Here is a 227,134-nt window from a genome sequence, read left to right on the forward strand (position 1 = left end):
GTCGACGTCAAGAAGCTCGGCCGCATCCCCGACGGCGGCGGCTGGCGCATCCACGGCCGCGACCAGCGCAGCCACGACCGCACCAAAACCGTCGGTTACGACTACATCCACTCTGCCGTCGACGACCACACCCGCATCGCCTACAGCGAGATCCACCCGGACGAGAAAGCCGACACCTGCGCCGCCTTCCTACGTCGCGCCGCCGCCTACTTCACCACTGTGGGGATCACCCGCATCGAGCGCGTGCTGACCGATAACGCCTGGAGCTACCGCCGCAGCACCGTCTGGCGCCAAGCCCTGGCCGACCTCGGCGCGACCGGCAAGCACACCCGCGCCTACCGGCCGCAGACCAACGGCAAGGTCGAACGCTTCAACCGCACCCTGCTGGACGAATGGGCCTACATCCGCCCCTACGCCAGCAACCAGGAACGCAGCTCGGCTCTGCAAGACTTCCTGCACACCTACAACCACCACCGCTGCCACACCGCACTCGGAGGCCAACCCCCGATCACCCGCGTCAACAACGCTCCGGGTCAATACAGCTAGCCTGCCCGCTCCTCCCGGATCGCACCGCCTACCGTAGGACGGAGCGCCCGCACGGCGGGTGGCTCCGACCACGGCCCGGGAGCAGGGAGTCAGCGTGAAGATCACAGGAGTTGAGCTGCGGCGGATCGCGATGCCGCTGGTGGCGCCGTTCCGCACGTCGTTCGGCACCGAGACGGCCCGCGACGTGCTGCTGGTCAGGGTCGTCACGCCCGACGCCGAGGGGTGGGGCGAGTGCGTCGCGATGTCGGAGCCGCTCTACTCCTCCGAGTACGTGGACGGCGCGGCCGAGGTGATCCGCCGCTTCCTGCTGCCCGCCCTGCCGCCGTCGCTGGACGTCCACGCCGTGGGCCGCGCCCTGGAGCCGGTCAAGGGGCACCGCATGGCCAAGGCCGCCCTGGAGACGGCCGTGCTGGACGCGCAGCTGCGCGCCTCCGGCGAGTCGTTCGGGCGCTTCCTCGGCGCGGCCCGCGACCGGGTGCCGTGTGGCGTGTCGGTCGGCATCATGGACTCCGTCCCGCGCCTGCTGGACGCCGTCGAGGGCTATCTCGGCGAGGGGTACGTGCGGATCAAGCTGAAGATCGAGCCCGGCTGGGACGTGGAGCCGGTCCGGGCGGTGCGCGAGCGCTTCGGCGACGACCTGCTGCTCCAGGTCGACGCGAACGCCGCGTACACGCTGGTGGACGCCCCCCGCCTGGCCCAGCTCGACGCGTTCGACCTGCTGCTGATCGAGCAGCCGCTGGCCAACGACGACCTCGTGCAGCACGCCCGCCTGGCGCGGCGGCTGCGCACGCCGATCTGCCTGGACGAGTCGATCGAGTCGGCCGAGCACGCCGCCGCCGCGATCGAGCTGGGCTCCTGCTCGATCGTGAACATCAAGCCGGGCCGGCTGGGCGGCTACCTGGAGGCCCGGCGCGTCCACGACCTGTGCCGGGCGCACGGCGTCGCGGTGTGGTGCGGCGGCATGCTGGAGACCGGCATCGGCCGGGCCGCGAACGTGGCGCTGGCGGCGCTGCCCGGCTTCACGCTGCCGGGCGACACGTCGGCCTCGCGCCGGTACTACGCGACGGACGTCACCGAGCCGTTCGAGCTGAGCGACGGCCACCTGGACGTGCCCACCGGCCCCGGGCTCGGCGTGGACCCGATCCCGTCGATCCTCGACGAGGTCACCACGTCCACGGAGTGGATCCCGCTGTAGGTCACGGACGCCTGGAGGTCCCGCGGCAGGCGGAGGCCCCGGAATAATCCGTTGCCGGGCGGCGCTGAGGCTCGGCACCATGGTCATCATGTTCCGGCACGCCCCCTTCGCGACGCCCGCCACCGCGGGCGCTTCGCGGCGTGTCCGCGACGGCCTGGAGCGCTGACCTCTTCCCGTGCGTCCGAGTGACCCGGCGGGGGGAGGTCGACGACCCCACGGGTCACCACCGGGACTCCAGGCTCAAGGAAGGGCATCATGGCCAAGCAGGCCTACGTGCGGAACAAGCCGCACCTCAACATCGGCACGATGGGACACGTCGACCACGGCAAGACCACGCTGACCGCCGCCATCACGAAGGTGCTCGCCGAGCGCGGGCAGGCCACGTACACGCCGTTCGAGCGGATCGACCGCACCCCGGAGGAGCACTCCAGGGGCATCACGATCAACATCTCGCACGTCGAGTACGAGACCGCCAACCGGCACTACGCCCACGTCGACATGCCGGGCCACGCCGACTACGTGAAGAACATGATCACGGGTGCGGCGCAGCTCGACGGCGCCATCCTCGTCGTGTCGGCGCAGGACGGCATCATGCCGCAGACGCGGGAGCACGTGCTGCTCGCCCGGCGCGTCGGCGTCGAGCACCTCGTCGTCGCCGTCAACAAGGCCGACGGGGCCGACCCGGAGCTGACCGAGCTCGTCGAGCTGGAGCTGCAGGAGCTCCTGGAGAGCCACGGCTACCGGGACGTCCCGATGGTGCGGGTGTCCGGGCTGCGGGCGCTGGAGGGCGCCGCCGAGTGGACGGCGTCCATCGAGGCGCTGCTGCGCGCCGTGGACGAGCACGTGCCCGTGCCGGTCCGGTACGTGGACGCGCCGTTCCTCATGCCGGTCGAGAACGTGCTCACCGTCACCGGGCGGGGCACGGTCGTCACCGGCGCCATCGAGCGGGGCACCGTCACCGTGGGCGACACGGTGGAGGTGGTCGGCCTCGGCGACGGCCTCACCGCGGTGGTGACCGGGGTGGAGACGTTCGGCCGGACGATGGAGCGGGGCGAGGCCGGGGACAACGCCGCCGTCCTGCTGCGCGGCGTCCGCCGCGAGCAGGTGCGGCGGGGCATGGTCCTGGCCGCGCCCGGCAGCCAGCGGGCGCACCGGTCGTTCACCGCCCGGCTCTACCTCCTCACGGCCGAGGAGGGGGGCCGGCGGCGGCCGGTCGCGCCGGGGTACCGGCCGCAGTTCTACCTGCGGACCACGGACGTGCCCGGCGAGCTGGCGCTGGACGGGCCGGCCGAGCCCGGCCAGACCGTGGAGGCGCGGGTCGAGCTGGGCAAGGCCGTCGCGGTCGAGCCGGGGCTCGGCTTCGCGATCCGTGAAGGCGGCCTGACCGTCGGCGCGGGCACGGTCCTCGCCGTCCCGGACTGAGGCACCGGCCCGGCACAAGGAGCGCCCGGAAGCGGAGACGCGGCCGCTTCCGGGCGTCCGTCCTGGGTAGGGGAGGCGCATGGCGACGCTCATGGACAAGCTGCGCGCGTACCTGCGCAGCCCTCAAGGTCAGCAGACGATCGAGAAGGCCAAGCGGATGGCGAGCGATCCGCGCAACCAGGAGAAGGCTCGGCGGTTCATGGACAAGTTCCGCACCAAGCGCCACTGATCCGCCGCCCCCGGCCGGCCGGGCCCCGGCGGCCTGGAGCCGGCCGGGGGCCGGGCCGTGGACGGCCGGGGCCGGGTGGTGGACGGCCGGGTGGTGGACGGCTCAGACAGGGTCGAAGCGCAGCCGGAAGGCGGCCGGCCCGGGGCGCAGCTCGTAGGCGGGCAGCGTGCCGGGGCCGCAGCTCGCCGTGCCGATGCCGTGCTGGGCGAGGTCCAGGTTGACGTGGATCCGGTCGCCCGGCACGAGGTCGGGCCGGTGGCGGGCGTGTTCGAGGTCGGCCGTGGTCCACCGCCGGGCCGTGAGCCCGAACACGGGATCTCCGGCCACCCGCACGCCGCGCCCGCCGGGGCCGGTCAGCGTGGCCCAGCGGACCTCCGCCCGGTGACCGTTCTCCTGCGGGCGGACGTACGGGGTCTGCAACTCCTCGACGGTGGCGGACCAGCGGCCGACCCTGGCCGCCATCCCGGTGTCGGGGTACGCCTCGCCCGGACCCCGTCCGAACCAGGTGACGTCCCCGAGGTCGCCCGGGAGCGCCATGACGACGCCGAGCCTCGGGATCGGGCCGGTCCACTCGCCTTCGGGTTCGACCTCGACGGCGAGCGTGAGGCCGTCGCCGTCGGCGGCCCACCGGTAGGTGACGCGCATGCCGGCGTCGGTTGCGGCGGGCGCCACCCGGGTGCGTACGACGAGCGCGCCCGGCTCCGGCACCGCCACCTCGTCCACGCGGTGGGTGAGCCGGTGCAGGCCGGTCTCCCGCCACGCGGCGGCGAGGCCGCCGTACCGGTCGTTGTCGGTGGGCGCCCGCCACAGCTCCAGGCGGGGCCCGTCGACGTCCAGCCCGAACAGCCGGACGAGCCGCCCGCCGCCGGCGTCGAACCGCCCTCCTCCGACGGCGATCTCCCCGGCGACCGTGACGGGAGAGACGCTCGCGCCCGCACGAGGAGCCGGGTCCCCGGCAGCGCCCTCGGGGGCGTTCTCGGGGGCGTTCTCGGCGGCGGCCAGACGGGTCTGCCCCCACGCGACCTCATGTCCGGCCTCGGCCCACGGCTCGTCGGCGGCCAGCACGGCGCGCACGGTCAGCCACCGCTCCCCGTCCCCCTCCGGGAGGTCGGGCAGCTTGACCTCGCCGCCCTCGGCGGGGACGTCGAGCGTGAACCGCGTCACCGGCTCGCCGTCCGCCTCCACGGTGGCGTGGAAGTCCAGGTGCGACAGGTCGCGGAAGCCGTACCCCCCGCTCACCCGCACGACCCCGTCGCCGAACGCGAAGCGGACCGGCTCGAAGACCTTCTTGAGGTCCAGCAGCCCGGGCGACGGCGTGCGGTCGGGGAAGACCAGCCCGTCGATGACGAAGTTGCCGTCGTGGACCGGCTCGCCGTAGTCGCCGCCGTAGGCGTACTCCAGCTCCGGGTGGGCGAGCCCGTGGTCGATCCACTCCCAGACGAAGCCGCCGGCCAGCCGCGGGTACCGCTCGAACAGCTCCTGGTAGTCGGCCAGGCCGCCGGGCCCGAGCCCCATGGCGTGGGCGTACTCGCACTGCATGAACGGCATGCGCCGCCGCCGCGCGTCGAGCTCGGGGTCGGGCAGCGGGTCCTCGGTGCCGCGCCCGATGGCCTCGACCTCGGCGTGGCCCGCGTACATCCGGGAGTACACGTCGGCGTTCGCGCACGACCAGTCGCCCTCGTAGTGGATCGGCCGGGACGGGTCGCGCTCGCGCGTCCAGTCGGCCATGACGGCGAGGTTGCGGCCGACGCCCGCCTCGTTGCCGAGCGACCACATGATGACGCTCGGATGGTTCTTGTCACGCTCGACCGTGCGGCGCATGCGGTCGAGGTACGCCTCGGCCCAGCGCGGGTCGTCGGTGGGGTTGGCGCGCCAGCCGACCTGGCCGAAGCCGTGGGTCTCCAGGTCGCACTCGTCCACGACCCACAGGCCCAGCTCGTCGCACAGGTCGAGGAAGGAAGGGTGCGGCGGGTAGTGGCTGGTGCGCACGGCGTTGACGTTGTGCCGCTTCATCAGCAGGACGTCCTGCCGCATGGTCTCGTACGGCACGGCGCGCCCGTGCTCGGGGTGGAACTCATGCCGGTTCACGCCCTTGAGCAGCAGCGGCCGGCCGTTCGCGAGCAGGACGCCGTCCTCGATGGAGATCGTCCGGAATCCCACCCGCAGCCGCACGGTCTCCCCGGGGCAGACCACGGCGGCGTCGTAGAGGCGCGGCGTCTCGGCGGTCCACGGCTCCACGTCCAGGGTGACCGGGGTGCCGGGCTCCAGGCCGTCGACTCCCAGCTCGGGCACGCTGAGCAGGCCGGGGCCGTCGAAGCTCAGTGTTCCCCTGCCGTCCTCGTACGAGGCTCGGACGAACACGTCGGCGGTGGACCGGGTGAGCGTGACGTCCCGGAAGATGCCGGGAAGCCACCACATGTCCTGGTCCTCCAGGTAGCTGGCGGCCGACCACTGGTGGACGCGGACGGCCAGCACGTTGCGGCCCGGCCGCAGGTACGGGCCGGCGTCGAACTCGGCGGCCAGCCGGCTGCCGGTGGTGAAGCCCAGCTCGTGGCCGTTGAGCCAGACCCGGGCGTACGACTCGACGCCCTCGAACCGGAGCCGCCCGCCGCTCCACCCCTCGGGCAGGTCGAAGGCGCGCCGGTAGTCACCGGTGGGGTTCTCGGTCGGAACGTGGGGCGGGTCGATCGGGAACGGGTAGGAGACGTTGGTGTAGGCCGGGGCGCCGTGGCCGTGCAGCGGCCAGTGCGACGGCACGGGCAGCTCCTCCCACGCGGAGTCGTCGTGGCCGGGGTCGGCGAAGTCCTCCGGCACGGCGGCCGTCGGCGACAGGCGGAAGCGCCACGTGCCGTTGAGGTCGAGGGAGGGGGCGTCGGAACGCAGAGCCGCCCGGGGCGCCAGGCGGCCCGAGCCAGGGGTGAAGTGTGCGAGATCCATCGCCGCCTCAGCCTAGAGGTTCCAGCCTGTTTCGTCAGCGATGAGTTCGGCGTCCCGGATTTGACGGCCCCTCCGGAATGACGGCCTGCGGGGAACGCAGCGTAAGCGTTGCTTGGGCTTGAGCGGGAATCTGTCGGTCTGCGGGGGCTTGGTTTCGGCCCGGCAGCCCCGCAAGGTGAGACGGAGAAATCCGGACGAACAGGGAGCACACGTTGGGCACGCCCGCCGACACCCGTACGACCGCCCAGGGCGACACCGTGGCCGCCGATGAGCTCGCGCGGCTGGTGGCGGCGCTGCGCGCGGCCGGGTGCGGCGAGGTGGCGGGCGACGCGGGGCGGCGCGCCCAGTACGCCGCCGACGCCTCCAACTACCGGCGGGTCCCGATGGCCGTGGTGTTCCCCCGCGAGCGGCGGCACGTCATCGAGGCGGTCGCGGTGTGCCGCCGCCTGGGCGTGCCGATCACCTCGCGCGGCGCCGGCACCAGCACGTCCGGGCAGGCCGTCGGCTCGGGCGTGGTCCTCGACTTCTCCCGGTACCTCAACCGCGTCCTCGCGGTGGACCCCGAGGCGCGCACGGCGACAGTCGAGCCGGGAACCGTCCTGGACGACCTCCAGAAGGCCGCCGCCGCGCATGGACTGGTGTTCGGCGCGGACCCGTCCACGCACAGCCGCTGCACGCTCGGCGGCATGATCGGCAACAACGCCTGCGGCTCCCACTCGCTGGCCTGGGGGCGTACCGCCGACAACCTGGTGGAGCTGGAGGTGCTCACCTACTCCGGGACCGTGATGACGGTCGGCGCGATGACGGAGCAGGAGGTCAAGGCGGCCGTCGCGGAGGGCGGCGAGCGCGGCCGGCTGGTCGGCGCGCTGGCGGAGCTGGCCCGCCGCAACCTCGCCACGCTGCGCACCGGGCTCGGCCGCTTCCCCCGGCAGGTGTCGGGCTACGCGCTGGAGCACCTGCTGCCCGAGCACGGCTTCCACCTGGCCAGGGCGCTGGCCGGCAGCGAGGGCACGTGCGCGGTGATCCTGTCGGCGACCGTGCGCCTGGTCGCGCCGCCGCCGGCGCGGGCCCTGGTCGTCCTCGGGTTCGCCGGCGCGGGCGAGGCGGCGGACGCGGTCCCCGCGCTGCTGGAGCACCGGCCGCTGGCCCTGGAGGGGCTGGACCGGGCGCTGACCGGGATCGTGACCCGCCCGGCGACCCGGGCCGAGATCGAGGCGCTGCCTCCGGGCCAGGCGTGGCTGTTCGCGGAGCTGGGCGGCGACCCGGCCGAGCTGCCGGAGCGGGCGCGGGCGCTGTGCGAGACGGCCGGGCGCTCGGCCGGGTCCACCGGCGCGCTGACCGTGACCGACCCCGAGCGGGCGCGGCGGCTGTGGCGGATCCGGGAGGACGGGGCCGGCCTGGCGACCCGGCTGCCCGACGGGTCGGAGGCGTGGCCCGGCTGGGAGGACGCCGCGGTGCCGCCCGCGCGGCTCGGCTCGTACCTGCGCGGCTTCACCGCCCTCATGGACCGGTACGGGCTGCGCGGCGCGGTCTACGGCCACTTCGGCGAGGGCTGCCTGCACGTGCGCATCGACTTCGACTTCGGCACCGAGGCGGGCGTGGCCCGGTTCCGGTCCTTCCTCACGGACGCGGCGCGCCTGGTGGCCGAGCACGGCGGCTCGCTGTCCGGCGAGCACGGCGACGGCCAGGCCCGCTCCGAGCTGCTGCCGCTCATGTACGGGCCGGAGGTCATGGCGCTGTTCGAGCGGTTCAAGGACCTGTGGGACCCCGACGGCGGCCTCAACCCCGGCATGATCGTCCGGGCCCGGCCGGTCGACGGCGACCTGCGGGTGGACCCGCGCCGGCCCTCGATCCCGCTGGCCACCGTGCTGCCGCTCGGCTCCGACGGCGGCGACCTGGCCAAGGCGGCCCGCCGCTGCGTCGGCGTCGGCAAGTGCCGCACCGCCGACCACCGGGGCGACGTGATGTGCCCCAGCTACCGCGTCACCCTGGACGAGAAGGACTCCACGCGCGGCCGCGCCCGGCTGCTGTACGAGATGACGCAGGGTCAGGTGATCACCACGGGGTGGCGCTCGCCGGAGGTGCTCGACGCGCTCGACCTGTGCCTGTCGTGCAAGGGGTGCAGCGTGGACTGCCCGGTGGGCGTGGACGTGGCCACCTACAAGTCCGAGTTCCTGCACCACCACTACCGCCACCGGCTCCGGCCGGCCTCGCACTACTCGATGGGCTGGCTGCCGCTGCTCGCCCGGCCCGCCTCGCGGATGCCGCGCCTGGTCAACGCCGTGCTGTCCTCGCGGGTGTCCCCGCTGATCAAGCGGCTGGGCGGGATCGCGCGCGAGCGCGAGCTGCCCCGCTTCGCCGGCGAGACGTTCCTGTCGTGGTTCCGGCGGCGGCCGTCCCCCGCCGGCGAGGCCCCCGGCGCCACGCGCGGGCCGGTCATGCTCTGGGTGGACTCCTTCAACAACCACTTCAGCCCGTCGGTGCTGCGCGCCGGCGTGCGGGTGCTGGAGAGCGCCGGGTACGAGGTCCGCGTGCCGCCGGGCACCCAGTGCTGCGGGCTGACCTGGTTCACGACCGGCCAGCTCGGCACGGCCCGCCGCCTCGGCCGCCGGACCCTGGACGCACTCGGGCCGGCGCTGGAGGAGGGCGTGCCGGTGGTCGGGCTGGAGCCGAGCTGCACCGCGGCGCTGAGGACGGACCTGCCGGAGCTGCTCCACGGGGACGGACGGGCCCGCCTGCTAGCGGAGGCCACCGTGGGCCTGGCTGAGCTGCTGGTCCGCTCCGGGTGGGAGCCGCCCATGGCCGGCGGCCGTTCGATCAGCCAGACCCACTGCCACCAGCACGCGACCAGCGGCTTCGACGCCGACGCCGAGCTGCTGCGGCGCATGGGCGTGGACAACTCCGCGTTGAGGTCCGGGTGCTGCGGGCTGGCCGGCAACTTCGGGTTCGAGCGGGGCCACTACGAGGTGTCGGTGGCGGCGGGCGAGCAGGTGCTGCTGCCGGCCGTACGGGCCGCCGCGCCGGACATGGCGGTGCTGGCGGACGGCTTCAGCTGCCGCACCCAGATCGCCCAGGGCGCCGGCCGCCGGGCCACCCACCTCGCCGAGCTGATCGCCGAAGCACTCTGAGCCCTCCGCCGGCACCACCGGCTTCGCTCCCGCACCACCTTCGCTCGCGCACCACCTTCGCTCGCGCACCACCTTCGCTCGCGCACCACCGGGAAAGGCAACGCATGGCAACGATCACCCAGGGGCGGCTGCGCGCCGCGTTCGCCCGCCGACTGTCCGAGATGTACGGGCGGGAGGTGCCCGCGTACCGGACGCTCGTGGAGGTCTCCCAGGAGGTCAACCACGACGTCCTGCGGCGGGCCGGCGCCGGGGCCGAGCGGCTCGGCTCCATCGACCGGGTCACGGCGGAGCGGCACGGCGCCATCCGGGTCGGCACGCCCGCCGAGCTCCGGCAGGTGGCGCGGATCTTCGGGGCGATGGGCATGCGGCCGGTCGGGTTCTACGACCTGCGCGACACCGCCTCCAGCGCCGTTCCCGTCGTCTCGACCGCGTTCCGCCCGGTGACCCGCGACGAGCTGGCCGCCAACCCGTTCCGCGTCTTCACCTCGATGCTCACGCCCGGCGACCCCCGCTTCTTCGACGCCGGCCTGCGGGACCGGCTGGAGACGTTCCTGTCGGCCAGACGGCTGTTCCCGCCGGAGCTGCTGGAGCTGGCCGGCCGGGCCGAGGACGAGGGCGGGCTGCCGGAGGAGCGGGCCGAGCGCTTCCTGCGGCTGGCCGTCCAGGCGTTCGCGCTGTCCACGGAGCCCATCGACCGGGCCTGGTACGAGGAGCTGGAGAAGGTGTCGGCCGTCGCCGCCGACATCGGCGGGGTGGCGAGCACGCACGTCAACCACCTGACGCCGCGCGTGCTCGACATCGACGACCTCTACCGGCGGATGACCGGGCGCGGCATCACCATGATCGACGCCATCCAGGGGCCGCCGCGGTGGTCCGGGCCCGACGTGCTGCTCCGGCAGACGTCGTTCCGGGCGCTGGCCGAGCCGCGCGCCCTGCGCGAGCCCGACGGCACGGTCACGACGGGGTCGCTGCGGGTGCGCTTCGGCGAGGTGGAGGCGCGCGGGATCGCGCTGACCCGCGACGGGCGCCGTCTCTACGACGACCTGCTCGCGCGCGCCGACCAGCTGTCCCGCGCCGGCGTTCCGGCCGGCGCGTCGGGCGGCCTTCCCGACGTTCCGGACATGAAAGGCTCTTCGGACAGGGACGCGGTGGCGCGGGAGCTGTGGGAGCGGGAGTTCCCCGCCACGGAGCGGGAGCTGGCCGTCCGCGGCATGGGCTTCTTCACGTACCGGGCGGTGACGGACCGCCCGCGCGACGGCCGCCCGCCGGTGACCCGCCTGGCCGAGCTGCTGGACGCCGGGTGGCTGCGCGCCGAGCCCATCGTGTACGAGGACTTCCTGCCCCGTTCGGCGGCCGGGATCTTCCAGTCGAACCTCACCGGCGAGGGCCTCAAGGACGACAGCCGCGCCGCCGCCGGCTACGACCTGGACGCGCTGTCCGGGGCGGTCGGCCGCGACGTGCTGGACCCGTTCGCCCTGTACGAGGCCCAGCAGGAGCGCTCCCTGACCGAGGCCGCCCGCGCCCTCGGCCTGCCCGCCATCACCTGACCCTGGTCCGACCCCCATGTCCACCCCACCGCCGACGGAGACCCGCACATGTCCTCGATCGCACACCCCGCACTTCCCTCCACCGGCGCGCTCCGGCAGCGCGCGCTCGACGTCCTGACCCGCCTGGACGCCGTCCCCGGCGAGGGCGACGGCGTGCGGGCCCGCACGCCCATCACCGGCGGGACCCTGCTCGGCCTGCCCGCCACCACCCCCGCCGGCGCCGACGAGGCGATCCGCGCCGCGCACGAGGCGTTCCTGTCCTGGCGCGCGGTGCCCGCCCCGCGCCGCGGCGAGCTGGTGCGCCGGCTCGGCGAGTTGCTCCGCGAGCACAAGGCCGACCTGGCCGACCTCGTCACGATCGAAGCGGGCAAGATCCGCTCGGAGGCGCTCGGCGAGGTCCAGGAGATGATCGACATCTGCGACTTCGCCGTCGGCCTGTCCCGCCAGCTCTACGGGCGGACCATCGCCTCCGAGCGGCCCGGCCACCGGCTGACCGAGACCTGGCACCCCCTGGGCGTCGTGGGCGTCATCTCGGCGTTCAACTTCCCGGCGGCCGTGTGGGCGTGGAACACCGCCGTCGCCCTGGTCTGCGGCGACACCGTGGTGTGGAAGCCGTCGGAGCTGACCCCGCTGACCTCGCTGGCCTGCGACCGGCTGCTCGCCCGGGCCGCCGAGGACACCGGGGCGCCGCGCGACGTGCACCGGCTGCTGCTCGGCGACCGCGTCATCGGGGAGCGTCTGGCCGACGACCCGCGCGTGGCCCTGGTCAGCGCCACCGGCTCCGTCCGCATGGGACGCCAGGTCGGCCCGCGCGTGGCCGCGCGCTTCGGCCGCTCGCTGCTGGAGCTGGGCGGCAACAACGCCGCCGTCGTCACCCCGTCGGCCGACCTCGGCCTGGCCGCGCCCGCGATCGTGTTCGCGGCGGCCGGCACGGCCGGGCAGCGCTGCACCACCCTGCGGCGGCTCATCGCGCACGAGGACGTCGCCGACGCCCTGCTGGACCGGCTCACCTCCGCGTACGCCGGGCTGCCCATCGGCGACCCGTTCGACGAGGCCACGCTGGTCGGGCCGCTCATCACCGAGCAGGCGCACGACGCGATGCGGCACGCCCTGGACGCCGCGCGCGCCGAGGGCGGCAAGGTCCTCGTGGGCGGGGGCCGCCGCCTCGCCGACGCCGCTCCGGCCGCCTTCTACGCCGAGCCCGCGATCGTGCGCGTCGAGGGGCAGGGCGGCATCGTGCGGGAGGAGACGTTCGCCCCGATCCTGTACGTCCAGACGTACCGCACGCTGACCGAGGCGATCGAGCTGAACAACGCCGTCCCCCAGGGGCTGTCGTCCAGCGTCTTCACCCGGGACGTGGGCGAGGCGGAGCTGTTCACGTCCGCGACGGGCTCCGACTGCGGGATCGTCAACGTCAACATCGGCACCTCCGGCGCGGAGATCGGCGGGGCGTTCGGCGGGGAGAAGGAGACGGGCGGCGGGCGGGAGTCGGGCTCGGACTCCTGGCGCGCCTACATGCGCCGCTCGACCGCCACGGTCAACTACTCGGACCGGCTCACCCTCGCCCAGAACGTCAGCTTCCTCTGACCGCCGCCTGGCCCCAGCTCGGGGCCGGGGGCGGCTCATTCCTTATTTGTCGGCGCCATGGCCACGACCAACCAGACGGGCGGCACGCTGTACATCCTCGGCCCCTCGCTGTTCGGGGCCGCGCTCGCCGCCGCGCTGGACCTCCCGTACGCCTTCGCACCGCGCCGGAGGAGGCCGAGGCCATCCTCCAGTCCCCCGCCGGCCGCCAGATCGCGCAGATGACCACGTACTCCGCCGTCGGCGACCCCGCGGAGGTGGAGGAGTACCTCGAACTCCTCGCCGACACCCACGGCCTGTACTGCCTCAACAAGTGAAGACCCCGGCAGCGGCGGCTGGCGGGGTCGTGATGGTCAGGATGATGCCGGGGTTGGTCACCCGCGTTGGTCGGCCCCCTTCAGGCCAGGAGCCCCAGGGTTTCGGGCGCTTCCCAGACATCCAGCTGCCGGCCGCAGCCGCAACCACAGCCTGGTCGCCGTCACCCTGACCAACGACGATCGGGGTCGATGAAGGCGCGTGGAAGGCGCTCAGTGCCGAACCAGGCTGCCGGGTCTTCGCCGGGATCGAGCCCTGTACCACCGCGCCGCCGAAAGGACGACCAGGGCGACCGAGCGGTCCTCGGCATGGACCCAGGCGATCTCCGCACTCCGGGGGCGAGGTCACCGTTCCTTGATCGCTGTCTCTACCAGGGCACGCGCGGCCCACGTGATGGCCTCCTGCTCCGCCTGCGGGTCAAGGCCGCGGACATCGCGTAGGGCGATCTGCGCCTCCCAGCCGACCACGATGGTCAGCGCCGAGATCAGGCGCTGGAACGACTCCTCGCTCAGGGTGTGACGGAGCGGTTCGCAGGCCTGCTCCAGCCATTCGACCCGACGGGGGGTCCGGCGCGGGGCGGCCGGCTCTTGAGCGTCGTTCGCCGGCGGATCGACGGTCAGACGGATCAGCCGGCGGCCTAGGGGAAGCGACTGCGGCGAGTACTGCAGCAGGGTCCGGATGAGGACGTCCACGCGGGCTACGGGGTCGTCGGCGAGCGCGGGATCGGCCAGCGCCGCCTCAACCGGGGGTTCGTTGAGCGCGCCGGCGGTCGCGTCGATCAGCAGGTGGTCGAGGGTCGGGAAGTACATGTAGATGGTGCGCCGTGACACGTCGGCGGCGGCGGCGATCTCGTCGATGGACGGCATCGCTCCGCCGCCACTCAGGCGGACCGCCGCGTCGACGATCGCTTTGCGGGTGCGGCGGCGCTGCGCTTCGCGTCCACCGCGGCGGACTGGAGCATCACTGGTCATCGTGGCCCTGTCGTTCCTCGGGTTGGTCGGCGCCTGTGTTGACGACCGCTTACGACATGAGTATACATTGATGCAGCAATTGCACACCAGTGCAGTAACTGCATCCCTGTAAGGCTCTGTGAGCGGACAATCCGCCTCTAGAGAAAGAACGGAAAGACATCATGAGCAAGGTCTGGTTCGTCACCGGTTCGTCCCGCGGCCTCGGCCGCAACTTCGTCGAGGCCGCCCTGTCCCGCGGCGACCAGGTGGCCGCGACCGCCCGGAACACCGCGAGCCTTGACGAGCTGGTCGCCGCCTACGGCGACGCGGTGCTTCCGCTGGAGCTGGACGTGACCGACAAGGCCGCCGTCTTCAAGAGCGTGAAGCGGGCAAAGGAGCACTTCGGCCGGCTCGACGTCATCGTGAACAACGCCGGCTACGCCCAGATCGGCGCGGTCGAGGAGCTGACCGAGCAGCAGCTGCGCGACCAGATGGAGACCAACCTGTTCGCTGCGGTGTGGGTGATCCAGGCCGCACTCCCTCACCTGCGCGAGCAGCGCTCGGGGCACATCATCCAGCTGTCCTCGGCGGCCGGGGTCATCGCCATGCCGCTCGGCGGCGCATACCACGCCTCCAAGTGGGCCCTGGAGGGCCTGAACGAAGCCCTCGCCGGCGAAGTCGCCGACTTCGGCGTCAAGGTGACCATCATCGAGCCCGGCGGCTTCGCCACCCGCTCCGGCAAGAACCCCGACCCGCTCAACAACGGCTACATGGCCCAGCCCGACCCGGCCTACGACGATCTGCGCCGGCGCCTGGGCGCGGTCGCCGGCAAGCAGCCCGCCGGCGACCCGGCCGCCGCGGCCCAGGCGCTGCTCAAGCTGGTGGACTCCGACAACCCACCGCTGCGGATTCTCTTCGGCCAGGGCTTCTACCCGATGATCCAGCAGGCCTACGCTCACCGGCTCAAGACCTGGGCCGACTGGCAGGACCTTTCGGCGGAGGCCCAGGGCAAGCTCGGCCAAGAGAGCACGGTCTGAGCCTGGCCTCGGGCCGTGTCGTTGTTGTCGGCCCGACGCACGCCCGCGGCTGCACACGGCCGCGATGGGTGCTCGACAGGCGCTCCCTGTGCTGGGGCGTGCGAGGACGCCCGACGCTGTCGCCCGACCTGATGGAGAACGTCTTCAGCAGGTCGGCGACGGTGTGGTCGCCGGTGGCATGCGTGCGTACGACGTCGGCTACCAGGAGATCGCGTGCTCGCCCTGAGGTCGTTCTGGTGAGCAACGGCGCGGCGTCGACCCCTTCAGCCGCCGCGCCGTGATCACGGCATCGCGCCAGTGCGGAGCATCCCGAGCGAATGCATCCGTTCACCGGCACATGTGCGTACCGGCCCGCCCCGTCACCACGTCAATCACGCAATCGTTCCGTTTAAGGAATAGACATGGCCGTTCAAGCCCCGTTGACGGCCGGCACATCTCCGTCACCCTGGCTGATGGTGGTCAGGGCAGTCGTCCTGCTCACGGCGATCGCCGGTGTGCTGCTCACCGCCTTCGCCTGGCCGTCGGTGCGCTCGTCGGTACACGATGTGCCGATCGCCGTCGCCGGGCCGGCCACCGCCGTCGAGCAGATCAGCACCGCTCTCGGCCGACGCCTGCCGGATGGCTTCGAGATCACCAGGGTCGCCGACACCGCGGCCGCCGAACGGCTGATCGGTGACCGGGAGGTGTACGGGGCGATCGACGTCAGCTCCGGCACCCCGCAGGTCATCATGGCCTCGGCCGCCAGCCCAGCGGTCGCTCAGAGCCTGCACAGCGTCGCGGCCGGCCTCAGCCAGGCGCAGACACAGGGCACCGGTACGGCGGTCGCCGTCCGCGACCTCGTCGCCTTGCCGGCCGACGACCCGCGCGGCGCAGGCCTGGCCGCCGGAGCCCTGCCCCTGGTCATGGTCGGCATGCTCGCCGCGCTCCTGCTGACCAGACTCGTCCGCGGCACCGCCCGCCGGGCCACCGGAGCGCTCGCCTTCGCCATCACCGGCGGCCTGACCGCGGCAGCGATCCTGCAGTTCTGGCTCGGCTCGCTGGACGGCTCCTACTGGGCCAACAGCAGCGCCATCGCCCTGACCATCGCGGCCACCTCCTTGAGCATCCTCGGGCTGGAGGCACTGCTCGGCTACGCCGGTTTCGGTTTGGGCGCCGCCGCCATGATGCTCATCGGCAATCCCCTTTCAGGTGCCGCGACCGCACCCGAAATGCTACCCGGCTGGTCCGGCATCCTCGGCCGGCTGCTGCCGCCCGGGGCCGGAGGCCAGTTGCTGCGCTCCACCGCGTTCTTCGACGGCCACGGCACCACCCACTCCGTCAGCGTCCTGGCCACCTGGCTCACGCTCGGTCTCATGCTGTGCCTGGCCGGCGGCCTGCGCGCGCGCCGTGCCGCCACCCTCGCCGCGGGACCTGCCCGCACGCCCGCATCACCGGCCTCCAGCACGTTCGCGACCCCGACAGGCTGACCCGCATCTCATCGGCGACCCGGGGCGTGACCCCCAAACGCGCACACCAGCGGCGCGACAGCCACCTGACCAGGCATCGCCCCGGGCTTCACCACCCCGACAGCACCGAACACATCCAGCCAGATCCTTTTACCGGGAGGTCATTCATGACGAGGAGCATCCCCGACGAACTCGCCGGCCTGGAACTACCGGTCGAGCGTGACTGCCCGTTCGCCCCACCCGCCGCCTACGAACGGCTACGCGAGCAGGCGCCAATCAACAAGATCCGCCTGACCAGCGGCGGCGAGGCGTGGTGGGTCTCCGGCCATGAGGAGGCCCGGGCCGTCCTCGCCGACCGCCGCTTCTCCTCCGACCGGCGCAAGGACGGCTTCCCGCTCTTCAACCTCGATGCGGCGACCCTGCGGCAGATCCGCAGCCAGCCGCCATTGATGATCGGCATGGACGGCGCGGAACACTCCGCGGCCCGCCGTCCGGTGATCGGCGAGTTCACCGTGAAGCGGCTGGCCACGCTGCGCCCGCGCATCCAGGACATCGTCGACCACTTCATCGACGACATGCTCGCCACCGACCAGCGCCCGGTCGACCTGGTGCAGGCGCTGTCCCTGCCGGTGCCCTCCCTGGTGATCTGCGAACTGCTCGGCGTCCCCTACACCGACCACGACTACTTCCAGAGCCGCACCACCGTGGCGGCATGCCGGACCTCCTCCCCGCAGGAGCGCCGGCGAGCCTTCGCCGAACTGCGCGCCTACATCGACGACCTGCTCACCCGCAAGGAGTCCGAACCCGGCGACGACCTGTTCAGTCGGCAGATCGCCCGGCAACGCCAGGAGGGCACCCTCGACCACGCGGGCCTGGTGAGCCTGGCCTTCCTGCTGCTGACCGCCGGACACGAGACCACCGCGAACATGATCTCGCTCGGCGTGATCGGGCTGCTCACCCACCCGCAGCAACTGACCCTGATCAAGGCCGACCCGGGCAGGACGCCCCTGGCCGTGGAGGAACTGCTGCGCTACTTCACCATCACCGACACGGTCGTCGCCCGGGTGGCCACCGAAGACGTGCAGATCGGCGGGGTGAGCATCAAGGCCGGCGACGGCGTCATCGTCTCGAGCCTGTCAGCCGACTGGGACCCGGCGGCGTTCGAGAATCCGGCCGAACTGGACGTCGAACGCGGGGCCCGCCACCACCTCGCCTTCGGCTTCGGCCCGCACCAGTGCCTCGGCCAGAACCTGGCCCGGATGGAACTGCAGATCGTCTTCGACACCCTGTTCCGCCGCATCCCCACCCTGCGCCTCGCCGCCCCGGCCGAGGATCTGCCGTTCAAGACCGACGCCGTCATCTACGGTGTCCACGAACTCCCGGTCACCTGGTGAGCAGGACATGATGCGCATCAAAGCGGCCACCGGCCTCTGCATCGGCTCGGGCCAGTGCGTCCTGACCGAACCGGCCGTCTTCGACCAGGACGACGACGGCATCGTGGCCCTGCTGACCGATCACCCCGACGACCAGAGCGCCGCACAGGCGCGCCACGCCGTCACCCTGTGCCCGTCCCGAGCCCTGTCCATCCTGCAGGAGTAAACACAACCCGGGTGGACGACGCGTCCACGCCAGTAGAGGGCGACGGTAGGTCAGACCTTGCCTCCAGGGGGCGCCGGCCGGGCTGATGGAGCGCGCCGCGGCCCGGCCACGCGGGCGGCGCGAACACGGACGAGGAGCTCACGGCCTTCCAGGCGGCGGCGATGGAGGCCATGGTCCACTCGGGGAGCCCGCGCGCCGACGACCTGGACGACCCTCGGCGGCGCGGGCAGTGGCCAGTCACCGGCCAACAACCCCGGCGGAGTCCGGTGGAACACCGGGTTCGCCTATCCCGACCCGGTACGCGGTGATCGGCGACTGCGCGTACTCGACCACGTGCTCGTCGACCGGCCGGCGAGCTACGGGAGCTGGGCGTCCAGCCCCGCCTCGACCTGCCCGGGATGGGGGCAAAAGGCACTGTCGCCGGGCGGGCGCGCCCCGTACAACCTGCACCTGCTGGCTGACCTCCGTCGGCGCCCCAGGACCCCGGGAGACCTTGAGGGTCACAGCGATTTTCACTGTCGATATCCGGGCCGCCGCGACCCCGCCCGCCGCTCCGCCCACCGTCATGACGGTCAGCTCCGTCGAGGTGGTGAAGGTGCGCAAGGGGCTGGCGCCCGTCAAGCTTGACGACACAGAGGTCCAGCGGCTGTCGATCAAAGAGTGAGGTCGCGGGAGGCCGGACGCCGCGGTCCGGCCTCGTCCGCACTGCGGCGTCCGGCATCCCGCCCAGCTCCCGCGGCACCTGCCCAGCCGGCCGGGCACGTTGCTTATTTGTACAAACGATCGATAGAATAAGCCGCATGGCGGAGCTTACGGGGACGTCGACCGGCCGGGTGCGGACCGTGCTGGGGGACCTCACCCCTGACACGCTCGGGCACATCCAGCCGCACGAGCACGTCCTGTGCGACATGTCGGCGATCATCCAGCCCTGGGGCCTGCGCCCGGTGGCCGGGGACGACACCCCACGCGGGGCGGACGGCCGCGTCGCCGCGGAGTTCCCCGCGTCGGTGCGCGCCCGGATCGACGAGCCGGTGCGTCCCGACACCTACGACTGGATCCGGCGCACCGTGCTCAACCTCGACAACCTGCGGCTGCTCTCCGAGCGTGACGCCACCGAGGAGTTGTGCCTCTACCGGGTCGCGGGCGGCGGCACGGTGGTCGACTCCTCCCCCGTCGGCCTGGGCCGCGACCCGCTCGGGCTGGCGCGCGTGTCCCGTGCGAGCGGCGTCCACATCGTGATGGGCAGCGGCTACTACTGCCGCGACTACCACCCGCCCGGCCTGGCGGACGCGCCGATGGAGGCCGTACGTGACGAGATCACGCGCGACGTGCAGGAGGGCGTGGGCGACACGGGCGTCCGCGCCGGGCTCATCGGCGAGATCGGCCTGAGCTGGCCGGTGCACCCCGTGGAGCAGAAGGTGCTGCGCGCCGCCTGTCTCGCGCAGGCGGCGACCGGCGCGCCGTTGCAGATCCATCCCGGCCGCCATCCCGACGCGCCGGGCCTGGCCATGCGCGCGGTCGCCGAGGCGGGCGGCGACCCGGAGCGGGTGGTGATGTCCCACCTGGACCGGACGCTGTGGCGGGAGGAGGATCTGCTGGCACTGGCGCGTACGGGCTGCTACCTGGAGCTCGACCTGTTCGGCCAGGAGTCCAGCTACTACGCCTTCAACCCCGACGCGCGCCGGCCCAACGACCGCACCCGCGTCGAATGGCTCCAGATGCTGGCCGAGGCGGGCCACCTCGACCGGCTGCTGATCTCCCAGGACATCTGCCAGAAGGTCTATCTGCGCCGCTACGGCGGCCCCGGCTACACGCACATCCTCGACAGCGTCGTCCCGCTCATGCGGCGCATGGGCATGTCCGAGACGGAGATCACGACGCTGACCGTCGTGAACCCCGCGGCCGTCCTCACTGTGGAATAGTCGGCGCCATGGCCACCACCAACCAGACGGGCGGCAGCCAGCGCGCCAAGGGCGGCAGGATGAAGGCGACGTCCACCAGGCGGGCCCAGTCCGCGCGCACGGAGCTGCGGCTGCTGCGCACCGCGTGCTGGCTGTTCTCCGAGCGCGGCTTCCACGGCACCGGGATCCGCGACATCTCGGAGGCCGCCGGGGTCGCCGTCTCGGCGATGTACTACTACGCCTCCTCCAAGGACGAGCTGCTGGAGGCGGTCACCCGCCGGGTCATGGACGCGCTCACCGCCGCGAGCGCGCAGACCGTCGCCGACATCGACGACCCGGCCGAGCGCCTGGCCGCGCTGATGGCCGTGCACGCCGCCTTCCACGCCCGCAACCCGCGCGCCGCCAAGGTCGCCGACCACGAGTTCCAGGCGCTGACCGGGCAGGCGCGGCGCGACGTCCAGCGGATGCGCGACGCCTACGAGGAGGTGTGGGCCGGCACGCTGCGCGCCGGGGTCCAGGCCGGCGTCTTCAAGGATCGCGGCACCGTGGCGCGGCTGGCGATGCTGCAGATGGCGACGGGGATCGCGCAGTGGTACCGGCCCAACGGCGAGCTGGGCATCGCGCAGCTGTGCGAGCGGTTCGCCGACATGGGGCTCGCGCTCATGGGCGCCCACCGTGACGGGGCGCCGCTGGAGGTGCGCGACCTGCGTGTTCCCGACCCGGACGCGCTGCTGGAGCGCGTCGAGCTGTCGATCGAGCCGCGCCGGAAGCCCACCGGTCTCTGACCTCCGGCGCCCCACGCGTACCGGCCCCCTCAAGGCCGCCCGGGAGCTGCCCGGTAACGTCCACGGACATGACGCGTTGCCTGATTCTCGACGACTACCAGGGTGTCGCCCTCGACATGGCCGACTGGTCGGCCGTGGAAGCGCGGAGCCTGCGCGAGCACATCACCGGCCACGACGACCTGGTCCGGGCCGGCGAGGACTGCGAGATCGTGATGATCATGCGGGAGCGGACGCCGTTCCCCGCCTCGCTGTTCGCCCGGCTGCCCAAGCTGCGCCTTCTGATCACCTCGGGCATGCGCAACGCGGCCATCGACCTGGCCGCCGCCTCCGCCCACGGCGTCACGGTGTGCGGCACGGCCAGCAGCCCCACCCCGCCCGCCGAGCTCACCTGGGCCCTTATCCTCGGCCTGGCGCGCCGGCTGGTCCCGGAGGCGACGTCGCTGCGCGAGAACGGCCCCTGGCAGCAGAGCGTCGGGCTGGACCTGCACGGGAGCACCCTCGGGCTGCTCGGACTGGGCAAGATCGGCCGCCAGGTCGCCCGGGTGGGGCAGGCGTTCGGCATGAACGTGGTCGCGTGGAGCCAGAACCTCACCGCCGAGCGGACCGACCCTCTCGGCGTGCGGCTCGCGCCCTCCAAGGACGCGCTGATGGCCGAGTCCGACATCGTCTCGGTCCACCTGGTGCTCGGCGAACGCACGCTCGGCCTGGTGGGCCGGCACGAGCTGGGCCTGATGCGCCCGACGGCCTACCTGGTCAACACCTCGCGCGCGGCCATCGTCGACCAGGACGCCCTGGTCGCGGCCCTGCGGGCCGGCTCGATCGCCGGCGCCGGGCTGGACGTCTTCGACACCGAGCCGCTGCCGGGCGACCACCCGCTGCGCACCCTGCCCAACGTGCTCGCCACGCCGCACCTCGGCTACGTCACGGCGGGGAACTACCGGACGTACTACCGCGAGGCGGTCGAGGACATCCACGCCTTCCTCGCCGGTGACCCGATCCGCCTGCTCAACCCCTGAGTTCGCCTCCCTTCCGCCGGCCGGAGCGGGCCGTCCTCGCCTGAGCCCACCGCGCGAGGGGGGGTTGACAGGTCGAGCTTATTTGAGCGATCGTTCGATCACAATGGCAGTCTGTCCGGCGATGAAACCGGACGATGAGCGGAGACCCACGTGACGCGTACGGCATCCGGCCCCGGCGACGGCCAGCGGGCCGCCCCCTCCGCCCGCCTGTCCGGCGAGCTGTCCCTCGCCGCCGGCGTGGCGCGGGAGCACTTCGCGCTGGAGGGCCGGCTGGAGCCGCTTCCGGGCGAGAAGGACCGCAACTTCCGCCTGACCGCGCCGGACGGCGACCGGTACGTCCTCAAGATCCACGCACCGGGCACGGACCCGGTGGAGCTCGACCTGCAGGACGCCGCGCTGCTGCACCTCGCCGCGGCACCCGGCGGCCCCCCGGCCCCCCGGCCGGTGGCGTCGCCAGACGGGCGGCACACCGTGCCGGCGCCCTGGCCGGACGGCACGCGCGCCGCCCGGGTGCTCACCTGGATGGACGGCCGCCCCTGGGCGCAGATCCAGCCGACGGAGGGGCGCCTGCGTGGCCTCGGCCGGCTGGTCGCCGCCGTGGACCTGGCGCTGCGCGGCTTCACCCACCCCGGCATGCGGCGCGAGCTGCTGTGGAGCCTGACCAGCGCGCCGCAGGTGGCGGAGCTGGCACCGCTGGTGGCCGGGGAGCTCCGGCCGCTGGTGGCCGAGGTGTTCGGCCGCTACCGCGAGCATGTCGCGCCGCGCCTGGCCGGGCTGCCGCACCAGGTGATCCACAACGACGCCAACGAGCTGAACATCCTCGTGGACGACGAGGGCGAGGCGGCCGGGCTCATCGACTTCGGCGACGTGGTGTGGAACCCGCGCGTCTGCGGCCTGGCCGTCGCCGCGGCGTACGCGGCGCAGGGGCACGCCGACCCGCTGCGGGCGGTGCTGCCGCTGGTGGCCGGCTACGACGAGGTGACGCCGCTGCTGCCGGAGGAGCTGGAGGTGCTGTTCGACCTGATGCGCACCCGGCTGGCGATCAGCCTGTGCCTGTCGGCCCACCACCACGCCCAGGACCCGGACAACGCCTACCTGCTCGTCAGCAGGCACGGTGTCACCCAGGCGCTGCGCCGCCTGGCGGGGACGGACCCGGACCTGGCCCGGTTCCGGCTGCGCGACGCCGTCGGCTTCGCGCCGGACCCGCGGGCCCGCGTGGTGCGCCGGCACTTCGACGCGGACGAGGCGAGGCCGCTGCCTCTGCTGGACGAGGGCGTCGCGGGAGACCTCCTGCACGGCTACGGCGAGCCTCTCGCCGAGGAGCCGCGGGACGCCCTCGCCGCCCCGGACGGCACTGCGGATGGCGCTGCGGAGCCGGCGGTGCGGCTGGGGTGTGACGTGGCCGCCGCCGAAGGGGCCGCCGTGCGGTGCCCGCTGCCCGCGGTCGTCCATGAGGTACGGGCCGGAGCGCCGGGCGACCGTGACGGGCACGGGACCGGGGCCGTCGTCGTGCTGGAGCACCGCACCGGTGACGGCGAGCCGTTCTGGACGCTCTACCGGCACCTCGCCCCGGCGTCCGTGGCTCACCTGAGGCCGGGCGGGCGGCTCGCGGCGGGCGCCGTGCTCGGCGCCGTGGCCGCCGGCCCCTCGGGCGGCCCGGCGAGGCTCGGCGTGCAACTGGTCACCCACCTCGCCGGGCTGGGGGCGGCCTTCCCCGAGACCGCCCCGGCCGAGGAGGCCGACCTGTGGACCGGCGTCAGCCTCCATCCCGGCGCGCTGCTCCGTGGCGCCGGAGCCGGTGGTGGGGACGCGGACCTCAGGACCGGAACGCCGCGGCGGCCGGCGGCCTCCGTCGCCGCCCGCAGGCGCGTGAACTTCAGCCGCGCCCTCGGCCTGTCCTACCGTGAGCCCCTGCACATCGTCCGCGGCGAGGGCACTCACCTCTACGACGCCTCCGGCCGGCGCTGGCTGGACCTGGTCAACAACGTCTGCCACGTCGGCCACTGCCACCCCCGCGTGGTCGCCGCCGGTCACCGCCAGGCGGCGACGCTGAACACGAACACCCGTTACCTGCACGAGTCGGTCGTCGAGTACGCGCGCCGCCTGGTCGAGCTGCTGCCCGACCCGCTGCGGGTGTGCTTCTTCGTCAACTCCGGCTCCGAGGCCAACGACCTGGCGCTGCGGCTGGCCGCCGCCCACACCGGCGCCGAGGACGTGCTGGTCCTGGACCACGCCTACCATGGTCATCTCAGCTCGCAGATCGCGCTCAGCCCGTACAAGTTCGACAGACGGGGCGGGCGTGGCCGGCCGGACACGACGCACGTGTGCGAGCTGCCCGACCCCTACCGGGGGCGGCTGCGGGAGGGCCGCGACCGCGACCTGGCGCACGGGTACGCCGCGTCGGTGGCGGAGCGGCTGGCGGGGCTGCGCGCGGCGGGGCGGCGGCCCTCGGCGTTCTTCGCCGAGTCGCTGCAGAGCTGCGGCGGCCAGATCGTCTACCCGGACGGCTACCTGCGTGCCGCGTTCGAGCTGGTGCGCGAGGCCGGCGGGGTGTGCGTGGCCGACGAGGTGCAGGTGGGCCTGGGGCGGGTGGGCCGGCACTTCTGGGGGTTCGAGACGCAGGGCGTGGTCCCCGACATCGTCACGCTCGGCAAGCCCCTGGGGAACGGCCATCCGCTCGCCGCCGTGGTGACGACGCCGGAGATCGCGCGCTCGTTCGAGACCGGGATGGAGTACTTCAACACCTTCGGCGGCAACCCGGTGTCGGCCGAGGTGGGGCTCGCGGTGCTCGACGTCATCCGCGACGAGCGGCTGCAGGCGCGGGCGCGCCGGCGCGGCGAGCGGCTGCTGCACGGCCTGCGCGCGCTCCAGGAGCGCCATCCGCTGGTCGGCGACGTCCGCGGCGAGGGCCTGTTCCTCGGCGTGGAGCTGAGCCTGGAGGACCGCCGGCCGGCTACGGCGCAGGCGGCGGCCGTCAAGGAGGCGGTGAAGGCGCGCGGCGTCCTCATCTCCACGGACGGCCCCCACGACAACGTCCTGAAGATCAAGCCTCCGCTCGTGCTGGGCGAGGCGGACTGCGACCTGTTCCTGGACGTCCTCGACGACGCCCTGGACGAGGTCGAGACGACCCTCTGAGAAACATCCCTGTTACCCGACGTGCCTTGACGTGGGCACCTATTTGAGCGATCGTTCGATTACATAACCGGCTGGGACGGCAGCGCCCCCGAGCACCATGGGCGGTTTGAAGACATGCAAGGCGTGCAGAACACGGCCACCGGAAGGGCCACCAGGAAGGTCCTCGCGGTCACGGCGGCGGCACTGGCGATGACCACGGCCGGTTGCTACCGGGACACCGGGACCGCCCCCGAGAGCGCGGCCCCGGGCGGCGCGCGGCAGCGGGAGCTGGTCACCACGACCAGGCCCGGCGCCGGGAAGGTGGGCCGGATCACCTGGGCCCTGTACCGGGGCACCACCTCGATCGACCCGATCACCGCGGGCGACTATCCCGAGATCACCGTGACGAGCCTCATGTGCGAGTCGCTGTTCCGCCAGGGGCCGGACGGATCGGTGGGGCCGGGCCTGGCCACGGCGCTGGAGTATCCGGACCCGCGCACCGCGGTGTTGAAGCTCCGCGAGAGCGTGCGGTTCTGGGACGGCTCGCCGATGACCGCGGAGGACGTCGCGTTCAGCATCGAGCGCAACCGCGACCCCAAGGGCGGCGGCTACTGGGCGCCCGTGCTGAGCCGCGTGGCCTCGGTGAAGGCCACCGGCCCGTCGGAGGTCACGCTGAAGCTCAAGGAGCCGGACCACTGGCTGCGCGACGTCCTGTCGTACATGCCGGGCATGGTGGTCTCCAAGGCGTACGTCACCGCCAAGGGCAAGGACTACGGCACGGCCAAGGGCGGCGCCATGTGCACCGGCTCGTTCAAGCTGGGCGAGTGGCGCAGCGGCGACGTGCTGTCGGTCGTGCGCAACGACGCGTACTGGAACCGGGCGGTCGTCCCCCTGGCCGGCCGGATCGACTTCAAGGGCGTCCCGGACGAGGCCACGCTGACGGCGGCGCTGCTCACCGGGGAGGTGGACGGCGCCTACCTGGAGCTGCCGCTGTCGACGATGGACCAGGTCCGGGCGAGCGACGCGGTCAAGGTCCACCAGGGGCCGTCATACCTGATCGACGCGCTCATCGTGGCCGACATGGGCAGGGGCCCGCTGGCCGACGCGCGGGTCCGCCGCGCCCTGTCGCTGGCGATCGACCGCGAGGCGTACGTCGCCACCCTGTACAAGGGCACCGCCCAGCCGGCCCGCGCGCTGGGCACGCCCGGCACGTGGGGGTACGAGCGGGGCACGTTCGAGGCCGCCTGGAACGCCCTGCCCGGCACGGACCCGGACCTGGAGACCGCACGCCGCCTCGTCCAGGAGGCCGGCGCGGCGGGGAGCACCGTGACGTTCGGCATGAGCAACGAGCTGAACAAGCTCGTCACCGAGGCCAACCTGTTCAAGACGGCCGCCGAGCGCATCGGCCTCAAGCCGCGGCTGAAGGCGGTCTCCGCCGACGCCTACGGCAGCTTCTTCCTGGACCCGAAGGCCCGCGCCGACGTGGACGGCTTCTTCACCACGAACTACCCCAACTGGGCCGACCCCGGAGCCCTCTACGCCTCGTTCTCCCTGCCCGGCGGGCCGCAGGACTACGGCCGCTACCGCAGCACCGAGGTGGCGGACCTGCTCGAACGGGCGCGCGGCGCGGCCGACCCGAAGGAGCGGGCCGAGCTGACCGTGCGGGCCCAGCGGGCCGTGACCGGCGACCTGCCGTGGATCCCCGTCGTCGCGCCCGACACGGTCCTCGTCCTCAACTCCCGGCTCACCGGGGCGACGGTGTCCTCGCAGCACCTGTTCGCCCCGTGGGCGGACCGGCTCGGGGCGGTGAGCTGACGCATGGCCTCCTACCTGGTCCGGCGGGCGGTCATGCTGGCGGCGACGCTGCTCGTGTCGAGCCTCGTGGTCTTCGCGGGCCTGTCGGCCGCCCCGGGCGACCCGCTGGCCACCCTCTCCGGCGGCCGGTCCCTGCCGCCGGAGACCGTCGCGGTGCTCGTCCAGCGCTACCACCTCGACGAGCCGTTCCTCGTGCGGTACGCCTCCTGGCTGGGCGGCGCGGTGCGCGGCGACCTCGGCGTCTCGATCGCGCTGCGGCAGGACGTGTCGGACCTCATCGCCTCCCGCGCCTCCACCACGCTCGCCCTGATCCTGTACGCGGCGCTCATCGTCGTGGTCGCGGGCGTGGCGGCCGGACTGCTGGCGGCGCTGCGGCCCGGAGCCGTGGACGCGCTCGTGGTGGTGGCCACGGCGGTGCTGGTGGCGGTGCCGCCGTTCGTCGCCGCGATGGCGCTCATCGGGGTCTTCGCGGTCGGCCTGCGCTGGCTGCCCGCGCTCGGCGACGGCGCCGGCCTGTGGGACGGGATCCGCCACCTCACGCTTCCGGCGCTCGCGCTGGCCGCGGCGGCCACGGCGGCCGTGGCCCGCGTCACCCGCACCTCGGTACGCGAGGAGCTGGGCCGCGAGCACGTGCAGACGGCCGTCGCCCGCGGCATCCCGTACGCGGCGGTCGTGCGCCGCCACGCGCTGCGCAACGCGGCCGTGCCGATCGGCACGCTGGCCGGCATGACCGTGGCGTCCATGATCGCGCTGGCGGCCGTGGTGGAGCGGGCCTTCGGGCTCAGCGGCCTGGGTGCCGCGCTGGTCAACGCCGCGCTGTCGAAGGACTTCGCGGTCGTGCAGGGCATCTCGCTGGTGCTCGTCACCGCGTTCGTGCTGGTCAACACCCTGGTCGACGTGGGGGCCGCCCTGCTCGACCCCCGGATCACGCTGGGAGGCCGGTCATGACCGGGATCACGGTGGCGCGGCGCGCGGGTGCGCGGGCCACGACGGTCCGCGGCGGCGGGCTCGGCCCGCTCGGCACCGTGGCTGCGGGCGTCGTCGTCGTGGCGGTCGTCCTGGCCGTGCTCGGGCCGGCGCTGTCGCCGGCCGACCCGAACGCCAGCGACTTCGCCAGCGCCTACGCCCCGCCCGGCCCCGGTCACCCGCTCGGGTTCGACGGGCAGGGCCGTGACCTGCTGGCCCGGCTGCTGGAAGGCGCCAGGACCTCGCTGCTCGGCCCGCTGCTCGTCGTCGCGCTGAGCATGACGGCCGGGACGGCGCTCGCGATCGCGGCGGCCTGGGCGGGCGGCTGGCTGGACTCGGCGGTGTCGGCGGTGCTGGAGGTGGTCTTCGCCTTCCCCGGGGTGCTGCTGGCGATGCTGGTGGCCGCCGTCTTCGGCCCGGGGCTCGGGGCGGCGGTGGTGGCGCTGGCCGTGGCCTACGTGCCGTACATCGCCCGGCTGCTGCGCGGGGCGGCGCTCGCCGAGCGCGGCAAGCCGTACGTGCGGGCGCTGGAGGTGCAGGGGGCGGGCGCGCTCGCGATCTGCCTGCGCCACCTGGTGCCCAACCTCATGCCGCTGATCGCCGCCCAGGCCACCCTGTTCTTCGGGTACGCGATGGTGGACCTGGCCATCGTGTCCTTCTTCGGCCTCGGGATCCAGCCGCCCGGCGCGGACTGGGGCGTCATGGTGGCGAGCGGGCGGTCGGGGGTGCTTCAGGGCTATCCGGCCGAGGCGCTGCTGGCGGGCGGCTGCGTGGTGGTGCTGGTCGTGGCGTTCAACGTGCTGGGCGAGCGACTGCCCGGCGCGGGGGGCGGCACGGGGGGCGGCACGGCGGGCGCCGCCGGTCGCCCGTGGCCCCGGATCGGGCGCGGGCTCGGGCGGCGGGGAGGCGAGGCGTGAAGACCTCACCTGACGTCGTCCCGGGCGACGACGACCGCCTGCTCGACATCGACGGCCTGACGGTGCTGCTGCCGGTGGAGGGCGAGCCGAGGCCCGTGCTCAGCGACGTGTCGCTGTCGATCGCCCCGGGTGAGGCGGTCGGCCTGGTCGGCGAGTCCGGATCGGGCAAGTCCATGACGGCCCGCGCGATCGTCCGGCTGCTGCCTCCCGGGGCGCGTGTCGAGGGCGCGATCCGCTACCAGGGGGCGGACGTGGGCTCGCTGCGCGGCGCGGCGCTGCGCGCGCTGCGCACGAGCGTGGCCATAGTCTTCCAGGACCCGCGGGCGCACGTCAACCCGGTGCGCACCGTGGGCGACTTCCTGACCGAGGGGCTCCGGACGCACGGCCGCCTCTCGCGGCGGGCGGCCGAGGAGCGCGCGGTCCGCGTGCTGGACGAGGTCGGGATCGCGGCGGCCGGACGGCGGCTGCGGCAGTACCCGCACGAGCTGTCGGGCGGGCTGCTGCAACGCGTGATGATCGCCGCCGCGCTGCTCGCCGAGCCGCGGCTGCTGCTGGCCGACGAGCCGACGACCGCGCTCGACGTCACCACGCAGGCCGAGGTGATGGCCGTCCTCGACGAGCTGCGCCGCGAGCGGGGACTGTCCCTGCTGTTCATCACCCACGACCTGGAGCTGGCCGCCGCCGTCTGCGACCGCACCGCGGTGATGTACGCGGGACGCGTCATGGAGGTACGCGCGTCGGCGCTGCTCCACGACGACCCGCTGCACCCGTACACGGCGGCGCTGGCCGCGGCCCGGCCCTCCCTCACCCGGCGCGCCGCGCGGCTGTCCGCCACGCCGGGCCGGCCCCTGTCGGCGTTCGAGGCGCCGCCCGGCTGCGCGTTCGGCCCGCGCTGCGCGCACGCCCGCGACGCCTGCCACGAGGGGCGCCCGGAGCTGCGGCCGCTGGCGGGCGGCCAGGTGGCCTGTGTCCGCGCCGACGAGCTGCGCGGGCCGCCGCACGCCCGCGGCGAGGAACGCGAGGAAGGCGAGGAGCAGGACAAGCACGGGAAGAAGCACGAGGAGCAGGCGGTGTCCCATGACTGACCGGACCCCCACCAACGCCGCTCCTGTTCTGGAGGTCGAGGGGCTGCGCAAGACGTTCGGCGACGTCGTGGCCGTGGACGGCGTCGGCTTCACCCTCAGCGCGGGCGGCGCGCTGGCGGTCGTCGGGGAGTCGGGGTCGGGCAAGACCACGGTCGCCCGCATGATCGTCGGCCTCGAACGGCCGGCCGCCGGCCGGATCGCCGCCTGCGGGCGCGACCGCTCCCGGCCGGCCCGCTCGGCGCGGGAGCGGCGGAGGCGCGGCGGCGAGGTGCAGATCGTCTTCCAGGACCCCTACTCCAGCCTCGACCCCCGCCAGAGCCCCGCCGCTGCCGTGGAGGAGGTGCTGCGCCTGCACACCTCCCTCGACGCCGACGGGCGGCGCGCGCGGGTGGCGGAGCTGGCCGGGCTGGTCGGCCTCGACGAGCGGCAGATGGCGGCGGCGCCGTCCCGGCTGTCCGGCGGGCAGCGGCAGCGGGTGGCCGTCGCCCGCGCGCTCGCGGCCGAGCCGCGGGTCGTCATCCTCGACGAGTCCGTCGCCGCGCTCGACGTGTCCATCCAGGCGCAGGTGCTGAACGTGCTGGCGGACGTACGGGAGCGCACCGGCGTGGCGTACCTGTTCATCAGCCACGACCTGGCCGTGGTCCGGCAGGTCACCGACGACGTGGTGGTGATGCGGCACGGCGCGATCGTCGAGCGCGGCCCCACCGCGCGGGTGCTCGACGAGCCCGCGCACCCGTACACGCGGCTGCTGCGCGAGAGCGTCCCGCGCCCCGGCTGGCGGCCCGCCCGCCGCCGCTCCGAAGCGCACGACCACGGAACACAGCACCACCCCGGAACACAGCACCAGGAAACACAGCAGTCCCTTGAAACACAGCAGCGCCCGAGACGCAGCACAGTCCCGAAGTGAAGGAGTCACGATGACCGAGACCGCCCCGCGACCCGCGCTGAGAGAGCCGGTCGGCACCGGGCCGGAGGGCTGGCCCACCGCCACGGAGCTGGCCGGGCTCATCGCCGGGCGCCAGGTCAGCGCCCGCGAGGTCCTGGACGGCTACCTGGACCGCATCGACGCGATCGACCCCGCGCTCAACGCGTTCTGCCACGTCGCCCACGACGAGGCCCGGCGGGCGGCGGACGAGGCTGACGCCCGCACCGCCCGGGCCGCGGAGACCGGCGAGCCGCTGCCGCCGTTCCACGGGGTGCCCACCGCCATCAAGGACCTGCACCCGGTGCGCGGCTGGCCGCTGTGCAGCGCGTCGAACGCCGTCGGCCACCAGGTGATGGCCGACGACGCGCCGGCCGTGAAGGCGCTGCGGCGGGCGGGCTTCGTGTTCCTCGGCGGGACCACCTCGCCCGAGTTCGGGACGGTGTCGGTCACCGAGTCGGCCCGGCACGGCGTCACCCGCAGCCCCTGGGACCTGGGCCGCAGCCCGGGCGGTTCCAGCGGCGGCGCGGCGGCGGCCGTGGCGGCGGGGCTGCTGCCCGTGGCGCACGGCTCCGACGGGGCCGGCTCCATCCGCGAGCCGGCCAGCTTCTGCGGGCTCGTGGGGATGAAGCCCAGCCGCGGGCTCGTCCCGTCCGACGCGCACTACATGGAGGGCTTCGCGACGGAGGGCGTGCTGTCGCGGACCGTGCTGGACACCGCGGCGATCCTGGACGAGCTGGCGGCGGCCCCCCGCACCGCCTGGTACGCCGTGCCCCGGCCCGAGGTGCCGCTGCGCGAGCGGGCCGGGCGCGACCCGGGGCCGCTGCGGATCGGGCTGGTCATCCAGCCGGCCTTCCCCGCGGAGGTGGACCCCGCGGCGGTGGCGCTGGCGCGCCGGGCGGCCGACCTGCTGTCGGATCTCGGGCACGAGGTGGTCGACCACCGCATCCCGGGGCTGGACCCCGAGTGGTTCACGCCGAGGTTCGACCTCCTGTACGCCACGGGCTCGGCCGACACCCCGGTGGTGGACGAGGAGGCCGTCGAGCCGCTCAACCGGACCCTGCGCGCGGCGGCGCGCCGCACCGACTCGCTGACGTACGTCACGACGGTCCTGGAGATGCAGTGGCGCTCGGCGCAGATGTACCAGGCGTGGGACGAGGTGGACGTCGTGCTCACCCCCACCAACCCGGTGCTCGCGCCGGGCGAGGGCGCGCTGTGGGAGGGGCAGGAGGCCGACCCGTGGCTGCCGCTGCGGCGCGCCGAGGAGACCGCGTCCCTCACCGTCCTGGCCAACCTGCTGGGCCTGCCCGCGATCTCCGTCCCGCTGGTCGAGCAGGACGGCGGCCTGCCCCTGGGCGTGCAGCTCGTCGGCGGCAGGTGGCAGGACGGCACGGTCCTGTCCCTGGCGGCCCAGCTCGAACGCGCCCACCCGTGGCGGCACCGCCGGCCCGGCGGTCTCCCGCTGTGAGCGCCGGCACCCCGACACACCCCTTCCACCCCACCCGGAGGAGCACCCATGGATCTGACCGCCCCCACGACGGTCATCGACTTCCGCGTGCGCGTGCCCAGCGCCACGCGGCCCCCGCTGTCCGCGGGAGGCGAGGTCTACACGCAGTACGAGGCGGTCCTGGACATCGGCGACGGCTGGCACAAGGACATGGACACGCTGCTGGCCGAGCTGGACGAGGCGGGCGTCGGGCACGCCGTCCTGCACGCCGAGTACGAGCACGGCGACTACGCCGACGCGCTGAACGAGGAGGTGGCCGAGCAGGTACGGCTGCGGCCGGACCGCTTCTCCGGCTTCGGCACCGTCACGCTGGAGCCGCTGACCGTCATGCGGGCGGTGCGCCAGGTCGAGCGGGTGGCCGCGCTGGGCCTGCGCGGGATCAACGTGCAGCCGTCGTTCTTCGGCCACGCGATCGACGACCGGCTGCTCTACCCCGTGTACGCCAAGGCGACCGAGCTGGGCCTGGCGATCGCCCTGCACACCGGCGTGAACTACTCGCGCCGCCACCCCATCGAGGGCGAGCGGCCGGCCCGCCTGGACCAGGTGGCCTGCGACTTCCCCGAAGCCACCCTCATCGCCTGCCACGGGGCTTGGCCGTGGGTGCCCGAGATCGTCGCCGTGGCGCGGCGGCATCCGAACGTGCTCGTCGACTTCGGCGGCCTGGCCCCCAAGTACCTGGGCGTGGCGGGATCGGGCTGGGAGACGATGCTGCGCTTCATGGACAGGGTGCTGCGCGAGCAGGTGCTGTTCGCCACGGACTGGCCGGTGTTCCCGCACCGGCGGGCGCTGGAGGAGTGGCACGGGCTCGGCCTGCGCGCGGAGACCCTCGACGCGCTGCTGCACGGCAACGCCGCGCGGCTGCTGGCGGCAGGAGCCGGTCGCGACGAGGTGGAAGGCACCGGGCATGATGTCCCGAAGGATCGGGCCTCCTCGGAGCCGGAGCCGAGCCAGGAGGAGGTGGCGGTGTGAGCGTCCCCCGGTTGCCGCGCATCACCGACTACGTCCACCACTGGGCCGAGCGCCGCCCGGCGCGGGAGGCCCTGGTGGGCGAGAGCGACCGCTGGACGTACGAGCGGCTGCGCGACGAGGTCGACCGATGCGCCGCCGCGCTGCTCGCCGCGGGTGTCCGGCACGGCGACCGGGTCGCCCTGCTCGGCCACCCGGAGCCCGAGTCGTTCGCCGTGTTCCTGGCGACGGCGAGCATCGGCGCGATCTGGGTGGGGCTCAACCCGAAGTACACGCTCGCCGAGCTGTCCCACGTCGTCGCGCACAGCGGCCCGTCGGTGCTGTTCGGCATGCTCGGGCCGGACGAGCCGGGACAGGCCGCGACGCTCGACGCGCTGCGCTCGCTCGCCCCGGCGCGGGTGGTGACGCGCGGCGCCGAGGTGCCCGGCCTGTCGTCCTCCTACGAGGCGTTCGCCCGTACGGGCGAGGCGGTGCCCGCCGAGCTGCTGGCGACCGCGCGCGCCCAGGTGGGACCGCTCGACCCGGCGGCCATGATCTACACCTCGGGCAGCACCGGCAGGCCGAAGGGCGCGCTGGTGCCGCACGGCGGGCTCGCGTTCTGCGGGGTGGTCCAGGCCGGCCGCTGGTACGGCGACGCGCCCCGCAAGCTGTGCGATCTGCCGCTCAACCACATCGGCGGGCTCGGCGACATCAGCACCTCCGTCCTCACGGCCGGCGGCACCGTGGTCTACCTGCGCCGCTTCGACCCGGCCGGGGCGCTGCGCGTGGTGGAGCGCGAGCGGCTGACCCACCTGTACTGCATCCCGACGCAGCTCCTCGCCATGGTCGGCACCCCCGACTGGCGCGAGCGCGACCTGAGCTCGCTGGAGTACATCCTGTGGGGCGGCGCCGCGGCCCCGCTGAGCCTGCTGGAGACCCTGTCCCGCACCGGAGCCAGGCTGGCCACCAGCTACAGTCTCACCGAGTCGACCGGCTCCGTCACCTACACCGATCCGGACGACCCGCTGGATGTGCTGGCCTGGAGCGTGGGCCGGGTGGACCCGCACTACGAGGTGACGCTGCGCCGCCCCGACGGCCAGGCCGCCGCGCCCGGCGAGTCCGGCGAGCTGCTGGTACGGGGCGACTTCATCACTCGCGGCTACTTCCGCGACCCGGAGGCCACCCGGGCCGCGATCGACGGCGCCGGCTGGCTGCACACCGGTGACCTCGCGGTGGAGGAGCCCGGTGGCCACATCCGGCTGGTCGGCCGTCTCAAGGAGATGTTCAAGTCGGGCGGCTACAACGTCTACCCGCGCGAGGTCGAGGTCGCGCTGGAGGAGCATCCGGCCGTGGCGCTCGCGGCCGTCGTGGGCGTGCCGGACGAGCGGTGGGGCGAGGTGGGCCACGCGTTCGTGGTGCCGCGCGGCCCGCTGACCGTGGGCGAGCTGCGCGACCACGCCCGCGCCCGGCTGGCCAACTACAAGGTGCCGAAGGTTTTCCGGCTGGAGGGCGAGCTGCCGAAGCTGGCCATCGGCAAGATCGACAAGGTGGAGCTGCGCCGCCGCGCCGCGACCACCTGACACCGTTCCGGCCGGCGCCGCCCCCACGCGAGCGCCGCCTCCTGACGATCCCCCGGCGGCCCCGGCCGCCTCTTTCCCCATGATGCGCGTTCCCCTCTCACGGAGACCCCACATGTCAGACATTCCAGTCCTGCGTAACGTCATCGGCGGCGAGCTCGCCGATCCCCTCGGCGGCGAGACGGCGCCCGTGCTCGACCCCTCCACCGGCGAGACCATCGCCCACGCTCCCCTGTCCGGCCCGGAGGACGTCGGCCGGGCCGTGTCCGCGGCCCGCGCCGCGTTCCCCGGCTGGTCCGGCACCACCCCGGGGCAGCGGGCGCTGGCGCTGCTCAGGCTGGCCGACGCCGTCGAGGAGCACGGCCCGGAGCTGGCGGCGCTGGAGTCGGCCGATGCCGGCAAGCCGCTGCACGTGGTCCTCTCCGACGAGATCGGCACCATGGCCGACAACCTGCGCTTCTTCGCCGGCGCGGCCCGCTGCCTGGAGGGCCGCGCAGCGGGCGAGTACGTCGAGGGCTACACCTCGATGATCCGCCGCGAGCCGGTGGGCGTGGTCGGCCAGATCACGCCGTGGAACTACCCGATGATGATGGCCGTGTGGAAGCTCGGCCCGGCGCTCGCCGCGGGCTGCACCACCGTGCTCAAGCCGGCGCCCTCGACCCCGGTCACCACCCTGCGCCTGGCCGAGCTGGCCGCGCGGATCCTCCCGCCGGGGGTGCTCAACGTCGTCGCGGGCGGCAACGAGCCGGGCGCCGCGCTGGTCGAGCATCCCGATGTCGACCTGGTCTCGCTGACCGGGTCCGTGGAGACCGGCCGGTGGGTGGCCGCGCACGCGGCCGGCACGCTCAAGCGGGTCCACCTGGAGCTCGGCGGCAAGGCTCCGGTCGTCGTCTTCGACGACGCCGACCTGGAGCACGCGCTCGACGTGATCGCCGGCGCCGCCTTCTACAACGCCGGCCAGGACTGCACCGCGGCCACCCGGGTGCTCGCCTCGGCCCGCCTGTACGAGGACGTGGTGGCGGGGCTCGCCGTCCGGGCCGGCAAGCTCGTGATGGGCGGCACGCGCGACCCCGGCACGACGCTCGGCCCGGTCAACAGCGCCCGCCAGCGCGAGCGGGTGGCGGGCTTCCTGGACCGCCGGCCCGCCCACGCCGAGGTGGTCGCCGGCGGCCGGGCCGTCGAGGGCCCCGGCTTCTACCACGAGCCCACGGTCGTCGCGGGCCTGCGGCAGGACGACGAGCTGGTGCGGCGGGAGGTGTTCGGCCCGGTCGTGACGGTCCAGCCGTTCTCCGGCGAGGAGGAGGCGGTGACGCTGGCCAACGACACGCCGTACGGGCTGGCGGCGTCGGTGTGGACGCGCGACGTCGGCCGTGCCCTGCGGGTGGCCAACGCGCTGCGCTGCGGCTGCGTCTGGATCAACGACCACGTGCCGCTGGCCTCCGAGATGCCGCACGGCGGCTACAAGCAGTCCGGCTACGGCAAGGACCTGTCGGCGTACGCGCTGGAGGACTACACGAACGTCAAGCACGTGATGGCCAGCCTGCGCTGATCCGCGTCCCCAGGCCCCCGAACCCCTCGACATCCCGCTCACGGAGCCCCTAAGTTTATCGAACGCTCGAAATATGGTGATGGTCATGGCACGAATGAGAGCCGCTGGATCCCTCCTGCTGGCAATGGCCCTGCTCGTGGCGGGGTGCGGCGGCGGCACCGACCCCGGCGGCGGCGGGGCCGGGGTCGGCGGGGCCGGCGAGAACGCGAAGCCCCGGCGCGGCGGCGCCCTCACGATCCTGCGCGCCTCCGACATCGACGGCTGGGACCCCGACAAGGCGATCCAGCTCTCCACCTTCCAGACCCTGCCCCAGGTGATGGAGGGCCTGGTGCGTCCCTCCGCCGACGGCCGCTCGATCGAGCCGGGGCTCGCCGAGAGCTGGAAGCTCGACGCCAAGGCCAAGACCATCACCTTCAAGCTGCGTCCCGGCCTCACCTTCAGCGACGGGCGGCCGCTCACCTCGGCCGACGCCGCGTTCTCCGTCGAGCTGTGGCGCAAGGGCCTGTCCATGGGCACCCTGTACTCGGCGATCACCGGCACGGCCACCCCCGACCCGCGCACGCTGGTCGTGCGGATGAGCCGGGCCAGCACGTTCACCCTGGCCTGGCTCGGCAACGGCTCCTCGGTCGTCGTGCCGAAGGACTTCGGCGGGCGCGGCCGGGCCGACTTCTTCACCCGCCCGGTCGGCGCCGGGCCGTTCGTCGTGGCCTCCTACCAGCCGGGGCAGCGGATCGTGCTCGAACGCAACCCCCGCTACCACGACCCCGCCCTGCCGTACCTGGACCGCCTCGTCTACGACGTGGTCTCCGACCCCAACCAGCAGCTCCTGCGCTTCCAGAGCCGCCAGGCCGACGCCATCGAGGCGGTCCCCCTCGACCTGGCGGCCCAGATCCCCCAGGAGGAGCGCCTCGTCGTCCACCCCTCGGCGACGATCCACGGCATCTTCGTCAACGCCGCCAGGAACCCCGGCTCCGACATCCACTTCCGCCGCGCCGTCAGCCTGGCCATCGACCGCGGCCGCTACATCCAGGCCGTCTTCGGCGGGATGGCCGCGCCGGCGACCGGTGGCCTGCCCCCGAGCGTGCAGGGCTCCGTCGGCTGCGGATGCGCCTACCAGACCGGGCTGGAACTCGCCCGGCAGGAGCTCGCGCGCTCGTCCTACCGGCCGGGCGCCAAGGTCGAGCTGGTGGTGGACGCCACGACGCCGTTCTCCACCCGCGCCGGTGAGACCGCCGCGGCGCTGCTGCGCGACGCCGGCATCGAGGTGGACCTGCAGAAGCTGGAGGTCCAGGTGCTCGTCGACCGGCAGGCCAAGGGTGCCTACGACCTGTCGCTGGGCGAGGTCGGCAGCGTGTCGCCGACCGTGGGCGACATCTTCGGCCTCATCGTGGCCACCGGCGGGCTGTACTCCGGGCTGCCGATGAAGACGATCTCGGACGCGTTCGACCGGATGGACGTGGCCACGAACGACGAGGAGCGGGCCGAGGCGGTGCGCGTCGCCGAGACGTGGATCCACGACAACCTGCCCTACATCCCGGCCGCCTTCCCCGACCGCCTGTTCGCCGTGTCGCCGAAGGTGAAGGGGCTCACCGTCACCCCCTTCCTGTCCTACCCGGCCCAGCTCCTCTGGGCGGGCTGACCGTGTCCGCCGGACGACTGCGGTTCGTCGCGGTCAGACTGCTCCAGGCGGTGCCGGTGCTGGCGGCCCTGCTGCTCATCGTGGTGCTGCTCCAGCACCTCATGCCCGGCGATCCCGCGCGGGTGCTCGCCGGGCCCCGGGCCACCGCCGAGCAGGTGGCGCGGGTCCGCCACGACCTCGGGCTCGACCAGCCGGTGCTCACCCAGTTCTGGAGGTACGCGGTCAACGTCGCCGAGGGCGAGCTGGGCCGCTCCAACCGCACGGGGACGCCCATCGCGGACGTCCTGCGCGAGCGGGCCGGGGTGACCGCGTGGCTGCTGGCCGGCGGCATGCTCGTCAGCCTGCTGCTGGCGGCGCCCGCCGCGCTGCTCATGGCGCTGCGGCCCCGGTCCCGGGCCGCCCGCGCGTGCGCGCGCTCGCTGACCGTGCTCGTCAACTGCCCGCCGTTCTGGATCGGCCTGATGCTGGCCTCGGTGCTGGCGCTGCGCACGGGCTGGCTGCCGGTCGGCGGCTTCGGCGAGGACCTCGGCCAGCGGGTCCGCTCCATGATCCTGCCGTCGGTGACCGTCGGGCTGGCGGCCATGCCGCTGCTGGCCCGCAGCGGCGCCGCCAGCCTGCGGCAGGTGCTCGCCGCCGACCACGTGACCACCGCGCGGTCGCTGGGCCTGTCCGGCCGGCAACTCGTGCGGCGGCACCTGCTGCGCAACGCGCTGCCGCCCGCCGTCACGCTGCTGGCCGTGCAGGCCGCGGCGCTGCTGTTCGGCGCGGTGGTGGTGGAGCAGACGTTCGGCCTGCCGGGGCTCGGCGCGGAGATGGTCGGCGCGGCGAGCCAGCGGGACTTCCCGGTCGTGCAGGCCCTCACGCTGGTCTTCGGCACGGCCATCATCGTGATCAACCTGCTCGCCGACCTGGCGGTCGCGCTGCTGGACCCGAGGACGACCTGGCGATGACCCCTTCCCTGACCCCTCTCCCGTTCCCTCCGTCGCCCCGTGCCGCGCTCCCTCGGCGCGCGGCCCGCTGGGCGCGCTCGTCCCGGCCCGTGGCCGTCCCGCTGCTGGCGGTGATCGTGCTGGCCGCGGTCCTCGCCCCGGTCCTCGCCCCGGCCGACCCCGCCCGGCTGACCCTGGAGCAGCTCCAGCCGCCGAGCGCCGCCCATCTGCTGGGCACCGACGCGCTCGGGCGGGACGTGCTGTCCCGGATGCTGTTCGCCCTCCGCACCGACCTGCTGCTCATGGTCTTCGCCGCGGGCCTGCCGATGCTGCTCGGCACGCTCGTGGGCGCGGTGGCCGCCTACTACGGCGGCATCCTCGACGCGGCGCTGCGCTGGACGGCCGACATCCTCCAGGCCCTGCCCGTCTACGTGCTGCTGATCGCGTTCGTGTTCGTGCTCGGGCCCGGCACGTCGTCGCTGCTCGTGGCGTTCAGCGCGCTCGGCTGGGTGGTGTACGCGCGGCTGATCCGCACCGAGGTGCGGCGGGTGCGCGAGCGCGAGTACGTCTCCGCCAGCCACCTCCTCGGCCTGTCCCACGCCTCGGTGCTGGTCAGGCACGTGCTGCCCAACGCACTGCGCCAGTCGCTGGTCTACCTGGCCACCGACATGGGGATGGCGCTGCAGGGCGTCGCGGTGCTGTCGTTCTTCGGGCTCGGCGTCAAGGCCGGCACCCCGGAGCTGGGCGCCATGGTGGCCGAGGCGCAGCTCTTCCTGCGCAGCCACTGGTGGCTCGCGGCGTTCCCCGGCCTGGCGATCATGATTCTCGGCTCCTGCGTCGCCGCCCTCGGCGACCGGAGCGGCGACGCGGAGGTGACCCGATGAGCGCGTACCCCCTGCTGGAGGCCGAGCGGCTGCACGTGACGGTGCGCAAGGACGGCGCGGCGCTGACCGTGCTCGACGACGTGTCCTTCGCCGTCGGCGCCGGGCGGTGCCTCGGCGTCGTGGGCGAGTCGGGGTGCGGCAAGTCGCTCACCCTGCGGGCGGTGATGGGCCTGCTTCCGCCGGGCGCCGAGCGGACGGGCGGCGAGGTGCGGCTGAGCCCCCGGGACGGCGCCGCCCCCGTCCCCGTCCCCGCCGGCGGCGCCGCGGGCGCCGGGCTGGCCATGGTGTTCCAGGACTCGCACGCCTCGCTCGACCCGACCATGCGCGTCGGGACGTTCCTCACCGGCGTGATCCGCCGCACCGGCCCGGCCCGTTCGGCAATCACCAGGGCGGCTGCCCGGAGGCGGGCCGTGGAGCTGCTGGAGGCGGTCGGCGTGCCGGACCCGGAGCTGCGCTTCCGCGCGTACCCGCACGAGCTGAGCGGCGGCATGCGCCAGCGCGTGGCGATCGCGCTGGCGCTCGCCACTGAGCCGCGCGTGCTGCTGTGCGACGAGCCGACCACGGCGCTGGACGTGACGCTCCAGGCGGAGATCCTCCGGCTGCTCGACGCGGCCCGCGCCGAGCGGGGGCTCGGCCTGGTGTTCGTCAGCCACGACATCGGGGTGGTTCGGCAGGTCGCCGACGTGGTCGCGGTCATGTACGCGGGCCAGGTCATCGAGGCCGGGCCGGTGGAGGAGGTGCTCGCCCGCCCCCGTCACCCGTACACGCGGGCCCTGCTGGAGGCGGCGCCGGCCCTCGGCGGGCCGCGCGGCCGGTTCCGGCCCATCCCCGGCACGCCGCCGTCCCCGGCGGACTACCCGGCGGGGTGCCGCTTCGGGCCGCGCTGCGCCCGCCACGACACGGCCTGCTCGGTCACCGTAGGCGGCCTGGACGCCCGGCTCCCCGGCCACCGCTCGTCCTGCGTCCACGACCCGGCCGGGCCCGCGGACGGAGCACCGCGAGGCGGCGCCGCGGACGTGGAGGTCCGATGAGTGCGATCGTGCGGGTGGACGGGCTGGTCGTGGAGCACTCCGTACGGACCGGGCCGTTCCGGCGGAGGCGGTTCCGGGCGGTCGACGGGGTGGACCTCGCCCTGGCCCGCGGCGAGATCCTCGGGCTGGTGGGCGAGAGCGGCTGCGGCAAGTCGACGCTCGCCCGGGCCGTCGTCGGCCTGGCCCGGCCGTCCGCCGGCCGCGTGCTGCTCGACGGCGTCCCGGTGCGGCCCCGCCGGCCGCCGGACACCCGGCGCCGCGTGCAGATGATCTACCAGGATCCGGGCTCCTCGCTCGACCCGCTCCGCACGGTGGCGTGGACCCTCGCCGAGCCGCTGCGCGGCCGGCTGCCCGCCGACCGGGTGGCTCGGCGCGTGGAGGAGCTGCTGGAGATGGTCGGGCTCGGCGCCCGGCACCTGCGCGCCCGGCCCGCCGAGCTGTCGGGCGGCCAGCGGCAGCGCGTGGCCATCGCCCGGGCGCTCGCCGTGGAGCCGGAGGTGCTGGTCGCGGACGAGGCCGTGGCCGCGCTGGACGCCTCGGTGGCGGGCGCGGTGCTCAACCTCCTGCTCGACCTGCGAGAACGGCTCGGCCTGGCGGTGCTGTTCATCTCCCACGACCTGGCCACGGTGAGCGGGCTGTGCGACCGGGTGGCCGTCATGTACCTGGGGTCCGTCGTGGAGGAGGGGCCGGTGCCGGAGGTGTTCGCGCGCCCCGGCCACCCGTACACGCGGGTGCTGCTCGACGCGGTGCCCTCGCGGGAGCGGCGGCGCGTGGTCGCGCGGGCGGGTGAGCCGCCCAGCCCGTTGCACCTGCCCACGGGCTGCCGCTTCCACCCGCGCTGCCCGGTGGCGACGGACCTGTGCGGCGAGCAGGCCCCGCCCGAGACGGCGCGGGACGGGCTTCGGGTGCGGTGCCACCTGCCCTGGTCGTCGTGAGGCCCGCGTGGGCCGGCTCCCCCCGGCAGGGGGAACCGGCCCACGCGCCCGGCCCTGCCGTTACCGGTTCGCCGAGCCGGTGAGCTCGGCCCAGGAGGGGCCGTACGAGCGGCGCATCACGTCCGTCATGAGCCGCACCACCTCGACCGGCGCCTTGCGGACCGACCCCGCGTCGTGCGGCGGCTGGGGGTCGTACTCGATCCCGAGCTGCACCGCCTGCGCGTAGGCCGCCCCCTCCAGCCGGTCCACGACGTGCAGCGCCATGTCGATGCCGGACGACACCCCGGCCGCCGTCATGACCTTCCCGTCCTCCACCACCCGCTCGGGCACCGGCTCGGCGCCGAAGCGGCGCAGGCTCTCCAGCTCGTACCAGTGCGTGGTCGCGCGCCGCCCCTCCAGCAGCCCGGCGGCGCCGAGCAGCAGCGAGCCGGTGCACACCGACGTCGTCCACCTGCTCGTCTCGTACGCCCGGCGCAGCCAGGACAGGATCGCGTCGTCGCCGAGGAACCGCTGGGTGGTGCTGCCGCCGGCGACGACGACCACGTCCGGCCGGTCCATGCTCTCCAGCGGCTCGGCCGCGAGCGCGAACCCCGGCTGGTCGGCGGCACGCGTGCCCGGCGTGCCCGCGACGAACCGCACGCGGACGTCCGGCAGCCGGCTGAGCACCTCGAAGGGGCCGGTGGCGTCCAGGGCGGTGAACCCGTCGTAGACGAGGATGGCGACGTCCATGTCCGTACTGCTCCCTACGTTGATTTTATCGATTGTTCGATTAAACTCAGCTTCATGGTAAGCCTTGGTAGCCCCTCTGACCAGCCCGTGCGCGCGGACGTCGCGGTGCTCGGCGGCGGTACCGCCGGCGCGGTCGTGGCCGGCCGGCTGATGGAGCGCACGTCGCTGTCGGTCGTGATCGTCGAAGCCGGCCCCGACTACGGGCCCGCGGACTCAGGACGGTGGCCCCGCGAACTGCTCGACAGCACGACACTGCCCACCACGCACGACTGGGGCTACCGAGGCGCGGCCGCGTCACCCGGGCGGGAGCTGCCGTTCGAGCGGGCCCGGGTCGTCGGCGGCTGCTCCTCCCACAACGGCTGCTCCCAGACCGTCGGCCACGCCGACGACTACCGCGCGTGGGGCCTGTCCTGGACCTCCGGGTCGCTGGCGGGGCTGATGGAGCGCGGCGCGGCCAGGCTGCGCGTGCGGCGCGACCGGGACGACGAGCTCACGCCGTTCCAGGCGGCGGCGATGGAGGCCATGGTGCTGGCGGGGATACCGCGCACCGACGACCTGGACGACCTCTTCGGCGGCGCGGGCTGCGGCCCGTCACCGGTGAACAACCCCGGCGGGATCCGGTGGAACGCCGGGTTCGCCTACCTCGACCCGGTACGCGGCGAGGAGCGGCTGCGCGTGCTCGACCACGCGCTCGTGGACCGGCTGGAGCTCCGCGGTTCGGCCGTCCGCCGGGCCCACGTGCGGCGCGGGGGCCGCCGGGTCGTGGTCGAGGCGGACCGGTTCGTGCTGTGCGGCGGCGCGTACGGCAGCCCGGAGGTGCTGCTGCGCAGCGGCGTGGGCCCGGCTGACGAGCTGCGCGCGCTGGGCGTGGAGGCCCGCCTCGACCTGCCCGGCGTGGGACGCAACCTGCACGACCACCCCATGGCCGAGCTGCGCTTCGCGGCGGGCGAGGAGCTGGCGCGGCGGCTGGAGGAGTACGCGCGGGTCCGGCCGGTGCCCGACGAGCAGGTGATCGGCAAGGCGCTGTCGCCGGGCGGGCGGGCACCCTACGAACTGCACCTGCTGCCCTGGACGGGCGCCGAGGCGGGCGGGTGGACGTGCGTGCTGCCCGCCGCGTGCCTGACCCCGCGCTCGCGCGGGACGCTCCGGCTGGTGTCCCGCGATCCCGACGTCAGGCCAGTCATCGACCACGCCTACCTGTCGGACCCGGACGGAGCCGACCTGGCGGCGCTGCGGGCCGGGGTCGAGCTGTGCCGCGCCATGGCCGCCTCCCCGGCGCTGGCGCCGCTGCTCGGGAAGCCGCTGGACTCCTTCAGCGCCGATCCCGCGGCGGACGAGGCCGACCTGCGTCGCGTCGCCGCCCACTACTGGCACCCGGTGGGCACCTGCGCGATCGGCGCCGACCCGGCGGCGGGGGCGGTGGTGGACGCACGGGGACGGGTGCACGGCAGCGACAACCTGTGGGTGGCCGACGCCTCGGTCATCCCGGTCGTGCCCCGGGCGACCACGAACCTGCCGGTGGTGGCGCTGGCGGAGCACCTGGTGGACGAGCTTGTCCACGAGCTGACCTAGGGGCGCCGGGGTGCCGGCCGGCCATTGGGCTCAGGGCGGGGCCGCTCCCCGGCCCGGCGGGTCATCGGCGGGGGCCGGTCAGGCCGTAGACGCGGGCGGCGTTCTCGGCGCCCACCATGGACGCCACCCTCGCCGCCTGCCCGGCCGACCACTCCCCCTCCGCGACGAACCCGCCCAGCACCCGCGCCGTCGCGCGCCGCCACAGCGTCGCGCCCAGGTGGTGCAGCTCGGCCGGCCCCCAGGCGTCGGAGGAGAACAGCAGCTTGGCGAACGGCGCCACCTCCAGGCTCTCGGCCACCAGCGCGGCGGCGCGGGCGCCGGTGTAGGTGACGCCCAGCCCCACGTCGAGGTGGACGTTCGGGTAGGCGTGGGCGAGGTGGCCGGCGTTGCGGTGGTACGGGTAGCAGTGCAGGAGCATCAGCGGCACCCCGGTCGGCTCGGCCCGCTCGATGAGCCCGCGCAGCAGCAGCGGGTCCGCCCGGCGCAGGTCCACGTCGGGGTCGCCGAAGCCGGTGTGGAACTGGAGCGGCAGGCCCCGTTCGAGCCCCGTCCAGATGAGATGGCGCAGCAGCACGGGGTCCGTGACCCTCCACCTCGCGTCCCTCGCGCCGCCCGCCTCCGTCTCCGCCAGCCAGCGGCCGGCCGCCTCGGTGACCTCGGCCGCCGAGGGCGGGGACGGGTCGAACTCCAGGCCGTGACGGTAGGCCACGACGGTCTTCAGGCCGCGCGCCGTACGAGACCGCTCCCCCAGGGCCTCGGCGAACCGCCGCGCGAACGCGCCCGCCCCGCAGCCGGACGCGGCCACCTGCTCGGCGACCTGCTCCAGCCGCACCACCTCGTCCACGGGCACGCCGGTGACCTCGGCCATGCCGGCCGGCCCCAGGATCTCCTCGCCCCGGTAGCCGGTCTCCAGCAGGTAGTGGCCGACGCCGGCGGCGCCGAGGAGCCGCCGGTTGACCTCACCGGCGCCCAGCCGGGCCCGGCGCGCCAGGTACTCCTCGGGCGAAGGGTGCGGGTCGAGGCCCAGCGCGGGGGCGCAGTGCCGGAGGATGGCGTGTCCGAGCTGCGAGTCGAACGAGGTCATCCAGCCCGGCACCGGCCGGTCCGACTCGGTGATCAGCTCCTCGAACGCGCGGCGGGACAGGTCGCGGGCGGTGGCGCCGTGGACGTGGTGGTCCACCAGGGGCAGGTCGTCGATGATCTCGGCGAGGTCGGCGGCCATCGGCGCTCCTCCGCTGGTTCGGCACCGCTCCGCTGCCGCCGTACCCGCCGGTCACCCGCCCCATGCCACCGGGCGGCTCTCCTGTGCCGCGGGCGCTACCTGACCTTGATCGTCGTCGCCATCCCTCGCATGCGGTGCCGGTCGACCGGGCACCACAGGTGGTACGTGCCCTTCCGCAGTTTGACCGACAGCGACGTCCGGCCGCCGGGCGGAATGATCGAGGACGTCGCGGCGACGTGAGGCCCTCTGATCGACAGAGCGTGCGGTGCGTGGCCGACGTTGCGGATCCGGAACGTGTGGGCGCCGGGATCGAGTCGGTGCGTCGAGAGCGCCAGATGGAACTCCGACTCCGTCACCACGACGGTGGTGCTCGCCCGAGCCTGCGCCGGGGGCGCCGCCGCCCCGATCGTTCCCCCGTATGCCGCGAGCGTCACCGCGGCGACGACGAGTCCCGCCGCCGGGCGCCGCGCGCCTCCGTGAAGGAGCGCAACAGACATGATCGCCATCCCTTCATCGCGTGGATCGATGACAGCCATGGCAAGCCGCCCCGTCCTTGCCCGGCCCCGCGTCACGCTATCCCCACGGGACGTCCATCACTGGGCACGGACCGGGTCACCAACACCCCGGTTCGCGACTTTGCGGGTAGGTAGGTCCTGCACGCCTCGGTTGGGGGGAGGTGCGGCGGTGCTGACGGAATTCGATACCGCCCTGCTGATTCCGATCGGCGTCCTGCTCGTCGTGATCGCCGTCCTCAAGATAGAGAACGCCCTCACCGCCCGGAACGAGCGCCGGAACCGGAGAGATGCCGGCGGCCCTTCCGGCGAGGACGGCCCGTGACCCGTTCAGGCCCGGTGACCCGTGCGAGGGCGCCCGCCGTGCGGGACGAGCGCCCTCGCGGAGTCAGGCGGCGGCCTTGGCCGAGATCGCGACCGTGGCCTGGCGGGTGACGCCGCTGACCGTGACCGCGACCGTCACCTGTCCCGCGCGCCGCGCCGTCAGCGTGCCCGTCTCCGGGTTCAGCACCGCCACGTGCCACGGCTTGGCCGTACGGGCGGGGCCGACGTGCAGGTTGGGCGAGCCCGACCAGGCGGCCGACACCGGGTAGGAGGCCGGCACGGCCCGCGTCCCCTGCGTGACCTCCGCCGTGACCCGGCCGGAGCCGCCCGGGGCCAGCGTGGCGGGCGCCGTGAGCGTGAGCTCGTCCACGTGCGGCCGCACCTGCGTGCCGATCCAGGCCGGCGCGTCCACGAACCAGTTCCGCCTGACCTGCTCGGCCTCCTTCGGCGTCACCGGGTCCACGCCCCACAGCGACCAGCCGGTGAACCCGCCGTCGTCCGCGGAGGTGGCGGGGTTCTTGCCGGAGTTGCCGTTGATGAAGTACGGCACCGCGTCCACCCGCGAGGCGTGGAAGGTGCCGACGTGCGCGCCGATGTAGGCGGCGCCCTTGCCGGTGGTCCGCTGGAAGTCGGCGAGCCACTGCTCGACCAGCGCGGCCTCCTTGCGGTCGCCGAGCTGGCTGCCCTTGCCGGGCGTGGGGTCGCGCGGCGGCACGTGGAACAGCACCGCCACCGACCCGACCGAGACGTCGCGGGCCGCGGCGTCGAGCTGCGAGCGCAGCAGCGCCACCTGCTCGAAGCCGCCGCCGCGCAGGTTGAGGCGCGAGGTGTCGAGCGTGATGAACCGGGTGCCCTTGTGGTCGAACGTCCCGTACGTGTCGCCGAACACGGCCTTGAAGTTGTCGATCTTGCCGCCCATCACCTCGTGGTTGCCCGGCACGTAGTGGTACGGCAGGCTGCCGCCCAGCTCCTCGTCCAGGATCCGCTTGGCCAGCGCGAAGTCCTCCGGCGACGCCTCGTCCACGAGGTCGCCGTTGATGATCAGGAAGTCGGGCTTGGCGGCCTTGATCTCGCGCAGCGTGCGGCGGGCGTTGCGGACGATGTCGCTGTCGGGGTCGCGGGCGACGAACTGCGCGTCCGACATGACCGCGTACCGCCACGGCATCGCCGCCACGTCCGGCCTGACCACCGGGTCGGCGACCTGGGCGACGGCCGGGGCCGACACGGACGGCGGCACCTTGGCGACGAGCCCGTCGATGAGGATCTCGTTGGTGTACTTCGTGTCGGCGCGCGTCTCGGCCACGTAGAAGCGCCGCAGCCGCAGCGGGTAGTTGACGCCCGCCGGCACGGTGAACTCGACGTACTTCCAGCCGGTCCACGTCAGGTACGGCCCACGCAGGATCTGCGACTGGCCGAGCGCGTCGTAGAACTCCAGGCTGGGCCACTCCCCCTTGCCGGTGGAGTTGATCCACATCCCGAACCCCTGCGGCTGCCCCGGCACCACGATCTGCTGGGGCGGGCTGGCGTACGCGGCGCGGGTGGCGGTGGACTGGCTGAAGTCGTAGGACAGCTTGAGCCCGCCCCCGCTCTGGCCGGTCGCTGCCGACAGTGAGCCGGTGGCGCGGGCGGCGGCGAACGTCCAGGACGCGGCGTCGTCGAACCCGGCGACCGGCTTGTCCTCGAACCCGACGGTGACGGGCACGGCGGCGCTGACCTGGCCCACCTTGGCGGTGATGAGCCCGGAGCCGGTCTCCTTCTTCGCCTTGACCGTGAAGTAGCCCTGGTCGGCCGGGGTCACCTCGAACAGGTCCTTGTCGTACGACAGGGACAGGTCGGCGGGCTCGATGGGCGCGGAGTTGCCGTTGCGGTCGTAGCCGACGACGCCGAACGAGGCGCTGCCCGAGGCGCCGGGCAGGCCGACGCGGTCGGTGGTGAGGCCGAGCCGCTGGAGCGGCTGGAGCACCGTCAGCTCCAGCGTGCCCTTGGCGGCGCCGCGGGAGGCGGTGACGGTGGTCCGGCCGGGCACGAGCGCGTGGAATCTGCCGTCGCGGACGACGCCGTGGACGGCCGGCTCGGAGCGCCAGGACGGGGTGCCGGCGGCCGGGCCGTACGTCTCGTCGTAGCCGGCGGCGGTCAGCCGCCTGGTGAGGCCGGGGAAGACGCGGTCGGGCCGGCCGCCCGCGACGGGGCCGGTGCCGGGCACGCGCGACGGGTCGCCGGCGGTCTCCAGCCAGAAGCCCTTCAGCTTGCCGCTGCCCTCGGGCGCGAACAGGGCCAGGCCGTTGGGTACGTGCCGCTCGCCGCCGTCGGACGGGCTGTTCTCGACCTGGGCGGCGGCCTGGCCGGGCTCGCGGGCCAGCAGGGTGGAGGAGCCGCCGCCGTCCAGGTTGAGGGCGTTGGCGGCGCCCAGCTCGGCCATCATGGCGGCCAGCTCGTTGAGGGTGACGCCGCGGCTGTCGGCCTGACGGCCGTCCACGGTCAGCAGGTACATCTTGCGGCCGTCGGCGGAGAAGCCGACCGCGGTGCGCGGGTGGGCGGCCGGGTCGGACGAGGTCTGCACGACGCCGTCCTTGATCAGCACGTAGTTGCCGCCGACCGCGGCCTTGAGCGTGCTGCCGTCGGACGCCTTGGGCCGGTACGCGACGTCCACGTGGTCGCCGGCCTTGAGCGCGGCCAGCGCGGCGGCGCCGGCGTCACGGCCGAGCAGGACGGTGGTGCCCGCAGGGACGGCGCCGGTGCCGGCCGCCTGTCGTACCTCGGTGACGACCCCGTCCACCAGCACGACCTCGGTGACGGCGGAGGCGCCCTCGACGGCGCGGGCCCGCGTGTACGAGCCCCACAGCGGCGTGAACAGGCCCACGCCGTCCTTCTGGATGACCTGGTTGAACTGGGTGAGACTGATCGGCGCGCCGCCCGAGGGAGTGGCGGTGCCCTCGAAGTACGCCTTGAGGACGCGGCCGACACCGTCACCGGTGATGGCGACCGCGTTCTCGTGGCCGGCCACGGGCGACTGGATCAGGGTGCCGTCCTGGACGCCGACGCCCTGGGCGGCGCCGGAGGCGTTGATGTCGAAGAAGTCGCCGTTGACGGCGGCGACGGCCCGGGCCCGCCCGGCCGGGCCGGACAGCGGCTCGGTCCTGGTGACCTCGCCGGAGTACACGTAGTCGGCCTTGGCGCTGCCCAGGTCGGCGGTGAGGGCGTCGCCGCGCAGCCAGCCGAGCGCGTCGTAGCGGTCGAACGAGGTGAGCGAGACGCCGGGGGCGACGGGCCTGGTCCGCTTGTCGGTCTCCAGCCGCTGGGTGGCGGTGGTGGAGGTGGCCGCGGCGTCGGCGAGCAGCGTGGAGGCGGGGGTGTAGGACGACGCCTTGAGCGCGTCCTCGGCGGGAGCTTGGGGATCGGCCTGCGCCGGGACCGCGACACCTAAGAGGAGCACGGACGCGGCGGCGGCCACGTAACGGAGGGTCTGCACGACCGAACTCAATCGCTCGTGGCTATAACTTTCAAGACTTGGCAATGAACTAAAAGAAAACTTCAGGAGCGAGGGCGCGGGCGCTCAGGCCGGGGTGGGGGCCGCTCCGCGGCGCTCCACGCTCTCCGCGCTCTCCGCGTCCGGCCCCGCCGCCACGTCCGCCGGCTCGGCGGCCTGCGGCGATCGCAGCCCCGCGTACAGGACCAGCGGCACGGCCAGGGACACGGCCATGGACAGCACCGCCGTGCCGGAGTCGTTGACGAGCATGCCCACCACGCCGCTGACCAGCGCGCCCACCAGGCCGGCCCGCAGCATCGGGGCCCGGGCGAACGCCTGCGGCACCAGGCCCGCGCTCACCTTGGCCGGCCGCAGCAGTGCGAACACCAGGAACGCCAGCCCGACGATCACGATCGGCATGAGGTTGGGCGAGAGCATGGTGTTGAGCATCGCGCCGAGCTTGCGGCCGATCATGGGCAGGAACGTCCCGTCGATCACCTGGCCGACGAACCGGCCGAGGTGCGTCTGCGCCGCGACGGGCCGCGTGTGGTCCAGGATCGCGATGATCGACACGGCCACGCCGCCCAGCACGCAGAACCCGGCCAGCTTGACCACCGACACCCGCTTACCGGCCACCAGCATCGCCGTCACCGCGATCCCGGGCACGAACGCGATCACGCCGCCGAAGTCGCTGCCCACACCGGGCCAGCCGGCCAGCAGCATCGCGATCAGGCCGAGCGTCGAGACCAGCGCCACCGCGACCCGCCTGCGCCCGACGCGCACCAGGTGGTCCGCGGCGACGGCGGTCACCATGAGCACGGCGGTGGCCAGCAGCGCGAACGGGATGTTGGCCAGCCCGTAGTAGCGGCCGCCCACCACGGCGGTGTAGCCCATGAGGCTGTTGAACTGCAGGGTCGTACCGCTCAGCAGGTCGCCGACCAGGGCGGCGGCGGTGACGCCGGCGACCACGGCGGGCGGCCCGAGCGGGTGCCGCCGCCACGGGCCCGCCAGGGCCGCCGCCACGATCAGGGCGGCCAGCCCCAGCACCCCGCCGACGAGCGCCGCGGCCGGCACACCGGCCCGCACCCACGGCAGCAGGTTCACCAGGTACGTGGAGACGGGGATCGAGGCGACGGCGAGGGCCGCGACGCCCACCGCGTAGGGCCGCCTGCGGCGCGTCAGCAGCAGGTAGGCGACGACGTAGAACGACACCTGGACGACGGCGAACCCGGTGAAGAACAGGCCGGTCGTGGAGCGCACCGTGGTGCCGGTCAGGTCGGCCTCACGCAGGTGGGCGGCGGCCTCGCCGAGCGGCAGCACGCTGCCGGGCCGCCATGGGACGCCGACGACGGCCGGCGGCGCCTCGATGCCGGCGGCGGCCAGCACGGTGGGCGTGATGTCGGGCAGGATGACGATGTCCTCGCGCCGGGTCGAGGTGGTGCCGAGCAGCGCCCCCGGCTCGGCCCCGGCGCCCTTCCACATCGCGACGCGCAGGTGCGGCACGGTGCCGTGGTCGCCGATGCCGGCCAGGACCACGTCGCTGCCGGCGGGCACCTTGGCGAGCGCCTCGCCGACCTTCGCGTCGGCGGCGCGCGCCGCCTCCGCGCGCCGTGCCGGGGTGAGCGCCTCGGGCTCGGCGGGCAGCCTGCCGCCGGAGAGGTACGGGGTGATCAGCTCGTCCACGTCCACGGCCGTCACCCGGCAGCGGGTCCAGTCGGCCAGCGCGGCGGGCTCGGGCGCGTACACGTCGACCTTGCCCTCCAGATCGGCCAGGGCGAGCGCCGCTCCCCCGCCGACCGCCGCCGTGCACTGGCCGGCGGCGTGCACGGCCTGGCCGAGCGTGCCCGCGTACGCGCCGTCGCGCAGGGCGCGCACCTCCTGGAACCCGGGCACGACCGCGCCCTCGCCGCTGACCTGGGGCTCGGGCGGCAGCCCGCAGCCGTGGCCGACCGCGGAGCGGACGCCGGACGACACGGTCAGCCAGCCGTCGTACGGGCAGGCGACGGTGCCGACGGTCTTGACCGACACCGAGCCGAGCGCGCTCTGACCGGCCAGCCGCCACAGGTTGGGCGTGCGGGCCGGATCGAGGTCGTCCCAGTGCAGGCCGGGCACGCCGACGAACACGACCCGCCGCTCCTCCGCCGTCCCCGCCGGACCCGTCGAGAACGCCGTCGTCTGCGGCGTCCGCGCCACGTCCATGACCTCGGCGACCTCGGCCACGGCCGGCTGTGCCAACCACAGCGTCGTCGCGGCAGCGAGCAGCAGCGCCCACCTCACCGTCGGTGCCCCCATCCGGATGAGGAGCCCCGTGCGGCTGTGGCAACCCCGGCCGCCGCCCGGTGCTCAAGTCGAGAAGTGTCGGCAACGTAGCACGGGCCCGTCTCCGGGCGCTCTCCTTTTCGATCTCTGTGATCGTGCTGTCGGCCTTGGGTTCTCATGGTGGCGAGGACGCCGCCGCGGACCGTGCACGCCTCGCCGATGACCCGGCATCTCCCTGCCCGGAGGTCTCCGACCAGCTACCTACCCGGCAGTCCGCCCGCAGAACCGATGGGTGGCCTCAGCGCGCCTGAAGGAGGGTGGACGGCGGGGCCGGGCGCGAAAAGATATACCCATTCATTCGGGTCGGCGGTGCGGTGGCCACGATGCGTACGGCGGGCACATCCCATCACTGGCGCTCACGCGGTCTGCGGCGCAGACTGGAAAGACGGCGATCCGTCGAGTTGGAGCACCCGTGGACAATCACCTTGATCTCATGCCGGTCCTGTCCCGAGGGAGACATCGCAACCCGAAGCGCGGTGCCTGCTTCATGGAGCTGGCGTCCTATCTCGCCGGCGAGCGGTGGAGCGACCACCCGGCCTGCACGCATCCGCTGCTGGCCGCGCTCGCCCGCCTGGTCAACGACAACACGAACGACGACAAGCGGGGTGAGCTCATCGGGCTCGTCCCGTCCATCATCGGCCTGGCCAGCGACGACCTGCGGGTCGACGCCCGGATCGCGCTCAGGTGCGCGACGACGGCGCTGCCGGTGGCCGCCGCCGAGCGGCAACTGGCGCTGGCGGTGTCCGTGCTGGCGGCCGAGGAGATGCTGTGCCGGCTCGACGGGGTCCCGTCGAGCCGGATGGGTGAGCGCAGCGAGTGGGCGATGGCCCAGGTGCCGCGCGCGGCCGAGCAGGCGAGGAACTTCAGCCGGGCGGCCCGCATCACGGAGAAGGGCTTCCGCCGCTACGCCGCGCCCAACGCGGTGCAGCTCTCGGTGGTGGGGATCGTGCAGGCGTGCATCCCCGACCCGGACACGCTGCTGCGGGAGCTGCTGACGGGGGCGATCGCCGACTGCTCGGCGCTCATCCACGGCGTCGCCCTGCCCGCACCCCGGCACGCCGCCGAGCCGGGCCCGGGACGAAAGGTGGCGGACCGGCCGGCGCGGCCGTTCCTGCGTACCGGCCCCTGAGGCCCCTGCGAGCCCGAGGCGAATCCACGAAGGCGGGGGCGCAGGAGCGCAGGGATCGCTGCGCCCCCTTCACGGTCACTCGGTGAGGGCCGATGGCGAGCTCGCTGACGCTAACCGCTGAATTCCTTGCCGAAGTCGAAGGTTCGCCAGCGCTCGGGACGCACGCGCACGGTGACCATCGTCCGCACGTACTCCTTGATGCTGCCGAAGAACCGCTCGCCTGCCTCGGAGCCGAGATAGCGGATCGACCATCCGCGGTACTCGTCGGCATCGGTCGGCTCCCAGCCCACAACGGTCCCTTCGATGGAGACGTACTTGTACGGCATAGCCTCTTGCTGGGCGGTGAATCCGACCTGGTGTGCTTCGCGGATCAGGGCCATCTTGGCGCTGTCGGGGCTCGTGGCGAAGGTGAGTTCGCCGCCGGGCCGGTAGCCGTACCAGATGGGCACCACCAGGGGTGGCCGCCCGTCCGCACCGGCCACGCTCAGCACTCCGATGTGCGTGCCGGCGAGGAAGCTCTCCCGCTCGGCCGTGGTCATTTTCGTGGACATGGTCCGTTCCTTGATCTCTCGTTGGCCGGGAGGCGGCGGGTCAGAGCTTGACCAGCATCTTGCCGACGTTGCCGCCGCGCATCATGTCGAGAAAAGCGGCGGGCGCCCGCTCGATGCCCTCGGCCACGGTCACCTCGGTGTGCAAGGAGCCGTCCGCCAGCCAGCCGGCCGCCTTCGTGATCCATTCGGGGAACAGGTGGAAGTAGGAGTTGATCAGCATGCCGCGCAGGGTGGCGTCCTTGGCGGCCAGGGTGAACAGGTTGGCCGGGCCGGGGACCGGCTCGGTGGCGTTGTAGGAGCTGATCGCGCCCACCATCGCGATCCTGCCGCCGTGACGCAGCGCGTCGATCGCCGCCACCAGATGGTCACCGCCCACGTGGTCGACGTAGACGTCGATGCCGTCGGGGGCGGCCTCGGCCAGCTGCTCGGCGACCGCACCGGCGCGGTGGTCGATCGCGGCGTCGTAGCCGAAGTCCCGCACGAGCTTCTCGGCCTTCAGCGTCCCGCCCGCGGAGCCGATCACGCGGGAGGCGCCGAGCTTGCGGGCGAGCTGCCCGGCGATGCTGCCCACCGCCCCGGCCGCCGCCGAGACGAGCACCACGTCGCCCTCCCGCACGGGGGCCACGTGGGTCAGGGCCGCGTAGGCGGTCAGCCCGGTGGTGCCCAGCACGCCCAGCCACGCCTCGGCAGGGGCCAGGGTGAGATCGGCGACGGTCACGGTCGCGGCGTCCACCGCGGCGTACTCGCGCCAGCCCGCGAAGTGCACGACGGTCGCGCCCACCGGAACGTCGGCCGAGCGCGAGGCCACGACCTCGCCGATCGCCGAGCCGTCCAGGGGCGCGCCGAGCTGGAACGGCGGCAGGTAGGACTCGGCGTCGTGCATCCGCTCCCGCATGTAGGGATCGACCGACATCCAGGTGTTGCGGACCAGGACCTGGCCCTCGGCCGGCTCGGGCAGGGCGGTGGTGGCCAGCTCGAAGTTCTCTGTGCCGGGCTCGCCGAGGGGGCGGGCGGCCAGGCGGATCTCACGGTTCACGGTCATGGTGGTGTTCCTCATTCGATGCGGGTGTCCTGTGCTTCGGCTCCACTGTGGACGGGGGCGCGCACGATCGGCTGGGGGTTCGCTGCGGGTAGGGTGACCTGGTGCGATTCGGCGTACTCGGCCCCCTTTCCGTGTGGACCGACGATGGACGTTCCGTGCGGATCCCCGAGGTGAAGGTGCGGGCGCTGCTCGCCGACCTGCTGGCCCACGAGGGGCGCCCGGTGCCGGCCGACCGTCTGACCGAGGACCTGTGGGGCGATCGCCCACCGGGCAACCCCGCCAACACGCTGCAGACCAAGGTGTCCCAGCTGCGCCGCGCCCTGGAGCAGGCGGAGCCCGGAGGCCGCGAGCTGGTGGCCTTCCAGGCGCGGGGCTACGTCCTGCGCGCCACCGACGTGGACGCCGCCCGCTTCGTCGCGCTGCTCGACCGGGCCCGCGCCACCACCGATCCGCGGGCGAAGGCCGAGCTGCTGTCGGACGCGCTGGCACTGTGGCGCGGTCCCGCCTACACCGACTTCGGCGACGAGGAGTTCGTCCGTTCCGCCGCCACCCGGCTGGAGGAACAGCGCCTGACCGCGCTGGAGGAGCGGGCGGAGACACGCCTGGAGCTGGGCGAGCACGCTCTGCTGGCCGACGAACTGGGCGAGCTCGTAGCGGCGCATCCGCTGCGCGAACGGCTGCGCGCCGCCCACCTGCGCGCGCTCTATCGATCGGGACGGCAGGCAGAGGCGCTGGCCGGTTACGACGACCTACGGCGCCGGCTGGCCGACGAGTTGGGCCTGGACCCCGGCCCCGAGCTGGCCGCCCTGCACCAGGCGATGCTGCGCCAGGAACCCTCGCTCGCGCCCACGCGTCCGCGCACGAACCTCCCCGCCCCGCTCACCGAGCTGATCGGCCGCGAGCGGGCCGTGGCCGAGGTCTGCGCCCTGCTCGGCTCGGCCCGTCTGGTCACGCTGACCGGTCCGGGCGGTGTCGGCAAGACCAGGCTCGCCCTGGCGGTCGCCGACCTGGCCACCGATGCCTATCGCGACGGAGTGTGGCTGGTCGAGCTGGCGGGGACCTCGGGCGAGACGGCGAGCGTGGCCGAGGTGGTGGCCGCTGAGCTGGACGTTCGCGACGACACGGCGACGGGTTCGCGTCCCGGCGTGCGGCCGGCCGACCTGGCGCACCGGCTCGCCGACGCGGTGCGCGGCCGGCGGATGCTGCTCGTGCTGGACAACTGCGAGCACGTGATCCAGCCGGTCGCCGAGCTGGTGGCCATGCTGCTGCGGGCCGCCCCTGGCCTGCGGGTGCTGACGACCAGCCAGGAGTCGCTGGCGATCCCCGGGGAGACGCTGTACGCGGTGGCGCCGCTCGGGCTCCCGGTGCCCGGCACGGACCCGGGGCAGGCCGGCTCCGTGCAGCTGTTCGTGGCCCGTGCCGCGGCAGCCGCGCCCGGGTTCGTGCTGGACGAGGTGAGCGCCCCCTCGGTGGCGGCGATCTGCAGGAGGCTGGACGGCCTGCCGCTGGCGCTGGAGCTGGCCGCCGCCCGGGTACGCGCCCTGGGCGTCCGCGGTGTGGCCGATCGGCTGGACGACCGCTTCCACCTGCTCGCCGTCTCGGGCCGGGGCCGGCCCGCCCGCCAGCAGACCCTGCGCGCGGTGATCGACTGGAGCTGGGAGCAGCTCACCGAACAGCAGCGGTGGATCCTGCTCCGGCTGGCCGTCCATCCGGGAGGCTGCACGCTGGAGGCGGCCGAGGCGGTGTGCGCGGGGCCTGGATCCGGCCCTGGATCGGACCCTGGAACGGACGTCGCCGACCTGCTGGGCCAGTTGGTGGCCAGGTCGATGGTCGAGTCCTCCGGCGGGCTCCGCTACCGGCTGCTCGAGTCGATCGCCGCCTACTGTCTCGAACGGCTCGCCGACGACGACCCCGTCTTCCAGCGCCGCGACCTGTACTACATCGAGCTGGCCGAACAGGCCGGGCACCATCTCCACGGTCCTGCTCAGCGCCAGTGGCTGGACCGCCTGGACGCCGAGGTGCCCAACCTGCGGGCCACGCTCGAGCACACCACCGACCCCGCGCTGGCACTGCGCCTCGTCGACGCCCTGGCGTGGTACTGGTATCTGCGCGGCAGGCACCGCGAGGGCCGCGCCTCCATCGCCGCGGCCATGGCGCTGCCCGGCGCGCGGTCCCCCCGGGTCGCGGCGTGGGAAGCCGGGTTCGCGATGCTGACCGGCGACGGCACCGACCTGCTGGAGCGCAGCCGTACCGCGGCACGCGCGCTGGACACCCGCGACGCACGGTCACGCTGGTTCCTGGCCTTCGCGCATCTGAGCTTCGGGGACGCCGGCACCGCGGCGGACCTGCTGACCGAGGCGCTGGCCTCCTTCCGCGCCACCGGAGACCGCTGGGGCGAGGCGGCGGCGTTGGCGGGTCGCGCCAAACAGGCGATGTTCCAAGGCGACCACGAGCTCGCCGAGCGCTCCGGCGGCGAAAGCTTGACGATCTTCACGGACGTGGGCGACGGCTGGGGACGGCTGCAGGCCTCCGACATGCTCGGCTACCTCGCCGAGATCACCGGTGACTACGAGCGGGCCGCCCGCCTGCACCGCGAGGGCCTGCGCGTCGCCGAGGACCTGAGGCTGTGGACCGACGTGTCGTACCGGCTCTCCAGCCTCGGCCGGCTCGCCCTGCTGACCGGGGACCTGGACGGATCAGGGGAGCTCCATGAGCGGGGGATGCGTCTGGCGGTCGAGCAGTCCAACAGCTTCGCGGAGGAGTTCGCCCGGGTCGGCCTCGGCCTCGTGGCCCGCCGCGCCGGCGACCTCGACACGGCGGCGCGGCTTTTCGAGCAGTCGCTGGCATGGAACCGCCGCCTCGAAGCCGACTACGGCGTTCCCTTCTACGGGGTGACGCTGCTGCTGGCCGAGCTCGGCTTCATCGCCGAGCTGCGCGGTGACCTCCCCGCGGCCAGGGCGCTGCACCTGGAGGGGCTTGCCGCGGCCCGCGAGGCCGGCGATGCGCGGGCCATCGCCCTGGCCAAGGAGGGGCTGGCCGGAGTCGCGGCGGCCGAGGGCGCCCACGAAGACGCGGCGGCGCTGCTCGATGAGGCCGCCGCGCTCAGAGAGTCGGTGGGCGCGCCCCTGCCGCCCGCGGAACGCGGCGACGTCGAGCGGATCACCGCCGCGCTGGGCCAGGGGACGACCCCCGGACGTGCCGATCAGGCGTTCGAGTCGCCTCCCGATCCCCGGTAACACCGCAGGTCAGGGAAGGCTCGCCTTCGTTGCGACGCGTCCGGAACTATGCCTAAATTTCACGTAGATATAGGCATTTGGAGGCTTTTTCATGACCGTGGAGCTCGCGCAGCCGTACTCCCCCGAGCAGCACCACACCCACCGTGACGTGACCGGTGGGTGGCTGCGGCCGGCGGTGTTCGGGGCCATGGACGGACTCGTCTCCAACTTCGCGTTGATCGCCGGTGTGGTCGGCGCCGCGGGCGCGGGCCGCGGCGCGGTGCTGGCCGGGTTCGCCGGGCTGGTGGCGGGCGCGTGCTCGATGGCCGCCGGCGAGTACACGTCCGTGAAGTCGCAGACCGAGCTGATGCGCGCCGAGATCGCCGTGGAGCGCCGCGAGCTGGCCCGCAACCCGGAGGGCGAGCAGGCCGAGCTGGCCGCCCTCTACCGGGCGCGCGGTCTGGACCCCGAGCTGGCGCGCAAGGTCGCGGCGGGACTGTCGGCCGACCCGGAGCAGGCGCTGCGCGTCCACGTGCGCGAGGAGCTGGGCGTGGACCCCGACGACCTGCCCTCGCCGCGGCTGGCCGCCGCGTCGTCGTTCGGGGCGTTCGCCGTGGGGGCGCTGGTGCCGCTGGCGCCGTTCCTGTTCGGGGCCTCGGGGCTGACGGTGGCGGTGGTGCTGAGCGTGCTGGCGCTGTTCGGGTTCGGGGCGGCGGTGGCGCGCATGACGGCCCGGCCGTGGTGGCTGGGCGGCCTGCGCCAGCTCGCCCTGGGCGTCGGCGCCGCGGCCGTGACCTTCGGCCTGGGCCACCTGCTGGGGGTCACGGTCGCGTAGTGGCGCTCTCGCAGGTCAGCCGCAGTTGGCGAAGCGCCCGCGCTTGGCCGAGGCGATCCCGTAGTCCCGGCGGGTGTCGGTGGTGTAGCCCTCGAAGTCGACGCACTGCCCCTTGCCGTACCCGATGGCGGCCGCGAAGTACTTGTACTTCTTCGCGGTCAGGGTGCCGGGGTCGCGGTAGGCGCCGCCGCCCTGGAGCTTGAGGATGGCCTGGGTGTAGGTGGGGGTGCCGGCGTAGGCCGTCTTGATCACCGTGACGCAGTTGGTCAGGTGGCTGTGGTTCCACATCAGGTAGACGTAGCCCCAGACGGAGTTGCCGTTCTTCAGCGTCCGCTTGTTGTCGGAGACGTGGGTCCAGCCGCCGTACCCGGACTGCTTGGCACAGGCCGCCTCCGGGGTGTAGCCCGCGGCCAGGGCGGGGGCGGGGTTGATGACGATCGTCCCGGCACCCAGCAGTACAGCCAGGCCGAGAGCGTTCACCGTCTTGCGCATCCGTTCAAACCCTTTCGAGACCGGCCGTTACAGCGGCCGTTACAGCGAGTCGGCATGATCGCTGACCCGCCGGCCATGCTCTCACAAACGACATGTGAGGACACGGGACTTACACAGCCCGCCGGCCGCGGCCGGGCGCGGCCCCGCGAAACAAGTCCGCGAAATAAGCGGGCGCCCGCCGTGGTTGCACAGCGTGCGAGGAACCGGACCGTCGGCCCGCATAGCACTGGTCAGCCGCGACGAAAGGCTCTGTCCCCATGGCTCTTCCACTCTCGATCCTCGATCTCGCCTACATCGGCGACGGGGAGACGGCGCGCGACAGCCTGAACGCCAGCGTGGATCTGGCCCGGCACGCCGAGGAGTGGGGCTATCGGCGGATCTGGTACGCGGAGCACCACAACATGCCCTCCATCGCGTCCTCGGCGACCAGTGTCCTCATCGCCCACGTGGCCGCGCACACCCGGACGATCCGCCTCGGAGCGGGCGGCGTCATGCTGCCCAACCACGCCCCGCTGACCATCGCCGAGCAGTACGGGACCCTGGAGACCCTGCATCCCGGGCGCATCGATCTCGGCCTCGGCCGGGCGCCCGGCAGCGACCAGCAGACCATGCGGGCCCTGCGCCGCACCCCGATGTCCGCCGACGCCTTCCCCGAGGACGTCCTGGAGCTCCAGGGCTACCTGACCGGCCAGTCCCGCATCCCGGGCGTGGACGCGACGCCGGGGAAGGGCACCGACGTGCCGCTGTACATCCTCGGCTCCTCGCTGTTCGGGGCCACGCTCGCCGCCGCGCTCGGCCTCCCGTACGCCTTCGCCTCCCACTTCGCGCCCACCGCGCTGGAGGAGGCCGTCGCCGTGTACCGGCGCGAGTTCAAGCCGTCCGCGCAGCTCGCGCAGCCGTACGTCATCGCGGGCGTCAACGTCATCGCGGCCGACACCACGGAGGAGGCGCAGGAGCAGTTCCTGGCGGCCAAGCGCATGCGGGTCAGCCGGTTCCTCACCCCCGGCCGCACCCTGACGCCGGAGGAGGCCGACAGCATCCTCCTGTCCCCCGCCGGCCGCCAGATCGCGCAGATGACGACGTACTCGGCGGTCGGGAACCCCGCGGAGGTGGAGGAGTACCTCGCCGGCTTCGCCCGGCTCGCCCAGGCGGACGAGCTGATCGTCGTCTCCGCGGCGCCCGACCGGAAGGCGTGGCTCCGCTCCCTGGAGCTCCTGGCGGACGCCCACGGCCCGCTCCCCGCCTGATCCCCCGCCCCTCCCGTACGCCTTCCGCGACGTGCGCGAGGAGCGGTTCGCCTCTAGCGGCGGCGCTTCCTGAAGATGGAGCGGAGGGTGAGCAGGAGCACGACGGCGACGAGCTGGCCGCCGAGCACGATGCGGTTGACGTCCACCGCGGGCTGCCAGCGCACGTCCCCGTCCTTGATCACGAAGGCGCCCGCGGGCGTGGCGGCGTAGCCGTAGCCGCCGCCGCTGCCCTCCTCCCCGTCCTTCCCCGCCTCGACCTGGCGGCTGCCGCTGCCGCCACCGCCTCCCCCGAAGACGCGGACGACCGGGATCACGGTGACGTCGCCCTGGCGCAGGGGCTCACCGAAGACCCGTTTCACGGTCGCCGCGTCACGGGACTTCTCGATCAGCTGCATGATGTCCATGCCGTCATGATCCGTCCTGTACGCGGCGCAGCACCAGCATCTCGCTGCGATAGTCCGTCCCGGACAGTGACCAGGACGGCACGACCAGGCCGTGGTGCATGAGCGCGGCCCCGTGGCGGCGCACCCCCGCCTCGTCCTCGTAGAGCGCCTCGGGGTCGAGCCCGGCCAGGCGCAGCCGCCGGGGCGGCCGCTCGTCCAGCGTGTACGGATTGTAGGCGAACACCACCACCCGCTCCCCCAGCGTGTACTGCACGGCCGAGGCGGTGGTGCCCGGCGACCCCGTCAGGCGGTGCAGCTCGCCGTGCTGGACGACGGGGCGCACGGCCTTGTACGCGGCGACGAGCTCCCGCGCCTCGGCCAGCTCCTCCTCGCTCCACCTGGCCAGGTCGCCGCCGATGCCGAGCGTGCCGGCCATGGCGACGTGGAAGCGGTAGCGCAGCGGCACCTCCCGCCCGGTGATCGGGTTGGGGCTGTCGGTGACCCAGCACGACATGGCGCTCGCCGGATACAGGTAGGAGAAGCCCTCCTGGATGGTCTGGCGGTGGCGGGCGTCGGTGTTGTCGGAGGTCCACACCTGGTCGGTGCGCCGCAGGATGCCGAAGTCGGCCCGGCCGCCGCCGCCCGAGCACGACTCGACCCGCAGGCCCGGGTGGCGGGCGCGCAGCTCGTCCATGACGGCGTAGACGCCGCGGGTGTGCTCGATCCACAGCAGGTCGCCGCCCTCGGCCCAGCCGGCCTGGCTGAAGCTGCGGTTCATGTCCCACTTGAGGTAGGCCAGGCCGTACTCGGCGACGAGCCCGTCCAGCCAGCCCAGCGCCCAGGCGCGCACGTCGTCGCGGGCGAAGTTGAGGACGAGCTGGTTGCGCATGGTGTCGCGGCGGCGGCCCGGGTAGTGCAGCGTCCAGTCGGGGTGCTCGCGGTAGAGGTCGCTGTCGGGGTTGACCATCTCGGGCTCCACCCAGAGCCCGGCCTGCATGCCCAGCTCGCGGACGCCGTCGAACAGCTTGCCCAGGCCCTGCGGGAAGCGGTCGGGGTTCGGCCACCAGTCGCCGAGGCCGCGCGTGTCGTCGGTGCGCGTGCCGAACCAGCCGTCGTCCACGACGAACAGCTCGACGCCGAGCTCGGCGGCCCGACGGGCGAGGGCGAGCTGGCCGTCCTCGCTGACGTCGAAGCCGGTGGCCTCCCACGAGTTGTACAGGACGGGCCGCTCCTCGGCGGGAGTGGGCAGGACGTGCCCGCGCGCGTAGGCGTGCCAGGCGCGGCTGGCGGCGCCGTACCCGCCGGAGGTGTGCAGGCCGAGCACGGACGGCGTGCGCAGGGAGCCGCCCGGCGCGAGCGGCCAGGTGAGGCCCTCGTGGCCGAACCCGGCGGTGACCGCGAGGTCGCCCTCGGGGCGGCGCTGTGCGGTGAGCCGCCACGAACCGCTCCACGCCAGCGTGACGCTCCACACCTCGCCGCCCGTCTCGGACGCGTCACCGATCATGATCCACGGGTTGGCCTTGTGCGAGGTCGTGCCGGTCCTGCTGGTGAACGTGGTCTCGCCGGGCGGCAGCTCTCCCCGGTGGAGCTGGGTCTCGCGGGCCCAGCCGCCGGCCACGCCGGCGTAGCCGAACCCGGCCTGCTCGGGCACCGCCCACGCCCCGGAGTCGAGCCGCTGGAGATGGACGGGCTCGCCGGAGTCGTTGGCCACCTCGGTCCAGCGCTCGATCACGTCGGTGTCGTCGTGGACGCGGACGCGCAGGCCGACGCACAGCCCGTAGACCTGGTCGCGCAGCACCAGCTCCAGCTCGTCCGGGCCGTGCTGGACGGCCCGGTCGAAGGCCAGCTCGACGGAGCGGACGCCACCCGGGTAGACCGCCTGCAGCGACGGCACGCCCCAGCGGCGCCCCCCGTCGACGGGCAGCAGCTCGGCGGCGTCGCCGGGGTCGAGGAAGCCGGTGGCGATCCACCCCGGGACCGCGTCGGCCACCTCGCCCAGGGCGGCGCCGGGCAGCCTCGGCCCCCAGTAGTGCTGGACGACGCGGATGTCGTCGCCGCTCTCGACGCCGAAGACGTAGGCGGTGGCGGGGGTGAGGGCGGCCCAGGTGTGGTCGCGCCCGGGAACCGGGATGACAGGCATGAAACGGATCCTCCGGTCACCCGGCCCGCCCCGTCAATCCGTCAGGCGCGGCGGCCCCTCAGCTCGCGGTAGCGGCGGACGAGCTGCGCGGTGGACGGGTCGGGCAGGCCGGTCGGCGGCTCCTCCCCGGTGAGGGCGGGCGCCAGGTCGAGCGCCATCTTCTTGCCCAGCTCGACGCCCCACTGGTCGAAGGAGTCGACCCCCCAGACGGTGCCCTCGACGAACACGATGTGCTCGTACAGGGCGACGAGCTGCCCCAGCGTGGACGGGGTGAGCTTCGGCGCGAGGATGGTGGAGGTGGGCCGGTTGCCGGGCATCACCTTGTGCGGCACGATCCCGGCCGCGGTGCCCTCGCCGGCGATCTCCTCGGCGGTCTTGCCGAACGCCAGCGCGGAGGTCTGCGCGAACAGGTTGGCCGAGAGCAGGTCGTGCATGCCCTCGCGGTCCTCGAACGGCTCGGCGAACCCGATGAAGTCGGCCGGGACGAGCCGCGTGCCCTGGTGGAGGAGCTGGTAGAAGGCGTGCTGGCCGTTGGTGCCCGGCTCGCCCCAGAAGATCTCGCCGGTGTCGGTGGAGACCGGCTCACCGTCGGCGCGCACGGACTTGCCGTTGGACTCCATGGTGAGCTGCTGGAGGTAGGCGGGGAAACGGTGCAGGCGCTGGCTGTACGGCAGGACGGCGCGGGTCTCGGCGCCGAAGAAGTCGGTGTACCACACCCCGAGCAGGCCGAGCAGGACCGGCATGTTGGCGTGGAACGGAGCGGTGCGGAAGTGCTCGTCCATCGTGTGGAAGCCGGCCAGCATCTCGCGGAACCGCTCCGGCCCGATGGCGATCATCAGGGACAGGCCGATGGCGCCGTCGTAGGAGTAGCGGCCGCCGACCCAGTCCCAGAAGCCGAACATGTTGTCGGTGTCGATGCCGAACTCGGCGACCTTCGCGGCGTTGGTGGAGACCGCCACGAAGTGCTTGGCCACGGCGTCCTCGCCGAGCGCGCCGACCAGCCACTGGCGGGCGACCTTGGCGTTGGTCAGCGTCTCCAGCGTGGTGAACGTCTTGGAGCTGACCACGAACAGGGTGGTGGCCGGGTCGAGCCCGGCGAGGTTGCCGGTGATGTCGGCCGGGTCGATGTTGGAGACGAAGCGGGCCTCGATGCCGGCGTCGGCGTAGTCGCGCAGCGCCTCGTAGGCCATGGCGGGGCCGAGGTCGGAGCCGCCGATGCCGATGTTGACGACGGTGGTGATGGGCTGCCCGCTCGCGCCGCGCCACTCCTGGGAGCGGATCCGCTCGGCGAAGCCGCTCATCTTGTCGAGCACGGCGTGGACGTCGCCGACCACGTCCTGCCCGTCGACGGTCAGCTCGGCGCCGGCGGGCATGCGCAGCGCCACGTGGAGGACGGCGCGGTCCTCGCTGACGTTGATGTGCTCACCGGAGAACATGGCGTCGATCCGCTCGCGCAGCCCGGCCCGCTCGGCCAGCGCCACGAGCAGGTCGAGGGTCTCGCCGGTGGCGCGCTGCTTGGCGTAGTCGAGGAACAGGTCGCCGGCGGTCAGCGTCATCCGCTCCGCGCGCCCCGGGTCCTCCGCAAACAGCTCGCGCAGATGCCTGCCGGCCAGCTCCTCGTGGTGCTTGCCCAGCGCCGCCCACTCCTGGCTGCGGGTGATGTCGCCGCTCACGTGTCCTCCTGCGTCGTTCAAGGGTGCCGTCAATCCGATCACACGGTTCACATGGTTCCGTAACCCCGTACCCAGGCGAGCCGATTCCGCGCACGGCGCAGCCCACTCTTTGCCGCGGCCGGAACCGGCGCCGCGGGGAGGCGGGGAGGCGGGGGCCCGGGAGATGGTCAGTGGGAGTCGCGGCCCACCCGGTCTCCGCTCGACCCGGTGAGGAAGTCGAGGTCCACGCCCTGGTGGGCCTGGGTGACGTGGTCCACGTAGAGGCGCTCCCAGCCGCGTACGGGCCGGGCGTGGCCGGTCATGACGGGGTCGCGGGCGGCCAGCTCGCCGTCGGGCAGGTCCACGTCGAGCCGCCTGGCCGCCACGTCGAGCACGACGGGGTCGCCGGTGCGGACCCGGGCCAGCGGCCCGCCGGCGGCGGCCTCGGGCGAGGCGTGCAGGACGACGGTGCCGTAGGCGGTGCCGCTCATGCGGGCGTCGCTGATCCGCACCATGTCGCGCACGCCCTTGGCGAGCAGCTTGGCGGGCAGCGGCAGGTTGCCGACCTCGGGCATGCCGGGGTAGCCCTTGGGGCCGCAGCCGCGCAGCACGAGGACGGAGGTCTCGTCCACGTCGAGGTCGGGCGAGTCGAGCCGGGCGTGCAGGTCCTCGACGCTGTCGAAGACGACGGCCCGGCCGCGGTGGCGCAGCAGCTCGGGCGAGGCGGCGGCGGGCTTGATGACGGCCCCGTCGGGGGCCAGGTTGCCGCGCAGCACGGCGATGCCCGCGTCGGCCAGCAGCGGGTCGGCGCGGCGCCGGATGACGGTCTCGTCCCAGATCTCGGCCTCGGCGAGGTACGCGGTGAGCGGCCGGCCGGTGACGGTGATCGCGGCCGGGTCGAGCAGGTCCTCGACCTCCCGGAGCAGGGCGAGCAGCCCGCCGGCGCGGAACAGGTCGTCCATGAGGTGGCGCCCGGCCGGCTGGAGGTCGGCCAGCAGGGGGACGCCGGCGCCGGTGCGGTCGAAGTCGTCGAGGTCGAGCGGCACGCCGAGGCGGCCGGCGATGGCCAGCAGGTGGATCACCGCGTTGGTGGAGCCGCCGATGGCGGCCAGGGTGACGATCGCGTTGAGGAACGAGCCGCGGGTCATCACCTGGCTGGGGCGGCGCTCCCGCCGGACGAGCTCGACGGCCAGCTCCCCCGCGGCGTGCGAGAGCTCCAGCAGCCGGCTGTCGGGGGCCGGGGTGCCGGCGGTGCCGGGAAGGGTCATGCCGAGGGCCTCGGCCATGCAGGCCATCGTGGAGGCGGTGCCCATGGTGTTGCAGTGGCCGCGGCTGCGGATCATGGACGACTCCGAGCGCAGGAACGCCTCGCGCGACAGCGTGCCGGCGCGCACCTCCTCGCTGAGCCGCCACACGTCGGTGCCGCAGCCGAGGGGCACGCCGCGGAAGTGGCCGGTCAGCATGGGGCCGCCGGGCACGACGAGGGCGGGCAGGTCGACCGAGGCGGCGGCCATGAGCAGCGACGGGATCGTCTTGTCGCACCCGCCGAGCAGGACCACGCCGTCGATCGGGTTGGCGCGCAGCATCTCCTCGGTGGCCATGGCGGCCAGGTTGCGCCACAGCATCGCGGTGGGGCGGACGTTGGTCTCGCCCAGGGAGACGACGGGCAGGTTGAGCGGGACGCCGCCGGCGGCCCACACGCCCTGCTTCACGCTCGCGGCCACCTCGTCGAGGTGGGAGTTGCAGGGGGTGAGGTCGGAGGCGGTGTTGGCGATCGCGATGTGCGGCCGGTCACCGCCGAAGGCGGAGGAGGGCAGGCCGCGGCGCATCCAGGCCCGGTGGATGTAGGAGTTCCGGTCGTCACCGGAGTACCACTGCGCGCTGCGGAGCCCCATGGCCGCAGCCTATCGCCCGGCCCTGTCAGGCGGTCCTATCCGGTGGTCTTCATCACCATGTGGACGGTCGTCCCGGCGGGGCCGGTGGCGAAGGCGGCGCCGTCGGTCAGGCGGCGGATCAGCCAGATGCCGCGGCCGCCCACCTGGGAGGGGGCGGGCAGGCCGGCGTCCTCCAGGTACGACGCCGGGATGCCGGGACCGAAGTCGCGGATCTCGCACAGCAGCCGGTCGCCGTCGTGCCACAGGCGCAGCCTGCCGCGCCCGCCGGCGTGGGTGACGACGTTGACCAGGCACTCGTTGACCGCCATGACGAAGTCGACGAGGCGGGTGGAGGCCAGCCCGTTCTCGCCCGCCAGCCGCTGCGTCTCGGCGCGCGTGCCGGTCAGGGTGTCCTGCTCGAAGAACGTGTCGAGCAGCGGAGGCGGGTCCGCCTCACCGCGTTCGGAGTTCACGGGGTCGCCTGCCTGAGATGGGTGGCCTGCCTGAGGTGGGTGGCGTGCCAAAAGTGGATGGCGTGCGGGGACGGGCGCGTGCCGTCAGGACGCGTCGTGCCGCCGGTCGCCCAGCGACATCGCGATGCGCACGGCGGTGCCGTCCGGGCCGGTCGTGATGATGACGTCATCGGCCAGGCGCCGGATGAGCCAGATGCCCCAGCCGCCGGCCGAGGTCATGGGCGGCGGATCCACCTTGTCCAGTGTCCGCCCCGCTATCCCGCCTCCGTAGTCGCGGATCTCGCACACCACGTCGTCGCCGTCTCTCCACAGCCGCAGCACCCCCCTTCCCTCGCCGTAGGCGATCGCGTTGACGACCGCCTCGTTGGTGGCCAGCACGAGGTCCACGGCGCGCTCCTCCGCCAGGCCGTGTGCCTGCGCGAAGCGCTCCACCGCGCCGCGTGCCCCCGCTACGTCCGCCTCGGTGAATGCCATGGCGAACGCTTGTGTTCTCGATGACCGGATGTCCATGACGCCTCACTCAGCCGGTTGACTCGTCTCCTGCCACAGGAGCGCCGTTCTAATCAAGGCGGTTGAGCCGTCCATATGAAGGAACCATCATGGGATGGACGATATCGACGCGTACTGGCGGGCCGCGAACTATCTGTCCGTCGGGCAGATCTATTTGCTGGACAACCCCCTTCTGACGGAGCCGCTCCGTGCCGAGCACGTGAAGCCGCGCCTGCTGGGCCACTGGGGGACCACGCCCGGACTCAACTTCTGCTTCGCCCACCTCAACAGGATCATCAGGCGTCGTGACCAGGACATGATCTACATCGCGGGGCCCGGCCACGGCGGGCCGGCGGCGGTGGCGCACGCCTGGCTGGAGGGCTCCTACACGGAGCGCTACCCCGACATCGGCCAGGACGTGGAGGGCATGCGGCGGCTGTTCCGCCAGTTCTCCTTCCCCGGCGGGATTCCCAGCCACGTGGCGCCGGAGACGCCCGGCTCCATCCACGAGGGCGGCGAGCTGGGCTACAGCCTGGCGCACGCCTTCGGCGCGGCCTTCGACAACCCGGACCTGGTGGTGGCCTGCGTGATCGGCGACGGCGAGGCGGAGACGGGGCCGCTCGCGGCGAGCTGGCACTCCAACAAGCTGCTCGACCGGCGCAAGGACGGTACGGTCCTGCCGATCCTGCACCTCAACGGCTACAAGATCGCCAACCCGACGGTCCTGGCTCGCATCCCCGAGCAGGAGCTGCTCCAGCTCATGCGCGGCTACGGCTACCGGCCGCACCTGGTGGGCCCGGACCACCAGGAGATGGCCGACACCCTGGACACGGTGTTCGACGAGATCGCCGCGTACCGGGCGGGTGACGCGGAGCGGATGCCCATGATCGTGTTGCGCACCCCCAAGGGATGGACCGGCCCGCGCGAGGTGGACGGCCTGCCGGTGGAGGGCACGTGGCGCGCCCACCAGGTGCCGCTGGCCGGCGTCCGCGACAACGCCGAGCATCTGGCCATGCTGGAGACCTGGATGCGCTCCTACCGGCCCGAGGAGCTGTTCACGCCGCAGGGCCGGCCGGTGCCCGAGGTCACCGGGACCGTGCCCGCCGGGCCGCGCCGGATGAGCGCGAACCCGCACACCAACGGCGGCGAGCTGCTGGCGCCGCTGCGGCTGCCGGACTTCCGCGAGCACGCCGTCGAGGTCAAGTCGCCGGCCGCCTCGATCAACGAGCCGACCCGCGTCCTCGGCGGGCTGCTGCGCGACGTCATCGCGGCCAACCCGAAGACGTTCCGGCTGATGGGGCCGGACGAGACCGCCTCCAACCGGCTGTCGAGCGTCTTCGAGGTCACCGACCGGGCCTGGAACGCCGAGCTGAAGCCCACCGACGAGAACCTGGCGCCCGGCGGGCGGGTCATGGAGATCCTCTCGGAGCACCTGTGCCAGGGCTGGCTGGAGGGCTACCTGCTGACCGGCCGGCACGGGCTGTTCAACTGCTACGAGGCGTTCATCCACATCATCGACGCCATGTTCAACCAACACGCCAAGTGGCTGGAGTCGTCCAAGAAGATCCCGTGGCGGCGGCCCGTGGCCTCGCTGACGTACCTGCTGTCGTCGCACGTGTGGCGGCAGGACCACAACGGCTTCAGCCACCAGGACCCGGGCTTCCTCGACGTGGTGGTCAACAAGAAGCCGTCGGTGGTCCGGGTCTACCTGCCGCCGGACGCGAACACGCTGCTGTCGGTCGGCGACCACTGCCTGCGCTCGCGCGACTACGTCAACGTCATCGTGGCCGGCAAGCAGCCGGTCCTCGACCTGTTCACGATCGACGAGGCGATCGCGCACTGCACCCGCGGCCTCGGCATCCTGCCGTGGGCGAGCACCGACGAGGGCGCCGAGCCGGACGTGGTGCTGGCCTGCGCGGGCGACGTGCCCACCCTGGAGACGCTGGCCGCCGCGGCGATGCTGCGCGAGCACCTGCCGCAGCTGAAGGTGCGCGTGATCAACGTCGTGGACCTCATGCGCCTGCAGCCGCGCAGCGAGCACCCGCACGGCATGCCGGACGCCGAGTACGACGCGCTGTTCACCCCGGACAAGCCGGTGATCTTCAACTTCCACGGTTATCCGCAGCTCATCCACCGGCTGACCTACCGCCGCAGCGGCCACGCCCACCTGCACGTGCGCGGCTACAAGGAGGAGGGCACCACCACGACGCCGTTCGACATGGCGATGCTCAACGACATCGACCGCTTCCACCTCGTCATGGACGTCATCGACCGGGTGCCGGGCCTCGGCACCACGCAGGCGCACCTGCGCCAGCGCATGTCGGACGCCCGGCTGCAGGCCCGCGCGTACACGCGGATGTACGGCGAGGACGCTCCCGAGATCAGCGGGTGGACATGGCCGCACGCATTCTCGTCCTGAACACCGGCTCCTCCTCCATCAAGTACGAGCTGATCGACGTGGAGTCCCGCGAGCGGGCGGCGCGGGGCCTGGTCGAGCGGATCGGCGAGGAGGAGGGGCGGCTCACCCACCACGCGGGCGGCGCGGAGAGCCGGCCGTACGAGCGCGAGGGGCCCTTCCCCGGGCACGCCGAGGGGCTGGCGGCGGTGCTGGAGGCGTTCGACAAGGCCGGGCCGGAGCTCGACCCGGTCGCGGTCGGGCACCGGGTCGTGCACGGCGGGACGCGCTTTCGCGAGGCGGTGCTCGTCGACGACGGCGTGATGGCGGCCATCGAGGAGCTGGCGCCGCTCGCCCCGCTGCACAACCCGGTGAACCTGGCCGGCGTGCGCGTGGCGCGCGACGCCTTCCCGGGCGTGCCGCAGGTCGCCGTGTTCGACACCGCCTTCCACCAGACGCTGCCGCCGGAGGCGTACACGTACGCGGTGCCGCGGGAGTGGGAGGTGCGGCGGTTCGGCTTCCACGGGACCTCCTGCGCGTACGTGTCGGGGCGGGCCGCGGAGCTGCTGGGCCGTTCCCTGGAGGAGACGAACCTGATCGTGCTGCACCTCGGCAACGGCGCGAGCGCCACCGCGATCGAGGGCGGCCGCAGCGTGGACACCTCCATGGGGCTGACGCCGCTGGAGGGCCTGGTCATGGGCACCCGCTCCGGCGACGTGGACCCGGCGCTGCTCGGCTACCTCAAGCGGGCGCGGGGCCTGGACGTGGAGGCGGCCGAGGAGGCGCTGAGCCGCGCGGGCGGGCTGCTCGCCCTGGCCGGGTCCGGCGACATGCGCGAGGTGCGGCGGCGCGCCGCCGGCGGCGACGCCCGCGCCGGGCTGGCCCTGGACGTCTACACGCGGCGCATCCGCAAGTACGTCGGCGCCTTCTGCGCGGTGCTCGGCCGGGTGGACGCCGTCGTGTTCACCGGCGGCGTCGGCGAGCACGACCCGGCCACGCGGGCCGAGGCGCTGGCCGGGCTGGACCGGTTCGGCCTCGCCGTGGACACGGAGCGGAACGCGGCGGACGCCTCCGGGGAGCGGCCCGTGTCACCGGAGGGGGCGCGGACGGCCGTGCTGGTCGTTCCGACGGACGAGGAGTGGGAGATCGCCCGCCAGACGCTCGCGCTCATCTGACCCCGCTCTCCCGCTCGCCTGACCCGCTCACAGCCCTGATTCGCTCAACAGGGATGTAAGGCGCCAAATGGTACGGTCGTCGTGTCATCAGCGGATCGGGCGAGCGGGGAGACGGTGGAGGTCGAGCAGACTGCGCTGCCGGGCATCGGGCTACGGCACGAGTTCACGACGCAGAGCGGCAGACGGGTGGCGGTGATCTCCCACCGGACCGGGCGTCGTGACCTGGTCATCTACGACAAGGGCGACCCCGACCGCGCCTGCGAGACGGTCAAGCTGAACGACGAGGAGGCCGAGGCGCTCGTCGAGCTGCTCGGCGCGCCCCGCATCGTGCAGCGGCTCAACCAGCTCCACCAGCAGGTCGAGGGCCTGGTCAGCCTCCAGCTGCCCATCCCGCCCGGCTCCCCGTACACCGGGCGGCCCATGGGCGACGCGCGTGTGCGGACCCGCACCAACGCCTCCATCGTCGCGGTGGTGCGCGGGCCCCAGGTCTTCACCAGCCCCGGACCGGACTTCGTCTTCGCGGCGAACGACATCGTCGTCGTCGTGGGCGGCGCTGACAGCACCGCCGAGGTGGCCGACATCCTGGCGCACGGGTAGGGCACTGGGTGCACGACACTGCAATTCTTCTGGTCGAAGTCGGTGCGGTCCTTCTGGGCCTGGGTGTGCTCGGCGCCCTCGCCCTGCGGGCCGGGATCTCCCCCATCCCCCTCTACCTGATCGCCGGGCTGGCCTTCGGCACCGGCGGCGTGCTGCCCCTGGCCACGAGCGAGGAGTTCATCTCCGCCGGAGCCGAGCTGGGCGTCGTCCTGCTGCTGCTCACGCTCGGCCTGGAGTACAACGCCGGCGAGCTGGTCACCAGCCTGAAGAGCAACGCCCGGGCCGGGCTCGTCGACCTGGTCGCCAACGCCGCTCCCGGCGCGATCTGCGCGCTGCTGCTCGGCTGGGGGCCGGTGGCGGCGGTCGCGATGGCCGGCGTCACCTACGCCACCTCCTCAGGGATCACCGCCAAGGTCCTGTCCGACCTGGGCTGGATCGGTAACCGGGAGACGCCGACGGTGCTGTCGCTGCTGGTGTTCGAGGACCTGACGATGGCCCTCTACCTGCCGGTGCTGACGGCCCTGCTGGCCGGGCTGAGCCTGGTGAGCGGCGCCGTCACCGTGGCCGTCGCGCTGGCCACGGTCAGCGTGGTGCTGCTGGTCGCGCTGCGCTACGGCCGCTTCATCGAGGCGTTCGTCTCCAGCCCCAACTCCGAGGTGCTGCTGCTCAAGGTCGTCGGGCTCGCGCTGCTCGTGGCCGGGCTGGCCCAGCAGCTCCAGGTGTCGGCGGCGGTCGGCGCGTTCCTCGTGGGCATCGCCCTGTCCGGGCAGCTCGCCCACGACGCGCGGGCGCTGCTGGAGCCGCTGCGCGACCTGTTCGCCGCGGTGTTCTTCGTCTTCTTCGGCCTGCAGACCGACCCGGCGAAGATCCTGCCCGTGGCGGGCCTGGCGGCGCTGCTGGCCGTGATCAGCATGGTCACCAAGCTGCTGACGGGCATGTACGCGGCCCGCCGGGCGGGCATCGCCCGCGCCGGCCAGGCCCGCGCCGGCATCGCGCTCATCCCCCGGGGCGAGTTCAACATCGTGATCGCCGGGCTCGCCGTGGCGGCCGGGGTCCACCCGGACCTCGGACCGCTGGCCGCGGCGTACGTGCTGATCCTGGCGGCCTTCGGGCCCCTGGCGGCCAAGCTCGTGCAGCCCCTGATCGACTCCCTGACCCGCCGGGCCGCCGGCGAGACGGGCTGACCCACCTCACCGCGGGAACCGTCGGGGGCGGTCGCTGGCCTGCCGGCCATGGCCGAACGCGCGCACGGGCACCGCTCCCTCCCACCGACACGACGATCCGCTCCGCCGACCGGGACGGGCGCGAGCTGGACCGCGAGGTCCACCGGCGGGTCCCGTTCTCCGGCGTGGACATGACCGAGGCGACCGACCGCGGATCGGTGTTCGAGGAGTGCGCCTTCCGCGACGTCCGCTTCAACGTGTCGCTGCACGAGGACACCGGTCCGGTGGACCGGGCCCCCGCCCCGGCTTCGCCCGGGAGTGGCACCTTCTGAAAGGCTGGTGCCGGCATGCCGGTGAGATGTGGGAGGCAGACGTGGGTGACGAGTTCGACGTGATCGTGATCGGCGGCGGTCCCGCCGGGGAGAACGCCGCGGCGCGGGCCGTGCGGGGCGGGCTCACCGCCGCCCTCGTGGAGAACCGCCTGCTGGGCGGCGAGTGCTCCTACTGGGCGTGCATCCCCAGCAAGGCGCTGCTGCGCCCCGTGGAGCTGGCGGCCGAGGTGGCCCGCGTGCCCGGCCTGACGCTCGGCCCCATCGACGCCGGCAAGGTGCTGGCTCGGCGCGACGAGGCGGTGGCGCACTACGACGACTCCGGGCAGGTGGAGTGGCTGAACGGGGTGCCGGCCACGATGGTGCGCGGCACCGGCCGGCTCGACGGCCCGCGCCGGGTCCGCGTCACCGGGCCCGACGGCTCCGAGCGGACGCTGACCGCGCGGCACGCGGTGGTGCTCGCCACGGGCAGCACCCCGGCCGTTCCGCCGGTGCCCGGCCTGCGCGAGGCCGCCCCCTGGACCAGCCACGAGGTGACGGCCGCCGCCTCGGTGCCCGAGCGGCTGGCCGTCATCGGCGGCGGCGTGGTCGCCTGTGAGATGGCGCAGGCCATGCACGGCCTCGGCGCGCGGCAGACGACCGTCCTCGTGCGCGGCGACCGGCTGCTGCCCCGGATGGAGCCGTTCGCCGGCGAGCTGCTGGCGGCCTCGTTCGCCGACGCGGGGATCGACGTGCGGTTCCACACCGACGCGGTCGCGGTGGAGCGGCCCGAGCCGGGCGGCAAGGTCACCGTCCGCCTGCCCGACGGGCCGCCGGTGGAGGCCGACGAGCTGCTCGTGGCGACCGGCCGTAAGCCCGCCACGTCCGACGTCGGACTGGAGACCGTCGGGCTGACGCCGGGCCGCTACGTCGAGGTCGACGACAGCATGCGCGCCACCGGCGCCGACGGCGGCTGGCTGTACGCCATCGGTGACGTCAACGGGCGGGCCCTGCTCACCCACATGGGCAAGTACCAGGCGCGGGTGTGCGGCGACGTCATCGCCGCGCGGGCCAAGGGCGAGCCCGACGACCTGCCGGCGCTGCGCGACACGGCCGACGGTCACGGCGCGCCGCAGGTGGTCTTCACCGACCCGCAGCTCTGCTCGGTGGGCCGCACCGAGCAGGCCGCGCGGGAGGCGGGGTTCCGGGTCCGGACCGTGGAGTACGACATGGGCGCGGTGTCGGGCGCCTACCTGCTCGGCGACGGCTACCGGGGGCGCGCCAAGGCGGTCGTGGACGAGGACCGGCGGGTGCTGCTCGGGGTGACGTTCGCCGGTCCGGGCTCGGCCGAGCTGCTGCACGGGGCGACGATCGCGGTCACGGGTGAGGTGCCGCTGGAGCGGCTGTGGCACGCCGTCCCGTCGTTCCCGACGGTCAGCGAGATCTGGCTGCGCCTGCTGGAGACGTACGGCCTCTGACGTGGTGCCGGGGGGTCAGTTCCCGGGACGCCCCGGACGGCTCGGAGGATCTGGAGGACTGGGACGACCTGCGGCTCTCGGCGAGGCGACGGCCCGCGACGACCAGGACCGCCGCCGCGGCGAGGCCGAGCAGGATGTTCGTGCCGGTGCCGACGTACTCCTGCACCCGCGACCAGTTGCCGCCCAGCAGGTAGCCGGCCGCCACGAGCGCCGTGTTCCAGACGAAGCTGCCGAGCGCCGTCAGCGCGGCAAAGGTGACCAGCGGCATGCGCTCCAGCCCGGCCGGCACGGAGATGAGGCTGCGGAAGACCGGCACCATCCGCCCGAACAGCACGGTCTTACGGCCGTGCCGGGCGAACCAGTCCTCGGCCCGCTCGACGTCGGACGGCTTGACCAGCGGCACCTTCGCGGCCAGGGCGTGGGTGCGTTCGCGTCCCAGCAGCGCACCCAGCCCGTACAGCGCCAGCGCCCCCGCCACCGAGCCGAGCGTCGTCCACAGCAGCACCTCCCACAGGGCCATCTGCCCCCTGCCCGCCGAGAAGCCGGCCAGCGGCAGGATGACCTCACTGGGCAGCGGCGGGAACACGTTCTCCAGCGCCACGACGAGCCCGGCGCCGGGCGCCCCGAGCGTCTCCATGATCCCCATGGCCCAGCCGGCGATCCCCCCGGGATCGGCGCCCGTCGTCGTCGGGCTCGCTGTGGACGTCACTGTGGACGTCACTGCGGACGTCATTGTGAGCGGCGCGTTGGCGGAGGTCATGGGCGGCTCCCTCGTCTCTGGCCGGCGTTCATGCCGGTGGTGTCTCCACGGCCGTCTTTCGACGGCGGCCCCTCGTGAGCGGCTCTGGCCGGTGATCCCCTAGCCGGTGCGGGCGGGTGTATGCGTGCCGGGGACACCAGGCATGGACCGGTCCGGCACGGGAAGATGATCGTCGTGAGCTCCGCACCCCTCGACGCCGCCGTCCTGGAGAGCCGCGTACGCCACCGGCTCTCGGAGGCGGGGTTCACCGTGGAGCGTCCCGAGGCCGACGGCGACGGCGGCCTCCGCGTCTGGCACGATCCCGGCCGGGGCGTGGTCGTCTCGTGGGAGCCGGACGCCACGCCCGGCGAGGAGCACGCGGCCCGCTACCGCCTGATCCGGGGCGCGGTACGGCTCGCGTTACGCACGCTGCTCGCCGACGACGGCTGCCACGTGCGCGAGGACGGCACCCAGATGGTCGTCACCGTCCGCCCCTGATGACCTGCTGTGCTGCGCGCCGCTCGGCGGAGCGGCCTCCAGCCGGCTCGTGTCGCCGGACCGGGGCGTGGGCGGGGCGGCGAGCGGCGGGCCCGGCGGAGGCGGTAGGTTGATCCACGGTGTGCCGGGAAGGCTGGTCGGCGGTCCTGTCGTCGTGCCCCGGGAGTGCCGTTCATGCGTGCCAGCGACCTCGTCGCCGACTTCCCCACCGTGGGTCTCGACACCCCGGTGGCCGATGCCGCCCGTCTGCTGGCCGAGCAGGACCTGCCGGGCCTGATCGTGGTGGACGAGCGCGGGCTGCCGGCCGGCATCCTGCCGGGCACCCAGGTGCTGCGCCTGGCCGTGCCGGGCTACTGCCTGGAGGATCCCGCGCTCGCGCGTGTCGTCGACGAGGCGCACGCCGACATGTTCATGCGCTCCATCGCGGGGCGTACGGTGCGCGAGGCGCTGCCGCCCCGGCCACGCGAGCTGCCCGTGGCCGACCCCGACGCCACGGTGCTGGAGCTGGCCGCGCTCATGGCGCGCACGCACAGCCCGCTCGTGGCCGTGGTGGACGAGAGCGGGCTGCGCGGGGCCGTGACGCTCCAGGCGCTGGTGGACCGGCTGGTCGAGCAGTGACGCTGACGGCCTGGCTGGCGCTCGCCGTCTTCCTCGGCGCGTACACGCTGATCGCCACGGAGAAGGTGCACCGGGTCGCCGCGGCGCTGGGCGGCGCCGGGATCATGCTGGTGATCCACGCCACCGCCGCCGGGCCCGCGTTCTTCTCCGAGAGCACCGGCATCGACTGGAACGTCGTGTTCCTGCTGCTCGGCATGATGATCATCGTGGGGGTGCTGAAGCGCACCGGCGTGTTCGAGTACCTGGCGATCTGGGCGGCCAAGCGCGCCCGCGGGCGGCCGTACCGGCTCATGGTGCTGCTGGTGGTGATCACCGCGTCGGCGTCGGCGCTGCTCGACAACGTCACGACCGTGCTGCTCGTGGCGCCCGTGACGTTCCTGGTGTGCGAGCGGCTGGCGCTGCCGGTCGCGCCGTTCCTCATCGCCGAGGCCATGGCCTCCAACATCGGCGGCACGGCCACGCTCGTCGGCGACCCGCCGAACATCATCATCGCCAGCCGGGCCGGGCTCACCTTCAACGACTTCCTCGTCCACCTCGCGCCGCTGGTCGTGGTGCTGGTGGCGGCGTTCGCGCTGCTGTGCCGGGTGCTGTTCCGCCGGGCGTTCCGGTACGACCCGGCGCGGGCGGCGGAGATCATGGCGCTGAACGAGCGGGAGGCCATCGCCGACCGGCGCCTGCTGTGGCAGAGCCTCGTGGTGCTGGGGCTGGTCATGGCGGCGTTCGTGCTGCATCCTGTGCTGCACTACGAGCCGTCGATCGTGGCGCTGCTCGGCGCCGGGGTGCTGGTCGCCCTGACCCCGGTCACCACCGAGGAGGCCCTGGCCGAGGTCGAGTGGCCGACGCTGGTGTTCTTCGCCGGGCTGTTCGTCATGGTGGGCGCGCTCGTCCACACCGGCGTCATCGGCGAGGTCGCGCGAGCCGCCGCCGGAGCGGCCGAGGGACGGCCGGCCGCCACCACCATGGCGCTGCTGTGGGGGTCGGCCGGGCTGTCGGCGATCGTGGACAACATCCCGTACGTCGCCACCATGAGCCCCATCGTGGAGCAGCTCGTGCGGGCGAGCGGCGAGCATCAGGGGCAGGTGCTGTGGTGGGCGCTGGCGCTCGGCGCCGACCTCGGCGGCAACGCCACCGCCGTCGGCGCGGCGGCCAACGTCGTGGTGATCGGCATCGCCGCCCGCAACGGCACGCCGATCAGCTTCTGGGGCTTCACCAGGTACGGTCTGGTCGTCATGGTCGTCACGGTCGCGCTGGCGACGCCGTACCTGTGGCTGCGTTACCTTCTCTGACCCCCACTTCCCACCTGAGGAGCTACTCCCCCGTGGCTGACAAGAAGCTCGACCCGGTCGTGGTCATCGGGCTCGGCCGGTTCGGCACGTCGCTGGCGCTGGAGCTGGCGCGGCACGGCACCGAGGTGCTCGCCATCGACCGGCGGCCCAAGGTCGTGCAGGCGCTCGCCGGGCAGATCACGCAGATCGCCGCGGCCGACGCCACCGACATGGAGGCGCTGCGGCAGCTCGGCGTGCCCGACTTCTACCGGGCGGTCGTCGCCATCGGCGGCGACCTGGAGGCCAGCATCCTGACCGCCTCGCTGCTCGTGGAGCTGGAGATCGACGACATCTGGGCCAAGGCCGTCAGCAAGCAGCACGGCCGCATCCTCAGCCGCATCGGCGCCCACCACGTCGTCCTGCCCGAGCACGACATGGGCGAGCGCGTCGCGCACCTGGTGAGCGGCCGCATGCTCGACTACATGCAGGTGGACGAGGGCTTCGCGCTGGCCAAGACCCGGCCGCCGAAGGAGTACGTGGGCGTGCCCCTGGGCCGCTCCCACCTGCGCCGCAAGTACGGCATCACGATCGTCGCGGTCAAGAGTCCCGGTGAGGAGTTCACGTACGCCACGGCGGAGACGGAGCTGACGTACAACGACGTGATCATCGTCTCGGGCCGGACGGACGCCGTGGAGCGCTTCGCCGAGCTGTGAGTCGGCATCGCCCGGCGCCCGATATATGCGTAAAAATCATGTAGGGGAAGGGTTGGGCGGGGAACGAGCGGGCATGGCAGGCAATTCCTGCACGTCAATCACGAGGAGGAGCCCTAGTGCTCACCCTGACAGAAAACGCAGCCCAGGCCATCCGCGACCTCACGGCCTCCGCGCCGGAGCCCTCGCAGAGCGGCGTCCGCATCGCGTCGCAGGGGCAGGACACGGGTACGCTCACCCTTTCGCTGGCCCAGCAGCCCGAGCCGACGGACGCGGTCGTCGAGACCGAGGGCGCCCGCGTCTACCTCGACCCGGTGGCCGCCACCGTCCTCGACGACAAGTCGCTGGACGCGGGGGCCGACGACAAGGGAGCCGTCTCGTTCCTCGTCACCGACCAGACCACCTGACATCCCACGCGGCGGCCCCGGCCTGACGGGGGACCCGCGGGCCGCCCCCCGGCCCGGCACGCCTTGTCGTGCCGGGCCGGTGGCGTGCCCGCCGCTTCTCAGACGTCGCCGGACAGGAGCTTGTGCACGTACCGGAGCTGCTCCTCGCGCTGGAAGCCCTGGCCGCCCTCGTGCTTGTTCCACGGCCAGACCGTGATCTCCTTCGGGCCCTGCCAGTGGTTGTAGGCGGCGAAGACGGTGGACGGCGGGCAGATGTCGTCCATGAGCGCCACCGAGTACAGCGCCGGGACCTCGCCGCGGGCCGCGAAGTGCAGGCCGTCGAAGTAGGCCAGCGTGCGGAAGACCTGCTCCTCGTCGCCGCGACGGCTGGCGAGGAAGCGCACGATCTCCTGGTACGGGTCGCGGTCGGTGATCTCGACGGCCCGGCGGAAGTGGGTCAGGAACGGCACGTCGATGAGCGCCCCCGCGACCGACGGGCACAGGGCGGCCGTGGCCTGCGCGATGCCGCCGCCCTGGCTGCCGCCCGAGACGATGATCCGGCTCTCGTCCACCGCCGGGTGCCCGGCCGCGACCTCCACGGCGCGGGCGGCGTCGGTGAAGACCCGGCGGTAGTAGTACTCCTCCGGGTCGAGGATGCCCTTGGTCATCATGCCGGGCGCGTGCGGGTGCGTGCCGCCGTGGGGGTCGCCGGTGGCGCCCGGGTGTCCCGTGCTGGCGCCGCCGTGGCCGCGGGTCTCCATGACGAACACCGCGTACCCCGCCGCCGGCCACATCAGGTGGTCGTGCGGGAAGCCGCGCCCGCCGGAGTAGCCGATGTAGTGCATCACGCAGGGCAGGGGGCCCTCCGCGTCGCGCGGGGCGAGGAACCAGCCGCTGATCCGGTGGCCGCCCCAGCCCGCGAACGACACGTCGTACACGTCCACCGAGGCGAGCGGCAGGTCGTACCGCGTGAACTCGGGGGCGAGGTCGAATTGCCGGGCCTCCTCCAGCGTGCGCGTCCAGAAGTCCGCGAAGTCGGCGGGCTCGTCGCGCTCGGGGCGGTACGAGCGGAGTTGCTCAAGCGGCAGGTCGAACAGGGCCACGAAGATCTCCCAACCTGTGGAACCCGGGGAACGGTCGGTGACATTTCATCGCATGCCCGTGGCAAGCGCTATCCCCGGGGTCGGGAACGCGTTCCGGGGCCCTTCCCGGGGTAGGGGCGGGCGAATGAACGACCACCTGGTGAAGATCGCGCACCCCGCTCTCCAGCCCGGCCTCGCCATGGAGGCCCCCGCCGACCCGAGCGACTTCCTGCTGCTGTTCACGGACGAGACCGAGTCACGGGCCCAGCTCGTCCGCGACGACACGGGGCGGCCGGTGCTGCGGGTGGGGGCGCGGATGCGGCTGGACGGGACGGTCGTGGACGAGCAGGTATGGACGGTGCGGGAGCTGGTGCGCCGGCCGGGCCTGACCCTCATCCGGCTGGGCGACGCCCTGACCGCCTGACCCTGCCCTCAGGCCGGGGTCACTCGACGACGAGCTCGACCGGGATGTTTCCGCGGGTGGCGTTGGAGTAGGGGCAGACCTGGTGGGCGGCCTCCACCAGGGCGCGTCCCTCCTCGCCCTGCAGGTGGTCGGGCAGTTCGACGCGCAGCACGACGGACAGCGCGTAGCCACCGGCGTCGTTCGGCCCGATGCCGACCTCGGCGGTGACGGACGCCTCCGACACGTCGGCCTTGGCGCGCCTGGCGACGACGCCGAGGGCGCTGGCGAAGCAGGCGGCGTAGCCGGCGGCGAAGAGCTGCTCGGGGTTGGTGCCGGCGCCGGTGCCGCCCATCTCCTTCGGCGGGGCCAGGGCCACGTCGAGCCTGCCGTCGGAGGTGACGGCACGGCCCTCGCGGCCGGTGGCGGTGGCGATGGCGGTGTAGAGAACGCTCATGGACTCGCTCCTTATGGTTGGACGCAACTCGATTGTGCACAACTTAATTGGCAACAGTCAAACCGGGTATCATGCCCGTATGGATGCCCTGCGCCTCGACGACCAGGTGTGCTTCGCCGTGCACGCCGCCTCCCGCGCCCTCGACGCGGTCTACCGGCGTGAGCTGGCGGCGCTCGGGCTGACCTACCCGCAGTACCTCGTGATGCTGGTGCTGTGGGAGCGGCGGCAGGTGTCGGTCAAGGATCTCGGAGTGGCGCTGCGGCTCGACTCGGGCACGCTGTCGCCGCTGCTCAAGCGCCTGGAGGCGGCGGGGCTCGTACGCCGGGAGCGCGACGCCGGGGACGAGCGGTCGGTGCTGGTGCGGCTGACGCCCGAGGGGGCGCTGCTGCGGACACGGGCCGAGCCGCTGCCCCGGCGGATCGGGGAGGCGTCGGGCATGCGGCCGGACGAGCTGGCCGAGCTGCACCGGACGCTGGGCCGGCTGACCCGCTCCCTCACCGAAGCCGCCGCCCGCCCCTGATGCCGCTTCCCTGGCGCCGCCCGTTCCCGCCGAGCCGGAGCCGGGGTCAGCGGGCGGCGGGCCCGGCCGAGGGGACGTCGCAGCGGCCGGCCTTGACGCCGGCCACCTTCCACCCGGCGTCCGGGAACGGCGACATGAAGTGCGTGAGCAGGTCCACCACGTAGTCCGGCACCTGGCCGCCCGGGTCGAGCAGCGACACCATCTGCGGCCCGTCCGCGCCCCGCAGCCTGATGGAGCCGCTCGCGCCTCGCTCCGCGAACCCCGGCCGGGCGTCCACGGTCAGGCAGGCCAGCCGCACCCCGGCGGCGCTGATCGCCTGCCGGGCGCTGATGCGCCGCATCCGCTGGTCGTAGCGGCGCAGCGTGAGGGAGGTCGCGCGGCCCAGCCGCACCGAGTCGTGGAACACGTCGGCGCCGACCTTGCGGCTCAGCCGCACGTCCAGGCGTACGTCGGGACGCAGGTCCACACCCTTGGCGGCGAGGTCCAGCCGGTCGTACGCGCCCTCGAACCCCGGCGTGAGGTAGCCCAGCGCGGCGGGCGCCCGCAGCCCGAACGGGATCCGGCCCGGCCGCACCCGCAGCCACGACACGCGCCGCACCGCGAGCGAGACGTCCCCGATCGTGCTGCGGCCCAGCGCGAAGTCGCCGCCCACCTGGTACGACAGGAAGCCGGTCGTGTACGGGACATCCTTGCTCACGGCGACGCGCTGGCGGGCGACCGGGTCCACGGTGAGGCCGGCCCGGACGGCGACCCGGCCGGTGGGCACGGGCCTGGACGCCAGGTCGACGCCCTGGCCGCCGGGGCCGGGCCGGATGGTGGTGTCCGCGGCCAGGTCGGTGACGGAGAGCGCCACGCCGCCGAGCCGCCCGGACGGGTCGACGAGCCGGCCCTCCACGGCCAGCCGCCCGTCGAGCGCGTTCACCCCTTCACCGGCCCGGCCGCGCGTACCCTGCCCGGCCGCCTTCCCCGATCCGGGCGCGGCCTTGTACGTGACGGCCTTGTACGTGACGGCCGGGACGCGCAGCGCTCCACCGGAGGCGTCGGCGTCCAGCCCGAGGACGGCCGGGACGTCGCTGAGGCTGAGCTCGCCGCTGCCCGCCCCCGGCACCGTGACCGCGGCGCTGAGCCGGCGTACGGGCGAGGAGTCGGTGACGCGGACCCGGGTGCGGGCCCCGTATGTCCCCTGGACGGCCAGCGTCGCGGGCACGGGCTCGACCGCCACCCGCCCGCGCACCCCGCCGGCCTCGGCGTGCAGGGTGAGCGAGCCGAGCGTGGCCGCCGGCCGGACGCTGTACGCGGCCCGCACGACCCCGCCGCCGCCCACCTCGAACGGCCCGACCGCCATGCTGGTGACGGTACGCGGCAGCCCCGCGAGCGTGGCCCGCACCTTGACCGGGACGGGGGCGAGGACGGTGCTGGCGAGGTACACGTCCAGGCTCCCGCCCCCGGGCCGGAACCCGTCGAAGGTGACCGCCCTCCTGGCCGGGTCCACGGTGACGCGGTCCGGCAGCCCGGTCAGGTCCACGTACGCCTGGACCCCGAAGCAGCCGCGCCCGGCGACGCAGAACGGCCCGTCCGCGCAGCCCGGCGACCCGGGCGGGCAGCCGCCGTCCACCAGCGAGACGCCGCCGGCCACGGCGGGGGCGGCGGCCATGCCGCGCAGGGCTGCCGCCTTGCCCGCCCAGGCCCGCGCCCGCAGGTCCAGCCGCGCGCCCTTCCCCGGCACGGACGGATCGACGGCGCCGGAGTACGTGATCACGCCGCCGGCGGACGTGACCGACAGGCGTCCGGGGACGGGACCGACGTGGCCGAGCAGCCCGAACCGCAGGCCGCCGCGCGTGACGTCGGCGTCGAGGGCGAGCCGCTGCCGCGCCGCCCCGAACCCGGCCGTGAACCCGGCCGCCTCCGGGCTGAACTCCACGCTCCTCAGCCCGGTGACCCGCACGCTCGCGTCCAGGTCACCGGTGGCCTCGTCGAAGTGGGCCGCCAGGTGCGGCCCGGCGGGCGCGCGGGCGCCGTCGTGGTTGGTGAAGGCCAGCTCCGCCGACCCGACCGGCCCCGACAGGCCGCGGAACCGGTACGCCCCGGCGTCCCAGGAGGCGTCGAGGCGAGCCGGCACGCCGGTGACGCGGGCGGAGGCCCGGACGTAGCGGCCGTCGACCCGGGCACGGGCCAGCGCGGCGACGGAGCCGACGGGCCGGTCGGACGTCCAGGTGAGGGTACGGGCGGCGGTGTCGGCCACCAGCCGCACGCGCCGACCCGCGCCGCCGATCTCCGCCCGCACGTCGTCCGCCTGTTCGGCGGTGCCGGCGGCGGGCTTCCTGGTCGCGTACAGGCGGACCCGGGGCAGCCGGGACGTCCCGCGGACCTCGACCACGGACCGCTCCCCCAGCGCCCACGACGCCGCCACCTCTCCCCGCACTCCGGACACCGTGGCGTCCACCGTCGGTCCCGCCTTCAGGTCCGTGTACGAGGCCCGCGCCCGGCGGATCACCCCCGTGCCCCGGTAGACGGCCTTCCCGGCGGCCGGGTCGAGGCTCACGTCGACGTCGCCGGGCGTGTCGGACAGCTCGACCCGGGCCAGCCGCGTGCCGTCGAGACTCGCCGCGGCGACGAAGGGCCCGCCCGAGCCGCCCTCCAGGCGGGCGCGCGGCGCGGAGCCGTACGTCACGTCGAGCCCCGACACCCGGGTCAGCAGCGCCGAGACGCCCAGCGCCGCACCGTCCTTGATCATGGTGACGTGCCCGCCGCGGGGGCTGGACACCGCGCCGCCGCCCCGCTGGAGCACCACGGCGAGCCTGCCGATGGCGGTGCCGGCGGTCTGGGTGACGCGGTCGGCGGCCGGGTCGCTCTCCAGGCGCACCTTGGCCGGCAGGCCGTCCAGCTCGGCCCGCAGCACGGTCTGACCGGCGGCCCGGTCGAAGTAGAGCAGCCTGGCGGCGCCCGCCCGCGCCCCGCCGGAGGTCACCTCCAGGGTGTGCCGCCCGCCGCCGGTCTCGTACGCGGCGGTCAGGGACGGCGGCACGTCGCGCAGCTCGGCGGTCATCGCCCGCGACAGGCGGCCGTCGCCGTACACGTAGCTCCGCAGCTCGGCGCGTCCCGCCGGGCTGGACCCGGTGAACCGCACGCGCGCGGACCCGTCGCCGCGGGCCAGCTCGATCCGGGCGCGGGTGGGCATGCGGTCGAGCACGGCCCGCGTGTACCTGCCGCGGTCCACGGCCACGGCGTCGATCCTGGCGGGGGCGGACGCGGAGACCTCCAGCGCGGGGGTGGTGAGGCCGGCGTCGACGGTGAGGCTCGCGGTGGCGGGCGTCTGGGTGAGGCTCACCGCGGCGCGGCCGGTCAGACCGGCCATGACGGACGCGGAGGCGCCCGGCTCCGTACGCTTCACGCTTGCCCGCACCCGCTTGCCGGACAGGTCGACGGTGAACGTGCCGCGGTCGGCGTCCGACAGGGACGCCCCCTTGCGGAGCCCGTCGAAGCCGACCGACACGCGCTCGTCGAACTCGGCCCACACGCGCGCCCTGAGCCGGCCGGCGGCGCCGGGCAGCCGCCGCACGGCGAACCCGAGGCCCACGGCGCCCTCCTGGGGACGGGCGGCGGGCACCAGGTCGGCGGCCAGGTCGGGAAGGCCGTCGCCGGTCACGTCGGCCACCACGGGCACCGCCACGGGCCGGACCGCCGAACACGAGAGCGGCACCTCGGCGCTCTCCACACACAGCCGGTACGTCACCCCGGCCGACGTGCCGCCCGCCGTGCCGCCTCCTGTGGGGAAGGCGCCGGTGAGGGTGTCGGCGAGGGAGCGGGACAAGGTGGCCGGCGCGCGCTTCACCGTCAGCGGGCGGGCGTCGCGGGTGTCGGGGAGCACGGACCGTACGCCGGGGCCGTCCGCGCCGACCTGGCGGGACGCCTCGCGCTCGATCTCGCTCACCAGCGTGGGCCCGGCCGGGACGGTGATCTCCGGAGCGGCGGGGGCCGCGAGCCGGCCGTCGGCGTCCCGCAGGGCCGGGGACGATTCCGTGGGGACGTCCACGGTGGCGGGAGCGGGCCGGCGAACGGCCGGCACCGGCCGCACCCGCACCCCGGCGGAGTCGGCCGGGGACAGGACCGGGGGACGGATCGTCCGGGCGGCGCCGGAGACTTGCGCCGCCCGGACGGGACCCCGCATCGGGTGGGGCGTCGCGCCGTCCACTGCCCCGGCACCCGCCGGACCCGCCTCTGACAGGGGCTCCGCCGCGTTCGCCGCCACGGAGCCGGTCGTCAGGACGGCGCCGGCCAGGGACGCGGAGGCGAGCACGCGCGCGAACGCGTGCCGTGGATACCGCGACATCTAACGCCTACCCCCGAAGCGGTCTCAATCATCACATCTCTAACAAGAGTTACGACCCGACCACATTTCCTCACTATTCGTCAATCTGGGCCCAACATGGAGTCCCAGATCGATCAAGGCCGATACGGCCACGGCACCGGGGCGACCGCGGCGAAGACGGCGCCGATGACCGCCGCGGGTGTCCTGCAGGCGATCGAGAGTCGACGGATGCGGGCCCGGACGGTCTTCTTGCGGGCGCCGGAGAATCCGGCAGCGCCTCCGGTGCGTGCGCTGCCGGATGCCTTCGATCAGGCACAGGGACTCGTGGACCAGTCGAGGTAGCGGGTGACCCGGCCCCAGGTCGAGACCTCACCGCTGCAGAATTCCGTCTTGACCCCCACCAAGGTGGTGTGCGCCGAGTCGGAGTAGTACTGGGAGTTGCACATGTAGCCGGCGCGGCAGGCGGGGGTGGCCTGAGCGCCGGCCGGTACGGTGGCGAGTGCGGCGATTGCCACGGCGACGACGGCCAGTACGCGAGGGATCATCAATCATCCTTCCTGGGCACGAAACAGCACAAAGGTCCCCCGACTTCATGGGCTGATGATCGAGATGATCCGTCCCACGGGAAGAAGACGCAAGAGGGATTCATGGACCATCGGTTCTCGTCGCTGATGTCGAGCGCGGCCGGTGAGCACAGGTGGCGCGACCCGAGAGACGGTCGAGAGAAACGTAGACCGGTCTGCGGCATCACTACAATATCCCCGGGAGAGGCTCTCGACCTTCCCTACCTTGCATAGACCGGTCTACGTGCGCGACCATCTCGGCACCATAGGATCGGCAGGACCCGGTTCGAGAAGGGATCCACATGGTCGCGCCTGAGCGACGACGAAGAGTGACGATCTCCGACGTGGCGAAACACGCCGGAGTCTCCAAGGCGGCCGTCTCCAAGGTCATCCGGAACGACTACGGCGTCAGCCAGTCCATGCGAGACCGCGTCAAGCGGGCCATCGACGAGCTCGGCTATCGCCCTCAGGCGGCCGCGCGGGCGCTGCGCGGACGGTCGTTCACCATCGGCGTGCTCATGCAGCACATCGGGATCCCCTTCTACGCCGAGATCATGACCGGGCTGGTGGACCAGCTCACCGAGTCCGACTATCAGGCGATCATGATCCAGGGCGGCACCCGCGACAAGACCGAGAAACGAGCCATCGACGCCCTCATCGACCGGCAGGTGGACGGCATCCTCATGATCGCCCCGCTCGCCGCTCGCACGCACCTGGAGCAGGTGGCCCGCGAGATCCCGACGCTGGTGCTCGGCAGGCACGACCGGTCCCCGGCCTACGACTCGATCGTCGACGACGACCGGACCGGCTCCGAGCTCGTCATGGAGCACCTGATCGAGCTCGGCCACCGGCGCATCGGGCACATCACCTTCCACCAGGAGCACGTACGGCCGGCCGACCAGATGCCGCGCATCAGGGCCGACACCTACGAGCGGGTGATGCGCGAGCACGACCTGGCCGGCGAGATCGCCGTCGCCACGACCTCGTACACCGAGGAGGGGGGCTACGACGGCGCCCGCGAGTTGCTGGGCCGCTCTCCCCGCCCCACCGCGATCTTCGCCGGCTCCGACGAGGCGGCCCTCGGCGTCCTGGCCGCACTGCACGAGGCCGGCCTGTCCGTCCCGGGCGACGTCTCCGTGGCCGGCTACGACAACACCAAGCTGGCCGCTCATCCCAACATCGCGCTGACCACCGTCGACCAGGACGGCGTCGTCATGGGCCGCACGGCCGGACGACTGCTGCTCGAACGCATCGAAGGCCGCACCTCCGCCGCGCACTTCTCGGTCATTCCGAGCCTGGTCGTCCGGCGCTCCACCGCGTCTCCCCGTCCACATTCGTCTTCCTGATCTTCCGGGAGACTCTCAACCCCGAGGAGTCACGTGATCCGCACATCGTTCAACGACGACTGGCAGTTCCGTCCGAAGGTCAATCCTTTCGCCGAGCTGGCCGGGACCGCGGTCCCGTACGAGCCGGTGACGGTGCCACACGACGCGATGCTCACCCGCGACCGCGAGGCCACCACGGACGGCGCCGCGGCCGCCTATTTCCCCGGCGGGGCGTACGAGTACCGCAAGACGTTCTTCGCACCCGAGGAGCACCGGGGCAGGCGGGTCGTGCTCGAGTTCGAGGGCGTCTACCGGGACGCCACCGTGTTCATCAACGGAAACTACGCCGGGCAGCGCCCGTACGGGTACTCGCGGTTCCTCGTCGACGCCGACCGGTTCCTGCGGTTCGGCGAGAACAACGAGGTGCGGGTGGAGTGCCGCACCCATCAGGACTCGCGCTGGTACTCCGGCGCGGGCATCTACCGCGACACCTGGCTGCTCGTCGGCGACGTGGTCCGCATCAGCCCGGACGGCGTCCAGGTCACCACCCCGGACATCGACACCGAGCGCGCGGTGGTGGAGGTCGTGACCACGATCGAGAACGACGCGATCGACATCCGCACGGTCGAACTGGTCACCGAGATCCGCGACGCCGCGGGAGCCGTCGTCGCGTCCGGCACCGCGCCGATCACGGTACAGCCCCGCGAACCGGCCGTCGCTCGCCAGCGTCTGTACGTTCGCGAGCCCTCGCTGTGGAGCCCGGACTCGCCCGCGATGTACACATGCACCGTGTCCATGACGGGCATCGACGCCGTGGAGGCCGCCTTCGGCATCCGGTCCTTGCGCCTGGACCCCGAGCACGGGCTGCGGATCAACGGCGAGACGGTCAAGCTGCGCGGCGCGTGCGTGCACCACGACAACGGGCCGCTGGGCGCCGCGACGTTCGCCCGAGCCGAGGAGCGCCGCGTGCGGCTGCTCAAGGACGCGGGTTTCAACGCCATCCGCATGTCGCACCATCCCATGAGCACCGCGATGCTCGACGCCTGTGACCGTCTCGGCATGCTGGTGGTGGACGAGGCGTTCGACATGTGGACGTGGGGCAAGACCCCGTTCGACTACAGCCTCGACTTCCCGGAATGGTGGGAACGCGACATCGAGGCGATGGTGGCCAAGGACTACAACCATCCCAGCGTCGTCCTCTACTCCATCGGCAACGAGATCCCCGAGGCCGGGTCGGTCTCCGGGGCCGTGTGGGGCCGCAGACTCGCCGAGAAGGTGCGCGCGCTGGACGACACCCGCTTCCTCACCAACGCGGTCAACAACCTGCTGGCTCTGCTGCCCGATCTCACCGACCTGCGATCCCGGGAAGGCGAGGACACCGGCGTCAACACCCTGATGGCCGACAGCGGATTCGACGTGAACGCCGTGGCCGCCTCCGAACTGGTGACCACCCGCACCGCCGAGTCCTACAGCCTGCTCGACGTGGCCGGGATGAACTACTCGGAAATCCGCTACGCGACCGACCGCACGCTGTTCCCGAACCGGATCATCCTCGGCACCGAGACCTTCCCGACCCGCATCGACGACAACTGGCGACTGGTCGAGCAGCACAGCCATGTCATCGGCGATTTCACCTGGACCGGCTGGGACTACCTGGGCGAGGTCGGCATCGGCCGGCCGCAGTACTCCACACCGGACATTCCGCATCCCACGTTCGCGGCGCCGTATCCGTACCTGCTGGCCGGCTGCGGCGACATCGACATCACCGGCCACCGGCTGCCCGCCTCCTACTACCGGGAGATCGTCTTCGGCCTGCGCGGCCGGCCGTACCTCGCGGTCCAGCGGCCGCAGCACCATGGCAAGACCGTCATGAGCAGCCGGTGGGCCTGGAGCGACGCCATCGCCGCCTGGACCTGGCCCGGCCACGAAGCAGCCCCGATCATCGTCGAGGTGTACAGCGACGCGGACGAGGTCGAACTCCTGGTCAACGGCCGCTCCCTCGGGCGCCGCCCGGTCGGCGAGCGACACCGCTTCCGCACCGAGTTCGAGACCGTCTACGAACCAGGCGAACTGCTCGCGATCGCCTACCGTGACGGCGTCGAATCCGGCCGCGACCTGCTGCGCACCGCGTCCGGCCCCGTCGCGCTGCGCGCCGAACCCGATCGGCCGGTCATCACGGCCGACGTCGGCGACCTCGCCTACATCACCTTCACCCTGGTCGATGCGGCCGGGACAGTGCACACCGCAGCCGACCGGCCCGTGCGGGTGGACGTCTCAGGCGACGGGACGCTGATCGGCTTCGGCAGCGCCGACCCGTCGACCGAGGAACGGTTCGACGCGACCGAGCACCACACCTACCAGGGCCGCGCGCTCGCCGTGCTGAAGCCGACCGCGCCCGGCCACATCCGCCTGCTCGCCACCGCCCCGGACTGCGACCCGGTCGAAGTGCTGGTCACGGTCGAGAAGCCGGACCGGTGACTCCACCGCCGGTCCCGCGACACGGAAATCACGTCGAGGAGCGCCGTCCCCGCTGGCTACCGTGGGCCCGTGGACATCATTCTGACGACCGACCGGCTGCTGCTGCGCCGCTTCACCGAGGACGACGCCGACCTGCTGGTCGAGCTGGACAGCGACCCCGAGGTGATGCGCTTCCTGTCCGGCGGCAAGCCCACGCCGCGCGAGGAGATCGTGGAGGAAATCCTCCCCGCGTTCATCCGCTCCGGCTTCTTCGCGGCGATCGAGCGGGACACCGGCGAGTTCGCCGGCTGGTTCCACCTGCGGCCCGCGCGGGGCGGCGACCCCGCGGAGCCGGAGCTGGGCTACCGGCTGCGCAAGGCGTCCTGGGGCAAGGGGTACGCGACGGAGGGCTCCCTGGCGCTGATCGACAAGGCGTTCGGCGAGCTGGGCGCCCGGCGGGTGTTCGCCCAGACCATGACCGTGAACCGCGGCTCCCGGCGGGTGATGGAGAAGTGCGGCATGCGGTTCGCGCGGACGTTCTTCCAGGACTGGCCGGAGCAGATCGACGGCTCGGAGGAGGGCGAGGTCGAGTACGAGCTGCTGCGCGCCGAATGGGAGGCGGGAAAGTCGTGAACTCGCCGGGCCCTGGATGTCGATCCGGTCGCGGTCCGTTCGTGTAGAGGGTGAGAGGACGGCGACGGCGCCGGCCACGACACCGAGGAGACACCGATGCAGCAGTACCTGCTCAGCCTGTACCAGCCCGACGGGGACCCGCCGCCGCCGGAGTTCCTGGAGCCGATCATGAGGGAGCTGGCGGTCGTGAACCGGGAGATGCGGGAGGCGGGCGCGTGGGTGTTCGACGGCGGGCTGCACGCGGCGAGCAGCTCCACCGTGGTCCGGGTACGCGACGGCGAGATGCTCATGACCGACGGCCCGTACACCGAGGGCAAGGAGCACATCGGCGGGTTCGTGGTGGTACGGGCGGATGACCTGGACGGGGCGCTGGAGTGGGCGCGCAGGATCGGGGCCGCCAGCGGGCTGCCGATCGAGGTCCGCCCGTTCAAGGACCTGCGCTGACCCGCGGCGTGCCGCCCGCGCCCGGCCCCTCCCAGGAGAGGCCGGAGCGGCGGCGACCGCCGGACCGGGCGGACCCAGCGGACCGCGACAGGACGGACCGGGACCGGGCGGACCGGGCGGTGGACGTCGAGGGCGTGTTCCGGCGGGAGTACGCCCGGGCGGTGGCCGTGCTGGTGCGCCACTTCCGCGACATCGACCTCGCCGAGGAGGCCGTCCAGGACGCGTTCACCGTGGCGCTGGACCGGTGGCCGGCCGAGGGGACGCCGCCGAGCCCGGCCGGCTGGATCATCACGACCGCCCGCAACCGGGCCGTCGACCGGCTGCGCCGCGAGTCGTCCCGGGCCGGCCGGCACGCCGCCGCGGCTCTGCTGCACGCGCAGGACGACCCCGGCTCCCCCGCCGAGGAGGGACCCGTGCACGACGACCGGCTGCGCCTCATCTTCACCTGCTGCCATCCGGCCCTGGCCGTCAACGCTCAGGTCGCCCTGACGCTGCGGCTGCTCGGCGGGCTCGGCACCGCGGAGATCGCCCGCTCGTTCCTGGTGAGCGAGCAGGCCATGGCGCAGCGGCTGGTGCGGGCCAAGGCCAAGATCCGCGACGCGCGGATCCCGTACCGGGTGCCGCGCGAGGCGGACCTGCCGGACCGGCTCCGCTCGGTGCTGGCCGTGGTCTATCTGGTCTTCACCGAGGGACACACCGCGGCCGCCGGGGACCGGCTCGTCCGCGAGGATCTGTGCGCGGAGGCCGTACGGCTGGGGCGGTTGCTGGCGGAGCTGATGCCGGACGAGCCCGAGGTGCTGGGGCTGCTCGCGCTGATGCTCCTCGTCGACGCGCGCCGGGCCGCCCGCACCACGCCTGGCGGGAGGCTGGTGCCCCTGCCGGAGCAGGACCGCTCGCTCTGGGACCGGGAGCTGATCGCCGAGGGCCACGCGCTGGTCCGCCGCTGCCTGCGCCGTGGACAGCCGGGGCCGTACCAGATCCAGGCCGCGATCAACGCCGTGCACGGCGACGCGCGCACGGCCGCGGACACCGACTGGGGGCAGATCGTGCGGCTGTACGACCAGCTCCTGGCCGTCGCCCCGTCCCCGGTCGCGGCGCTGAACCGGGCCGTCGCGGTGGCCGAGGCCGAGGACCCGCGGGCGGCGCTCGCCCTGGTGGAGGAGCTGGACCTGGACGGGTACCACCTGTTCCACGCCGTACGCGCCGACCTGCTGCGGCGGCTGGGGCGTACGGCGGAGGCGGCGGACGCCTACGAGGCGGCGATCGACCGGACGGCCAACGCCGCCGAGCAGGACTTCCTGCGGCGGGCCCGTGCCACGCTGACCTGAGACCCCGGGACACCTGGTGCACTGGTCCGACCAGTCACTAGGGTGCTTCGTATGACGGGATACGACGCGTTGTTCCGCCTCGACGGGCGGCGGGCTGTGGTGATCGGGGCCGGGAGCGGCATCGGCAGGGAGGCGGCGCTGGCCCTGGCCGCGCACGGCGCCGAGGTCGTGTGCGCGGACCGCGACCTGCCGGCCGCCGAGAAGACCGCCGCGCGGGCCGGCGGCACGGCCCGGCTGCTCGACGTGCTGGACGCGGACGCGGTGCGGGAGGCGGCGGACGGCGAGCCGGCGGACGTGCTCGTGTTCACCGCCGCCACCAACGTCCGCAAGCGGCTGCTGGACTACTCCGGCGAGGAGTTCGCCCGGGTGGTGGACCTCAACCTGCGGGCCTCGTTCGACGTGGTCCGCGCCTTCGGCGCCGGGATGGTGGAGCGACGGCGCGGGTCGATCATCGGGTTCGCGTCGATCCGGGCGTCGGTGACGGAGCCGGGGCAGGGCGTCTACTCGGCCACCAAGGCCGGGCTGGTGCAGCTCCTGCGCACGGCCGCCGCCGAGTTCGGCCCGTACGGGGTGCGGGTCAACGCGGTCGCGCCAGGGGTGGTCGAGACGCCGCTGACCCGGCAGATCAAGGACGACCCCGCCTGGTACGACGCGTACGCCGCCAAGAGCGCGCTGGGCCGGTGGGCGCGGGCGGAGGAGATGGCCGGGGCGGTGGTGTACCTGGCGAGCGACGCGGCGAGCTTCGTCACCGGGTCAGTGCTGTACGTGGACGGCGGGTGGACCGCCGTGGACGGCCGCTTCGACCCGCCCGCCTGACGGGCAGGCCCTCGACCGGGCCGGGCGCCTCGCGGGACGGCCGTACCGGCTGTTAACGTTCACAGCACTGAGCTGCGGCGACGGGAAGGGAGCGCACGTGTCGGCGAGCATGGAGGAGCGGGTTCTCGGCCGGACCGGCCGCCGGGTGGGCGTCGTCGGGCTCGGCGCCTGGCAGCTCGGCGCCGACTGGGGTGAGGTGTCGGAGGACGACGCGCTGGCCACGCTGGGCGCCGCCGCCGACGCGGGCGTGACGTTCGTCGACACCGCCGACGCCTACGGCGACGGGCTCAGCGAGCGCCTGATCGGCCGCTTCCTGAAGACGCGGCCCGGCGTCACCGTGGCCACCAAGATGGGGCGCCGCGTGATGCCCCAGGAGCCGGGCGTCTACACGCTGGACAACTTCCGCGCCTGGACCGACCGCTCCCGCGCCAACCTCGGCGTCGACGTGCTCGACCTGGTGCAGCTGCACTGCCCGCCCACGCCCGTCTACTCCTCCGACCAGGTGTTCGACGCGCTCGACACCCTCGTCGCCGAGCAGCGGATCGCCGCGTACGGCGTGAGCGTCGAGACGCGGGAGGAGGCGCTGCGGGCGATCGCCCGGCCGGGCGTGGCCACCGTGCAGATCATCCTCAACATGCTGCGCCTCGGCCCGCTGGACGAGGTGCTGCCCGCGGCGCGCGCGGCCGGGGTGGGCGTCATCGCGCGGGTGCCGCTGGCCAGCGGCCTGCTGTCGGGCAAGTACGACGAGCACACGACGTTCCCCGAGGACGACCACCGCACCTACAACCGCGGGGGCGAGGCGTTCGACGTCGGCGAGACGTTCTCCGGCGTGGACTTCGCCACGGGCCTGGAGGCGGTGCGGCGGCTCGCGCCGCTCGTCCCGGAGGGGGCGACGATGGCGCAGTTCGCGCTGCGCTGGATCGTGGACCAGCCGGGGGTGAGCGTGGTAATCCCGGGCGCCCGCAACCCGGCCCAGGCCCGCGCCAACGCGGCGGCGGCCGGGCTCGCGCCGCTGCCGCCGGAGGCCCTGCGGGTGGTGCGGGACGTGTACGACGAGCTCATCGCCCCCCAGGTCGCCACCCGCTGGTGACCGGGGGCCTCGGCCGGCAGCCGCTCCGGCACCCACGGGACCGGCTTCTCAGCGGCGCGACGAAGCAGACCCTGCCCGGGGCGGTCAGTCGTCCACGCCGCGGGTGCGCAGCGCCTCGCCCAGCGTGTCGGCGTGCCGCAGGACGCTGATCAGCAGCGGCACGGCGAACGCCCGGACGCTCCACTCGACCCCCCGGGCCCGCTGGGCCTCCCTGACCTGCGTCGCCAGTCCCGAGACGACCGGCACGCTGCGCACGGTGAGGGACAGCAGCAGCGACAGCCGGAACGGGTCGAGGCCGACGAGCCTCGCGGGCGCCAGGCAGCGTTCCAGGCAGGCCATGATGGCGGAGGTGCGGGTGGTGAGCGTGACCAGTCCCGCCAGGGCGACGGCCAGCACCATGCGCAGCGTGGACGTCACCGCGACCGGTAGCCCCGTCGTCAGCGCCTGCGCGGCGAACAGGGCGACGGCGAACCAGCGGACGGGCCGGATCTGCGCCCAGCCCGCCGCCCAGCCGACGCCCGAGACCGCGTACAGCAGGACCACGACCACCGCGGCGCCCTCCAGCGCCGCCGGGGAGCCCAGGAGCACGAGCGCCGTGCACGACAGCGCGAGCCCGGCCAGTTTGACGCCGGCGCCGAGGCGGTGCAGCGGTGATCGGCCCGGGACGTAGGCGCCGGTGAGCCCGGTCACGCCATCAGCTGCCGGTAGTGACGGATCGCCGCGCCGGGCTCGTCGTCGGCGACCACGCGGCCCGCGTCCAGCACCACGACGCGATCGAACTCCTCCAGCAGCGCGAGGTCGTGGGTGACCACCACCACCGGGTGCGGCAGGCCGCGCAGGACGCCCGCGAACTGGCGGGAGTGGCGCAGGTCGAGCAGCGTCGTCGGCTCGTCCATCACCAGGACGCGGGGCTCCAGCACCAGGACCGAGCACAGGGCCAGGAGCTGCTTCTGGCCGCCGGAGAGCTGGTGCGCGGGATGGTCGGCGTGCTCCGACAGGCCGATCTCGGCGAGCACCGCCTGGACCCGCCGCTCCACCTCCTCGGGGCGCAGTCCCTTGCGGCGCAGCGAGAATGCCACGTCCTCCGCCACGGTCGGCATGACGATCTGGGCGTCCGGGTCGGTGAAGACGAATCCCACGTCGCGTCTGATCCGGGCCCCGTGCCTGCGGGTGTCGCGTCCGAGCACCGTCACGCTGCCCGAACTCGGCAGGGCCAGGCCGTTGATCAGGCGGGCGAGGGTGCTCTTGCCGGAGCCGTTGGCGCCGATCACGCCGACGCGCCGTTCCGCGAGCGACAGCGTGAGGTCGCGCAGCACGTCGCGCCGCCCGAGCCGGACATGGACATCGGTGAACTCGATCACTCACACCACCTCGAACAGCGCGGCGACCCCGAGGCCCCCGCCGACCGCCGCCGTCGCCAGTCCCAGCGTTCCGGCTGGGGCGCCGGCATGTATGAGCCTGCCGAACAGCCTGGTGACCACGACGGCGCCGCTGGCGCCCCAGGGATGGCCGAGGGCCAGGGAGCCTCCGTCGGCGCACACCCGCTCCCGGTCGCCGTCCAGCGGGTCGAGCCCGAGCGCGTCGGTCACCGCCAGGACCTGCGCCGCGAACGCCTCCACGATCTCCACGGCCGCGACCTGCTCCAGTGTCACGCCCGCGCGTTCGAGCACACGGCGGACGGCGGGCACCGGTCCCCATCCGGGCAGCGACGGGTCGCAGCCGACGACCGCGCCCGCCCGCAGCCGCAGCCCGGGCAGACCGCCCCGCAGGCGGTCCGGGACGACGGCGACCGCGGCGGCGCCGTCGCTGACCGGCGAGGAGTTGCCGGCCGTCACCGTGCCCCCGGCGACGAACGCGGGCGGCAGCCGCGACAGCGACGCCAGCCGCAGAGGGCGGGGCCGCTGGTCGGCCGTCCGGCCGTCGACGGCGACGATCTCCCGCTCGAAGCGGCCCGCGTCACGCGCGGCCAGCGCCTTGGCGTGGCTCTGGTGGGCGTAGGCGTCCTGGCGTTCCCGGCTCACGCCGCGGGAGACCGCGAGTGCCTCGGCCGCCGGGCCCATGTCGGGGTCCGGGTGACCCTCCGGCGCGAACGGCGCCCGCTCGTACGGCACCGGCGGCGCGTCCCCTCCGCCGCGGTGTGCCCGCAGCGGGGCGGTGGACGCGCTCTCCGCTCCCCCCGCGACGACCAGGCCCGCGTCACCGCCGCGGACCACCTGGCCGGCGAGCAGGATCGCGGCCAGGCCGCTGCCGCACTGCCGGTCGACCGTGACGCCGGGAACGCCGTGTCCCAGCCCGGCCGCCAGCGCGGAGACGCGGGCGAGGTTGCCCCCGGGACCGGTGCAGTTGCCGAGGATCACGTCCTCCACCGGCATGCCGAGGTGGGCGACGTCGCCGGCGACCGCCGCGATGACGGGGGCGGCGAGCCGGTCGACGGTCAAGGTCTTGAACGCGTGGCCGGCGGTTCCGACGGCGGTGCGGCGGGCGGCCACGACGACCGGCGCATCGCCCATCTCGGTCGCCATCAGCCGCCCCTCCCAGTCGCCGTCCCAGTCACCATCTCAGCCGCCGATCTCGGTCGCCATCTCGGTCGCCCATCTCGGTCGCCCATCTCGGTCACCGTGTCGACCGCCATCTCAGCCGAGCCGCCGCAGGCCCGGGTCGCCGTCGGCGAGGCGGGTGGCGACGAGCCCGCGAGCCGGCTTGCCGGTGGCCGTGCGGGGCAGTTCGGGGACGGCGTACCAGCGGCGGGGCCGCTGGGCGGTGTCGAGGCCGCTGCGCGCCGCCGCCTCCAGCCTGGCCCGCGGCGGCGGCGTGGCGTCGCGGGTCTCCAGGACGGCGGTGACGACGGAGCCGAGGTAGGGGTGCGGGGAGCCGACGACCACGATGTCGCCCACGCCCGGCACGCTCCGGAGCACCTCCTCGACGTCCTCCGGCACGACGGTCGCGCCGCCCGTCTGGATCGCGCCGTCACCACGGCCGCGCAGGCGCAGGACCTCGCCCGGCCGGTACGGCTCGGCCAGGTCGCCGACGGTCATCCAGCCGGCGTCGTCGGTGCGCAGAGGGCCGGTCGCGCCGGCCAGGTAGCCCTGGGACAGCCAGGGGGAGCGGGCCCACAGCTCCCCGAGACCCTGCCCCTGCTGTACGAGACCCTCACCCTGCGGGAGGCGGACCTCGATGTCGACTCCGGGGAACGGGCGCAGCCCGGAGCCGTCGGCGTCCAAGGCCACGAAGGACAGCTCGGTCGCGCCGTAGTAGGACACGACGTGGACGCCGGCCTCCGCCGCCCGCTCGCGCGCGCCGGCCGGCAGCGCGGCGCCGCCGATCACTGCCGTGCGGAGCGGGCTCGTGGTCCGGCTCAGAGCGTCGAGCACGGCGGGCAGCCGGTGCGGCACGAGATGGACGACGGTGGCCCGGGCCAGGTCGGCGGAGAGGTCGGCCGGGGACCAGCGGCCCGGCAGCATGGCCGTCGCGCCGATCGCCAGGGTGTGCACGGCGGCGAAGGCGTACAGGGAGGACACCAGCGGACCGGGGACCAGCACGACGTCGCCGGGCCCGATGCCCGTGAGACGGTCCAGGTACGGGAAGGAGGCCGTCCACGACGCGCGGGTCCGCACCACGGCGCGAGGTCTGCCGGTGCTCCCGGAGCTGAAGCAGGCCCACGCCGGGTCGTCGGGCGCGGCGGCGCGAGGACGGGGCGGGCAGACGGCCGGGGCGGACAGGGCGGCGTCGACGAGGGCGTCCACGGGGACGGCCCGCATCACCTGCGCGCGCCGGTCGGGCCCCCAGGAGGGGTCGCACACCAGCGGCGTGGCCCCGGCCAGGTCGGCGGCCAGCACGGCGACGAGCATCTCGACCGGATCGTCGAGGCTGACGGCGACCAGCGCGCCCCGGCCGGCCCTCAGGTCCGGCCGGGGTGGAGCGGCTCGGGTCCGGAGGTCCGCCAGACGCCGGGCGGCTCCGGCGACGCGGCCGGCGAGCTCGGCGTAGCTCAGCTCGCCGGAACGGCTCCGGACGGCCGGGTGGTGCGGACGGTCGGCGGCGTGGCGCAGGACATGTGCGAAGACCGGCATGTCGGGGTCAGAGCCTCCCCTTGGACGGCACCCTGGAGCCGCCCCCCGTGGCCAGATAGGCCCGGTACACGCCTCGCGCCACGACCGCCGCCAGCACGGCCTTGACCAGGTCGCCCGGAAGGAAGACCGAACTCAGCAGCGCGGCCCGGCCCAGCGGGAGTCCGGTGACGGCCGCCTGGACCGGGATGCCCACCAGGTAGATCATGCCGACCCCGCCGGCCAGGCACGCCGGCAGGAGCCGCACGATGCCGGGCGTCCGGTCGGCGCCTGCGGCGATCCAGCCGGTCAGAGCGGCACCCGGGAGCCAGCCGAGCAGGAACCCGGCCGAGGGCCCGGCGAACACCCCGAGGCCGCCACGCCCGCCGGCCAGCAGGGGCAGCCCCGCGGCGACCAGCACGAGGAAGACGGCCACGGCCAGGGCACCGCGCCGGGCGCCCAGGACCGCGCCCGCCAGCATGACGCCGAACGTCTGCAGGGTGATCGGCACCGTGTTGCCCAGCACGCTCACGCCGCCGGGCAGCCCGAGCACGGCGATCAGGGCGGCGAAGACGCTGATCCTGGCCAGGTCTCCGGTGGCGAGCCGGCGGCGGGGCTGGTGATCCCATGACTCCTGCGGCCGGGACGGCACCTGTTCGTCGTGTGTCATAGAGCAGATCTCACATCAGGACGTCATGGGTCAGACATGGCGGGATCCCACAACATTTCCCGCTCTCCGCTGACGGAGGGCGGGTGGCGGGTGGCGGTCTCGGCCGTTGCCGAGACCGGCGCCGCGGTCCCGGCCGCGGGGCCGGTGCCGCGCCGTGCCGAGCGGTCCTTACCTTACCCGTGGCCGGTACGTACCTCTGCCTGGGCGGATCCGCCGCACCCCGGCTGTCGGTGCCGGCGTGCGGCGGCGTTGCGGGGCAGCAGTCGTACCAGTGCGCAGTAGACGAGCGCCGTGGCGGCCGCCGTGGCCAGGCTGCGTGCCGCCGCCGTGGCCTGCCCGCCGGTGAGGGAGCCGAAGTAGACGGTGGTCACGGCGCGCCGGATGTCAAACGGGAAAAGAGCGCCGGCCAGGGCGAACCGGGGCCGGCGCTCTCGTGCGTCAGGCGTCAGCCGTCAGCGGCCGCCAGGTCGAAGCGGCACGAGACCGGGTGACGGGGCCGCTCAGGCGGGCCAGGCCGCGAGGGCCAGGTCCGCCGTGGCGGCGAGCTCGGCCGCCGTGGCGCCGTCGCGGGACCGCTGGGACATCCCCTGGATGATCGCCGCGAAGTAGGCGGCCAGCGCCTTCGGGTCGGCGTCGGCCGGCAGCTCGCCCTCGTCCTGGGCGGCCCGCAGCCGCGCCTCGAAGGTGACCAGGTTGGCGTTGCGCAGGTCGCGCAGGAAGGCACCGACCTCCTCGTCCTGGACGGTCACGTTGGTGGCCGCGCAGATGGTCAGGCAGCCGGCCGGGTGTGACGGGTCCGGGTAGATCGCGGCGGCCTCGCGCAGGATGCGGGCGAACGCGCCCCGCGCCGTGGGCTCCTCCTCCAGCGCCACGGCCACGAACGCGCCCACCGGCGAGCGGCCGTAGGCGGCCACGGCCTCCTTGAACAGCGCCTTCTTGTCCCCGAAGGCCGCGTACAGGCTGCCCGGCCGGATGCCCATCGCCTCGGTCAGGTCGCCCACCGAGGTCGCCTCGTACCCGCGCCGCCAGAACAGCAGCGTGGCCGCCGCGAGCGCGGCGTCGCGGTCGAAGGCGCGCGGCCTGCCCCTCGCGGGCCGCCGGACCGCTCCGGCGTCCGCGTCCGTGTCCGTCGTCATGCCACCCATTCTAGAGCGACCGCTCAAGAATCCGTGCTAACGTATTTGTTGAGCAACCACTCAAGAAAAGGGGAGCATCATGGGCAGGACCATGGACGGCAAGGTCGCGCTGGTCACCGGCGGCGGCAGGGGCATCGGCCGGGCCATCGCCGAGCGGCTGGGCCGCGACGGCGCGGTGGTGGCCGTGGCCTACGCCCGCGACACCGCCTCGGCGGAGGAGGTCGTGGCCCGCATCCGCAAGGACGGCGGCCAGGCGTTCGCGATCCGGGCCGAGCTGGGCCGGCACGGCGACGCGGCCGAGCTGTGGGCCGCCTTCGACGCCGGCGTCCGCCCGCTCGTGCCCGGCGGCGGCGTGGACGTCATCGTGAACAACGCGGCCATCGGCCGCAGCGCCGACCTGGCCGACCTCACGGAGGAGCAGTTCGACGAGGTGTTCGCGGTGAACGTGCGGGCGCCCTTCTTCATCGTCAAGGAAGGGCTGAGCCGGCTGCGCGACGGCGGCCGGATCATCAACGTCTCCAGCGGCGCGGCCCGCATCGCGATGCCCGAGATCATCGCCTACAGCTCGACGAAGGGCGCGCTCGACACGTTCACCCTCAACCTGGCCAAGCAGCTCGGGCCGCGCGGCATCACGGTCAACTCCGTGGCGCCCGGCATCGTCGACACCGACGTCAACGCGAGCTGGCTGCGCGGCAACCCCGAGGCGCAGGCGAGCGCCGCGGCGGTGGCGGCGCTCGGCCGGGTGGGGCAGCCGGACGACATCGCGGACGTCGTCGCGTTCCTCGCCTCGGACGACGCCCGCTGGGTCACGGGCCGCGTCATCGACGCCACGGGCGGCTCGGGCCTGTGACGTCCCGCTCAGGTCAGGCGGTCACGGGCGGATGATCGCCATGCGGGTGACCGTGAGCTCCTCGATGGCGAAGCGGGGGCCCTCCCGGCCGGCGCCCGAGTCCTTGACGCCCCCGTACGGCATGTTGTCCGCGCGGAACCCCGGCACGTCGTTCACCACCACTCCCCCGGCCTGGATGCGGTCGACGGCGGCGAACGCGGTGGACAGCGAGCGGGTGAAGACCGCGGCGTGCAGGCCGTAGCGGGAGGCGTTGACGGCGGCGAAGGCCGCGTCGAGGTCCGGCACCGAGCGGACGCACACGACGGGGCCGAAGATCTCCTCGTCCCACGCGGCGGCCCCGTCCGGGACGTCCGCCAGGACCGTCGGCGCGATGGCCCGGCCGTCGGCGACGCCCCCCGTGACGAGCGTGCCGCCCGGCTCCCGCACCCAGCCGAGCACCCTCTCGGTCGCGGCCGGGTCGATCAGCGGCGCGACCCGCGTCTCCGGCGAGCGCGGGTCGCCGGTGACGACGTCCTTCATCCGCGCCGCCAGCAGCGCCAGGAACGGCTCCCGTACGGGCTCCTCCACCAGCACCCGCTGCACCGAGATGCACGCCTGGCCGGAGGCGTAGTAGCCGCCCCGCACGACCGCGTCCGCCGCGGCCTCCAGGTCGGCGTCGGCGGCCACCACGAGCGCGGCGTTCGAGCCGAGCTCCAGCAGGACCTTGGTGGGCGCGGCGGCCCGCGCGATGGCGTGGCCGGCGGCGGCCGAGCCGGTGAACGACACCGCCCCGATCCGCCGGTCCTCCACCAGCGCCCGCCCCACCTCGACGTCCCCGGTGACGAGCTGGACCCCGGCCGGGGGCAGCGCGCCCGCCGACCGCAGCAGGTGCACGAGCCAGAGCGTGGCCAGCGGCGTCGCGGGTGCCGGCTTGACGATCACCGGGCAACCCGCGGCCACGGCCGGGGCGATCTTGTGGGCGGCCAGCAGGAGCGGGTAGTTGAAGCCGGTGATCCCGACCACCACGCCGATCGGCCGCCGCGTCCAGAACCCGATCAGCCCCTCCCCCGACGGCAGCAGGTCGAGGGACACGGTCTCGCCGTGCAGCCGGGCCACCTCCTCGGCCGCCGTGGCGAGCGTCACGAGCGTGCGCGCCACCTCCACCCGGCAGTCCAGGAGCGGCTTGCCGGTCTCCAGCACGAGCAGCCGCTCGACGTCCTCCCGGCGCGCGGCGAGGGCGTCGTGCGCGCCCATGAGGGCGGCGCGGCGGGCGTGCGAGGGCAGCGCGGCCATGGCCGGCGCAGCGGCGAGCGCCTCCTCGACGGCGCGGCGGGCCAGCTCCGGCGTGCCGACCGGCGCGCTCGCCACCACCGAGCCGTCGTACGGGAAGACGACGTCGCCGGAGCGTTCCGTCTTCACCCATCCGTCGCCCACGGGCAGCCCGTCCGGCCACGCCCCGTCGAGATCGTCCACTTTCACGCCACTCCCCCCAGAGCGCTGGGAAACACGTCGAGATACGCGGGCGCGCCCTCGCGCCCGGTCGCGGCCAGCATGGCGTGCGCCACGGCCCGGCTGAACACGTCGGCCCCGGCGGCCAGCACGTCCTGCAGCCCGGACGGGTCCGGCGCGGGCTCGCCGCAGGTGGCCAGCCCGAAGATCGTGTCGCCGTCGACCATGGTGTGCGCGGGCCTGATCGCCCTGGCCAGCCCGTCGTGGGCGACGCCCGCGAGCTTGCCGCACTGCGCCTTGGTGAGCGTGAGGTCGGTGGCGACGACGCCGATCGTGGTGTTGAACGAGGTGACGGCGGCGGGCCGCCAGGCGGCGGACTCCTCGGGCGACGGCTCGCGCAGCGGCCCGAACTCGCCGGGCAGGCCGTACCGGGTGCCGGACAGCAGCGCGCGGCCCGGGTCGAGGACGGACCCGGCGGCGTTGACCACGGCCAGCGCGGCCACGGTCACGCCGGAGGGCAGCACGGCGCTGGCCGTGCCGACGCCACCGGCCAGTCCGCCCGCCACCGCCCCGGCGCCCGCGCCGACCGACACGCTGCGCGCCTCGGCGGCCGAGGCGGCGTCGAGGGCGGCGGCGCCCAGCGCGCCGTCCGGCACGGCGCGGAACCGGCCGCCGCGCCCCAGGTCGTAGATGACGGCGGCGGGCACGATGGGCACCACGCCGCCCTCGACGGGGAAGCCGATCCCGGCGTCGGCCAGCCGCTCCATGACGCCGCACGCGGCGCTCAGCCCGTACGCGCTGCCGCCGGTGAGGGTGATCGCGTGGACGCGCTCGACGAGGTTGCGCGGGTCGAGCAGCTCGGTCTCCCGGGTGCCCGGAGCCGCGCCGCGCACGTCCACCCCCGCGACCATGCCGCCGGGGGGCGCGAGCACGACGGTGGTGCCGGTGCGGTAGCCGCCGCCGACCCGCTCGGCGTGGCCGACCCGCAGCCCGGCCACGTCGACCAGCGCGTTGGCGCGCCCGGCCTTCACGCCCGCCTCCGCGGCCCGGACGACGCGGTCCCGGTGAGGAAGCGGCGGGCCGCCTCGGCGAAGACGCGGGTGCACTGGACGATCTCGGCCACCTCGACGTACTCGTCGGCCTGGTGGGCGATCCACTTGCCGCCCGGCCCGTACACCACGGACGGCACGCCGCCCCAGTGGGTGAGCACGGTGCCGTCGGTCGAGCCGGGCACGCCCCCGTAGACGGGCTCCGCGCCGGTGACCGCCCGGTGCGCGCCGGCCAGGGCCGCCACCACGGGGTGGTCCACGGGCACCTCCACCGGCGGCCGGTCCACCAGCACCGACACCTCGGCCGCGATGCCGTCGCAGGCGGCCAGCTCCCGCACCCTCGCGGCGACGTCGTCGTGCGCCAGCCCGGGAACGGTCCGCACGTCCACGAAGACCGACGCGACCGCCGGGATGACGTTGACCTGCTCCTCGGTGCCCGCGCTGACCACGGTCGGCGTCACGTACACCTCGCCCAGGTGCTCGTGCGCGGGATGGCACTCCTGGAGCTCCTCCTCCAGGGCGTGCAGGCCCGCGAGCAGCGTTCCGACGGCCCGGATGGGGTTGCGGCCGTGCTGCGGCATCGCGCCGTGCGCCATCTTGCCGGTGAGATCGACGCGCAGGCGCAGCGCGCCCTTGGCGACGGCGCAGATCTCGCCCGCCTCCGGCTCGGCGACGATGGCGCCGTCCACGTCCGCGGCGAGCCCCTCGGCGACGAAGTGGTGGGCGCCGATCATCAGGCCCTCCTCGTCGGCCAGCGCGCACACCTTGATCCGGCCCGGGAACGGCCCGGCGAGCTGGAGCGCCCGCGTGGCGTAGAGGGTGGCGGCCAGGCCCGACTTCATGTCGGCGCTGCCGCGTCCCCACAGCCGCCCGTCGCGGATCTCCCCGCCGAACGGGTCCACGGTCCAGCTCGACAGGTCGCCCTCGGTCACCACGTCGGTGTGCCCCTCGAACATGAGCGTCGGCCCGTCACCGCCGCCGCCCTCGACGACGGCCACCACGTTGGGCCGGCCGGGCGCCGCCTCGTAGACGCGCGGCTCCCAGCCCCACTCCCGCATCCTGGCCTCGACCAGCTCGGCGGCCGGCCGCTCGCTGCGCCCGCGGGCCGGATCGTTGGTGCTGGGTATCCGCACCAGCGCCTGGGTGAACTCCACGACTCCGCGGGCGTCTACGTCGATCACAGCAGTCCCTCCAGGGTCGGTACGGCCCGCAGCAGCGCGCGCGTGTACGGGTGCTCCGGCGCGGCCCAGACGTCGTCCACCGGGCCGGTCTCCACGATCAGCCCGTCGTGGACGACCGCGACGGTCTCGCACAGGTGACGGACCACGGCCAGGTCGTGCGAGACGAAGACGAGGGTGAGGCCCAGCTCGTCGGCCAGGTCGGCGAGCAGGTTGAGGATCTGGCCGCGTACCGACACGTCGAGGGCGCTGACCGGCTCGTCGGCGACGAGCACCTCGGGGCGGGGCGCGAGGGCGCGGGCGATCGCGATGCGCTGCCGCTGGCCGCCGGAGAACTGGTGCGGGTACCGGCCGGCCGCCGAGGCGGGCAGGCCCACCGCGTCGAGCAGCTCGGCGACGCGGCTGCCGACGGGCTCGCCGAGCGCGACCAGCGGCTCGGCGACCAGGTCGCGGACCCGCATGCGCGGGTCGAGGGAGCTCATGGGGTCCTGGAAGACGATCTGCAGGCTGCGCCGCAGGAACCGCAGCGACCGCTCGGGACGGCCGGTCACCTCCCGGCCGCCGAAGGTGACCGAGCCGCTGGTGGGCCGGTCGAGCGCGCAGAGGAGACGCAGCAGCGTGGACTTGCCGGAGCCGGACTCGCCCACGATGCCGAACCGCTCGCCCCGGTGGACGGTCAGCGACACGCCCTTCAGCGCGTGCACGGCCTCGCCGGGACGGGTCAGGGAGGTGCGGGGCCGGCGGTAGACGCGGGTGAGGTCGCGCACCTCGATCAGCGGCTCCCGGGCGGAGTCCCCGGCGGGCGTGCGTGCGGGGTCAGCCTCGGGGGTGCCAGCATGCGAAGGCATGGCCGTCTCCTGTCAGCTCCGGAACGGTCGCGCAGACGTCGGAGGCGTGGGCGCACCGGTCGCGGAAGACGCACCCCTCCGGGAAGTTCCCGGCCGCCGGAACGGCGCCCGGGATGGTGGCCAGGCGGGTGCCGCGCGGCGGGAGCCGGGAGGCGGCCAGCAGGCCCTCGGTGTAGCGGTGGCGGGGCCGGGCGAACACCTCGCGCAGGGGACCGCTCTCGACGACCCGGCCGCCGTACATCACGAGCACCCGCTCGCAGACCGAGGCGACGACGGCGAGGTCGTGGGTGATGAACAGCAGGGCGGGCGCGACCTCGGCGATGAGCTCCAGCATCTGCTGCTGCACGGTCACGTCGAGCGCGGTGGTCGGCTCGTCGCAGATGAGCAGGTCGGGCTCGTTGGCCAGGGCGATGGCGAGCATGACGCGCTGGCGCTGGCCGCCGGAGAGCTGGTGCGGGTAGGAGCGGGCGATCCGCTCGGGCGCGGGCAGCCGGACCCGGCCGAGCAGCTCGACGGCGCGCTCGCGGGCGCGGCGCGCCGGGGCGCCGTGCAGGGTCATGACCTCGGCGACCTGCGCGCCGACCCGCATGAGCGGGTTGAGCGCCGTCATGGGCTCCTGGAAGACCATGGACACCGTACGGCCGCGCAGGTCCTTCAGCCGCCGCTCGGGCACGCCCACCAGGTCGCGCTCGCGCAGCCGGGCCGTCCCGGACGCGGTCACGCCGTCGGGCAGCAGCCCCATGAGCGCGAGCGCGGTCAGCGACTTGCCGGAGCCGGACTCGCCGATGAGGCCGACGCGCTCGCCCGGCCCGATGCCGAACGACACCTCCCGCACCAGCTCGATGTCCTGGGCCCGCACACTCAGCCCCTCAACCGTCAGCACGGATGCTCCTCAGCTTCGGGTCGAGGTGGTCGCGCAGGCCGTCGCCGAGCAGGTTGAAGCCGAGCACCGCCAGCGCGATGGCCAGGCCGGGCCACAGGGCCAGGCGCGGGGTGGAGAACAGCAGCTCCTGCGACTCCTGGAGCATGCGCCCCCACGACGGCGTGGGCGGCCGGGTGCCGAAGCCGAGGAACGACAGCGCCGCCTCGGCCAGGATCGCGATGGCGAACGACACCGACGCCTGCACGATGAGCACCGAGCCGATGTTCGGCAGCACGTGCCGCGCGGCGATGGCGGGGCCGCGGCGGCCGGCGGCCCGCGCGGCCAGGATGTAGTCCGTCACCATGACCTGCATCGTCGCCGCCCTGGCCACGCGGGCGAACGCGGGCACGGTGGCCACCCCGATCGCGATCATCGCGGTCAGCGTGCCCGCCCCGTACACCGCGCCCAGCATGACGGCCAGCAGCAGCGCGGGGAAGGCGAACACCAGGTCGTTCACCCGCATGATGAGCTCCGACAGCCAGCCTCGGGAGCGGGGCGCCATGCCGGCGGCCACGCCCAGCGGCGTGCCCAGCACGGCGGCGATGCCGACGGCCACCACCCCCACGTACAGGGTGGTGCGGGCGCCGACCATGAGCTGGCTGAGCGTGTCGCGGCCGAACTTGTCGGCGCCGAGCAGGTAGCCGCCGCCGGGCTCGCGCAGCTTGTTCGCCGCGTCGACGAGGGTCGGGTCGTGCGGCGTCCACACGAACGAGACGAGCGCGGCCGCCACGACGATCCCGACCAGCGCGCCGCCCGTCACCAGCCCCGGGTTGAGCCGTCCCCTCATCGGGCGCCCCGCAGGCGGGGGTCGAGGGCGGCGTAGCAGACGTCCACCACGAAGTTGATCAGCAGGACGGCGGCGACCAGCACCATCACCACGCCCTGGACGAGCAGCAGGTCGCGCCCGGCCACGCCGTTCAGCAGCAGGTCGCCGAGCCCCGGCACGACGAACACCCGCTCGACCACGACGGCCCCGACCAGCAGGGTCGCGAGCTGCAGGCCGAGCACGGTGACCACGGGGATGGAGGCGTTGCGCAGCCCGTGCCGCCACAGGGCGCCCATCCGGCCCCTGCCCTTGGCGCGGGCCGTGCGCAGGTAGTCCTCGCGCATCACGTCGAGCACGGCGCTGCGCACGTACCTGGTCAGGACGGCGCCCTGGACGATGCCGAGCGACAGCCACGGCAGCAGCAGGCTGCGCAGCCACTCGGCCGGGTCGTCGGCGATCGGCACGTAGCCGCCGGACGGCAGCGCCTGCGCCTTCACCGCGAAGACGAACACGAGCAGGATGCCGGCCAGGAACGCGGGGATGGCGATGCCGACCTGGCTGACGGCGCTGATGGCCGCGCCGAGCGGGTCGCGGTGGTGGACGGCGGCGAACGTGCCGGCCGGCACGGCGACCAGCAGCGCGATGACCATGCCGCCGATGACCAGCACCGCGGTCACGCCGAGCCGGTCGGCGATCTGCGGCCCGATCGGGGAGCTGGTCACGTACGAGGTGCCGAAGTCGCCCCGGGCCAGCCCGCCGAACCAGTCGAGGAACTGGGTGACGGGCGGCCGGTCGGTGCCGAACCGGGCCCGCAGCTCGGCGACCGCCTGGGGCGTCGCGTTGACGCCGAGCGCCACCTCGGCCGGGTCGCCGGGCAGCACGGCCATGAACGCGAAGACCGCCACGCCGGCGGCGGCGACGCTCGCGAGGAGCACCGCCAGCCGCTTCGACAGGTAGACGATCACTGCTTGGCGAGCCCGGTGAAGTCGAAGGACTCGGCGATGGCGTTCTGGGGCAGGCCGGTGACGCCCTTCTTGGCCACGATCAGGTTGGGGAAGAGGAAGAGCCAGTCGGCGGCGGCGTCGTCGGACAGGAGCTTGGCGGCCCGCTTGAGGTCGTCGGTCTGCTGCTGCTCGCTGCCCTCGTCGGCGGAGGCGAGCAGCTTGCCGAACTCCGGATTGTCGTACCGGAAGTAGTACGACTTGTCGGCGAATATGCCCATGTCGCGGGGTTCGACGTGGTTGATGATGGACAGGTGGTAGTCGCCCTGCTTGAACACCACGTCCAGCCACCGGGCCGGGAACTCCAGCGGCTCGATGTCGGCCGTGATGCCCACCTGGGCCAGCTGCGACTTGACCACCTGGGCGGAGGCCACGGCGTAGGGCAGGTTGGGGATGCGCATCTTGACCGTGTACGTCTTGCCGCCGAGCAGTGCCTTGGCCTTGGCCGCGTCGTACGGGTAGTCGCCGGCGCGGTCCTCGTACCAGGGGTCGGTGGGCGGGACCATGGAGCCGATGAGCTTGCCGCGCCCGGCCCAGGCCGTGTCGAGCAGCGCCTTGTGGTCGATGGCGTACCGGACGGCCTGGCGCACCTTCTTGTCGTCGAACGGCGGGCGGCCGTTGTTCATCGACAGCACCACCTCGCCGTTGGTGGTGCCCTCGACCGTGACGAACCGGTTGGGGTCGGCGAACTGCTGGAGCGACTCGGGGGCCTGGACGCTGGAGATGACGTCGATGCCACCCGTCAGCAGCGCGTTGTTCATGGCCGTGGCGTCCTTGAAGTACTTGAGGGTGACGGCGCTCATCGCCGGCTTGGTCCCCCAGTACTTCGGGTTGGCGTCGAGCCGGATGGAGTCGCCGCGCTTCCACGAGCCGAGCTGGTAGGGGCCGGTGCCGACGGGCTTGTTGGCCAGGTCGGCGACGCCGGTGCGGCTGAACATGGCGCCGAGCCGGGTCGCCAGCGCGTAGAGGAAGCCGTTGCTGGGGCGCTTGAGCGTGACGACGGCCGTCGTGTCGTCCTTCTTGTCCACCTTGTCGATGACGTCGAGCTGCGACTTGATCTTCAGCTTCCAGTCCGTCCTCACGCGGCCGAGGGAGAAGACCACGTCGTCGGCCGTGAACGGGGCCCCGCTGGTGAAGGTGGCGTTCTTGCGCAGCGTGAAGGTGTAGGTTTTGCGGTCCGGCGAGACCTCCCACTTCTCGGCGAGCAGCGGCTGGATCCTGCCGTCCTGGTCGAGCTTGACCAGGCCCTCGTAGACGTTGACGAGCAGGGCCTGCGGGATGGCGGCGCCCTCGGTGGAGGTGAAGTCGAGGTTGGCCGGCTCGGCCACGAACCCGACCGCCAGTGTCTCCTTCGCTGCCGTCCCCCGGGAGCCGCCGCCGGAGCCGCCGCCACAGGCCGCCGTGCCCAGCAGGAGCCCGCCCAGGGCCATCCAGATGCCGATGCGCCTCATGTCCAAGCCTCCTGGCTGTGCCCTGGCTAGTGCACTGGTCGGACCAGTAGGCTACGCACACTGCCAGCCGACGACGGCTCAGGTCAAGGGGGCGCAATGAGTGGTCCACGCTTCGAGCCGGTACGCACCGTACGCGCGTACGAGCGGATCGTGGAGCAGGTCGAGCAGGCCATCGAGAGCGGCGCTCTCTGCCCCGGGCAGCGGCTGCCCAGCGAGCGCGACCTCATGGGCCAGTTCGCGGTGAGCCGGTCCACGGTGCGCGAGGCGCTGCGCGTGCTCCAGGCACGCGGCCTGGTGCGCTCGCGGCCGGGCGACCCGCACGGGGCCGAGGTGCTGCCGTTCAGTCCCGACGCGCTGCAGAAGTCCATGGCCACGCTGGCCCGGGTCGAGGGCCTGTCGCTCGGGGAGCTGGTGCAGTTCCGGATGCTGCTCGACGGGTCGGCCAACCTGCTGGCGGCCCGGCTGCGCACCGACGAGCAGCTCGCCGAGATGGAGGCGGCCATCGAGCGGATGCGGGCCACCCTCCAGGAGGGCCCCGCGGAAGGGCATGGCGCGTTCAGCGCCGCCGACGTGGCCTTCCACGACGCGGTCGCGCGGGCCAGCGGCAACAAGCTCATCCAGATCTGCGTCGAGGTGGTCCGCTCGATCGTCGTCGGCCTGGTGGCCGACCGGCTCGCCGCCGAGCCCGACCGGGAGGCGCTGATGCGGCGCAGCATCCGCCACCACGAGGAGGTGCTGGCCGCCGTCCGCGCCGGCGACGGTCCGCTGGCGGCCCGGCTGGCGCGGCAGACGATGTACGACTACTACGCCGGCCACGTCCCGGCGGCCGAGCGTCCGGCCCTGCGGGCCCTGCTGGAGTAGCGTTCCGGATGGACCGCGACATGTCCGGCCACCTTGGGATATGGACGCGCTATCTGCCGTTAACGGGTGTATGTTGCAGCCGTGGCGCGCGAGGATTCGGACGGGCTCGCCGAGGCGTTCCTGCGTGAGCCCCGTCGCTACACCAGCCACCAGGTCGCCGAGATGGCCGGGGTGCCGGTCTACCGCGCGCGCCGGTTCTGGCGGGCGCTGGGCTTCCCGAACGTGGCCGACGACGCCGTCGAGTTCACCGACTCCGACGTGGAGGCGCTGCGGACCCTGCTCGGCATGGTCACCGCCGGCGTCTACGACGAGGAGCACGTCCTGCTCCTGGCCCGCTCGCTCGGGCGGGCCACCGCGCGCCTGGCCGAGTCGCACGCGCAGCTCGGCGCCGAGGCGCTGGACCAGGCGGGCGTGCCGCTGGCCGAGCGCCCCCGCGCCTGGCGCCGCCGGGCCGAGCGGGTCGTGCCCGACCTCGCGCGGCTGCTCGTCTACTCCTGGCAGCGCCAGCTCGCCGCCGCGGCCGGCCGCATGGTCGACCAGGACCACAGCGCCGTACGGCTGGCCGTCGGCTTCGCCGACCTCGTCGGGTTCACCCGGCTGAGCCGGCAGATCACCGAGCGGGAGCTGGCCATGCTGGTCGACAGCTTCGAGGGCCGCTCGGCCGACGTCGTGACCTCCTCCGGCGGCCGGATCGTCAAGACGCTGGGCGACTCGGTGCTGTTCGTCTCCGGCAAGGCCCACGAGACGGCCGAGATCGGGCTGCGGCTGCTGGAGACGCACGCGAAGGTCCGGGGCATGCCGGAGCTGCGCGTGGGGCTGGCCGCGGGGCCGGTGATCTGGCGGATGGGCGACGTGTTCGGCACGACGGTCAACCTGGCCAGCCGGCTCACGGCGCTGGCCCGGCCCGGCACCATCCTGGCCGACCCGGAGATGGCCGAGGAGCTGGAGGGCGACCGCGCCTTCGAGCTGCGCCCGGTCAACCGGCTGTCGGTGCGCGGCCTGGGCGAGCTGGCGCCGTTCACGATCCTCCGCGCCGGCCGCGCCACCTGATCCACCCGTCCCTCAGCGGGGCCGTGGGTGGGGCCGTGGGTGGGGCCGGGCAACCCGGCGGGCGCGTCGATGCGTCACTAGCCGCAGTGGCCCTCAGCGGGAGGGCCGGACCAGACGCGTGCGGGCGCGCCGCGCCGGCAGGAGGCATCAGGTGGCGGATCGGGCGATATATCAGGAATTCGTGCTGGCGAGGTCGGACCGGCTGTTACGCACCGCCTACCTGCTGACCCGCGACTGGGCCCTGGCCGAGGACCTGCTGCAGGAGTCGCTGGCCAAGGCGTGGTTCGCCTGGCCCGGCGTGGAGGAGCCGGAGGCGTACGTGCGCCGCGTGCTCGTGACGACGTACACGTCGTGGTGGCGGCGCAAGTGGCGGCGGGAGCTGCCGAGCGACGACCTGCCGGACCTCCCCGTGGACGGCGGCGCCGAGGGCGACCGGGAGGAGCTGTGGCGGGCCGTCGGCCGCCTCCCCGCCCGGATGCGCGCGGTGATCGTGCTGCGCTTCTACGAGGACCTGCCCGTGGCCGAGGTGGCGCGGCTGCTGGGCTGCGCGGCCGGCACGGTCAAGAGCCAGACCGCCAAGGCGCTGGCCAAGCTGCGCGTGGACGAGTCGATCATGGAGGAGATGTACCGATGACCGTACGCGACCTGCGCGACGTGCTGCGCGAGCACGGCGACGCCACTCCCCCGTCCAACCCGGCCCGCCACGAGCAGGTACGGGCCCGCATCTCCCGGATCAGGCTGCGCCGGCGGCTCGCCGCGGCCGGCACCGCTGTGGCGACGCTCGCCGCGCTGGCCTTCGTGTTCCTGCCCGGCATGGCCGGAGCGGGTCCCGACACGACGGCCGCCACGTCCGCCACGGCCGGCCCGCTGGCCGGGTCGCCTGTCCCCGACGAGCTGCCGGAGACCTTCACCGCGCCGGACGGCACCGTCTACCGGCGCCTGGCCACGGCCTCGATCGGGACGACAGGCTCCCGGAAGGCCACGGTCACGGTCCCCGTCACGGGCAAGCCGCTCGACTTGGCCGGGCTCTGCACCCCTAAGGGCAGGAGGCTCTCCGGCATCCAGATCGGCGTCAACGGACGGCCGGTGCCGAGCGGCCTGCTCTGCAAGGGCAGCAGGCAACTGGCGGGCCTCACCGTTCCCCGGGGCACCGGGAAGCGGGCCACGATCACCTTCGACACGACCACGCACGGCTCGGGCTGCGTGCGGGCCGACTCCAAGAGCCCCTGCCGCCCGTTGAAGGAGGAGCGCAGCCCCTGGTCCCTTGCCGTGTACGAGTGGACGCCGCCGAAGACGCCGGTCGAGCCCGGGGCGCCGAGGGCGTTCCCTCCGCACCAGAGCGGCTGGAAGCTGGCGGACACCCGGACCGGCACCTGGCCGGCGCAGAGGTCCGTGACGTTCCGGGTGCGCGGCGACGGCCGCCAGTTGGGGGTGGACCAGATCTGCACCGGTGACCTGGCCACGCGCCTGTGGTTCAGGTACGAGATCGACGGCAAGGACACCGGTGCCGCGAGCGCCTGCGGTGTGTGGGAGAAGGGGCCCTTCCCCATGGGGATGTCGCTGTTCAAGACGACGAAGGGCAAGCCGGTGACCGTCACCCTGAAGCTGTTCATGGAGTCGCCGACGGGCGGGCGGCCGGTCCGCTGGTCGGTGGGGCTGTTCCGGCAGTAGGCGTGAGGTGGAGGGCGCGCGAGCACGAAAACCCCCGGCGGTTGTTGGCAACTGCTTCGCTTGCGCGCCCCCACGGCCCCGGGTGATAACGGCTTGTCACCCCAACAAACCCGGGCAACACCCACACAAGGGGGTTCCATGGCGCGCCACCGGATCATCGGGCTCGCAGCCACGCTCCTCGCCTTACCCCTCCTCACCGCGCTCCCCGCCACAGCACAGACAACGCAGACAGCGCAGACAGCGCCCAAGGCTCCTGCGCCCTCCGACATCAGGGAGCTGACCCGCCAGGACTTCACCCTCGACGGCAGGCCGGTCAAGGTGCCGTCGTCCTACAAGGCCAAGCCGAGCGCCAGGGCCAAGGCCGCGGACACGCCGCCGGTCGGCACGGTGCGGCAGTGGCTCGGCATGGACGACTTCAACGGGCGGCTCTACCGCAAGGACTACACGCTGCGCGGCGTCGGCGACAACATCGAGGTGTGGGTCGCCAACGACCTCGCCTTCCCCGCCGGCGACTGCCGCGCGCAGGTCCCGTCCAGCACGCAGGTCACCGACGCGCAGGTGGCGAGCCTCGTCCACGAGTTCGACACCAACATGTACCCGAAGGAGACCGCCGCCTTCAGCAGACCGCCGGACCGTGACGGCTCCAACGCCGCCCTCGGGCCCGACGCCAACGGCAACGGCGGCGTCTACACCGGCGCGGGCAACCGCACCGTGACGCTCGTCGACAACGTCAGGGACGACAACTTCTACGACTTCCCGGCCGCGCCCACGTACATCGCCGGGTTCTTCTCCTCGCAGTTCAACGAGCTGCTCGACCGCAACGTCATGACGATCGACGCGTTCGACTGGCTGCACCGCACCGGCGCCAACCCGCCGGACGAGCCCACCTCCGACCTGTGCCCCTCCCGCCCGGCGCGGCCGCACCAGTACGAGAACACCTTCGCGCACGAGTGGCAGCACCTGGCCCACTACTACACCGACCCGCTCGAGACCACCTGGATGAACGAGGGCCTGTCGGACTTCGCGCAGACCCTCGTGGGATACGCCAATGCGAAGGCCACGGTGTTCGACCGGGGCGCCGACAGTCACATCTACTGCTTCCAGGGCTTCGGCACCGTGCAGACGCCGTACAACACCAACCCGCGCGACTGCGGCGGCCCGGAGAACTCGCTGAACCTGTGGGGCGAGGGCGCGACGGCCAGCGGGGTGCTCGCCGACTACGGCAACGCGTACTCGTTCATGCTGTTCCTGTACGACAGGTACGGCACGGACTTCCTGACGCGCCTGCACCGGGACGGCGACCTGCAGGGACTGGCCAGCCTGCGGGCGGCGTTGGAGGCGCGCGGCGTCAAGAACCCCTACCAGGTGATCCACGACTTCCAGACGACGACCCTGGTGGACAAGATCATCGGGGAGTCGGCCAGGGGCGTCATGCTCGGCGTGCCGAGGAAGCGGGTGACCACCGCGAGCCTGCGCTCGACGGTCAACCTGGACAACCCGGCGGCGTACAAGACGGCCGGCGCCGCCCCGAACGGCGCCGACTACGTGCCGCTCCAGGCGGCCGACGGGAAGGTCCTGCGCGGGTCGGCCCTGCGGTCGCTGTCGTTCGAGGGCGCGAAGACGCTGCCCGCGCAGCCGCTCGCCTGGACCGTCGTCTCCGACGACCCGGACCGGGCGGGCAACCCGGTGCTGTGGTCGGGCAACTCCAGCAATCTCGACGCCGCCGCGGTGACCCGGGTGACGGTCCCCGCCGCGGACCCGACGCTGCGCCTCCTGGCCAAGTACGGGGCGGAGAGCGGCTTCGACTACGGCTACGTCGTGGTCTCCACGGACGGCGGCGTCACCTACACCGCCGTCCCCGGTGACCGCACGGTGACGGGCCCGCTCGGCCCGGCGCTCAACGGCACCACCACCGGCTTCGAGCCGCACACCTTCAGCCTGGCGGCCTACGCGGGCAAGGAGATCCTGCTCGGCTTCCGGTACGTCAGCGACGCGGGCGTCAACGAGGGCGGCCTGCGGATCGACGACGTCACGGTCGGCGGCACGGCGGTGAGCGACGGGTCGAGCCTGGAGCCGTTCGACTCGCCGACGGAGATCCACCCGACGCCGGTCGCCAACTGGAACGTCCGCCTCGTCGGGCTGGACGACAGGCACGCGGTGGCGCTCCAGGTGGAGTCCGACGGGCGGCGCACGCTCTCGCTCAACCGGCTCCAGCTCGCCGTGCTGGCCCCGTTCCCGAAGGTGGTCGCGGTGGTCGCCTACGACGACCCGACGGAGCAGGTGGGGCAGTACGCGCCGTACACACTGAAGGTCAACGGCGTCACCCAGCCAGGGGGCGCCCCGCAGCAGTGACACCGGTGCGAGCCGGAGGGAAGGCGCCTGCCGCCCGGCGGCGGGCGCCTTTCGTGCTCGCCGTCAGAAGGTTCCGACGCCGTCAGACAGTTCCGACGGCGAGCGCGACCTGCGCGATGATCGCCATGGCCACCGTGCCGAAGGCGGCGAGCGCGATCAGGACGAGCAGGACGCGCAGCAGGGTCGAGACGACCTTGGACGCCTGGCGGATGAGCACGATCATGAGCCAGAAGGAGGCGGCCGCGAGGAGGTAGAGGACACCGCGCGCGGCGGTGACGCCCTCGGGGCTGGCGACGGTCGTCGCCATGACGACAGGGAGAGTCAGGGTTGCAGACATCGAGGTTCCCGGGATGTGACGCGCCGATGGGGCCTGGGACGAGTGCGGCACTCCTGGAGAAAGGTTGCCCCGGGGGTGCCTGCCCGTTTCGTGAAGTGCTCAGCCCGCGCCCTTGCGCCGATCCGGCGGATCCCTGATCCTCATGGCGGCCTCGCTGGTATAGCTTCAGTTAATCTTCAGCAGCTTTCATGGCCTTTCCCTGACAATGGGATGCCCCCTCCCCCTACGCTCTAACCACCGTCGCGAGCAGGGGTTGACAAGCAGATACGAGCCCTTGCGGGCGGCTCGGCGACTTCTCGCCGCCGACCAGGGCGTTCACCCTCGCCTTCCGCGATGAGTAGAGGTTTACTGAAGGTGCTGAACTTCAGATGGGGAGTGGCACCATGGAGGATTCCGGTCAGGCCCTGTCGGGCCGGCTGCGGGCGCTGCGCACCCGGCGGTGGCCGCACTCCAGGATCAGCCAGGAGCGGCTGGCGCGGGCCCTCGGCGTGAGCGCCCCGCTCATCTCCTCCTTCGAGTCCACCAGCCACCCCAAGGCGCCCAAGCCCGCCTGGCTCGACGCGTACGCCACGCTCTTCTGCACCGAGCGCTCCGTCGAGGGCGGCGGCCTGCGGCTGCTGTCCCCCGACGAGCTGACGGCCGAGGAGCTCCGGGAGCGGGATCAGCTGCGGCAGGAGCTGCTGGAGCTGCGCGCGGCGGCGCTCGGCGAGCCGGCGGCCACGCGGCGGCGGGCCGCCGCCAACCTGTGGGAGTTCGGCGACGACAACCAGATCACCCTGGTCTGCGCGCGGCTCCCGCCCGAGATGCTGGCCCGCATGCCGTACGTCGAGCCCGGCGACCCCGACTTCATCGAGCTCTACACCTACGCCGACCTCGACGCGCTGTTCGAGCTGCACGGCCACATCCGCGCCGTCAACCCGCGCAGCGAGGTCCGCCGGCGCACGCCGCAGGACCTCGAACCCGACGACCTGACCGCGCACCTGGTGCTGCTCGGCGGCATCGACTGGAACGAGATCACCACTGACGTGCTGCACCGCCTCGAACTGCCCATCGAGCAGGTCACCGACTGGGACAAGGGCGTGGAGCCGTTCTTCCTGGCCGGGGGTGAGCGTCACCGTCCCCGGCTGGACGGCGGGACCCTCAAGGAGGACGTGGCCCTCTTCTACCGCGGCCCCAACCCGCTCAACCGCAAGCGCACCCTGACGATCTGCAACGGCATGTACGGGCGCGGCACGCTGGGCGCGGTCCGGACGCTGACGGACAGCCGCTTCCGGGACAGGAACTCCACCTTCGCCCGCGAGCGCTTCGGCGGCCGGGCGGCCTTCGCCATCCTGACCCGGGTGGCCGTTCTCAACGGCCTGGTGCTGACCCCGGACTGGACGCAGGGCGAGGCGAGGTTGTTTGAATGGCCCGAATGATCCAGCCTTCGCGGGACCATCACGGCTCCCACCGGCACCTGCTGCTCGCGCCCGGGGCCGGAGCCGGCGAGGGGCGGATCGACGCGATCGTCGTGCCGACGGTGCGTCACCACCGCAGTCTGCTGCACGCCGTCACGCTGTCGAAGGCGCTCGGCTGCCCGCTCCTCGTGCTCTGCAGCGGGCCGTACACCGGAACGGCCCGGCTGCGGGCCCTCGCCGGGCTGGGGGCCGAGGTGATCGCCGTCGACTTCCCGGGGAGCGCGGCCCTCACCCTGCCCCGCTTCGAGACCTCCGCCGTCCTGCCGCCCCGCTTCCGCCGCAGGACCGACACGGCGGCCAAGCGCAACCTGGCGCTGGCGCTGGCGCGAATGCTGTCGTGGGAACGGATCGTCTTCCTCGACGACGACATCGAGGTGGGCGAGCCGGACGATCTGCGCCGGGCCGCCGGGCTGCTCGGCCGGTTCAGCGCCGTCGGCCTGTCGGTCGCCGGCTTCCCGGACAACTCCGTCGTCTGCCACGCCTACCGGGCCGTCGGGGGTCACCAGGAGTCCTTCGTCGGTGGCGGAGCCCTGGCCGTCGAAACCGTGCGCAATGTCGCGTTCTTTCCAGATATTTACAACGAAGACTGGTTCTATCTGCTCGAAGGTGACGGGCTGCGCCCGCTGGCCGTGACGGGGAAGGTGCGGCAGGCGCCGTACGACCCCTTCCGCACCCCGGAGCGCGCGCGGAGCGAGGAGCTCGGCGACGTGCTGGCCGAGGGCCTGTTCTGGCTGCTGGACGAGGGCCGGACGATCGACGACGCGCACCACGGGCACTGGGAGGACTTCCTGGCCCGCAGGCGGCGGTTCATCCGGAGCGTGCTGCGGCGGATTCCGGACGCGGACGCGCCCCCGGCGGAGGCGCGGCGCATGGAGGAGGCGCTGAAGGCGGCGCTGGGCCGCCTGGCGCTCATCACGCCGCACCTGTGCCTGGCCTACCTCGACGCGTGGCGGGCCGACCGCAAGTCCTGGCGGGACTTCGCGGACCTGCTCCCCGCCGCCGGGACGGTGGACGAGGCGCTGCGCGCCCTCGTGGCCCCGGGGTACCCGGCGCTCACCTCGCTCCACCTGAAGCCCGCGCAGATCTGCCAAGGGTGATCGGCACTCTTCGTCGTGACCTGACAGATTCCCGTGACGTGCTTGTTATGAACCGATTGACACGTCGATCGTAAAAGTTATGCATCATGTCCGGATTCGGGCGGCTATCGAGAAGGATCTTCCCGCGCTCTCGGGCGCCCTCGGGGAGGAGCCGTACTTCGTCACCCAGCTCGCCCGGCAGCGGAGCGGGCACGGCGTGCTGCTGGTCGCCTGGCGGGTGTCCACGCCGGTCGGGCACGTGTACCTGTGGCTGGCGCCGGCCGCGGAGCCCGAGGTGCGCGACCGGTTGCCGGGCGTGCCGCTGATCGTCCACCTGCGGGTGGCGCCGCAGCACCGGGGCCGGCGGATCGGGAGCCGGTTGATGGACGCGGCCGAGGGGCGGCTGAGCGCGATGGGGCACGCGCGGGTCGCTCTCGGGGTGGACCTGGACAACGAGCGCGTCGGCCCGCTGTACCGGCGGCGGGGGTACCGGGAGTGGCCGTACCCGCCCGTGCCGACGACGCGCGAGGAGCTGCGGCCCGACGGGCGGGTGGAGGAGGTGGCCGACGTGTGCCGCATCCTGGTCAAGGACCTGCGGCAGGCGCCGGTGAGCCACGCGCCTCGTCCCGCGCGGGGCGAGGCGAGGCGCGGCTAGACCACACCGTCGGCCGCGCAGGCGCCGGAGCAGACCGACGACCGGCTGACCGACGTGCCGCCGGGAAAGCCCTCCTGGTTCAGCTCACGCGTCGTGTGGTGCTCCCTCGGACGACCAGGCTGGTGGCGAGCTCGATCCGGGTGCCGGTGGACTCGCCGGGATGGGACAGCTCGTCGGCCACGAGCCGGATGGCCTCGTTGGCCATGTCGCCGAGCGGCTGGCGGACGGTGGTGAGCGGGGGCGACATGGTCTCGCAGAGCGGGGCGTCGTCGAAGCCCACGACCGACAGGTCGTCGGGCACCCGGATGCCGCGCTCGGCCGCCGCCTGGTAGACGCCGGCGGCCTGCAGGTCGGAGCCGGCGAAGACGGCGGTGGGCGGGTCGGGCAGGTCGAGCAGCTCGCCCCCGCGCTCCTTGCCGCCGCCGATGAGGAAGTCGCCGAAGCGGGTCAGCGCGGGGTCGGGCTCGATGCCGAACGTGCGGTGCGCGGCCAGGTAGCCCTCCTGCCGGTCGAGTGTGCACTGTGTGTCGCGGGGGCCGCCGATGAACCCGATGCGGGTGTGCCCCAGCTCCAGCAGGTGGGTGGCCGCCATGACGCCGCCGGACCAGTTGGTGGCGCCGACCGTGGAGAGCCGGGGGTCGCGCTGGCCGACGGGGTCGAGCAGCACCAGGGGCACGTGCAGCAGCTCCTGGATGGCCGCGACCTCCTCCTGGCCAGCCCGCCACAGCACGAGCACGATCCCGTCGGTGCCGCGTCTGCGCAGCACGCCGAGCCACTGGCGCAGGTCGAAGTCGGGCCGCGCGGAGGAGGTGACGACCAGGGAGAACCCCCAGCGCGCCGCGGCCCGCTCGGCGCCGCTGATCAGGACCTGCGCCCACGGCGAGCCGAGGCCGCCGATGAGCAGGTCCACGAGGCCCACGCGGGGCGCGCTGGGCGGGCGGAGCGCCTCGTACCCGAGGGCCCGTACGGCTTCGAGGACCTTCTCGCGCGTGGCCGCCGAGACGTGCTTCTTGCCGCTGAGCACCTTGGAGACGGTCGGCACTGAGACGCCGGCGGCGGCGGCGACGTCGGCGAGCGTGGCTCGTGACACGGGACCTCCTGTGACCGGGGCGCGCCCTCCGGCGTTCGCCATCGATACGCAACTTTTCGGAAAATCCGTCGAGCGAGGTCGCCCCGCCGATCGCGGCTGATCAGGCAGGACTGCAAGGGACGGGGCTATTGACATGATTAAAGGCCGGAGCCTAGCGTAACGCAACGGCAATGTCACGATAATTTTTCGGAAAGCTGATCAGAAACTTTCCGGTCTCAATCGCCGCCGATCCGGGCGCGATGTACCCGACCCTCTTTCCCTTCGCGCGATCCCGCCTTCGGCCGGGGCCGTGCACGCCTGATCGGAGATGCCGACCACATGAGGATGGACGCCGGTGAAAGCTGAGCCGCACAGCCCGGAGAGCCGCCGGGCGCGGCGGGTCGACGACCTGGTGGCCGGCCTGTCGCTGGACGAGAAGCTCGCGCAGCTCGTCGGCGTATGGCTGAACGTCGACCGCGAGGAGGGGGTCGTCGCCCCGCTCCAGGACGCCATGCAGGGAGAGGACGTCGAGTTCGAGACGTTCGCGCGCCACGGCCTCGGGCACGTCACCCGCCACTACGGCACCCGGCCCGTCGATCCGGAGTGGGCGAGCACGCTGCTGGCCGAGCGACAGCGCTGGCTGATGGACCACACCCGGCCGGGCATCCCCGCCCTGGCCCACGAGGAGTGCCTGACCGGCCTGGCCGCCTGGCGGGCCACCACCTATCCGGCGCCGCCCGCGTGGGGGGCGTCGTTCGACCCCGTCCTGGTGGAGCGGATGGCCCGGCGGATCGGCGAGAGCATGGCGGCGCTGGGCGTCCACCAGGGCCTCGCCCCGGTCCTCGACGTGATCCGCGACCAGCGGTGGGGGCGGGTCGAGGAGTGCGTGTCCGAGGACCCGTACGAGGTGGCGGTCGTCGGCGCGGCGTACGTGCGGGGACTCCAGTCGGCCGGGGTGATCGCGACGCTCAAGCACTTCGTCGGCTACAGCAACTCGCGCGCCGGCCGCAACCTCGCGCCGGTCCACGCGGGCCCGCGCGAGGTGGCGGACACGCTGCTGTTCCCGTTCGAGGTGGCGGTGCGCGACGCGGGCGCCGGCTCGGTCATGCACTCGTACGCGGAGATCGACGGAGTGCCGGTGGCCGCCGATCCCACCTATCTGACGGACCTGCTGCGCGGCGCGTGGGGGTTCGAGGGCACGGTCGTAGCGGACTACTTCGGGGTGGCGTTCCTGCACACCCTGCACGCCGTGGCGGAGGACGCCGGGGACGCGGCCGCGCAGGCGCTCACCGCCGGGGTCGACGTGGAGCTGCCCACCGGCGTGGCCTACCTGGAGCCGCTGAAGGAGGCCGTGCGGTCCGGGCGGGTCTCCGAGGACCTGGTGGACCGGGCGCTGCGCCGCGTGCTCACCCAGAAGGCCGCGCTCGGGCTGCTGGACGAGGACTACGAGCCCGTGCCGTCCGGCCCCGTGGACCTCGACCCGCCCGAGGCGCGGGAGGTGGCGCGCCGGCTCGCCGAGGAGTCGGTCGTGCTGCTCGCCAACGACGGCGTGCTGCCGCTCGGCGACGCCGCGGGCAGGCGGGTCGCGGTCCTCGGGCCGAACGCGGACAGCGTCGCGGCGCTGTTCGGCTGCTACGCGTTCGTCAACCACGTGCTCCCCCACTTCCCCGAGGTGGAGGCCGGCATCGAGGCGCCCACGCTGCTCGCCGCGCTGCGCGCCGAGCTGCCGGACGCCGAGCTGGCCCACGAGCGGGGCACGGGCGTGGACGACGGCGACCGCGCCGGCATCCCCGCCGCCGCCCGGCTGGCCGCCTCCTCCGACGTGGCGGTCCTCGTGCTGGGCGACCGGTCGGGGCTGTTCGGCCGGGGCACCTCCGGCGAGGGCTGTGACGTGCAGGCGCTGGACCTGCCGGGGGCCCAGGCGGAGCTGGCGCGGGCCGTGCTCGCGACCGGGACGCCGACGGTGGTCGTGCTCCTGACCGGCCGGGCGTACGCGGTGCCGGACGTGCTGGAGCGGGCCGCCGCCGTGGTGCAGGCGTTCTTCCCCGGTGAGGAGGGCGCGGGGGCCGTCGCCCGCGTGATCAGCGGCGCGGTCAACCCCTCCGGCCGGCTCCCGATGAGCATGCCGCGCTCGCCGTCGGGCCAGCCGTACAGCTACCTGCATCCGCGGCTCGGCGCGGCGAGCTCCGTCAGCAACATCGACCCCGCGCCCGCGCTGCCCTTCGGCCACGGCCTGAGCTACACGCGCTTCGCCTACGCGGATCTGACCGCCGACGAGACCGTGCCGGCCGGCGGCGGGTCGATCCGCTGCGCGGTGACCGTCCGCAACGCGGGCGAGCGGCCGGGCGCGGAGGTCGTGCAGGTGTACGCCTCCGACACGATCGCCTCGGTCACCCGGCCGCTCGCCCAGCTCGTGGGGTTCGCCCGGGTCGAGCTGGCGCCGGGCCAGGCCGCGCGGGTGGCCTTCGACGTGCCGCCGCGGCTGCTCGCCTTCACCGGCCGGGACGGGCGGCGGGTCGTCGAGCCCGGCGAGGTGGTGCTGTCGGTCCGCCGCTCGGCCGCCGACGTGGTCGCGGAGCTGCCGGTGACGATCACAGGCCCCGTGTACGAGGTCACCGGCGCCGAGCGGCGGCTCACCGAGGTGAGCGTCCACATCGAGCCCGTCCAGGAAGCCCGGCGAGCCCAGGAGGAGGAGGGTTCATGACCCCGGACTCCGGACCAAGGCCGCCGCCGGCGCCACCGCCACGCTTCCGCTGAGCGGCCCGGACCTCGTCCGTACGTCGCGACGCTGCTGGAGCGGGTGGCCTTCGACGCGGTGGTGCTCGACGCGGTGCGGCAGCCCGGTCAGCGAGTCGTGGTCACCACGATCTTGCCGAACTGGGCGCCGGACTCCATGTGCCGGTGCGCCTCCACGATCTCCTCCAGCGGGAAGAGCCGGTCGACGACCGGGCGGAGGGCGCCGGCACGCAGGCCCGAGGTGATGAACGCCACCGCCCGGCGCAGCCGCGCGGGGTCCCGGGTGATCTCGAGCATCGTGTACGTGCGCATGTTGAGGGCGGGCATGCCCAGGTCGAACCCGGGATACGGCGTCGGCTGCCCGCTCTGCGCGCCCCACAGGAACAGCGTCCCGCCGGGGGCCACGGCCCTGGCCAGCTCGGTCACTCCCGGTCCGGCGACGGCGTCGAAGACGTACTCGGCGCCCCTGCCGCCGGTCAGCTCCAGCACCCGCCCGGCGACGTCCTCCTCCTCGACGACGATCACCTCGGCCGCGCCCTCGTCGAGCAGCCGCCGCTTCTTGGCGGAGGTGCGGGTGACGGCGACCGGCGTGGCGCCCAGGCGGCCGGCCGTGTGGATCGCGGCCACGCCGACGCTGCTGGAGGCCGCGGTCAGCACGACCGTGTCGCCCGGCCGCACGCCGCCCACCTCGGCCATCGCACCGTAGGCCGTGAGGTGGGGCATCCACACCGCCGCGCCGGTCACCGCGTCCACGCCGTCGGGGCGGGGCACGAGCGCGCTCGCCGGCGCGACGGCCCGCTCGGCGTACATGCCGTAGTCGTTGTGGGAGAAGGACGGCAGGACGCTGACCGCCTGCCCCTCCTCGAACCCGGTCACGTCCGGGCCGACCGCCTCGATCACGCCGGCCGCCTCGTTGCCGAGCCCGGAGGGGAAGTGCTTGACCGGCTGGATGTACCGGCCGCTCCGGAACAGCGCCTCGGCCCTGTTGAGCCCGATCGCCTCCACCCTGAGCCGCACCTCGCCCGGTCCCGGCTCCCCCGGCTCAAGGTCCTCCAGCCGCAGCACCTCGGGCCCGCCGAGCTCGTGGAAGCGCACCGTCCTGGCCATGTCGTCGTCCTCTCGTCAACCGTGTACGGGAGTCACTGTGGGCCACAAGTACGATGGCTGTCAAACTTCGATGGATGTCGTACCATGGGGCCCATGGGACGCACACCGCCGCATCCGGACGTGTCGCAGGTCGACCTCCAGCAGGTGCTGGAGGCCCTCGTCGACCCGGTACGCCGCAGCATCGTCACGCAGCTCGACGCCGCCGGCCGGGACCTCGCCTGCGGCACCTTCGACATCGCGGTCAGCAAGTCCACCGCCACCCACCACTTCAAGGTGCTGCGCGAGGCGGGCCTCATCCGGCAGTACTACGTGGGGACGTCACGGATGAACGCCCTGCGCCGCGCCGAGATGGACGAGGCGTTCCCCGGCCTGCTCGACGCCCTGACCGTGCGCCGGGTCGCCCGGCTCTGACGCGGGCTCACCCGGCGGGCGGCGGCCAGGCGTGCGGCGCGAACGGGACACCCCGGAGCACGTGCCGCAGAGCCTCGGCCGGATAGGCAACGATGTCGGCGGGCAGCCCGCCGAGCGGCCACCACCCGATCTCCGAGCACTTGTGCGGCTCGGCGTTGCGCGGCTCCCCCGCCCACGCCCTGGCGGCGAAGAAGAACCCGACCCGGTCGGGCGCCCGGTGCATCACGTGGACGAACGCGAGATCGCCGGGGTCGATGACGACGCCCACCTCCTCGCGCGCCTCCCGCGCGGCGGCGGCCACGACCGACTCCCCGCTCTCCAGATGGCCCGAGGGCAGGTGCCACAGCCCGTCGGCGTAGCCCGTGCCGGCCCGCCTGGTCAGCAGCACCTCCCCATCGCGTGCCGGCAGGCCGCGTATCAGCAGGTCGCGTACCAGGAGCACGTGGACGTCGACGATGGCGCGGAAGCGCGGCGTGTTCACCCCTCGCATCCTGCCGTCCGCCACCGACAGGTTGTCGGCGCCGGAGAGTAGGGTCGCTCCCATGGATCGGCAACTCACCCTCATGGCCGTGCACGCCCACCCCGACGACGAGTGCCTGAGCACCGGCGGCATCCTCGCCCGCTACACCGACGAAGGCATCCGCACCGTCCTGGTCACCTGTACCAACGGCGAGCAGGGCGACGGCCCGGGCGGCGTCAAGCCGGGCGACCCCGGCCACGACGACGCGGCGGTGGCCGAGCGGCGGCTGGCGGAGCTGCGCGAGTCCGTGGCCCACCTCGGCATCGACCATCTGGAGCTGCTCGGCTACCGCGACTCCGGCATGGACGGCTGGGAGACCAACCAGCACCCCGAGGCGTTCGCCAACGTCCCGGTCGAGGCGGCCGCGGCCCGGCTGGCCGAGCTGATCGAGCGCTACCGGCCGCAGGTCGTCGTGACGTACGACGAGACGGGCGGCAGCGGCTACGGCCACCCGGACCACGTGCAGACCCACCGCGTCGCCGTCGCGGCCGTCGAGGCGACGGGCATCCCCGACAAGCTCTACTACACGGCGATCCCCCGGGCCTCGATCAAGCGGATGTTCGAGATGATGGCCGAGAGCGGGGTCGACCTCGGCGACTTCCGGCCCTCCGACGACTTCGGCACCCCGGACGAGCTGGTGACGACCGTCGTCGAGGTCGCGCCGTACGTCGAGCGCAAGCTCAAGGCGCTGCGCGCGCACGAGAGCCAGGGCGACAACATCTTCCTGCTCAACATGCCGGAGCAGGCGCAGCAGGAGGCGTTCGCGCACGAGGCGTTCACCCGCGTCCAGAGCCGGGTCGACGCCCCGGACCAGGAGGACGACCTGTTCGCCGGCCTCCGCCCGTGACAGCCCTTCCGGGGGGAGCGCGCTCCCCCCGGAAGGAGGTCAGGCGACGGTGAAGCCGCCGTCCACCGGCAGGATCGTGCCCGTCACGTACGTCGCCTCGATGAGGTAGCGGATGGCCTGGGCGACGTCGTCCGGACGACCCACCCGCCCGGCGGGCAGCCCGCTCGCCATCGCCTCGAACTGCGCCGCCCGCGCCTCCTCCGGCAGGAAGCCCCACCACGGCGTGTCGATGACGCCGGGCGACACGACGTTGACCCGGACCGGGGCCAGCTCGGCGGCCAGCGGCGGCACCATCCGCTCGATCGCCCCGTTGAGCGCGGCCAACGTCACCGTGCCCGGCAGCGCCGCCCGCGCGCTGGCCGCGGAGATGAACACGATCGACCCGGTCACCCGGGCGTGCCGCACCGCGGACAGGTAGGCGAACAGCTTGCCCTCGAAGGCCGACCGGACGTCGTCGGCCCCGGTCTCGGTGGCCGGCCGCATGCCGCCCCCACCCGAGCTGAACGCCAGCACGAGATGGTCCACCGGGCCGGTCCGCTCGAAGAACGCCGCCACCTGCTCCTCGTCCGTGCCGTCCACCGCCTCGGCCTGCGCCACCCGGTCCTTCACCGCGGGCCAGCCGCTCGGGGTCGCGGCCGGTGACGATCACCTCGGCGCCGCGCTGCGGCAGATCCTCGACCGCGCCGCCGCCCGCGGCGAGATCCCCCCGGACGTGGACCGGGAGCTGCTCATCGACGTGGTGTACGGCGTCCTGTGGTACCGGCTGATGCTGAACCATGCTCCCCTGGGGGAGGACGCGGGCCGGGAACTGACCGGCCTGCTCATACGCGCCGTCTCCGCCTGACCACCCCGGGGCCGTTAACGGAGCGAGCGGATGGCCGCCAGCACCTCGTCGCGGCGCTCCGCCGCCTTCATCCAGGCGGGCAGCCGCTCCAGCATCGTCTGCGACCCCGCGGTCACCGGCCGCTCCCGCAGCGGCGCCGCCACGTACGCCTCCAGCACGTCCAGGTGCGCGAGGTTGTACGCCCACAGCACCCGGCCGCCGCGGCAGGATCGCCGCAGCCACAGCGGCAGCCCGAAGTACGGGTCCTCCGGGCCGCCCAGGCGCGGCACCACGTACGGGCCGCCGGCGGTGAAGTACGCGTCGCCCCGGCCCGGCTCCCAGCGGCCCGGCGCCCAGTCGGCGACCCGCCCGCACCCGCCGCAGCTCAGCAGGTGCGGAGCCGTCAGCCATCCCACGGCGTACGCGTGACCCTCACGGTGGTCAGGGTGGACCGCCACGCACGCGCGGCCCTCGCAGCGCGGGCAGCGCACGAGGATCTCGCGGGCGAAGTCCCACAGCCGCCACCCCTGATCCCGGAACCGCCCGGACACGTCAGCGGGCCGGGGGCAGCTCGCCCGAGCCCCTGGCGATGAGCCGGGTCGGGATCAGCTCGCGGCGGGCGGCGCGCGAGGGCAGGCCGTCGAGGCGCGACAGCACCAGCTCCGCCGCCGCCGTGCCCAGCGCGGCCGGGTCCTGGGCGACGACCGTGAGCGGCGGCTCCAGCACCTCCGCCAGCGGCAGGTCGTCGAATCCGACCAGCGCCACGTCCCGCCGCCCCGCGCGGGCCAGGGCGACGACCGCCCCCATGGAGGCGAAGTTGTTGGCCGCGAACAGTGCCGTCGGCGGGTCGGGCAGCGCGAGCAGCCGCGCCACGGCCGCGCTGGCCGCCTCCTGGTCGTGGCCGCTCTCGACGAGCGTCCGGTCGAACGGCAGCCCCGCCGCCGCCAGCGCGTCGCGGTAGCCCTGGAAGCGCTCGCGCCGGGTGTAGAGGGCGGCGGGCAGGTCGCCGACGAAGCCGACGCGGCGGTGGCCGTGGGCGACCAGGTGGGCGACCCCGTCCCGGGCGCCCTCGCGGTTGCCGCTGACCACGTGGTCGGCGGCCATGCCGACGGCGGGCCGGTCGAGGAAGACGATGGGCAGCCCGGCGACCCGCTCGGCGCGCAGGTAGCGGTGGTCGCTGGCGAACGACGGCACCACCATGAGACCACTGACCCGCCGCGCCAGGAACGTGGCGATCAGGGACCGCTCCAGCTCGGCCGTCTCGCTGGAGGAGCCGACGATGAGGGTCAGGCCGCGCGGGCGGACGGCGCTCTCGACTCCGCCCGCGACGGTGCCGAAGAACGGGTTGCCCATCTCGGGGATGACCAGCCCGATCGCGGCGTCGCGCGCCCCGACCCGCATGTTGCGGGCCATGAGGTTGGGCTGGTAGCCGAGCTTGCGCACCGCCTCCATGACGCGCTCGCGCGTCTCGACCGCGACGGGCCCGTCGTCGTTGAGGACCCGCGACACGGTCTTGGCCGTCACACCTACTTCGCGGGCGACGTCTGCCATCGTGGGTCGCCGCATTCCGACCATGGTAGTGGCGTCAGGACAGGCCGATGGCCTCCGCGGCGTCCTTGTCGGCGACCACCGCCTTGCCGTCCGAGACGGTCATCGCCCCGGTCATGATGGCCACGACCTCGGCCATGTTGTGGTCGCCCGGCTTGATCTGGGCGACCCGGCGGCCGAGCCGCTGCACGTGGATGCGGTCGGCGATCTCGAAGACGTGCGGCATGTTGTGGCTGATCAGGACGACCGGCGTGCCGCGGTCGCGGACCCGCTTGATCATGTCGAGCACCTGGCCCGACTCCTTGACGCCGAGCGCGGCGGTGGGCTCGTCCATGACGACGACGTGCGATGCCCAGGCCACCGCGCGGGCGACGGCCACGCCCTGCCGCTGCCCGCCGGACAGCGACTCGACGGGCTGGGTCAGGGAGCGCAGCCCGATCTTGAGGTTGGCCATGTGCTCGGCCGACTCCTCCCGCATGCGCTTCTTGTCGAGCATCCGGAACACCGTGCCGAGCGGCCCGCGCTTGCGCACCTCGCGGCCGAGGAACATGTTGGTGGCGATGTCGAGCGAGGCGGCGACCGCGAGGTCCTGGTAGACCGTCTCGATGCCGTGCCTGCGCGCCTCCAGCGGGTCACGGAAGCGCACCGGCTCGCCGTCGAGGAGGATCTCCCCCGCGTCCGGCTGAAGGGCGCCGGTCAGGGCCTTGATGAGGCTGGTCTTGCCGGCGCCGTTGTCGCCGATGACCGCGAGCACCTCGCCGGGCATGAGATCGAAGTCGGCGCCGTCGAGCGCCGTCACGTGGCCGTAGCGCTTGACCAGGCCGCGGGCCTGGAGCACGGGTGTCATCGGGTCCTCCTGCGGGAGAGCTGGTCGACGGTGACGGCGAGGATCACCAGGATGCCGGTGATGAGGGTCTGATAGATCGACGGTACGCCCATGAGCTGGAGGCCGTTGCGGAAGACCCCCACGATGAGGGCGCCGATCAGCGTGCCCAGCACGGTCCCGCGCCCGCCGAACAGGCTCGTACCGCCGAGGACGACCGCGGTGATGCTGTCGAGGTTGTCGGTCTGGCCGGCCTGCGGGTCGCCGACCCCCGTACGGGACACCAGCAGCAGCGCCGCGATGCCGTACACGAGACCGGCCACCGTGTAGACGCCGACCAGGAGCCGGTTGGTACGGATGCCGGTGAGGCGGGCCACCTCGGCGCTGTTGCCGAGCGCGTACACGTGGCGGCCCCAGGCGGTCTGGCCGAGCAGGTAGGCGAACAACAGGAACAGCACGATCGTGAGCAGCGACCCGTAGGTGACGTTGGTGCCGCCGAGCCGGAAGGTCTGGCCGAGGTACGTCATCGCGGGCGGCAGGTTCGTGACCGTCTGGTCCTGCGAGTAGATGTGGGTCAGCGCGAACACCACGTTCAGCATGCCCAGCGTGACGATGAACGGCGGCAGGTTGATCCTCATCACCAGCAGGCCGTTGAGCAGGCCGAAAGCCGCGCACACGACCAGCCCGGCGGCGATCGCGAGCAGCGGCGGCAGCCCGCTGTCCACGGCCAGCTTGGTCATCACGATCCCGCCGAACGCCATGATGGCGCCGTTCGACAGGTCGATGCCCGCGGTCAGGATGATGAGGGTCTGGCCGATGGCCAGCGTGCCCACGACCATCACCTGCTGGATGATCAGCGAGAAGTTGCCGCCGGTCAGGAACTGGTCGCTCTTGAAAGCGAAGAACACGCACGCCAGCACGAGCGCCGCCAGGGGCCCCGCGGTGGGCGTGGACACGATGCGGCGCGTCAGCGTCGCCTGCATGACCGCCATGTCAGCCCCAGCAGTTCGACAGGCCGAAGGCGGTGTCCTTGGCGTCGACGCCGGGGACCGCCTTGTCGGTGATCAGCGTGACGCCGGTGTCGGTGTAGCCGGACGGCTTCTTGCCGCTCTTGGCGAACTCCGACACGGCGTTGACGCCCTGCTCGGCCATCTTCAGCGGGTACTGCTGGGAGGTGGCCGCGATCTGGCCCGCCTGGACGGCCTTGACGCCGGCGCAGCCGCCGTCGACGGAGACGACGAGCACGCTCTTGTCCTTGCCCTCGGCCTTGAGCGCGGTGTGGGCGCCGAGCGCGGCGGGCTCGTTGATGGTGTAGACGAGGTTGATGTCGGGCGCCTTCTGCAGGCAGTTCTCCATCGCGGTCTGACCCTTGGCCTGGTCACCGCGGGTGTCCTGCGAGCAGACGATCCGCGGGTCGCCCTGGGCGATGCCGAAACCCTTCAGGAAGCCGTCGTGGCGGAGCTGGCCCACGGTGATGCCGGGCGCCAGGTCCAGGGTGGCGATCTTGACGGGCTTGCCGGCCATCGCCGCCTTCGCGTACTGGCCGATCAGCTCGCCGGCCTTGAGGTTGTCGGTGGCGAACAGCGCGTCCGTGGCGCTCTGCGGCTCGGTCGGCGTGTCGAGCGCGATCACGACGACACCGGCGTCCCTGGCCTTCTTGATGGCGGGGACGATGGCCTTGGTGTCGCTCGGGGTGATGAGGATGCCCTTGACCCCGGCAGCCACCATGTTCTCGATGGCGGTGATCTGGGAGGCGTTGTCCCCGTCGAACTTGCCGGCCGCCGTCATGAGCTCCATGCCGTCGGCCTTGGCGGCCTTCTCGGCGCCCTCCTTCATCTTCACGAAGAACGGGTTGGTCTCCGTCTTCGTGATGAGTCCGACCTTCGCGGCACCGGCCTCCTGGCCGCCGCCCCCACTGTTGCCGCCGCATCCGGCTGCCAGTAGTGCGGCAGCCAGGAGACCGGCCGAGAGCCTTGCTTTCATGGTGGCTTCCTAACAGAGTGGTCTCGGTTTTAATCGTACTATCAGGGCGAACGCAATGTCATCGTTGACACATGTCATCGTTGACATTGGCCGTGTTGCGATGATGAACTCCGAGCCTGGAAACGTCAATGCTTTCGCCCCGTAACGAATCGGCAACACTGGGATACGTGGCCGTTCGGCAACGTGGCGGGAAGGAAGATCCGATGATCGCTGTCCTCGGCGAGTGCGTGGCCGACGCCTTCGCCGAACACGGGCCCGGCCCGGAGCGGCCGGAAGGGCCGGGCAGCCGGCCCGGCGCTCCGGCCGGTGAGCTGACGCTGCGGGTGCACGCGGGCGGCGGCCCCGCCAACACGGCCGTGGCCCTGGCGCGGCTCGGCACGCCCACGAGGTTCCTGGGACGACTGTCGGGTGACGTGTTCGGGCGGCTGTTCCGCGACCGGCTGGCCTCCTCGGGCGTCGACCTGTCGGCGTGCGTGGACGCTCCCGAGCCGAGCACGCTCGCGGTCGCCTCGCTCGACGAGCGCGGCCAGGCCGCCTACGGCTTCCACGCCGAGGGCGCCGCCGACTGGGCGTGGACGTCCGCCGAGCTGGCCTCCCGCGACCTGGGCGGGGCCTCGTGCCTGCACACCGGCTCGCTGGCACTGGTCAGGCAGCCGGGCCGCGACGCGGTCGAGGCGTTCGCGGCGGGGGCGGCGAGCCGCGGCGCGACCGTGTCGATCGACCCCAACGTCAGGCCGAGCCTGGCGCCGCGCGAGGCCTACGACGTGCCGCGCTGGTGCGCGTTCGCGGACATCCTCAAGCTGAGCGACGACGACCTCGCCTTCCTCGCCCCCGGCGAGCCGGTGGAGCGGGTCTGCGACACCTGGCACGCCGCCGGGGCGCCGCTGGTCATCGTCACCCGGGGCGGCGCCGGGGCACTCGTCTCGCTGAACGGCGCGCGGACGGAGGTCGCGGCGCCGCGGGTCACGGTCGTGGACACGGTCGGCGCGGGCGACGCGTTCACCGCCGGGCTGCTGCACCGGCTCGGCCGCCGGGGCCTGCTGGGCGGGCGGCTGGACGGGCTGGACCTGGAGACGGCCGCCGACGCCGCCGCGTTCGCCGCCCGCGTGGCGGCCCTGACGTGCGCGGTCGCGGGCGCCAACCCGCCGTGGGCACGCGACCTGGACGACCGGGCGACCGCCTGAGACCGCCCCGCCGCGTAGATCGTTTGCCCCCGCGGGCGGCGGGTAGGGCCGGGGCGGGGGTGTTGAGATGGCAGAGTACGAAGCGACGCGGGAGATGCCCGCGACCAGTGCGACGGTCTTCGAGGTGGCCTCCGACGTGGGGCTCGTCAACCAGTGGCTGCCGCACGGGCTGATCGTGCGCGACAGCGGCGCGGGCACCGTGGAGGCGGCCGGCGACGTGGTGCCGGGCGGCGGCGAGCACGAGGGCCTGTTCGGGGCCTCGGCGGACCAGCTGCGCGTGGAGTGGGGCGGGCGCGACCACCCCGGTTACGCGGGCTGGCTGCAGGTCTCCGACCGGGGCGACGACGCCAGCGAGGTCACCGTGCACATCTCGCTGCTCGACGAGCCCGAGGAGCAGACGTCGCAGGAGCGGCGCTCGGAGGTGCGGGCCATGCTGGACGAGTCGCTCGACCGGCTGGCCGGCGAGGTCGCCCGGCGCGCCTGAGCGCCGGGGTGGTCCCAGCCGGCCGCCGGTGCAAGGTCCTGTCGTCAGGCGTCCTCGCGGTCCGGGTTCTCCAGGCGGAAGAAGTTGCTCTCCTTGCCGTCCTTCGTGTGCTCCTGGTAGATGAAGTTCAGCTTCCGCTCGTCGAACGTCCTGAACCAGTCGTCCCAGGAGATCTCCTGGAGGTCGCCGCCGCCGTAGCCGGGGAAGTCGAACCTGAGCACGCCGGGGTGTCCCCCGTGCTCCGTGCCCGGCACCGTGGCGGGGCGGGCCTTGCGGTGCTCGGCCCACTGGCGGATCACGTCGTGGTCGGTGGTGACGAGGCTGCGGCCGGGCCGCTCCTCGTGCTCCTCCGTCGAGTCGATGTGCTGCTGGTACTTGTGGTCGCCCTCGACAGGCCGGTTCTGCTCAGCCACGATTCCCCCCGGTGTGTTTCGCCTGGTGACACGTGTTCCCGGGTCCGTTACCCCGCATCCCCTACGGCATGCGTCACGGCCCGGGAGCCCCGGTGGCGACCCGGGATCCCCAGGGGGAACGTGGGGGCCGCCGCCGCGCCGGCCCGGGGCACGGCGGCTGGGCCGCCCTCGGCTCGTCTCGTCGCCGGCCGCGGTGAGCGGGGCGCGCAAGACGCGTCCTCCCCCCTTATACGGTGCCGCGGGCCGTTCGTCACCTCCCGGTGCGCCTGGGCGCGTGCGTGTCGCCGGAACCGTCGGCGCCCGTGGCGTTCTCCGGCGTACGGGACCGGTCGAGCGCCGGCTGCCCGAACCACGCCCACGCCGCCAGCAGCGCGACGACCCCGGCCGTGACCATCCCGAGCGCGCTGTGGAACAGGAAGTCCACCACCAGCATGGTGGCCGCGGTCATCGACACGGCCAGCGCCAGCGCCCCGGCGATCCCGTACGCGTTGGAGCGCCGTACCAGCGTCTCCTTCAGCCCCCGCCGGAACAGCACCCGGTGCTGCGTCGCCGGCGCGATGTAACAGATGGAGGCGACGGCCGCGCTGACCAGCGCCACGTAGAACAGCCTCCGGTCACCCTCCCCCAGCCGGTCGAAGCCAGGCGAGAACGGCACGGTGAGCAGGAACGCGAACAACACCTGGACCCCGGTCACCGCCACGCGGGCGCCTTGCAGCAACTCGACGAAGTTGCGGTCGGCGCGCTCCTTGCCGGACTCCAACTCCTGATCCACCTGGGCCGCCCTTCCACTTCTTGCCGTCACGCGGACGTTCTTCGCTGACCTCGCGCCTCGTCTTTCCGGGCGCGGGGCGGCGAAACCTCCTCCAGGAGCGGCGGAGACGCGCGGCGGGCGAAGCCGCTGATCAAGGGCCGGGCGGCGCGGGTCAGGGCGAGTAGAACCAGGGCTCGCGCAGGTCGTGGTAGACCGGCGCGCCCTCGAACTGCCCCATCAGCTCCTCGAACGCCTCACGCAGCCGCGCCGGCGGCTCCTTGCTCTCCCCCTGCCGTGCCTCCCCCTCGGAGGTGAAGTACGCGGTCTCGACGTACCCGCCGTCGGCGGACACGGCCGCCAGCCCGCCGATGAGGTCGTTCCGGAACCCCGCGAGGTCCGGCTCGCTGCGGCGCAGCACCTCCCGCACGCGCTCCGGCTCGCGGACCCGCCCCTCGATCACCTGGACGAACCCGGCCGAGTCGGAACCTCCGCGCAGGTACACCTCGACCTGGTCGCAGTCGTGGAAGGCCACCTCGCCGGAGAACAGCTTGGCTGTCTCCATCCACCACTGGGTCTGCTCCGGCCGGTCGGAGTTGCGCCGCGCCTCCTCGCGCGACCCGAACCGGGCCACGGCCACCAGTGTGCCGTCGGCGGTCACGCCGGCGGTGGTGCCGAGCCAGCCGTGCGAGCCCGGCGCCAGGTCGCGGGCCCACCGGTCCAGCGCCTGGCGGGCCTCCGTCACGTCGGCCACCCGTCCCTGGAAGACCTGGACGAACATCGCCGCCCCCCCTCTCCAGGCTCCCTCGCCTGTCCCCCACCACGCTAGGAGCGCCCGACTGGCGGGTCGACCGGCCGGGTCCCTCGAGGGCCCCAAGAGTTGGTGACGCTATTCCCGCCGGGGGTCGGGCTCGTAGAGGTCGCTGAGCGGGGCCAGCCGCGCGGTGGGCACGTTGAGCCGGAACGCGGGCTTCCCGGACTCGGGCCGCGGGTACTCGGGCGTCTCCACCTGCTCCCACCGGACCAGCTTGGCGCCGGCGAACCTGCTGCGGAGGAAGGCGCTGACGAGCCAGGGTGCCCGGCCGCCGGGCCCGCGCTCGTAGCCGAACAGGCGGGATCGCCACCGGGGCACCACGATGAGGTCCGCGACGGCGAACGCCTGCTGCACCTGCCGCAGCAGCGGGCCGTCCTGCCGCAGCCGGATGTCGGCCACCCGGCCGACGGGCACGCCGTCGGAGTCGATCACCGGCCGGTCGAGGAGCGCGCTGAGCCGCGCCGCGGGGACCTCGCCGTGGCGCGCGGGGTCCTTCCGCTCCGCGGGGTCCCCGCCGCTGCCGGGAATCCTGGCGACGATGTTCTGCCTGGTCCAGGTCTCCAGTGCGGGCTCCTCCGGCTCGCCCCCCACCTCGACGGCGGCGCCCAGCTCGGTGACCAGGTGCATGGGGATGCGCCACGGCTGGGGGCGCTCCTGCGGGCTGAGCAGCTCGGCGACCGCGACCATGAGCCGGCCGGGGATGCCGCCGAGGCGGGGGCCGAGCGCCAGCGGGCCGGCCAGGATCGCGCTCACGTACGGCGGGTCGCCGGTCAGCTCCAGGTCGTCCACCTTGCAGACGAGCCTGCCGGTGGAGACGCGCACCACCTGCCGGTCGAGCAGGTGCAGCCCGGCGTGGATCTCTCTGGCTCTCATTGGCCCGCCTTCGTCGCGATCATGAGCGGGATCGCCGCCACGGCGACCACGCCGAGGAGCAGCATGTAGACGGTGCCGAGTGCGTTGGTGAACCTGCCGTTGACCCGCTCGCCCATGTAGTCGGGGTCGTTGGCGATCATGAGGACGGGCAGGTACGTCAGCGGCAGGGCCGCGGCCGAGAACACCAGCGAGTACTCCGTCACCATGATCGGGTCGATGGTGGTGAGGATGAGCGCGGCGGCCAGGACCACCGTGACCAGCAGCACGGTGTGGAACCTGGCGGCCTCGACCGGCCGCACCAGCTTGCCCCACTGCCAGCCGAAGTACTGGCCGAGCGTGTAGCCGCACGACAGCGCGGTCTCCAGGGTGGCGCCGAACGTGGCCGCGAACACGCCGAGGATGACCAGCGCGAGCCCGAGCTGGCCGAGGCCCAGGCCGACCGGCAGCACGATCTGCGCCAGCGAGTCGACCTGGGCCTGGACCGGCAGGAAGACGGTGGCGGCGCAGGCCGCGATGGCCAGGGACAGCACCCCGCCGAGGGGGAAGCCGACGAACACGTTGGCCCGCGACACGCTCAGGTCCTCGCGCGTCCACTTCTCCTCCACGCCGCCGGAGGAGAAGAAGAACACCTCGTACGGCGTCATGGCGCCGCCGAGCAGGGCCACGGCGTAGAACCAGTACGTCGGCGCGCCCTCGGCCTGCGGCGGCGAGGTGAGCTGACCCGCCAGCTCCCCCCAGTCGGGCCCGAGCTTCCACAGCGCGACGGCGAACACCACGAGCACCAGCCCGAGGAGCCCGAACACCCGCTCCATGGTCTCGAACTTGACCCGCCACATCACCAGCCAGGCGACGAGCGCCACAGCCGGCACCCACAGCAGGTAGTTGACCCCGGTGGCGAGCTCCAGGGCGAGCGACGCGCCGCCGATCTCCGCGGCGAGCGTGAGCAGGCTGACGAAGAACGACGCCCCGAGGTTCACCACCCCCGCCCTCGGCCCGAGCCGTTCGCGTACGAGGTCGAAGACGGGCCGCTGCGAGACGGCGGCGATGCGGCCGGACATCTCGGCGAACAGGCAGATCCCGACCACGCCGACCACGACCACCCAGGCCAGCGACATGCCGAACCTGGCGCCCACGAGCGCGTTGGCCACCAGGTCGCCGATGTCCACGAAGCCGCCGAACGCCGTGAGGATGCCGAGCGTCACGGCGAAGATCTTCTTCACCGCAGCTCCTTCGCCAGCTTCTCCAGCCGCGCGGCGGCCTGGTCCGGCTGCTCGACGCCGCCCCGCCGGACCTCGATGAGCAGCTCGTCCACCTCGTCCTGAGCCTGCTGGAGCCGCTCCAGCGTGCGGTCGCGCACCTCGTCGGAGGCGTCGGAGGGCGGCTGCACGCCCCCGAACTGCTGGGCGAGGGCGCCGAGATCCGTCGCCGCCTCGGTCAGCACCACCTTGAGGTACGGCCGGTGGAGCTCGCCGGAGTGCTGGACGGCCAGCCGGACGACCTCGACGGTCGACACCACGGACTCGGTCGTCTGCTGGGCCTTGAGCGCGTAGTCGTGGTCGTCCCAGGCCGGGCTCACGCACCCGCCGAGCATCAGCACCAGTGCGGCGGCGGCCAGGAACGCCCTCATGAACGCCCGCGCAGCAGGAAGTAGGCCAGCACGCCGAGCAGGGTGAGCAACTGCGCCCATGCCATGAGCAACACCAGCCCCTCATCGGTCATGGAGGCAGGCTTCCCTCAGACGGCGATCATAGTCTCACGGGCATGGTCACACGGATTCTCAGCTCAGGCGGGTGTCGCGGGCGACCTTCTCCCAGGCGGTGATCTCCGCGCGGACGGCGTCGAGGTGGCCGACGAGTTGTCCGACAACATAGCGAGTCGTATGATGACTAGCATGATGTCTGCCTCCGACCGCATCACGTGGGTGCGGCTGTCCTCCGCCTATCTCCCTCTCGACACCCCCGTCAGCGACGCCAAGGTGCTCACCGGGCGGCAGCGGCCGATGACCGAGATCGCGTTCCTGTTCGCCGAGATCGGGACGGAGAGCGGCCACGAGGGCGTCGGGTTCGGCTACTCCAAGCGCGCCGGCGGCCCCGGGCAGTACGCCCACGCCCGGGAGATCGCCCCCGAACTGCTCGGCGAGGACCCCAGCGACATCGCCCGCCTGTGGGACAAGCTGGTCTGGGCCGGTGCGTCCGTCGGGCGCAGCGGCCTGGCCACGCAGGCCATCGCCGCCATCGACGTGGCGCTGTGGGACCTCAAGGCCAAGCGCGCCGGCCTCCCCCTGGCCAAGCTCATCGGCGCCCACCGCGACTCGGTCCGCTGCTACAACACCTCGGGCGGCTTCCTGCACGCCCCCGTCGAGCAGGTCATGGACAACGCCACCGCCGCCCTGGAGCGCGGCATCGGCGGCATCAAGATCAAGGTCGGCCATCCCGACTCGCGGGTGGACCTGGCCCGCGTCACCGCGGTCCGCGAGCATCTGGGCGACGCCGTCCCGCTCATGGTGGACGCCAACCAGCAGTGGGACCGCCCCACCGCCCAGCGGCTCGGCCGGGCGCTGGAGCCGTACGGGCTGGTGTGGATCGAGGAGCCGCTCGACGCCTACGACAGCGCCGGCCACGCGGCGCTCGCCGCCTCCCTCGACACGCCGATCGCGACGGGCGAGATGCTGACCAGCGTCGCCGAGCACGCCGAGCTCATCCGCGCGGGCGCCGCCGACGTCATCCAGCCCGACGCGCCCCGCATCGGCGGCATCACCCCGTTCCTGCGCCTGGCCGCCCTCGCCGAGCACCAGCGGCTGCAGCTCGCTCCGCACTTCGCCATGGAGATCCACGTGCACCTCGCCGCGGCGTACGCGCTGGAGCCGTGGGTGGAGCACTTCGAGTGGCTGGAGCCGCTGTTCGAGGAGCGCCTGGAGATCCGCGACGGCCGCATGCTGGTGCCCTCGCGGCCCGGCCTCGGCGTCACCCTGAGCGAGCAGGCCCGCAAGTGGACCGCCGACCAGTGCGAGTTCGGCGGCCGGTAGCCCGATGACCAACCGCACGCAGCGCCTCGTCGACACCCTGACGGCCCGCATCAGGGAGGGCGTGGTCCGGCCCGGCGAGCGCCTGCCGACCGAGAGCAGCCTGGTCGAGACGTACGGCGTGAGCAGGACCGTCGTGCGTGAGGCGATCTCCCGGCTGCAGGCGGCCGGCCTGGTCGAGACGCACCACGGCCGGGGCACCTTCGTCCTCGCCCGACCCTCCACGAACCGCTTCCTGGCCGGCCCCGGCGGGGAGGCGACACTGGAGGACGTGGCGGGGCTGCTGGAGTTCCGGACCGCGTTCGAGGTGGAGGCGGCCGCGCTGGCCGCCCGCCGCCGCACGGACGCGCAGCTCGCGGACCTGCGCGAGGCCCTGGACGCGTTCGCCGGGGCCGCCGACCACCCGAGCACGGCGGTCAACGCCGACTACCGCTTCCACCTGCGCATCGCCCTGGCGACGGGCAACCACCACTTCGCCGACCTGGTCTCGTCGCTCGGGCCATCCATGATCGTCGTTCCCCGGGACCGCCTCGACCCGGGCGGCCGCTTCGCCGGGATCGTGGCGGAGCACGAGAACATCTACGGGGCGATCGCCCGGCACGACGCGGACGCGGCGCGGGCGGCGGCCCGCGTCCACCTCTCCAACAGCCACACCCGCCTCCTCCAGTCACAGCCGCCCCCGGACACCGGCGGCTGACCCGTGCACGAGCTCCTGAGATCGCCCGACGGCACGGTCACGCTGTCCCCCCTGTGCCTGGACGACGTGGACGCGCACCTGGCCGGCGAGGACGACGAGCTGGTGCGCTATCTCAACGGCGGGCCCGGCACGAGGGCCACGGTCGAGGCGTACATCCGGCGGTGCGTGGACCAGTGGCGGGCAGATGTCGGGGTGGTCAGGTGGACGACACCTGATGTTAGCGATCCCACTGGCGGCGGATGATGCGGGCAGCACCTGCGCGCCCCCTTTCCATCGCACCAACAGGAAGGCTCGTCCATGCGACTTCCCCGCCGGTTCCGGAGATGGCGCACACTCGGGCGGCTGGGCCTGATCGGGCTCGTGACCGCCCTCTCCGCGGCCGTGCTGGTCAGCGCTCCGGCAAGCGCCGGGCCGCCGGTCCCCCTGCCGACCACGCCACCGACCAGACCGACGTTCAAGCCGGTCCCCCCGACGCTCCCTCCGCCCACCGTGCAGCCGACGCCGCCACCGACGCCCCCTCCGACGACGCTGGAGCCGTACACGATCGCTGGGGTCGGCGACAGTTACACGGGTGGTGAGGGCGCGAGCAGGAACAGCGTCTACTGGAAGGCGAGGCCGGACGGCGTCGACGAGTGGCGGCACATATCCGGCCTGGCCCCCCTTCACGCGGCCTGGGCCTTCCTGGAATCGGGCCGCTATCCCGTCGGGACGTACACGCTCGACCCCACCCAGATACGCACCACGTGGGGCGGCGACAAGTTCATCTTCAACGCCTCGTCGGGAGCCAAGACCAAGCACCTCACGCAGCCGCAGTACGAGAACGACGACAAACCCGACCCGGCGCAGATACGGAACGCACCCCAGCTCCAGGGCATCCCGGGGGACACCAAGATCGTCTACTTCGGGCTCGGCGGCAACGACGCCGGCTTCGGGTCGCTGCTGGAGACCGCGGTGAAGGTGTACTACGAGGACGGGATCCTGAGGCCCTCGAGCTGGGTGCACAACCAGATGACCGCCGTCCGGCTGGAGGTGGGCCGGCTCCTGAAGCGGATGCCGCAGGTCTCGGCGAACGTCGAACAGGGCCTGGTGGAGACGCACAACGTGGCGCAGCAGGCGGATCTCGTCGTGGCTCTCTACCCACTGGCCGTCAAGCAGTCCGGCAACGGCGACATCAAGCAGATCGCCGGGCCGACCCTGGACCTGATGTATCCGTTCGCCACCGAGGTGAACAAGGCCATCAAGGACGCGGTCGATCGGTTCCGCGCCAGGTATCCGAACGTCAGGGTCCACGTGTTCGACCCGAACACGGCGGGACCGAACGGCAGCAGCGTGGTGGCCGGCCACGAGCTCGGCCAGGTGGAGCCGTACTTCACCGGACTGAGGCCCCGCTACCGGCTGCTGGGGCAGTTCAAGCTCTTCAAGATCAACCAGGAGAGCTTCCACCCCAACGAGGTGGGGGCCGTCGCGATCGGCAGGGCGCTGGCCACCTGGATGGCCAACGAGTTCCCGGCGCTCTTCCCGAACGGGCCCGACTTCTCACGTGTCAACGTCGACGCGCAGGCCTCCGCCGACGACCCGGTCGCCGACCAGGCGCTGGAGGAATGGGTGAGCGCCCACCCCGAGGAGGCGTGCGACGGGAGCGACATCGACAGCATCTGCCACTTCATCGGCCCTGACGGTGAGGTGACGGTCCCGACCGAGGTGCTGGACAATCCGATCCCGCTGCTGCCGATGCCGGGAGCTCCCGTGGTCGGCGGCGGGGGCGGGGGAGGCAGTGGCGGCGGGCCGGCGCCCTCGACCTGGATTCCCGCCACCTACAGCAGCGCGCCGTCCATCCCCGCGGGCGGCCCGATCGACAACACCCCCACGGGGGATCCCTGCGAGATCAAGGCCAAGGACCCGGGCGAGCCGGGCCTGCAGGTCTCGACGTCCACGCTGAGCGGTGGGGGGCTGCAGAAGCCGATCGACCTCGTCTGGGTCACCTTCAACCCCAGGACCGTCAGGCAGGACCCGTGTCAGAAGGGGGAGAAAGTCGACCCGGACAAGATCCGGGACGCGGCGGAACAGTGGTTGAACACCGGAACCCTCCCCGACGACTTCTGACCGGCATCGGACGACACGGACGACCGGAGGCTCCGGTCGTCGTCATCCGGCTGCCGGGATGTCGCCCTGGCCGGCCATTCGCCTGGCCAGCGCCACCCGGGACCGCACGTCGAACTTGCTGAAGATGCGTGCCACGTGCGTCTCGACCGTCTTCTGGCTGAGTTGGAGACGCTCGGCCACCTCCCGGTTGGTCAACCCCTGGCTGACGAGCTCCGCCACCTGGTGCTCGCGCGCGGTCAGCGCCGGCGGGCCGGCGGCTTTCCGCGCCGCGTGCCGGGGGCCGCGCGCGGCCAGCCGCCGCTCCGCCCGAGCCAGCTGACCGGCGAGCCAGTCGGCACCCGACTCCCGGTAGGCGGCCTTGGCCCGGCCGATCTCGGCGCGGGACGACGCCACGTCTCCCATGCGGCCGTGGACGGTGGCGAGAAGCTGATGGGCCAGGCCGCGCTCGGCGACGGCACCGCTCTCGGCGAACCGCTCGGCGGCGATCCGGGCGGCAGCCGCGGCTCCGGCCAGGTCGTCGTGGCCGCACAACGCGCGGGCGCGGGCGTCGTACGCGATCCCGACGCGGTAGGCGGAACCACCTTCAGCGGCGGCGACCGCGGCCGCCGACCGGCGGAGCGCGGTGCCGACGTCGCCCTCGGCGCCGGCCTGGAGCGACTGCACGGCCAGCCGCTCCACCTCGGTGTCACGGGTGAGAACCGATGGCAGCGGCGGCGCGTGCCCCGGCTGCGCACGGCCGGCGGCCAGGCGGACCCGCGCCGCGGACAGATGCGCCATCGCCTGCCACCAGGCCGAACCTGGAGCCGCCTCGGCGAGCCGGTCGGCGAGCTTCATGGCGGGACCGGTGCCGTGCCGCCACAGCACCGGTAACAGCATGACGCAGCGGGCCATCGCCAGGGTCTCGCTGCTCTGGATGTACTCCGACGCCGTGGCGGCGTGGTTCGCGGTCTCGATGGCCTCCGCCAGGCGGCCGGTGCGCGCCTGCTGGTGGGCCTGGGCGATGAGCAGGTAGGGCATCGCGTAGCTGCCGCCGGACATCGTCGCGAGGTCGACCCCACGGGCGAGGTGGCGCTCGGCGTCGCCGGGCCGCTGCAGAAGGATTTCGGCCCACGAGAGCGGCGCGACGAGTTCCACGTGCGACACCAGGGCGTTGTCCGACACGCTGTCCATCAGCCAGCCGGCTCGCCCGCTGTGCGCCCGGCCCGCGGAGATGTCGCCGTCCTGCAGGCACGCCAGGGCCAGCACCGCGTACGTCGCGGCGCTGAGCACCGGATCGGCGGTCTCGGACAGGAGCGCGACGGCTTCGCGCGCGTGCCGGCGGGCCTCACCCGGGTCCGCCCGAAGCACCGCCACGCAGGCGCGCTCCAGCAGGAGCTGGGCGCGCAGCCGCCGGTCGTGCCCGGCCCGTCCGGTGTGCGCGCTCAGCAGGGCGCGTGCCTCGTCCAGCCGGCCGAGCAGCCGGGAGATCACGGAGGAGAAGGCCACCGCCGCCGCGGCCACCTCGTGCGGCAGGTGGATGACCTCGTGCAGGATGCGCCGACTCTCGGTGAGCGAGCCCATCACGCCGGTCCCCTTCGCCAGGCAGGTGAGCAGGTGGCCGCGGTACGGCACGAGGTCGTCGCGTTCCGGCAGCACCCGCAGGGCGTCGCGGAGCAGCCGCACGGCGGTCGCCGGCGCGGAGTCCAGGTAGGCGATGCCGGCGTCTGCCAGCGTCCGGGCGGCCTGCTCGTCGCCGTGCTCGGCGTACCGCTCGGTGTGGTGGGCGAGCAGTGCCAGCGATCCGTCATTGCCGCGCAGGTAGCCGGCGGCCCGCGCGTGCGCCGCGACACGCCAGCCCGGGCCACAGGTGTCGTACGCGACGCCGCGTACCAGCGGATGGTGGAAGGCGAACCGGGCGCCCGCCAGCGTGCCGAGCCCCTGGCGGCACAGCTCGTCCACGGCGGCGGCGGCGGTCGCGGCGTCGAGCTCGGCGACGTGGGCGATCACGACCGGCGAGGCCAGCTCTCCGGCGACCGCCGCCGCGTGGGCCGCCCGGCGGGCCGCCGGCGTGAGCCGGTCCAGCTCTCCGCGCAGCACCGCCAGCAGTGCCCGCTCCAGGGCGAGCGCCGCCCCGGGCCGCCCGTCGGCCAGCTCCGCCAGGGTGTGGTCGTCGACGTCCAGCAACGCCTGCAGGAACAGCGGGTTGCCGCCGCTGACCCGGTACATCAGTGTCCGCCGGCGCGGGTCCGTGCCGGACGGCATGAGCAGCGCGACCGCGTCCTCGTCGAGCGGGGCCAGGCTCAGCCGGGTGACGCGCCGATCCCGCCGGGCGACGGCCTCGGCCACCATCGGCGGAATCATGGACGACCGGCAGGCGACGGCCAGCAGGAATCCCGCGGCCGGCGGCCGGCGCAGGAGGAACTCGGTCAACTCCAGCGACGGCCCGTCCGCCCAGTGCAGGTCGTCGAAGGCCAGCACCACGCCACGGTCGGTGGCCAGATGGCTCAGGAGCGCTCGAATGCCCCGATAGGTGTGATAGCGATCCAACCGGCCGCGCTCGGTGTCGCTCGACTCACCCGCCGACAGCAAGGTACGCAGCGCCGCCTCGGCGAGGTCACCGGGTCCGGCGCCGCCCGGCTCGTCGTGCTCGTCGGACATCCGGGTGAAGGCGTCCACGTACATGCCGAACGGGACGAGCCGCTCGAACTCGGTGGCGCTGCCGGCGAGCACGGTCCGCCCGGCCGCGTGCGCCCGCTCGATCAGGTACGCGAGCAGCCGGGTCTTGCCCACTCCCGGATCACCGTCGATGAGGAGCAGCCGGCATTCCCCGGCCGCCGCACCGGCGACGGCCTCCTCGATCCGTGCCGTCTCGCCGGCTCGCGCGACCAGCTCGGACCGCTGCTCCCGGACAGTTCCCGGCGAGGCCGACCTGTCATCGGTCATGGCATCCTCCGGTCCGTCCGGCGATCACGCCAGGACCCGTCGCACGGTCAGTGAAGGGTGCGAGATCGATGATCATATGGATCCGGGTCGGTGTCCAGGGGCCCTCTGCCGCGATGCCGTCAGGCGGTGACCGGGGTGAAGAAGTTGACGAGGTTGCCGTCAGGGTCGCGGAACAACAGCGACCGGTTGCCCCAGGGCATCGTGGTGGGCTCGTTGACGAAGTCGGTGACGAAGCCGGCCAGGTTCTGGTGCACATGGTCCACGTCGTCCACCCGGAACTCGATGATCACGGTGTGGTTGTCGGCCGGGCGGGCGGAGCCCGGCGCGAAGAGCGGGACGGTGCGGGTGCCGGCGATGGCGAGGGTGGCGCGGGATGTCCGGAGTTCGGCGAAGTCCTCGGTGGACCAGGCCGCCCGCACCCCCGTGGCCTTCTCGTAGAACTCGACGAGGCGCGCGACGTCGCCCGTGATGATGCGGATCGAGACGAAGTCCATGGGTGTTCTCCTGGGTTCGGGAAGTGGTGGCACCTCGCACGCTAGAACAAAAACTGGACAGAATCGGTCCAGTATTGTCGCTAGGCTTCGAGTATGTCCCGACCCGCCGGCCGCGTGCTCAGCCTCCTGGAGCTGCTGCAGTCGGGCGGCGTCCGCACGATGGCCGAGCTCGCCGACCGGCTCGGCGTCGACGGCCGCACCGTACGGCGGTACGTCGACCATCTGATCGACCTCGACATACCCGTCGAGGCGGTGCGCGGCCGTCACGGTGGTTACCGCCTCGCCCCGGGTTACCGCCTGCCTCCGCTCATGCTCAGTGACGACGAGGCGCTCGCCGTGCTGTTCGGCCTGATCGCCGGCCGCCGGACGGGGTTGACGACCGCGGCCGGCACGGCGAGTGAGACGGCTGCGGCCAAGATCCGGCGGGTGCTGCCCGAGCGCCTCGCCCGCAGGCTCGACACGGTCCTCGAATCCCTCGCCTTCACCGAACCGCCCGGCGAGTTCACCACCCCGGACGCCGGAGTCCTGCTCACGATCGCCGACGCGGTGCACCACCACCGGCCGGTCTCGATCAGGTACACCGACCGCGACGACCGGCGCCGCGACCGCACGCTGCACCCGTACGGGATCGTCACGCACTCGGGCCGGTGGTACGTCACCGGCGCCGATCCCGAGATCGGCGAAGACCGGACCTTCCGGCTCGATCGCGTCACGCACGCCAGGACCCTGCCCGGATCGTTCGAGGCGCCCGCCGGACCGGACCCGGCGCAGCGCGTCCTGTCGGGGTTCGCCACGGCGGCCTACCGGCACGAGGTGACCCTGCGGATCCACGGGACGGTCGCGCAGATTCGCGCCCGGCTTCCCGGCAGCGTGGCGACCATCACGGAGCCCGCCTCCGCGGCAGGCTCGGATCCGGCGACCGAGCGCTGGCTGCATGTCGAGCTCCGGGTGGAGCGGCTCGACTGGCTGCCTCCGCTCCTCGCCGCCCTCGACCGGCCGTTCGTCATCGAGCACCCTGACGAACTGCGCGACCTCGTCCTCGCGCTCGCCGATCGCCTCGCGTCCAGCGCCCGCCGAGCCTGATCGGCGAGCCGGCTGTCCTCATGAGCGCCCAGCCGGTGCTCGAATGCCTGTCGCCGGCGGACACCCAGCTGCCAGCTTCGATGAGTCCGGAGAGACAGTGATGTCTGGATGAAGCGAAGATGACAGTGGAACCTGCTTCCGACCTGGGGCGCCGCCACTTCGACGGGCGTCCGCACATGCCCCGCCCTCCCGGCCGCCGTTGACCGAACCCTGCAGGCGTCTGAAGAAACTAGTCCGGGATGCGTGGCAGCTCGTGATCGACGATTCCGAACGGAAGCACGAGGTGTCCCCCGGGGACGGGCGCTCGCTCGGCGCCAAGGATCAGGTCGAGGATGCTCTCAGACACTTTTGCACTGTTCGGATCGACGCTCGCGAACTGCGCCGTCGAGAAGCGGCCCTCCTCGATGGCGTCGAAACCAACAACCGCAACCCTGCCGGGCACGGAGACGCCGTGGATGGCGAGAGTGTAGAGGGCGCCGAACGCAAGCGTGTCATTGAAGCAGAACAAGCCATCGAAGTCCGCGCGTGCCGCGAGAAGGCGTTCCGCGGCGGCCGAACCTTCGGCACGGTTGAACTCGATGACCCAACCCGTAAGCGAGGGGTCAGGCGCGATCCCCGCATCGCGGAGCGCACGCCGGTAGCCCTCCATACGCATCTTGCTGGTGGCGGTGGAGCCGCCCTCCTGCGCTCCGATGACCGCGATCCGCTGTCTTCCCTTGCTCAACAGTAAGTGAGTAGCGGCACGCGCGGCCTCGATGTTGTCCACGCCGACATGCGGGTTCTCAGGGGTCGCGAGACCGTGACCGTGCTCGCCGATCAGTACGAGGGGCAGTGCGCTCCTGCGCTTGGCGATGTCGTCGGAGCTCAGTCGGAGCGGGCTCATCACGATGCCCTCGAGCTCGGGCATTCCTTCTCCCTCGAGGAACGCCCGCTCGGTCTCCAGGTCCCCGTGCGTCTGCCAGACGACCACTGTGACGCCGCGCCGCTGAGCCGATGTGAAGAACGCGGAGGCGAACTCGGCGAAGTACGGTTCGCGCAGGTCGGGCATGCCGAGTGCGACCAATCCGCTGGAGCCGGTACGCAGTTGCCGTGCGCTCCGGTTCGGCCTGTAACCCAGCTCGTCGATCACCGCCAGGATCTCGACACGCTTCTTCTCGCTGACCGCACCGGTCCCGTTGACCACGTTCGACACGGTCTTGGCGCTCACTCCCGCGCGTCGTGCGACATCGATCAGCCTTACACGAGCCACGTTCTCTCCTATGCGGTCCGGGTTCAGGATGCGATCAGACGGTTGACCACCCCAACACTGGATGTTAATGTCACCGGCACACCAGATTCAACGTTGAACCAAGAGACTCCCTCTCGCTCCCCCCGATCTATTCAACGTTGAATCAGAAAGGATCGACGCGGCGTGAGGACGCTGGCCGGGCGAATCTCGCCCTATCTCTACATCCTGCCCATCGTGGTGATATCAGGTGCCCTTATCTACTACGCGATCAGCTTCACTGCGTATGCCAGCTTCACCGACTGGAATGGCCTGCGGAGGATGGATCAGATCGGGCTGGAGAACTACCGCAGCCTGTTCGAGGACCGCACCTTCTGGATCGCGCTGCGTAATACCCTCATGTTCTTGGTGGTCACGGTCTCCGTTCAGACTGCTCTTGGCCTGGTCATTGCGGTCATCTGCAAGGAACGACTGCCTGGCAGCAGCCTTTTCAAGGCCATCTTCTTCCTGCCGATCTCCATGGCACCGGCAATCATCGCGACGGTGTTCAAGTACACGCTGGAGACGAACTACGGTTCGCTGAACGAGATGCTCCGCACACTGGGAATCATCGACCAGGGCGCCGTCATCGAGTGGCTCGGCGCAGACCTCGGCGTCTGGTCGATCATCGCGATCAACGTCTTCCAGTGGATGGGCTTTTCGATGATGATCTATTTCGCGGGCCTGATGTCCATCCCTGAGGAGCAGTACGAGGCAGCCGATCTGGACGGCGCTGGATGGTGGCGCAAACTGTTCTCGGTCACGATCCCATCACTACGCGGGACGACGAATGTCCTGATCATCCTCGGCATCGTGGGTTCACTGAAGACATTCGACATCGTATGGCTCACCACCGAAGGGGGGCCAGGTGTCTCGACCCACTTTCTGTCCACGTTCCTCTACCAGGAACGCGCAAATCGCAACGCGGGATACGCATCGGCGATCGGCATGGTCATTCTGTTGGTCGCGTTCATGCTCGCAGTTCTTCAGGTAAAACTGTCGAGCCGGCAGAGGCGAGAGTCATGAGCCAGCGGATCTCGGCCAAGATGGCCATGTACGCGGTACTGATCTTCCTTGCGATCCTATGGATCTACCCCATTGGCGTCGCGATCTACAAATCAATCAGTGCGGGCGGCTGGAACAACTACTCAGTGGTGCTCAACCACCCCACGTTCGGCTACTGGAAAGCAATCGCGAACTCATTCCTTCTGGCCGGTGTCTCCGCCGTGACCGTCATGCTGATCGCATCGTTGGGCGGTTACGCGTTCTCGAAGATGCAGTTTCCGGGGAAGAACGCCATCTATTACGGCCTCCTCGCCTGCATGGCCGTCCCGGTGGCCTCGCTGATCACCCCCCTGTTCTTCAGCATCAATTCGATCGGCCTGCGGGACACCTACGCCGGCGTGATCATCCCGCTCATCGCCTTCAACGCGCTGATGATGTTGATGATGATGCGCAACCATTTCGATTCCGTGCCCAACGAAATCATCGAAGCGGCGCGTCTCGACGGGGCCGGAACATTCCGCATCTATTGGCAGGTGCTGATGCCGGTGAGCGGACCGGTACTGACCAACGTCGTTGTGCTGTCGTTCGTGTTCTGCTGGAACGAGTACCTGCTCCCGGCCCTGTTGCTGACCGACCAGGACAAGTTCCCGGTGACACAGGCCATCTCTCTCCTGCAGTACGACCGCATGAGCCAGGAGCAGATCTCGCAGCTGTACGCCGGTCTCGTACTGATGACCGTCCCCTCAGTCGTGATCTACCTGTTCAGCCAACGGTATCTGCAGGCAGGCATCACAGCGGGCGCGGTGAAGAGTTGAAATCGATGACGACCCGCACTTACCACAACCCGCTCGGGTACGCCGACGGCGTCGCCCGCACCGATCCGGACCCGTTCGTCCTTCGCTTTCGCGGCCGGTACTGGTGTTATTCCACGGGTGAGCACGGTGTCAATCTCTCCACATCGATCGACCTGATCACGTGGCACCGCCTGGGTTTCGCCTTTGCCGTCCCGGGCCGAGCTCATTACTGGGCCCCGTGCGTGATCTACGCCGACGGACTGTTCTGGATGTACGTCTCCCACCGCCCAGAAGGCTGCGAGGACCCTCACCAAGAGATTCTCCATGTCGCCACCAGCCCGCGGCCCGACGGACCGTTCGAGACCAGACGGCGCCTGTTCGACACCTTCTCCATCGATCCGCACGTTGTACGCGATCCGGCCTCGGGCGACTACGTCATCTTCTACTCGACCAATGACGTCACTGGACTCGACCATGACGGCACCGGCACCTCTATCGTCGTGGACCGCCTGATCACCTTGGAGGAGCCGGCAGGATCACCGCGCCCCGTCGCTGTCCCGACACTGGAACAGGAGCTCTTCGAGCGGAACCGGTTCGGAGACGGCCGCGACTGGTACACAGTCGAGGGCGCCACATACTTCACTCATCGAGACCAGGCATACCTGACCTACTCGGGCAACGCTTACGTCGGCGAAGATTATTTCATTGGCTACGCGCATGCCTCGCTGACTCGCGGTCCCGCAGAATTGGAATGGGCCAAGTATTCCCGCAACGGCGAGTGGTCGCCGCTCGTGCGCCGCGACAACAAGGTCGAAGGCACGGGACACAACTCGATCGTGCTCGCGCCCAATCTCGTTGACGACTGGATCGTCTACCACGGCAGGGATGCCACCGTCCCGCTCGATCCTCAGCGGGAGGAGCGCGTGATGCGCATCGACCCGCTCTTCTACGACGGCGGCCGACTGACCACGCCGGCACCGACCTCCGCATGCTCTCCCGCGCCCCCTGTCGCCACCTTTCAGGACGATTTCACCGAGCCGGACCTTGTGTCGGGGTGGACGGTCGTCGCCGGCGAGGTCACCGTTCTGCCGGCCGAGGGCCAGGGACCCGGAGTACTTCGCACCGGGCGTGATCTGCTGACTCTTCTCGCACATGAGCGGCAACTCACCAGCCACGTACTGGAAGTGTGGGTGCGGGCGGAGCGCAGCGACGCGGGAGCACGCTTCGGCGTGATTCCGGTCTTCCACGACCGTACTGACTACATTGCGGTGCTCGTTGACGTGGCAACTTCCAGCGTCGAGTTGTGGCGCCGGCACGGCGACATCTCCCGCAGCGTCGCTCGCGCGGAACTCGGCCGATTCGATCCGTCCGCCTGGCACGAACTGCGCGTTGTGCGGACGTTCGACGAGGTCATGGTGCGGCTCGACGGTATGGACGTGCTGTCGGCCTCGACCGGTGATGACACAGCGGGAGGTGTCGGGCTCCTGTCCATAGGTACTCACGCCGAATACACGGCGCTCGCGTTCACCGAGCACCTTGACCTGTGGGGGCAACAGTTGGCTCACTTGTCCCGGCTCTTCCGTGCGAACCGCCCTGTCGACGTGCGCTCGGACGGGCTGGCCGCCACGGGGCGACGTCCGCTGATGCTGGAATCTGTTACGCACGCTCCCGGTGTCTTGTTCGAGCACGAGATCGAATTGATCGCTCCCTCTGGATACGCCGAGCTGCATCCGGTGGTCATCGACGGGACGTCGGTCGTGCACGTACGGATCGACCGGCGCATGTGCCACATCAACCTGTGTCAGGACGGCGCGCCCCGACAGGTCATGGACTTCCCCCACCCCCATCCCAGGGGGACCGTACGCACCATCGTGAACCCTGGCGCCGTCGTTGTCCGGGTCGGCGAGAACGAGGTGGCGTTGCCACTCGAGGTCGCCGGCCGGTTCGGGCAGCGCGTCGAGCTGTCGGGAGCGGCACTCCGGGGCTTCCGCATGACGTCGATCGCCGAGAGCGATCGGCGCTGAACCACCGGCATCACAACCCGCAGGAAGAGAGGATCGAAATGCGTGGCAATGCTCGCAAGGCGCGGCTGGCCGTAGCGCTCGTCGCGGTCGGTGCAATGGCGCTCACGGCGTGTGGCGGGGCGGAGGAAAAAGCCTCCACGAACGGCAAGGTCAAACTCACCTTCAACACCTGGCTTCCCACTCAGGACAATTGGCCTGCTATCAAGGCGGCGTTCGAGAAGGAGAACCCGGACATAGAGATCGACTTCATCCGCGATGAGGATTTCGACGCCTACAGGACGAAGCTGGACAACAAGCTCCTTGCCGATGAGATCCCAGACGTCTACGGCATTCAAGTCGGCGCATCGTTCGACGAGTACGCCGACTTCGCGATGCCCGTCAAGGACTACGCGGGAGACTGGATCGCCAGCGTCAAAGCCGGGTCACGCAAGGAGACCACGACGACGAAGGGGGTCGAGGCAGCCGTACCGATCCTCAACGCCGGCATGGAGTTCTACCTCTACAACAAGACCCTGTTCGACAAACTCGGCCTGACGCTGCCGAAGACCTACGATGATCTCCTCAATGTGGCGAGGACAGCCGGCAAGGCCGGCTACGCACCGTTCGCGATGGGCGCCGCAGACACCTGGCACGCTGCGGACTTCTTCGTGTGGCTGAGCAACCAGTACGGCCAGGGCGGGGACATCTACAAGGCGGCCGAGGGCAAGATCCCCTGGGACTCCGAGAGCCTTACCAGCGCCGCGAAGGACTGGCAGAAGCTGTTCACCGACGGCGTGTTCCAGAAGGGGGCGGTCACCACGACCACCTACCCCTCTGCCCGCGATGACTACTTCCTCAAACGAAAGGCGCTGGCCATGCCGACCGGCTCGTGGCACGTCGGAGCGGCCCTCAGCACCAGCCCGGAAGTGCCGGGCAGCGCCGTCGACAACGATGAGATCGGCATGGCCGCCTTTCCCGCGATCGGCGAAACCGATGCCGGCGCCACATCGGGTGTTGATTTCGCCCTGGCCATCGGCAGGGACCTCGACGGCGCCAAGAAGACGGCTGCGGCAAAGTTCGTCAAATTCATGGCGGTAGGTACCGGGCAACAGCTCTGGGTCAACACGCTGCAGGGCTTCCCGGCGGCCAACGACGTGTCGGTCCAGCTCAACGGCTCCGAGTCGAAGCTCGCGACCTCCAGCGTCGATCTCGTAACCGAAGAGCTCAAGAACAGCAAGTATCCCCGCAAGCTCTCCGTGTCCGGCAAGGACTCCCTGGAGAAGGACTTGGGTGTAGTCCTGCAGAACATCGCGAACGGGGCCGATCCGTCAAAGGAACTCGCTTCGCTCAACGGTTAGCCGGCGCTGGTGAAAGCATCGGTCATCGCCTGCAACGATCTGAAGCTCAGGCCTGTAGCAGCCTCGATCGCTCTGTACGTCTTCGGTGTCGCAACGATGCCGTACGCCAGTGAACGGACCTCACTTGACGCGGGTACGTCAAGCCCTGACGCCTCGACCATCGTCCACGACGGACATCCGTTGCGCAGGGCCATCCGATCGACCCACGACGCGAACGACTCGCCGTACGCCGGTGCCACCACCAACGCCAGCCGCCGGGGCCGAACCTCCTGCCGTGCACGCCTCTACTGCCAACCCCGATGGCCCACTGCCATGCCGCTTCCCTATGGCGTGACGCACTCCCATCTGCGCGACCGTCAGACAAGTGAGTGTCTGGACCCGGCGAAGATGACAGTAGGACCAGCTCCTGACCTGGACACTTTCACTTCGATGGGTGTCGAGATGTTAGTGCTCGCGTCATCGAAGTCGGCAGTGCGCAGCCGAAGATCAAGTGCCATGAATGTGCGTCGGTTGGGCACAGGGGCTTCAGGGCTCGAACTTGTCTAGTCTTGGAGCCATGGGGACCGTGGAGGAGGAATCGTCCCTCGCCGCGTTCCTGAGGACCGTGAACGTCGGCGATGTCCTCGCCGGAACCGTCGCAGAGATCACGCGATCGGAAGCGACCGTGCTTCTCGACGCTTTCGCCGGGGCTCCAGTCGGTGTCATCGGTCCGCTCGATCTTTCCTGGGGGTCCTTCGGGGGCTCGGCCGCCGACATCCTTGAAGTTGGCGGTCGGGTCTCTGCCGAGGTGATCTCCGTTGATCTTCCCGAGCGACAGGTTCGGCTCTCGCGGTCTGCGACCGAGAACCCCCGGCTATGGGCGTACCTGAAGTCACTGCGTCCGGGACAGCAGCTGTCCGGCACCGTGGCGGCCATCGAACGCTTCGGCGTCTTTGTCGATCTGGACGACGGACCCGACCACCCCGTCTTCCCCGGCGTCGGCTTCATCACCATGCCGGAGCTGTCCTGGCACCGCTTCGAGGACCCATCCGAGGTCGTTTCCGTGGGAGAGCACATCACCTGCGAAGTCCTCGTCTTCGACACCCATAACGGCGAAGCCCGCCTATCGCTGCGCGCCACCCAGCCGGACCCGTTCCAGCAGTTCGCGCGCCGCGTTCACGTGGGGCAGATCCTGCACGGCCCGGTCACCAAAGTGGTGCCCTTTGGTGCCTTCATCCGTGTGGCAGACGGCATTGAAGGCCTGATTCACCTCAGCGAACTCACCGCCCCGACCCCAGAGGTGTCAGGCGACGCGGTTCAGGTCGGCGACGAGGTCACCGTGATCATTATCGAGATCGACACGCTGCGGCGTCGGCTCGCCCTGTCTCGCCCGATGGTCTAGGAACCACGGGAGTCCGACGCCTCCCGGGCAGTGAGGAATTCATCCAGCAGCGTGAACAGGACCCGGATGACCTTGGCCTCCTCTTTACGGGTCAGTTCCCACTGCTCCCACCCGTCGGGGAGAGCGATATGGCGCACCTGCCATGCCAGCCATGGTTGCAGTCCTGGCCCCGCCGAGCGACCAGCCACTCCCGCCAGCCGCTCAAACCAGGACCTCCATGACGCAGCGCGTGCTGGTCATAACCGTCCAGGAAGCCCTCAACCCCAGTAAGCCTCGATCCCACCACGAACATGCCCAACCGCTTGGCCACGTGGGCGAAGTACTCACGCTCGCTCATCCCCGCCAGGTTCGCCGTCACCACTCCGCCTCCCGACACACCGCCAACTCGATTTTGACGGCAAGCATCACCGAGATGTGGGCACTGTCCCCGAAGGTCTCACGCATTCGGATGGGCTCCGGCGCCACTTGTGGATCTTGCCCACCGGTGGCGCCGGCGGTAGCTCCGGAGCCCGCTCACCCTCCGTGCACTCAACCATGAACCGAGCCGGGTGCGAGTGCGCGGATCTGCCGATGAGCGCGCACCCCTGGCTTCCGGAGCGACGTCACGTGACGAGCACGGCGGTGAGCATCGAGAGATACGACTCATGTGCGAGACGCAGGCTGTCAAGGTCGGACGTCTCGAACCACGCCACAGCGTCGTGCTCGTCCGGCGCGGCGTTGACGGGTGTTCCGGTCCACCTGTCGACCAACCAGATCTGCATGTCGAACGTCGCGGTCCGGATCTCATGCATCGGCGGGCTGGACGGCTCCGATGCCGTGATTCCCAACTCCTCCCGAAGCTCGCGGACAAGGCTCTCTTTCGGATCCTCCCCCTCCTCGACATGACCGCCCGGCAGGTCCCACACGTCGGGATACCAACGGCGCCCGGCGCTTCGATGACACAGCAACACCCGATCGCCGTCGCGAAGAACGGCCGTCACGATCCGGACCGGACCGGAGTCGTCAGCGGAGATCGTCATCGGCACATTCTGACCCATGCGGATCTGCCGCAGACAAGGCGCGTCCCGCCTCCGACACCCGTCACCGTGCGTGAGCGGTGCGCCGGCCGACGACAGGAGCTGCGCGCGGTAGTCGCTCACCCCCACCATCTCGCGGCGATAGGCCGCCAACGCCAGCACGTTGATCGTGCGCTGCCGCCCGGGTGGCTCACCGACCAGCTCATAACCCCAGCCCGCCACTGCGCAGCAGGCCGCCACCCGCTCAGCGGTCGCCTTCACTTTCGCGTCGTTCACCGGCTGCCCCGTCGCACGGAAACGCGGCATCTCGGCCAGAGATCCACCAGCAGCATCCGATGCCCGGGACAAACCGCCGCCCAGCCCAGCTTCCACCAGACCGGCCACGCTCCGCCCGAAGCCGCCAGGCACGTCGGGCATGCGCGGCTGCCGAAGAACTGCGCCCACTCACGGCCCTCTGCCAGGCGGACTGAGTCCTTTTCCCCACGCGGACACCTGCCAGATCCACAGCCGAACCGTCGAACACCTCCAGGTGCATCCCACGCACGATCTCGGCACTCACGCCTGTAGCAGCCCCGATCGCCCCGCAGGTCTGGGCAGAAACAACTGTCACTGGAGTGACGTAATCGCAGCTGCGGTTGCTCGCCGCCTTCGAGACCGATGTGCTGGCAGGGGCGGCGCCGTTGCCTGACGGCAGGCCGACCTCGCCGAGCAGCAGAACGACCTGATGAACAAAGTCCGTCGAGAAGGGCCCGGTGCCGGTGTACCCGGTGCCGCAGCGCGACCCGCTCACCTTTCCCCTCCCCACCGCCAAGCAGTGACGGTCCGGCCCGGGCCCACCGTCCTGCGCGGCGGGGCCCGGACGTCCCCGGCTACGGGCTGACCAGTGTTAGATCGAGCACGTCGATGCCGACGGGGGTGCGCTCGGTCGCGATCCGGCTCACCGACCACGGACCGGGGAAGCGGTGCAGCAGTGTGTGAACCGCGATCGCGAGCTCGTGCCGGGCCAGGTGCGTGCCGAGGCAGAAGTGCACGCCGTGTCCGAAGGACAGGTGCTCGTTGGGCGTTCGGCCGGGCCGGAACTCCTCCGGCTCGGCGAACACCCGGGGGTCCCGGTTGGCCGAGAGCATCATGGCGATCACCCGCTGGCCGGTCTCGATGGCGTGCCCGGCGATGCCCGTCGGGCCGGTGGCGAACCGGTCGGTGCCACCCACCGGGGGCAGGAACCGCAGCACCTCCTCAATGGCACCGGGTACCAGTCCGGGGTCAGCGCGCAGCTGGGCCAGTGCGTCCGGGTGAGCCGCCAGGCACAGCACGATGTTGACCAGCAGGGTCTTGGTGGTCTCGTGGCCGTTGATGAGCAGCAGCGTGCAGAAGTTGAGCAACTCCTCGTCGGAGAGCCGGCTGCCGTCCGGTTCGGCGGCCAGCAGAGTGTCGATCACGTCGCCTTGGGGTCGGGCGCGGTGTTCGGCGAACACCTGGCGGAAGTACTCGGCCAGTTCGGCGTGAGCGGTGCGGAACGCGGCCTGGCGCACTGGGTCCTCGGTGAACGAGCCGGCGAAGGAGGTGATCGCCTCGGTCCAGCGAACGAAGTCCGGTTGCCGGTCCGCTTCGACTCCGAGCAGCGCGGCGATGGTGCGCACCGGCAACGGGTAGCCGAGCCGGCCGATCACGTCCAGCTCACCGTCCACATCGGCCAGTTGCGTCCGCACGGTGCCGGTGATCGAGGGTAGCAGCGCCTGGATCGCGCGGGGCGTGAAGGCCCGGCTGACCAGCCGGCGCAGCAGGTGGTGCCGAGGCGGATCGATCGCGGACAGGCTGCCCAGAACCGGGTTGTCCCGGTGCGGCACGGGTTGCGCGCTGTAGCGCACCTCGTCGGAGGAGAACACCGGGTAGTCGGTGAGCACCTGGTTCACCTCGGCGTGGCCGTGCACCACCCAGGCGCCGAACGGCTCGACGAAACGCACCCCGTCCCCGGCGAGACCATCCCGTGCGGTCTCCCGGTACCAGTCGAGGATCTCCCCGACAGCATCATCAGTCATGCGTCGAGTGTGTTAACCCCGGCTGGTCTAGGCTTGGAGAAAACGGACATCCGGCAGCAACGTGGCCGGCGGCGCCCCCACCGCGTGCCGGAACTCGGCGAGCAGGTGCGACTGGTCGTAGCAGCCGCTGCGCACGGCGATGCCCGCCCAGTCCGGGCGCTCGCCCTTGGCCACCGCGGCGTGCCCGGCGGCGAGCGCGTGGTGCAACCGCACCACCCGTACGTAGGACTTGGGCCGCAGCCCGATCGCCACCCCGAACCGCCGCCGTAGTTGCCGCTCGGACAATCCGGCCTGGGCGGCATGCCAGTTCACCGGCGCGCCTGGCGCCGCGTGCATGGCCGCCACTACGACGCGCACCCGCTCGTCGACCCGGCATCGCCCGGCCCGCGCCCGCACCAGGGCCAGCGCCCCGGCCAACCGCTCGGTCACCGACCCGCCCAGCTGCCCGACCGCGATGGGCGCCCCGGCCAGCGGCACCTCATCGGCCGCGACCCCGAACAGCCCGGTCACCGTCCCCGGCCGCAGCCGCACCCCGACCAGTGCTCCGCCCTCGGGCAGCGTCCCCTGCCGACCACGCGTCTCCGGCCCGGCCAGCCAGCACACCCCATCAGGCATGACCAGCAGATCGACGGCGGGTTGCGGCAACCCTCTCGGCACCGCGCCGCCGTCCAGCACCCAACTCCCGGCCACCAGATGGGCCAGGTCGGCGGGCACGGGCAACGCGGTCACCAGTGCAGTCAACCCGGCGGCCGGCGCGTTCGCCAGCGATTAAGAGGACGCAGGACGCGGGGCGAGCGCCGCAGGAGCAGACGGACGTGACGAGGTCGTCTTCGGCGATGGTCAGCGGTCCTCGACGTCGGCGGCGAAGCGGTCCCAGGCGGCCTGGCGGGAGATGCCCAGGGCCTGGCCGATCCTGGCCCAGGTCACCCCGCGGTCGCGCAAGATACGGACCCAGGCCCGCAGATCGCGCTCGGCCGGCTCGATGGTGAGCGCGTGACGCGGCAGTGAGGCCAGCAGGTCATCGTCCGACATGCCCGGAAGCCACTCGGCTTCCGGATCGGGCCCGCGGTGCGCCCGCTGGGGCTCGCTACCCCGCGGCGGGTCGGAGAGCAGCCGGTGGGCCAGCTCCATGCAGGCGCCGCAGATGTAGACACCCGGCCCCGCTACGACCCTCTTGGCCTCCGCGTGGGGCGTGCCGCAGAACGAACACCTGGTGGCGACCTCTCCCACCGGTGTCACCCGGCGACGGCCCTTGCTTCGCGTCATCACGGCGTCAGCCTGCCCTTGACACCCGCCGCGTCAAGGGCAGGCTGACGGAACTCGGAGACGTCAAGGACGGGCTGACAAGCCCGAGACGAGAGGAGACACACGCATGGATCTCGAACGATGCCCGGACGGACAGGCCATCGAGGTCGCCCGGGGCCTGGCCACGGACTACACCGAAGAGGAGTACCTGCTGCGCGGCACGGCTGCCTCGTACGCCGACGAATTGGCCCCGTACGTGACCCGGATCCTGGTACGCAGGCCCGAACACTTCAGCGGCACCGTGGTGGTGGAGTGGTTCAACATCTCGTCGTTCATGGACGCTGGCGTGGAATGGCAGTACATCCACGGCGAGCTGTTCCGGAGTGGCACGGTCTGGGTCGGGGTGTCGGCCCCCGGCCCTCGTGCCGTCGCGGCGGCCGGCGACGACAGGTCTCGATGGGACGCCGGTGCCCTTCCGCGCCGACCCGCGGTGCCGGTGCTCGCCCTGGTGACGGAGACCGATGTGATCACGGCCGGGTACGCGGGGGCCAGGCGGCTCGACGGGCCGAACCTGCGCGTGTGGGAGCTCGCCGGGGCCTCGCACGCCGACACCTACCTCAACACCACCGGCCGCCTCGACCTCACCCAAGCCACCCCCACGGAGCTGGCCGCCGCGCTGGCCCCGACCACCCGCGTGAGCGGCATGGACCTGCAGCACCTGGCCAACTCCGGCCCTCAGCACCACTACGTCGCCAAGGCCGCGATCCGACGGCTCGACCAGTGGGTGCGCGAGGACGTTCCGCCGCCGCAAGCTCCCCCGCTGGCCAGCGTGCCCGGCCCCGCGCTGGAGCGGGACGACCACGGCAACGCGCTCGGCGGGGTCCGCACGCCCTGGATGGAGGTGCCCACCGCCGTACTGACCGGGGTCAGCCCGGACGACGGCGTCCTGGGCCGGCTCTTCGGCCTGACCGTCCCGTTCTCCCCGGCCATCCTGGACAGCCTGTACGGCGACAGCTACCTGCCCGCCTTCGAGGCCGCCACCGACGACGCCGTCGCCAAGGGGTTCCTCCTCGCGGACTCGCGCCCGAGATCAAGGCCCTGGCCGCCGCATCCATGGAGGCCAGGATGCCCTGAGTCCGGCTCAGCCGAAGAACGCGCGGCGGCACAGCACAGCGCCTCACGTACGGCCTGGCTAGGCGGGCCCTTCCAGACCAGTGCGAGCAGGGCGGGCGCCTCGACGTCGTCGATCATCGGGGCGGTGAGGTCGCCCTCCTGCAGGACCTCCCCGCGCAGGACCGACGAGCCCTCGCCGACCTGATCAACCAGGGCGCGCAGGAGGAAACCGACTCGGACTGGCAGCTGACGGCCTGAGAAACGCCCGAAACCCTGGGTCTCCTGGTCTGAGCACCGCGGCGACGACCCGGCCCAAATCGTCTTGGTCCGTGAGCAGGGCAAGGCAGGCGGTCGTTGCTTAGCCGTTCTGCGGCGGCTGCCTGCTCATCTGCCGTCATGGGGTGCTCGCAGACTGCAAGGACGTCGATGCCGCTGCGCCGCGCGTCGAAGCCGCCGAGCACTGCGGACCCATGTAGGTAGACGCCCACCAGGCGCGAGCCAAGCACCGCGGCCATCCCGGATGCGACTGTCGGCGTACGGGTTCACATGCCGGGCCACGTACACGTAAACGTGCAGAGACGGAGAGGAGACGGTCAGTGCATGAGTCGTGAAGATTCACGGCGCAGCGCGGTTCGCCTTCTTGCCGGCATGGCGGGTGCGAACGCGAGCATGCTCCTGAAGATCGCTGGAGTCAGGCCGCGCCCGTGGATGCCATGGCGCACAGCCGAGAGCGGGACTGTAAGAACAACGGCTCTGTCTCTCTTCTTACAGTCCCGGCCAGACCGCCATCATTTCCCAGGTCGAACCTCCTGCCGTATGTCCGTTCTCATCCATCGTGTCAGGGAGCCATGTCGGCGAGCTGCGCACCGACAACTGCCTTGAGACAAGACGGGCGAGCAATCCAGCTAGGGATCAATGAGCTTGGACTCCACAGGGTCGATGTCCCCATGGTCTTGTCAGTTCCGGTGAGCGCCGCCCAGGCAAGTGACAGAACCGCCGAGACCCCGCGCGGTGGAATCTCATCGATCTTGTCAGTTTCCGAGTCAACACCGCCTCATCGGAACGTGGCGTGGCCGCCGAACGGGCGCTCCAACGCGCACTACGCGGCATGAGCGGAGGTCGTCCGGCGGTGTCCTACCGAAGCGTGGTCCCTCTCGACACGTTATGTGACACCTACGGCTTGGCCGACGAGATCATCGGTAGTCCGGCCGACGCCCCGGAGTCCGGCACCCCTGCGTAGTCGGGCAGCTCGACGCCGTTGATCGCACGCTCGACCAGTTCGGTGAACCATTCGCTGGCGAAATCGGGGCTCGGCTCGGCGTCCGGCCCTGGGACCTCGAGGCTGTGTACGTGCAACCGGCCGATCTCCTGGTTGGCCTCCACGAACGAGCGCATCCGAGCCTCGTAGCCGGCGAACCCGGCCTCCGGGTCCCACCCGGCGGCGGCCAGCTCTCCGGCCAGCAGGTAGGCGCCGACCAGGGCCAGCCCGGTGCCCGCCCCGGACATCGGCGACGCACTGAACGCCGCGTCCCCGAGCAGCCCCACCCGTCCGCTCGACCAGCGGTCCATCACCACCTGAGCGACCTGGTCCAGATAGAAGTCCGGGGTGTCGTCCACGCGCGCGAGGATGCGCTGGGTCAACCAGCCGAAACCGTCCATCCGCTCGCACAGCAGGCGCTTCTGCGCCGCGACGTCGCGGTAATCGACGTCGAAGTCGGCCGCGGGGAAGGAGAACATGGCCATCGCCCGGGTGGCGTCCGGGATGGGCCGCAGGCCGGCGGACCGTCCGGCCTCCTGATAGTCGATCATCCAGCGGTCCACTCCGAACTCGTTGGGCACGCTGTAGAAGGCCAGCACGAGCCCGAGATGGCGGATGAAGTGCTCGCGCGGCCCGAAGACCATCGCTCGCAGCTGCGAGTGCAGCCCGTCGGCCCCGATCACCAGGTCGAAGCGCCGCCGGTCGCCGCCGGCGAAGACCACGTCGACCCCGTCCGCGTCCTGGCTGAGCTCGGCGATCCGGTCACCGAAGACGTACTCGACACCGTCGCGGGTGTCGTCGTAGAGCACCTGGGACAGGTCCCCGCGCAGGATCTCGATGTCCGCGATGAACCCGTCGCCACCGTCGTCGTCGGCACGGAAGGTCTCCAGCACGTTCCCGTCCGCGTCCACGATGTGCGCGCCGGCGGTGTCGGTGCACGCCGCGCGCACCGCCGCGTCCAGCCCCATCCGCCGGATGACCTCCTTGGCGACCCCGCGCGCGTCCACCGCCTGCCCGCCGGGACGCAGCTCAGGAGCCCGCTCCACCACGGTCACCTCGGCCCCCCGCCGGCGCAGCCAGTGGGCCAGCGCGGGTCCCGCGATGCTCGCCCCCGCCACCAACACCCTGGGGCCGCTCACCCGCGTCCCCTGCTCGCCAGTCCGGCTGGTGTGCTCCTGCCTGGAGTCGTCGACGCTCATCACTGCCTCCATGTGCTTCCTCCCGCGCTGGACGTTCCCAGCACAGGCCCACCGCTGTCGGTGTGTCCAGCCGTATCGACCACGGATCCGCACAAAACTCATCGGCACGACCGAAATCGCGTCCACACTCCCGCAAACACCCTGAACCCGGCATGTGCGTGCGACGGGCATGGTCATGATCGCCTCGGCGTCGGCAGACATTGATGAGAAACGCCAACTCCGATGACACTCACATCAGCCCAGACTGGTGCAAACCAGGCGAACCAGGGCACCAGCTGGGCCGCCGCCTGAGAATTCGCCAGATCCGCGCGCAACACAGTGAGACGCTGAAACGCTCAGTCACGACGATTGAGCGTTACGAGGCGCCTAGCTCGCCTCGAGAACGAAGAACAAGAAGCACAGGAACCTCGTGCGAGTGGGCTCGAACTCGCGGAGCTCCTCGGGGAACACTTCGCGGGCTTCCGGCACGAACGGCGGTTCGCTGATGACGCTGATGCGAAAGCCCGCCGCGGTGAAGGCTTCGGTCATCGCGTGCAACGGCCGGTCCCAGAACCTCATCTGGACGGTCTGCCCGCCCATGGTCCATTCGTCGGTCCGGCTGCGGGTCTCGAAGTACTTGGGTTTCTCCCCGGCCATGTGCTGAAAGAGAGCGACGCTGAAAGGATGGTCGACCGAGACGAGGAGCCGGCCACCAGGCCTCAGCACGCGTCGCAGCTCGGCCAGTGTCGGTCCCCAGTCTTCCAGGTAGTGCAGCACCAGGGACGCGATGACGTCGTCGAACGCCTGGTCGGGGAAGGGCAGTGGGCTGGCCAGGTCGGCGACCTGCAGATCCGCGTCGGCGCCCAGCCGCTGCCGGGCCAGCTCCAGCATCCCGGCACTCGCGTCGACGCCGGTCACGATGGCCCCTCGATCGCGCAGCTCGGAGAACAGGGGCCCCGAGCCGCAGCCGGCGTCGAGGATGCGCCTTCCAGCCACGTCCCCGGCAAGCTCCAGCATCGCGGGCCGCTCGTAGTACCCGTTCAGGAGGCTCGTCTCGTTCTCGGCCGCGTAATTCTCAGCCATCCTGTCGTAGTCGTTGATTGGGGAGGGCTGTGCGGTCTCAACGTGATCTTCGGGCATGGTAGACATGCGGGCCATTTTGGCCCAGCAATCTCGGCGGCACAGACATACGGCAGATCTTGATCAGGCATGCAAACGGCCTGGCATCCCTCTCGCCAGCGAATGCAGCAGATCGAGCCGGGCCAGTCAGCCCTGCCTGGCGGACACGCGGGGCCAACTGTCGCTCCCAGATGGGCCACCTATCGCCCCCCATGGGCATGTAGCGCTCCCAACGTCATCCGCTGCCATCCCCGATGGCCCTCCACTGACAACTCGCGTGCCGTACTGACATCTGCAAGGGCCCCAGACAGTGAGGAAATCTCGCTTTCGCCCTTGACGTGGTAAATGAACGATCTTTTAATTCGTTCATGGGGCGCATCGCCGGTGTCACCGCCGCCGAGACGCGGGAGCGGCTGCTGCGTGCCGCCGCCGACGTGTTCGGGCAGCGCGGGTACGACGGCACGCGCGTGGCCGACATCGCCGCCGCCGCGGGCGTCAGCAACGGCGCCCTCTACGCGCACTTCGGGTCGAAGGCCGAGCTGCTCGTCGCGGCGCTGCGCGCGCACGGGCGGCGGCTGCTGGCCGACCTGTTCGCGGCCGACCCCGACCGGTCGGCCACCGACCTGCTGCTCGTCATCGGGCGCTGGCTGCCCCGCCGCCGTGACCCGAGCGGGCATCTCATCGTCCAGGCGCTGGTCGCGGCCCGCCGGGACGAGGAGGTCGCCCGGCCCATGCGCGACTACGTCGGCGAGCGCGCCGACTGGGTCGCCACGCTCGTACGCGCCGCCCAGCGAGGCGGCGAGCTGGACCCCGCGCTGTCGCCGAACGCGCTGGCCCACTTCTGCCTCCTCCTGGCGATGGGCAGCTCGCTCGTCACTCCGGACCTGCACACGGTCGGCGACGAGGAGTGGGCCACGCTGCTCACCCGCGTCGTGACCGCCCTCGCACCGTCCGGACCCCCGTCCGAAGCGCCGTCCGGACCCCCGTCCGAAGCGCCGTCCGGACCCCCGTCCGAAGCGCCGTCCGGACCCCCGTCCGAAGCGCCGTCCGGCACCGACGCATGAACGAACAGAGGAGAGCGACCGCGGTGAAAGTGCAGATCGACTCCGAGCGCTGCCAGGGGCACGGCCGCTGCTACACGCTCGCCCCCGGCATCTTCAAGGAGGACGACGAGGGCTACGGGCACGTCGCCGGCGACGGGGTCGTGCCGCCCGGCGAGGAGCACGCGGCCCGCCTGGCGGTGTCCAACTGCCCCGAACGCGCGATCGACCTGTTACAGGAGGCGTGAGATGACCGTCGACGACCGCTTCACCGAGGACTTCCGGGAGCAGCGCGGCGACGAGCCGCCCCCGGGCGTCCGTACCGACCCGGTCATCGGCCCGGTCTCGGACTGGGCGACCGACTTCTCCCACATGGAGCCGGAGTGGGCGGCGGACCCGTACCCGATCCAGGACGACCTGCGGCAGCGCTGCCCGATCGCGCACACCGAGCGGTTCGGCGGCGGCTGGCTGCCGACGCGCTACGAGGACGTCGCCGCGATCGCCTACGACACCGAGCACTTCTCGTCGCGGTCGATCGTCATGAGCAACTTCCGGCCGCCGCGCGACATCGCGCCGGTGGGCGGCGTGCCGCCGATCTCCTCCGACCCGCCGTTCCACCACGACGCCCGCAAGCTGCTGCTCCCCGCGTTCACCAAGACCGCGGTCTCGAAGCGGGAGGCGGCGACGCGGGCGTTGTGCCACGAGCTCATCGACGCGTTGGAGGGGCGCGACGTCGTGGACGCCGCCCGCGACTACGCCCAGCACATCCCGGTACGGGTCATCGCCGACATGCTCGGCTTCCCGCCCGAGGACGGGCCGCGCTTCCGCGAGTTCATCGAGAACTCCCTCGAAGGCGTCAACCTGCCGCCGGATGAGCGCATTGAGCGGATGGACCAGCTGTTCGACTACCTGCTCCAGCAGATCCGCGAGCACGTCGCCCGTCCGCGCGACGACCTGACGACGTACCTCATCGAGGCGGAGCTGTACGGCCGCAAGCTCGACCCGTCCCACGTGGCCGGGACGATGGCGCTGCTGCTCATCGCCGGCATCGACACCACCTGGAGCGCGATCGGGGCGTCGCTGTGGCACCTGGCCAGGACGCCGGCCGACCGGGAGCGGCTGGTCGCCGAGCCGGAGCTGCTGCCGACGGCGATGGAGGAGCTGCTGCGGGTCTACGCGCCCGTCACGATGGCGCGGCTGGTCAAGGACGACATGCGGTGGAACGGCGTCGACATGAAGGCCGACGACTGGGTGCTGCTGTCGTTCCCGGCGGCCAACCGTGACCCGGCGCAGTTCGACCGGGCCGGCGAGGTGGTCATCGACCGCGAGGTCAACCGGCACGTGGCGTTCGGCCTCGGCATCCACCGGTGCGTGGGCTCGCACCTGGCGCGCATGGAGCTGCGGCTGGCGCTGGAGGTGTGGCTGGAGCGCATCCCGGTGTTCGAGCTGGCGGACCCGGCGGGGGTGAGCTGGGCGGCGGGGCAGGTCCGCGGACCGCGGGAGCTGCCCCTGCGCATCGGCTGACACGCCGCTCCCGGCCCCCGGACCGCCCGGGCGGGCGGTCCGGAGTCCTCAGTGGACGGACAGGCCGCCGTCCACGAAGATCGACTGCCCGGTGACGTACGCGGAGCCGCGGCCGGCCAGGAACACCGCCGCGCCCGCGAAGTCCTCGGCCAGCCCGTTGCGGCCCACCATGGTGCGGGCCGCCAGCTCGGCCACCTTCTCGGGATCGGACGACAGCCGGGCGTTGAGCGGCGTCATCACGAACCCGGGCACGAGCGTGTTGCAGGTGACGCCGTGGGTCGACCACGCCTCGGCCTGCGAGCGCGCCAGCGACTCCAGCCCGCCCTTGGAGACGCCGTACACGCCGCTCTGCACGAACGCGCGGTGTGCCTGCTGCGAGCTGACGTGGATGATCCGCCCGAAGCCGCGCTCCGCCATGCCGGGGCCGAACCGCTGGCCGAGGAGGTAGGGCGCTTCGAGATTGACCGTCATCGTGATGTTCCAGACGTCGTCGGTCATCTCGTTCATCGGCGGGCGCAGGTTGATCCCGGCGCTGTTGACCAGGATGTCCGGCTCGCCGAACACCCCGGCCGCCTGCTCGGCCGCCGCCCGCACGCCGTCGCGGGTGCTGAGGTCCGCGCTGACCCAGGCGGCGCGGCAGCCGCCGGCGGTCAGCTCGTCCACCGTGGCGGCCAACTCGGCCTCCCTGCGCGCCACGATCACGACGCTCGCGCCGGCGCGGGCCAGTGCCCCGGCTATGCCCCGGCCTATGCCGGAGCTCCCACCGGTCACGATGGCGACCCTGTCGTCCAGGGAGAACAGCTCGGAGAGGTACGTCTGCGACATCACGCCCGCACTCTAGAGGACGGCCCGGAAGGGGTGAGCGGCGGATCACCCGGCGCGGGCGTTACGCTCGGTGACCAGGAGGTACGCATGGGTGAGGGGGACGCGGTCGCGCCGGGGATGACGCACGAGCGGGTGGCGATGTTCGTGGACGCCGTGTTCGCGATCGCGATGACGCTGCTGGCCGTGGAGATCCCCCGCCCGCCCGCGAGCGTGGTCGAGGGCGGCGAGTCGCGGCTGGCCGGCGCGGCCCGGCTGTGGGACTTCCTGGGCGACAACTGGAGCACGTGGCTGGCCTTCGTCATCGCCTTCCTCATCCTGTGGGGCGTCTGGCGGGAGCATCACCGCACCCTCGACATGGTCGTCCGGGTCTCGCCCCGCATCATGGCCAGGCACGTCCCGCTGCTCATCGTCGTCGTGCTGCTGCCGTACGCCACGGGGCTGATCGGCGAGTCGGCGGGCAACCCGCTGACCGTCTGCCTGTTCGCCGGCGCGGTGGCGGCGCTGCTGTTCGCGCAGGCGGCGCTGCTGCGGGCGATCCTGCGTGACCAGGTGCTGCGGCCGGGGGCGGACGTGGCGGCGCTGCGGGTGCAGGCCGCCGCGCTCCTGGTGGTGGGGGCGTTCTGGCTGCTCACGGCGGGACTCACCTGGCTGGTGGACGGCGTGCCGCTGCTGTGGGTGCTCAGCCCGGTGGTGGGAGCCGTGTCGGTACGGCGCTTCGAGGCGCGGGCGTGAGGGTCCGCGTCAGGCGCGCTCGGTGAGGTTCTCCCCCGTCTCGGGATGGAACAGGTGAACGGCCTGCGTGTCGTACCAGAGCCGCAGCGGCTCCCCCCTGCGGGCCCGTGACTTCGGGTCGAGCTGCGCCACGAGCTGGGTGCCCTCCGCCGCCTCCTCGCCGCCCGTGTCCGCCAGGTGCTCCGAGCGGACCGCGCCGGCGCCGAGCGTGAAGTAGGCGAGCTTCTCCGGCCCCATCGACTCCAGCAGGTCCACGGTCGCGGTGAACGTGCCGCCCCCGTCCACGTCGTGGACCAGGGCCGCGTCCTCGAACGACTCCGGCCGGATGCCCGCGATGATCTCGCGCGGCACGTCCCGGCCCCGCGCCGCCTGCTCCAGCCGGCCGCGCAGCGGGATGTCCCCGATGGCCGTGCGCAGCGCGCCCTCCTCCAGCCGCGCCGGCAGGACGTTCATCGACGGCGAGCCGATGAACCCGGCCACGAACAGGTTGCGCGGATGGTCGTAGAGCTCCTGCGGCGGCCCGATCTGCTGGATGAGCCCGGCGCGCATGATGACGATCCGGTCGCCGAGGGTCATGGCCTCCGTCTGGTCGTGGGTGACGTACACGGTGGTCGTGCCGAGGTTCTTCTGCAGCCGGGAGATGGATGTGCGCATCTGCACCCGCAGCTTGGCGTCCAGGTTGGAGAGCGGCTCGTCCATGAGGAACGCCTTGGGGTCGCGCACGATGGCCCGGCCCATCGCCACGCGCTGCCGCTGCCCGCCGGACAGAGCCGCGGGCTTGCGGTCGAGGTACGGGGCGAGGTCGAGCAGCCCGGCGGCCCGCTCCACCCGCTCCTGGATGGCCGCTTTGTCCATCTTGGCGAGCTTGAGCGGGAAGGCGATGTTCTCGCGGACCGTCATGTGCGGGTAGAGCGCGTACGACTGGAAGACCATCGCGATGTCACGGTCGCGCGGTGCCTTCTCGTTCATGCGGCGCCCGTCGATGCGCAGCTCGCCGTCGGTGATGTCCTCCAGGCCCGCGATCATGTTGAGGGTGGTGGACTTGCCGCAGCCCGACGGGCCGACGAGGATCACGAACTCGTGGTCGGCGATGCGGACGTCGAAGTCGTCGACGGCCACGGTGCCGTCGGCGTACCTCTTGGTGACGTGGTCGAGCACGATCTCAGCCATGGCCTCGCCTCATCCCTTCACCGCCCCGGAGGTCAGCCCGGCCACGATCCGCCGCTGGAAGAACAGCACGAAGATCACGATCGGGATGGTGATCACCACGGCCGCCGCCGAGATGGAGCCCGTCGGGTCCTCGAACTGGCTGCTGCCGGTGAAGAACGAGATCGTCGCCGGCGCGGTCCTGGCGGCGTCGGAGGAGGTCAGGGAGATGGCGAACAGGAAGTCGTTCCAGCAGAAGATGAACGCGAGGATCGCGGTCGTCACCATGCCGGGCGCCGCGAGCGGCACGATCACCTGCCAGAACGCCTGGAACGGCGTGGCGCCGTCCATCTTGGCCGCCTTCTCCAGCTCCCACGGGATCTCGCGGAAGAACGCCGACAGGGTGTAGATCGTCAGCGGCAGCGCGAACGTGATGTACGGGATGATGAGCCCCGGCCAGGTGTTGAACAGCCCGAGGGCCCGCTCGATCTGGAACAGCGGGCTGACCAGGGAGATCTGCGGGAACATCGCGATCAGCAGCGACACGCCGATGAGCAGCCGCTTGCCGGGGAAGGCGAGCCGGGCGACGGCGTAGGCCGCCATGGTGCCGAACACGATGGCGACGAGCGTGGAGATCAGCCCGATCCCGATGGAGTTGATCAGGCCGCGCACGAAGTCGGTGTTGGCGAAGATGCCGGTGTAGTTGTCGATCGTCCACTTGCGCGGGATGAACGAGCCGTCGGTGAACGTGCTGGGGTCCTTGAACGACAGCGACGCGATCCACAGCACCGGGATCATCGCGTACAGGACGACCACGACGTTGGCGACGGTCCAGCCGGAGACGCTCCGGCGGCCGGCCTCCATCACCGCTCGCTTCCGGGCGCGGCCGTGCCGAACCCCAGGATGAAGATCACCGCGATGATCGCGACGGTGACGAGGATGAGCACGGACATGGTGGAGCCGATGCCGAGGTTCAGGCCGCCGATGAGGTTGTGGTAGGCGCTGACCGAGACGGAGGAGGTGTTCTGGGAGCCGTTGGTCAGCACGTAGATGTTGTCGAAGATGCGGAACGCGTCGAGCGTGCGGAACAGCAGCGCGACCAGGATGGCCGGCTTCATCAGCGGCAGCATCACCCGCGTGAACCGCTGCCAGCGGCCGGCCCCGTCCATCGACGCGGCGCGCAGCAGCTCCTCGGGCACCACGGCCATGCCGGCCATGAGCAGCAGCGCCATGAACGGCGTGGTCTTCCACACCTCCGCCAGGATGATGATCGCGATGGCCGGGCCGCGCTCGGTCAGCGGGGCCGTGCCCTCGGGCAGCAGACCGGCCAGCCAGCCGGTGGCGGGCGTCCAGGCGTACTTCCAGCCGTAGGCGGCGGCGACCGTGACGATCCCGTACGGGATGAGCACGACCGTGCGGACCAGGCCGCGCCCGACCAGCGCCCGGTACATCGCGAACGCCAGCAGCATGCCGAGCACCAGCTCGATCGCGACGCTGACGACGGTGATCACCAGGGTAACCCAGAAGGCGTTCCACCACACGGAGCTGGTCAGCACGGTGGCGTAGTTGGACAGGCCGACCCAGGCCTTGGCGGCGGGGAAGCGCAGGTCGTAGCGCTGGAGCGAGAGCAGCACCGAGTAGACGATCGGCCAGCCGGTGACCACCACCATGACGAACGCGGCGGGCGCGCACAGCCACAGCCCGAGCCGCCGCTCCGCCCGCTGCCCCTCCGTGAGCGGCCGGCCCTTCCGGGCGGCCGGGCCGCGGGCGCTCATGGGAGCACCCCCTGGCTGCGCAGCGCGAGGGAGATCTGCTCGCGCAGCTCGGCGAGCGTGACGGGCGGGTCGACGGCGGCGGGCGGCGACAGCGCCGCGGAGATCGTCGTGGAGACGTTCTGGTACGTGGGCGTCTTGGGCCGGGGCGCGGCCGTCTTCAGCGCGTCGAGGATGGCCTGCCGCATCGGGTACGGCCCGGCCATGGCGGGGTCCCGGTACACCGCCTCGATGGTGGGCGGCAGCCCGTCCTTGATCGCGGCGATGCGCTGGCTGACCGGGTCGCGCAGGCACAGCGCCGCCTGGAACGCCCGCTCGGGGTGCCGTGAGTACGAGCTGACCGCGAAGTTGCCGCCGCCCAGCGGCGAGGCGCCCGCGCCGCGGATGCCCGGGTAGGGCGCCCACTTGAAGTGCGGCAGCAGCTCCGGCTTGTTGGCGGCCATCGAGGCGTACACGAACGGCCAGTTCACCTCGAACGCGGCCCGGCCGCCCTCCATGGCCAGCCGCGCCGAGTCCTCCTGCGTGTTCGACAGCGACGGGTCGGCGGCCTTGGAGCGGGCGTAGTCGCGCATCGCCGTGAGCGCCTCCAGCGCGGGCGGCCCGAGCGCCACCCGGGTGCCGCCGGGGTCGAGGATGCGCCCGCCGGCGGAGGCGACGAGGCTGTTGAACCAGACGACCAGGCCCTCGTACTGGGCGCCGGTCACCTCGCCGTAGTGCGGCTTGCCGCGCGCCGCCAGGCCCGCGGCGGCGCTCGCCATCTCGCCCCACGTGCGCGGCGCCCGCGGCACCAGGTCGGAGCGGTACCACAGGAGCTGCACGTTGGTGTTGTACGGCGCCGCGTACAGCCTGCCCCGCCAGGTGGCGGTGTCGAGGGGCTTGGCCAGCGTGCCCGCGCGGGCCAGCCGGGCGTGCTCGCCGGTCCACTCGCGGATCCAGCGGGCCTCGGCCAGCTCGGCCGTCCAGGTGACGTCGAGGCCGAGCACGTCCAGGCCGGGGTCGGCGGCGGCGAGCCGGCGCACGAGCTGCTCACGCTGGCCGTCGGCGTCGCGGGGCAGGGTGTTGAGCAGGATGCGGTAGCGGCCGTGGGCCTGGGCGTTGCAGCGGGCGACGATGGCGGCGAGGTTCTCCTGCGGCGCGTTGTAGAGGTTGACCAGCGGGATGCTCCGGCCGCCGCCGCCGGAGCAGGCGGCCGGCAGGAACACGGCCCCCGCCAGCAGCACGGCCGCGGCCCTCCGTCTCCCCCTCGCCGCTCGGCTCACGTCTGGGGCCTACCCGCCTGCCTGCGCATATCACCATGAGTAGTCAATCGCGTGCCAAAAGTATGATCGATTCGCCCACAACTTTCGCCGTCCCGCGGCTGTCGAACCTGGGCATGAGAACGATCAAGCACGTCCTCGCCCTGACCGCCGCGTCATTCCTGGCGGCCGCAACCCTGACCGCCTCCCCCGCGCACGCCGCCCCCGCATACCGGGCCGACTGCCCGGTTCCGCCCGCCGCCGACGTCAAGCGCGCCCGGCAGGACGCCATCGACAAGCCCGCCAGGGGCGCGGACGCCATCAGCGGTCTGCGCATCGGCCATGTGCCGAAGGGCTTCACCTACGGCCAGGTCCAGGTCGCCAAGCGCAAGGGCGCGATGACGGAGTACAGCTACCTCTGGAGCGACGAACGCAACGACGTGAACCCTCGGCACAGGTCTCTCCGGGTACAGGTGATCTGCGGGTCCAAGGTCACCGACCTGGCCGGGCTGAAGCGGCTGCGGCTGGACGAGGGCGCGTTCCGGGGCGTCGAGGCGAAGACCACGAAGCTGGGCGACCGGACGGTGCTGGTCCGGCTGACGGACGGCGCGCTCGGCAGCGGTCGCCTGGTGGGCTGGGTGGAGCCGGGCGGTACGGTTGTCACGGTGCTGGCCAGCGAGCCACTGGTGCGGGACCTGGCCAAGATCGTCCGGGGCGTGCGGCCGGCCTGACGTCATTTTCCCTGACACCAAGGGACGGTTCGGCCCCCGGCGTCCACCAGCCGGTCGGCGCCCTTGACGGCCGGGGCGGACGGTCCATAGGGTCACCTGAAGATTGGAAAGCGCTTACCAGGGCCGGAGGAGCACTGTGGGATCCCGCGAACACTGGGTGTCGGTGGCGGATCGGCTGCTGGAGGCCGTCGTCCCCTACGCCACCCCGGGCTTCGCCCAGTACCGGCTGCCGGGCCGCACGAGCGCCTCCGGCCCCGCGTCCGACGGGCTGGAGGGATTCGCGCGCACGTTCCTGCTCGCCGCGTTCCGTGCCGCCGGCGACCCCGGGGCCGCGCCCGGCGGGCTGCTGGAGCGGTACGCCGAGGGCCTGGCCCACGGCACCGACCCCGGCCACGAGCACGCCTGGCAGCCCATCGCCGACCACCACCAGACGATCGTGGAGGCCGCCTCGATCGCGCTGGCCCTGCACGAGACGCGGGAGCTGCTGTTCGACCGGCTCGACCCGGCCGTGCAGGAGCGCGTGGTGGCCTGGCTGGGCGGCATCGTCGGCAAGTACGCCCCGCCGTGCAACTGGGTGCTGTTCAAGGTGATCGTGGAGCAGTTCCTCGCCAACGTGGGCGGCCCCCACGACCCCGCCGAGATCCAGCGGCACCTGGCCGACATCGAGCCGTGGTACGTCGGCGACGGCTGGTACACCGACGGCGCGGGCCAGAACTACGACTACTACTGCGGCTGGGCCATGCACCTGTACACGCTGTGGTGGACCCGGATGTCCGGGGCCGACCCGGGCGTGTACCGCGAGCGGCTGCGCACGTTCCTGGAGACGTACCAGCACCTGTTCGCCCCGGACGGCGCGCCGATGCACCAGGGCCGGTCGCTGACGTACCGGATGGCGACCGTGGCGCCGTTCTGGGTCGGCGCGATCTTCGACGCCACGCCGCTGTCCCCCGGCCGGACCCGGCTGCTGGCCGACCGGACCCTCGGCCACTTCGAGCGCCACGGGGCCCCGGACGCCGACGGGCTGCTCAGCCTCGGCTGGCACCGGCCCTTCCTGCCCGTGACGCAGCCCTACTCGGGCCCGGCCTCGCCGTACTGGGCCAGCAAGGGCTTCGTCGGCCTGCTCCTCGGCCCCGATCACCCCGTCTGGACCGAGCCCGCCGAGGAGGCCGGCGACTCCGGCGACTCCGGCGACCAGGAGGACCTGACGCTGGCGATGCCCGCGCCCGGCTGGCTGCTGCACCGCTCCGGCGGCGTCGTGCGCCTGATCAACCACGGCAGCGACCACAACAACCGCGACAGCTCCACCGACGACCCCCACTACGCCAAGTTCGCCTACTCCACGCACACCGCCCCCGAGACCGGCGACGAGGGCCGGGCCGCGAACATCGACGGCCACCTCACCGTCACCCGCCCCGACGGGAGCGCCACGCGACGGCGGCGCATCGACCGGCTCGTGGTGACCGACCGGCTCGCCGCCTCCCGGTACTTCGACGGCGAGGTCGCGGTCGAGACCGCGTCGGTGGTGGACGGGCCGTGGGAGGTGCGCGTCCACCGCGTCACCGCGCCCGAGGGCAGCGCCGTCCGCGACGGCGGCCACGCCCTGGCGGGCGACGAGCCGTGCGCCACCCGGCTCGACGGCCTGGAGTCCCGCGTCTCCTCCGGCTCGCTGGCCAGCTCCATCACCGGCCTGTACGGCTGGGACTCGGCCCGGGTCGCGGCCCGTACCGGCCAGAACGCCGTCGGTGAGCACTCGGCGACGCCGTACCTGGTGGGCGAGCACCCGGGCGGGCCGGCGCTGTTCGCGTCGGCGGTGTGGCTGGGTCCGGGGGAGCCGTCCACGCCGCCGCCCGTCGTGGAGCCGGTACGCGACGGCCTCACCTGGAAGGACGCGGAGGGCGGCCGGATCGAGATCCGGCTCGGCCGCTCCCCGGGCTACGTCCGCGAGCACCCCTCGGGAGAGCGCGTCACCTGGACGGCCTCATAACCACCCATTGCGGACGGGCCCTGGCCGCTTTGCGTGCCATCCTCGGGCCATGGCCAGTACGCCGTCCCGCATGATCCGCCTGTTGTCCCTGCTGCAGACCTGCCGTGGCTGGCCGGGGACCGAGCTCGCCGCCCGGCTGGGCGTCAGCCCGCGCACGCTGCGCCGTGACATCGACCGGCTGCGCGAGCTGGGCTACCCGGTGCGGGCCGCACCGGGCACGGGCGGCGGTTACCGGCTGGAGGCGGGCAAGGCGATGCCGCCGCTGGTGCTCGACGACGACGAGGCCATCGCCATCGCGATCAGCCTGCGCACGGCCGCGGGCGGCACGGTGGCCGGCATCGAGGAGACGTCGGTGCGCGCCCTGGCCAAGCTGGAGCAGGTGCTGCCCGGCCACCTGCGCCGGCGGGTCAACGCGTTGCAGAGCTACACGGTGCCGATGGTCTCCCAGGGCCCGGCCGCCGACCCGGACGTGCTGACGGTCATCGCGCAGGCGTGCCGCGACCACGAACGGCTCGGGTTCGCCTACCGCAAGCGCGACGGCGACGGCGGGACGCGGCTGGTCGAGCCGTACCGGCTGGTCCATCTGGCGCGCAAGTGGTACCTCGTGGCCTGGGACGCGGGCCGGGAGGACTGGCGGACGTTCCGGGCCGACCGGATGTCGTCGCCGCGGCCGGCCGGGCAGCGGTTCCGGCCCAGGGAGCTGCCCTCGCCGGACATCGCCCGGTACGTCGCCGAGTCCGTCACGTCCTCGCTGGCGCGGCACCGGGCGGTGGTCACGCTGCACGCGCCGTTCGCCGTGGTGGCGGAGCGGCTGCGCCCGCAGGACGGGGTCCTCACGGTGGTGGACGAGCGCACCTGCCGCCTGCACACGGCGGCCGACTCGCTGCAGTGGCTGGCGCTCACGCTGGGCATGTTCGACGTGGACTTCGAGGTGCACGAGCCGCCGGAGCTGGTCGCGTACATCCGCGCCCTGACCACCCGCCTGTCCCGCGCCACCCCCGCCTGACACGGCAACCCCCGCCTGACGCGCCGCCCCTGTCCCGCTCGGCCGGTTATTCGCTCGCGGCCGCGGCGGCGGGCCTGCCAGGGTGGGGACATGACGCGAGGAACCGTGAAGTTCTGGAAGGCCGAGCAGGGCTGGGGCGCGATCTCCTCCCCCGAGCTCCCGCCGGGCCGTGACGCCTTCGGGCACTTCAGCGACGTCGTCGGCGACGGCTACCGGGTGCTGGAGGAGGGGGACGAGGTCGAGTTCGACGTGGAGACGCGCCGCCAGGACAGCTTCGACTACGTGGCGGGCAACATCCGCAAGCTGTGAGCCGTCAGGCGCCGGGGCAGCCGCAGGTGCCGCCGGGCCACACCGCCGAGGTGAGCACCTCGTGGCGGTCCGCGCCCTCGCCCGTCTGGAGGGCGTCGAGGAGGATGCGCACCGCGACCCGGCCGATCTGCTCCATCGGCTGCCGCACCGTCGTCAGGTGCGGCGTGATCAGGCGTCCGGCCAGTATGCCGTCGAAGCCCGTCACCGCCACCTGGGACGGCACGTCGATCCCCTCGCGGCGGAGCACGTCGATCGCGACGAGGGCCTCCTGGTCGGTCGCGCACACCAGCACCCGTGGGACGGGCGGGCTGCCGAGCAGGGCGCGGACGGCGTCGACCGTCGTCTGGTCGTCGCCCGGATGGCTGCTCAGCGGAGGGGGCGGGGTGCTCCCCGCCTCGTGGAGGGCCTGGGAGAAGCCCTCGTAGCGGGCCACGAACTCCGGGGTGCCCAGCTCGCCGAGGTAGGCGAAGTGCCGGTAGGCGTGGTCGGCCAGCAGGTGGCGCGTGAGCCGGGCCATGGCGTCACGGTTGTCGACGTAGACCGTGTGCATGCCCTCGCGCCTGATCTCCCCGCCGAGCTCGACGACGGGTATCCGGGCCGAGATCTGCTCCAGCAGGGTGCCCGGCGCGGCGCCGGCGAAGGCGATGAGGCCGTCCACGCGCCCCGCGACGTCGATGACGCTCGGCAGATGCCCCGGGTCGCGGCCTGACCCGAGCATCAGGGCGTACCCACGCCGCCGGCACTCCAGCTGGACGCCGCGCTGGACCTCGTCCGAGTACAGCGGGAACAGCCGCCCGTCGGGAACGCGGGCCGCGTCGTGGGAGGAGGGACTTTCCTCGGCCGGTTCGAGGAGGTAGTCGAACGCGTACAGCCCCAGCGCCCCGGTCTTGCCCTTGGCGAGGCCGCGGGCGTTGGCGCTCGGCACGTAGCCGATGGAGTCCGCGGCGCGCAGAACCGCCCGCAGCGTCTCCGACTTCACGCGCTCGGGCTTGGTGAACGCGAAGGAGACCGTCGCGATCGACACCCCGGCGAGCTGGGCGACGTCGTAAACCGTCGGGCGCCTCGCCACGTCCGCTCCTCCCCCGTCGACGATCCGCTGCGTGATCCGCATGCGCGGTCCGATCCGTGATCCGCTCCGGGTCGGCAGCGCGTCGGTTCCCGTCGCCACAGTACTGGATCACCGGCTGATCGGACCGCTGGTGAGAATGCTTGCCACCGTAAATGTTATGCGCTTAGATTACCGCACCGCACGGAGTACAGCCAGCACATGAGCACCGGTCGTGCGCCCCGTAGCAACCCCCATGCACGAAGGGGAACGACAAATGATCCGAAGGAACCTGGCGGCGGCCACGGCCGTCACCGCGACGCTCGCACTCGCGCTCAGCGGCTGCGGACGCTCGAACGACCGCCCGCGGAGCGACGCACCGGCGAGCCGCCTGACGAACGGCCCGGCCACCGGCACCATCACCGTCTGGGCGCAGGGCACGGAGGGTGAGGCGCTCGCCGGCTTCCTCAAGCCCTTCAAGGACAAGAACCCCGGCGTCGACGTCAAGGTCACCGCCATCCCCTGGGACTCGGCGCAGAACAAGTACCAGACGGCCATAGCCGGCGGGACGACTCCGGACATCGGCATGCTGGGGTCCGACTGGATGCCGACGTTCGCGTCGGCGCTGCGCCCGGCGCCCGCCGACATCGACACCGGCGACATCTTCCCCGTCTCGCTCCAGACCACCGACATCGGCGGCGCGCGCCTGGGCGTGCCCTGGTACGTCGAGACCCGGGTGCTCTTCTACCGCACCGACCTGATGAAGAAGGCGGGCTTCGACAGCTTCCCGAAGGACTGGCAGGGGTTCAAGGCGCTCGCCACGGCGTACCAGGACAAGACCGGCGCCAAGTACGGCGTCACGCTTCCCTCCGGGGGATGGAACGCGTTCCTGAACAACCTGCCGTTCGTGTGGTCGAACGGGGCCGACCTCATGAACGCCGACCAGACCAAGTGGACCTTCGACACCCCCAGGACGGTCGAGGCCCTCGACTACCTGAGCGGCTTCTTCAAGGAGGGCATCGCCAACAAGAACCCGGACGCGGAGACGGGCTCCACCGCCTCCGCCTTCGTCAACGGCTCCGTCCCGATGTTCATCAGCGGACCGTGGGACATCCCGGGGCTCAAGACGGCGGGCGGCGCCGGCTTCGAGGACAAGTTCGCGGTGGCGCCGATCCCGGCCCCGCCGGGAGGGACGTCCACCTCGTTCGCGGCGGGCGCCAACCTCGCCGTGTTCAAGAACTCCAAGAACCCGGACGCGGCGTGGAAGCTGGTGCAGTGGCTCACGCAGCCCGACGTCCAGGTCGAGTGGTTCAAGACCGTCAACGACCTCCCGTCGCGGCAGTCGGCGTGGAAGGACCCCGCGCTGACCGCCGACCCGAAAGTGGCCGTGTTCGGTGAGCAGCTCAAGAGCACGAAGACGGCGCCCGTCCTGACCACGTGGACGCAGGTGTCGGCGGCGGCCGACACGGAGATCGAGCGGGTGTTCCGCGGCGGCAAGAGCCCGCAGGACGCGGTCAGGCAGCTCCAGTCCACCGCGGACTCGCTGGGAACCGGAAAGTAGGCATGGCCGCGATCCGAGCCGCGAGCACCGGGGCGCCCTCGCGCTCCGCCGGCGACGACCCGGGCAGGGCGCGTCGCCGCCGGATGACGGCGGTGGCCTACCTGTTCGCCCTGCCGTTCGTCCTGAGCTTCGCCGTCTTCATGGTGTTCCCGCTCGTCTCCTCGTTCATGATGTCCTTCACCGACTTCCGCAACAGCGACATCGAGAACCCGCTCGCCGTCGAGTTCGTCGCGGTGGACCAGTACGTCCGGCTGTTCGAGAACCAGCAGTTCGTACGGTCGCTGCTGAACACCGTGTACTTCGTGGCGGCGGGCATCCCGCTCACGATGATCGTCGCCCTGGCCCTGGCCGTGGCGCTCAACAACGGGATCACCCGCTTCCGCACGGCGTTCCGTGTCGGGTTCTACGCCCCCGTGATCACCAGCATCGTGGCGGTCGCGGTGGTGTGGAGGTTCATCCTGCAGCCGGACGGCCTGCTGAACACCGTGCTCGGCGCCGTCGGGGTGCACGGCCCGGACTGGCTCAACGACCCGCTCTGGTCGATGCCCGCCATGATCCTCATGGCCGTCTGGCGGAACACGGGCACCCTTATGATCATTTTCCTGGCCGGGCTCCAGGGCATCCCCGCGAACGTCCTGGAGGCGGCCTCGGCCGACGGGGCCGGCGCGTGGCAGCGCTTCGTCCGGGTGACGCTCCCGATGCTGCGCCCGACGCTGCTCCTCGGCGCCGTGCTGCTGTCCGTGGGGTTCCTGCAGTTCTTCGAGGAGCCGTTCGTCATGACGAAGGGAGGCCCGCTGGACTCCACGCTGTCGATCAGTTACTTCACCTACAACCAGTTCGGGTTCGGCAACTACGGCACCGCGTCGGCGGCCAGCTACGTGCTCTTCGTCGCCATCGCGCTGCTGAGCGTCGTGCAGTTCCGAGCCTTCCGCACCAAGGAGTGACCCGTGACGACACAGTCCCCACGACGGCGGATCAGCGCGGGCCGGACCCTCGTGTACGTCGTCCTGGTCGCCGCCGTCGCGGCCACGCTCGTCCCGTTCGCCTGGATGTACCTCGGCTCGGTGAAGACCCAAGCGGAGCTGCTGAGGCGCCCGCCCACGTGGTGGCCCGAGACGTTCACGCCGGACAACTTCGGGACGTGGTTCGGCCGGCTGAACTTCCAGACGTTCTTCGTCAACAGCGTCGTCGTGGCCGGCTTCACGGTCCTCGGGACGCTCCTGTTCTGCTCCATGGTCGGCTACGCGCTGGCGAAGCTGGACTTCGCCGGCAAGCGCGTCGTCTTCGTGCTCGTCCTGACCACGCTCATGGTCCCCGGCGTCGTCACGTTCGTCCCGCTGTTCGTCGTGGTCAGCAAGCTCGGGATGGTCAGCACCTATCCCGCGCTGATCCTGCCGTTCCTCGCGGGACCGATGGGCGTCTTCCTCATGCGCCAGTTCATCAGCGAGATACCCGACTCGCTCATCGAGGCCGCCCGCATCGACGGCGCGGGTGAGGTGCGCATCTTCGCGCGGGTCATCCTCCCCCTCTGCGGCCCGGCGCTGGCGACGCTCGCCATCCTCACCTTCCTCGGCTCGTGGAACAACTTCCTGTGGCCGCTCGTGGTCGCGCAGACCGAGGACATGTACACGCTCCCCGTCGCGCTCTCCCTGTACTCGGTGGGGCAGAACGCGACGAACTACGGGGTCCTGCTGGCCGGCTCCGTGCTCGTCATCACTCCCGTGCTGCTGCTCTTCGTGGCCCTGCAGCGCTACTTCACCCAAGGAATCGCGGCGACCGGAATCAAATGACCACCTTCGAAGCACCCCAGGACCGGCGGCGCGAGGTCGCCGGCACGCATCCCGTCATCGGCGGGTTCCATCCCGACCCGAGCGTCTGCCGGGTGGGCGAGGACTACTACCTGGTCAACTCCTCGTTCGAGTACTCCCCCGGCGTCCCGGTCTGGCACAGCACCGATCTGGTCCGGTGGACCCAGATCGGCAACGCCCTGACCGGCGCCGGTCGGTTCCGGGCGGGACAGGCCGGCGCCAGCAGGGGCATCTACGCTCCGACGCTGCGTTTCCACGCGGGCCGGTTCTGGCTGATCACGACGGACGTCTCCTCGGACGGCGGCCAGTTGCTGACGTCGGCGACGGACCCGGCCGGCCCGTGGGAACCGGCCGTGGTGATCGACGGCCTGGAGGGCATCGACCCGGACCTGGCCTGGGACGACGACGGCACCTGCTACGTCACGTACTGCTCGACGCGGCCCGGCATGAAGGGCATCGCCCAGGCCCGCGTCGACCTGGAGCAGGCGGTGGCGCTGGAGGAGCCGAGGCTCGTGTGGCTGGGCACCGGCCTGGCCTTCCCCGAGGCGCCCCATCTCTACCGGCGCGACGGCTGGTGGTACCTGATGATCGCCGAGGGCGGCACGGAGCGGGGTCATGGCGTCTGCGTCGCCCGCTCCCGGAGCCCCGAGGGCCCGTTCCAGCCCGCCCCCGCCAACCCCGTCTTCTCCCATCGCAGCACCACGCATCCGGTGCAGAACACGGGGCACGCGGACCTCGTCGAAGCCCCCGGCGGGGGGTGGGCGGCGGTGTACCTCGGCGTCCGCCCGCGCGGGACGACACCGATGTTCCACGTCAACGGGCGCGAGACGTTCCTGGCCGGTGTGGACTGGGTCGACGGGTGGCCCCGCTTCGACGAGGACCGTTTCGCGTACGAGATCCCCGACCGCTCGTTCGCGGACACGTTCGCCGGACCCGGGCTCCACCCGCGCTGGGTCTCCCCCGGCGCCCCCCTCCAGGAGTTCGTCACCGTCACCGGGCCCGGGCTGACGCTGGCCCCGGCGACCTGCCCCAGCGGCAACGTCAGCGCCCTGATGGCCCGCGTGACCGACGAGCGCTGGCGCCTGGACGTCACGCTGGACACCTCCGGCGGCGCGGCCGGCGTCCTGCTGCGGCTCGACGACCGGCACTGGTGCGAGCTGCGGGCGGCGGACGGCTCCGCGCACGCGGTGCTGCGCATCGGCCCGCTGGAGTCCCGCGTCGGCGAGGCCGTGACCGGCCTCGGTCCGGCGCCGACGGTACGGATCGCGTCGGAGCCCCCCACCCACGGCGGCCCCGACGACATCGCGCTGTCGGTGGTCCGCGACGGCCACGCCGTGACGCTCGCGCGCTTCGACGGACGGTACCTGTCGACCGAGGTGGCCGGCGGGTTCACCGGCCGGACCGCCGGCGTCCGCGCCCTCAGCGGCACCGTCCACGTCGGCTCCGTCCGGTACGAGGCCGACGACGCCTACGCCGACCCGCGGCCATGACGACGACCACCGCCTCGACGGCGACCTCGACCTGATGGCCGAGCTGGCGCTGGAAACCTACCGGTTCTCCACCCCGCCCGGGTGGGCCCGGTCAACCAGAAGGGCCTCGACTTCTACTCGCACCTCGTGGACGGGCATCTCGAACGCGGCCTCCGGCGGGTGGCGACCCTGTACCACTGGGACCACCCGCAGCCGCTGGAGGACGAGGGGGGTGGACCGACCGGGGCACCGCCGAGGCGTTCGCCGACTACGCGCGGGCCGTCGGCGCCGCCCTCGGCGACCGCCACTGCTCTTGGCGCCTGCCACTGGGCGTCCTTGGTGGAGCCGAACCGCCACACCGTGCCGTCCTGGTTGGTGATCTTCCAGTACGGCCGGCCGTCCGCTCCGCCGGCGACCTGCTCGATCTTCCATCCGAGGTCCGGGACAGTCTTCCACGCCCCCGAGCTGCGGTCCTTGACGATCTGTGCCGAACGGCCGCCGGCGCTCAGCACCACTGTCATGAGCCGTGCAGGTGGGCGCGCTGCCCGTCGTGGTCGAAGATGGTGAGGATCTCCACGGGACCGTCGTGGGCGCCGATGGCGTGCGGCACCATGGTCGAGAACTCGGCCGCGTCGCCCGCCGAGACCAGGATGACGCGCTCGCCCAGGTGCAGCCGGGCCGTGCCGGACAGGACCGTGAACCACTCGCGGCCCGGGTGCACCCTCAAGTGGTCGGGCCCGGCCGGCCGGTCCGGGGTGATGCGCATCTTCGCCACGGTCACGCCGTGCAGGGTGCGTTCGCGGGACAGGAGCCAGGTCGTCAGCCCCGGCGAGTCGCAGGGCAGCGGCCGGATCACGACGTCCTCGTCATCGGCGGACTCGACGAGCTGGTCGAGCGTCGTGTCGAGCGCGCGGGCGATCGGCACGAGCTGGTCGAGGGCGATCCTGCGGTGCCCGGTCTCGATGCGGCTCAGGGTGGAGGGGCTGAGGTGACAGCGGGCGGCGAGGGCGTCCAGTGACCAGCCGCGAGCCACGCGCAGCCCCCGGATGCGCTGACGGATCACGCTCTCCAAGGCCACTTCTTGCGTCATGCGCAAGAGTGTATGCCTGAAGCGCATGGACCGCCTAGCGTGAAACGCATGACACACCACTCACCGTCCCACCACCACGATCACTCTCACCCTCATCACGACGACGGGCGTCACGACGACGGGGCCGGGCTGGCGGAGCTGCTGGACCTGGACGCGGAGCTGCTCGGCCCGTACCTGGACGAGGTGACCGAGTGGGTCGCGCGGCACGCTCCGGACGAGCCCCGGACGGTCGCCGACCTCGGCGCCGGGACCGGCACCGGGAGCCTGGCGCTCGCCCGCCGCTTCCCGAAGGCGGACGTGGTCGCGATCGACAGGTCGGCGCCGATGCTCGAACGGGTGCTGGCCAAGGCGCGCGGGCACGAGGCGGCGGACCGGGTACGCGCGGTGCGGGCCGACCTGGACGTCGCGTGGCCCGGGATCGGCCCGGTGGACGTCGCGTGGGCTGCCTCGTCGTTGCACGAGGTCGCCGACCCGGACCGGCTGATCCGCGACGTCTACGCCGCCCTGAACCCCGGCGGCCTGCTGGTGGTCGTCGAGATGGACGACCTGCCGCGTTTCCTGCCCGACGACCTCAGGCTGGGCCGCCCCGGCCTGGAGTCGCGCTGGCACGAGGCCGCGGCGCGGGCCGGCTGGAACTCCCACCCGGGCTGGCGGGCGTCCCTGGAGCGGGCCGGTTTCCAGATCGCCGAGCAGCGGGTCTTCACCGTCGAGGCGGATCCGGCGCTGCCGGGCGCCGGGCGGTACGCGCACGCCTACCTGAGCCGTATCCGCTCCGCCCTCGACGACCTGCTCACCGCCGACGACCTCGGCGTGCTCGACCACCTGCTGGCCGACGACACCCCCGGCTCGCTCCTGCGCCGCCGGGACCTGACCGTCCGCGGCACCCGCACCGCCTGGGCCGCCCGCCGCCCCTCCGGCCGCTGAGGCACGGCCGTACCCTGAGCCGTCGCGTTCCGGCCCGTCGGCGAGTCACGAGGCCCTGTTCACGAGGTTCACAAGGCCCTGTCTCGTCGGCCACGGCCCGAGGAGTGACTCGCCGGCCGCAGTCCCGCGGCGGAGCTGCGGCTGTCCCCCGAGGACGGCCACCTGTCCATCCTCAGCTCCGCCCCGGCGGCCCTGGCGTGGTTACGGGCCCACCGATCAGGACACATCCAGGTTTGTCACCGCGATCCTCTAGTGTCCCGGGCAGTTGATCAAGCCCGACCCTGGAGAGCACGGACATGACGTACCTGGAGCTGTCGGAAGACGACGGCGGATCGCACAAGTTCTACGAGGTGACCGTGTCCGGCACCCAGGTGACGATCACGTACGGGCGCATCGGCGAGGCCGGCCAGACCAAGGTCACGGACTTCCCCACCGAGGCCAAGGCCCAGGCGGCGGCCGCCAAGAAGATCAGCGACAAGACCCGCAAGGGGTACGCGCCGGCCGTGCGCGGCGTGCGCCAGCGCCGGGCGATCACCCGCCGGGCGGTCACCAGCAGCCGCTCCACCGCCCGGCAGGCCCCGGTCCTGTGGCGCTTCGCCAGCGGCGCCGCCGCGTTCGGCATCTTCGTGGACGCGGAGCGCTGCTGGGTCGGCAACCAGCGCGGCGACGCCTACACCGTCACCCACTCCGGCACCGTCACCAACCGGTACCGCCTGCCCGACGGCGTCAAGTGCATCGTCGCCGACGACTTCTGGATCTACGCCGGCTGCGACGACGGCCGCGTGTACGACCTCAGCGGCAAGGTCCCGCGAGCCGCGTACGAGATCGCCGCGGACGTGGACATCTACTGGCTCGACATCCACGACGGCATCCTCGGCGTCTCCGACCGCGCCGGGCGCATCACCACGATCGACTACGAGGACGAGTTCCAATGGGCGCGCACCGGCCGCGGCGACTCCGCCTGGATGGTCAGATGCGACCATGACTCCGTCTACCACGGCCACTCGAACGGCGTCGCCCGCTACGACGCCTCCGACGGCACCCTCGTGTGGGAGAACGCGTCGGCCCGCGGCGTGCTGTTCGGCTGGCAGGAGCAGCGGTCCGTCTACGCCGGCACCGCCGGCCGCGCCGTCCACCGGCTGGCCAAGGACGACGGCAGCACCGAGGCCGTCTACCGGTGCGACGGCTACGTCTACTCCTGCGCCACCTCCCCCGGCGGCCGTCACGTCTTCGCCGGCGACAACCACTCCTCCGTGTACTGCTTCGACGCCTCCGGCGAGCGGCTGTGGAAGCTCGCCACCGGCTGCGGCTCGGCCCTGTCCATGCAGTTCCTCGACGACCGTCTCTACATCGTCACCACCGACGGGACGCTGGCCTGCATCGACGCCAGCGAGGCGGCCATCGCCGCGGCCCGCGAGGGCACGGTCCCGCAGCCCGTGGACGTCAAGGCCGCGGCCACGCTCACCCCGGTCGAGCCGTCGGTCGTGGTGGAGACCACCACGCACGCCGGCGAGGGAGTCGTCGTGGAGTGCACACGCGAGGGCGAGCGGCTGCGGGTGCGGGTCGCCAGCCCCGGCTACGAGAGGTGGAACGTCCAGTTCCCCAAGGAGATCCGCGAGGCGGGCGCCCGCTACCTGGTGGACGGCGTGCGCCCGTCGGGCCGCGGCGGCTTCTACCGCGCCTACGGCGACATCCGCCGCCTCCTGTGACCGTACCGCCGGGCCGGTGCGAGAGGTGATCGACTTCCGGTAGATTGCCCGCGCGGAGCCCATAGCGCAGAGGTCGTCGCGCCTCCATGCCATGGGGGAGGACGCCGGTTCGAATCCGGCCGGGCTCCACCCCTTCGGGAGGAGCGATGTGGACGTCCCCACGCTGTTACGGCAGCTCGGCCGGGCCCGTGACCTCCCGCTCGACGACCCCGACCGGCTCCGGCTCGAACACGCGGCCCGCGCCCTCGTGCGCGACGGCCAGCGCCGCCGCCGCCGTGAGCGCGAGCGGGCCGTCGTCCGGTCCGACGAGGAGGTGCTCGCCGCGACGGCCATGGGCTCGCCCGAACGGGTCGCCGACACCCCGGTACGGGCAGCGGCCACAGCGGCGGCGGACCTGCACCGCTCGCGTGGGTGCTATGTGTGCAAGGCCCGCTACACGCGGGTCGACGGCCTGTACCACCTGCTGTGCCCGGCGTGCGCGGCGACCGGCGCCGCCCGCCGTGCGGCCCGCACCGACCTGACGAGGCGGCGGGCCCTCATCACCGGCGGACGCGTAAAGATCGGCCACGAGCTCGCGCTGAAGATGCTGCGCGACGGCGCCCACGTCACGGTGACCACCCGCTTCCCGAACGACGCCGCCCGCCGCTTCGCCGCCTCCGGCGACTGGGCCGGGCGGCTGCGGATCATCGGGGTCGACCTGCTCGACCCCCGCCAGGTCATCGCGCTGACCGACCGGCTCCTGGAGGCCGGGGAGCCGCTGGACATCCTGGTCAACAACGCCGCCCAGACGATCCGCCGGCCCCCGGCCGCGTACGCCGCGCTGAGCGAGGGCGAGCTGCGCCCGCCGCCCGCCGTCGCTCCCGGCACCGGCTCCCCGGACGGGGCCGAGCCGCTGCCGGCTGCCATACCCGCCGCAGGCCTGCCGGACGTGTCCGGGCTGTTGCCGGACACGTCCCCCGTCAACTCGTGGTCAGTCCGGATCGGCGCGGTCGATCCGGCCGAGCTGCTGGAGGCGCAGCTCGTCAACGCGGTCGCCCCGTTCCTCCTGATCGACCGGCTGCTGCCGCTGCTGGCCCGCTCCCCCGCCGAGCGCCGCTACATCGTCAACGTCTCGGCGGTGGAGGGCCAGTTCGCGGCGCCCGGCAAGACCGGCCGCCACCCGCACACGAACATGGCCAAGGCGGCGCTCAACATGCTGACCCGCACCAGCGCCGCCGACCTGGCACGGGACGGCATCCACCTGTGCAGCGTGGACACCGGCTGGATCACCGACGAGCAGCCCGCGCCGATCCGCGACCGGCTGGACCGGCGTACGCCGCTGGACGTGGTCGACGGCGCGGCCCGCGTCTACGACCCGATCGTCCGCGGCGAGGCCGGCCACCCCATCCACGGCGTCCTGCTGAAGGACTACGAGGTGGCCCCGTGGTGAACCTCGACGCGCTGCTGGCGTGGCTGCGCTCCGGCCGTCCGGTGACGTCCCGCACCGACTTCCCGGTCGGCACGGTGATGCCGGACGGGCGGCTGGACCTGTGCAAGCAGGCCATCGGCCCGCACGGCGTGCGCATCGTTGAAGGAGACGCGGCCGCCCGAGAACGTCCGCCAGGCCGCTGCGAGCGGTCAGCGGTCCCTGGCCGGTGTGCGCGGCAGCGAGGACTCCGGGAACCTTCATGGCATGGATGGCGTCCACGTCTGCCTGCAGTGTTGGTCGGTAGTCATGGCGGCCAGGCTTGCCGCGATCATGGTTTTCTTCATGGCCTCGATGCTGGAGCCCTGACGCAGCGTCAAGGTCAAGCCATTCTGGCGGTCACCAGTTGGGGCGCCCAGTCCATCGCCTGGTCACACGCCAGGTAGAGCTGGACGAACTCGGGGTCGTCGAGGGCGGCGTTCTTGGTGGCCACCTTGCGGAGCAAGTTAGTAGATAAGACCGTCTTAACGTTCCGTCCGGGACGGAACTCCGCACCAACCCGGCGCACCGGCCGACGATCAAGCCCCCGACCTGGGCCCAGGTCGGGGGCTTTTCGCGGTGCGGGGCCCTGCGCCTGGTCACCTCGATGACTCAGGCAGTGCGCTTGGCCCAGAAGTGCACGCCGATCGGCCCGAACAGCGACAGCGATGTTGCCTGGGGAGACTGGCTCTGCCCCAGGTGCCGGAGGTTGGCGACGTTCTTGGTCGGCAGGGTGCCGCCAGGACCTGACACCGCGGTGGGGTGGAACCACTTCTGGCTGTCGGTGTTGTTGCATGCGGCCACGACCACATCCACGGTGTTGTTGGCGGTCAGGCACAGCGGAGCACCCGTCTCCAGGCTGGCCCGCAGCGTGTAGATGAAGGCGGGCTGCCCGCCGCCCGAGGAAACGGTCGCCGTCTGCTCCCACTGGCCGAGCGTGCTGTTGGTGTCGGCCTTCAGGACGACGAAGGAGCCGTTGAAATTCGCCTCCGCGGTCAGCACCAGCTTGGAGGCGTTGCCGCGGTACTCGAGCTCCTTGTACACGGTGGCGGCCTGCGCCGGCGAGGCGAGCGCGACACCGACTCCGGCCACGCACATGGTGGCGGCGAACGCAGCGGCACGTCTCAGTCTTCGTGACTCGAACATCTATCCCACCCTTTGATGAAGCGACCCACCGGATTGTGGGCCGAGAGCAGTACACACGCCGCAGGGTCGGTGGGTCAGCGCACAAATACGCACTGCGCCAGTGAATCCGGCACAGGAGTCAGATGCGCCATGGGGGAGGTTGGCGGCCGGGCCTGCGGCTACAGCCAGTGCGAGCGCCGCATCATCTACACGCCGGTCGGTCACCGAAACCGTGATCATCGCGGAGCAAGTTGTTAGGAATCTCGGAGAAGACGTTCCGTCCGGGACGCAAGGCCGCTGGGATAGACCACATGAACCCCGACGGCGAGAGCACCCTCAGCACCCGCGTCCAGCAGCGCCTGCAGAGCCGCACCTGCGGCTGGTGCGGCAGCCTCATCCTCTACTCCGGGCGCGGCCAGCCGCCGGCCTACTGCAGCAAGGCGCACCGCAACCGCGCCTGAAAAGTGCGCACCGCCGAAGCCCGCCTGCAGCGCGACATCGCCACCGCGCCACTGGTCATCACCGAGACCGTCACCCACACCCAGACACGCGTCCAGACGCGCCTCGACCGGCGGCCGCCCGCGCGTGGATCGAGCAGTTGCAGGAGCTCACCCGCCAGCTCGACGACGACGAGATCGGGCGCCAGCACTGGAACCACGCCAGGCTGTACCGGGCCCTGACCGACGCCATCATCGCGCTCGGACACTCCCACCCCGGAGGCCTCGACCGGCTCCTGGACCGCTGACGCTTACGAGCACCAGGCCGACGCGACCGGCGCAGCAAGATAGGCGCTTTGTGCCCCCCAACTCGGCCGACGCCGGCGGTGAATGCGACTTTTCTCTACGACCATCAAGCCGCGCCCCGCGCGTGCGGCGCGACCCTCTACCTGGGCTGCAACCTCATCACCTCGGCCGGGGCCCGGCGGATCGCCGAGCGCCTGGTGGCCTCGCCGGGCGTCGTACGAGGGCTGTGGCTCAGCGCAACCCGCTGGGACCGGACGGCGGCCGGATCGTGGGCGCCGCCTTGGGCTCCGGCCTGAACACGCTCGACGTCGTGCAGACCGGACTGGACGCCGGTGGGCTGGGCGTCCTGGTGGAGGAGATCCTGGCCACCGGCGGCACGGGCCGGCTTTCGGCGGCAGCTCGTTCAGCAGGGGGCTCGCGCGGGAGCGGTCGAACATGCTGCGCGCCGGACCGCCGCGACGCCCCGCAGCGGGTGAGACGCCCATTCCTGGATCGGCAGCCGAACGGAGAGATCAAGGTCGCGATCATGAGCGGCCCCCGCGCGGACGGGCGAGGAGCGCGGCGGACGCGTAGGTCAGGCCGTACCAGAGCGTCAGGGCCGTGGCCCCGGCCAGGAGCGCGGCGAGGCTCAGCGCGGCCACCGCGGCCAGCAGCACGGTCGCGGGGAGCCTGACGCCGCCGGCCACCATCACGACGGCGAGCGCCCCCACGACCCCGGAGGCCGCCAGCAGATCGAAGAGCAGCCAGGGGTCCAGGAGCCCCGTACGGGCCAGCCCGTGGAGCAGCGCCTCCGGCAGCACCTGCGTCCACAGCGGCCGCAATCCGGTGACGTGGTTGACCACGGGCGCAACGACCACCAGGACCGCGACCAGTACGGGGCGCCGGAAACCCCGCGCCCACGTCACTCCGGACGGACGCGATCCCGCCCGCTTTCTCATCGCCACGATGCCTCCCTGATATCGGCGCACCCTCTTCTTCGCCGATCAGGGCAGAACGTTTGCGTCCCTCAGGACACGGCGGGGCACGCGTCGATCGGGAACCGCTCACCCGACACCGACAGGGGTCCACCCGCGTCCGGGAGCGCCGCCGGTGCCGGCCGCGGCCGGGGTGAGCCGCCGGCCGTACCGCCCTTGGCGGACCGCACGACCGCCGCGGAGGTCAGGACGGCTCGTCCAGGGAGTAGATCCGGTCGCGCAGCAGCCCGGCGGCATCCTCCAGACCGGCGCCGAGATCGAACCAGACCCGGTCACGCCGCCCGCCGGGCCGATCCAGCCCCGCGGCGGCCCAGGAGAACACCCCCTGCAGCACCGAACGCTCCCCTCCGGGCGAGCGGACCGACAGCGCGAACGGCAGCGCCAGCGCGGCGCGTACGACCAGGACCTTGTCCGGGTCGTCCGGGTCGCGCCGCCCACCGGTGAGGAACTCGGGAGTGCCGAGGACCTTGACCCATTCCAGGACCGAGCCGGGCACCTGCTCGCCGAGGATCTCCGCGATCGACGCGCGGACCGCCGCGGCGGGATCGTCGCCGAGCCAGTCCAGCCAGTGGTCCGAACCGGTCAGCGTGCCAGACCACCGACGGCGGATGGCAGATGCCCTTGTGCTCTCCGCGGATCCAGGCGCGGATGATCCCTTCGATCGTGAAGGCCGCCAGCTGAGTGCTGACCCCGGCCCGAACGGGCCCGGACGGGGCCAGCGCGCCGCGGCCGACGCTGTCGCCCAATGCGAGACCCAGCACCAGGCCGCGGACCCGATTGGTCCAGGTGGCGGGCCCTTCGCTCATCGGTCGCCTTCCCGGGACCGGCGAGAGGGCCCCTGTCACCGTCGGCTTGTCTGCACGCCGAGATGATCGTAACGCGAACGTCTCAACGAACGGCCAGGCCGGTGGCCGCGCGGCCGACGTGCCCTCGAAGAGGTCACGGACTGGCTGACCAGCGCTTACCGATGGCTCGCCATAATGATCAAGAGGGCTATGATGCCCAGGATCGAAAGAGTGATTTCCAACGGGCCCATATCTCCCCAAGCGCTGGGCTGCCGGTCCCCGCTCCTGCGCCGCCTGTCCGAATCTGCGTTTGCCCGTCGGACGAATTGAATCTGATCGTCTATTCGGCGACGCGACCTCTCGAAGTGATCGTCGGAAGGCATTGAGTCCCCTCCACTAGATGGAACCAGGTGTATCAACAATGACACTGAACGTCATCACTCGGAGGTGATATTTACGACCATGGGAGCCCGGAAGGCTCCGCGCATGCCCGGCGAATGTCCGGTGAAAGCCCGGTTGCCGCCCTGGTCCGGCCTGATCGCAGGTTCGATGCTGCTTGTGGGCAATCACAACGCATCGAGTGACGGAGTGAACCATGCCTTTCAAGCAAGCGCTGGCGACCATCGCCACCACGGCCACCGTGATGGCCGGGCTCATGGCGGGGTCACCAGCCGCATCGGCGGCACCCCTGGCACAGGCAGCAGTGGCGGCAGGCGACTGCAATGGATACGAGCCGCATGCCTACGCCCCGGGGCGTAACGGCGACGTGATCACGGGCATAGGATCATGCGGCAGCCAGACCATCACCGTAGAAGTCTGGATAGATGTCTCAGGTGGCCTCGACAAGCGCGTTGGCTGCTGCCCCAGAGGAACCAGCCCGGTCACGGCCTACGCGTACTGCAGCCGGTCGGGCCGCGGAAACTACTACACCGTGGCGAGAACGCCCATGGGGACTGTCGAGTCCGCACGACGCCTGCTCTGCTAGCGGCCCCGGGCGGGCGCGTCCACGGCCATCACCACGACCTGGCGCGCAGCATGCCGGTCTTACCGAGGTCGATGCCGCCTGCGAAGTTCTCAGCGCACGGGCAGGCCGGTGACCGCGCGGCCGATGATCAGGCGCTGGATCTCCGACGTGCCCTCGAAGATGGTGTAGATCTTGGCGTCGCGGTGGAAGCGCTCCACCGGGTGCTCGCGCGTGTACCCCGCTCCGCCCAGGATCTGGATGGCCTGTTCCGTCACCCAGACCGCCGTCTCCCCCGCCACGAGCTTCGACATCGAGCCCTCGGCCTGGCCGAAGCGCTTGCCGGTGCGGGCCATCCAGGCGGCGCGCCAGGTGAGCAGGCGGGCCATGTCGACCCGCGTCGCCATCTCCGCCAGCAGGAACGCGATGGCCTGGTTCTCGCCGATCCTGCGGCCGAACTGCTCCCGCTCGCGGGCGTAGTCGCGGGCGTACTCGAAGGCGGCGCGGGCGATGCCGACCGCCATCGCGGCGACCGACGGGCGGGTGGTCTCGAAGGTGCGCATCGCGGCCTGCTCCCCGGCGCGCTCGCCGCCGCGGACCCGGGCCAGCCGGGCGTCGAGCTTCTCCTTGCCGCCGAGCAGGCACGAGCCGGGCACGCGGACGCCGTCCAGCACCACCTCGGCCGTGTGGGAGGCCCGGATGCCGTGCTTCCTGAACTTCTGCCCCATGGACAGCCCCGGCGTGCCCGGCGGGATGACGAAGCTGGCCTGGCCGCGGGTGCCGAGCTCCGGGTCCACGGAGGCGACGACCACGTGGACGTCGGCGATGCCGCCGTTGGTGGCCCACGTCTTGACGCCGTCGAGCACCCAGTCGCCGTTGTCGTACACGGCGCGGGTGCGGATGGCGCCGACATCTGAACCGGCGTCGGGCTCGGAGGCGCAGAAGGCGCCCAGCTTGACGTCGTTCGCCGTGCCGAACATCTGCGGCAGCCACTCGCCCATCTGCTCCGGCGTGCCGTTGGCGGACAGCGCCGCGGCGGCCAGGCCGGTGCCGACGATGGACAGGCCGATGCCGGCGTCGCCCCAGAAGATCTCCTCGAACGCCACGGGCAGCGCCAGGCCGCTCTCCTCGAACCACTGCGTGGCGAAGAAGTCGAGCGAGTACAGCCCGATCTTGGCGGCCTCCTGGAGGATCGGCCAGGGCGTCTCCTCGCGTTCGTCCCACTCGGCGCCCGCCGGGCGGATCACGTCGCGGGCGAACGCGTGCACCCAGTCGCGCACTTCGATGACGTCGTCGCCGAGCTCCAGATCGAACCCGCCCATGCACGCTCCCTGAGAAGGACCCGAGGCCGCGCCGGCCGGGGAACGGGCGCGCACCGGGGCGCACCGGACTCCCTGCCGGGTCTACCGCGGCCATACCTTACCGGCCAGTAGCCCTTCCGGGCCAGGCCGCGCGCACGGTGCTCATCGGCGGGCGCTCGGCGATGGACACGTCCGTGGCGAACGCCTCGTGGCCGGCCTCGCCCCGCCTGAACTGCGTCAGCCGCACCCCGGGCCGCTGGAACGCCTGGATCTTGCCCTGCCGCTCCAGCCGGGACCAGGCGGCCAGCATGATCTGCGCGGCCATCGCCCCGAGCGCCTCGGTGGACTGGTGCGAGTGCTCCCGCACCCCCAGGTCGACCTGGGCCAGCGCGTCCAGCCCGGCCAGCTCCGCCAGGTCCACGAGCAGCCCGAGCTCCACGCCGTAGCCGGTGATGAACGGCACCCGCTCCAGCACGGAGCGCCGGCCCGCGTACTCGCCCGCCAGCGGCTGGACGAACCCGGCCAGCTCCGGCCAGTGCAGGTTGATGAGCGGGCGGGCGACCAGCTCGGTGACGCGCCCGCCGCCCGTCGGCGCCCCGCTGAGCGGCCGGTCGTAGCAGCCCTTGACGTAGACGACGCCGGGGTCGGACAGCAGCGGGCCGAGCAGGCCGGTCACCAGCTCGGGCCGGAAGTTGCGGATGTCGGCGTCCACGAACGCGAGAATGTCGCCCTCCGTGACGGCCAGCGACTTCCACAGCGCCTCGCCCTTGCCGCCGAGCGGTTCGAGGTGGGACAGGATGTCGTCCTGCGCGTGGACGCGGGCGCCGGCGCGGGCCGCGACGGCGGCGGTGTCGTCGGTGGAGCGCGAGTCGATGACCACGACCTCGTCCACCAGGCCCGCCAGCTCGCCGCGGATCACCCGGACGATGTCGCCGACGGTCTCGCGCTCGTCGCGCGCCGGGAGCACCACGCTGATCGTGGTGCCGCCCTTGGCCTCGGCCAGCATGCGCGCCGGCCAGTCCGCCGCCCGTGAGGTGCGGCGGCGCGACCAGGCGCGCACCTCAGGCGGCACACAGTCCTCCCCCGTCCACCCCATGGGCCCAAGCTTAGGGCGTCCCCTCGCACGCCCCGTGACCACCTGGTCAGGTTGTGGCCGCGTGCCGTTCGAGGAAGGTGTAGACGTCGGCCTCGTCCACGCCCGGGAACGAGCCGGGCGGCAGCGCCGCCAGCACGTGTGAGTTGGCACGGGCCGACGGCCAGGCGTACCCCTCCCAGCGCTCGGCCAGGTCGGCGGGCGGGCGGCGGCAGCAGTCGCCGGTGGGGCAGTTGCTGCGGGTACGGTTCGTGGTCTCCCGGCCGCGGAACCAGCGCGACTCGCGGAACGGCACTCCCAGGGTGATCGCGAAGTCCCGCTCGCGCGACGGGTCGACGTGGGCGACGCAGAAGTACGTGCCGGTCGGCGAGTCGGAGTACTGGTAGAAGACGGAGAAGCGGTCCGGCGAGGTGAACACCTGGCGTCCCGACCACTGCAGGCACATCCGCTGCCCCTCGATCGCGCCCTGCTCGTCGGCGGGGAAGACGATGCCGTCGTTCTCGTACGCCTTGTAGATGGTGCCGCCGGCGTCGTTGCGGACGAAGTGACAGACCAGGTCGAGGTGGTGGGTGGCGAGGTTGGTGAAGCGGTGGGCGGCCATCTCGTACGACACGGCGAACACGTCGCGCAGGTCCTCCACCGACAGCGCCCGGTCGGCCTTGGCCTCCTGGAGGTAGACGGCGGCGGCCTTCTCGGGGACGAGCACGGCGGCGGCGAAGTAGTTGGCCTCGGTGCGCTGGCGCAGGAAGTCGGCGAAGTCGCGGGGCTTGCCGTGGCCGAGAGCGAGGTGGCCGAGCGTCTGCAGCAGGATCGTGCGCGGGGTGTGCATGCCGAGCTGCTCGTGCTTGACGTAGATGCGGCGGTTGCGCAGGTCGGTGATGGAGCGCACCGACCGGGGCAGGTCCTGCGCGGTGTGCACGGTGTAGCCGAAGTGCGTGACCAGGCTCTGGATCATGCTCTGCGACAGGGCGCCTGTGCGGTAGCCGACGGCGGCCAGGGCCTCGGCGGCGGCGTTCTCGATCTCGGGGAAGTAGTTGCCCAGCTCCCGCTGGCGGCGCCGCAGCTCGGCGTTGGCGGCCCTGGCCTCCTCGGGCGTGGCGGTGCCGCGCGCCTGCCGTGCGCGCAGCTCGCCGTACAGGCCGAGGATGTGCTCCAGCACGTCGTTGGGGACGCGCGCGGAGACCTTGAGCCGGGGCAGGCCGAGCGCCGTGTAGATGGGGTCGCGCTGGGCCTCCTCCAGGGCGATCTCCAGCTGGGCGCGCCGGTTGGGCGGCTGGCGGCGCAGCAGCTCCTCGATGGGCACGCCGAGCGCGGCGGCCAGCGCCTTGAGCAGGGACAGCTTGGGCTCCCGCTTGCCGTTCTCCAGCAGGGAGAGCTGGCTCGGCGCCCTGCTGACGCGCGCGCCGAGGTCGGACAGGGTCAGCCCACGCTGTTTGCGCAGGTGGCGCAGGCGCTGGCCGAAGGCGATGAGATCCAGCTCCTGCGTCAAAAGCAGCGGTTCTTCCCCTACCAAGGAGGCCATGTCGGCATCTTAGACAGAATTTCGGCCTATTTTCTAGCTTCTTCGCGATCTTCCAGGTACGCCGGCGGAACCAGGCCCGACGCCCTCGATTGGTCTAGTCCAACGGGAAAACTCGCGATTTCTTCTCTACTGAATACCCGCCAGTATTCAACATAAGCAGAAAATCGGTCGTTCTTCTGAGCGATTCGGCCTGTCAATCGGGCGTTTCCGGGGCACACACTCGATACAGGCCCCAGGGGACGACAAAGGAGTGCAAACATGAACGATCGCCTCAAGGGAGCTGCGGAGCAGCTGCGTGAAGAGTGGGAGAACGACCCTCGGTGGGAGGGCGTCGAGCGCACCTACAGCGCCGAGGACGTGATCAGGTTGCGCGGCAGCGTCCAGGAGGAGCACACGCTGGCCCGGCTCGGCGCCGAGCGGCTGTGGCGGCTGCTGCACACCGAGGACTACGTGCACGCGCTCGGCGCGCTGACCGGCAACCAGGCCGTCCAGCAGGTGCGCGCCGGGCTGAAGGCCATCTACCTGTCCGGCTGGCAGGTCGCCGCCGACGCCAACCTGGGCGGCCAGACGTACCCGGACCAGAGCCTGTACCCGGTCAACTCGGTGCCGGCCGTCGTGCGGCGCATCAACAACGCCCTGCTGCGCGCCGACCAGATCAGCTGGTCCGAGGGCGAGCAGCGGGAGTGGCTGGCGCCCATCGTGGCCGACGCCGAGGCCGGCTTCGGCGGCGTGCTGAACGCCTTCGAGCTGATGAAGGGCATGATCGCCGCCGGCGCGGCCGGCGTGCACTGGGAGGACCAGCTCGCCTCCGAGAAGAAGTGCGGCCACCTCGGCGGCAAGGTGCTCATCCCGACCGGCCAGCACATCAAGACGCTCAACGCCGCCCGGCTCGCCGCCGACGTGGCCGGAGTCCCGTCCCTGATCATCGCGCGGACCGACGCCCAGGCCGCGACGCTCCTGACCAGCGACGTGGACCCCCGCGACCAGCGCTTCACCACCGGCGAGCGCACCCCCGAGGGCTTCTACCGGGTGCGCAACGGCGTCCAGGCGTGCATCGCCCGCGGCCTGGCCTACGCGCCGCACTCCGACCTGCTGTGGATGGAGACCGGCACGCCCGACCTCGACGTCGCCCGCGAGTTCGCCGAGGCGATCAAGGCGGAGTACCCGGACCAGATGCTCGCCTACAACTGCTCCCCGTCGTTCAACTGGAAGAAGCACCTCGACGACTCCACGATCGCCAGGTTCCAGAAGGAGCTGGGCCACATGGGGTACAAGTTCCAGTTCATCACGCTGGCGGGCTTCCACTCGCTGAACTACTCGATGTTCGACCTCGCCCAGGGGTACGCCGGCAGCGGCATGACGGCGTACGTGGACCTCCAGGAGGAGGAGTTCGCCGCCGAGGCGCGCGGCTACACCGCCACCCGGCACCAGCGCGAGGTCGGCACCGGCTACTTCGACCTGGTCAGCACCGCGGTCGCGCCCGACTCCTCGACGACCGCCCTCAAGGGCTCCACCGAAGAGGAGCAGTTCGTTGCGGCCCACTGAAATCCCGGCCCACTGACCGTCCAGGGGCCTCACGACTCGCCGGCACCTCCAGGGCATGGGAGGGTTCCCCCGGCGACCCAGGGCCGCGCCGATCTCCCCCCGGATCGGCGCGGCCCTTTTTCGCGTGCAACAGTTTCCGCGCCCGGCGCCTCTGGGAGGTGACCAAGACGACGAAGGGCTGACGCACGTGGACCAAGACCCCCGTTTCGCGGAGTTCGTCGCCGAACGCGGCGACGCGCTGCTGCGCTACGGATACGTGCTCGCCGGGAACCCGCACGACGCCGCCGACCTGGTGCAGGAGGCGCTGGTCAAGCTGCGCGGCGCCTGGGCGCGGGTGCGGCTGAAGGACAACCCGGAGAGTTACGCGCGCACGACGATGGCCAGGCTGCACATCCGCGCCTGGCGGTTACGGCGGCGCGAGCACCTCGCCTGGGACCCGCCCGAACGCGAGCACCACGACGCGCTGCCCGACGGGCACGAGCAGTGGCTGTGGCACGCGCTGGCCGGGCTGCCCCGCCGGCAGCGGGCGGTGGTGGTACTGCGCTACTACGAGCAGCTCACCGACGAGGAGATCGCCGGCGTCCTGGGCGTCTCGCGCGGCACCGTGCGCAGCCAGGCCTCAAGGGCCCTGGACAAGCTCCGCACCGCCGTACCGCAGGAGACCCCCGTCCGCAGCAACCGAGGAGAGGCGCGATGAACGACCTCGAGGAGACCCTGCGCAGAACCCTCGCCGGCGCGGCCGGGCAGGCGCCCCACGCACCCGGCACGCTGGCCGGAACGGTCGAGACCCGCTACCGCAGGCGCCGCAACCGGACCCGGGCGGTGCTGGCCGCGGCGGCGGTCGTGGCGCTGGTGGGCGGGGCGACGTTCGCGCTCAGGAGCGGGACGCCACGAGCTATGCCCGCCACCCCGCCGGCGGCGAAACTTCCGCCCGCCATCGAGAAGGTGTGGCCGCGGGCGTTCCACGACTTGCCGGCCCGGCTGCCGGACGGGCGCGCGTTCCGCCCGTACCAGTTCATCGACGAGCGGACGCTCCTGGTGACGCCGGAGTACGAGAGCAAGCTGCCGGATGCCCTCTACACCTACGACGTCAGGACGCGGGACGCTCGGAAGATCACCGACCTGCCGAAGGAGACGGCGCTGTTCCCTGAGGGTCTCGTTGCGGGTGGTGGCCGGGTGATGTGGTGGACGGTGCCGGGGAACGGCCGGGGGCAGCTCTGGTCGGCTCCCTTGTCGGGCGGCCCCGCCGACCTCGTGGCCAGGCTCCCCATGGACGACGGGGGCGTCGACGCCATGGCCGTGGTCGGCGACCGGATCGTGTTCTCGGTGCAGGACGGCGGGGTGTTCACCGTTCCTTTCCGGGGCGGGACGGTGAAACCCGTCAAGGGCGGTGAGGACAGTCACCTGCTGGCATGGCCGTGGGTCGGCCGGCCCGGCATGGCCAGCTCCGACGGCGAGCCGATGTTCGGCACCATCCGCAACGTGAAGACCGGCGAGACCGACACGGCTTTCACCCGGCCGGCGGACGAGATGGTCCGGTGCGGTCGGGAGATATGCGCCGGCTGGACCGTTCGCGGCGCGTTCACACGGCTGCGTGACGGCTCGCAGGAGCGGCCGGACCCGTGCGCGGAGCGGCCGCAGATGGTGACGCCCGGCCGGTTCTGCGCCGAATTGGTGAGGGGGAGGGGACCGGCGCTGGAGATCATGCACGACAGGAAGACCGGCAGGTCCGCCGTCCTGGGGAATGCGCGCTCGTCCATGCTCGGCTTCGTGCCGAACATAGGGCAGAAACTGATGTTCTACACCGTCCAGGGCCGGATGCGCCTCGTGGACCTCACCAAGATCCCGTGACCGTCGCCGGGGAGGCGGTCAGCCGAGCTCGGCTGCCTCCTCGGCCTCGATCTGCCGGTTCCACTCCTTCTTGACCGCCCGCCACGCCTCGTCGTCCACGCCGGAGCGCCAGTAGCCGGAGATGGACAGCCGCTCCAGCGGCACCCGCCGCTCGACGCGCAGGTGGTGACGCAGCCGCCGGACGAAGCCGGCCTCCCCGTGGACGAACGCGTGCACGTCGCCCTCCGGGAAGTCCAGCCCGCACAGCGCCTCCACCAGCGCCTCGCCGACGGGCCGGCCGTCGCGGTGCAGCCAGGTGACGCGCACGTCGGCCACGGTCTCGATCTTCTGCTCCTCGGCGGGGCCGTCCACTTCGAGCAGCACGTACGCCAGGGCGCCCGCGGGCAGCGCCTCCACCGAGGCGGCGATCGCGGGCAGCGCGCTCTCGTCACCGGCAAGCAGGTGCCAGCCGGCCGCCGGGTCGGGCACGTAGCCGCCGCCCGGGCCCAGCATGAGCAGCTCGTCGCCGGGCACGGCCTTGGCCGCCCACGGGCCGGCCAGGCCCTTGTCGCCGTGGTGGACGAAGTCGATCGTCAGCTCGCGCGCCTCGGCGTCCCAGGAGCGCACGGTGTAGCTGCGCAGCCGGGGCCACAGCTCGCGGGGCATGGTCTCGCGGACGTTCTTGACGCTGAAGGGCTCGGGATAGTCGACGCCCTCGTGCGGGAAGACCAGCTTGACGTAGTGGTCGGTGAGCCCGGACGTGGCGAAGTCGCTCAGGCCGTCACCGCCCACCACGACGCGAATCATGTGCGGGGTGAGCCGCTCGGTGCGCAGGACGACGCCGCGATGGTGGTCCCTGGGCTTGCCGGACATACACCAACCCTTCCGCTCCACTTAGGTAAGGCTAACTTACACCGCCTACCCAAGTGACCCGGTCCTACGCCGGGGAAGGGTCAGGCCGCGGCTCCTTCGTCCCGGGCCGAGGAGCCGCCCACGGCCGCCAGGAACTCCCCCATGTGCCGGAAGGCCAGCCGCGCCTCCGGCACCACGTCCGCCAGGAGCGGGAAGCAGTGCGGCATCCGCCGCCACTCCTCGTACCGCACCGGCACCCCCGCCTGCCGCGCGCGGGCGGCGACGCGGCGGGCCTCGTCGCGCAGCACCTCCGTCGAGCCCGTCAGGATCATCAGCGGGGGCAGCCCGGCGAAGTCGCCCAGCACCGGCGACACCAGCGGGTCGTGCGGGTCCAGGCCGGCGGTCCAGCGGCGGGCGAGCCAGCGCACCCGGCCGGCCGGCAGCATCGGGTCATGCCAGGCGTTGACCCGGCGCGGGAAGTCCGTCAGGTCCGCCCACGGCGACAGGCAGACGGCCGCCCCGGGCATCGGCAGCTCCCGGTCGCGCAGCGCGAGGAGGGTGGCCAGCGTGAGGTGCCCGCCGGCGGAGTCGCCCGCGAGGAGGACGTCCTCCGGGGCGTACCCCCGCTCCAGCAGGCACCGGTACGCGTCGAGCGCGTCCGACAGGGAGTCGGCCAGCCGGTGCACCGGGCCCTGACGGTAGTCGAGGGCGAGCACGGGGCGCCGGGCCACGCGCGACAGACGCCAGGTGATCGGCCGGTGCGTCGCCGGGGAGCCGGAGAAGTAGCCGCCGCCGTGGAAGTACAGCACCACCTTGCCCTCGTCCAGCTCCTCGCCGGCGCGCACCCACTCGCCGCCGCACGCCGAGAACGCGGCCGGGGTGACCGTGACGTGGCCGGGCAGGCGCAGCGGCAGCAGGTTGACCAGCTCGCCCAGGCGGGCGGCGCAGTCCAGGGCCAGGGCGTGCCGCATGAACAGGCTGGACGCCGGCTTGAGCGTGCCGCGCATCAGGCCGATGAACGCGCGCGCCTGCCAGCTGAGGGGATAGTCCGGAGCGACGTCCCTGTCGATGTGCATGATCGGTCCTCCGATGAGTCCCTTTCCCCGCAGAACGCCGATCTACCAACGAGTAAGCAACTCATCCCTTACGCGCGTATTTCGCGGATGCATCGGGACGGGGTCCTGGTCATATCCGGCCGAAGATTCCCGCCAAGCGATAGGGCGCTGGTCAGCGGGGTTCCTCCCTGGTGGTCCAGCCCTGTTCGGTGATGAGCTTGGAAGTTCGCCCGAACGGGTCCGCCCTTCACACTGTGGCCGGGCATCGCGGGTTCCGGACGCAGGCGGAGGCGACCAGGGTCACGGTACGGCTGATGGAGCAGTACACGCCGCTGGCCACTGCCGCCGGCGCGATCACCGGCAGCGCTGGGGCCGCCCCCACCGCCAAGCCGCATGATCAACCCCAGCGAATGGTTCCTCGTGGTTTCCGCATGAGTCTAGAGATCGACTGAATCGCCCACCGGGATGCGGGCGTAGTCGGTCTCCTCCTCAAGCCACGCGTCGAAGTATTCCAGACCGACCTTGCTGAGCTGGATGTCGTGGATCGGGAACGCGCGGGCCGGCCGGACGCCTCGGACGAAGGTGATGGCCTCGCCGATCTTCACCCAGGGGCCGGCCGCCGGGACCAGCAGGGTGTCGACCTCGTCGGTCGGGACGAACAGGGAGTCTCCCGGATGGTAGAGGCCGTTCACGATGAACCCGAGGTTCGCGCAGCCGGGCAGTCCGTCGATGACCTCGGCGTGCACGCCGCCCACGGCCTTCACGGTGAAGCCGGCGGCGGTGAAGGTCTCGCCCGCGGCGACCGCGACCGCTCCCTCGCCGAGCTCGGCGGCCAGCGCCGCATGGGTGTGGACGGTCAGCGCGGGGTTGCCTGCCCGGGCGGCCTTGAGTGCCTCGACGTCGACGTGGTCGGGATGCTCGTGGGAGACGAGCACGGCCGTGGCTCCGAGCAGCGCCGCCTCCGCGTCGGAGAAGGTGCCCGGATCGATCACCAGCACCCGATCGCCGTCCTGAGCGCGCACACAGGCGTGTCCGAAATGCGCCAGTCTCACTGGATCACCCTATCGGCGGCGATGTCAACACGATCACCGCCCGGCGGCCCCGGATCGACTCGTGCTTGCCCGGCGCGCAGCGTCGCGGAGCCAGACCGATCGCGGTGGTGACAGCAGAATTGCATGTCGAGACTCCTTGCCATGGGTCGCGGCGAAGGCCCCGTCATCCGAGTCAACGGGCGGGGGCCGGTGCGCCGGCGTCGGTGTTGTCGGTGCTGCTGGTCCGCAGTGGGGTTTCGCGGATCAGCCAGGCGACGGCGAAGGTGATGGCGGACAGTGCCGCGGCGCCGATGAGGATGACGTGCAGGCCGCCGGTGACGGCCAGCCGGACCGCGTCGGCCGCCTGGGCGGGCAGGGTCGGCAGCAGGGCGGGAGTGAGTTTCGTGGCCAGCCGGTCGGCCGTGGCCGGGCCCAGGTGGGCGGCCAGGTCGTTGCGTACCCGGGCCGCGTACAGGGTGCCGAGCAGGGCGATACCGAGCGAGCCGCCCATGGTGCGCAGCAGCGTGAGCGTGCCGCTGGCGGCGCCCATGTCACGCGGGTCGGCGCTGTTCATGGTGATCAGGGTGGCGCTCTGCATCACCAGGCCCATGCCCGCCCCGATGATGAGGGTCAGGACCGAGACGAGGGCGGCGGAGGTGTCGCCGTCGAGCGGGAACAGCGCCAGCGCGCCTGCGATCATGAGAGCTCCGCCGAGGATGGGATAGCTCCGGTAGTGGCCGTTGGCGCTGATGAGGCGGCCGGTGATCAGCTGGGCGCCGAGCATGCCGAACATCAGCGGGAGCAGCAGCATGCCGCTGGCCGCGGGGGAGGCGCCCTGGACGAGCTGCAGGTACTGCGGCAGGTAGTTGGCGACGGTGAGCATCACCGCGCCGACCAGGAAGCTGAGGATCTGGGCGAGGGTGAAGTTCCGGTCGGCGAACAGCCGGGGCGGGATGATCGGCTCGGCCGTGCGGCGTTCAACGGCCACGAACGCGGTCAGGGCGAGCACGCCGATCACGCCGAGAGCCCAGGAGGTGCCGCCCGCCAGCAGGGTCAGGGCCACGATGGCGGCGGTCAGCAGGGCCGCTCCGGCGTAGTCGATGCGCGGCCGGTCGCGTGGGGCGGGCGGCAGGTGGACGCGTCCGGCGATGAGCAGCAGGGCCAGAGCGCCGATCGGCAGGTTGACGTAGAAGGTCCAGCGCCAGCTGAGGTGGTCGGTGAGCAGCCCGCCCAGCAGGGGCCCGCCGACGTAGGCGATAGGCATGATGGCGCCGATCATCGACTGCAGCCGCCCGCTGTCGCGGGGCGGAACCAGGACTCCGATGATGGCCAGCGCGCCGACCATGAGCCCGCCCGCGCCGAGCCCCTGTACGGCGCGGAAGGCGATGAGCTGGGGCATGGTCTGGGCCAGGCCGCAGAGCGCGGATCCGGCCAGGAAGAGCGAGATGGAGCTGATGAAGGTGGCCTTGCGGCCGAGCAGGTCGCCGAGCTTGCCCCAGATCGGGGTGGTGGACGCGGCGGCGAGCATGTACGCGGCGACCACGCCCGGCAGCTGGTCCAGGCCGCCGAGGTCGCCGGCGATCGTGGGCAGCGCGGTGCCCACGATCAGGCCGTCGAGCATGGCCAGGAACATGCCGGTCAGTAGCCCGAAGGCTCCCAGGCGCGTCATGGAGCCTCAGACGGCGTACGGGCGGGCGGCCCTGGCCTCGCGCAGCGCGTGCGCCCACCAGGAGAGCCGGTCCAGCATGACCTTGGCGGCGGCGTCGGCGGCCGGGTCGAGGGCCTTGCCGTCTCCGTCGAACTGCGCCCAGGGATGCTGCAGGCCGACACTGTCGCGGAGGGTGACGGCGTGCAGTTCGGCCAGTACGAGCCGCAGTTGCTCGACCGCGCGCAGCCCGGCGGAGAAGGCGCCGTAGGAGACGAACGCGACGGGCTTGGCCTGCCATTCGGTGCCATGCCAGTCGATGGCGTTCTTCAGCGCGGCCGGGAAGCTGTGGTTGTACTCGGGCGTCACGATGACGAAGGCGTCGGCCGCCGCCATGCGCGGCGAGACGGCCGCCAGCAGCTCTCTTGCCTCCTGGGAGGAGGGCGGCTGCCCGAGCACCGGCAGGACGGTCGGCAGCGGGGTCTCGGCCAGGTCGATCAGGTCGACGTTCATGTCGTCGCGCTGGTGCAGGTGGTCCATGACCCAGTGCGCCACGGCGGGGCCGAAGCGCCCCTCGCGAGTGCTGCCGAGAATGACGGCGATCTTGAGCATTGACACTCCTTGAATGTGTACACGGTACATTTCGCGAGACAACGTACACATCAATGTGTACGTTGTCTACAACTGATACGTTGTATCGAAGTGCGGAGGAGAGAGGACCGGCGGCATGACCACCGACAAGAGCACATCGCTATGGGAGCGGCTGGAGCGGCCCTCGCCGGCTCCCCGCCAAGTCCTGTCGCCACAGCGCATCGCCACGGCCGCCGTCGCGATCGCCGACGCCGAAGGCCTGGAGGCCATCACCATGCGCCGCCTGGCCACCGAGCTGGGCGTCGCCCCCATGGCGCCCTACCGCCACGTGTCCGGCAAGGACGACCTGCTGGAACTCATGGTCGACCATGTCTACGCCGACCTGCGCCTACCCGGCGGCCTCGGCTGGCGGGAGAGCCTGCGCGCGCTCGCCGTACGCACGCGCGAGCTGATGCTGGACCACCGATGGCTGGCCCAGCTACCGCCACAGGCCAAGCTCGCCCTCACGCCCAACGTGATGGCCGTGGCCGAAAGGGCCCTGGCGGCGCTCGACGGCCTCGGCCTGGACGCCGACACGATGATGAGCGTCTTCCGCGGCGTGGACGCCTATGTGCACGGCGCCATGAGCTATGAGAGCGCCGTCAGCGCCTTCATGGGCGAGCAGAGCCTGTCCAGCGGCGACGAGCTACGCAACGAGCTCGCCCCGCTCATGACCTGGCACATGCGGACCGGCCGCTATCCCACCTACGAGCACTACCTGCGCACCGCCACGCGCAAGGACGACACCCGATGGCAGTTCGACCTCGGCCTCGACTGCCTCCTCGACGGCATCGCCACCCGCCTGAACATCTGAGGAAGCCCGCATCGGCATGGACGGGCAGCAGATCGCGATCACTCCCGGGCCCCCAGACGCCGGGGCTGCTCCACTTCAGACCAGCCCCGATGCTTAGCGGAAATCTTGGCCCGGATACGACCAGGACCCCGGGACAGCTCGCCGGGCTCTCCAGACACGGCGGCAACCCCCGCGGGCCCGGCGGTAAATCCGTTGCCGCCCCGGCGGCGCCCGGACCATAATCCAGGGCTCCCATCAGCCGGCCCGTGCGCGGGTCCGGGCACGGCCTGCCACCGTGCCATCACCCTCCGGAGGTGCGTCACCTTCCCCCTCTACGCCCGGCTCGTCCGGTACGGATTCCGCAAGCACGCCACGTACGTGGGGGCGGCCCTGGCCGGGGCCTTCACCAACAGCGTGTTCGGCGTGCTGCGCGCCTACATCCTCATCGCGCTCTGGCAGGCCCGACCCGGCCTGGCCGGCTACGACGTGAGCACCGCCGTCACGTTCTGCTTCGTCACCCAGGCGTTCATCGGGCCGATGCAGCTCCTGGGCGGCGGCCTGACGCTGCCCGAACGCATCCGCAGCGGCGACATCGCGCTCGACCTCGTCCGCCCGGCCCCGCTCCAGCTCTGGACGCTGGCCGAGGACCTCGGCCGGGCCGCGCAGCAGCTCCTCGTACGCGGCGTCGCGCCGATGCTCGCGGGCGCCGTCCTGTTCGGCATCACCGTTCCGGCGGGCCCCGCGCAGTGGGCGGGCTTCCTCGCCTGCCTCACGGCGGGGGTGGTCGTCAGCTTCGCCTGGCGCTACCTGGTCGCCCTGTCGGTCTGCTGGCTGGCCGACGACCGGGGCGTCATGGTCTGCTCGATGCTGCTGTCCACGCTGCTCAGCGGCATGATGGTGCCGCTCACACTGTTCCCCGGCACACTCGGGGAGGTGGTGCGGGCCCTGCCGTGGGCAGCCATGGCCCAGGCGCCCGCCGACGTCTACCTCGGCACGGCCCCGGCCGGCCCCACCCTCGCCTTCCAGGCGGTGTGGGCCGCCGCGCTCCTCGGGCTCGGCGCCCTGGCCACCCGCGCCGTCCGCCACCGGGTGGTGATCCAGGGTGGTTAGGACGTACGCGCTGCTGGCGTGGACGTGGACCCGCGCCGCCATGGCCTACCGCGCCTCGTTCGTCCTCATGGTCGTGCTCGGCGTGGCCGTCACCGCCACCGACGTGGCGGTCATCATCGTCATCTTCTCCCACACCACCGCGCTGGCCGGCTTCACCCGCGACGAGGCCCTCTTCCTGTACGGCAGCGCCGGCCTGTCGTTCGCCCTGTGCGACATGTTCGTCAGCAACGTGGACCGGGTCAGCCAGCACATCAGGGCGGGCACGCTCGACACGATGCTGGTGCGGCCGGTGGGCGCGTGGATCCAGCTCGTCACCGACCGCTTCGCCCCCACCCGCGCCGGGCGGGTGATGCAGGCGGCCGCCGTGCTCGGCTACGCGCTGTCCGTCCTCGACGTGGACGCCCGGAGACTGTGGATGGTCCCCGTCATGGTCGTCACCGGCGTCGTCATCTTCGCCGCGATCTGGACGCTCGGCGGCGCGGCCCAGTTCTTCCTCACCGACGCCCCCGAGGTGACCAACGCCTTCACCTACGGCGGCGGTCAGCTCACCCAGTACCCGCTCAGCGTGTACGGGCGCGACCTGGCACGCGGGGTGACGTACGTGCTGCCGCTGGCGTTCGTCAACTGGCAGCCCGCCCTGTACGTGCTGGACCGTGACGACCCGTTCGGCACGCCCGGCTTCGTCCGGTTCCTCGGCCCGGTCGCCGCCGCCGTCCTCGTCCTGCCGGCCTGGCTGGCCTGGCGGCAGGGCCTCAGGCACTACCGATCCACGGGGAGTTGACCATGCCCATCATCGAGGCGGACCGCGTCGGCCGTACCTTCAAGGTGCGGCGCGCCGTCGTGCACGCCGTGAGCGACCTGTCGTTCCGGATCGAGCCGGGCGAGTTCGTCGGCTGCCTCGGCCCGAACGGCGCCGGCAAGTCCACCACGATCAAGATGCTGTGCGGCATCCTCACCCCCAGCTCCGGCAGCGTGCGCGTCGCCGGGCTGGACCCGTCGCGCAGGCGGACGGCGCTGGCGCGGCGGATCGGCGTCGTGTTCGGGCAGCGGACCACCTTGTGGTGGGACCTGCCGCTGCGGGACAGCTTCGAGCTGATCCGGCTCCTTTACAAAGTAGATCGCAAGGTGTTCGCCGCGCGGCTGGACGAGCTGACCGAGACCCTCGGCCTGGGCGGGTTCATGGGCACGCCCGTGCGGCAGCTCAGCCTGGGCCAGCGGATGCGCGGCGACCTGGCCGCCGCGCTGCTGCACGACCCCGAGGTGCTGGTGCTCGACGAGCCCACCATCGGGCTGGACGTGGTCAGCAAGGCCGGCATCCGGTCGTTCCTGCTGCGGGTCAACGCCGAGCGGGGCACCACCGTGCTGCTGACCACGCACGACCTCGGCGACGTCGAGCGGCTCTGCCGCCGGGTCATGCTCATCGACCACGGGCGGCTGGCCTTCGACGGCACGGTCGGGGACCTCATGGCCACCGCCCCCGGGCAGGCGACGATCGAGGAGGTCGTCACCCGCCTCTACACCCGCGCGGACACCGTGCCGCCGGTCGGGTCCGGGTGAGCTCCCGCCCGGGCGGCCGTCAGAAGTAGCCCCCCTGCCGGCTCTCCTCGTACTCTTCGTCGTCGAGGTCGTCGTCGTGGCGACGCGCCCAGCGCGACGGCATCAGCACCGGGATGAACAGCGCCACGCCCAGCAGCGCGAACATCCCCGTGGTCAGCAGGGTCCTGGCCCCCTGCCCGGCCTCGCGGACGATCTGGTTCACCGACGGCTCCGCCGGGATGTAGGAGAGCGCGCGGTTCATGTCGAGCGCGTACACGACCGTCCAGGCGAGCAGCGCCATCGACGGCAGGAAGGTCGCCAGCGGCGAGACCCGTCCCGCCACCACCAGCCCCATCAGCAGGCCCAGTGCGGCCATCGCGCCGAGCGCGATCCAGAGCTTCTGGCCGGCCGGCGGCTGCGCGGTGCTCAGCGCCTGCTGGACCGCCCATCCCCCGCCTCCGACCAGGGCCGCCGTCACCACGAGCCCGAGGAGCAATCCAGCAAAGTGCCGCAACGTTCTCACCTCTATGTCAACGTGATCGGCACGACCCTAGCGACATTCTCCGCAAATGAGCGCACATTGCACAGCTTGGACGGCGCGGAATCGTACGGCCCCGGCTGGAGCGGCACCGGCTCGGGTGACATGGCGTGACCGTTATGGGCGTTGGCTGCGCGACGGCCGGGGGACCGTGAGACGATGGGGCCGCTCATGCGCGCCCACCTTCCCCTCAGGATCGCGCGGACGGCCGTCTTCTCCGCCGTCTGCGTCGTCCTCGCGGCCCTGGCGCACGCCGCGGGCGGCGGATCGGTGCCCGCGCCGGGCACGGCCGCGCTCGGCCTCGGGGCGGTGTCCGCGCTGGCGCTCGCGCTGGGCGGCAGGGAGCGGCACCCGCTGACGGTCAACCTCGCGCTGGCCGTCGCGCAGGCGGGCCTGCACGAGCTGTTCGCCGGAGGCACCACCCACGGCTACACCGGCTACGTGACCGTCCACCTCCCCGGCTCCCCCGCCGGCGGGATGGGGCCGGCCGCCGGCACCCCCGGCAGCGGACACGGCCTGGCCGTCGACGCCGGCATGCTGACCGCCCACCTGACGGCCACCCTCGTCACCGGCTGGTGGCTGGCCCGCGGCGAGACCGCGCTCTGGTCACTGCTGCGCCGCCTCCACGACGGCCTGGGACGCCGTCTCGGGCGCGCGCTCCTCGCCGGGCCGTTCCCGGCGCTGCCGTCCACGCGGCAGGCGCCCCCCGTGGTGCGGGTGCGCGCCGTCCCCCCTGATCCCGCTCTCCGTCACTGCCTGGCCAGGCGCGGTCCTCCACGTACCGCCTGACCTCTGACACCCCTTTTCCTTCCCCCAAGCCCTACGTGGAGATTCACCATGTCCTTCACCATGCCATCCGGGCGTTCGCTCGCGCGCCGCGCCGTCACCGTGCTCGCCGCCGTCACCGCCGTGACCGCCGCCACCGCGCTGCCCGCCCTGGCGCACGTCACCATCAACCCCGCCGCCGCCGAGCAGGGCGGCTTCACCAAGGTCGCGTTCCGGGTGCCGAACGAGCGCGACGACGCCTCGACCGAGCGCGTCGAGGTCACCTTCCCCACCGACCACCCGCTGGCGTTCGTGTCGGTCAAGCCCGTGCCGGGCTGGACGGTCAAGGTCACCGAGAGCAAGCTGCCCGCCCCGGTCAAGACCGAGTACGGCGACCTGACCGAAGCCGTCTCCAAGGTCGTCTGGTCCGGCGGCAAGATCTCCAAGGGCGAGTTCCAGGAGTTCGAGGTGTCCATGGGCAAGCTGCCCGAGGGCGTCGACCAGCTGATGTTCCCGACCAAGCAGACATACTCGGGCGGCGAGGTCGTGAACTGGTCCGACGCCCCCAAGACGGACGGCACGGAGGCGGAGCACCCGGCGCCGGTGCTGAAGCTCACCCCGGCCGCCGCCGAGACCGGCCCGGCGGCGAGCCCGGCCGCCGCCCCCGCCTCGGCGCCCTCCGTGGCGGCCCGGCCGGTGGCGGCGTCGTCCGCCTCCGACGGCACGGCCCGGCTGCTGGGCGGGGCGGGGCTCCTGGTGGGCGTGGTCGGGATCGTGGTCGCGGCCCTGGCCCTGCGCCGCCGCCCCTCCTGACGGGCAGGGCAGCCCGCGAGCCGGCCCGGCGGGGTCGCTAGGTTGTCGGGAAGGACGTGCCCCCTACTGAACGGGCCCCCGACGGAAAGGTGATGAGACGTGACGGATGAGCGGCTGACGCGGCTGAAGAGGGAGTTCGCGGCGCTCGACGGCGACGGCGACGGTTACATCACCGAGACGGAGTTCCGGGCCCACTTCCCGGCGCTGCCGGCCGAGGCGATGCCCGCGCTGCGCGACACCGGCGACGCGGACGGCGACGGACGGTTCTCGCTGGAGGAGTTCATCCGGCTGATGCCGTGACCGGCCACCGCGGCGCGGGCCCCACCCGGGGTCCGCGCCGCGGGGCGTGCGCGGTCACCGTCACGTGTCCTTGGTGAAGGCGTCCTTGACCTTCTTCCCGGCGTCCTTCACCTTCTCGCCGGCCTGCTTGAGCGCGCCCTCGGTCTGGTCGGCGCGGCCCTCGGCCTGGAGCTGCTCGTCGTCGGTGACGTCGCCGAGGTTCTCCTTGGCCCGGCCCTTCAGTTCCTCCGCCTTGTTGGAGATCTTGTCGTCGGTCCCCATGTCGGTGCCTCCCTTGGGTCTGGTCCGCTCTCGCGGGTCCCCTATCCGGGGGACGGCCCCGGAAACACCTCCCGGCCCCTGTGAAGTGCCCCACATCGGGGTGCGATGACCCATACACGGATGGTTATCGGGCATCCACACCTTGCACCCGGTACGCGCGCAAGCTGCGGAAAGACCGGGTCAGGGGGCCGGAGAGCCACGCGGGGGCAGGCTCTCCGGCCCCCGCCACTCTCCCCGCCACTCCTCCCCGGCCGCGCCCCCGGCCACCGGCCCGGCGGCGGGCTCAGGACGTGACGTCCTTGCCGGTGAAGCGCGCCCACGCCACGGAGCCGAACAGCACGATGTACGCGCCGAACGCGACCAGCCCGTCCCGCATCGCCCCCAGGTCGATCGGGTCGCGCAGCGCCCCGTCGAAGCGCGGCCACCAGGTCGGCAGGAGGTACTGGCTGACCGCCTCCAGCTGCGGCACCGCGCGCAGCACCTGCGACACGATGACGATGACCACGGTGCCCGCGATGGCCCCGATGGACACCTCGGTGAACGTCGACAGCGCCAGCGCCACGGCCGCCAGCGCGGCCATGCCCGCCCCGACGTACCCGACGCTGACCAGGATGCGCAGCAGCCCGTCGGCCACGGACACGGTGGTGCCCGACAGCAGCGTCACCGGCCCCACCGGGAACAACGCCAGCCCCGTCAGCAGGGCCGACACCGCCACGACCGCGGCGACCGCGAAGGAGAACACGACCGCGTTCAGGTACTTGACCGCCAGCAGCCGGGTGCGCCCCGCCGGGGCGGCCAGCAGGTAGCGCAGGGTGCCCGCGCCCGCCTCGCCGGCGATCGCGTCGCCCGCCACCACGCTCACGGCGACCGGCATCAGCAGCACGACGAGGAACGACAGCGACGCGAAGGCCAGCATGAGGCTGTTGCCCGCGACCGACTGGATGAGGCCGCCCATCCCGCCGCCCTGGCCGTCGTCGCCCATACCGTCGGCGACCAGGCGCAGCGCGACGCCGAGGATGATCGGGACGCTGGCCAGCACGGCGAGCATCACGAGGTTGCGCGGCCGGCGGAAGGTTAGGCCCAGCTCGGAGCCGAGCAGCCGCCAGAACGCCCCGGCACGGCGCGCGAGCGGCCCGCCGTCGTCCCGGGCACCTCCCCCGGCGGCGTCCGATCCGGTGCTCGCCTCGGCCACGGCCGGCTCCTCGGTCACGGCAGGGGCGAACTCGGGGCTGTCGCGGTCGGCGGTGCGGAGCGTCTCGGAGACCGGGACGAGGCCCGGGGTGCGCCGGGGGCGCGTCTCAGCCGTCGACATCGAATCCCTCTCCCGTCAGTCTGACGAACACGTCCTCCAGGCTCGGCCGTACGACCGCGAACCCCCGGACGGCCACGTCCTCCCCCACGAGGGCGGCGTTGACCCGCTCCGGCGCGTGCCCGCCCAGCTCGGCGCTCACCGCGGAGCCCTCCGCCGTGGCGTCGGCCCGCGCGTCGGCCCGCACGTCGGCCAGGCCCAGCGAGCGCAGGACGCGCTGCGCGCCGGCCGGGTCCGGCGTCCGCACCTGGACCCGGGTGGCCTGGCCGCCGCTGAGCGAGGCCATGGACCCCTGGGCGACGAGCCGGCCGGCCCGCATGACGGCCGCATGGGTGCACATCTGCTCCACCTCGGCCAGCAGGTGCGACGAGACGAACACCGTGGTGCCGCCGGCCGCGATCTCCTTGACCAGCGACCGCACCTCCCGGGTACCCTGCGGGTCGAGCCCGTTCGTCGGCTCGTCCAGGACGAGCAGCTCGCGCGGCCCGAGCAGCGCCGCGGCGATGGCCAGCCGCTGGCGCATGCCGAGCGAGTACATGCGGTAGCGCTTGCCCGCGGCGGCCGTCAGGCCGACCCGGTCGAGCGCCTCGGCGACGCGCCGCCGCGCGGTCGCGGGCGGCGCCGTGGGGTCGGCGGCGTCGAAGCGGCGCAGGTTGGCCTCGCCCGACAGGTACGGGTAGAACGCGGGCCCCTCGACCAGCGCACCGACCCGGGGCAGCGCCTCGCCCAGCGGCAGCCCGAGCAGCTCGTGCTCACCGGAGGTGGGCGCGACGAGGCCGAGCAGCATGCGGATGGTCGTGGTCTTGCCCGAGCCGTTCGGCCCGAGGAACCCGAAGACCGAGCCGCGTGGCACGGTCAGGTCGAGCGCGTCCACCGCGACCTGGCCGCCGCGGAAGCGCTTGGTGAGCTCCCGCGTGACGATCGCGGGGCCGGCGGAGGGCGGGGCCGCCCCGAAGGGCGCCCCCGCTTCGAGCGTGACGGTGGTCACCTGATGCCCGCCGCCTTGGTGATCTCCTCCGGGGTGACCGCGCCGATGAGGACCCGGCCGTCGTCGGTGATCAGGGCGGTGACGAGCTTCGTCGTGATCAGCTTGCCGGAGCCCCACGTGCCGCTCACCGGGGTGGCCGCCTTGAGCAGCCCGTCGGTGATCGCGGCGGCCTGCGCGCCGTCGCCCTTGCCGTCCTGGCCCTTCCGGCCGTTCTGCCCGTTCTGCCCGTTCTGCCCGTTCTGCGGAGGCTGCCCGGACTGCAGGCTCTTGAGGTCGGCCTCGGACATCTTCAGCACCGCGACGCTGGTCCAGCCTTCGCCGACGACCTTCAGCCGGTCGGCGGCGGCCTTCCTCGCCTCCTCGGCCCTCTCCTGACCTGCGGCCGCCGGCTCGTCGCCGATGGTCGCATCCTTCACCTTGGCCCCTGCGGGCGGGGTGAAGGTGAAGTTCTCCTCCGCCGGCTGGCTGAACGTCACCTGGGTGAAGCCGAGCTGGAACGCCGGCTCGGACGAGCCCTTGGCGAACACCTGCACCTGCAGCGGCACGTACGTCTCGCCGTCGAGCGAGAGCCGCACCTCCTTCACCAGCGAGCCCTCGTCCTTGGGGGCGACGACGAGCTGGTAGACGGGACGGCCGGCCACCTTGTCGGTGTTGGCCACGCTGATGGTGCTGTACTCGCCCGCCGTGGCCAGCAGGTGCTCGGCCACCGCCTGCGGGGTCATCGCCGCGGGCGTGGACGTGGCCAGGGGGTGCGCCGCGGGTGTGTCCCTGGCGCCCGCCTTGACCTTGAGGCGGGTCGCCGTGTTGGCGGCGCTGTCCCAGTACCACGTCTGGTCGTCGTTGACGATCAGGTCGGTCTCGTTCATCTGGGTCGGCATGGCCACGCGGAGCCGGTTCCTGGAGCCGTACCAGACCTTGATCTCGTGCGAGCCCGACAGCAGCGTCAACGGCGATTCGCCGCCGCTCTGCGGCAGGGCCGGCAGGCCGAGCGACGCGGTCTGCTGGACGGTGCCGGACATGGCCGGCGGTCCGTCCTTGCCCTGGGACGCGGCCACCGCGTCGGCGAGCAGCTGCTGCGCCGACCGCTCCGGCAGCGCCGGCTCACCGCTGACGGCGGCGATGACGGGACCGGCGCCGAGCGCCCCTCCGATGACGGCAGCCGCCGCGACCGGGACCGCCCACCTCACGAACGTGCCTCTACGCATGTCACTCCTCAACCGTATGCGGATGTTCAGCTCGACGCTCATGTCGATGTCAGCAGCTTGCGTCATGCATCCTTTGAGGAGCCTGAGACGGGCTGAGACGGCTCTCAGCCTTCTCAGCTCCGTCTCAGGGCGGGCACGGGAGGATGGGGCGCATGAGAGTACTGGTCGTCGAGGACGAGCGGCGGATGGCGGCGGCGCTGCAGCGCGGGCTGCAGGCCGAGGGGTTCGCCGTCGACCTCGCCCACGACGGCGAGGACGGGCTGCACCTGGCCCGGCACGGCGACTACGACGTGGTGGTGCTGGACATCATGCTGCCGCGCCTGTCGGGCTACAACGTGTGCAAGCGGCTGCGCGCCGAGGACAACTGGGTGCCCATCCTCATGCTGTCGGCCAAGGACGGCGAGTACGACATGGCCGACGGGCTCGACCTGGGCGCCGACGACTACCTGACCAAGCCGTTCTCGTACGTGGTGCTGGTGGCACGGCTGCGCGCGCTGCTGCGGCGCGACTCCGGGCGGCGCCCGGCCGTGCTGACGGCCGGCGACCTGTCGCTCGACCCGGCGCGGCGCAAGGTCCAGCGCGGCGAGACGCCGGTGGAGCTGACCCCCCGCGAGTTCGCGCTGCTGGAGTACCTGATGCGCCGGCGCGACGAGGTGGTGTCGAAGGCGGAGATCCTGGAGCACGTCTGGGACACCTTCGACACCGACCCCAACGTGGTCGAGGTGTACGTGGGCTACCTGCGGCGCAAGCTCGACGGGCCGTTCGGCCGCAACTCCCTGCAGACCGTGCGCGGCGCGGGTTACCGGCTGGCCGGCGACGGTGGCTGACACTCCGTACGCGTGGTGGCGGCGGCAGGGGCTGCGGTTCCGGTTGACCGTGGTGGCCGTCGCGGTGCTCGCGGCGGCGCTGGCGCTGTCGGCGTCGGTGCTGGTCAGCGTGCTGGACCGGGCGCTGGTCGACACCATCGACGAGACGACGCGGCAGCAGGCGCAGACCGTGCGCGTCCACGCCGACGCCGGCACCCTGACCAACCCGATCACCACCAACGACGGCACGATCGTGCAGGTCGTCGACGCCTCCGGCCGCATCACGCACGCCACGTACGGCACCGACCGGCTGGTGCCGCTGGTCGACGCCCGGCAGCGGGCGCGGCTGCTGCGCGACGGCTCCGCGATCTTCCTGGACGGCCGGCCGTACGCGATCCCGGGGCCGCTGCGGGTGATGGCGGTCAGCGCGGACCACGGGCGTACCGTGCTCGCGGCCAGGCCCGTGGGCGAGATCCAGACGAGCATCGGCACGGCGGGGCGGGTGCTGCTCGTCGGCACGCCACTGCTGGTCGTGGTGCTGGCCCTGGCGAGCTGGATGATCATCGGGCGGACGCTGCGGCCGATCGCCGCGCTGCGCCGGGGCGCGGCCGACATCACGCACACGGCGCGCTCGCGCCGGCTGCCCGTGCCCGAGTCGCGGGACGAGGTCCACTTCCTGGCCGTCACGCTGAACGGCATGCTGGCCCGGCTGGAGGAGGCCGAGCAGCGCCAGCGGGCCCTCGTCTCGGACGCCGCGCACGAGCTGCGCAGCCCACTGGCCAGCATCCGGCTGCAACTGGAGGTGGCGCTCGGCCACCCCGAGGGGCAGGACTGGCCGGAGACGGCCGAGGGCGTACTGGAGGACGCGATGCGGCTGTCGCGGCTGGCCGAGGACCTGCTCGCGCTGGCCCGGCTGGACGAGCGCGGCGGCGTGCCCGCCCGGAGGGAGCCGGTCGACCTCGACGAGGTGGTGCGGCAGATCGTCGACAGGTACGGCGAGGCGCGGCTGACCGTGTGCGACCCGGTGGTGGTGCGGGGCGACGCCCTCGACCTGAGCCGCGTGCTGACGAACCTGGTGGACAACGCCGTCCGGCACACCGCCTCCAAGGTGGAGGTGGCTCTGACGCGTGACGGGGTGCTGACGGTGACCGACGACGGGCCTGGCATCCCGGAGGCGGACCGGGAGCGGGTGTTCAACCGGTTCACCCGCCTCGACTCGGGACGCAGCCGGGACGAGGGCGGGGCCGGGCTGGGGCTGGCGATCGTGCGGGAGACGGTGCGCGCCCACGGCGGCACGGTCCACCTGGAGGACGCCGGGCCGGGGCTGCGAGCCGTGGTACGGCTGCCCCCGGCCGTCTGACCGGTCGTACGGCTGCCCCGGCCGCCGGATCAGTCGTACGGCTGCCCCGGCCGCCGGATCACACGAGCCGGGTGATCTCGGCCAGCGCCGTGCGGGCGGACGCGGCGTCGTGGACCCGGAAGACCCGCGCCCCGAGCAGCGCCGACACCGCCAGGGTGGCGATCGTGCCGGCGTGCCGCTCCTCGACGGGCAGCCCGCCGAGCGTCTCGCCGACGAAGTCCTTGTTGGACACCGCCACCAGCACCGGCCACCCGGTCGCGGTCATCTCCCCCAGCCGGCGGCTGATCTCCAGCGAGTGGTACGTGTTCTTGCCGAAGTCGTGGGCCGGGTCGATGAGGATCGACTCGCGCGGCACACCGGCGGCCACGGCCCGGCGCGCCAGGCCCACCGTGTGGGAGACGACGTCGGCCACCACGTCGGCGTAGGCGACCCGGTGCGGCCGGGTGCGGGGCGCCGCCGGGCCCGCGTGGGCGCACACCAGCCCGATGCCGTGCCGCGCGGCCACCTCGGCCAGGCCCGGGTCGGGGCCGCCCCAGGTGTCGTTCAGCAGGTCCGCGCCGGCGCCGGCGACCACCTCGCCCACCTCGGCACGCCACGTGTCGACGCTGATGATCAGCTCGGGGTGCCGCTCGCGGACGGCCTCGACCAGCCCGGCGACCCGGCGGATCTCCTCGCGGGAGTCCACCTCGTCACCGGGGCCCGCCTTGACGCCGCCGATGTCCACGATGTCAGCGCCGCCCTCGACGGCCCGGTCGACCGCCTCGACGGCCGCGCCGAAGCCGTAGGTGCGGCCCTTGTCGTAGAACGAGTCGGGGGTTCGGTTGACCACGGCCATCACCGCGTACTCCCCCGGCCCGAACGTCCGGTGGCGCAGCCGCAAAGTGCTCATCAGGGGCGAGCGTACCGCGCACCCACCCACCTCCAGCCCACCCTCCCGCCCCGCAGTCCAGGTCGGCACGCCAGGGCGGCCGGTGCACCTCTCCGGAACGCCCTGTCCCGCACGCCGTGTCCCGCAGCCGGTGTCCCGCAGGCGGTGTCCCGCGCGCCGTGCGGGCGACGCTCCGGGACGGCGGCGGCGAAGGCCCGGCCGCCCGCCGCCGTTCGGTGACAGACCTGAGCGCGGTCTCGTCACGGGTGCGTCCTCTGTGCGGCAGTCCCCGGCGGACCGTTCCAGAGCCCACCCCGGTGGACCCGGTGCCGGGTGGGGCGGGCACCCAGGCCTCCCAGGACATACGGGACATGCAGCCCAACCGGGTTGCGCCAAGGCGGCGTCCGCGGGGTGGCCGTAACGGACCGGCGGGTGGTGCGGGGCCGACGGCGGTGCGGGGCCGACCGGTGGTGCGGGGCCGACCGGTGGTGCGGGGCCGACCGGTGGTGCAGGCCGACCGGTGGTGCGGTGCCGGAAGGGCTGGGTGGCACCGGAGGAGGGTTCGGTGCCGACGGCAGGGGCGTAGCCCGTGCGGGAGTGAGGGTGGGGAGTGAGGGGTGAGGCGGTCGAGGGCGGCGCCGTCAGGCGGCGGGGCCCTTCTCGGCGGCGGACAGGAAGTCCTGGGCGATCAGCGGCAGGCGGCGGCGGGCGTGGACGACGGCGATGACGCGGCGGACGGCGGGTTCGAGCGAGCGCACCACGAGCCCGGCGCGGCTGGCCTGCTCGGCCATCCCCCGGTACCACAGCAGCGACGCCTTCCCACTGCGCACGGCATTGAGCCAGCCGTTGCGCTCGTCGGTCTCCAGGACCACCACCGGGTTGACGGAGTACTTGCCGAACATCGCGTCCAGCTCCCTGCGCCGCAGGCTGCCACGGGCGGGTAACGCCAGGCGCATGCCGTCGAGGCGGCCCATCGGCACCGGGTTCGGCAGCTCCATGCCGGGGGGCGAGATCAGCACGATCTCCTGGCGTTCCAGGGGATGGGTGATCAGGTCGGCCGGCACGGGCAGGTCGGTGAGCCCGAGGTCGGCGCGTTGCTCCCGGATGGCGTTGACCACGGCCTCGCGTCCCTCGCAGCGGACGATCTGGATGCGGACGCCGGGATGCTCGGCGGCGTAGGCGGGCAGGAGGCGCCCGGCGAGGCCGGGTTCGAGGGTGGGGGTGGAGGCGATGCGCAGCTCCGTGTCGGCGGAGCCGGCGTGGCTGGCGAGCCCTTCGATCTCGTGGACGGCGTCGAGCGCCTCCCTCGCCAGCTTCACCACCCGGCGGCCCTGGGCGGTGACGACGACACCGCGCCCGGACCGGGCGAAGAGCGTGAGGCCGAGTTCGCGTTCCAGATCCCTTATCGCACGCGAAAGCGCAGGCTGTGCGATATAGAGCGACCTGGCCGCGTCGGTCATGGTGCGGTGCTCCGCAGTCGCGACCACATAGCGGAGCTGCTGGAGGTTCATGCCAAAGAAGCTAGGACACCGCCCGCCGCGTGGTGGGGAACATAGCGGAGATCACCTCGAATGATTTCGGACCGTGACCGAGTGCTGTCACATCCGTGACGGGTGATAAATCAGTATGCTTCTGCCCCAAATTTGGCAAAGCTCCGGCCAGTGACTTCTCAAGTCACGCATTACGGACAAGCGACCAGTCGGGGAGACAGCGTGACAGGCAACGGGCAGCATCCCCCCACGCCCCAGGAGCCCGGCCACCCCCAGCGGCCACCGTCACTGCCCTGGCCGCCGCCCGGCCACCGCCCGTCCGACGAAGACCACGCCCCTTCCCAGGACGGCTCTCCGCACGGATGGCCGTCGGCGCCGTCCCCGAGCGGGTCCCCTTACGGGCCGCCGTCGGCGCCGCCTCAGGGCCGGACGCCGTCCGCGCCGCCTCAGAGCGCGCCGCCGTACGGTCAGTCCGGACACCCTGTCCCCGGACAGCCGCCTTACGGGCATCCGGCCCCAGGGCAGCAGCCTGGGCAGCCGGGACAGCCGTCCTCCCCGTACGGCACGCCGTACGCGCGCCCGCAGGCGCCCCCTCCCCCGCAGGGCCCGCCCCGGCAGGTCCCGCCACCGCCTCCACCTCCAGGCGGCCCGGCGTGGCCGCCCCAGCCAGGCCCCCACCAACCCGGTCCACAGCAGCCAGGCCAGTACCCGCCGGGCCCATATCAGCAGAACCAGTACCAGCAAGCCCCGTACCAGCCGCCCCGGCCCCCGACGCCACCGCCACCTCCGCCCCCGGGCCCGTACGGGTGGCCGCAGCAGCCGCGGAAGAAGCGGGGCATGAGCGCGGCCGGGATCGTGGGCCTGGTGTTCGCGTCGATATCGGCGCTGTTCGTACTGCTCGTCATCGGCACCGTGGCGTTCAGGAGTTCCTCCGGGACCGAGACGACCACGCCTGTCGCCATCCCCACCTACGAGCGGCCCACCTCGCGCGGCACCGCCGACCCGTTCCCCACCACGACCCGGGCCCGGCCCTCGGAGACCCACGACACGCAGCAGACCGAGGAGACGCCGGCCCCCGACGACACGGTCACCCCGCCGGCCCAGGTCAAGCTGGACCGGAGTTTGAAGACGAACACGGTCTACCGCGCCGGCTCGCTCCCGAGGCTGAACTGCCGGGCCGGCAACGCGAACGTGTTCGACCACGCCCAGCTCAAGGCGCTCATCCTGAAGACCGGCGCGTGCATGGACAAGGCGTGGCGGCCGGTCCTGGAGAAGCAGGGCATCGCGTTCAGCCCGCCGGATTACGCCATCGCCGCCAGGCGCGGCCGGGGGGCGTGCGGCGACTACCCGCAGCCGGGCGGCATGGTCCCCTACTACTGCCCGCGCAACAACACCATCTACGCCTCGACCTCGGCGATGGCGCGGGGCAACGGCAGATCCCGCGGGTACGGCCAGCTCCTCGCGTGGAACGGCGGGATCATCAGCATGATGGCCCACGAGTACGGCCACCACGTGCAGAACATCACGGGTCTCATGGACTCCTGGTGGGAGCGCACGCTGGACACGGGCGCCAGGAGCGGCAAGCTGGCGCTCAGCCGGAAGCTGGAGCTGCAGGCGACCTGCTTCGCGGGCATGTGGATGCGCTCGGTCGCGGCCTCGTACCCGGTGAGCAGCTCCGACCGCGGCCGCCTGTTCTGGTTCTACGGCCAGGTGGGCGACTACCCGGGTTACCCGCGTGACCACGGCTCGCCGTCCAACAACAACCGGTGGTTCCGGCAGGGCTGGGAGCGCAGTCAGGCGTATCAGTGCAACACGTGGATGGCCCCTTCCTCGACGACGTCCTGACGTCATCGGGCGTTCATCTCAGCTTGAGCACATGTCTCGGTTGTCCGTATATGGGGACTAGAATCCTGGCAATCTTGTGCCCAACGGGGGGCAAAACCGAGTTTTGCCTGGTAGGCGTGAAGGAGCCGCTGTGAGCAAGCGCGATGGGGTAGACGCCGCGGCGGGGGGCGGGAAACGGCGTCCGCGCCGCCCTCGCGCGGCGACCGGCTCCGGGTCGGGCCCCTCCGCGTCGGAGGGCGCCGAACCCTCCCCGGAGCCCGGGGAGGGCCCCCGGAGCGACGAACCCCGCCCCGCCGCGGAGCCGGTCGCGTCCGGTGAGGGCCGCCGCACAGGGGACACCGGCGAGGGCCTCCGGGCTGGAGACGCCACCGGCGAAGGAGGCCAGGCCGGGGACACCGGCGAGGGCGTCCGGAGCGATGACACCGGGAAGGGCCGCCGGGCCGATGAGACCGGGGAGGGCCGCCGGGCCCATGAGTCCGGCGAAGACCCTCGGGCCGAAGCCGGGGAAGGCCAGCGGGCCCGTGAGTCCGCCGAGGGCGGTCGGGCCGCTGGGACGCGACCGGCGGGCAAGGGCCGCCCGTCCGGAGGGAAGGAAAGCCGGGGACCGGGACGGCCGGGCGGCGGCGCACCCCGCTTCGCCAGGCCGCTGACCGTCGGCTCCGTCCTCGGCTGGACCGCCCTGTCCGTGATCGTGCCCGGCGTCGCGCATCTGCGCGCCGGGCATCGCCGTACCGGGCTGGCGCTGATCGGCGCGTACACGGTCCTGCTGCTCGCCGCCCTCGCCTACGGCCTGACGCGCACCCAGGAGAACGTCACCGATCTCCTCGGGGACGGCGCGCTGATCACGGTGACCGCGATAGCGTCGCTGGGCGCGCTGTGCTGGTTCGCCGTGGTGGTGACCTCGTACGTGACGCTCAGCCCCAACCGGCTCAACCAGCAGGGCCAGATCGTCTCCGGCATCGTGGTCGGCGTGCTCTGCGTGTCGGTGATGGCCCCGTTCGCGCTGACCGCGAACGCCGTGCTGGCGACCAAGGACGCCATCCAGGCCGTCTTCCCCAGCGTCCCCGACGATCCCGACGTGGCGCCCATCAAGGAGGAGGACCCCTGGAACGGCGCGGACCGGGTGAACTTCCTGCTGATCGGCGGCGACGCGGCGGGCAACCGGACGGGCGTGCGCACCGACAGCATGACGGTGGCCAGCGTCGACATCCAGACGGGCAACACCGTGCTGTTCAGCCTGCCGCGCAACCTCCAGCACGTGCGCTTCCCGCCGTCGTCGCCGCTGCACAAGCAGTTCCCGAACGGCTACATGGCCGAGCTGCCGAACGGCGGCCTGCTCAACGAGGTCTGGCAGTACGCCAACGACCACCCGGAGATCATGGGCCGCCACAACATGGGCCCCCGGGCGCTGATGGACGCCATCGGCTACACGCTCAACCTCAAGATCAACTACTACGCGCTGATGAACATGTTCGGCTTCGCGGACCTGGTCGACGCCATCGGCGGCCTGAAGATCCGGGTCGAGCAGGACGTGAAGTGGGGCGGCCACTTCGGCACCGCCGGCACGATCAAGGCCGGTTACCGGAAGCTGTCGGGCGAGGAAGCCCTGTGGTACGGCCGCTCCCGGGTGGACAGCGACGACTTCTCCCGCATGAGCCGCCAGCGCTGCGTCATCGGCGCCTTCACCAAGCAGGCCACCCCCGACAAGATCCTGATCAACTTCACCAAGATCGCAGGAGCGGCGAAGCGCCTGGCGCAGACCAACATCCCCAAGAAGCTGGTGAAGCCGCTGGCCGCGCTGGCGTTCAAGGTGAAGAGCGCCAAGATCACCAGCATGCAGTTCGTCCCGCCGGACTTCTGGCCGGGCTCCGCGGACTGGGTGAAGATCCGCCGCACCGCGATCAAGGCGGTCGCCGACTCGGTCAAGCCGGCCCGGCGCGCCCAGGCTGCGAATGTCACCGCCTCGCCCGGCGCGCCCTCGGCCGGCGCCCCCACCTCGACGGACCCGGCGACGACGGCCGCGAGGCCGACCCAGACGCCGACCCGCAACGGCTCCCAGAAGACGGCCAAGACGCTCGAGGAGCTCTGCGGCCTGTGACGCCTGCCGGTCTCCCCGCGCCCGCCGCGGGGAGACCGGCAGGGCCCGGTCCGTGAGTCGGGCCGAAGACCGCCCCCCTCTCTGGCCGGGGAGAGACCACTCGGGCCTCTGAGTCGCAAAAGCATCAGCTACCTCGTCCAGGTCCGCGAGAGGGTGAGCGACCTCGTCGACCGGCCTACGGTGAGAGCATTGGCGTGCTTCGCGGGATGAGGTGGCGCTGGTGCAGCCCACGTCCAAGGTCCCGCCCCGGCGGCCGGCCCGCATCCGAGGGAGGGCTGCCATGGCCATCTTTCAGAGCGGCGCGGGATCGACAAGCAGCAAGCCAAGATCGGCCACGTTGACCACGATCCGGGAGCCGAACCGGCAAGGGTGCGTGGACCCGCCAGCGCTGGAGTGACTGTCTCTGATCCTCGACCTCAGGCAGAGTGCCGAAGACCGGTTCCGAGACAACCACTCACCGCGCAACGCCGTCGCTGACCTCGTCGCGGGCCGCGGGTGCCGCGCCCCTCCGCCGGCCGGCGGCGGGCCTGGCGCCGCGCAGACCGAAGGCGGAGACCGCCGCCCCCAGCAGCACCATGACCACCGGGACGACGAGCGCGGTGCGGTAGGCATGCAGCACCGCGCCCGGGGAGCCATCGGCACCGGCCACGGCGATCCCGTACACCGCGGTCGCCGCCGAGATCCCGACCGCCGAGCCGAACTGGGTGAATGTGTACAGCAGGCCACCGGCCAGACCCTGCTCCTCCTCCGCCACGCTGTCGGTTGCCGCGATCGTGAGCGGACCGTAGGCGAGGGCGAAGGCGGTGCCCGAGATGATCAGGGTCGGGAACATCGCCGCGTACGACCAGTCCATCTCCACCAGCAGGAAGAGCCCGTAGGCCACGATCGCCAGCAGGAAGCCGCCGAAGATCACCCGGGCGTGGCCGTACCGGTTCACCAGGCGGGGAGTGAGGAGGGGAGCCAGCACGGCGTCGCACCCCATCGCGATCAGCGCGATCGCCGTCTGCAGCGAGGACCAGCCGCGCAGCTCCTGCAGGTAGAGCGTGACGATGAACTGGAAGCCGAAGAACGCGCCCAGAAAGAGCAGCGCGGCGACATTGGCCCGGACCATCGCGGCCTTGCGGAAGATTGCCAGCCGGACGAGCGGCGCTTTGGCGCGCCTTTCGATCACGATGAACGCCGCCACCAGTGCCAGCCCGGCGGCGAGCGCGCCGAGGGTCAGCCCGAGCCCTTCGCCGCGGTGCTCCAGCCGGACGATGCCATAGGCGAGCAGCAGCATCGCGGCGGCGGCGCTGGCCGCGCCGGCCAGGTCGTAGCCGCGATGCGCGGGCTCAGGGCGGGCCTCGGCGGGCAGCAGCCTGAGCGCCGCCAGCAGGAGGACGCCGGCCAGGAACACCGGGGCGAAGAACACCCAGCGCCAGCCGAGTCCTGTCAGCAGGCCACCGAAGACGAGGCCCAGCGAGAAGCCGCCGGCGCCGACGCCGGCGAAGACCAGCAGGGCCTTGTCGCGCTGCGGCCCCTCCGGGTACGAGGTGGTGATGATCGACAGAGCGGCGGGGGTCATGAAGGCCGCCGCCACGCCGGTGACGAACCGGGCCACGACCAGCATCCAGCCGTCGATCGCGAAGCCGCCCAGCATGGAGAAGACCAGGAAGACGCCCAGCCAGGTGAGGAACATCCGCCGCCTGCCCAGCAGATCGGCGGCGCGGCCGCCGAGCAGGGTGAAACCGGCGTAGCCGAGCACATAGCCACTCATCACCCACGCCGCGGTGCCGGTGGTCAGGCCGAGGTCGGCGCGGATGGTGGGAACGGCAACAGCCAGCATGGCGACGTCGCTGCCCTCGAGGAAGATCGTTCCGCACAGGACGAGCAGCAGGGCCCACGCTCGCCCGCTCATGCGGGCCGCAGGACTGGGGGACACGGATGCGCTGCTCACCCGTTGAGCCGCTTGGTCACATCCGGTTCATCCGCAACGGACGCTGTCCGTCGCGCAAGCTGTACGAGCCCAGCCACGTCGCCCGTGCCCGCACGTCGAACCATCCATCCCGGAGCCTCCACGATCGCCATGGCCGCGACCGTACCAAGCAGCCGGCGACGTAGGCCACGCCTTTTATCCGTACCCGGCGTCTGGGAGCCGAACGTGCTTGCGCCCGGGCTCCCCACGACTTGCGACCTGCTCCCACTCCAACCAGTCGGCCGCAACACTCAAGTACTGTCCGAACTGACCGGCAAACGCTGCTGCTGCTCAGCGGCGAAATCACCAGACGGCCTGCACGCTGCGGGCGTGCAGACCGCTTCGAGCATTCGTGGAGACGACTTCGGAAGGCGACACGGACGCACCGGCCGGCCCCGTTCGAACCGGCCGGGACCGTACCCCGTCAGGCCGAGACCGCCCCCCGGCGGGGCAGCAGTGCGAACGCTCCCAGGTAGAGGACGGCGGCCACGATGAGCAGCCCCTTGTAGCCGATCACCAGCGCGAGGTACTCCAGGCAGCCGCCCACCATCGCGCCCAGCAGGTTGGCCCCGAACGACGTCGTCGCGTCGGCCGTGTCCGCGAACCGCTTGGCGAACACCACGTTGGCCGCGAAGATCGGCAGGAACGCCACCGTGACCGCCGCGACGGCCCGCAGCGGCAGCGGCAGGGACAGCAGCCACGCGTTGGGCACCAGCCACGCCAGTAAGAGCCCGGCGAGCAGCACGCCGTACATGACGGGCAGCGGCGGGGTGCGGAAGCGGCGCGTCACCTCGACGGCGGCGAGCACCGCCACGAGCACCCCGGCGAAGACGATGGCGTTGACCACCCACGTGGTCCCGAACAGCAGCGCGAACCCGGTCACGCTCTTCGTCTCCAGCAGCATGAACGCCACGCCCAGCAGGAACAGGTCGGCGTACGGGCGCATCCGCCGGTACGGGCCGGCCACGACGCGGACGGCGAGCAGGCTGGCGGCGAGGACCAGGCCGAGGGTGATGAGGTAGATGGGCGGGATCGTCCGGTCCTTGAGGTAGAGGAACGGGCGGTCGTCGCCGGCGGGCGGCGGGGTGCCGGCCTGGGCCCCGGCCCACGGAGCGGCGCACCGCTGCGCGGCCGGGGTGACGCCGGCGGTGATGACGGCCTGCTGCCCGGCGGTGCTGACGACGTCCACGCACGGGTCGTGGCCGAAGGCCGCCTTCACGGTGGAGGCCAGCCGGTCGACCAGCCAGCTCTCGCGGTAGTAGTTGTACATGGAGAAGGCGCCGCCCGGTTTGAGATGGGCGCGGGCCGCCCGCATGGCCTCCTCGGTGAACAGGTAGCTCTCCAGGCGCAGCGAGCTGGCCCCCGACACGAGCGTGAGCGAGTCGGGCAGCGCGAACAGGATCAGGTCGTACTTGGCGGAGCTGCGCTCCAGGAAGGCGCGGCCGTCGGTGACGTGCGTGGTGACGCGCGGGTCGTCGTAGGGGTGGTCGGGGTGCTTGGAGCCGCCCAGCTCGCGCAGCTTGGGGTCGATCTCGACGGCGTCGACCCGGGACACGCCCTTGGACAGGGCGATGGCGACGTCGGTGCCGCTGCCGGCGCCGACGATGAGCACGTCGCGGGGCGGCGTGGCGGCACGCTCGTACGGCAGGCCGTACTGGCGCTCCCACTGGAGCCGGGCGGCGGCGGGCACGGCCTGCTGGTGCGGGATGCCGTTGACGGCGATGTCGGTTACCGGCACGCCGAGCTGCTCGAACTGCCGGAAGGTGACCTTGTAGTACGGCGACCACAGGGCGCCGGCGGTCAGCGTCTCGGCCAGCAGGAGGCCGACGACGGCGAGGGACGGCACGGCGACGAACGTGAGGTAGGACAGGAGGGGGCGCGGCGTGAGCAGCAGCCCGTAGGCGACGGCGGCCACGGCCCCCCAGAAGACGGGCGGCGCGCTGAGGAAGGACAGCGCGGTGAAGGCGGCGATGCCGGTCAGGCTGCCGATCAGGTCGTAGCGGTAGGCCTCCAGGCGCGGCAGCTCGGGGAAGCAGCGGCCGACCAGCTCGGCCGGTCCCATGAGGACGAGCGCCGCCGCGCAGAAGATCACCGGCAGGATGAGCCAGGCGGGCGGCCCGGTGGTGGCCAGGCTCGTCCAGTACAGGACGCCCTCGGTCTCGCGGTCCACGGTGACGGGGAACGCCAGGACCACGACGACCAGGCCGAACAGCACCACGGGCGAGTAGTACGGCTGCCCCTTGGACCTGCCCACGCGCAGGAAGCCGAGCCCGATGCCGAGGAACGAGCCGAGCAGCACGAAGTTCGTGAAGTAGCTCAGGTGGACGATGTTGGACCCGGTCCAGCGGATCAGGGCCAGCTCCAGGAAGAGCATGAACGCGCTGGCGAGGACGAGCCTCGGCCGCACCGCCAGCCAGTGGTCGCCGGTCGGTGCGTGGGGGGCCTGGGGGGTCATGCCGCCTCACCGTAGTGAACGGATCGGCCGCGGGGAAGCCCGTCGCGGCCGGTTCGCCCTCTTGATGATGTTTGTGCAGGTCAGCCCAGGGCGAACCGCTGGACGCGGTCCCCCGGATGCAGGAACGTGGGGGCGTCCGACCGTTCCGATCCCCCGGTGGTGACCCCATGCGCGTCCTCATCCAGCTCCGCCCCTCCCCCGACGTGGTCGAGGCCGTCGTCGACCCCGGCCGGAGCGCCACCGTGGCCGACGTCGCCGACGGGCTGCCCGGCGTCGTCCTCGACCCCGCGTACCCGCCGGTGCCGCTGGCGCGCCCGGTGCCGCCGCCCGGCGGCGACCCGCTGTCGCTCAACCAGCCGCTCGGCTTCTCGCTCGCCGCCGAGGACGCCTCGGTGCTGGTGCGCGGTGTCATCGCCGACGACGAGCTGACCACCCGCGTGGCGATGCTGACCTCGCTGCGCCCCGACGTCACCGGCGTGTTCGCCGACCCGGTCATCCACACCACGCTGACCTGCGGCGGCGACCCGCCCGTCGGCACCTGGCACGATGTCGAGCGGCTGCTCGGCGCCGACGCGCTGCGCGCCGAGGGGCTGGACGGGTCCGGCGTGGCGCTGGCCGTGCTCGACACCGGGATCAATCTCGCCCACACCACGAGGCAGCTCGGCAGGGACGTCATCCTTGACGCGGCGCGCAGCTGGGTGCCCCCGGGCGTCGGCGGGCGGCCGGGCCAGTTCGAGGTGAACCATGGCACGATGTGCGCGTTCGACACGCTCATCGGCGCGCCCCGGGCCACGCTCGTGGACGTGCCGGTGCTGCTGTCCAGGCGGCCCGGCGGGTCGGCGCTCGACGGGCTGCTGTCGGACGCGGTGGCCGCGTTCGCGCACCTGCGCGGGGTGCTGGAGGCGCAGCCCGCCGAGACGCGGGCCCTGGTGGTCACCAACTCCTGGGGGTCGTTCTCCCCCGAGTGGGACTTCCCGGTCGGCCATCCGGGCAACTACTCCGACAACCCGGCCCACCCGTTCAACATCATGGTGACCGCGCTCGACCTGGCGGGGGCCGACGTGCTGTTCGCGGCGGGCAACTGCGGGCGCCAGTGCCGCGACGGCCGGTGCGCCTACCCCGACCGGCCGATCGTCGGCGCCAACTCGCACGACAAGGCGCTGTCGATCGGCGGCGTGGACATCACCGGCGAGCGGGTCGGCTACTCCTCGCAGGGGCCGGGACGGCTGACCGCCCGCAAGCCGGACGTGTGCGCCTACACGCACTTCTCCGGCTCGCGGGCGTTCGGCGACACCGAGCCCGACTCGGGCACCTCGGCGGCCACGCCGGTCGCCGCCGGGCTCGTCGCCGCGCTGCGCACCCGCTGGCCGTCCACGCGGCTGACGCCGTCGCAGCTGCGGGCGCTGCTGCGGCGCACCGCCGACGACCGCAGCGCGGTGGGCTTCGACTTCGACTACGGGTACGGCACCATCGACCCGGAGGGCATCATCGCTGCGCTGCGGCGCAGGTCCGCCGCCTGAGCAGCGCCGCGGCGCAGGTCCGAGGCTGATCCACGGACTCCCGCGTGTTCAGGCGTTCTCGCGGCCGAACACGCGGGTGCCGACGGTGACGCCGACCACGGCCAGCGCCGCCGTCACCGCCACGCCCAGCCCCACCGTGCCCGTGGCGTAGCGGCCGGCGAACAGGTCGCGCAGCGCCTCCAGCACGTACCGGAACGGACTGAGGCGGGACAGTACGTCCAGCCAGACCGGCGCCATCGACATCGGCAGGAACGACCCCGACAGCAGCACCAGCGGCACCACGATCGTGCTCATCACCGGGGCGAACAGGTTCTCGTCGATGGTGAGCGCCACCGCGTACGACAGCGAGGCGAGGCTCGCGCCCAGCACGACCACCAGCGCGAGCCCCGCCAGCAGGCCCGCCGCCGGAGCGCGCAGCCCGAACGCGTAGCCCACGGCGACGAGCAGCACGGTCTGCACGATGAGCGTGACGACGTTGTTGAGCACCCGGCCCAGCAGCAGCGCCAGGCGGCTGGCCGGA

206 protein-coding genes, 1 tRNA gene and 1 pseudogene (1 of these 208 cut by a window edge) are annotated in these 227,134 nt (G+C 72.6%); 117 read left to right on the forward strand and 91 right to left on the reverse strand.

Annotated features, from left to right (window positions below; translation table 11 throughout):
• The 4 genes from AB0H64_RS00005 to AB0H64_RS00020 all read left to right on the forward strand — a co-directional run.
• Positions 1–546: integrase core domain-containing protein (locus tag AB0H64_RS00005; RefSeq protein WP_357617927.1), on the forward strand; the 546-nt coding region annotated here is incomplete at its 5' end.
• 94 nt (positions 547–640) lie between these two features.
• Entirely contained in the window at positions 641–1,741 is a 1,101-nt protein-coding gene (menC, locus tag AB0H64_RS00010; protein ID WP_357617930.1) for an o-succinylbenzoate synthase, read from the forward strand.
• A 255-nt stretch (positions 1,742–1,996) separates the two neighbouring features.
• Positions 1,997–3,163, forward strand: coding sequence for an elongation factor Tu (gene tuf, locus AB0H64_RS00015; protein WP_357617933.1), 1,167 nt, complete (start codon positions 1,997–1,999; stop codon positions 3,161–3,163).
• Between the two features lie 79 nt (positions 3,164–3,242).
• Entirely contained in the window at positions 3,243–3,392 is a 150-nt protein-coding gene (locus tag AB0H64_RS00020; protein ID WP_357617936.1) for a hypothetical protein, read from the forward strand.
• A gap of 102 nt (positions 3,393–3,494) precedes the next feature.
• Here AB0H64_RS00020 and AB0H64_RS00025 read toward each other — a convergent pair whose 3' ends face one another.
• Positions 3,495–6,329, reverse strand: coding sequence for a glycoside hydrolase family 2 TIM barrel-domain containing protein (locus AB0H64_RS00025; RefSeq protein WP_357617939.1), 2,835 nt, complete (start codon positions 6,327–6,329; stop codon positions 3,495–3,497).
• A 212-nt stretch (positions 6,330–6,541) separates the two neighbouring features.
• Here AB0H64_RS00025 and AB0H64_RS00030 point away from each other — a divergent pair, with 212 nt between their 5' ends.
• From AB0H64_RS00030 to AB0H64_RS00040, 3 genes are all read left to right on the forward strand, one after another.
• A complete protein-coding gene (locus AB0H64_RS00030) occupies positions 6,542–9,457 on the forward strand; it encodes an FAD-linked oxidase C-terminal domain-containing protein (RefSeq protein ID WP_357617943.1) in 2,916 nt (971 codons plus the stop codon).
• Positions 9,458–9,561: 104 nt separating this feature from the next.
• A complete protein-coding gene (locus tag AB0H64_RS00035) occupies positions 9,562–11,004 on the forward strand; it encodes a DUF1338 family protein (RefSeq protein WP_357617946.1) in 1,443 nt (480 codons plus the stop codon).
• A 57-nt stretch (positions 11,005–11,061) separates the two neighbouring features.
• Positions 11,062–12,591, forward strand: coding sequence for an aldehyde dehydrogenase family protein (locus AB0H64_RS00040; RefSeq protein WP_357619673.1), 1,530 nt, complete (start codon positions 11,062–11,064; stop codon positions 12,589–12,591).
• Positions 12,592–13,247: 656 nt separating this feature from the next.
• Here the strand turns inward: AB0H64_RS00040 and AB0H64_RS00045 are convergent.
• Positions 13,248–13,874: a TetR/AcrR family transcriptional regulator gene (locus AB0H64_RS00045; RefSeq protein WP_357617949.1), complete on the reverse strand. Its 627-nt coding sequence runs from the start codon at positions 13,872–13,874 to the stop codon at positions 13,248–13,250.
• Positions 13,875–14,035: 161 nt separating this feature from the next.
• Between AB0H64_RS00045 and AB0H64_RS00050 the strand changes: the two genes are divergently transcribed.
• The 22 genes from AB0H64_RS00050 to AB0H64_RS00155 all read left to right on the forward strand — a co-directional run bounded on the left by AB0H64_RS00050 (position 14,036) and on the right by AB0H64_RS00155 (position 41,451).
• Complete coding sequence (locus AB0H64_RS00050) at positions 14,036–14,890, forward strand: SDR family NAD(P)-dependent oxidoreductase (RefSeq protein WP_357617952.1); 855 nt, start codon at positions 14,036–14,038, stop codon at positions 14,888–14,890.
• Between the two features lie 401 nt (positions 14,891–15,291).
• Positions 15,292–16,356: a hypothetical protein gene (locus AB0H64_RS00055; protein WP_357617955.1), complete on the forward strand. Its 1,065-nt coding sequence runs from the start codon at positions 15,292–15,294 to the stop codon at positions 16,354–16,356.
• Positions 16,357–16,502: 146 nt separating this feature from the next.
• Positions 16,503–17,729: a cytochrome P450 gene (locus tag AB0H64_RS00060; protein ID WP_357617957.1), complete on the forward strand. Its 1,227-nt coding sequence runs from the start codon at positions 16,503–16,505 to the stop codon at positions 17,727–17,729.
• Positions 17,730–17,736: 7 nt separating this feature from the next.
• Entirely contained in the window at positions 17,737–17,934 is a 198-nt protein-coding gene (locus AB0H64_RS00065; RefSeq protein WP_357617960.1) for a (4Fe-4S)-binding protein, read from the forward strand.
• Between the two features lie 800 nt (positions 17,935–18,734).
• On the forward strand, positions 18,735–19,856 hold the full coding sequence (locus AB0H64_RS00070) for a hypothetical protein (protein ID WP_357617962.1): 1,122 nt from the start codon (positions 18,735–18,737) through the stop codon (positions 19,854–19,856).
• A gap of 8 nt (positions 19,857–19,864) precedes the next feature.
• Positions 19,865–20,620 (forward strand): TetR/AcrR family transcriptional regulator, encoded by a 756-nt coding sequence (locus AB0H64_RS00075; protein WP_357617965.1) that lies wholly within the window; start codon positions 19,865–19,867, stop codon positions 20,618–20,620.
• A 68-nt stretch (positions 20,621–20,688) separates the two neighbouring features.
• Positions 20,689–21,636: a D-2-hydroxyacid dehydrogenase family protein gene (locus AB0H64_RS00080; RefSeq protein ID WP_357617968.1), complete on the forward strand. Its 948-nt coding sequence runs from the start codon at positions 20,689–20,691 to the stop codon at positions 21,634–21,636.
• Positions 21,637–21,786: 150 nt separating this feature from the next.
• On the forward strand, positions 21,787–24,771 hold the full coding sequence (locus AB0H64_RS00085; RefSeq protein WP_357617971.1) for an aminotransferase class III-fold pyridoxal phosphate-dependent enzyme: 2,985 nt from the start codon (positions 21,787–21,789) through the stop codon (positions 24,769–24,771).
• Between the two features lie 114 nt (positions 24,772–24,885).
• A complete protein-coding gene (locus AB0H64_RS00090; protein ID WP_357617974.1) occupies positions 24,886–26,565 on the forward strand; it encodes an ABC transporter substrate-binding protein in 1,680 nt (559 codons plus the stop codon).
• Between the two features lie 3 nt (positions 26,566–26,568).
• Positions 26,569–27,513 carry an ABC transporter permease gene (locus AB0H64_RS00095; RefSeq protein WP_357617977.1) on the forward strand — a complete coding sequence of 315 codons (945 nt, stop codon included), beginning with the start codon at positions 26,569–26,571 and terminating at the stop codon, positions 27,511–27,513.
• Positions 27,510–28,448 carry an ABC transporter permease gene (locus AB0H64_RS00100; RefSeq protein WP_357617980.1) on the forward strand — a complete coding sequence of 313 codons (939 nt, stop codon included), beginning with the start codon at positions 27,510–27,512 and terminating at the stop codon, positions 28,446–28,448. Before AB0H64_RS00095 ends, AB0H64_RS00100 begins: the two co-directional genes overlap by 4 nt.
• On the forward strand, positions 28,445–29,533 hold the full coding sequence (locus AB0H64_RS00105; protein ID WP_357617983.1) for an ABC transporter ATP-binding protein: 1,089 nt from the start codon (positions 28,445–28,447) through the stop codon (positions 29,531–29,533). Before AB0H64_RS00100 ends, AB0H64_RS00105 begins: the two co-directional genes overlap by 4 nt.
• Positions 29,526–30,440: an ATP-binding cassette domain-containing protein gene (locus AB0H64_RS00110; protein ID WP_357617986.1), complete on the forward strand. Its 915-nt coding sequence runs from the start codon at positions 29,526–29,528 to the stop codon at positions 30,438–30,440. The genes AB0H64_RS00105 and AB0H64_RS00110 overlap by 8 nt, the downstream gene beginning before the upstream one ends.
• A 10-nt stretch (positions 30,441–30,450) precedes the next feature.
• A complete protein-coding gene (locus tag AB0H64_RS00115) occupies positions 30,451–31,923 on the forward strand; it encodes an amidase (protein ID WP_357617989.1) in 1,473 nt (490 codons plus the stop codon).
• Between the two features lie 48 nt (positions 31,924–31,971).
• A complete protein-coding gene (locus AB0H64_RS00120) occupies positions 31,972–32,931 on the forward strand; it encodes an amidohydrolase family protein (protein ID WP_357617992.1) in 960 nt (319 codons plus the stop codon).
• Complete coding sequence (locus AB0H64_RS00125) at positions 32,928–34,487, forward strand: class I adenylate-forming enzyme family protein (protein WP_357617995.1); 1,560 nt, start codon at positions 32,928–32,930, stop codon at positions 34,485–34,487. Before AB0H64_RS00120 ends, AB0H64_RS00125 begins: the two co-directional genes overlap by 4 nt.
• 112 nt (positions 34,488–34,599) lie before the next feature.
• On the forward strand, positions 34,600–36,033 hold the full coding sequence (locus AB0H64_RS00130; protein WP_357617998.1) for a gamma-aminobutyraldehyde dehydrogenase: 1,434 nt from the start codon (positions 34,600–34,602) through the stop codon (positions 36,031–36,033).
• An 85-nt stretch (positions 36,034–36,118) separates the two neighbouring features.
• A complete protein-coding gene (locus AB0H64_RS00135) occupies positions 36,119–37,672 on the forward strand; it encodes an ABC transporter substrate-binding protein (protein ID WP_357618001.1) in 1,554 nt (517 codons plus the stop codon).
• Positions 37,673–37,674: 2 nt separating this feature from the next.
• Entirely contained in the window at positions 37,675–38,622 is a 948-nt protein-coding gene (locus AB0H64_RS00140) for an ABC transporter permease (protein WP_357618004.1), read from the forward strand.
• Complete coding sequence (locus AB0H64_RS00145) at positions 38,619–39,485, forward strand: ABC transporter permease (protein ID WP_357618007.1); 867 nt, start codon at positions 38,619–38,621, stop codon at positions 39,483–39,485. The genes AB0H64_RS00140 and AB0H64_RS00145 overlap by 4 nt, the downstream gene beginning before the upstream one ends.
• Positions 39,482–40,516 (forward strand): ABC transporter ATP-binding protein, encoded by a 1,035-nt coding sequence (locus tag AB0H64_RS00150; RefSeq protein ID WP_357618010.1) that lies wholly within the window; start codon positions 39,482–39,484, stop codon positions 40,514–40,516. Before AB0H64_RS00145 ends, AB0H64_RS00150 begins: the two co-directional genes overlap by 4 nt.
• A complete protein-coding gene (locus tag AB0H64_RS00155) occupies positions 40,513–41,451 on the forward strand; it encodes an ABC transporter ATP-binding protein (RefSeq protein WP_357618013.1) in 939 nt (312 codons plus the stop codon). Before AB0H64_RS00150 ends, AB0H64_RS00155 begins: the two co-directional genes overlap by 4 nt.
• A gap of 60 nt (positions 41,452–41,511) precedes the next feature.
• Here AB0H64_RS00155 and AB0H64_RS00160 read toward each other — a convergent pair whose 3' ends face one another.
• Entirely contained in the window at positions 41,512–42,180 is a 669-nt protein-coding gene (locus AB0H64_RS00160) for a DJ-1/PfpI family protein (protein WP_357618016.1), read from the reverse strand.
• A 54-nt stretch (positions 42,181–42,234) separates the two neighbouring features.
• Here AB0H64_RS00160 and AB0H64_RS00165 point away from each other — a divergent pair, with 54 nt between their 5' ends.
• Positions 42,235–43,752, forward strand: a complete 1,518-nt coding sequence (locus AB0H64_RS00165) for a GMC family oxidoreductase (protein ID WP_357618019.1) — start codon at positions 42,235–42,237, stop codon at positions 43,750–43,752.
• Positions 43,753–43,813: 61 nt separating this feature from the next.
• On the opposite strand, the gene AB0H64_RS00170 is transcribed toward AB0H64_RS00165, so the two are convergent.
• On the reverse strand, positions 43,814–44,974 hold the full coding sequence (locus tag AB0H64_RS00170; RefSeq protein WP_357618021.1) for an amidohydrolase family protein: 1,161 nt from the start codon (positions 44,972–44,974) through the stop codon (positions 43,814–43,816).
• A gap of 95 nt (positions 44,975–45,069) precedes the next feature.
• Complete coding sequence (locus AB0H64_RS00175) at positions 45,070–45,471, reverse strand: hypothetical protein (protein WP_357618024.1); 402 nt, start codon at positions 45,469–45,471, stop codon at positions 45,070–45,072.
• 187 nt (positions 45,472–45,658) lie between these two features.
• On the opposite strand from AB0H64_RS00175, the gene AB0H64_RS00180 reads away from it, so the two are divergent.
• Complete coding sequence (locus AB0H64_RS00180; RefSeq protein WP_357618027.1) at positions 45,659–45,811, forward strand: hypothetical protein; 153 nt, start codon at positions 45,659–45,661, stop codon at positions 45,809–45,811.
• 63 nt (positions 45,812–45,874) lie between these two features.
• Here AB0H64_RS00180 and AB0H64_RS00185 read toward each other — a convergent pair whose 3' ends face one another.
• Positions 45,875–49,279 carry a phosphodiester glycosidase family protein gene (locus AB0H64_RS00185; RefSeq protein WP_357618030.1) on the reverse strand — a complete coding sequence of 1,135 codons (3,405 nt, stop codon included), beginning with the start codon at positions 49,277–49,279 and terminating at the stop codon, positions 45,875–45,877.
• A gap of 84 nt (positions 49,280–49,363) precedes the next feature.
• A complete protein-coding gene (locus tag AB0H64_RS00190; RefSeq protein ID WP_357618033.1) occupies positions 49,364–51,568 on the reverse strand; it encodes a hypothetical protein in 2,205 nt (734 codons plus the stop codon).
• Between the two features lie 514 nt (positions 51,569–52,082).
• Between AB0H64_RS00190 and AB0H64_RS00195 the strand changes: the two genes are divergently transcribed.
• Positions 52,083–52,724: a hypothetical protein gene (locus AB0H64_RS00195; protein ID WP_357618036.1), complete on the forward strand. Its 642-nt coding sequence runs from the start codon at positions 52,083–52,085 to the stop codon at positions 52,722–52,724.
• Between the two features lie 110 nt (positions 52,725–52,834).
• Here the strand turns inward: AB0H64_RS00195 and AB0H64_RS00200 are convergent, their stop codons facing one another.
• On the reverse strand, positions 52,835–53,263 hold the full coding sequence (locus AB0H64_RS00200; RefSeq protein WP_357618040.1) for a pyridoxamine 5'-phosphate oxidase family protein: 429 nt from the start codon (positions 53,261–53,263) through the stop codon (positions 52,835–52,837).
• Between the two features lie 52 nt (positions 53,264–53,315).
• The gene (locus AB0H64_RS00205; protein ID WP_357618043.1) at positions 53,316–54,317 is read right to left on the reverse strand and encodes an NADP-dependent oxidoreductase; all 1,002 of its coding nucleotides are present in this window, start codon (positions 54,315–54,317) and stop codon (positions 53,316–53,318) included.
• A 155-nt stretch (positions 54,318–54,472) separates the two neighbouring features.
• On the opposite strand from AB0H64_RS00205, the gene AB0H64_RS00210 reads away from it, so the two are divergent.
• Positions 54,473–57,553: a BTAD domain-containing putative transcriptional regulator gene (locus tag AB0H64_RS00210; protein WP_357618046.1), complete on the forward strand. Its 3,081-nt coding sequence runs from the start codon at positions 54,473–54,475 to the stop codon at positions 57,551–57,553.
• 91 nt (positions 57,554–57,644) lie between these two features.
• Positions 57,645–58,367 (forward strand): VIT1/CCC1 transporter family protein, encoded by a 723-nt coding sequence (locus AB0H64_RS00215; protein WP_310710113.1) that lies wholly within the window; start codon positions 57,645–57,647, stop codon positions 58,365–58,367.
• 15 nt (positions 58,368–58,382) lie between these two features.
• Here the strand turns inward: AB0H64_RS00215 and AB0H64_RS00220 are convergent, their stop codons facing one another.
• Positions 58,383–58,859, reverse strand: a complete 477-nt coding sequence (locus tag AB0H64_RS00220; protein ID WP_357618049.1) for a hypothetical protein — start codon at positions 58,857–58,859, stop codon at positions 58,383–58,385.
• A gap of 257 nt (positions 58,860–59,116) precedes the next feature.
• On the opposite strand from AB0H64_RS00220, the gene AB0H64_RS00225 reads away from it, so the two are divergent.
• Positions 59,117–60,106: an LLM class flavin-dependent oxidoreductase gene (locus tag AB0H64_RS00225; protein ID WP_357618052.1), complete on the forward strand. Its 990-nt coding sequence runs from the start codon at positions 59,117–59,119 to the stop codon at positions 60,104–60,106.
• Between the two features lie 53 nt (positions 60,107–60,159).
• Here AB0H64_RS00225 and AB0H64_RS00230 read toward each other — a convergent pair whose 3' ends face one another.
• The 6 genes from AB0H64_RS00230 to AB0H64_RS00255 all read right to left on the reverse strand — a co-directional run bounded on the left by AB0H64_RS00230 (position 60,160) and on the right by AB0H64_RS00255 (position 67,102).
• Positions 60,160–60,510, reverse strand: coding sequence for a spore germination protein GerW family protein (locus AB0H64_RS00230; RefSeq protein WP_357618055.1), 351 nt, complete (start codon positions 60,508–60,510; stop codon positions 60,160–60,162).
• A 4-nt stretch (positions 60,511–60,514) separates the two neighbouring features.
• A complete protein-coding gene (locus AB0H64_RS00235) occupies positions 60,515–62,629 on the reverse strand; it encodes an alpha-galactosidase (protein WP_357618056.1) in 2,115 nt (704 codons plus the stop codon).
• Between the two features lie 41 nt (positions 62,630–62,670).
• Positions 62,671–64,302, reverse strand: coding sequence for a glucose-6-phosphate isomerase (pgi, locus tag AB0H64_RS00240; protein WP_357618059.1), 1,632 nt, complete (start codon positions 64,300–64,302; stop codon positions 62,671–62,673).
• Between the two features lie 167 nt (positions 64,303–64,469).
• A complete protein-coding gene (locus AB0H64_RS00245) occupies positions 64,470–66,176 on the reverse strand; it encodes an IlvD/Edd family dehydratase (protein WP_357618062.1) in 1,707 nt (568 codons plus the stop codon).
• A 35-nt stretch (positions 66,177–66,211) separates the two neighbouring features.
• Positions 66,212–66,628, reverse strand: coding sequence for an ATP-binding protein (locus AB0H64_RS00250; RefSeq protein ID WP_357618065.1), 417 nt, complete (start codon positions 66,626–66,628; stop codon positions 66,212–66,214).
• Between the two features lie 84 nt (positions 66,629–66,712).
• Positions 66,713–67,102 carry an ATP-binding protein gene (locus AB0H64_RS00255; RefSeq protein WP_357618068.1) on the reverse strand — a complete coding sequence of 130 codons (390 nt, stop codon included), beginning with the start codon at positions 67,100–67,102 and terminating at the stop codon, positions 66,713–66,715.
• A 130-nt stretch (positions 67,103–67,232) separates the two neighbouring features.
• Here AB0H64_RS00255 and AB0H64_RS00260 point away from each other — a divergent pair, with 130 nt between their 5' ends.
• From AB0H64_RS00260 to AB0H64_RS00285, 6 genes are all read left to right on the forward strand, one after another.
• Positions 67,233–69,536, forward strand: coding sequence for a phosphoketolase family protein (locus AB0H64_RS00260; protein WP_357618071.1), 2,304 nt, complete (start codon positions 67,233–67,235; stop codon positions 69,534–69,536).
• Entirely contained in the window at positions 69,512–70,687 is a 1,176-nt protein-coding gene (locus tag AB0H64_RS00265) for an acetate kinase (protein ID WP_357618074.1), read from the forward strand. The genes AB0H64_RS00260 and AB0H64_RS00265 overlap by 25 nt, the downstream gene beginning before the upstream one ends.
• An 81-nt stretch (positions 70,688–70,768) precedes the next feature.
• The gene (locus tag AB0H64_RS00270) at positions 70,769–71,284 is read left to right on the forward strand and encodes a cation:proton antiporter regulatory subunit (protein ID WP_357618076.1); all 516 of its coding nucleotides are present in this window, start codon (positions 70,769–70,771) and stop codon (positions 71,282–71,284) included.
• An 8-nt stretch (positions 71,285–71,292) separates the two neighbouring features.
• A complete protein-coding gene (locus AB0H64_RS00275; RefSeq protein ID WP_357618078.1) occupies positions 71,293–72,468 on the forward strand; it encodes a cation:proton antiporter in 1,176 nt (391 codons plus the stop codon).
• 164 nt (positions 72,469–72,632) lie between these two features.
• The gene (locus AB0H64_RS00280; RefSeq protein WP_357618082.1) at positions 72,633–72,779 is read left to right on the forward strand and encodes a hypothetical protein; all 147 of its coding nucleotides are present in this window, start codon (positions 72,633–72,635) and stop codon (positions 72,777–72,779) included.
• A gap of 41 nt (positions 72,780–72,820) precedes the next feature.
• On the forward strand, positions 72,821–74,233 hold the full coding sequence (locus AB0H64_RS00285) for an NAD(P)/FAD-dependent oxidoreductase (protein WP_357618085.1): 1,413 nt from the start codon (positions 72,821–72,823) through the stop codon (positions 74,231–74,233).
• Here AB0H64_RS00285 and AB0H64_RS00290 read toward each other — a convergent pair.
• A complete protein-coding gene (locus AB0H64_RS00290) occupies positions 74,190–74,870 on the reverse strand; it encodes a DedA family protein (protein WP_357619675.1) in 681 nt (226 codons plus the stop codon). The genes AB0H64_RS00285 and AB0H64_RS00290 overlap by 44 nt on opposite strands.
• A gap of 297 nt (positions 74,871–75,167) precedes the next feature.
• On the opposite strand from AB0H64_RS00290, the gene AB0H64_RS00295 reads away from it, so the two are divergent.
• From AB0H64_RS00295 to AB0H64_RS00315, 5 genes are all read left to right on the forward strand, one after another.
• Positions 75,168–75,470 carry a hypothetical protein gene (locus tag AB0H64_RS00295; RefSeq protein WP_357618088.1) on the forward strand — a complete coding sequence of 101 codons (303 nt, stop codon included), beginning with the start codon at positions 75,168–75,170 and terminating at the stop codon, positions 75,468–75,470.
• Between the two features lie 174 nt (positions 75,471–75,644).
• Positions 75,645–76,088: a CBS domain-containing protein gene (locus tag AB0H64_RS00300; RefSeq protein WP_357618091.1), complete on the forward strand. Its 444-nt coding sequence runs from the start codon at positions 75,645–75,647 to the stop codon at positions 76,086–76,088.
• Positions 76,085–77,374: an ArsB/NhaD family transporter gene (locus AB0H64_RS00305; RefSeq protein ID WP_357618094.1), complete on the forward strand. Its 1,290-nt coding sequence runs from the start codon at positions 76,085–76,087 to the stop codon at positions 77,372–77,374. Before AB0H64_RS00300 ends, AB0H64_RS00305 begins: the two co-directional genes overlap by 4 nt.
• Before the next feature lie 32 nt (positions 77,375–77,406).
• Positions 77,407–78,066 carry a TrkA family potassium uptake protein gene (locus AB0H64_RS00310; RefSeq protein ID WP_357618097.1) on the forward strand — a complete coding sequence of 220 codons (660 nt, stop codon included), beginning with the start codon at positions 77,407–77,409 and terminating at the stop codon, positions 78,064–78,066.
• Between the two features lie 116 nt (positions 78,067–78,182).
• The gene (locus AB0H64_RS00315; protein WP_357618099.1) at positions 78,183–78,470 is read left to right on the forward strand and encodes a Fe-S cluster assembly protein HesB; all 288 of its coding nucleotides are present in this window, start codon (positions 78,183–78,185) and stop codon (positions 78,468–78,470) included.
• Positions 78,471–78,568: 98 nt separating this feature from the next.
• Here the strand turns inward: AB0H64_RS00315 and AB0H64_RS00320 are convergent, their stop codons facing one another.
• Positions 78,569–79,552 carry an acetylxylan esterase gene (locus tag AB0H64_RS00320; RefSeq protein ID WP_357618102.1) on the reverse strand — a complete coding sequence of 328 codons (984 nt, stop codon included), beginning with the start codon at positions 79,550–79,552 and terminating at the stop codon, positions 78,569–78,571.
• A 124-nt stretch (positions 79,553–79,676) separates the two neighbouring features.
• Here AB0H64_RS00320 and AB0H64_RS00325 point away from each other — a divergent pair, with 124 nt between their 5' ends.
• Positions 79,677–79,955, forward strand: a complete 279-nt coding sequence (locus tag AB0H64_RS00325; protein ID WP_357618105.1) for a hypothetical protein — start codon at positions 79,677–79,679, stop codon at positions 79,953–79,955.
• Positions 79,956–79,974: 19 nt separating this feature from the next.
• On the opposite strand, the gene AB0H64_RS00330 is transcribed toward AB0H64_RS00325, so the two are convergent.
• Positions 79,975–80,388, reverse strand: a complete 414-nt coding sequence (locus AB0H64_RS00330) for an organic hydroperoxide resistance protein (protein WP_357618107.1) — start codon at positions 80,386–80,388, stop codon at positions 79,975–79,977.
• A 79-nt stretch (positions 80,389–80,467) separates the two neighbouring features.
• Here AB0H64_RS00330 and AB0H64_RS00335 point away from each other — a divergent pair, with 79 nt between their 5' ends.
• Positions 80,468–80,908 carry a MarR family transcriptional regulator gene (locus AB0H64_RS00335; RefSeq protein WP_357618110.1) on the forward strand — a complete coding sequence of 147 codons (441 nt, stop codon included), beginning with the start codon at positions 80,468–80,470 and terminating at the stop codon, positions 80,906–80,908.
• Positions 80,909–80,954: 46 nt separating this feature from the next.
• On the opposite strand, the gene AB0H64_RS00340 is transcribed toward AB0H64_RS00335, so the two are convergent.
• Both AB0H64_RS00340 and AB0H64_RS00345 read right to left on the reverse strand, forming a co-directional pair.
• A complete protein-coding gene (locus AB0H64_RS00340; RefSeq protein WP_357618113.1) occupies positions 80,955–85,238 on the reverse strand; it encodes a hypothetical protein in 4,284 nt (1,427 codons plus the stop codon).
• A gap of 287 nt (positions 85,239–85,525) precedes the next feature.
• Complete coding sequence (locus tag AB0H64_RS00345) at positions 85,526–85,762, reverse strand: DUF6289 family protein (protein ID WP_357618116.1); 237 nt, start codon at positions 85,760–85,762, stop codon at positions 85,526–85,528.
• Positions 85,763–86,124: 362 nt separating this feature from the next.
• On the opposite strand from AB0H64_RS00345, the gene AB0H64_RS00350 reads away from it, so the two are divergent.
• The 7 genes from AB0H64_RS00350 to AB0H64_RS00380 all read left to right on the forward strand — a co-directional run bounded on the left by AB0H64_RS00350 (position 86,125) and on the right by AB0H64_RS00380 (position 93,873).
• Positions 86,125–87,126 carry a LacI family DNA-binding transcriptional regulator gene (locus tag AB0H64_RS00350; protein ID WP_357618119.1) on the forward strand — a complete coding sequence of 334 codons (1,002 nt, stop codon included), beginning with the start codon at positions 86,125–86,127 and terminating at the stop codon, positions 87,124–87,126.
• Positions 87,127–87,159: 33 nt separating this feature from the next.
• Entirely contained in the window at positions 87,160–89,583 is a 2,424-nt protein-coding gene (locus tag AB0H64_RS00355; RefSeq protein ID WP_357618121.1) for a glycoside hydrolase family 2 TIM barrel-domain containing protein, read from the forward strand.
• 69 nt (positions 89,584–89,652) lie between these two features.
• Positions 89,653–90,195, forward strand: a complete 543-nt coding sequence (locus AB0H64_RS00360; protein ID WP_357618124.1) for a GNAT family N-acetyltransferase — start codon at positions 89,653–89,655, stop codon at positions 90,193–90,195.
• Between the two features lie 96 nt (positions 90,196–90,291).
• The gene (locus AB0H64_RS00365) at positions 90,292–90,639 is read left to right on the forward strand and encodes a YciI family protein (protein WP_357618127.1); all 348 of its coding nucleotides are present in this window, start codon (positions 90,292–90,294) and stop codon (positions 90,637–90,639) included.
• Between the two features lie 119 nt (positions 90,640–90,758).
• Positions 90,759–91,967, forward strand: a complete 1,209-nt coding sequence (locus AB0H64_RS00370; protein ID WP_357618130.1) for a sigma-70 family RNA polymerase sigma factor — start codon at positions 90,759–90,761, stop codon at positions 91,965–91,967.
• 51 nt (positions 91,968–92,018) lie between these two features.
• Positions 92,019–92,783 carry an SDR family NAD(P)-dependent oxidoreductase gene (locus AB0H64_RS00375; protein WP_355451383.1) on the forward strand — a complete coding sequence of 255 codons (765 nt, stop codon included), beginning with the start codon at positions 92,019–92,021 and terminating at the stop codon, positions 92,781–92,783.
• Positions 92,784–92,892: 109 nt separating this feature from the next.
• Positions 92,893–93,873 carry an aldo/keto reductase gene (locus AB0H64_RS00380; protein ID WP_357619677.1) on the forward strand — a complete coding sequence of 327 codons (981 nt, stop codon included), beginning with the start codon at positions 92,893–92,895 and terminating at the stop codon, positions 93,871–93,873.
• An 84-nt stretch (positions 93,874–93,957) separates the two neighbouring features.
• Here AB0H64_RS00380 and AB0H64_RS00385 read toward each other — a convergent pair whose 3' ends face one another.
• The 7 genes from AB0H64_RS00385 to AB0H64_RS00415 all read right to left on the reverse strand — a co-directional run bounded on the left by AB0H64_RS00385 (position 93,958) and on the right by AB0H64_RS00415 (position 99,725).
• A complete protein-coding gene (locus AB0H64_RS00385; protein WP_357618133.1) occupies positions 93,958–94,563 on the reverse strand; it encodes an energy-coupling factor transporter transmembrane protein EcfT in 606 nt (201 codons plus the stop codon).
• Complete coding sequence (locus AB0H64_RS00390; protein ID WP_357618136.1) at positions 94,560–95,234, reverse strand: ABC transporter ATP-binding protein; 675 nt, start codon at positions 95,232–95,234, stop codon at positions 94,560–94,562. Before AB0H64_RS00390 ends, AB0H64_RS00385 begins: the two co-directional genes overlap by 4 nt.
• The gene (locus tag AB0H64_RS00395) at positions 95,235–96,395 is read right to left on the reverse strand and encodes a thiolase family protein (RefSeq protein WP_357618139.1); all 1,161 of its coding nucleotides are present in this window, start codon (positions 96,393–96,395) and stop codon (positions 95,235–95,237) included.
• Between the two features lie 111 nt (positions 96,396–96,506).
• A complete protein-coding gene (locus AB0H64_RS00400; RefSeq protein ID WP_357618141.1) occupies positions 96,507–97,943 on the reverse strand; it encodes an AMP-binding protein in 1,437 nt (478 codons plus the stop codon).
• A 7-nt stretch (positions 97,944–97,950) separates the two neighbouring features.
• A complete protein-coding gene (locus tag AB0H64_RS00405; protein WP_357618144.1) occupies positions 97,951–98,589 on the reverse strand; it encodes a biotin transporter BioY in 639 nt (212 codons plus the stop codon).
• Positions 98,590–98,762: 173 nt separating this feature from the next.
• Positions 98,763–98,960 carry a hypothetical protein gene (locus tag AB0H64_RS00410; RefSeq protein WP_357618147.1) on the reverse strand — a complete coding sequence of 66 codons (198 nt, stop codon included), beginning with the start codon at positions 98,958–98,960 and terminating at the stop codon, positions 98,763–98,765.
• A 129-nt stretch (positions 98,961–99,089) separates the two neighbouring features.
• The gene (locus AB0H64_RS00415) at positions 99,090–99,725 is read right to left on the reverse strand and encodes a TetR/AcrR family transcriptional regulator (RefSeq protein WP_357618150.1); all 636 of its coding nucleotides are present in this window, start codon (positions 99,723–99,725) and stop codon (positions 99,090–99,092) included.
• A 79-nt stretch (positions 99,726–99,804) separates the two neighbouring features.
• Between AB0H64_RS00415 and AB0H64_RS00420 the strand changes: the two genes are divergently transcribed.
• Positions 99,805–100,575: an SDR family oxidoreductase gene (locus AB0H64_RS00420; protein ID WP_357618153.1), complete on the forward strand. Its 771-nt coding sequence runs from the start codon at positions 99,805–99,807 to the stop codon at positions 100,573–100,575.
• 21 nt (positions 100,576–100,596) lie between these two features.
• Here the strand turns inward: AB0H64_RS00420 and AB0H64_RS00425 are convergent, their stop codons facing one another.
• The 8 genes from AB0H64_RS00425 to AB0H64_RS00460 are packed head-to-tail and all read right to left on the reverse strand — an operon-like array spanning position 100,597 to position 109,218.
• On the reverse strand, positions 100,597–102,033 hold the full coding sequence (locus tag AB0H64_RS00425) for an aldehyde dehydrogenase family protein (RefSeq protein ID WP_357618156.1): 1,437 nt from the start codon (positions 102,031–102,033) through the stop codon (positions 100,597–100,599).
• Entirely contained in the window at positions 102,030–103,034 is a 1,005-nt protein-coding gene (locus AB0H64_RS00430; RefSeq protein ID WP_357618159.1) for a P1 family peptidase, read from the reverse strand. The genes AB0H64_RS00425 and AB0H64_RS00430 overlap by 4 nt, the downstream gene beginning before the upstream one ends.
• The gene (locus AB0H64_RS00435) at positions 103,031–104,233 is read right to left on the reverse strand and encodes a M20 family metallopeptidase (protein ID WP_357618162.1); all 1,203 of its coding nucleotides are present in this window, start codon (positions 104,231–104,233) and stop codon (positions 103,031–103,033) included. Before AB0H64_RS00435 ends, AB0H64_RS00430 begins: the two co-directional genes overlap by 4 nt.
• Positions 104,230–105,078, reverse strand: a complete 849-nt coding sequence (locus AB0H64_RS00440) for an ATP-binding cassette domain-containing protein (protein ID WP_357618165.1) — start codon at positions 105,076–105,078, stop codon at positions 104,230–104,232. The genes AB0H64_RS00435 and AB0H64_RS00440 overlap by 4 nt, the downstream gene beginning before the upstream one ends.
• Positions 105,047–105,961 carry an ABC transporter ATP-binding protein gene (locus AB0H64_RS00445; protein ID WP_357618168.1) on the reverse strand — a complete coding sequence of 305 codons (915 nt, stop codon included), beginning with the start codon at positions 105,959–105,961 and terminating at the stop codon, positions 105,047–105,049. The genes AB0H64_RS00440 and AB0H64_RS00445 overlap by 32 nt, the downstream gene beginning before the upstream one ends.
• Entirely contained in the window at positions 105,948–106,787 is an 840-nt protein-coding gene (locus AB0H64_RS00450; protein WP_357618171.1) for an ABC transporter permease, read from the reverse strand. Before AB0H64_RS00450 ends, AB0H64_RS00445 begins: the two co-directional genes overlap by 14 nt.
• Entirely contained in the window at positions 106,784–107,731 is a 948-nt protein-coding gene (locus AB0H64_RS00455; RefSeq protein ID WP_357618173.1) for an ABC transporter permease, read from the reverse strand. Before AB0H64_RS00455 ends, AB0H64_RS00450 begins: the two co-directional genes overlap by 4 nt.
• Positions 107,728–109,218 carry an ABC transporter substrate-binding protein gene (locus AB0H64_RS00460; protein WP_357618176.1) on the reverse strand — a complete coding sequence of 497 codons (1,491 nt, stop codon included), beginning with the start codon at positions 109,216–109,218 and terminating at the stop codon, positions 107,728–107,730. Before AB0H64_RS00460 ends, AB0H64_RS00455 begins: the two co-directional genes overlap by 4 nt.
• Before the next feature lie 96 nt (positions 109,219–109,314).
• Between AB0H64_RS00460 and AB0H64_RS00465 the strand changes: the two genes are divergently transcribed.
• From AB0H64_RS00465 to AB0H64_RS00485, 5 genes are all read left to right on the forward strand, one after another.
• A complete protein-coding gene (locus AB0H64_RS00465; protein ID WP_357618178.1) occupies positions 109,315–110,079 on the forward strand; it encodes a FadR/GntR family transcriptional regulator in 765 nt (254 codons plus the stop codon).
• 81 nt (positions 110,080–110,160) lie between these two features.
• A complete protein-coding gene (locus tag AB0H64_RS00470) occupies positions 110,161–111,129 on the forward strand; it encodes an adenylate/guanylate cyclase domain-containing protein (protein ID WP_357618181.1) in 969 nt (322 codons plus the stop codon).
• Positions 111,130–111,280: 151 nt separating this feature from the next.
• A complete protein-coding gene (locus AB0H64_RS00475) occupies positions 111,281–111,763 on the forward strand; it encodes a SigE family RNA polymerase sigma factor (RefSeq protein ID WP_357618184.1) in 483 nt (160 codons plus the stop codon).
• Positions 111,760–112,800 (forward strand): hypothetical protein, encoded by a 1,041-nt coding sequence (locus AB0H64_RS00480; protein ID WP_357618186.1) that lies wholly within the window; start codon positions 111,760–111,762, stop codon positions 112,798–112,800. Before AB0H64_RS00475 ends, AB0H64_RS00480 begins: the two co-directional genes overlap by 4 nt.
• A gap of 138 nt (positions 112,801–112,938) precedes the next feature.
• A complete protein-coding gene (locus AB0H64_RS00485) occupies positions 112,939–115,152 on the forward strand; it encodes a hypothetical protein (RefSeq protein ID WP_357618189.1) in 2,214 nt (737 codons plus the stop codon).
• A gap of 82 nt (positions 115,153–115,234) precedes the next feature.
• On the opposite strand, the gene AB0H64_RS00490 is transcribed toward AB0H64_RS00485, so the two are convergent.
• The gene (locus AB0H64_RS00490) at positions 115,235–115,489 is read right to left on the reverse strand and encodes a hypothetical protein (protein WP_357618192.1); all 255 of its coding nucleotides are present in this window, start codon (positions 115,487–115,489) and stop codon (positions 115,235–115,237) included.
• Positions 115,490–115,872: 383 nt separating this feature from the next.
• Between AB0H64_RS00490 and AB0H64_RS00495 the strand changes: the two genes are divergently transcribed.
• The 3 genes from AB0H64_RS00495 to AB0H64_RS00505 all read left to right on the forward strand — a co-directional run bounded on the left by AB0H64_RS00495 (position 115,873) and on the right by AB0H64_RS00505 (position 118,677).
• Positions 115,873–116,907, forward strand: coding sequence for a helix-turn-helix transcriptional regulator (locus tag AB0H64_RS00495; protein ID WP_357618194.1), 1,035 nt, complete (start codon positions 115,873–115,875; stop codon positions 116,905–116,907).
• Complete coding sequence (locus tag AB0H64_RS00500; protein ID WP_357618197.1) at positions 116,904–118,043, forward strand: hypothetical protein; 1,140 nt, start codon at positions 116,904–116,906, stop codon at positions 118,041–118,043. The genes AB0H64_RS00495 and AB0H64_RS00500 overlap by 4 nt, the downstream gene beginning before the upstream one ends.
• Before the next feature lie 79 nt (positions 118,044–118,122).
• Positions 118,123–118,677 carry a GNAT family N-acetyltransferase gene (locus tag AB0H64_RS00505; RefSeq protein ID WP_357618200.1) on the forward strand — a complete coding sequence of 185 codons (555 nt, stop codon included), beginning with the start codon at positions 118,123–118,125 and terminating at the stop codon, positions 118,675–118,677.
• 79 nt (positions 118,678–118,756) lie between these two features.
• Here AB0H64_RS00505 and AB0H64_RS00510 read toward each other — a convergent pair whose 3' ends face one another.
• Entirely contained in the window at positions 118,757–119,767 is a 1,011-nt protein-coding gene (locus tag AB0H64_RS00510; protein ID WP_357618203.1) for a substrate-binding domain-containing protein, read from the reverse strand.
• Positions 119,768–120,101: 334 nt separating this feature from the next.
• Between AB0H64_RS00510 and AB0H64_RS00515 the strand changes: the two genes are divergently transcribed.
• Complete coding sequence (locus AB0H64_RS00515; RefSeq protein WP_357618206.1) at positions 120,102–122,450, forward strand: glycoside hydrolase family 3 N-terminal domain-containing protein; 2,349 nt, start codon at positions 120,102–120,104, stop codon at positions 122,448–122,450.
• Positions 122,451–122,590: 140 nt separating this feature from the next.
• Here AB0H64_RS00515 and AB0H64_RS00520 read toward each other — a convergent pair whose 3' ends face one another.
• Positions 122,591–123,589 (reverse strand): zinc-dependent alcohol dehydrogenase family protein, encoded by a 999-nt coding sequence (locus tag AB0H64_RS00520; protein ID WP_357618209.1) that lies wholly within the window; start codon positions 123,587–123,589, stop codon positions 122,591–122,593.
• A 93-nt stretch (positions 123,590–123,682) separates the two neighbouring features.
• Between AB0H64_RS00520 and AB0H64_RS00525 the strand changes: the two genes are divergently transcribed.
• Positions 123,683–124,000 (forward strand): helix-turn-helix transcriptional regulator, encoded by a 318-nt coding sequence (locus tag AB0H64_RS00525; RefSeq protein ID WP_357618212.1) that lies wholly within the window; start codon positions 123,683–123,685, stop codon positions 123,998–124,000.
• A gap of 7 nt (positions 124,001–124,007) precedes the next feature.
• Here the strand turns inward: AB0H64_RS00525 and AB0H64_RS00530 are convergent, their stop codons facing one another.
• Positions 124,008–124,544 carry an NUDIX domain-containing protein gene (locus AB0H64_RS00530; RefSeq protein WP_357618215.1) on the reverse strand — a complete coding sequence of 179 codons (537 nt, stop codon included), beginning with the start codon at positions 124,542–124,544 and terminating at the stop codon, positions 124,008–124,010.
• On the opposite strand from AB0H64_RS00530, the gene AB0H64_RS00535 reads away from it, so the two are divergent.
• The gene (locus AB0H64_RS00535; protein ID WP_357618217.1) at positions 124,543–125,367 is read left to right on the forward strand and encodes a PIG-L family deacetylase; all 825 of its coding nucleotides are present in this window, start codon (positions 124,543–124,545) and stop codon (positions 125,365–125,367) included. The genes AB0H64_RS00530 and AB0H64_RS00535 overlap by 2 nt on opposite strands.
• A gap of 39 nt (positions 125,368–125,406) precedes the next feature.
• Here AB0H64_RS00535 and AB0H64_RS00540 read toward each other — a convergent pair whose 3' ends face one another.
• Positions 125,407–125,964, reverse strand: coding sequence for an SDR family oxidoreductase (locus tag AB0H64_RS00540; RefSeq protein ID WP_357618220.1), 558 nt, complete (start codon positions 125,962–125,964; stop codon positions 125,407–125,409).
• On the opposite strand from AB0H64_RS00540, the gene AB0H64_RS00545 reads away from it, so the two are divergent.
• Positions 125,936–126,211 carry a TetR-like C-terminal domain-containing protein gene (locus AB0H64_RS00545; RefSeq protein ID WP_357618223.1) on the forward strand — a complete coding sequence of 92 codons (276 nt, stop codon included), beginning with the start codon at positions 125,936–125,938 and terminating at the stop codon, positions 126,209–126,211. The genes AB0H64_RS00540 and AB0H64_RS00545 overlap by 29 nt on opposite strands.
• A 14-nt stretch (positions 126,212–126,225) precedes the next feature.
• Here AB0H64_RS00545 and AB0H64_RS00550 read toward each other — a convergent pair whose 3' ends face one another.
• From AB0H64_RS00550 to AB0H64_RS00570, 5 genes are read right to left on the reverse strand one after another with little or no spacing between them, the layout of a single operon-like run.
• Complete coding sequence (locus AB0H64_RS00550; protein ID WP_357618226.1) at positions 126,226–126,741, reverse strand: hypothetical protein; 516 nt, start codon at positions 126,739–126,741, stop codon at positions 126,226–126,228.
• Position 126,742: 1 nt separating this feature from the next.
• Positions 126,743–127,756: a LacI family DNA-binding transcriptional regulator gene (locus AB0H64_RS00555; RefSeq protein WP_357618229.1), complete on the reverse strand. Its 1,014-nt coding sequence runs from the start codon at positions 127,754–127,756 to the stop codon at positions 126,743–126,745.
• A gap of 19 nt (positions 127,757–127,775) precedes the next feature.
• Positions 127,776–128,585 carry an ATP-binding cassette domain-containing protein gene (locus AB0H64_RS00560; RefSeq protein ID WP_357618232.1) on the reverse strand — a complete coding sequence of 270 codons (810 nt, stop codon included), beginning with the start codon at positions 128,583–128,585 and terminating at the stop codon, positions 127,776–127,778.
• Positions 128,582–129,553 (reverse strand): ABC transporter permease, encoded by a 972-nt coding sequence (locus AB0H64_RS00565; protein ID WP_357618235.1) that lies wholly within the window; start codon positions 129,551–129,553, stop codon positions 128,582–128,584. The genes AB0H64_RS00560 and AB0H64_RS00565 overlap by 4 nt, the downstream gene beginning before the upstream one ends.
• A gap of 1 nt (position 129,554) precedes the next feature.
• A complete protein-coding gene (locus AB0H64_RS00570) occupies positions 129,555–130,544 on the reverse strand; it encodes a sugar ABC transporter substrate-binding protein (protein WP_357618238.1) in 990 nt (329 codons plus the stop codon).
• Between the two features lie 203 nt (positions 130,545–130,747).
• Between AB0H64_RS00570 and AB0H64_RS00575 the strand changes: the two genes are divergently transcribed.
• Positions 130,748–131,728 (forward strand): carbohydrate kinase, encoded by a 981-nt coding sequence (locus AB0H64_RS00575; RefSeq protein WP_357618240.1) that lies wholly within the window; start codon positions 130,748–130,750, stop codon positions 131,726–131,728.
• A 67-nt stretch (positions 131,729–131,795) separates the two neighbouring features.
• Positions 131,796–132,212 (forward strand): SRPBCC family protein, encoded by a 417-nt coding sequence (locus AB0H64_RS00580; RefSeq protein WP_357618243.1) that lies wholly within the window; start codon positions 131,796–131,798, stop codon positions 132,210–132,212.
• Positions 132,213–132,256: 44 nt separating this feature from the next.
• On the opposite strand, the gene AB0H64_RS00585 is transcribed toward AB0H64_RS00580, so the two are convergent.
• From AB0H64_RS00585 to AB0H64_RS00610, 6 genes are all read right to left on the reverse strand, one after another.
• Positions 132,257–132,625: a hypothetical protein gene (locus tag AB0H64_RS00585; protein ID WP_357618246.1), complete on the reverse strand. Its 369-nt coding sequence runs from the start codon at positions 132,623–132,625 to the stop codon at positions 132,257–132,259.
• Positions 132,626–132,875: 250 nt separating this feature from the next.
• Entirely contained in the window at positions 132,876–133,397 is a 522-nt protein-coding gene (locus tag AB0H64_RS00590) for a DUF6328 family protein (protein WP_357618249.1), read from the reverse strand.
• Positions 133,398–133,548: 151 nt separating this feature from the next.
• Positions 133,549–134,154: a hypothetical protein gene (locus tag AB0H64_RS00595; RefSeq protein WP_357618252.1), complete on the reverse strand. Its 606-nt coding sequence runs from the start codon at positions 134,152–134,154 to the stop codon at positions 133,549–133,551.
• 108 nt (positions 134,155–134,262) lie between these two features.
• Positions 134,263–135,060: a hypothetical protein gene (locus tag AB0H64_RS00600; protein ID WP_357618255.1), complete on the reverse strand. Its 798-nt coding sequence runs from the start codon at positions 135,058–135,060 to the stop codon at positions 134,263–134,265.
• Positions 135,057–136,280, reverse strand: a complete 1,224-nt coding sequence (locus tag AB0H64_RS00605; protein ID WP_357618258.1) for a divalent metal cation transporter — start codon at positions 136,278–136,280, stop codon at positions 135,057–135,059. The genes AB0H64_RS00600 and AB0H64_RS00605 overlap by 4 nt, the downstream gene beginning before the upstream one ends.
• Entirely contained in the window at positions 136,277–136,687 is a 411-nt protein-coding gene (locus tag AB0H64_RS00610; protein WP_357618261.1) for a hypothetical protein, read from the reverse strand. The genes AB0H64_RS00605 and AB0H64_RS00610 overlap by 4 nt, the downstream gene beginning before the upstream one ends.
• A gap of 264 nt (positions 136,688–136,951) precedes the next feature.
• Between AB0H64_RS00610 and AB0H64_RS00615 the strand changes: the two genes are divergently transcribed.
• From AB0H64_RS00615 to AB0H64_RS00630, 4 genes are read left to right on the forward strand one after another with little or no spacing between them, the layout of a single operon-like run.
• On the forward strand, positions 136,952–138,085 hold the full coding sequence (locus AB0H64_RS00615; RefSeq protein ID WP_357618264.1) for a mandelate racemase/muconate lactonizing enzyme family protein: 1,134 nt from the start codon (positions 136,952–136,954) through the stop codon (positions 138,083–138,085).
• 4 nt (positions 138,086–138,089) lie between these two features.
• Complete coding sequence (locus AB0H64_RS00620; protein ID WP_357618266.1) at positions 138,090–138,779, forward strand: FadR/GntR family transcriptional regulator; 690 nt, start codon at positions 138,090–138,092, stop codon at positions 138,777–138,779.
• Between the two features lie 3 nt (positions 138,780–138,782).
• Positions 138,783–139,022 carry a hypothetical protein gene (locus tag AB0H64_RS00625; protein ID WP_357618269.1) on the forward strand — a complete coding sequence of 80 codons (240 nt, stop codon included), beginning with the start codon at positions 138,783–138,785 and terminating at the stop codon, positions 139,020–139,022.
• Between the two features lie 54 nt (positions 139,023–139,076).
• A complete protein-coding gene (locus AB0H64_RS00630) occupies positions 139,077–140,882 on the forward strand; it encodes a hypothetical protein (RefSeq protein WP_357618272.1) in 1,806 nt (601 codons plus the stop codon).
• Positions 140,883–140,924: 42 nt separating this feature from the next.
• On the opposite strand, the gene AB0H64_RS00635 is transcribed toward AB0H64_RS00630, so the two are convergent.
• Together AB0H64_RS00635 and AB0H64_RS00640 are read right to left on the reverse strand one after the other, a co-directional pair.
• Entirely contained in the window at positions 140,925–143,804 is a 2,880-nt protein-coding gene (locus AB0H64_RS00635) for an AAA family ATPase (protein ID WP_357618275.1), read from the reverse strand.
• 119 nt (positions 143,805–143,923) lie between these two features.
• Entirely contained in the window at positions 143,924–144,298 is a 375-nt protein-coding gene (locus AB0H64_RS00640) for a VOC family protein (protein ID WP_357618278.1), read from the reverse strand.
• A gap of 93 nt (positions 144,299–144,391) precedes the next feature.
• On the opposite strand from AB0H64_RS00640, the gene AB0H64_RS00645 reads away from it, so the two are divergent.
• A complete protein-coding gene (locus AB0H64_RS00645; RefSeq protein ID WP_357618281.1) occupies positions 144,392–145,381 on the forward strand; it encodes a YafY family protein in 990 nt (329 codons plus the stop codon).
• A gap of 229 nt (positions 145,382–145,610) precedes the next feature.
• On the opposite strand, the gene AB0H64_RS00650 is transcribed toward AB0H64_RS00645, so the two are convergent.
• Entirely contained in the window at positions 145,611–146,630 is a 1,020-nt protein-coding gene (locus AB0H64_RS00650) for a LacI family DNA-binding transcriptional regulator (RefSeq protein WP_357618284.1), read from the reverse strand.
• Positions 146,631–146,792: 162 nt separating this feature from the next.
• Between AB0H64_RS00650 and AB0H64_RS00655 the strand changes: the two genes are divergently transcribed.
• From AB0H64_RS00655 to AB0H64_RS00670, 4 genes are read left to right on the forward strand one after another with little or no spacing between them, the layout of a single operon-like run.
• Positions 146,793–147,671, forward strand: a complete 879-nt coding sequence (locus tag AB0H64_RS00655; RefSeq protein ID WP_357618287.1) for a sugar ABC transporter permease — start codon at positions 146,793–146,795, stop codon at positions 147,669–147,671.
• Complete coding sequence (locus AB0H64_RS00660; RefSeq protein WP_357618290.1) at positions 147,668–148,465, forward strand: carbohydrate ABC transporter permease; 798 nt, start codon at positions 147,668–147,670, stop codon at positions 148,463–148,465. Before AB0H64_RS00655 ends, AB0H64_RS00660 begins: the two co-directional genes overlap by 4 nt.
• A gap of 5 nt (positions 148,466–148,470) precedes the next feature.
• Positions 148,471–150,468: a glycoside hydrolase family 43 protein gene (locus AB0H64_RS00665; protein WP_357618293.1), complete on the forward strand. Its 1,998-nt coding sequence runs from the start codon at positions 148,471–148,473 to the stop codon at positions 150,466–150,468.
• A gap of 38 nt (positions 150,469–150,506) precedes the next feature.
• Positions 150,507–151,805, forward strand: coding sequence for an ABC transporter substrate-binding protein (locus AB0H64_RS00670; protein ID WP_357618296.1), 1,299 nt, complete (start codon positions 150,507–150,509; stop codon positions 151,803–151,805).
• Here AB0H64_RS00670 and AB0H64_RS00675 read toward each other — a convergent pair.
• Entirely contained in the window at positions 151,802–152,047 is a 246-nt protein-coding gene (locus tag AB0H64_RS00675) for a TniQ family protein (protein WP_357618298.1), read from the reverse strand. The genes AB0H64_RS00670 and AB0H64_RS00675 overlap by 4 nt on opposite strands.
• Before the next feature lie 314 nt (positions 152,048–152,361).
• Here AB0H64_RS00675 and AB0H64_RS00680 point away from each other — a divergent pair, with 314 nt between their 5' ends.
• Complete coding sequence (locus AB0H64_RS00680) at positions 152,362–153,186, forward strand: S1 RNA-binding domain-containing protein (protein ID WP_357618301.1); 825 nt, start codon at positions 152,362–152,364, stop codon at positions 153,184–153,186.
• 602 nt (positions 153,187–153,788) lie between these two features.
• Here the strand turns inward: AB0H64_RS00680 and AB0H64_RS00685 are convergent.
• From AB0H64_RS00685 to AB0H64_RS00700, 4 genes are all read right to left on the reverse strand, one after another.
• Positions 153,789–154,619, reverse strand: a complete 831-nt coding sequence (locus tag AB0H64_RS00685; protein ID WP_357618303.1) for an NUDIX hydrolase — start codon at positions 154,617–154,619, stop codon at positions 153,789–153,791.
• A 452-nt stretch (positions 154,620–155,071) separates the two neighbouring features.
• Positions 155,072–156,241, reverse strand: coding sequence for a cytochrome P450 (locus AB0H64_RS00690; protein WP_357618306.1), 1,170 nt, complete (start codon positions 156,239–156,241; stop codon positions 155,072–155,074).
• A 27-nt stretch (positions 156,242–156,268) separates the two neighbouring features.
• The gene (locus tag AB0H64_RS00695; RefSeq protein WP_357618309.1) at positions 156,269–156,970 is read right to left on the reverse strand and encodes a helix-turn-helix domain-containing protein; all 702 of its coding nucleotides are present in this window, start codon (positions 156,968–156,970) and stop codon (positions 156,269–156,271) included.
• A 111-nt stretch (positions 156,971–157,081) separates the two neighbouring features.
• Positions 157,082–157,507, reverse strand: a complete 426-nt coding sequence (locus tag AB0H64_RS00700) for a ClpX C4-type zinc finger protein (RefSeq protein WP_357619679.1) — start codon at positions 157,505–157,507, stop codon at positions 157,082–157,084.
• Positions 157,508–157,613: 106 nt separating this feature from the next.
• On the opposite strand from AB0H64_RS00700, the gene AB0H64_RS00705 reads away from it, so the two are divergent.
• Positions 157,614–158,804, forward strand: coding sequence for an alpha/beta hydrolase domain-containing protein (locus tag AB0H64_RS00705; protein WP_357618311.1), 1,191 nt, complete (start codon positions 157,614–157,616; stop codon positions 158,802–158,804).
• A gap of 968 nt (positions 158,805–159,772) precedes the next feature.
• Here the strand turns inward: AB0H64_RS00705 and AB0H64_RS00710 are convergent.
• Both AB0H64_RS00710 and AB0H64_RS00715 read right to left on the reverse strand, forming a co-directional pair.
• Positions 159,773–161,056: an FAD-dependent monooxygenase gene (locus AB0H64_RS00710; RefSeq protein WP_357618314.1), complete on the reverse strand. Its 1,284-nt coding sequence runs from the start codon at positions 161,054–161,056 to the stop codon at positions 159,773–159,775.
• Between the two features lie 366 nt (positions 161,057–161,422).
• On the reverse strand, positions 161,423–162,193 hold the full coding sequence (locus AB0H64_RS00715) for a class I SAM-dependent methyltransferase (protein WP_357618317.1): 771 nt from the start codon (positions 162,191–162,193) through the stop codon (positions 161,423–161,425).
• A 329-nt stretch (positions 162,194–162,522) separates the two neighbouring features.
• On the opposite strand from AB0H64_RS00715, the gene AB0H64_RS00720 reads away from it, so the two are divergent.
• Genes AB0H64_RS00720 through AB0H64_RS00730 form a run of 3 tightly spaced genes read left to right on the forward strand, consistent with a single transcriptional unit; the run spans position 162,523 to position 164,718 of the window.
• The gene (locus AB0H64_RS00720) at positions 162,523–163,218 is read left to right on the forward strand and encodes a TetR family transcriptional regulator (RefSeq protein ID WP_357618319.1); all 696 of its coding nucleotides are present in this window, start codon (positions 162,523–162,525) and stop codon (positions 163,216–163,218) included.
• A 23-nt stretch (positions 163,219–163,241) separates the two neighbouring features.
• Positions 163,242–163,442 carry a ferredoxin gene (locus AB0H64_RS00725; RefSeq protein WP_357618322.1) on the forward strand — a complete coding sequence of 67 codons (201 nt, stop codon included), beginning with the start codon at positions 163,242–163,244 and terminating at the stop codon, positions 163,440–163,442.
• 1 nt (position 163,443) lies between these two features.
• The gene (locus AB0H64_RS00730; RefSeq protein ID WP_357618325.1) at positions 163,444–164,718 is read left to right on the forward strand and encodes a cytochrome P450; all 1,275 of its coding nucleotides are present in this window, start codon (positions 163,444–163,446) and stop codon (positions 164,716–164,718) included.
• 48 nt (positions 164,719–164,766) lie between these two features.
• On the opposite strand, the gene AB0H64_RS00735 is transcribed toward AB0H64_RS00730, so the two are convergent.
• Positions 164,767–165,543, reverse strand: coding sequence for an SDR family oxidoreductase (locus AB0H64_RS00735; RefSeq protein WP_357619681.1), 777 nt, complete (start codon positions 165,541–165,543; stop codon positions 164,767–164,769).
• Between the two features lie 87 nt (positions 165,544–165,630).
• Here AB0H64_RS00735 and AB0H64_RS00740 point away from each other — a divergent pair, with 87 nt between their 5' ends.
• A complete protein-coding gene (locus AB0H64_RS00740) occupies positions 165,631–166,275 on the forward strand; it encodes a TMEM175 family protein (RefSeq protein ID WP_357618328.1) in 645 nt (214 codons plus the stop codon).
• A 9-nt stretch (positions 166,276–166,284) separates the two neighbouring features.
• Here the strand turns inward: AB0H64_RS00740 and ugpC are convergent, their stop codons facing one another.
• The 4 genes from ugpC to AB0H64_RS00760 are packed head-to-tail and all read right to left on the reverse strand — an operon-like array spanning position 166,285 to position 170,413.
• On the reverse strand, positions 166,285–167,445 hold the full coding sequence (gene ugpC / locus AB0H64_RS00745; RefSeq protein WP_357618331.1) for a sn-glycerol-3-phosphate ABC transporter ATP-binding protein UgpC: 1,161 nt from the start codon (positions 167,443–167,445) through the stop codon (positions 166,285–166,287).
• 9 nt (positions 167,446–167,454) lie between these two features.
• On the reverse strand, positions 167,455–168,285 hold the full coding sequence (locus tag AB0H64_RS00750) for a carbohydrate ABC transporter permease (protein WP_357618333.1): 831 nt from the start codon (positions 168,283–168,285) through the stop codon (positions 167,455–167,457).
• A complete protein-coding gene (locus AB0H64_RS00755) occupies positions 168,285–169,196 on the reverse strand; it encodes a sugar ABC transporter permease (protein ID WP_357618336.1) in 912 nt (303 codons plus the stop codon). Before AB0H64_RS00755 ends, AB0H64_RS00750 begins: the two co-directional genes overlap by 1 nt.
• A complete protein-coding gene (locus AB0H64_RS00760; protein ID WP_357618339.1) occupies positions 169,193–170,413 on the reverse strand; it encodes an ABC transporter substrate-binding protein in 1,221 nt (406 codons plus the stop codon). Before AB0H64_RS00760 ends, AB0H64_RS00755 begins: the two co-directional genes overlap by 4 nt.
• A gap of 152 nt (positions 170,414–170,565) precedes the next feature.
• Here AB0H64_RS00760 and AB0H64_RS00765 point away from each other — a divergent pair, with 152 nt between their 5' ends.
• From AB0H64_RS00765 to AB0H64_RS00780, 4 genes are all read left to right on the forward strand, one after another.
• Positions 170,566–171,159, forward strand: a complete 594-nt coding sequence (locus AB0H64_RS00765; protein WP_357618342.1) for a hypothetical protein — start codon at positions 170,566–170,568, stop codon at positions 171,157–171,159.
• A gap of 136 nt (positions 171,160–171,295) precedes the next feature.
• Positions 171,296–173,143 (forward strand): DUF2264 domain-containing protein, encoded by a 1,848-nt coding sequence (locus AB0H64_RS00770; RefSeq protein WP_357618345.1) that lies wholly within the window; start codon positions 171,296–171,298, stop codon positions 173,141–173,143.
• A 49-nt stretch (positions 173,144–173,192) separates the two neighbouring features.
• Positions 173,193–174,149, forward strand: coding sequence for a YafY family protein (locus AB0H64_RS00775; protein ID WP_357618348.1), 957 nt, complete (start codon positions 173,193–173,195; stop codon positions 174,147–174,149).
• A gap of 90 nt (positions 174,150–174,239) precedes the next feature.
• Positions 174,240–174,458 (forward strand): cold shock domain-containing protein, encoded by a 219-nt coding sequence (locus tag AB0H64_RS00780; protein ID WP_357618351.1) that lies wholly within the window; start codon positions 174,240–174,242, stop codon positions 174,456–174,458.
• A gap of 4 nt (positions 174,459–174,462) precedes the next feature.
• Here the strand turns inward: AB0H64_RS00780 and AB0H64_RS00785 are convergent, their stop codons facing one another.
• On the reverse strand, positions 174,463–175,569 hold the full coding sequence (locus tag AB0H64_RS00785; protein ID WP_357618354.1) for a LacI family DNA-binding transcriptional regulator: 1,107 nt from the start codon (positions 175,567–175,569) through the stop codon (positions 174,463–174,465).
• 211 nt (positions 175,570–175,780) lie between these two features.
• On the opposite strand from AB0H64_RS00785, the gene AB0H64_RS00790 reads away from it, so the two are divergent.
• From AB0H64_RS00790 to AB0H64_RS00810, 5 genes and pseudogenes are all read left to right on the forward strand, one after another.
• Positions 175,781–177,064, forward strand: coding sequence for a sugar ABC transporter substrate-binding protein (locus tag AB0H64_RS00790; protein ID WP_357618357.1), 1,284 nt, complete (start codon positions 175,781–175,783; stop codon positions 177,062–177,064).
• 2 nt (positions 177,065–177,066) lie between these two features.
• Positions 177,067–178,008 (forward strand): sugar ABC transporter permease, encoded by a 942-nt coding sequence (locus tag AB0H64_RS00795; protein ID WP_357618359.1) that lies wholly within the window; start codon positions 177,067–177,069, stop codon positions 178,006–178,008.
• 3 nt (positions 178,009–178,011) lie between these two features.
• Positions 178,012–178,854, forward strand: coding sequence for a carbohydrate ABC transporter permease (locus AB0H64_RS00800; protein ID WP_357618363.1), 843 nt, complete (start codon positions 178,012–178,014; stop codon positions 178,852–178,854).
• The gene (locus tag AB0H64_RS00805; RefSeq protein ID WP_357618366.1) at positions 178,851–180,362 is read left to right on the forward strand and encodes a family 43 glycosylhydrolase; all 1,512 of its coding nucleotides are present in this window, start codon (positions 178,851–178,853) and stop codon (positions 180,360–180,362) included. Before AB0H64_RS00800 ends, AB0H64_RS00805 begins: the two co-directional genes overlap by 4 nt.
• Positions 180,363–180,384: 22 nt before the next feature.
• A pseudogene (locus AB0H64_RS00810) lies at positions 180,385–180,646 on the forward strand (family 1 glycosylhydrolase); the annotation flags it as partial.
• A 212-nt stretch (positions 180,647–180,858) separates the two neighbouring features.
• Here the strand turns inward: AB0H64_RS00810 and AB0H64_RS00815 are convergent.
• Positions 180,859–181,431, reverse strand: coding sequence for a helix-turn-helix transcriptional regulator (locus AB0H64_RS00815; protein WP_357618369.1), 573 nt, complete (start codon positions 181,429–181,431; stop codon positions 180,859–180,861).
• A gap of 48 nt (positions 181,432–181,479) precedes the next feature.
• Here AB0H64_RS00815 and AB0H64_RS00820 point away from each other — a divergent pair, with 48 nt between their 5' ends.
• The 4 genes from AB0H64_RS00820 (at position 181,480) to AB0H64_RS00835 (ending at position 185,493) form a co-directional block, all read left to right on the forward strand.
• Positions 181,480–182,355 (forward strand): class I SAM-dependent methyltransferase, encoded by an 876-nt coding sequence (locus AB0H64_RS00820; protein WP_357618371.1) that lies wholly within the window; start codon positions 181,480–181,482, stop codon positions 182,353–182,355.
• Positions 182,356–182,651: 296 nt separating this feature from the next.
• The gene (locus AB0H64_RS00825; RefSeq protein ID WP_357618374.1) at positions 182,652–184,064 is read left to right on the forward strand and encodes a WGR domain-containing protein; all 1,413 of its coding nucleotides are present in this window, start codon (positions 182,652–182,654) and stop codon (positions 184,062–184,064) included.
• Between the two features lie 54 nt (positions 184,065–184,118).
• A tRNA-Gly gene (locus tag AB0H64_RS00830) sits at positions 184,119–184,193 on the forward strand.
• A 19-nt stretch (positions 184,194–184,212) separates the two neighbouring features.
• Entirely contained in the window at positions 184,213–185,493 is a 1,281-nt protein-coding gene (locus tag AB0H64_RS00835) for an SDR family oxidoreductase (protein WP_357618376.1), read from the forward strand.
• 358 nt (positions 185,494–185,851) lie between these two features.
• Here the strand turns inward: AB0H64_RS00835 and AB0H64_RS00840 are convergent, their stop codons facing one another.
• Together AB0H64_RS00840 and AB0H64_RS00845 are read right to left on the reverse strand one after the other, a co-directional pair.
• A complete protein-coding gene (locus AB0H64_RS00840) occupies positions 185,852–185,974 on the reverse strand; it encodes a hypothetical protein (protein ID WP_357618379.1) in 123 nt (40 codons plus the stop codon).
• Between the two features lie 146 nt (positions 185,975–186,120).
• Complete coding sequence (locus AB0H64_RS00845) at positions 186,121–186,654, reverse strand: RICIN domain-containing protein (protein ID WP_357618382.1); 534 nt, start codon at positions 186,652–186,654, stop codon at positions 186,121–186,123.
• 290 nt (positions 186,655–186,944) lie between these two features.
• Here AB0H64_RS00845 and AB0H64_RS00850 point away from each other — a divergent pair, with 290 nt between their 5' ends.
• The 3 genes from AB0H64_RS00850 to AB0H64_RS00860 all read left to right on the forward strand — a co-directional run bounded on the left by AB0H64_RS00850 (position 186,945) and on the right by AB0H64_RS00860 (position 187,672).
• Positions 186,945–187,094 carry a hypothetical protein gene (locus tag AB0H64_RS00850; RefSeq protein ID WP_357618385.1) on the forward strand — a complete coding sequence of 50 codons (150 nt, stop codon included), beginning with the start codon at positions 186,945–186,947 and terminating at the stop codon, positions 187,092–187,094.
• 137 nt (positions 187,095–187,231) lie between these two features.
• Positions 187,232–187,378, forward strand: a complete 147-nt coding sequence (locus AB0H64_RS00855; protein WP_357618387.1) for a hypothetical protein — start codon at positions 187,232–187,234, stop codon at positions 187,376–187,378.
• Between the two features lie 78 nt (positions 187,379–187,456).
• A complete protein-coding gene (locus AB0H64_RS00860) occupies positions 187,457–187,672 on the forward strand; it encodes a hypothetical protein (RefSeq protein ID WP_357618390.1) in 216 nt (71 codons plus the stop codon).
• Between the two features lie 228 nt (positions 187,673–187,900).
• Here the strand turns inward: AB0H64_RS00860 and AB0H64_RS00865 are convergent, their stop codons facing one another.
• The 5 genes from AB0H64_RS00865 to AB0H64_RS00885 all read right to left on the reverse strand — a co-directional run bounded on the left by AB0H64_RS00865 (position 187,901) and on the right by AB0H64_RS00885 (position 193,979).
• Complete coding sequence (locus AB0H64_RS00865) at positions 187,901–188,320, reverse strand: hypothetical protein (RefSeq protein WP_357618393.1); 420 nt, start codon at positions 188,318–188,320, stop codon at positions 187,901–187,903.
• Positions 188,321–188,534: 214 nt separating this feature from the next.
• Entirely contained in the window at positions 188,535–188,846 is a 312-nt protein-coding gene (locus tag AB0H64_RS00870) for a hypothetical protein (protein ID WP_357618396.1), read from the reverse strand.
• 1,363 nt (positions 188,847–190,209) lie between these two features.
• Positions 190,210–191,418, reverse strand: coding sequence for an acyl-CoA dehydrogenase family protein (locus tag AB0H64_RS00875; RefSeq protein ID WP_357618399.1), 1,209 nt, complete (start codon positions 191,416–191,418; stop codon positions 190,210–190,212).
• Between the two features lie 97 nt (positions 191,419–191,515).
• Positions 191,516–192,469, reverse strand: coding sequence for a glucosyl-3-phosphoglycerate synthase (locus tag AB0H64_RS00880; protein WP_357619683.1), 954 nt, complete (start codon positions 192,467–192,469; stop codon positions 191,516–191,518).
• Positions 192,470–192,539: 70 nt separating this feature from the next.
• On the reverse strand, positions 192,540–193,979 hold the full coding sequence (locus tag AB0H64_RS00885; protein ID WP_357619685.1) for a helix-turn-helix domain-containing protein: 1,440 nt from the start codon (positions 193,977–193,979) through the stop codon (positions 192,540–192,542).
• Positions 193,980–194,270: 291 nt separating this feature from the next.
• On the opposite strand from AB0H64_RS00885, the gene aceA reads away from it, so the two are divergent.
• The 3 genes from aceA to AB0H64_RS00900 all read left to right on the forward strand — a co-directional run bounded on the left by aceA (position 194,271) and on the right by AB0H64_RS00900 (position 197,408).
• Complete coding sequence (gene aceA, locus AB0H64_RS00890) at positions 194,271–195,557, forward strand: isocitrate lyase (RefSeq protein ID WP_357618402.1); 1,287 nt, start codon at positions 194,271–194,273, stop codon at positions 195,555–195,557.
• Between the two features lie 187 nt (positions 195,558–195,744).
• Positions 195,745–196,254, forward strand: a complete 510-nt coding sequence (locus AB0H64_RS00895) for a SigE family RNA polymerase sigma factor (RefSeq protein ID WP_357618405.1) — start codon at positions 195,745–195,747, stop codon at positions 196,252–196,254.
• On the forward strand, positions 196,251–197,408 hold the full coding sequence (locus tag AB0H64_RS00900) for a hypothetical protein (RefSeq protein ID WP_357618407.1): 1,158 nt from the start codon (positions 196,251–196,253) through the stop codon (positions 197,406–197,408). Before AB0H64_RS00895 ends, AB0H64_RS00900 begins: the two co-directional genes overlap by 4 nt.
• Before the next feature lie 18 nt (positions 197,409–197,426).
• Here the strand turns inward: AB0H64_RS00900 and AB0H64_RS00905 are convergent, their stop codons facing one another.
• Entirely contained in the window at positions 197,427–198,260 is an 834-nt protein-coding gene (locus AB0H64_RS00905) for a siderophore-interacting protein (protein ID WP_357618410.1), read from the reverse strand.
• A gap of 80 nt (positions 198,261–198,340) precedes the next feature.
• Entirely contained in the window at positions 198,341–199,315 is a 975-nt protein-coding gene (locus tag AB0H64_RS00910; RefSeq protein ID WP_357618413.1) for an alpha/beta hydrolase fold domain-containing protein, read from the reverse strand.
• 293 nt (positions 199,316–199,608) lie between these two features.
• Between AB0H64_RS00910 and AB0H64_RS00915 the strand changes: the two genes are divergently transcribed.
• A complete protein-coding gene (locus tag AB0H64_RS00915; RefSeq protein WP_357618416.1) occupies positions 199,609–199,746 on the forward strand; it encodes a hypothetical protein in 138 nt (45 codons plus the stop codon).
• On the opposite strand, the gene AB0H64_RS00920 is transcribed toward AB0H64_RS00915, so the two are convergent.
• The 3 genes from AB0H64_RS00920 to AB0H64_RS00930 all read right to left on the reverse strand — a co-directional run bounded on the left by AB0H64_RS00920 (position 199,732) and on the right by AB0H64_RS00930 (position 202,582).
• Positions 199,732–200,346, reverse strand: a complete 615-nt coding sequence (locus AB0H64_RS00920) for an MBL fold metallo-hydrolase (RefSeq protein ID WP_357618419.1) — start codon at positions 200,344–200,346, stop codon at positions 199,732–199,734. The genes AB0H64_RS00915 and AB0H64_RS00920 overlap by 15 nt on opposite strands.
• A 172-nt stretch (positions 200,347–200,518) precedes the next feature.
• The gene (locus AB0H64_RS00925; RefSeq protein ID WP_357618422.1) at positions 200,519–201,994 is read right to left on the reverse strand and encodes an MDR family MFS transporter; all 1,476 of its coding nucleotides are present in this window, start codon (positions 201,992–201,994) and stop codon (positions 200,519–200,521) included.
• A 6-nt stretch (positions 201,995–202,000) separates the two neighbouring features.
• Positions 202,001–202,582 carry an NAD(P)H-dependent oxidoreductase gene (locus AB0H64_RS00930; protein WP_357618425.1) on the reverse strand — a complete coding sequence of 194 codons (582 nt, stop codon included), beginning with the start codon at positions 202,580–202,582 and terminating at the stop codon, positions 202,001–202,003.
• Between the two features lie 115 nt (positions 202,583–202,697).
• On the opposite strand from AB0H64_RS00930, the gene AB0H64_RS00935 reads away from it, so the two are divergent.
• The 4 genes from AB0H64_RS00935 (at position 202,698) to AB0H64_RS00950 (ending at position 206,060) form a co-directional block, all read left to right on the forward strand.
• Complete coding sequence (locus tag AB0H64_RS00935) at positions 202,698–203,414, forward strand: TetR/AcrR family transcriptional regulator C-terminal domain-containing protein (protein ID WP_357618427.1); 717 nt, start codon at positions 202,698–202,700, stop codon at positions 203,412–203,414.
• Positions 203,415–203,771: 357 nt separating this feature from the next.
• On the forward strand, positions 203,772–204,503 hold the full coding sequence (locus AB0H64_RS00940) for an ABC-2 family transporter protein (RefSeq protein ID WP_357618430.1): 732 nt from the start codon (positions 203,772–203,774) through the stop codon (positions 204,501–204,503).
• Positions 204,496–205,284: an ABC-2 family transporter protein gene (locus AB0H64_RS00945; RefSeq protein WP_357618433.1), complete on the forward strand. Its 789-nt coding sequence runs from the start codon at positions 204,496–204,498 to the stop codon at positions 205,282–205,284. The genes AB0H64_RS00940 and AB0H64_RS00945 overlap by 8 nt, the downstream gene beginning before the upstream one ends.
• 2 nt (positions 205,285–205,286) lie before the next feature.
• The gene (locus AB0H64_RS00950; RefSeq protein WP_357618436.1) at positions 205,287–206,060 is read left to right on the forward strand and encodes an ATP-binding cassette domain-containing protein; all 774 of its coding nucleotides are present in this window, start codon (positions 205,287–205,289) and stop codon (positions 206,058–206,060) included.
• Between the two features lie 19 nt (positions 206,061–206,079).
• On the opposite strand, the gene AB0H64_RS00955 is transcribed toward AB0H64_RS00950, so the two are convergent.
• Entirely contained in the window at positions 206,080–206,553 is a 474-nt protein-coding gene (locus tag AB0H64_RS00955) for a hypothetical protein (RefSeq protein ID WP_357618439.1), read from the reverse strand.
• Positions 206,554–206,736: 183 nt separating this feature from the next.
• Here AB0H64_RS00955 and AB0H64_RS00960 point away from each other — a divergent pair, with 183 nt between their 5' ends.
• From AB0H64_RS00960 to AB0H64_RS00970, 3 genes are all read left to right on the forward strand, one after another.
• Entirely contained in the window at positions 206,737–207,366 is a 630-nt protein-coding gene (locus AB0H64_RS00960) for an MFS transporter (protein WP_357618442.1), read from the forward strand.
• 60 nt (positions 207,367–207,426) lie between these two features.
• Complete coding sequence (locus AB0H64_RS00965) at positions 207,427–208,155, forward strand: YcnI family protein (protein ID WP_357618444.1); 729 nt, start codon at positions 207,427–207,429, stop codon at positions 208,153–208,155.
• Positions 208,156–208,254: 99 nt separating this feature from the next.
• Positions 208,255–208,455 (forward strand): EF-hand domain-containing protein, encoded by a 201-nt coding sequence (locus AB0H64_RS00970; protein WP_357618447.1) that lies wholly within the window; start codon positions 208,255–208,257, stop codon positions 208,453–208,455.
• A 60-nt stretch (positions 208,456–208,515) separates the two neighbouring features.
• On the opposite strand, the gene AB0H64_RS00975 is transcribed toward AB0H64_RS00970, so the two are convergent.
• The 4 genes from AB0H64_RS00975 to AB0H64_RS00990 all read right to left on the reverse strand — a co-directional run bounded on the left by AB0H64_RS00975 (position 208,516) and on the right by AB0H64_RS00990 (position 212,218).
• A complete protein-coding gene (locus AB0H64_RS00975) occupies positions 208,516–208,716 on the reverse strand; it encodes a CsbD family protein (protein ID WP_357618450.1) in 201 nt (66 codons plus the stop codon).
• Between the two features lie 283 nt (positions 208,717–208,999).
• Entirely contained in the window at positions 209,000–210,028 is a 1,029-nt protein-coding gene (locus AB0H64_RS00980; RefSeq protein ID WP_357618453.1) for an ABC transporter permease, read from the reverse strand.
• On the reverse strand, positions 210,015–211,013 hold the full coding sequence (locus AB0H64_RS00985; protein ID WP_357618456.1) for an ABC transporter ATP-binding protein: 999 nt from the start codon (positions 211,011–211,013) through the stop codon (positions 210,015–210,017). Before AB0H64_RS00985 ends, AB0H64_RS00980 begins: the two co-directional genes overlap by 14 nt.
• Positions 211,010–212,218 (reverse strand): DUF2092 domain-containing protein, encoded by a 1,209-nt coding sequence (locus tag AB0H64_RS00990; RefSeq protein WP_357618459.1) that lies wholly within the window; start codon positions 212,216–212,218, stop codon positions 211,010–211,012. The genes AB0H64_RS00985 and AB0H64_RS00990 overlap by 4 nt, the downstream gene beginning before the upstream one ends.
• Positions 212,219–212,370: 152 nt before the next feature.
• Here AB0H64_RS00990 and AB0H64_RS00995 point away from each other — a divergent pair, with 152 nt between their 5' ends.
• Both AB0H64_RS00995 and AB0H64_RS01000 read left to right on the forward strand, forming a co-directional pair.
• A complete protein-coding gene (locus AB0H64_RS00995; protein WP_357618462.1) occupies positions 212,371–213,045 on the forward strand; it encodes a response regulator transcription factor in 675 nt (224 codons plus the stop codon).
• Positions 213,038–214,384 carry an ATP-binding protein gene (locus AB0H64_RS01000; protein ID WP_357618464.1) on the forward strand — a complete coding sequence of 449 codons (1,347 nt, stop codon included), beginning with the start codon at positions 213,038–213,040 and terminating at the stop codon, positions 214,382–214,384. The genes AB0H64_RS00995 and AB0H64_RS01000 overlap by 8 nt, the downstream gene beginning before the upstream one ends.
• Positions 214,385–214,442: 58 nt before the next feature.
• On the opposite strand, the gene folP is transcribed toward AB0H64_RS01000, so the two are convergent.
• On the reverse strand, positions 214,443–215,273 hold the full coding sequence (gene folP, locus AB0H64_RS01005) for a dihydropteroate synthase (protein ID WP_357618467.1): 831 nt from the start codon (positions 215,271–215,273) through the stop codon (positions 214,443–214,445).
• A gap of 620 nt (positions 215,274–215,893) precedes the next feature.
• Positions 215,894–216,763, reverse strand: coding sequence for a LysR family transcriptional regulator (locus AB0H64_RS01010; protein WP_357618470.1), 870 nt, complete (start codon positions 216,761–216,763; stop codon positions 215,894–215,896).
• A gap of 816 nt (positions 216,764–217,579) precedes the next feature.
• Between AB0H64_RS01010 and AB0H64_RS01015 the strand changes: the two genes are divergently transcribed.
• Positions 217,580–218,587 carry a neutral zinc metallopeptidase gene (locus AB0H64_RS01015; RefSeq protein WP_357618473.1) on the forward strand — a complete coding sequence of 336 codons (1,008 nt, stop codon included), beginning with the start codon at positions 217,580–217,582 and terminating at the stop codon, positions 218,585–218,587.
• Between the two features lie 130 nt (positions 218,588–218,717).
• Positions 218,718–220,685, forward strand: coding sequence for an LCP family protein (locus AB0H64_RS01020; RefSeq protein ID WP_357618476.1), 1,968 nt, complete (start codon positions 218,718–218,720; stop codon positions 220,683–220,685).
• A gap of 454 nt (positions 220,686–221,139) precedes the next feature.
• Here AB0H64_RS01020 and AB0H64_RS01025 read toward each other — a convergent pair whose 3' ends face one another.
• Together AB0H64_RS01025 and AB0H64_RS01030 are read right to left on the reverse strand one after the other, a co-directional pair.
• Positions 221,140–222,606, reverse strand: coding sequence for an MFS transporter (locus AB0H64_RS01025; RefSeq protein WP_357618479.1), 1,467 nt, complete (start codon positions 222,604–222,606; stop codon positions 221,140–221,142).
• Positions 222,607–223,063: 457 nt separating this feature from the next.
• Complete coding sequence (locus AB0H64_RS01030; protein ID WP_357618482.1) at positions 223,064–225,094, reverse strand: spermidine synthase; 2,031 nt, start codon at positions 225,092–225,094, stop codon at positions 223,064–223,066.
• A gap of 167 nt (positions 225,095–225,261) precedes the next feature.
• Here AB0H64_RS01030 and AB0H64_RS01035 point away from each other — a divergent pair, with 167 nt between their 5' ends.
• Positions 225,262–226,614 (forward strand): S8 family serine peptidase, encoded by a 1,353-nt coding sequence (locus AB0H64_RS01035; RefSeq protein WP_357618485.1) that lies wholly within the window; start codon positions 225,262–225,264, stop codon positions 226,612–226,614.
• Between the two features lie 48 nt (positions 226,615–226,662).
• On the opposite strand, the gene AB0H64_RS01040 is transcribed toward AB0H64_RS01035, so the two are convergent.
• Positions 226,663–227,134 carry the 3' portion of an ABC transporter permease gene (locus tag AB0H64_RS01040; RefSeq protein WP_357618486.1) on the reverse strand. It continues 266 nt past the right edge of the window, so 472 of the gene's 738 nt are visible here — the last part of the coding sequence; its start codon lies beyond the right edge, outside the window — the gene reads right to left on this strand; it ends in the stop codon at positions 226,663–226,665.

The organism is Nonomuraea sp. NPDC050733 (genome assembly GCF_040654215.1).
GTDB lineage: Bacteria > Actinomycetota > Actinomycetes > Streptosporangiales > Streptosporangiaceae > Nonomuraea.

What these genes read in the sequence shown, in the direction of transcription:
- tuf (WP_357617933.1), top strand. Translation starts at nt 1,997, where the DNA reads ATGGCCAAGCAGGCCTACGTGCGGAACAAGCCGCACCTCAACATCGGC.
- AB0H64_RS00020 (WP_357617936.1), top strand. Translation starts at nt 3,243, where the DNA reads ATGGCGACGCTCATGGACAAGCTGCGCGCGTACCTGCGCAGCCCTCAA.
- AB0H64_RS00025 (WP_357617939.1), bottom strand. Translation starts at nt 6,329, where the DNA reads ATGGATCTCGCACACTTCACCCCTGGCTCGGGCCGCCTGGCGCCCCGG.
- AB0H64_RS00035 (WP_357617946.1), top strand. Translation starts at nt 9,562, where the DNA reads ATGGCAACGATCACCCAGGGGCGGCTGCGCGCCGCGTTCGCCCGCCGA.
- AB0H64_RS00045 (WP_357617949.1), bottom strand. Translation starts at nt 13,874, where the DNA reads ATGACCAGTGATGCTCCAGTCCGCCGCGGTGGACGCGAAGCGCAGCGC.
- AB0H64_RS00050 (WP_357617952.1), top strand. Translation starts at nt 14,036, where the DNA reads ATGAGCAAGGTCTGGTTCGTCACCGGTTCGTCCCGCGGCCTCGGCCGC.
- AB0H64_RS00055 (WP_357617955.1), top strand. Translation starts at nt 15,292, where the DNA reads ATGGCCGTTCAAGCCCCGTTGACGGCCGGCACATCTCCGTCACCCTGG.
- AB0H64_RS00060 (WP_357617957.1), top strand. Translation starts at nt 16,503, where the DNA reads ATGACGAGGAGCATCCCCGACGAACTCGCCGGCCTGGAACTACCGGTC.
- AB0H64_RS00065 (WP_357617960.1), top strand. Translation starts at nt 17,737, where the DNA reads ATGATGCGCATCAAAGCGGCCACCGGCCTCTGCATCGGCTCGGGCCAG.
- AB0H64_RS00070 (WP_357617962.1), top strand. Translation starts at nt 18,735, where the DNA reads ATGGCGGAGCTTACGGGGACGTCGACCGGCCGGGTGCGGACCGTGCTG.
- AB0H64_RS00075 (WP_357617965.1), top strand. Translation starts at nt 19,865, where the DNA reads ATGGCCACCACCAACCAGACGGGCGGCAGCCAGCGCGCCAAGGGCGGC.
- AB0H64_RS00080 (WP_357617968.1), top strand. Translation starts at nt 20,689, where the DNA reads ATGACGCGTTGCCTGATTCTCGACGACTACCAGGGTGTCGCCCTCGAC.
- AB0H64_RS00090 (WP_357617974.1), top strand. Translation starts at nt 24,886, where the DNA reads ATGCAAGGCGTGCAGAACACGGCCACCGGAAGGGCCACCAGGAAGGTC.
- AB0H64_RS00095 (WP_357617977.1), top strand. Translation starts at nt 26,569, where the DNA reads ATGGCCTCCTACCTGGTCCGGCGGGCGGTCATGCTGGCGGCGACGCTG.
- AB0H64_RS00100 (WP_357617980.1), top strand. Translation starts at nt 27,510, where the DNA reads ATGACCGGGATCACGGTGGCGCGGCGCGCGGGTGCGCGGGCCACGACG.
- AB0H64_RS00110 (WP_357617986.1), top strand. Translation starts at nt 29,526, where the DNA reads ATGACTGACCGGACCCCCACCAACGCCGCTCCTGTTCTGGAGGTCGAG.
- AB0H64_RS00115 (WP_357617989.1), top strand. Translation starts at nt 30,451, where the DNA reads ATGACCGAGACCGCCCCGCGACCCGCGCTGAGAGAGCCGGTCGGCACC.
- AB0H64_RS00120 (WP_357617992.1), top strand. Translation starts at nt 31,972, where the DNA reads ATGGATCTGACCGCCCCCACGACGGTCATCGACTTCCGCGTGCGCGTG.
- AB0H64_RS00130 (WP_357617998.1), top strand. Translation starts at nt 34,600, where the DNA reads ATGTCAGACATTCCAGTCCTGCGTAACGTCATCGGCGGCGAGCTCGCC.
- AB0H64_RS00135 (WP_357618001.1), top strand. Translation starts at nt 36,119, where the DNA reads ATGGCACGAATGAGAGCCGCTGGATCCCTCCTGCTGGCAATGGCCCTG.
- AB0H64_RS00145 (WP_357618007.1), top strand. Translation starts at nt 38,619, where the DNA reads ATGACCCCTTCCCTGACCCCTCTCCCGTTCCCTCCGTCGCCCCGTGCC.
- AB0H64_RS00150 (WP_357618010.1), top strand. Translation starts at nt 39,482, where the DNA reads ATGAGCGCGTACCCCCTGCTGGAGGCCGAGCGGCTGCACGTGACGGTG.
- AB0H64_RS00155 (WP_357618013.1), top strand. Translation starts at nt 40,513, where the DNA reads ATGAGTGCGATCGTGCGGGTGGACGGGCTGGTCGTGGAGCACTCCGTA.
- AB0H64_RS00160 (WP_357618016.1), bottom strand. Translation starts at nt 42,180, where the DNA reads ATGGACGTCGCCATCCTCGTCTACGACGGGTTCACCGCCCTGGACGCC.
- AB0H64_RS00165 (WP_357618019.1), top strand. Translation starts at nt 42,235, where the DNA reads ATGGTAAGCCTTGGTAGCCCCTCTGACCAGCCCGTGCGCGCGGACGTC.
- AB0H64_RS00170 (WP_357618021.1), bottom strand. Translation starts at nt 44,974, where the DNA reads ATGGCCGCCGACCTCGCCGAGATCATCGACGACCTGCCCCTGGTGGAC.
- AB0H64_RS00175 (WP_357618024.1), bottom strand. Translation starts at nt 45,471, where the DNA reads ATGTCTGTTGCGCTCCTTCACGGAGGCGCGCGGCGCCCGGCGGCGGGA.
- AB0H64_RS00190 (WP_357618033.1), bottom strand. Translation starts at nt 51,568, where the DNA reads ATGGGGGCACCGACGGTGAGGTGGGCGCTGCTGCTCGCTGCCGCGACG.
- AB0H64_RS00195 (WP_357618036.1), top strand. Translation starts at nt 52,083, where the DNA reads ATGGAGCTGGCGTCCTATCTCGCCGGCGAGCGGTGGAGCGACCACCCG.
- AB0H64_RS00200 (WP_357618040.1), bottom strand. Translation starts at nt 53,263, where the DNA reads ATGACCACGGCCGAGCGGGAGAGCTTCCTCGCCGGCACGCACATCGGA.
- AB0H64_RS00205 (WP_357618043.1), bottom strand. Translation starts at nt 54,317, where the DNA reads ATGACCGTGAACCGTGAGATCCGCCTGGCCGCCCGCCCCCTCGGCGAG.
- AB0H64_RS00215 (WP_310710113.1), top strand. Translation starts at nt 57,645, where the DNA reads ATGACCGTGGAGCTCGCGCAGCCGTACTCCCCCGAGCAGCACCACACC.
- AB0H64_RS00220 (WP_357618049.1), bottom strand. Translation starts at nt 58,859, where the DNA reads ATGCGCAAGACGGTGAACGCTCTCGGCCTGGCTGTACTGCTGGGTGCC.
- AB0H64_RS00225 (WP_357618052.1), top strand. Translation starts at nt 59,117, where the DNA reads ATGGCTCTTCCACTCTCGATCCTCGATCTCGCCTACATCGGCGACGGG.
- AB0H64_RS00230 (WP_357618055.1), bottom strand. Translation starts at nt 60,510, where the DNA reads ATGGACATCATGCAGCTGATCGAGAAGTCCCGTGACGCGGCGACCGTG.
- AB0H64_RS00235 (WP_357618056.1), bottom strand. Translation starts at nt 62,629, where the DNA reads ATGCCTGTCATCCCGGTTCCCGGGCGCGACCACACCTGGGCCGCCCTC.
- AB0H64_RS00245 (WP_357618062.1), bottom strand. Translation starts at nt 66,176, where the DNA reads ATGGGGCTCCGCAGCGCGCAGTGGTACTCCGGTGACGACCGGAACTCC.
- AB0H64_RS00255 (WP_357618068.1), bottom strand. Translation starts at nt 67,102, where the DNA reads ATGGCATTCACCGAGGCGGACGTAGCGGGGGCACGCGGCGCGGTGGAG.
- AB0H64_RS00260 (WP_357618071.1), top strand. Translation starts at nt 67,233, where the DNA reads ATGGACGATATCGACGCGTACTGGCGGGCCGCGAACTATCTGTCCGTC.
- AB0H64_RS00265 (WP_357618074.1), top strand. Translation starts at nt 69,512, where the DNA reads ATGGCCGCACGCATTCTCGTCCTGAACACCGGCTCCTCCTCCATCAAG.
- AB0H64_RS00290 (WP_357619675.1), bottom strand. Translation starts at nt 74,870, where the DNA reads ATGGAGACGCTCGGGGCGCCCGGCGCCGGGCTCGTCGTGGCGCTGGAG.
- AB0H64_RS00300 (WP_357618091.1), top strand. Translation starts at nt 75,645, where the DNA reads ATGCGTGCCAGCGACCTCGTCGCCGACTTCCCCACCGTGGGTCTCGAC.
- AB0H64_RS00325 (WP_357618105.1), top strand. Translation starts at nt 79,677, where the DNA reads ATGAACGACCACCTGGTGAAGATCGCGCACCCCGCTCTCCAGCCCGGC.
- AB0H64_RS00330 (WP_357618107.1), bottom strand. Translation starts at nt 80,388, where the DNA reads ATGAGCGTTCTCTACACCGCCATCGCCACCGCCACCGGCCGCGAGGGC.
- AB0H64_RS00335 (WP_357618110.1), top strand. Translation starts at nt 80,468, where the DNA reads ATGGATGCCCTGCGCCTCGACGACCAGGTGTGCTTCGCCGTGCACGCC.
- AB0H64_RS00340 (WP_357618113.1), bottom strand. Translation starts at nt 85,238, where the DNA reads ATGTCGCGGTATCCACGGCACGCGTTCGCGCGCGTGCTCGCCTCCGCG.
- AB0H64_RS00345 (WP_357618116.1), bottom strand. Translation starts at nt 85,762, where the DNA reads ATGATCCCTCGCGTACTGGCCGTCGTCGCCGTGGCAATCGCCGCACTC.
- AB0H64_RS00365 (WP_357618127.1), top strand. Translation starts at nt 90,292, where the DNA reads ATGCAGCAGTACCTGCTCAGCCTGTACCAGCCCGACGGGGACCCGCCG.
- AB0H64_RS00375 (WP_355451383.1), top strand. Translation starts at nt 92,019, where the DNA reads ATGACGGGATACGACGCGTTGTTCCGCCTCGACGGGCGGCGGGCTGTG.
- AB0H64_RS00380 (WP_357619677.1), top strand. Translation starts at nt 92,893, where the DNA reads ATGGAGGAGCGGGTTCTCGGCCGGACCGGCCGCCGGGTGGGCGTCGTC.
- AB0H64_RS00395 (WP_357618139.1), bottom strand. Translation starts at nt 96,395, where the DNA reads ATGGCGACCGAGATGGGCGATGCGCCGGTCGTCGTGGCCGCCCGCCGC.
- AB0H64_RS00400 (WP_357618141.1), bottom strand. Translation starts at nt 97,943, where the DNA reads ATGCCGGTCTTCGCACATGTCCTGCGCCACGCCGCCGACCGTCCGCAC.
- AB0H64_RS00405 (WP_357618144.1), bottom strand. Translation starts at nt 98,589, where the DNA reads ATGACACACGACGAACAGGTGCCGTCCCGGCCGCAGGAGTCATGGGAT.
- AB0H64_RS00415 (WP_357618150.1), bottom strand. Translation starts at nt 99,725, where the DNA reads ATGACGACGGACACGGACGCGGACGCCGGAGCGGTCCGGCGGCCCGCG.
- AB0H64_RS00420 (WP_357618153.1), top strand. Translation starts at nt 99,805, where the DNA reads ATGGGCAGGACCATGGACGGCAAGGTCGCGCTGGTCACCGGCGGCGGC.
- AB0H64_RS00440 (WP_357618165.1), bottom strand. Translation starts at nt 105,078, where the DNA reads ATGCCTTCGCATGCTGGCACCCCCGAGGCTGACCCCGCACGCACGCCC.
- AB0H64_RS00450 (WP_357618171.1), bottom strand. Translation starts at nt 106,787, where the DNA reads ATGAGGGGACGGCTCAACCCGGGGCTGGTGACGGGCGGCGCGCTGGTC.
- AB0H64_RS00460 (WP_357618176.1), bottom strand. Translation starts at nt 109,218, where the DNA reads ATGAGGCGCATCGGCATCTGGATGGCCCTGGGCGGGCTCCTGCTGGGC.
- AB0H64_RS00465 (WP_357618178.1), top strand. Translation starts at nt 109,315, where the DNA reads ATGAGTGGTCCACGCTTCGAGCCGGTACGCACCGTACGCGCGTACGAG.
- AB0H64_RS00480 (WP_357618186.1), top strand. Translation starts at nt 111,760, where the DNA reads ATGACCGTACGCGACCTGCGCGACGTGCTGCGCGAGCACGGCGACGCC.
- AB0H64_RS00485 (WP_357618189.1), top strand. Translation starts at nt 112,939, where the DNA reads ATGGCGCGCCACCGGATCATCGGGCTCGCAGCCACGCTCCTCGCCTTA.
- AB0H64_RS00490 (WP_357618192.1), bottom strand. Translation starts at nt 115,489, where the DNA reads ATGTCTGCAACCCTGACTCTCCCTGTCGTCATGGCGACGACCGTCGCC.
- AB0H64_RS00495 (WP_357618194.1), top strand. Translation starts at nt 115,873, where the DNA reads ATGGAGGATTCCGGTCAGGCCCTGTCGGGCCGGCTGCGGGCGCTGCGC.
- AB0H64_RS00500 (WP_357618197.1), top strand. Translation starts at nt 116,904, where the DNA reads ATGATCCAGCCTTCGCGGGACCATCACGGCTCCCACCGGCACCTGCTG.
- AB0H64_RS00505 (WP_357618200.1), top strand. Translation starts at nt 118,123, where the DNA reads ATGCATCATGTCCGGATTCGGGCGGCTATCGAGAAGGATCTTCCCGCG.
- AB0H64_RS00520 (WP_357618209.1), bottom strand. Translation starts at nt 123,589, where the DNA reads ATGGCCAGGACGGTGCGCTTCCACGAGCTCGGCGGGCCCGAGGTGCTG.
- AB0H64_RS00525 (WP_357618212.1), top strand. Translation starts at nt 123,683, where the DNA reads ATGGGACGCACACCGCCGCATCCGGACGTGTCGCAGGTCGACCTCCAG.
- AB0H64_RS00535 (WP_357618217.1), top strand. Translation starts at nt 124,543, where the DNA reads ATGGATCGGCAACTCACCCTCATGGCCGTGCACGCCCACCCCGACGAC.
- AB0H64_RS00530 (WP_357618215.1), bottom strand. Translation starts at nt 124,544, where the DNA reads ATGGGAGCGACCCTACTCTCCGGCGCCGACAACCTGTCGGTGGCGGAC.
- AB0H64_RS00555 (WP_357618229.1), bottom strand. Translation starts at nt 127,756, where the DNA reads ATGCGGCGACCCACGATGGCAGACGTCGCCCGCGAAGTAGGTGTGACG.
- AB0H64_RS00560 (WP_357618232.1), bottom strand. Translation starts at nt 128,585, where the DNA reads ATGACACCCGTGCTCCAGGCCCGCGGCCTGGTCAAGCGCTACGGCCAC.
- AB0H64_RS00565 (WP_357618235.1), bottom strand. Translation starts at nt 129,553, where the DNA reads ATGGCGGTCATGCAGGCGACGCTGACGCGCCGCATCGTGTCCACGCCC.
- AB0H64_RS00570 (WP_357618238.1), bottom strand. Translation starts at nt 130,544, where the DNA reads ATGAAAGCAAGGCTCTCGGCCGGTCTCCTGGCTGCCGCACTACTGGCA.
- AB0H64_RS00575 (WP_357618240.1), top strand. Translation starts at nt 130,748, where the DNA reads ATGATCGCTGTCCTCGGCGAGTGCGTGGCCGACGCCTTCGCCGAACAC.
- AB0H64_RS00580 (WP_357618243.1), top strand. Translation starts at nt 131,796, where the DNA reads ATGGCAGAGTACGAAGCGACGCGGGAGATGCCCGCGACCAGTGCGACG.
- AB0H64_RS00595 (WP_357618252.1), bottom strand. Translation starts at nt 134,154, where the DNA reads ATGTTCGTCCAGGTCTTCCAGGGACGGGTGGCCGACGTGACGGAGGCC.
- AB0H64_RS00600 (WP_357618255.1), bottom strand. Translation starts at nt 135,060, where the DNA reads ATGAGAGCCAGAGAGATCCACGCCGGGCTGCACCTGCTCGACCGGCAG.
- AB0H64_RS00610 (WP_357618261.1), bottom strand. Translation starts at nt 136,687, where the DNA reads ATGAGGGCGTTCCTGGCCGCCGCCGCACTGGTGCTGATGCTCGGCGGG.
- AB0H64_RS00615 (WP_357618264.1), top strand. Translation starts at nt 136,952, where the DNA reads ATGATGTCTGCCTCCGACCGCATCACGTGGGTGCGGCTGTCCTCCGCC.
- AB0H64_RS00620 (WP_357618266.1), top strand. Translation starts at nt 138,090, where the DNA reads ATGACCAACCGCACGCAGCGCCTCGTCGACACCCTGACGGCCCGCATC.
- AB0H64_RS00630 (WP_357618272.1), top strand. Translation starts at nt 139,077, where the DNA reads ATGCGACTTCCCCGCCGGTTCCGGAGATGGCGCACACTCGGGCGGCTG.
- AB0H64_RS00635 (WP_357618275.1), bottom strand. Translation starts at nt 143,804, where the DNA reads ATGACCGATGACAGGTCGGCCTCGCCGGGAACTGTCCGGGAGCAGCGG.
- AB0H64_RS00640 (WP_357618278.1), bottom strand. Translation starts at nt 144,298, where the DNA reads ATGGACTTCGTCTCGATCCGCATCATCACGGGCGACGTCGCGCGCCTC.
- AB0H64_RS00645 (WP_357618281.1), top strand. Translation starts at nt 144,392, where the DNA reads ATGTCCCGACCCGCCGGCCGCGTGCTCAGCCTCCTGGAGCTGCTGCAG.
- AB0H64_RS00660 (WP_357618290.1), top strand. Translation starts at nt 147,668, where the DNA reads ATGAGCCAGCGGATCTCGGCCAAGATGGCCATGTACGCGGTACTGATC.
- AB0H64_RS00665 (WP_357618293.1), top strand. Translation starts at nt 148,471, where the DNA reads ATGACGACCCGCACTTACCACAACCCGCTCGGGTACGCCGACGGCGTC.
- AB0H64_RS00670 (WP_357618296.1), top strand. Translation starts at nt 150,507, where the DNA reads ATGCGTGGCAATGCTCGCAAGGCGCGGCTGGCCGTAGCGCTCGTCGCG.
- AB0H64_RS00680 (WP_357618301.1), top strand. Translation starts at nt 152,362, where the DNA reads ATGGGGACCGTGGAGGAGGAATCGTCCCTCGCCGCGTTCCTGAGGACC.
- AB0H64_RS00685 (WP_357618303.1), bottom strand. Translation starts at nt 154,619, where the DNA reads ATGCCCGACGTGCCTGGCGGCTTCGGGCGGAGCGTGGCCGGTCTGGTG.
- AB0H64_RS00690 (WP_357618306.1), bottom strand. Translation starts at nt 156,241, where the DNA reads ATGACTGATGATGCTGTCGGGGAGATCCTCGACTGGTACCGGGAGACC.
- AB0H64_RS00700 (WP_357619679.1), bottom strand. Translation starts at nt 157,507, where the DNA reads ATGACGCGAAGCAAGGGCCGTCGCCGGGTGACACCGGTGGGAGAGGTC.
- AB0H64_RS00705 (WP_357618311.1), top strand. Translation starts at nt 157,614, where the DNA reads ATGGATCTCGAACGATGCCCGGACGGACAGGCCATCGAGGTCGCCCGG.
- AB0H64_RS00710 (WP_357618314.1), bottom strand. Translation starts at nt 161,056, where the DNA reads ATGAGCGTCGACGACTCCAGGCAGGAGCACACCAGCCGGACTGGCGAG.
- AB0H64_RS00715 (WP_357618317.1), bottom strand. Translation starts at nt 162,193, where the DNA reads ATGGCCCGCATGTCTACCATGCCCGAAGATCACGTTGAGACCGCACAG.
- AB0H64_RS00720 (WP_357618319.1), top strand. Translation starts at nt 162,523, where the DNA reads ATGGGGCGCATCGCCGGTGTCACCGCCGCCGAGACGCGGGAGCGGCTG.
- AB0H64_RS00730 (WP_357618325.1), top strand. Translation starts at nt 163,444, where the DNA reads ATGACCGTCGACGACCGCTTCACCGAGGACTTCCGGGAGCAGCGCGGC.
- AB0H64_RS00735 (WP_357619681.1), bottom strand. Translation starts at nt 165,543, where the DNA reads ATGTCGCAGACGTACCTCTCCGAGCTGTTCTCCCTGGACGACAGGGTC.
- AB0H64_RS00740 (WP_357618328.1), top strand. Translation starts at nt 165,631, where the DNA reads ATGGGTGAGGGGGACGCGGTCGCGCCGGGGATGACGCACGAGCGGGTG.
- ugpC (WP_357618331.1), bottom strand. Translation starts at nt 167,445, where the DNA reads ATGGCTGAGATCGTGCTCGACCACGTCACCAAGAGGTACGCCGACGGC.
- AB0H64_RS00750 (WP_357618333.1), bottom strand. Translation starts at nt 168,285, where the DNA reads ATGGAGGCCGGCCGCCGGAGCGTCTCCGGCTGGACCGTCGCCAACGTC.
- AB0H64_RS00755 (WP_357618336.1), bottom strand. Translation starts at nt 169,196, where the DNA reads ATGAGCGCCCGCGGCCCGGCCGCCCGGAAGGGCCGGCCGCTCACGGAG.
- AB0H64_RS00765 (WP_357618342.1), top strand. Translation starts at nt 170,566, where the DNA reads ATGAGAACGATCAAGCACGTCCTCGCCCTGACCGCCGCGTCATTCCTG.
- AB0H64_RS00775 (WP_357618348.1), top strand. Translation starts at nt 173,193, where the DNA reads ATGGCCAGTACGCCGTCCCGCATGATCCGCCTGTTGTCCCTGCTGCAG.
- AB0H64_RS00780 (WP_357618351.1), top strand. Translation starts at nt 174,240, where the DNA reads ATGACGCGAGGAACCGTGAAGTTCTGGAAGGCCGAGCAGGGCTGGGGC.
- AB0H64_RS00785 (WP_357618354.1), bottom strand. Translation starts at nt 175,569, where the DNA reads ATGCGGATCACGCAGCGGATCGTCGACGGGGGAGGAGCGGACGTGGCG.
- AB0H64_RS00790 (WP_357618357.1), top strand. Translation starts at nt 175,781, where the DNA reads ATGATCCGAAGGAACCTGGCGGCGGCCACGGCCGTCACCGCGACGCTC.
- AB0H64_RS00795 (WP_357618359.1), top strand. Translation starts at nt 177,067, where the DNA reads ATGGCCGCGATCCGAGCCGCGAGCACCGGGGCGCCCTCGCGCTCCGCC.
- AB0H64_RS00805 (WP_357618366.1), top strand. Translation starts at nt 178,851, where the DNA reads ATGACCACCTTCGAAGCACCCCAGGACCGGCGGCGCGAGGTCGCCGGC.
- AB0H64_RS00815 (WP_357618369.1), bottom strand. Translation starts at nt 181,431, where the DNA reads ATGACGCAAGAAGTGGCCTTGGAGAGCGTGATCCGTCAGCGCATCCGG.
- AB0H64_RS00820 (WP_357618371.1), top strand. Translation starts at nt 181,480, where the DNA reads ATGACACACCACTCACCGTCCCACCACCACGATCACTCTCACCCTCAT.
- AB0H64_RS00825 (WP_357618374.1), top strand. Translation starts at nt 182,652, where the DNA reads ATGACGTACCTGGAGCTGTCGGAAGACGACGGCGGATCGCACAAGTTC.
- AB0H64_RS00845 (WP_357618382.1), bottom strand. Translation starts at nt 186,654, where the DNA reads ATGTTCGAGTCACGAAGACTGAGACGTGCCGCTGCGTTCGCCGCCACC.
- AB0H64_RS00850 (WP_357618385.1), top strand. Translation starts at nt 186,945, where the DNA reads ATGAACCCCGACGGCGAGAGCACCCTCAGCACCCGCGTCCAGCAGCGC.
- AB0H64_RS00875 (WP_357618399.1), bottom strand. Translation starts at nt 191,418, where the DNA reads ATGGGCGGGTTCGATCTGGAGCTCGGCGACGACGTCATCGAAGTGCGC.
- aceA (WP_357618402.1), top strand. Translation starts at nt 194,271, where the DNA reads ATGAACGATCGCCTCAAGGGAGCTGCGGAGCAGCTGCGTGAAGAGTGG.
- AB0H64_RS00900 (WP_357618407.1), top strand. Translation starts at nt 196,251, where the DNA reads ATGAACGACCTCGAGGAGACCCTGCGCAGAACCCTCGCCGGCGCGGCC.
- AB0H64_RS00905 (WP_357618410.1), bottom strand. Translation starts at nt 198,260, where the DNA reads ATGTCCGGCAAGCCCAGGGACCACCATCGCGGCGTCGTCCTGCGCACC.
- AB0H64_RS00910 (WP_357618413.1), bottom strand. Translation starts at nt 199,315, where the DNA reads ATGCACATCGACAGGGACGTCGCTCCGGACTATCCCCTCAGCTGGCAG.
- AB0H64_RS00915 (WP_357618416.1), top strand. Translation starts at nt 199,609, where the DNA reads ATGGAGCAGTACACGCCGCTGGCCACTGCCGCCGGCGCGATCACCGGC.
- AB0H64_RS00925 (WP_357618422.1), bottom strand. Translation starts at nt 201,994, where the DNA reads ATGACGCGCCTGGGAGCCTTCGGGCTACTGACCGGCATGTTCCTGGCC.
- AB0H64_RS00930 (WP_357618425.1), bottom strand. Translation starts at nt 202,582, where the DNA reads ATGCTCAAGATCGCCGTCATTCTCGGCAGCACTCGCGAGGGGCGCTTC.
- AB0H64_RS00935 (WP_357618427.1), top strand. Translation starts at nt 202,698, where the DNA reads ATGACCACCGACAAGAGCACATCGCTATGGGAGCGGCTGGAGCGGCCC.
- AB0H64_RS00950 (WP_357618436.1), top strand. Translation starts at nt 205,287, where the DNA reads ATGCCCATCATCGAGGCGGACCGCGTCGGCCGTACCTTCAAGGTGCGG.
- AB0H64_RS00960 (WP_357618442.1), top strand. Translation starts at nt 206,737, where the DNA reads ATGGGGCCGCTCATGCGCGCCCACCTTCCCCTCAGGATCGCGCGGACG.
- AB0H64_RS00965 (WP_357618444.1), top strand. Translation starts at nt 207,427, where the DNA reads ATGCCATCCGGGCGTTCGCTCGCGCGCCGCGCCGTCACCGTGCTCGCC.
- AB0H64_RS00975 (WP_357618450.1), bottom strand. Translation starts at nt 208,716, where the DNA reads ATGGGGACCGACGACAAGATCTCCAACAAGGCGGAGGAACTGAAGGGC.
- AB0H64_RS00980 (WP_357618453.1), bottom strand. Translation starts at nt 210,028, where the DNA reads ATGTCGACGGCTGAGACGCGCCCCCGGCGCACCCCGGGCCTCGTCCCG.
- AB0H64_RS00990 (WP_357618459.1), bottom strand. Translation starts at nt 212,218, where the DNA reads ATGCGTAGAGGCACGTTCGTGAGGTGGGCGGTCCCGGTCGCGGCGGCT.
- AB0H64_RS00995 (WP_357618462.1), top strand. Translation starts at nt 212,371, where the DNA reads ATGAGAGTACTGGTCGTCGAGGACGAGCGGCGGATGGCGGCGGCGCTG.
- folP (WP_357618467.1), bottom strand. Translation starts at nt 215,273, where the DNA reads ATGAGCACTTTGCGGCTGCGCCACCGGACGTTCGGGCCGGGGGAGTAC.
- AB0H64_RS01010 (WP_357618470.1), bottom strand. Translation starts at nt 216,763, where the DNA reads ATGAACCTCCAGCAGCTCCGCTATGTGGTCGCGACTGCGGAGCACCGC.
- AB0H64_RS01015 (WP_357618473.1), top strand. Translation starts at nt 217,580, where the DNA reads ATGAGCGCGGCCGGGATCGTGGGCCTGGTGTTCGCGTCGATATCGGCG.
- AB0H64_RS01030 (WP_357618482.1), bottom strand. Translation starts at nt 225,094, where the DNA reads ATGACCCCCCAGGCCCCCCACGCACCGACCGGCGACCACTGGCTGGCG.
- AB0H64_RS01035 (WP_357618485.1), top strand. Translation starts at nt 225,262, where the DNA reads ATGCGCGTCCTCATCCAGCTCCGCCCCTCCCCCGACGTGGTCGAGGCC.